We start from the raw sequence: 230,686 nt of genomic DNA on the forward strand, positions 1-230,686 counted from the left end.
CGGCTATAACGGTTGGCAGGTATGCATGAAATAAAGCGGGTTTCGCAGGGTAACGCCATTGCTGCGTTAACAGAAAGTGTATTAAAATTATTGGATACGTTTGATGATAAAGAAGATATTAAGCAGGTGATGCGTTGTATATCTCCCCATACGGTACAGGTAATAGCAGATGCTGCCCTGCCACTGGAGTATTACGAAATATGCCAGGCGGCTAAAGAAGTGCAGGATGAGGCAGCAGATACAAAGCAGCCTGCCGGTGAATAAACTTTCCGGCAGACTGATGGTGTAAACATAGGGGTACTAATTCAGTTGTAATGAAGCAGGCCCAAACTCTTCAAAAAAGATGGCTTCTTTTTGTATGCCGCGTGCGGTAAGATACTGGTAGTGTTTGTTAATAAAACCAGCCGGGCCGCATATATAATATTGCGTGTTTTCTTCCAGTATATCTGCTCCTAATACATCCAGCTCCACTACTCCTGCGTTTATGTTTGCTTCATTATTGTGCTGGTTATAAAACAGATGCTGTTTAACATGGGAATGTTTTTGTGTCCACGCAGCTACCTGCTGCTGAAACGCATGTACCTGCTGGTTGCGACAGCCATGTATCCAGGTAACGGATTGTGTGTTACCGGTATGTATAAGACTTTCCAGCATGCTTATTAACGGTGTCTGGCCTACACCGCCGCTGATAAGTACCACGGGGTGATGGCCGGCTGCGTTGAGAACAAAATTGCCCGCCGGCGCTGATGCCTCAATAATATCTCCTTCCTTTACATGATCGTGCAGTCTGTTGCTAATCATTCCATCCGGGTGTACACTGCCTATCTCTCTTTTTACGCTAATTCGGTAGTATTTACCATTGGGCGCGGCAGACAGGCTGTACTGGCGCGGCTGCAGCAGGTTTAATTCGGGCAGAAACAAACGTACGCTTATGTACTGGCCGGGTGTAAAGGGTGCAATAGGCCCGTTGTCAGAAGGGTAGAGGTAAAAGGAGGTGATTTCTGCGGACTCTTCTACTTTCTGTTTCAGTACAAAAGGGCGCCATCCCGTCCATCCACCTGTTTTACTTACCTGCTGGTGGTAGAGTTTACTTTCCTGGCCTATCATTAATTCTGCCAGTTGCAGGTAGGCGGCCTTCCAGGCGTTTAACAGTTCTGGTGTGGCAGCATTGCCCAGTACTTCTGCAATGGAGTTGAGCAGGTGGTGGCCTACTATATTATAATGCTCGGGGCGTATGCTAAGGCTGGTATGCTTTTGTCCAATGCTATCCAGTACGGGAAGCAATACCGATGGGTTTTCAATATGTTCCGCATAGGCCAGCACTGCCATTGCCAGGGCTGTCTGTTGTTTCTGATTTTGCTGGTTACCCATATTAAACATATGCTTCAGCTCAGGGTTGTGTGTAAACATGCGTTTATAAAAATGCGCAGTTAATAACACACCATTCTCTTTTAAAACAGGTACCGTTGCTTTCACCAGTTCTTTTTGTGCTGTTGTCATGCGATTGTATTTAAGATATTGAATGAATATATAAAGACCTTTTTATCCTTTATTTGGTTAAAAAAAGCTACTCCTTTTTCAGGCTCAGGTGTCCGGCCAGTAAATCTTTATTAAACTGCCCTATGGTAGTAGTAAGCAGCATGCGGGATAATTGATTGCGTACTTTTTTAAATTCTTTGTGCAGCGGACAGGGATTTTTTTCGGAGCATTGAGATAAGCCCATGCCGCAACCGGTAAAAATATCATCGCCATCCAATGCTTTAATAATATCTGCCAACGGGCGTTTCAGGCTCTGGTCATCTATATAAAAGCCACCGTTGGGGCCTTTGGTAGATTGTATTAAACCTTTGCGGCTCAGATCCTGCAGAATTTTAGCCAGGAAATGTTCGGGCGAATCTACCTGTTCTGCTATTTCCTTAATACCTACACGGGAGCCATCGGTGGTGCGGTGTGCAATGTAAAACACTGCGCGCATTGCATATTCTGATGTTTTGGAAAAGACGCCCATGTAAGGATATTGTAGCGCAAAGGTAAGGGGAAAGATTTAATAAAAGACTAAAATGTCTTTTATTGTGGTGGAGCGCGTATAGCTTTCTGTTGCATACTGCGGATTTACAGGGTGGCTTTAATTTCTTCCAGTGTATCTATAAAAGCTTTCTGGCGGCGTATATCCTTCTGCCAGGCAAGATCTCTTTCTATCAGGTCTATCTCTTTTTTAATAGTGGCTCCGGGTTCGCCGGGTTCTTTGCCCAGAATAAATACGGTATCAGATATGGCTACGCTGGTTTCAATATCGTGCGATACTATAATCAGCGTTTTTAATTCATCTGATACAGATACCTGCAGCAGCATGTTTACCACTTTATCCAGTACACATACATCCAGGCCAGAGAAAGGCTCATCAAACAACAGAAAGCTGCTGCCTTTTAATAGCTGCTGTATAATGCTGGCACGCTGGCGCTGCCCGCCTGATAACTGATGGGGGTAGCAGGGCAGGGCCTCGGTAATATCAAAGTCGGCAGCCCATTTTTCAACGGCCGCTTTTTCGTTGCCTTTTATAGCGGGGTTCTGGTGTGCTGCCATATATAAGCTCTGCTGAATGGTTTTCCATTCAAACAGATAGTAGTGTTGAAACACCACACCCATATCACCCGCCTGCACCTGTTTGTTACCATTAATGGTAATGCTGCCGCTGGTAGGTTGCTGCAAACCGGCCAGCAGCCGGAACAGCTGTGTTTTACCAATGCCTGAGCGGCCCAACAGCGATACTACCTGCCCCTGTTGTACACCAGGCCTTACAATATTGCGGATGCTGAAATTGATGTTGTGCAGCACGGGTTTGTGGCCATAGCTGAGGCATACATTATCTGCATGCAGCAGTTGCTGCTTTCTGGTATATTCTGTCATAACTATTTTGTTTTGCGGATGTAGGGAAACAGCCATAGGCGTGTTACGGATAGCAGATAGTCGAACAGCAGGCCGAGCAGAAATATTACTATCTGCAGTGCCAGTACTTTGGTAAGGTCGTTATACTTGTTGTATTTAATAAGCAGGGTTCCTATGCCACCTTCACTCATACTAACACCTTCTACCATGGTAATCATCAGCCAGGCAATGGCAAAGTTCTGCTGTATAATTTCAAGCACTTTGTCTGCCTTGCCTACTATAATTACTTCATGTAAAGTGCGCCAGTTGTTATAACCAAGGGTTTTGCACAGGTCGTACTCCTGCTGGTGAATATTCACAATTACGGATAAAAAAGAAGTAACAAAAAAGGGAACAATTCCCGCTATCAGCAACCACAGCTTTAAGGTTGCGCCGTTTTGGGTAAGCAGCGTAAATACGAATATTAAACCTGCTAACGTCAGGTAACGGCATTTTACCATTACCTGCGCCAGGCTTTTAAAAAAGGGTATTACTGAAAGCCATGAAATAAGCAGGGTAATAATAATAGCATACAACATGGCTTTAATGGTAAGCATAAGGGAGGTGAGTATGTTATCCCACAGCTGGCTGGAGGCAGATAGCTCTGCCAGTGCAACGGTTACCCTGCCGGGTGCGGGCATAAGCCCGTTGGCAGAAAAATGCCACCAGCCCAGCACCATAATAGTTTGTACTATTATCAGAATGGTTAGTGTTTGTCTGCTAACGCAGGCAAATGGTTGAAGTATTTTTTTCATGCTGATAATTATTAGCGTAGGGTGGTTGCAGGCACAACAGCTGCAACCAGTGCAGCTGTTGTATATATTACTTACTGGCCAAGCACTATTTCTACTCTTCTGTTTTGCTTTTTACCGGCTTCTGTGCTGTTATCTGCTACCGGGCGGGCAGCGCCGTAGCCTTTTGCCTCCATACGGTTATCGGCCATGCCCTTTTTAAGCAGGTAGGCTTTTACGGCGTTGGCACGTTTTTCAGATAAAGGCAGGTTAATAGCGTCAGAACCATTGTTATCTGTATGGCCGTATACGCCCAGCTTTAAACCTTCTGCTACCACGGCTGATTCAAATATTTCATCCAGCAGTTTGTAAGAAGAAGTGCGGATATTGGCAGAGCCGGTTTCAAACTCTATGCTGTAGGAACGGGAAGAAACTTCCGAAGTAATTTCTGATGCGTACCTGGTTTCAATGGCCTTGCCTTCCAGCAGTTCGGGGTGGTTAGATAATACAGAGAAGAGGAAGGATTTATCTACTGCTTTTTCGTAAGGCATAAAGGACGGCATAAGCGTGGGATACATTTTTACCATCAGGTTACCAAAGGTGTTGTACACGGCTTTATAGCGGTCAATTTTATCACTGCCCAGGCCGTAGGTATTGGCCATATCCTGCAGGTTAAATACCATAGAACCACCCAGGCTTACTTTCAGGCCCTGTATGTCTTTTTCTTCTACGCCGTTATAGTATTTTAACCAGTAGGCGGCATCCTGTTCTTTATAAAGGTCGGCACTTACCTGGGCGGCAAAAGCTTTGGCCTCGTTAAAAGAACGTACCTGGTCGCCTGCCTGTGCCAGGGCTATAATCATGTTTTCAATATCGGTTCTGTGGTCGTAAGCCCATTTTTTAATGGCAATGGTTTGGTTGGGCATTTGTGAGGCATACTGCCGGGTATTGGCAATGGTAACCAGGCCCCCTTTTTTAACAGATATGTTTACATCGCCGGGTGTCCAGGTGGCAACACCATCTACGCCTACCGTGGTATCCTTGCCGGTGGTTTTGCCATCGCGCACTATTTTGCGGCTTTCTGTATAGCCGGCTATGTATTTATTGGGTGCATCCAGAAAATCGCTGGCGGCTATCAGATTAATAGCAGTGGCATCGTAGGTGGTTTCGTCGGGGTTTACTTTTAAGCCATTATCGCCCGCCCATTTTAATAAAATATTGATATCACCATCGCGTAACACACCGGCTACGCATTTGCCAAGGGCTGTTTTAGGATCGGCCTTCCAGGATTGAGGGCCCATTACCTGATCTTCGCCATACGATTTACCGTGGGTAACGGGTATGATAACGGGCTGGTATTCGGCGCCCAGTGGCTCCAGCTCTTTGGACAGTGATGTCATAAAAGCGGGCATACCATCGCCCATAAAAGTAATAAGCACGCCGGGCGTAGCCTGGTTGTTTTTATACTCCTGTGCAAACTTTACCAGGTCGGCCATTTGTTTGTTACAGTCATCCTGCCTTACATAAGTAATATTCAGTTTTGCTTTATCAAACAGAGAGCCCTGTGTGGTATGTACACCGCCATTGGCGTAGTAGGCAGAGAACTGGCTGTTCCAGGCCATGCGCAGCCAGGTAATAGAAGTGCCTCCGTTTTCTGCGGGGTTGCTGCCAGGTAAGGGCAGCAATACGGCATTGCTGCTGAGCGAAGGTTCGGGGGCATTGGGTAAGGTTACTTTACCTACTTCGGTAGAAGCGGCTACCTGTTTGGGGCGGCTCTGGTACCATCTTACGCCTGCTATGCCTGTGGCTACAACGGCTATAATAATAACTAATTTTCCTGCGGGTTTTAATTTAAGTGCCATGGTATGTTTGGTTTAGTGTATTTGTATAAATGTTTATGCGGGTTAGTCTAATAAGCCTCTGTAGCGGTCCTGTACGTTTACATCGCCCAGTCTGCCACTGTTGCTGTTTTGGTGCAGGGCCGATTGGGTATAGTTGAAATCTGACTGTACATCAAAGCCGTTAATCAGTTCCAGGGCCTGGGCGCTCCTGGCTTTGTCTTCCAGTACCTTATCGTCCATAAAGCGGGAGGTAACATCTATGGCCGATTTTATGTGGCCTATTTTTTCGCCTATACGCACTTTCAGTATCGCCAGTGCCTGCTCTGCATCGCGGTTCAGATCGTCATCACCCTTAAACGCTTTCATAGCACTGCTTACAGCGGAAAGGCCGGTGGTTACAGAATAGTAGAGGTCTTTCTTGGCTTCCAGGTCCAGCTTTGCGTCTTCCAGCATAATACCGCTTTCGTCATAGGCCGCGTCTGCAAAAGTTACCAGCTTGTTCAGGTCGCCTACAATAGGGGTAACATTGTCAATATATTCCCGGCAACGTATTACGTTGTTGGCATACAAATCCAGCTGGCGGTTGCTGCTTTTTTCTGCCTGTAGAATTTTTACTTTCTGAATGTTCAGCTGTAGTTCTTTCTCTTTATCGCTCAGCTTATCCATCAGTTCGCTTTGCTTGCCTTTTAAACGTGCGGTTTGTTTAAACAGGGTGTTTCTGTCTTCCTGCCCCTGATCAATCTTTGCCTGTAGTATGGCAAAAGGGTTCAGTTCTATTGCCAGGCCAATGGTATAGTTGGCAATAAACTCCGAAAAGTATTTTAAGGCCCGCCAGAACTTTTTGCTGGTAAACAACATCAGCAAAAAGGCCAGTATTATGCCGCCTGCTACCAGGTTAATCAGGTTCCAGGTAACGGTAACCAGCCACGGCAGTACATAGGTGGCAAAGGCATAACCCAGGCTTACAAAAAGGGAGAGGGCTACCACGCCGGTGGCTATGTTTTTAGGTTCGGATAGCCAGCCTGGTTTAGCGGCCTTGCTCAGTGATTGATTCATGGTTGATGGTTTTTAAGATATGTGCGTATATATTTTATCTATGTTCTGCAGTATTTTGTTTTTACTGGCTGCCAGTGCAGTGGCATAGCCTGCAGTACTGCTTTCTATTTTGGCTTCGTTGGCGGCTATTTCCTGCGTAAGCACTTCTGTATGTTGCTGCAGGCGGATGATCTCCTGGCTCAGCTGCTGAATTTTCTCCTGCGTTCCGGCCATCTCCTTTTTACGGCTTTGCACCTTTTCCAGCAGTGTCTGGTCAATGGTGTTGTTAAAGGCAGCGGCATCTGCTTCCAGTATCTGCAGGTACTGCTGGGCAGAGGACAATAGTTTCTGCTTATCCAGGCCCTGTACCTGCAGCCCTGCAAAGGCTGCGCAAAAGCGTGCTTTTTCATCGGCTATTGCCTGCATAGCTTCTGTCATCTTCCAAAACTCGTAGTAGTCCGGGCCGGGCAGGTTGGCATCGGCAAACAACCGGTTAAAGTGTTCGCTGAATTTGCTGCTGCCGTTATCTGTACCGGCAGGCGGTGCCTGTGGTACAGCGGTGTGCGGCCGGCTTACGTGCTGTGTTGCAGCAGGTGCCGGTTCTGTTGGTGTACTGTCGTCCATGTCTACAAAGGCCGACAGTATCTTTTTTCCCAATGAGGCCATGTTTGGTTTATTTACAGTTGAAAAAATGATGGTTACTTACGGACATAGCTCCGCCCTTACAACCTGTGGTTGCTTTTTTACATTGCCCATGTTGTTTTTGATAACAGTAGTTACGCGAAGCGGATCAGTACACGGTTTAAGCCGAACACTGCCTCACGGATGGAGTCTATACCTGCATCTTTTTTTGGTAGATGCCCGGCATGCGTGTGCATTCTTTTGCATACGCAATAGCTTATCAGGATAGCCGGTACGGTCATCCATACGGTAAACCGTATTAGTCCTTTCATTGTTGAATGGAATAAATAGTACGTTAAGAATAAAACCCAGAGAAGCATCTCTGCGAAGCCGCTATTGCAACTACGTTAAATCCTGTACTGTATGTATTTGTTTTACAGAGTGGAGATTTCCGGTGGTTGTTGTAACCGTCTGTGAAGGCGGGCTATTGAATAAATAATCCCGATTGTTGTTCATTTTGCGTGGAGATTGACTCCTGTTTGATTGAGGATGTAAAGATATATGCGGGTTTGACATCCTTTAACAGATACTGATATGAGCGGTTATTTTGTCTCACCAATGGTAAAAAGCGAATTATATGCGGTTGAAATCAAGGATGAGGGTGGGTATAGGAGGATAAACGGGTGTTAGTTTGTTAGTTTCCGTGGCGGCTAATGGGGTTATTATCAGCCCATTGTGTTAAAAGGCGCGGTTTTGTTGCCGCGCCGGTGGTAAAGGATGAATGGATGAGTGGTTACTCCCAGAATTTATCTTCCCACTGCTCAATAGATACAAATCCTTTGTCAGTTCCGGTATTGGCAGCAGCAATAGCCTGTAGTTGTTCCGGTGTAGCCTGTTGCTGAATTTCGTTAAACAATACCCGTTCTTCAAAGCGTATGTGTTGTGTAAGCAGCTGCTCCAGCAATGTATATTGTTCAGGTGCCAGGCTTAGATTGTCCAGTATTTGCTGTAGCTGGCGATGTTCTGCCAGTGCCTGCTGAATAAGCGGATGATGGTTGCCCAGTAATGGATACAGGTGGGCTTCTTCTACCGCAAAATGTGGAAGCAGGTAATGCCGGTAGAAATAGATAACGAATTTTTGTAAAGATGCTATAGCGCCGGGTTTGGCCAGGCCGGCCCTTATTTTCCAGCAAACAATTAATACCTGGTGGTGCTGGTGACTCAGGTACTGTAGTTCGGGCGCTCTTTTTATAGGCGTTGCAGACATGTTTATGAAACGATATAAGCTATGAAATAATATAATACCCATACACCCACACCCAGCACCAGTACCCATAACCAGGAGGGGATGCTTTGTGGTGTTTCGCTGCCCCTGATTAAGAAGCGGGTTTGATCGCCTTTGCTGTAAGCGTTAATCATTAACGGTACAATGCCATCTACCACTGCGTTTTCATGTAAGCCTTCAATGGATATATCCGGCCCGTTCTTTACCGTAAACGGAATTTTACGTATGCCTTCCCGGCCGTTGGTAGAGCGGCTTACAATCTTCAGCTCGTGCTGGCCATCGGTTAGTTTGCGGGTATCCAGTTCAAAATGTACCGGTGCGGTAAAGCTGGCTACGGGCTGGCTTTCATTATCAATGAATATAAATACTTTGCTTCCGTCTTCCATTATGGTTGGGTTATTACAAGTTGCTTAATATGGGATGGCGATTGCTCACCTGGGCGTATAAGCCATTTAACAGAGTAGTACAGCGTAAACAGCACTATTACGGCGGCTATGCTTACAATCAGGTAATCCCAGTTGCTGTCTGGCCCTGTGCCATGTGTAATGTTTTTCAGCAGCTTTGGTTGCTGCTTCTGGCAGGCATTGCAGGCGGCGGCTATGTTGTATGCAGTAGCAGATACTGCCAGTAACCAATACTTTTTCATACGCTATGGTTGTTCGGGTGCTTTTAAAGTGCTGAGTACTTTTTTTACCTGCTCCAGGTCTACCTTTTTAGCGCCATTGCCCCAGCTGGATTTTTCGTGGTTCATAATGGCGGTTACTTCTTCGGGTGTAAGTTGGTTGTTTACACCCACTGCAGGCATGGGGCCATAGCCTTCTTTTATACGGCCTTCGTAACCATTCATAATAATGCTTATCATTAATTCCACATTGTCGTCCAGTACAATCTTACTGCCTTTCAACGGAGGAAAAGCGCCTGGTAACCCTTCGCCATTGGGTTGATGGCAGGCCTGGCAATTGGCTACATACAGTGCCTCTCCATCCAGTTCAGCAGTGGCGGCACCGCCTTCGGCCTTAACAGTTCTCTTATATAAAAATTCAGGGGTAGCAGCGCCATCGGGCAATGTAGTTTGTTTTAAAGAGGCCAGGTAGGCTACCAGCTGTAATGCTTCGCGGGTGGCTATTACTTTCTGCCCTTTTGCAACATAACCTTCCGGCACACTCACGGCTACTTCGCCCATACCGGGTTGTGGCTTTACGGTAAATAGCCATGGGTAGGCGGGCATTACCGATGCTTCTACCAGTATGCGCGGGTTGTACAGGTGGGTAAGCTGCCATTCAGCAGAAGGTTGCCGGGTACCAATAGTGGTAAGGTCTGGCCCGGTACGCTCTGTACCCATAAGGGTAGCGGTGTTACGCCATACATCTGTACGGCGGCTGCCTGCATAGTCGGCTGCTATAGAAGGGCGGCTGCCCCAGGTTTTATCCATTTCTACATTGCGTACCTGCTGGGTATGGCAGGCCACGCAACCATTGGCAATAAACAGTTCTTTACCTTTTGCTGCATCGGCAGTAAGCGGCTCTGCACCCGGCAGCAGTTTGTTTTTACGTTCGTTCTGCATGGCTGGCAGTATGGCCACTATAATAGTGAGGAATACAAACAGCAGCAGGGCTGTACCGAATAGCTTTTTATGATTGTTAAAAAATTCCATGAGGTGTTTGCTTGTGCTTATTGAATAGGGGTGGGTGCCTGCTGATATTCTTTTTCCAGTTTAGCTACTGCGGTGGCGGCAATATCCACAGTGGCTTTTTTATCCAGCATTTTATAAATGTTGTAGGCAAAAAACAGGTGCGATAACCACATAAGGCTACCACCTATGGCGCGCCACAGCCAATAGGGGGCCATCATTACCACGCTTTCTATAAAAGGCTTTCCATCCATCCATAACAAACCGCGCAGGGTGCTGCCGTACATTAATGGAATGGTGTAGAACAACAGGCCTACCAGTGCCAGCCAGAAGTGCGCACCTATAGTAGCATGCGGTGCCTCTTTGCCGGTAAGCCGTGGCAGCACTGCATAAATAGCAGCCCATGCAAAAAAGCAGATGATGCCATACATGGTAAGGTGCGAGTGGGCTACCGTAAAATCGGTAAAATGCCACAACAGGTTGGTGCTGCGGAAGGCTTCTGCTGTACCCTGGAGCGATCCGGTAAGGTAGAATACAATACCGGTAAGAAAGAAGGGTAGGGTGTAGCTGTCAGCCACTTTATGCCACATGCCTTTGAAGGTCATGATAAAGTTGGTAAAGCCTGCCCCTACCGGAATAATCATGCCTATACTACCTACAATAGCGGTGGTTTGTAACCACCAGGGAATGGAACTGAATACAAAGTGGTGCGTGCCTATTACGGTATAAAAGAATATCTGCGCCCAGAAGGCCAGTATACCCAGGCTATAGGAGTAGATAGGCTTGTTGAGTTGTTGTGGCAGAAAATAGTATACAATGCCCAGCGTAAAGAACATGAACCACATACCTACACCCATGTGCATGTAATAGCCCTGTACAATGGTTTCGCCCAGGCCGTTCTGCCACCAGGGCAAATACGCTACCAGCGTTATTACCAGGGCAAACATAATAGCGGCTACTATATACCAGCCCGATATATAAATTTCGTGTGTGGTGCGGCGTGCAATGGTTTTAAAAAAGTTGGCCAGCGTTAACGCCAGGCCTATACCAAACAGCGCCATTACAGGCCATGTATATTCCCGGTATTCGCCACCGGCATTGTTAATGCCGGCCATAAGACAGATGTTGCCTGTGATTACTGCCAGGTTAATGAGTATAAGCGCATACCAGCCCCATTTAATGCTGTACAGCTTTGTATTGCTAACGGTAGGTATAATGTAATAACCCAGCCCCAGCATAGCCAGCGAGGCCCAGCCCCAGAATACCGTATTGGTATGCACCGGGCGCAACCTGCCAAAGCTGAGCCAGCTGATATGGTCTGCATCGGGCGATACAAACTTAATACCTACGTATTCACCTACAGAAGTGCCTATAACCAGCCAGGCAGCGGCACATACAATAAAAGCTACCACCAGGCGGGAAAGTGCAGTATCTATGTCTGGCCTTTTGATGGCTTTCTTTTTGGTAGCAAAGAAGGGCAGGTGTTCTTCATGGTTGATATAGGTAATGAGGCCGCGGTTGTCTTTGGGTGCACCTGAGCCGGTAAGCTCCTGGCCCGATAAACGATAGTCCAGCGCTGCCTGTCTGTCGCGCAGTGTTTGCAGGGTTGCTTCATCTGCCTCGTTTTGCAGGTAGTTGGCAAACTCACCGGCTTCGCGCCTGTTGTTTTCATTCCGTTGCTGTTGCAGCAGGTTCAGCACTTTTATCGCCATAATGGCTATGCCTGCCAGCAGTGGCAGCATAATTAATAGAATGGTAATGATAATGCCGGGGTCGTTTATCAGCTTGCGTACTACAGTTGTCTGTTGTGCAAAGCACGAGGAGCCGTACAGTAACAGGCCCGCCAGCAGAGGCAGCTTTTTTATGCGTAGTATTTTCTGTATCTGTTCGCTGTTGAGCAGGTTGAGGTAATCGCGGAAGCGCTCGCGGCGGTGTGGCTTTTTTTGTTCTCTTACCTGGCTGTTGAGTCTGGTAATACTCCACAATAAATACAAGGCTACCAGAAACATAATACCTGCAGCCACCAGTGCTGCCAGCAGTAATCCATGGCTTTGTGCAGAAAGGCTGGTTTGCTGCAACAGCGGGTTGGCATACGCTGATGCGGGCAGTAACAGGCAGGCGAAGCCATACAGCATAGTTTGCCGTATCGGTTGCGATAAGCTCATAAAAGGAAGGGGTTTAAAGCGTAGGATAATGAATTCCTGATTCTTCTATACAGGCAAAGTTGGTGTTTACGAACCGGCAGGGCAATAGCTATACAATCGTATTTGTTGTATATATAATGCCTTTGGTTATAGCAGGGAGGAAGGCAGTGGATGCATTTTACTCAGCATGATTATTTTCATTTGCTCTGGCTTGCGTTTGGCGCTTTCTGCTATGGGGCCATCAAACAACTCGTTGATAGTCTGGTGCCATAATACCAGCCACTGGTCAAAGTGTTTATCCAGCAGTGGTTGCAAACGATTAATATCTATATGTTTTAATAACGGATTGCCTTTGTACGATGCCTGGCCCAGCAGCACGGTTTCCCAGAAGCTGTACATGCGGGGCAGGTGCGATTGCCAGTTTACAGGTACTACCTCGCTGAAAAAGTAGCCGATGGTGGCATCGGCTTTTACTTTTGTATAAAAATTATCTACCAGTAACTGAATGTCCTGCCTGTTCTCTATATCTTTTTTCATATCTGCTCCTTTTTATACTTACAACACAAACGCCAGTGCAATTACTGCCAGGTCTGTTATGGCACCGGCAAAAAATACAGGAATGGTAATTTTAGTAGGCATGGCTGCCAGGTTGGTAACCTCTGTTATTACAAAGGTAAGAATACAGGCCATCCACAGACCCAGTGAATTACCGTTTTGTACAATGGCCAGAATGGTTACCGGTGCCAGCAGACATCCCTGCGCAAACAGGGCCACTGCCAGCCAGCCAAAGCTGTTGGGTTGCTGGTTTTCTGCAAATTGTAAAAAACGTTTCAGGTAGTTATTTTTGCGTGCGGTAAGGGGATGGGGGGCAGTGGTTTGAACGGGAGTGCGGTGGTTGATGTATATGGTTGCCATAACTATTGTTTTTGTACCGTAAAGGAACGAATCGTTTTACGCCGGGTTTATGACCTGGATCATAATCAGTAAAAATGTTGGACTACGAACTTCTTATTCAGGCTGGTGCTGTGCTACGTACCTATACCCGTGGGCAATTGTTGCTGAAGGAAGGGAACAAAGCACGTTTTTACTTTCAGCTGGTAACAGGCGAGGTAAAAATGATAAACACCGGCGAGAACGGGCAGGAGTTTATACAGGGCCTGTTTAAAGCCGGGCAAAGCTTTGCGGAACCGCCGTTGTTTATAGAGGCAGGTTACCCGGCCTCAGCAGTGGCTATTACTGACTGTGAAGTGCTGGTGCTGGAAAAGGCAAAGTTTATACACCTGCTGCAACAACATTTTGATGTGCAACTGCGCTTGCTGGAAACGCTTTCCCAACGCTTATACTTTAAATCGGTAATAGCCCGCGAAATAAGCTTGTACGATGCCGGGCACCGCATTATTACCCTGATTGATTTTTTAAAAGAACGCGATGGTTTTACAGAGGAATTATACCCCGTTACCCTTACCCGCCAGCAAATAGCCGATTTAACCGGTTTGCGGGTGGAAACCGTAATACGGGCTATCCGTTACCTGGTAGGTAAGGAGTTGGTGCAGAAGGGCAGGAAAATATACCGTTAGCCTGTTATAAAGTAATTCTGATAATAGCCAGGTCGTCACCAGGAATAAGGTGGTGTTCATGCTCCAGTTGCTTCAGCAATAAATTCAGTCTGTCTTCCTTTTCTTCAAATGTGCTGCCGGTAGTTAAAAATATAGCCGGATTAATAGTAGAAGCCTGTGAAGTAGTAGGCTGAAACAGCGTAATACCGTCTGTGGCAATAGTAAGATCGCGGAGGTTGGAAAAGGTTATTTTTTGATGCTGTGCGTTATACCATTCCTCAAATGGCGTTGCCAGATGAAAGCCCAGGTAATCGGGGCGGTTGTCCTGATCAAATTCTGTCAGTTGGCCGTTTACAGAAACAACACCATCGCCCACTACCAATATCAGTCCCTTTTTGTCACGTATATCCGTCAACGATATAATCAGTGTAGTAAGCAACTCTTTTTCTTCCAGCATCAGGGTGTTTTTTGCCTGATTCAGTTGTTGAAATAATTCTTTAAGAATGGCTTTCAAACGCTCTTCCGGTTCTGCAATGGGGTGGCCTTTCAGAAATTCTGTGTAACCCGTTGTTTTGCAGATTTTGCGTAGCAGCTTGCCGGTGAGTGTAGCAACGAAGTAGCTGTCTTTACCCATGGTGCAACCGTCCATTACAGCACAGAGCAGGGTATTGCTGTCGATATGGTCAATGTACAGGTAATCTTCGCAATGGTTGAGGTGAAAATCACCTCGCTGGAGGGCTGAGTATATTTGCATGCAGATAAGGCTGCAAAAGTACGGAGTAGTGTTTATAAAACGCACAAGGGAGCAGTACTACTGCTCCCTTATCCCTTCTTCATCAGTGTCCACGTAAGTTATTGCTGTTGCTTCTTTTTCTTGTTTTTGTCTATAATAGCACCGGTTGCGGCACCTGCGCCTGCACCCAGTACACCGCCGACTATGGCACCGGTACCTTTTTGTTTAGATACTAAGGCGCCTGTAAGCGCACCTGCACCCGCACCTATCACTGCGCCTTTAGCGGTACTGCTCCAGCCTTTTTTTTGCTGGGTAGTGGCGGGCGCACTGGTGGAGGCGGAACTGCCTGAGGATGAAGAACTGCCGGAGCGCAAACGCGAGCCGTTGGCTTTTTCCTGTTTGGCCTGCTCTATCTTTTCCAGGTTAACAGAGTCGATTACCTGCTGCCGGGCATTGTTAACGGCATTAACAGAATCTATAGTGGCCTGTTTGGCTATTCCTATCTCATCTGCACTGGATTTGCTTTTACAAGCCACTGATAAAGTGGCCATTGTACAAAAGGCTATTATCAGATTTTTCATAGTTTACGTTTTTAGTGAGTACACTTATCTCTCTATGAAAACTGTGCCACTTTTTAATAAACAGGGCCACCTGAACAGGCGGCCCGCGTATCCCATGGTTACATGAGAAAAAGCCATGGGTATAATATTATAGCAATCTGTAAAAGTGGGTAACGGTTTTAGATGCAGGTGTTTACAATGCCCCCATGGGGGCAAAAGCGGGTAAATAATAATGTGATGGCGCAGTTTTCTGCAATAATGGTGTTGGCGGCAGCGTGCACGGCAATGCGGCACCTGCAGCGTGTATAGGCTGCTGTTTTCTCATGTGCGTATAGTATAAATCAGTTACACGGAAGAAGTTCTTCCGGTCAATGGCAGGAACAGTTCGAAGCAGATTCTCATGCAGCTGTGGCTGTTATAAATATAATTTATGCTTTCTGCATTTGCAAGCGAACTGGTGAAAAATTTCAGCGAAAGTGTTTTCAGCCTATTCCACGGCGGCTTTTTGTTGTTTCAGTTGCTGTAAAAAGTGGCCGGTAGCTTTGGCAGATATCTGGTTGCCGGTAAAAGGGTAGGTATAAGTGCCTTCGGGCGTTTCAATAATCAGTCCGCAGCGCATTTCCGCAGCAGTGGCAGCTACGGGCATAAAAGCACAGATAAGCAGGGCCAGAAAAGGGGCTGCCACCCAGGCATATAACTGTGCCTGAAAACCTATTGGCAGGTAATTGATAGCCAGTGCAATGGCTGGTGTAAGCATAAACCAGTACAGCTGTTTTCTTCTTTTAATAAAGCTGCGTACCTGTTGCTGGTATACGGGTGCATTATTGAAAATAGTAATACTGATGATATCTGATAACAGAAAGGATTGTAAGGTGGTGGCCTGGCGTATTATCAGATGGCGGCGGGTAAGCCTGGCTGTAAACCGGTTAAAGTTACAGGTAGATACAGTGGCAGACTGTATATGTACAATCTTTACTTCGGGTTGCGGCATGTTCTTACGGTTCGGTTAAAAAAACAGATTACCGGTTTTACGTAGGATGGATGGAGTTTAATGCCGGTTTTTACAGGTATCGGAGATACTACGAATGTACAAATCAGCCCGGATATAAACAAATGCAGGCGTCGTTGTTTGCGTTGATTCTGTTACATTTAGGCCTGCATTATCAAAATTCAATTTACCATGAGAAAATTTCTACTACCCTTGTTGGGGGTGGCTGCGCTGGCAGCGGCAGGTACTGCCCGTGCGCAGGAGGGCAATTCTAAAAACGAAATGCCGGTATCTCCCGGCCGTATTCTGCAGGTTTATTCTGCGGTAGTTACCAGACATGAGGTAACTATTAAGGGGCAAAAAGTGCCGTACACCGCTACCGCCGGCAGTTTACCGGTGTGGGATGAGGATGGCAGACCTGTGGCCGGTGTTTTTTACACGTACTATGAGCGGGAGGATATCAGGGATAAATCCGGCCGTCCGCTGGTTATTTCTTTCAACGGCGGGCCTGGCACCCCATCTGTATGGATGGAGATTGGTTATACCGGCCCGCGTTTGCTGAATATAGATGATGAGGGCTATCCGGTACAGCCTTTCGGGCTGCGCGATAATCCGCATTCGATACTGGATGTGGCGGATATTGTATATGTAGACCCTGTAAACACCGGCTATTCCAGACCGGTGCATAAAGATGTTCCAGGCTCCCGGTTTTTTGGGGTTAATGCGGATATTAAATACCTGGCAGAGTGGATTAACACTTTTGTTACCCGTAAAAACCGCTGGGCTTCTCCCAAGTTTTTAATTGGCGAAAGCTATGGCACCACCCGTGTATCGGGGCTGGCGCTGGAGTTACAGAATGCGCACTGGATGTACCTGAACGGGGTAATTCTGGTATCGCCTACCGAGCTGGGTATTGACCGTAATGGCCCGCTGGATGCAGCATTAAAGCTGCCTTATTTTGCAGCTACTGCCTGGTACCACAAAAAACTACCGGCCGATTTGCAACAGAAAGAACTTACAGCCCTGTTGCCCGAGGTGGAGCAGTTTACTATTCAGGAACTGATACCCGCCCTTTCGCGCGGCGGCTCGCTGGATGTGCAGGCACGTAATGCCATTGCAGGCAAAATAGCCCGTTACAGCGGTATTGCAGAAAAAGTGGTGCAGGAGAATAACCTGAATGTATCGTTTAACCTGTTCTGGAAAGAACTGTTGCGTGAGCAGGGTTTTACCGTAGGGCGACTGGATTCGCGCTATAAGGGTATTGACAAGCAGAACGGCGGTAGCGAGCCGGACTACAATGCAGAGCTTACCGCCTGGTTACAGTCTTTTACCCCGGCTATTAATATTTACCTGCGCGAAGAGCTGAAATATAAAACCGATTTAAAATACAATATGTTTGGCAAGGTATGGCCCTGGGATAACCAGAACAACCAAACCGGTGAAAACCTCCGCCAGGCCATTGCACAGAACCCTTTTCTGCACCTGCTGGTGCAGAGTGGTTATTACGATGGAGCCTGCGATTATTTCAACGCCAAATACAGCATGTGGCAGATGGACCCCGGTGGCAGGCTGAAGGGGCGCCTGAAATGGGAGGGGTACCGCAGCGGACATATGATGTACCTGCGTAAGGAAGACCTGGCGGCCGCCAATGAAAACCTGCGTACGTTTATCAGAGAATCTATACCTGCCAAAGGGCAGCCGGCTAAATACGAATAACTATAAAACCAGTACACTGCCACTGCGGCGCGGACTGCCGTTTTTTAAATCGATCAGATAATAATAGGTGCCTGCGGGCACCTTTTTGTTGTTATAAGTGCCATCCCATGGTTTGCTGTATCCTTTGCTATAAAATACACGCGCACCAAAGCGGCCAAACACACTCACTTCTGTATTGGGGTACAGCCTCAGCTCCGGTATTAACCAGGTATCATGTATACCATCGCCATTGGGCGAAAAGGCATTGGGTACAATAATATCCCGCACCACTTCAATCCACACATCATCTGTAGTAGTACCGCATGGGTTGGTAACATGCAGGGTAAACAATACCGGCTCTTCGGGGGTGGTGTAGGGGGTAAGGCTGCCTGCGTTGCTTAATAGTGCGGCAGGCGTCCAGTACCAGGTATCGGCAACGCCGCTGTAGCTGCCGTTAAGCTGTGCTGTTTTGCCGTGGGCAATTATCTGGTCGTCCCCTGCGTGGGTGGCAGGCACATCCATAACCGTAATGTATACAGAAGCAGTATCGGTACAGCCATATGCAGTGGTAACTGTAAGCTGGTATTGGGTGCTGCTGAGCGGCGTTGCGGTGGGGGTTGCAGCATTGGCGTTGGACAGATAAGTGGCGGGCGTCCATTGATAGGTGCCGCCTCCGGCGCCTTTCAGTAGCGTTCTTTCTCCTTTGCATATAGTAACCGGTGTGCCTGCATGGGCAACGGGTGTGGGGTGCACCTGTGTTACCAGGCTGGAATCGGTATTGCTGCACCCTTTATCAGACACAGCGGTTACATAGTACCTGCCGCTGTTACCGTCTGTTACCTGGTTTATGGCAATGCTGTTGCCGGTAGCGGTAAAGTTGTCCGGGCCTTTCCATGCTGCGCTGATATTGCTGGTGCTGGTAACCGTTGCCCGTAGTGTATCGCCCGTACAGAGGGATGCATTGCCGGTTACCTGCAATGCAGGTGTAGGGTTTATGTATACGGAAATGGCATTGGATGCTGTGCGGCAGCTGTAAGAAGCAATATTGCCTGCTTCTGCAATGCTTAACCGGTATTTTTTATAGCCGGGCAGGGCATTGGCTGGTATATCTACTATATAGTTGGTTTGGGTGGCACCGGCAATATCCTGCCAGGTAAAACCATCATCTATGCTGGATTGCCATTGGTAAGCGGGATCATCGCCACCACCGGAAATAATGGTATTGATTCTTATTCTGGCGGTGGTACCCTGGCAAATATTCTGCGTGGCGCTGCTGCTGCCTGCTACATACGCATTCATCATACGGCCGCAGGGGCGAAAGGTAATATCATCCAGCCCCAGATCGTTACCACAGCCGCCGGGCGCGTTATTGCGCATACGTATTACCACATCGCGCACATTGGGTTGTGTAACAAAGTAAGCGCCGTATTGCTTCCATGTGGCGGTTTCGGTAGCTGCTATATCACCGCTTTCAATGGTTTTAATAACGGTACCATCCAGCTTTGCTATTATAAAAGTTACGTTGGGTAAAATAAGGCTGTTGCCGCAGATGCTGTTGGGTTTATTCAGGTTTACAATCCAGGATGCAAACTCGTAGGTGGTATTGCCGCAAAGGCCGTGAATGGTGTCTGTATAAAAAGTTCCCGTGTCTGCGGCTGCGTTTACAATCATAAAATACCCGTTGGAATTGCCGGTATGGTCGTTGGTAACATGCCAGGAATCTGCGGCACCGCTGGTACTGGTTTTTGAAATGCTGTAGCTGCCATCGTTGGGGCCGTTGCTGTTTACAAAAGTATAATTGGTGCTATAGGCGGGGAGGGCTTTGCCGTAGGTGTTGGTGCCAGATCCAAAGTCTATATTCACTACGGGGTCGCCAAGGCTACCGGTGCAGAGTTGCGCGGTAGCGGTGGTATAGGTAATGGTAAGTAAGAGGAGCAGCAGGTATCTGAACATTGGATTGGATTAATAAGGGCCGTAGGATATAGAGCCGGCTCAAAGATATTACGAGTTATGGCTTTACTGAAAAATAAATTCATTGCGTAACAGCTGTTAAGCGTTGCGGATGCAAATATGTACCCGCTGTTATTTTATGATACCTTAATGTATACCAGAACTGCTTATTACAGGTGTATGCGTGCAAACCGCTTTGATGTACAGGCGTTTGATGAATGGTGTGTGGTGTATTGCACGGTATGGTTACCATGTGTGCAGCAGCAGGCTGTAGTGTCTGTTGCAACAAAAGACAATTTGCAGAACGTGTTTGTACAACAGAAAAAAGAAATAAAATAAATTTTATTACCAAAACTAACGGCAATTATGAAAGTGTGCATTACTGCGGCAGTACAAGCGCTGCTGCTTTTTATTGTTGTATTATGTATTCATTATCCCCTGCATGCGCAAACCTGTAGCGGAACCCCTGTGGCAGGTACTGTTACAGCTGCGTTACCGGTTATATGTACCGGCGAAGAAATGAAGCTGTTTATTACCGGTTTTTCAGCAGGCACAGATATAGTGGTGCAGTGGCAGCAATCGGCCGATCAGGTGCAATGGGCCGATATAGCGGGCGCAACCGATACCCCTTATGTGTATAAACTGCCCAATACTTTTATAGGGCAGTATTACCGCGCAAAGGTTACCTGTACCGGCTCCGGCCTTTCTGCTTACAGCAATGCCGTGCAGGTAACGGTACCCAATTTTGCCCAATATGCGGCCCTGCCTTTTGCAGAAGATTTTGATGGCGGCTGGATAAGCATCTGTAAAACAGGCTTGCTGCCGCAGCCATGGGGCTCGGGCATTAACTGGTTTAACTGGCCCGCAGCCGGTAACAGCTCGTGGCGGCGGAACGACCGTTATGAAGATGGAAGCTGGTCTTCCGATTTTGGGGGGTATACACCCACTTCCACTACGGGCGATTACTCTGCCCGCTTTCACAGTACGTATGGCAGCGAGGGATACCTTCAACTGTATATAAATGCATCTAATACGGCAGAACCTGAACTGAAAAAGCTTTCGTTCGATTATATTAATACAGACGGTACTGATAAAGTGGTGATATGGCTTTCCACCAATGGCGGGGCTGATTTTGTGCGGCTGGATAGTGTGGCTACTGCCGCTAAATGGACAAAGAAGGAAGTATTTTTTACTACCTATGCTTCGCAGGTAATTCTTCGTTTTGCGGGCATTGCCGATAATGGTAATTCGGATATAGGGTTAGATAACGTACGGGTGGCAGCCACTTACCCCTGCACCGGAGCGCCTGTTATTAACGGGGTTTCGGCTGATAAAAGCAGTATGTGTGCCGGAGCTTCCGTTGAGGTACAGCTGGATGGAATGACGGGCAATACAGAAGGTGTTACCTACCAGTGGCAGTACTCCACAGATAACGGCAGCACCTGGCAAAATTTTACCGGTGCTACCGGCAGCAGCTATACCACACCTTTAACAGTTAGCACCGGCTTGCGTTTACAGGCTACCTGCCCCTTTGCCAGCCAGAGCAGTGTAAGCAATGTAGTGCAGGTAGCTGTTAGCCCACGGGTAAGCGGCACAGACTTTACTATTAACAAAGCGTTGCCCACCGGCGGAAAGAATTTTGCCAGCTTTAACGATGCGTATAGCTTTTTAAAATGTGGTATTGACGGCCCTGTGGAGTTTACCGTAGCTGCAGGCAGCGGAACTTATACGGAGCAGCTGATACTGGAGCAGGTGGCAGGCGCTTCGGAAACCAACACCATTACATTTAACGGTAATGGCAACACCATTGCCTGGAGTGCTACAGATGAAAGTGAGCGTGCAGTGGTTAAATTAAGAGGCGCTTCTTATTTTATTTTTAAACAGCTTACTATTAATGCCGTACCAGCAGAAAGCGACCGCAACAGCCACTTTGGGGTAGGGGTGCATCTGTTACAGAATGCAGATGCCAATACCTTCCGCAACTGTACCATATTGTCAGATACGGTGGGAAACTCTTACAGTTATTATGCAGTGGTTATTAACGGCAGTGATAAGGATGAGTATAATAAAGACGGACTTTGCGATGGAAATGTGTTTGATGCAGATACCATTGTAGGTGGGCAGTACAATATATACATGGCCAGTAACCCCGGCGCACCCAATACCAATAATCATTTTACCAATAATCTGTTAAGAGATGCGTGGTCGCGCGGGGTATCTGTTATAGGTGCGGCAGCCACCTATCTGGAAAATAATACGTTCACCAGCTATGTAAGAAATGCCGCTTTCCCGGCGGCTTCTGTGCTGTCTTACGTGTATATTGAAGGTTTTAGTTTTGGTACCTATATTACTAAGAATATATTCACGCATCCGTTTGGTACGCAAAAAACGGGTATCAATTCTTTCTTCGGCATATTTGATGGTACCAACGATTCCAGCCCCGGTGGCGGCCTGGTGGTAACCAATAACGTGTTTTACGATATCTCTCATTGCGAAACCGTTACGGCTGTTTTTTCCGGAACGTCGGGTGGCGTTTTTCTGCATAACACCATTGATATCAATTATACCAATACAAGCCCGTGGAGTATGTTAACCGGCCTGCGTTTTGGCCGTTCTGCCACTGGCGTTACCCTGCGTAATAACATTGTAACGGTAACGCATAATGGTACCGGTAAAGCACACGCGGTATTTACGTTTGGCGATGCTATTAACAGCGATAACAGTGTGTACTATATTACGGGTGATGGTGATAATAATATAGGGCAGATAAACGGTACGGATTATAAAACACTGAGTGATCTGCAAACCGGTACAGGGGGCGATGCGGCTTCTGTATCTGCAGACCCTGCTTATGCAGATGTGGTAAATGGCGATCTGCACCCCATGGAGCGGAAAGTAAACGATATTGGTGCTGCCGGTACCGGCATTACAGATGATATTACCGGTGTGGTAAGAAGTACCACTGCACCGGATGCGGGCGCTTATGAATTTACCCCCATAGTGTGTACACCCTTTGCAGATTTTACCTTGCCTGCGCCTGCCTGTGCAGGTGAGCAATTACGCTTTATACCGGCAGATACCGTTGGGGCAGGGCAGGCGGTTGCATGGGCATGGAGTTATGGAGATGGTAAAACGGCTGATACACATACAGGCGCTGCTATGTACGCGCAGGCCGGGCAGTATGATGTTAAGTTTACCGTTACGGATAGCTATGGCTGCACAAAGGATACCGTAAAAACGGTTACGGTTACAGAATGCCGTACCAGTGTGTTTGTACCCAATACGTTTACCCCTAATGGGGATGGTAATAACGATGTGCTGAAAGTGTATGGCTTTTCATTGAAAGCGCTGCGTATGGTAATATTTAACCAGTGGGGGCAGCAGATTTTTGAAACTACCGATGTGCAGCAGGGCTGGGATGGTACTTTTAAAGGCGCCAGGCAGTCAACAGGCGTTTATATGTATGTATGCACGGTTACTGTGGCAGATGGGACGCAGGTGGTAAAAAAGGGGGCTGTTAACCTTATACGTTAGCAGTACATTAATGCTCCGTTACACATGAGTTTTCATGGTACTTTTTACACATCCGTAAAAAGTACCATGATTCCCCTGTAAAATACAGCAGCCGGGTAGGCTTGTTGCGGTACCTTTGTGTGGTAAAGCAAAAGGGATATGAGCAAGCTTAAATATCCAACGTTTGGAATTGGAAACCTGGTGGCAGAAAAATCGAAAGATGAGTTGTGGGTGGCAGACCGCTTTAAGCAATATCTTTCTAACAACCCGCACTTACAGGTTGCTCACGGGCACAGCTACTACCATCTGCTTTACTTTACACAGGGCAGTGGTGAGCATGTGATTGATTTTACCCACTATCCTGTACAAAAAGGCGCTATATACTTTATGAAGCCCGGCCAGGTACATAACTGGTATTTTACCGTACCGGCCGATGGGTATGTAATTAATTTTTCAGACGGTTTTTTTGAACAGGCTTTTATACGCTCGCAGGTACTGGAGCATTTTCCGTTCTGGGAGCCTATGGCCGGGCCGCAGGTAATTCAGTTGCCTGCACCGGAACAGAAGAAAGTAGAGGCCGTATTTGAGCAGATACTGAAAGAACAGACGGGCCAGGCCGCTATGAACCGTGAAATGATGGCCGCTATGCTGTTACAGCTGTTTATTACCGTTAAAAGAAGCATGCCTGTTGCGGAAACCCTGCCGGTAAGTTATAACGCCACGTTAATGCGCAATTTTCAGCAACTGATAGAAAGAAACTATGCGGTGCTGAAACTGCCTAAGGAATATGCAGCCCTGCTGTACATTACACCCAACCATTTGAATGCTTTGTGTAAAGATCATCTGGGGGTATCTGCCGGCGAACTGATACGTAAACGCATATTACTGGAGGCAAAGCGCCTGCTGGTAAATCTGGAACTGAGTATACATGAAATAGCATCCCGGCTTAATTTTCAGGACAGCTCTTATTTCATCAAGTTTTTTAAAAAAGATACAGGTATAACGCCTGAGGCTTTCCGCAAGCAATTTCAACACGTTTAAATATATTGTTATGAACGCTCATGATACTGCCAAACCCAACTGGCTGGTAAGTGTATGCCATACCCATTGCCCACGTTGCCGCAGAGGTGATATGTTTAAGGATCCTAATCCTTATCATTTAAAAAGTACGCTGGCTATGAATGAAAGCTGCCCGGTGTGCGGACAGCAGTTTGATATTGAAGTAGGTTTTTACTACGGCACCAGCTATGTAAGCTATGCGTTTTCTATAGCCGTTAGCGTGGCCAGCTTTATAGCCTGGTGGGTATTTATAGGCTTTTCATTAAACGATAACCGGCTGTTCTGGTGGTTGGGTGCAAATGCGTTGTTGCTGGTGGCTTTGCAGCCGATATTTATGCGGCTGGCGCGTACCATATGGCTTGCGTTTTTTGTAGGGTACGATAAAGATTGGAAAAACCGCCCGGCCAAAGCGCCCGAGCGGGTGAACGATCAAATGAAAAATGCCTGGTAACAGGCATTTTTTTCTTTACGGTTTTATAATAAGCACAGAAGGCGTGTGGCTTAACCAGGCGCTTTCGTTATCTATCGATTTTTTCCAGCTGTCCAGGCTTATCAGCATCAGGTGCTGCTGCTCCAGAAAAGCCTGCTCAATATTGCGCCCGCTGTACAAGGCAATATGGTTGGGTGCTATCTGTTCAATAGCCCGTATGTTTTCTTTAAACTCAGGGTTTTGTTTAATTACACCTGCTACATCCAGCACCACCACGCGGGCTTCACTGTTGTGTATCAGCTTTTGGGCGTAAATAAGCAGAAAGCTGTCGCTTATGGAAAGTATAGGTATAAATATATTCTCCAGCTGCGGCAGGTTTCTGTCAACAAAAATACCTACCGGTAATTTAGCCCCTTTGGTTACCTGCCGTATCTGTTCATCAAAGGCAGAGGTATCAAACAGTTTTTCCTTACCGGTAATAGTATCGTATAATCTTTCCGGGTTAATAATCTTGTTGGTAAAGCCCAGTATTTTGCCCAGCAGGGTGCCTTCAAATACGGAGGAGCCTACACCTATCAGCAGCAGATCAAAATTGCCGGTATTGGCCGTATGCACAATTTCTTCTGTTACATCCAGCGTAGGCTTAAACAATGGTGTAAGCGGCAGGTTCAGCTTTTCCGCCTCTGCGGTAACCGGTTCAAAACTTTCCCGCTCATACTCATCCTGGTTAAACTGGTTCAGCTCGCTACTGGGCGAAAGGTGCAGTGCAGTTACATGTGCATTGGGGGTTGCTTTTTTTACCAGCCGGTTAGCCAGCTGAATTAACGAAACACCTTTGGCAGCGTTGCCAAAAGATACCAGTATGTTATAGCGTATGCCGTGTTGTAATTCTTCTGTTAATGCAGGCTCGCGCGGTTCGGGCATAAAGCGGTTTACCAGGTCCAGCGCGGGGCCGGTCATAAACGTGGTGGCCAGGGCCATCAGCACCATCATGGCAAATACTTCCGGTGTAAGCACCCCCAGGTCGTATCCTATATTCAGTACAATCAGTTCCATTAAACCACGGGTATTCATCAGCGCACCTATAGATATACTGTCGCGCCAGCTTTGGCCTACAAACCTGGCGGCCAGCGCGCTTCCGGCAAACTTACCGGTTACGGCCACCAGTACAATCATACCACATACGCCCCACATATGCGGATCGTTTAACAGGCCTATTTCGGTTCGTAAACCGGTAAACACAAAAAACAGTGGCAGCAACAGCACCAGCGATACATCTTCTACCTTTTCAATAAAAATATTACGGAAGCTGATATTGGCAGGCATAATAACCCCGGCCATAAATGCGCCGAACAGGGCGTGAATACCTATTACTTCGGTAGTAAAGGAAGAGAGCAGCAGCGTGATAAAAAATACTGCCACCACCGGTTTGCTCAGCGCTTCTTTGTTGGAATACTTGTCGCCTATTCTTTTAAGAAATGGCTGTACCAGGCGCAGCATTACAAACACATAAGCCAGCGCCATTAATATGGTATATAGTGAACTGAGTACCGAGCCTGCTTTTACAATGGCAATAACCACAGCCAGTATACACCAGGCGGTAATATCATCTGCCGCCGCACAGGTAATTACAATGGTGCCCAGCCGGGTTTTGGAAAGCCCACGTTCCTGTACAATACGTGCCAGTACCGGAAAGGCGGTTATGCTCATGGCTATGCCGGTAAACAGGCCGAATGACAGGAAATTGATGTTGTCCGGCGCAAAATCGCGGTACAGATAATAGGAGAGGGCTATGCCCAGGCTAAACGGAAATATAATACTGGCATGGCTTACTACCACAGCATCTTTGGCTTTGTTCTTCAGCACTTTCAGGTCCAGCTCCATGCCTATTACAAACATGAACAGTATTAAGCCTATCTGACTTAGAAACTGAAGGTTGCCGAGGGAGTTGGGAGGGAATAAAAAGGCAGAGATTTCCGGCGACCAGCTTTTGAGAAAAGAAGGGCCGAGAAAAATACCTGCTGCTATTTCGCCAATTACGGTGGGCTGTTTAATCTTCTTACACAAAAAGCCAAAGGCGCGTGCTACCAATATAATGGTGATAATCTGCAATAACAGTATAGCCAGCGGATGCGTAAGGTTATGAAAATAAGTGTCTTTAAACTGATCCCAGGTAGAGGCCGATATCTGGGGAACAAAGTGGTTTACCTTATCGGTTTCCAGTAATCTGCCCTTGTGTAAAAACAAGTAAATAAGGGCTGAAAACGCGGCAATAGTAACTACATAAAATAGCAGGTTTTTGTATTTTCTCATGGTGCCGTTTTAAACTATGGCAAACATATTCTATTGCCTGCTGATATAACAGCACGGTGTAATCAACCGGTTGTTTTTTGTAACAAAAACCGGAAATTATGTACCCTGCGGCTTGTTGCCTGTGCGGGCGGTAAAACCGGCTTTATAGGTTTCGCCCAGGGTTAGTATCAATGGCTTGTTATCCGGCCCTGGTATATGCGTGGTAATTTCTTCATGCGAAAAGAAGTTGACAGCTCTCAGCGCCAGTATTTCTTTTTTGTTAATGCGGCAAAAGCTTTGGGCGGGCAGCAGTTTCAGTAACTGATCAAAGGATATGTTTTTTAACACCAGGGTTTGGTTGTTATCCAGTGTTGCCAGTTTATCCCGCTTGTCCTGGTCAGAAGTGGTAAGCAGCAGCAACTGATCAAAGTACAAAAGCGCCTTGCCCTGGCTGGTGTTCAGTTGTACAAACTGCCTTCCGGGTGCAGCTGCGGGTGGCTGTATTTTGTCTGCAGCCTTTTGCAGCGCTTTTTCCAGCCGTTCTTTCTGTATAGGTTTACGTATATAATCTATGGCTTCCAGGTCAAACGCTTCGGCTGCATATTCTTTATAAGCCGTGGTAAAAATAACCGGCTTGCCTTGCAGCAGCCGGGCTACGGCAAGGCCGTTCAGCCCCGGCATTTCAATATCGGTAATACACAGGTCAAACTCCAGCTGGTCTGCTTCTGCCAGCAGCTTTAACGGATCGTTAAAGGCTCTTACTACTTCCACGCCTTCTATCTGCTCACACAACATGCGCAGGTAGGTAAGGCCCGGCAGTTCATCATCCAGCAGTAAACATCTTATTCTTGTGCTCAAGCAGGTTTATTTTTAAATGTGCAACATATACATCTCCCTCGGCACCATGCTTCAGCTGGTAATCATCCTGATAAATTACCGAAAGCCTTTTTTGCAGGCTATCGGTACCAAAGCCGCCGCGTTCTTTTTTTAACGCGGGTTTGCTGCTTATTTTATTAGATACGGTAATGCTGAATACAGGGCCTTTTAATTCAAACAGCACGGCAATAAAAGCGTTTTCGCTTTGCAGGTCGGCATGTTTAAAAGCATTCTCTACCAGGTCAATCATAATCAGCGGGGCTATCAGTGGCTGATTGTACAGGGCATTACCGGTGTCTACTTTATTCTTTACCCGCAGGTCAAAAAGCGGGCTTACTTTTACGCGGTTAATCTCAATAAGGCTGAGGCAGAATTCAATTTCTTCCTGTAGCGTAACATACTTCCGGTCGCTTTCATACAGAATATAATCCAGCACATTGGATAGTTTGTCCAGTGCATAGTACGTTTGATAAGCGTGGCTTTGAATGGTGTTGAGCGTGTTTTTAAACAGATGCGGATTCAGTTTGTAGCCAATGGTTTCCAGCTGGCTGGCTTGTACGGTACGTTCCAGTGCCTTGTATTGTTCTGTGGCAGCGCGGTGCTTTTTTTGCTCCTGCAGCAGGCGTAGCAACAGCCATGCAATAGTGGTAATTGCCACTATCAGCAAGCTGGTAATAATGGCGGTAGAAGTAACTATAATAAGTAGTGGTATCAATAACGCTTATTTAACACAAGCTTCAAAGATAACAGCTTCCTTCTGTAAACAATAAAGCCGGTAGTGGTACCGGCTTTATCATGCATGTTTAACTGCCCTGGTTATCACCCATTTTTTCGGCTTTCGTCTCCTTTTTATTATGGGTAATATCAGAGCCTTTAAAATCCTGTTCTTCGTTTTTACGGCTGTCCATATCGTCTTTGTTTTCGGGCCTTGTTTTACCCTTTACCTGAACGGGTTTGGTGGCCGGTTTCATGGTTGCGTTTTTCATAACTCATTCTTTTGTAAGATTGGTTAAAAAACCGTGCCTGCAACTGGTAAGTTTCTTGTAGTAGGGTAGGTGTACCAAATAGAATACCTATGAGTAAAAGCAATAACGCCACGTTTCGCCGCCCGGATGGCAGCAGGCCTATTGATGATGATCGTATTGTAACAGACCTGGAAGAACGTATACAACAACTGGAGGCGGAAGAAGCCTGGCAAAAGAACGACCGCAATGGTATTACGCTGTTTAAAACCACCGGCATTACCGTGGTATTAAGCACCCTGCGTGAAGGCGCCAGTATTACAGATAACACTGCAGCGGGTATTATGACGGTGCAGGTGCTGGATGGCCGGGTAGAGGCCAGGGTGGGCAATAACAACCATAAAGCCGGTAAAGGTGAAATGCTGTTTATACACCGGGAAGAACCACACACTATTCAGGTGCTGGAACATGCCCGGCTGCTGATTACCCTTACCGGCGATACTGGTGGTGATAATGTTTAAGCAATGGTTACCTGCTTTTCCAGATATACATCCTGTATAGCCTGCAGCAGTTCCACCCCTTCTTTAAAAGGCCGCTGAAACGCCTTGCGGCCCGATATAAGGCCCGTACCACCGGCACGTTTGTTAATAACGGCGGTGAGTACGGCTTCTTTTAAATCGCCTTCGCCCGAAGAAGCACCGCCGGAATTAATAAGCCCCGCGCGGCCCATATAACAGTTGGCTACCTGGTAGCGGCACAGATCAATAGGGTTGTCGCTGGTGAGTTGTGTGTAAATACGGTCATCCAGTTTACCATAACTGCTGCCGCCGGTGTTCAGTGCCTTAAAGCCCCCGTTGTTTTCAGGTAATTTCTGTTTAATAATATCGGCCTGTATGGTTACGCCCAGGTGGTTGGCCTGGCCGGTAAGGTCGGCAGATACATGATAGTCTGTACCCTCTTTCTTAAAAGCATTGTTGCGCAGGTAACACCAGAGTATCGTGGCCATGCCCAGCTGATGTGCTTCTTCAAAGGCTTTGGCTACTTCCACTATCTGCCTGCCGGCTTCGGGCGAGCCAAAGTAAATAGTAGCACCCACCGCAGCAGCGCCCAGGTTCCAGGCATCTTTAACAGAACCAAAAAGTATCTGATCGTACTGGTTAGGATAGGTAAGTAACTCGTTGTGGTTAATTTTTACAATAAGGGGAATTTTATGCGCATATTTACGCGATACCATAGCCAGGCCGCCAAACGTGGTAGCTACTGCGTTACAGCCCCCTTCTATGGCCAGTTTAACAATATTTTCAGGATCGAAGTAAATAGGGTTGGGGGCAAACGAGGCGCCTGCACTGTGTTCTATTCCCTGATCTACGGGAAGTATAGATAAGTAACCGGTACCTGCCAAACGGCCATGGCCATACAACGCCTGCAGATTACGCAGGGTAGGAATGTTGCGCGAAGAGGCGCTGAATACATTATCTATAAAATCGGGCGAAGGCAGGTGCAGCTGCTCTTTAGCAATGGTGTGGCACTGGTGCTGCAGCAGCGATGCTTTATCGCCCAGCAGCGCTTCAATTTTTGCATAAGTCATACAAACTATTTTGTAATGTGTAAAAGGGTAAACGGGCCGCAATTATTTTGCCCTTTTTTTTTCAGGCCCGATCGGATATTTTTGCCGCAACTTTCAGCGCCTGCCATTTAAAAAGTCTGAAACCCCTTTCCAACAACATAGCAAGCACATTTATGCAAACATTTGATTTTACCGAACATCCCCACACCCGGCAGAACATTTTAACAGGTGATTGGGTACTAGTGTCTCCACACAGAACCAAAAGACCCTGGCAGGGCAAGGTAGAAACCTTACCGGCAGATGACCGGCCTGCTTACGACCCTGGCTGTTACCTGTGTGCCGGCAATAAAAGAGCAGATGGCAGTATTAACCCGCAGTACACAGATTCTTTTGTGTTTACCAACGATTACTCTGCTTTACTGGCCGATACGCCGGTAGGCGAACTGAACAAAGGCGGTTTGTTACAGGCCCGCTCTGAGTCTGGCATCTGCCGTGTTATCAGCTTTTCGCCCGATCACAGCCTTACCCTGCCTCAGTTAACCGTTCCTGCCATTACCAAAGTGGTGGAGCTGTGGACAGAAGAGTTTAAGCAGTTATCTGCCAATCCGGCTATTAAATACATTCAGATTTTTGAGAACAAAGGCGAGATTATGGGTTGCAGCAACCCGCACCCGCATGGTCAGATCTGGAGTGGCGGTTCTTTACCCCTTGAAATAGTGAAGGAAACTGCCCGCCAGAAGGCGTACTTTGAGGAGCATGGACGCAGCCTGCTGAGCGACTATGTACAGCTGGAACTGGCCGAGAAAGAGCGTATTGTAGTAGAGAATGAACATTTTGTAGCGCTGGTACCTTTTTGGGCGGTATGGCCTTACGAAACCATGATTGTAAGCAAAAGGCACGTAACCACCCTGCTGGAGTTTACGGCAGCAGAAAGAACCGCGCTGGCTGATATTCTGAAAAGATTAACGGCTAAGTACGACAACCTGTTCGAAATTTCTTTCCCATACTCTGCCGGTATACACCAGGCACCGGTAAACGATGGCGACCATAAAGAGTGGCATTGGCATATGCATTTTTACCCGCCATTGCTGCGTTCTGCTACCGTTAAAAAGTTTATGGTGGGTTACGAAATGCTGGCCAATCCGCAGCGCGATGTTACCCCTGAGTGGGCAGCAGACCGCCTGAGAAGCCTGAGCGAAGTGCATTACAAAGAGCAAAAGAAATAAGTACCCTTATTCATAGAATTAGTGTGTACGTTTGTTTTATAAATGATATCAGAACCCATGCAAGCAAAAAAGGCCAGTGAGAGTTTTACAATAATGAACGAGCTGGTATTGCCCAACGATACCAATGTGTTTGGTAATCTGATGGGCGGACGTTTGATGTACTGGATGGATATAGCTGCGGCTATTGCTTCCGGCAAACATTGTAATGCGCCGTGTATGACTGCCAGCGTAGATAATCTGAGCTTTAAAACCCCGATAAAGCTGGGTAACACCGTGCATATTGAGGCTAAAGTAACCCGTGCCTTCAACACCTCTATGGAAATTCACCTGAAGGTATGGGGAGAAGATCACCTGCACCAGTACAGTTACGAAAGCAATGAAGCGTATTACACATTCGTAGCGCTTGACCCTAACAGCAACCCCCGCAAGGTACCACCGGTAATTGCGGAAACCGATGAGGAGAAATCGCTGTATGAAGGTGCGTTGCGCCGCAGACAGCTGCGTCTGGTGCTGGCCGGTAAAATGAAGCCGGAAGAAGCTACCGAACTGCGTGCATTTTTTACCGGAGATAAGTAGGTGTACAGGCAGGAAGCTGCCTTACACAAAGGTATAATTACTGCCCCTGATTTACTGTCAGGGGCATTTTTGTGTACGGTGCCGGTATCTGTTGCACAGGCTGCACGTCTGGTTGGTGTTCCCGGGTTTGCGGGGAAGATGCTGGTGGGCACCATTGGTATGCAAAATTTGCCACTTCATATGTTTGGGTACTTCTTTGGAGTGTTTGCGTACTTTCTTCTGCTGGTTGCGGACATGGTGGTACCAGGTGAGTACTACTTTGGGCCCAACGGCAGTGCTGACTGGTATGAACAGGAAGCGGCATTGGTGTGCCTGAAGCGTTTCCTGGGGGTTTTTATACTTATTTATATGACTGGCAGGCTCCGTGGTATGCATGGGAGCCCCGTGCATACGAACGGGAAGCTGACTCATGTGGCTGTAACAGTTTTGTATGTAACAGGGTAGCCCCCACATCGGACCTGAGTGCGTTGCCAGTTGATTTACCAGGTCCGGCGCCTTAACTTCTAAGGCAACTATCGGAAGTATGCGGCCCGGCAACTCACTGGCTATGCCAGATATGTAAAGCGGGTATACCGTGGTTACGATATACCCGCCTTGTATAAGGTGTAGTATAAAAGTTTATGCCTGAGGAGGTTGCGGAGCTTCCGTAACAGCTACAGCGGTGGCAGCGGCAGCTTCTGCGGCTACAGTTTCCTGCTGTTTCAGCTTATTCATATGGTGCTTGCCCTTCAGCATGTATTTCTTGCTTTGTTCTATAGCATCCATTACCTGGTCCAGAATTTCTTCTACCGGCGCTTCGTAGTTAACTACCAGTGGTGCTTTAAAGCGGATAGATAACAGGGAGCCTTTTTTCTTGAACACCAGGCCCTTTTTGTTAAAAGCACGCCAGAAACCATTGATTACCACAGGCACAACCACTGGTTTGTTGTTCTTGATAATATGGGCAGTGCCTTTACGGCCAGGTGCAAAAGGTTTGGTGGTACCCTGCGGGAAGGTGATAATCCAGCTTGTTTTTAAAGCGCGGGTAATTTTACGGGTATCGGAAGGGTCCAGGCCCGTTCTTATTTCCGTAGCATTTCTGCGCCAGGTACGTTTTACGGTTAAAGCACCCGCCAGTTTAAAAAAGCGGCTGATAAAGCTACCGTTCATGGTTTCTTCCGCAGCAACGTAATAAACACTGGTAAAAGGGCTTAACAGGTAGTAGGGCAGGCCTAATCTGTTGCGTTTGCGCCATTTTACCGCACAGAATATGTGCAGAAAGGTAATTACGTCTGCAAAGTACGTCTGGTGGTTACTTACAAATAGTACGTTGTTCCGTGGCAGCTTTTCAATGTGCTCAGTACCCTCTATTTTAATACGGTTCACCCATACAAGGCCAGGGTAAGATACGGCGCCCACAATGGCATACACTATCGATCTTACTATCCTTATATGTTTCAATCTCTCTGTAAGAGGTTTTTTCGGTCGTCTCATTAATGTCTTTTTAGCTGACAAGCGCGTGCAAAATACGCATTGTCAAATAATTGTTAAGGTAAACGATCATATATTTTGTAGTTATGTAATTATAATTTTTACAACATCATTCTATAAAAGCAAGTTTTATGAAGAAGATTTTAGTATTGCTGGGGGCCGTATCTGCCATATTTACCGCCTCCGCACAGCAGCCCGGCGTAACGCAAAAGACTATAAATGTGACCGGTACAGCAGAAATGGAGGTAGTTCCCGACGAAATTTATGTACAGGTAACCTTGCAGGAGTATGACAAAAAGGGTTCTGGCAAAATAAACCTGGAAACCATTAAAAATAATTTCCTGGCCGCGTGCAAAAATGTAGGGTTAACAGAGAAAGACGTGAGTGTGCAGAGCTTTTCGGGCCACGACGGTAATTACTGGATTTATAAAAAGAACAAAAAGCAGAATCCGGACATGAAAGCCAGCATTACTTATTCGGTAAAATTTGCAGATTTACAGAAGATGGAGCAACTGGTTGATAAACTGGACGATGAGGCTACCCAAAGTTTTTCTATTGCACGTACCGGCCACAGTAAAATGGAAGAGTACAAAAAGCAGCTGAAAATAGAAGCCATTAAAGCTGCCAAAGCCAAAGCGGTGTACCTGGCAGCTGCCCTGGGTGAAGAAGTGGGCGGTGCTGTTACCATTAACGACCCTAATGAAGAGAGCAGCCCGGTAATTTTTCCGCAGGTGAGAATGATGGCTAATACGGTAATGGATGCAGCAGGCGGCGGGCTGGATGTAGACTTTAAAAAGATAAAACTACAGTTTAGCGTATCTGTAACCTTTGCCTTAAAGTAGTACCTGTTACAAACCTATCTTTGCGCCTTTAATAAAAGCGCATGCAAATAGATACGGTAATATTTGATATGGACGGGTTGTTGATTGATAGCGAACCTTTATGGGGGGAAGCGGCAGATGACCTGTTTAGTCAATACGGATTTAAACTTTCACACGAACAATATGCCACCACTACCGGGCTTCGCACAAGGGAGTTTGTGCAGTGGTGGTTTCGTAAATATAATATAGATCCGCGGGAGGACGAGAAGGCCGAAATACGGATTATTGACCTGGTAATGGAGAAAATAGGCCAGCGCGGGCATATCATGCCGGGCGTACACTACATTTTCGAGTTTTTTAAGCAGCGCGGGTTTAAAATAGGCCTGGCCTCTTCCAGTCCGCAGCGTATGATAGACCAGGTAGTGGATATTGTAGGGGTAAAAGAATACCTGCAGGTAACTTCTTCTGCCGGTGAGCTGCCCTACGGCAAGCCGCACCCGCTGGTGTACCTGAACTGCGCCCAGATGCTGAATTCTGCACCAACCAGTTGCATTGCGTTTGAAGATTCTTTTAATGGTATGATAGCGGCCAAAGCAGCGCGTATGAAGTGCGTGGTGGTACCCCATCACAGTCAGCAGAAAGAAGAGCGTTGGGGAGCGGCGGATTTAAAACTTACTTCGCTGCAAAACTTCGGGCAGCTGCATCTGGAGCTGGTGAACTAAGGGATGCTAAGCAAGGGATGCGGGTTGAACGGTTCCCGTTCCACATAAGGATAAAAATAAAGGCGACATCTTCCGGTGCCGCCTTTATTTTAGTGACCCGGGAAAGGCCGGGATTTCAAGTAGTTTAATGGAATAACTTTTGGATGTGTAAAGGATATGTATTTGGGGGCCTGGATTGGGTTAACCGTAACCTAAACCCGCTTACAGATATATATCACCTGGTACTCGGAAAAGATATTGTTTATGGTACTCCTGTAAGTAGGATCGGAGCTGCCAGTAAGTTAACTGTTGCTGTAGTTGGAGGTAAGGTGATTGGTGCGGCCATGAGTGGTGTAGGTAAAGTTGCTGTAGGAGCAGCTGTGGGTGATGCTTCGGGCGTTGTAGCAGGTGAGGCTGTAGGGGAGGTCGCTGGTGCTGAGGTAGCAGCAGTAGAAACAAGGTTTATTGCTGATGAGGCTGGTGGGATCTTGGATCGTAAAATGTTTGAAGGGTTGAAGGAGGTGCAGGTGATTGTAAAGGGGGGAGAGGTGGAACTCAGTTACCTTTAACCGGACAGCCTAGTACTTATGCAAATCTGGGCAATGGGCATAGGATTGTTTATGGAAAAGATGGAAGGGCATTGTTTGATGTATCTGTGGAACGGATAAAGGCCATTGAATGGAATGTGAGCCCTAAAGGAGCTTGGTTTCCTAAGAAAGGAAGTGAAACGAAATATTTGTTAATAATGTTCCCGGTGAAGTACTTAGTGCTTTGGGGCTTTAATTGAAGTTAAATGAATAAAGAGCTTAAGAGTTTTGTCGATATAGAGGTAATGGACAAGTTTCCATCGCAGCATCCCATAAAAAGCTTTTTCAATTACGTGCAAAATTTGGTAGGTCTCGAGGGGGCGTTGTCTGTTGCTGGTATTTTAGCGCCGGATTTAATTGAGGAAGCGGGGTGTGTTTTTCTTAAAGAAAACTATCCTGTTATTGCAAATAATGGTCTTTACAAAGTTTATGGGGATGATAGAAAGTCTATGGAACGGTATGTTAACACTCTGTGTTTGTCTGATTTTTATTTACTCGCAGCCGACGAGGCATCTTCTGATGAAGAATTGCTGTTGAAGCTTGCTGAAATTATAGTAAAGTTTTGGTCAATGTATTTAGAAAAGCTTTTTCCTGCGAGAGCATTCCAAATGGAAATTTCTAAAGATGGGTTGTTTGATGAGTACGGTGTTTGTATAACGTTTTCACAGCTATAAAACTTAAAACTGTTTTATAAAATAAGTCAATAGAAGCTTTTCATATCTTGGTCTTTAATTAAAGGACTAAATATCCACACTACCTTATCTTAGAACCTCCTTTGGTACTATAAACTAAAACGCCCGCAAAAGCGGGCGTTTTAGTTTATAGCTATTACTCTAACTGGCCAAAAAAATAATGCAATGAATTTCCTTACTGGTTTTCAATCAAGTCAAGTGTACTTATGCTTTCTTAAAAATAGCAGTGGCAATATGCCCGCCAAAGCCGAAAGTATTACTCATGGCGTATTTCACCTCTTTCTGCACAGCAGTACCCAGGGTAAGGTTAAGGCCCGCAGGTAATTCAGGATCTACGTCTTTGGTATTGATGGTTGGTGGTATCAGATTGTGCTGCAACGCCTGTATACAGGCTATAGCTTCTACAGCACCGGCAGCACCCAGCAGGTGACCGGTCATAGATTTGGTAGCGCTGATGTGTAGTTTGGCTGCATGCTCACCAAACATACGTTGGGTGGCTTTCAGTTCGCTGTTATCACCCAGTGGGGTAGAAGTGGCATGTGCGTTCAGGTAGTCTATTTCTGCTGCAGTAATACCTGCATCTTCCAGGGCTGCTTCCATACCCAGGTAAGCGCCTTCGCCTTCGGGGTGGGTGCCGGTAAGGTGGTAGGCATCGCCTGCCATGCCGCCGCCTGCTACTTCTGCCAGTATGGTAGCGCCACGTTTTACCGCATGCTCGTACTCTTCCAGAATTAAGGCGCCTGCACCTTCGCCCATTACAAAGCCATCACGGTTTACATCAAACGGACGGGAAGCAACTGCCGGGTTTTCGTTAAACGTACTCAGCGCTTTTACCGCGTTAAAGCCGCCCATGCCGGTTTCGTTAATAGGTGCCTCTGAACCACCGGTAATAATCATTTCCGCTTTACCCCATTTAATATAGTTAAACGCATCAATGATGGCTGTGTTAGAAGTAGCACAGGCCGAAACGGTGGTAAAGTTTACACCACGCAGGCCATGTTTAATAGAAATAATGCCCGAAGCAATGTCCACAATCATTTTAGGAATGAAGAACGGGTTAAAGCGTGGGGTACCATCGCCTTTGGCAAATTCCATTACCTGCTCCTGAAAGGTTTGAATGCCGCCGTTGCCAGAACCCCATATTACGCCAATGCGGTTTCTGTTAAGGGTGCTGAAATCAATGCCGGCCTGTTTAATGGCTTCTTCAACGGCAATTAAAGCGTATTGGGTATATACATCATATTTACGGGCTTCTGCCTTTTCAATATGATCCAGTGGATTAAAGTTTTTCAGTTCGCAGGCAAACCGGGTTTTAAATTTCGCCGCATCAAAACGGGTAATAGGTGCCGCACCACTCACGCCATTAACAAGAGAATTCCAAAAGTCATTCACGTTATTTCCTATAGGGGTTAAAGCTCCTAAGCCTGTTACTACAACTCGCCTCATAATGGTATAAACATTTTTTCAGAGCGCAAAAATAAGGGCATGCGGCCAATGTTAACGCCTCACTCTTCAAACGATACCCATTTAAAATGGGGAAATTGTTGAAAAAGAATGCCCTGAAACTGTTACGGCCGTCAAATTGCGCGGTTAAACGGGGCTACAGGCATAAAACTGCCTGAATGACAGGAAAATGATTTAAGTTCGCGTTTGCTAAATAGCCTGAGAAGTGAGATTAAAACAACTAGAAATTAAGGGTTTCAAGAGTTTTGCTGACAAAACCGTGGTGAACTTTGACGAGGGCATTACGGGCATTATCGGGCCTAACGGCTGCGGTAAAAGCAATATTATTGACTCTATCCGCTGGGTAATTGGCGAGCAGAAAATTTCTGCCCTGCGTAGCGAAAACCTGGAGGCACTGGTGTTTAACGGCAGCCGTACGCGTAGCCCCAGTGGCCTGGCAGAGGTGAGTCTCACTTTCGAAAACACCAAAAACCTGTTACCTACCGAATTCAGTACCGTTACCATTACCCGCCGTTTTTATAAAAACGGGGAGAGTGAATACCGCCTGAACGATGTGGCCTGCCGGATGAAGGATATTCATAACCTGTTTATGGATACCGGAGTTAGTACCGACAGTTATGCCATTATTGAGCTGGGCATGGTGGATGATATTATTAAAGACAAGGAAAACAGCCGCCGCCGTATGTTGGAGCAGGCGGCGGGTATTACTATATATAAGACGCGTAAGAAGGAAGCCAAATCGAAACTGGATGCTACGGAGCAGGACTTAAACCGTATTGAGGACCTGTTATTTGAGATTAACAACCAGCTGAAAACCCTGGAAAACCAGGCAAAAAAGGCCGAGAAGTATTACGAGATTAAGAAAGATTACAAGGAAGTAGCCATAGAGCTGGCGAAAGCAGCGCTGGAAGGTTTTAATGTAACCTACCGCGAGCTGAACGAGCAGCAGGATACGGAAACCGATAAAAAAGTACGCCTGGATGCAGAAATAGCCACTGAAGAAGCGGCTATTGAGCAGGAAAAGGTAGGCTTTATTGAAAAAGAGCGCGCCCTGCAAAGCCAGCAGTACGAGTTTAACGAGTTGCTGCAGAAACTGCGCACCAAGGAAAACGAAAAGAACCTGGCCTCGCAGAAACTGCAATACCTGCACGAAAAGGAAGGCAGCCTGAAAGACTTTTTGCAGAAGGCAGAGGGGCAGCTGAAAACGATTGACGATTCCATACAGTATACACAGATACAGGTAGGAGAGGAAGAAAGCCGCCTGGCCGATATTCAGGACCGGGTAGAGAGTTCTAAACTGGAGATTGAAGAAAAGCGCCGCCTGTTTGATGAAAAACGCAGCGGGGTAGATGCTTTACGCAGCCAGTACCAGCAGATACAGCGCAAGCAGTTTGATGCGGAAAAGAAGGTGGCGGTAGCAGATACTTCTATCCAGAACCTGCAACGTTCGCACGCGCAGATACAGGATGAGCAGCAGAACCGCCTGATGCAGATTCAGCAGATGGAAACAGAGCTGAAAGACAAGGAGGAAACGCTGGATGCCAGACGTATTGACCTGCAGCAACTACAGGAGCAGCACGAAAAAACCAAAGAACAGATTGTTGCCACCCAGGCACAGCTGGAAACCTTACGCGCCAAACTGGCGGAAGACAACCGTACGCTGGATAAAAAGCGTAACGAACACGACCTGCTGAAGAGTTTGATTGACTCTATGGAAGGTTACCCGGAGAGTGTAAAATTTCTGCATAATAATAAGGAGTGGAACCATACCTCGCCTATTTTATCAGACATTATATATGTAAAAGAAGAGTTTCGTGCCGCAGTGGAAAACGTGCTGGAGCCTTACCTGAACTACTATGTAGTAAACAACTTACAGGAAGGTTTACAGGCGGTACACCTGCTGGATGCCCATAAAAAGGGCAAAGCCAACTTTTTTATGCTGGAACAGTTTGCCGATGTAAACGTGCAAACGCAACAGCCTGCCCACACCATGAAAGCCATGGATGTTATTGAGGTAGATGCACAGTACCGCAAACTGGCTGAATACCTGCTGGGTAACGTATATATTGCTGAAAGTGATGATGCGTTACAAAACAGCAACGGCGCTGTGGTGCTGGAAAAAACAGGTAAGTATGTAAAAGGTATTTATACCCTTACCGGTGGTAGCGTAGGCCTGTTTGAAGGTAAAAAGATTGGCCGCGCCAAGAACCTGGAAAAACTCTACGAAGAGATTGTGGCACAGGATGCGGTGGTGAACCAGCTGAAGGCCGATATTCAGGCGCGCCATAACGAGGTAATTGCGTATAAGGAACAACTGAAAGAGCAGGCGATAAAACAAACAGAGTCAGAAATTAACCAGCTGACCAACCAGTTGTTTGCCGCCAAAAACAAAATAGAAAACTTACAGGCAGCCCAGCAGAACGCGCAGCAACGCCTGGAAGATAACGATGTGCGCATGCAGGACGAGCAGGATGCCATTGCAGAAACCCGTGAGGTGCTGCAAACGCTGAATAACGAACTGCAGCAGACCGGCGAAAGCATGCGGGTGGTAGAACAGGATTACCACCAGGCGGAGCAGGAATACAATTTTGCTTCGGCCCAGTTTAACGAAAGCAACCTATCGCTTACCCGCCAGCAGAGTAAGATTGGTGCGTTAAAGCAGGAGTTGCTGTTTAAAGAAAATCAGCTGAACGATCTGCATCAGCAGATTCAGAGCAATACTTCCCAACTGGCCGATGCCAGCACGCATATTAAGGAAAGTGCAGATGCCCTGAAAGAGGCAGAAGACCTGTTGCTGGAAATGATGCGGAAGAAAGAGGAGGAGGAAAAGAAACTAAACGAATCTGATCAGGCTTACTATAACCTGCGTAACGAGCTTCAGGAAAAAGAAAGTGCGTTGCGTATGAAAACCAAAAGCAAGGAGATTATCGATCACCTGCTGCAGGAAATTAAAGACAAGCTGAACGAACTGCGTTTACAGCTGGCCGGTATGAAGGAAAGGCTGAACGTGGAGTTTAAAATTGATCTGGATGAAATACTGGATCAGCCACGTATGACCAATACTTCGCTGGAAGACTTACAGGCTTCTTCAGACCGTATGAAGAAGCGGATGGAAAACATAGGCGAGGTAAACCCTACGGCTATTGAAGCCTTCCAGGAAATGAAAAAGCGTTACGAGTTTATTCTGGAACAAAAGAATGATCTGGTAACGGCTAAAGACAGCCTGCTGCAAACCATACAGGAAGTGGAAGCTACGGCCAACCAGCAGTTTCTGGATACGTTTAACCAGGTGCGCGAAAACTTCCAGAAAGTATTTAAGGCCCTGTTTACAGAAGAAGATACGGCCGATATGGTACTGGAAAACCCGGAAAACCTGGCAGAAACGGGTATTGATATTGTGGCTAAACCCAAAGGCAAACGCCCTTCTTCTATTACCCAGCTGAGTGGTGGAGAAAAAACCTTAACCGCAACGGCGCTGCTGTTTGCTATTTACCTGATTAAGCCTGCACCGTTCTGTATTCTGGATGAGGTGGATGCACCGCTGGATGATGCCAACGTGGGCAAGTTTACCCAGATGATTCAGAAGTTCAGCGAGAACTCGCAGTTTATTATTGTTACCCACAATAAAATGACCATGAGTGCGGTGGATGTTATTTATGGGGTTACCATGCAGGAGCCAGGTGTAAGCAAGCTGGTACCGGTTGACTTTACAAGCCTTAGTAGTAATTAATGTATAAGCTGGTTGCTGTTTTATATTTTGTGTGTTTTGGTTTGTATGTGATGTTTTCACGCCAGCCAGATTACTTTGATGGCGAGTTTCACCCTGCTACCGTACATTTTATAGCAGACAGTACGGGTACAGTACAGCCTATGGCTGTGTTTACCCTTACCAAAGCAGATACTATTAAAGTACCCGCCGGTTATGTATTCCGCCATTTACACGAAGGGCAGCGGGTACAGGTAATATATGAAACAGCTAGGCCCCGTAATGCGCAGGTATACGCCTGGTGGGGGTACTGGTTTACCTGGGGTGAATGCGTGTTTTCCGTAATATTACTGCTGGCCTTGTTTCAGATAGCAGTACAGGTAACCAACAAACCCACACCCGAAGCTTTGCTGGAAGAGCAGGCTATGAATGAAAAACAGTATAAAAGAAAATATAAGGATTAACCTTCACTAAATAATTTACCCCGATATGCAGACAATAATAATGCTGATATGCTCTAACGTGTTTATGACGTTTGCGTGGTACTGGCATTTGAAAGACAAGGGCATTGCTTTATGGAAAGCCATTCTGATAAGCTGGGGCATCGCCTTGTTTGAATATTGTTTAACCGTACCTGCCAACCGCATGGGCTACACCACCGGTTGGACGGGGTTTCAGCTGAAGATTGTACAGGAAATTATCTCCCTTGTTATCTTCTGCATTTTTGCGGTGCTGTACCTGCGCGAGCCTTTTCACTGGAAATACCTTATCAGCTTTGCCTTTATTATGGGGGCAGTGTACTTTGCGTTTAAGAAATAAAAAAACACTAATTCTGTTCAGCGGCGCCTGAGAATTAGTGTTTGTGTATAAATAAGCAGTGTAGGTGGATGGATTTATTCCACAGGAAGCATCATAGAAAAACTGGTGGTCGGAAGCGTAACGGTAATAAGTGAGCGTGGCGACTGTTGCCTGGCGTTTTTGTTCTCTGCAAACAGGTCGTCTGCTTTACATTTACTAACAATACGTTTTTTGATCTGCAGTTTCTTCGTAGTCATAGAATTAGTTTTTAGTGTTGTGATTCTTGTTCAAGATTGCGCTTTTTACCAGCAGTGCATAAAAGTTTCGACAAAGTATTGCTGTTCTTCGATGGAGGCGTGCTAAAACAGCTCCACTATGTGTTTTTTAACTTCTTCCCAGTAGGTGGGGCCGATAGGAATTCTTTTTATGGCAGGAAGTATTGTTTCTATGTGCATATCCTGTATAGATTTAATGGCGTTTTTGCGCACAATGCAGGAGCGGTTTACGCGCAAAAAAAACGGGGCGGGCAGCAGCTCTTCTATCTTGTTCATGGTAACGTTCAGTATTACCTTACCGGTGCTTAGTTGCAGCTCCATATAGTCTTTCAGCGCCTGCACCAGAATAATATCTTCTATACATATCTGCACGCGTTTGCGTCCTTCTTTGGCCCATACATAGTTTTTGGTTTCCATACCGGGCTGGGCCACTGGTGGTTGTTTGGCTGCTTTCAGGGTAAACAGTTCATTGGCTTTGGTTACGGCTTTTAAAAAGCGCTCAAACGAAATGGGTTTCAGCAGATAGTCTACCACATCCAGCTCATAACTTTCCAGTGCGTATTCATGAAACGCAGTGGTGAAAATGACCATAATATCTTTCTGGCGCAGAATGCGTAACATTTCCACACCTGTCATTTCCGGCATTTGTATATCCAGAAAAATTAAATCGGGTTGTACTTCACGGATAAACTCCAGCGCGCTTATCGCATTATCGCATATACCGGCTATTTGCAGGTAGGGTATTTTGGCGGATAGCTTTTCCAGTATTTGCTGGGCTATGGGTTCATCATCAACAATCAGCACTTTCATGAGTTAAAAAAGGTATAGGTTAAAGCTTAAGTACCAGCGCTACTTCGTAAGTATCATCTGTGTCTTTAATATCCAGGCTGTAGCGTGTATGATATTCCAGTTCCAATCGTCTTCTCACATTTTTTAAACCAAGGCCACCGGCCCCATCGCCCTGTTTTTTATTTCCTGGTGCGGGAGGTTTGTTGTTGGCAGCATGAAACGTTAGCAGGCCTTCTTTTTCTGTTACGGATAACTTTATCCAGGCATTGTTAATGCTGGCGTTAATGCCGTGTTTAAAGGCGTTCTCAATAAAGTTAATTAAAATAAGAGGTTTGATAATTTTTTCTTTGTTATCTATCTGCTCAAAGTTGTATTCAATTTTTACCCGGCTTTCTTTATACCGCATTTTTTCCAGCAGCAGGTAACTGCTTAAAAAATCAATTTCTTCCCGCAGGGTAATATGCTCTTTGGCACTATCGTACAACGAAAAACGCAGCAGGTTAGACAGTTGTATCACTACGCGGCTGGCTTCTTCATTATCAATCACAAGGCCGTAAATGCTGTTGAGGGAGTTAAACAGAAAATGCGGCTGTATCTGCGCCCGCAGAAAATTAATTTCCATATTGTTTCTTTCCTGCGCTATGGCCAGCTTTTCCAGCGAGCTTTCGTGAAAATCTTTTACAATTTTTATAATTACCCCCAGCGCGTTAAACCATACTATAAAGGAGGATACCCATACCAGCCTGTCGCCCGTAAAGGGCTTTTGCAGGCTGCCTGTAGAAAACTGTGTGTATAGCCTGGCCACCACCTCGTTGGCGGGGTACAGCTGCCGTATCATATACAGGGCGCCGGTTTTAATGTACAGCGATGCCAGGTAAATAAGCAGGATGTCTGCCACCAGCACCAGCCACTGCCGCTGGCGTACATGCCTGAATACCACATTGCATATAAAATAATGTATAAGAATGGTGTTAAACAATACGGCGCAGGCAAAAAGGGTGTTATCTGTATTGAAAATGTTACCATGTAAGGAATAGGAGGTGATGAACATGATAAAATACAACATACCTGTCCAGTACAGGATATGTAAAAAATGCCTCATGGAAAGGCTGGAATACAATGAAAACTCGTTATTACGCTCCATGTTTCTGATGTACCTGTTGATTGTAATACCTGCCGCACATATAATACACCATATACTCCATCAGGCGCTGATCGGTTGCAAACCAGCGGTTGATGCTCATGTGTATGTAGCTGGATATATTGCTGTAGGGCAGAGAAGGGGTTAGTAGTTGTTGGTTTCTGCGGGCGAACAATGCTTCAAAGCCGCTGCTGCCCCAACTGCCGGCAATGGATTTTTTCCATTGCTGGTATTGCAGGTTCAATTGCTTTTTTACATCGGCGCCAAACTCTTTTGCAAAAGCATCTGCCATTTCCTGGCAGAATGTTACCCGCGCTTCGGGCGATAGCTGATACAGGTTTAACCAGCTGTGCAGGTTGTTAATGCCTGCCAGAAAGCGCAGTTCTGCATCTTCTGTAAAAGCCGGGTTTTGCAAACAGTTTAATATCAGTTGCGAATCGCGGAAAAACAGTTCTTCTGTAAACAGCATCTGGCTTTCCCCGTACCTTTCTATTTCGCGCTGATAGGTGTCCTGCTGTATTTTCCATACCAGGCCGTTTTGAACATAGGGCTGTAAGGCGTGGTACAGGTGTTGTACCGCAGCGGCATAATGGCTGGCTGCGCCCGTTTTGTGCAGGTGCAGCCGCAGCCGGATATGGTAATGCGGATCGGTATAACGGATAAAGAAAAACTGATCTGTTACCGCTTCATCCAGCAGGGCGTTCATAGCCGGGTGCAGGGTATTGGCCAGTATTTCATCCGCTACTTTGGCAGAGCAGTATATTTTGTAGTACAGCCATTCGCTACCGGGCTCAAACACGCGCTGCAGTGCAGCAGGTGCTTTACCGGTGCAGGGGGCAATGGTGGCAGGTTGCCGGTGGGTGAGTGGCAGAATAAATTGCTCTACAAAGGGTGCACTTGCTGCATTATCTGTTTGGGGTGTGGTGGTATACAGCCATTCGGTAAGTTTTACGGTACTGCTGTCGCGCATTTCTTTCAGCAGCAGTTGCAGATAGGTTTCATTACCGGTATCTATAAATAATTCGTTATCGCCTTCGCACAGGCATACCTGCCGGGCAACCTGCCATTGCTGCATAAACTGCCGTAGCGCAATCAGCGGTTGGGGCGCCAGCAGGATGGTTTTAATATCTGCCTCCCGCAAAAACCAGGTGGCACGGTGCAGTATATATTGCTTAAAGGTGATACGCGGTAAAAAGCGCTTTTGCAGCGCGGCTGTACCCCAGTTTAGTTCTAGCCCGGTGCGGCCCTGATGTTGCAGCGATGCCAGAAATTTATAAGCGGTAACCGTGCTGTTAACATAGTTATGCGCGTTAGACAGGCGGGGGATAACTCTTTTGTTATACCTGCGCGAGCGTAATACAATTTCATCCCGCTGAATAGATACCATCAGGTCTGTTACAGGCAGCTGCTTTTCATTAGCAATTGCACCCGGGGCAAGCAGCGGAATTTCGTAGGCAGACAGCTGCCCGCGCCTGGCAATATTGCCCAGCCTGCCTTCCGGCACATGAATAATTTCTGCGTATATAATATCGTTGCTTTCCTCATGGGCCGGTGCGGCTAGCTGGTGGCAGAACTGGCTCATCTCTTCATTAATATACGAGAAACGGCCCAGCAGTATGTTGGAATGCGCACCTCCGGCATTTTGCAGAAATATTTTATCCTGTGGCAGCCGCATACCCATTACAGAAAACTGTGTGGCCAGTTTGTCTGCTTTAGGTTCCGGCAGGCCTGCGGTATGTGCATCCAGCTGAATACCTTTGTATAAATCAGCAGCATCTGTACACTCCAGCTTCTCCTGCAACCAGCTGCCGCCTGTGCTTATTTTAGGCAGGGTATTTTTTCGGGGTAGCAGGTTCATCTTTTCTGCTACCGGGTTGTGGGTGGTGTTGCCTATTTGCTCTGCGGCCGGAAAGCCAATGCCGCATTCCGGGTCCAGTAGTTCTGTAAGGGGTACTTCCTGCGTTTCGTAGCGCTCGGCAAATCTTTTCTTAAAGCGGTCCAGTATAGTTTCTGCGGGCGAAGTGGTATAAGCCAGCCTGCTCATGAACTCCAGCGCCTTCTCCAGATCTTTCAAATGTGCCTGTTGCCAGGCGGTGGCGGCAGGTGGTGCAAAATACAAATCGGCATGAAACAGATGCCCCTGTACCGGTACTATTTCCATGCTGTGCAGCAGCGCTTCCAGCTGCTTTAAATCCGCTTCGGGCAGCGTGCCGGGTGGTAATGCTGCAAACTGGTTTAACAGCGCCTGAATCAGCTGAAAAACAGCTAAATAGCTATCTGCACCTGCTACCTGCTTTGCAGCAAGGCTTTCCAGTACATACAGCGGGTAACCCAGTTCATTGTTGCGTGTTAAAGCGGGCTGCAGTTCGCTTACCAGCAGTTGTGCCTCAGCCAGTTCGCGTATATATTCACAAAATTCTTTGTAATCAATATCCTCCTGCAGCAGCCCGTACATATCTGACAGGGTAAGCAGCGGCTGTTGGGTAAGCAGTGTTACCAACCGGCTCAGCAGGTCTGTTGCTTGTATAGAGCTGAGCTGGTGTACCGTGCTGCCTTCTTCTGTAACCGTTTCGGTATACCGGTATTCGCCTGCCATCAGGTAGCAGGTAGGGTTTACCCGGTACCGCAGGTGCTGCCATAGTACGGGGTGTTGTTCCAGCTTGTAAATCAACTGTTGCAGCAGCCCCATATCAATACGTACTTTACGTACCTGCGTGGCGGGTGCGGCAGGTGCATCTATACCCGCCAGATGGCAGCCTGCAAAAATGCCATACGGGGTGGGGCGTGTGCCTGCACGTATAGCATACTTGCGTAAAGTATGCATCAGCTTGTTTTCTTTTTCAGCAGTAAAACCCGTTTGAAGCCAGGTTTTTACCGTATGGTATAAACCTGGTGAGCACCAGTAAATGCCTTCCAGAAATACAGGGTCTTTCAGCAGAGACATAACCACCTGGTCAAGGTCAGCTGCGTGCCCCTGATTATTTAACAGGCTCTTATAAGAATAGAGCGGTGTTCGTACGACAAGCCTGCCGTAGTTTTTAAAGGTTTTTTCCTGCATATTGCTGGATTGCAGATGATTAGAACGTTAGCGTGGTGTTGTTCAGCAGATTGATTTTTATATTGGTAAACTAATGTAATGAAAATTACGCGCCGTAAGGGTTTTGGCCGCAATTAATTTAGCAGGCTGCCAAACAGGCGTTGGAAAATACTCCGGTCGCTCAGCATAATTTCCGCGTTTCCTTCCATTACCGGCAGTACGGGAATCTCTTTGTTTTCAGAGGTTACTATTTTAGGATTATCCAGCTGAACATAGGCCTGATGTTCTCCATCTACCTGCATGGGCAGTATAGAAGAAATGGTACCTTCCAGAAACCCGTATTCTGTTACCGGAAAATCGTTCAGTTCTATTTTAACCGCCTGCCCGGTTTTTACATTTCCCGCGCCCTTGCTGGAGTACCGCACTTTTACTTCGGCAGTGGACGAGCGGGGTACCACCCAGATTACCTGATCCAGTGTATTTTTTTCATCAATGCCCTTGGTAATGTATATCCTGCCCTTCATAGGCGTAATGGTGTAATAATCTTTTCCGGTTTTAGGATCGTGGCGGGTAAGCAGTGTATCGCCACGCGATACTTCATCGCCGTTCTTTACCAGAAAGTTAAACTGAAAGCCGGCGTTTTCATCGGTACGCCGTATGGTAACCTTACCGGGCTGGTTTTCACCCTGCATTAATACGGTGCCATGCAACGTATCCGGGTAGCGGATAACGTTGGCTATAACCAGCCCTACCACGCTTACCACAAACAGTACGGTAATACCCCAGCGGATAACCCATGGGGGAATGGTGCCTACCACTTCCTCCATTTCGGTGCTTCTGATTTCTAATGACTCATTTATTTCAGGCATAAGTATATATTTTATGCGACATCTAATTCCAGTTGATTTTTCACCAGTTCAAAGTAGTAGCCTCTGGCTCTGGTAAGTTCTGAATGGTGGCCTTCTTCTACTATTTCCCCGTCTTTCATTACAATAATCTGATCGGCGTTTTTAACGGTACTTAAACGGTGCGCAATTACAATTACGGTTCTGCCTTTATAAAACTCATTCAGGTTTTCCATAATTACCTTTTCGTTGTTGGCATCCAGCGCGCTGGTAGCTTCATCAAAAAACAGGTATCGCGGATCTTTATATACCGCACGTGCTATAAACAAACGCTGCTTTTGCCCGCCGCTGAGGCCGGAGCCGGAGTTGCCTATGCGCGTGGTAAAGCCCAGCGGCAGGCGGGAAATAAATTCGTGCATATTGGCTATGCGTACGGCGTTGTACAGTTTTTCTTCCTGTATTCTTTCGCCATCTACGGCTATGTTACGCGCAATAGAATCGGAAAATACAAAGCCATCCTGCATAACCGTACCCACATTGTTACGCCACAGTTGTGAGGATATATCCTGCAGGTTTACCTCATCCACCAGTATCTGCCCTTCGGAAGGGGGATAGAATTTCAGCAGCAGTTTTAACAGGGTGGTTTTGCCACTGCCACTGGCGCCTACAATAGCAGTTACTTTTCCTTTGGGAATGTGCATGCTGATGTTTTTAAGCACCAGCTGACTTTTAGGCGAGCCATACCGGAACGACAGGTTGGAGATGATGATGCCCTCGCCAATGTTTTTGCGGATACTTTTGGTAAACAACTCATGGCTCAGGTATAGCGAGTCTGCACCGTTTTCCGGCTGGCGCGGCCATTTGTTTTCATCATACCCAATCAGGTCTTCGCCGGATTCTTCTTCGGGCTTGCTGTGAATTTCGTTCAGCCTGTCCAGGCTTATTTTGGCATCCTGTACACTTTTAATAAACAGAATAATCTGATCCAGCGGGCTGTTCATTTGCCCTACTATATAAGAGATGCTGAGCATTACACCCAGCGTTATCTGCTGCTCTATTACCAGCCTTGCTGCCAGGTAGCTGATAACAATATTTTTAAGCTGGGTAAAAAAGGTAGAGCCTATGGCCTGGTATTGTTCCAGCGCCAGGCTTTTAATGTTTACTTTAAACAGTTTGGCCTGTATACGTTCCCATTCCCACCGGCGGGCTTTCTGGCTGTTGTACAGCTTTATCTCCTGCATGCCGGTAATAATTTCAAACAGGCTGTTCTGGTTTTCGCGCGAGCGCTGGAAGCGGTTATAATCAATGTCTTTGCGCTTTTTAAGGAAAATAGAAATCCAGGCAATGGAAAGGCAGCTACCTATTACAAATACCAGCAGTAGTTTGGTGTTGTATAACGATAGTACAAAAGAAAATACAAAAAGATTAATAATAGAAAACAGCGTGTTGAGGGTAGAACCGGTAAGGAAGGCTTCAATTCTTTTATGATCGTTAATACGCTGGGTAATATCGCCCACGTTTTTTGACTCAAAAAAGTTAATAGGCAGCTTCATCAGCTTAATAAGGAAGTTGGAAATGATACTGATGCTGATGCGTGTACTTATGTGTAGCAATATCCAGTTTCGTATCAGATCTACCGCAATGCTGCCCAGAAACAGCAGCAGCTGTGAAAGCAGAATGAGATAAATAAAACTCATTTTTCTGCGGCTTACCCCAAAGTCTACCAGGCTTTGGGTAAGAAACGGAAAACACATACTGATAAGGCTACCCAGCAGCATGCCCAGCATCAGCTGTATAAAGTAGCGCCGGTAGGGCTTCAGGTAACCCAGTAAAAAGCCAAAGCCGGTTTGTACTTTAGGGGCTTCTTCCTTGTTGCGGTAAAAGTCGGGTGTAGGCTCCATCAGCAACGCAATGCCTTTGCGGTCGGCAGAACTGAGCCAGCATTTTTCAAACACGTCTTTTTCCACCCTTACCATGGTATGGCCGGGATCGGCTATAATAATGCGCTCTACGGGCCGGAAAAGATTTTTCTTTTCTACGGCGTACATTACTACATAATGCTCCTGGTTCCAGTGCAATACGCAGGGCAGGGGAATCTGTTGGGTGAGTTGTTCATAGGTTAGCTTGGCAGACAGCGTTTTGAACCCTATTTTTTCTGCTGCCTCACTCAGCCCCAGCAGGCTTACCCCGTTTTTAGTGATGTATGAATTGGCCCGGAGGTAATCAAGCGAATATTCCTCGCCATAGTAGGCGGAAATCATCCGCAAACAGGTGGGCCCACAATCCATGTAGTCCAGCTGTTTATAAAATTTATATTTTCTGCTGAATAGTCCCATCGGTGTGGAGTTTAACATCGTGTTGTAACTACCTCTGTGCGGTTTGTTTTATGCACCAGCGGTGGTGGGCCAGTGGGTATCTACCGTGGTGTCGTCTTTACCGCCGGTAACATTGCTGCCATCAATTTCTTCTATATCGTCTTTATCCCCGTCTTTAATAATACCAAACGATTTCAGCTTGTCTACATCCACCATGCTGTCTTTTTTATCCTGAGCAGGTTTTTTTTTATTCTTTTTTTTCTGAGCCATAGCAGTAGTTATTTGTGTTGATGAATATCTGTTAAAAGGTCAGTGGTTTTAAACGAGGCTTCCGCTGTAGCGTCCTGCTCGTAAATAGGTGGTTTGTATTCTTTAAAGCCACCATATAACGTGTCGGCTTCTTCTTTATGCATTTGAAAAGAAGAGCATTCCTCCAGCTCCGGTATTTTCTTCGGCGAAAACAAATTTGTCAGCTTCTTCATTTGTTATTGGTTTATGTTATAAATACTTTCCTGCGCGGTTACACAATGCCGCAGGTAGGCCAGCAATACTTCCTTCAGCTCTTTTACCAGGCTTTCTTCTTTTGCCCACTGCAGATAGCTGTCTGATATGCTGCCATAGTTTTCCATCATTTCCAGCAGCAGATGTATTACTGCATCCATTTGCTGATAACGTATATCAAAAGCGGTTTCAGGATAGCGTATGCGCGATACGGGAACCGTAAACGCTTTAAACCAGTATTGCAGGGCACCTGCATCTTTATCATGCATTTTCAGCAGCCGTATAAACGTTTCTGTTAGTACCTGTATGGTCATGCCGTATTGCGATTCGGCAATTACTTCTTCTTCCCGCATGCCTTTCAAAGGCAGAAAGCTGCCCCATTTGCCCGCATGCGCTGCCATATCGCGTATACACCTTACACTTACCTGCACAGCTTCTTCCATTCTGTTTTGGGTAAAATAGATTCTGCTGAGGTTGTGCAGCTGCTGTATCTCTGAAAAAAACAGGTATTGATAGCCCTGCTGTTGCAACAGCTGATTGGCCGCTATAATCTCCAGCGTAAAATCAAGCGCGCCGGTAAAATCCTTCCGGCTGTACTGGTAGTACGATAACCGTGGTGCGCAGATGGCTATAACCCAGGTGGCTATACCGGCATCCATTTTATCGGCCAGGCTGCAACACTCATTGTACAGCGTTTCCAGATCGGATCTTTTCTTCTCTTTTGCTGCTTTAAAAAAAGCATCGTAGGTGTCTGATATATGGTTGTACTCCGCTTTCTGTGCCGGGGTAAACACGTTATCCAGTATATAATTCATATACACCTGAAACGGGCCTTCTTTGGCGGAGGTGCTTCCTATGGCGTTGGGTTTTTGCATGGTGTTGTTTTTAGGCTTCCTGCGGTGCGGTTGCACGTATGTTGGTCATATTCAGATAACGGTTTAGTACCACGCCCTTTTTACGCTGCTCATCAAAATCGTACATGCAATAGTCATCCTTATGTTCAATAGCTTCCTGCGAGCAGCCACCATTGCATATGGGTAGTATAGAGCAGGAGAGGCAGGGCTTGTTTTTAAACTTACTATCCAGCCTGTCGTAAAACTTCTGGTTCCAGGTAATGGTACCATCTTCGTGCAGTGTACCTTCTTTGGCATCGGATGAGAAGTTGCGGGCGGTGCATTTAAACACTTCACCATTATAGTTAATAGTGGCGTGGTTTTTTTTATCGGCGTAGCAGGAGTTGCGCACGGTATCCGGCAAATCCACATCGCCAAACGTAGTTCTGAAACCTTTGCCTCTGAAAAAGCGATGCAGCTCGCGCACTCTTTCAATCAGCGTATAATCTTTTTCCTGCCATACTTTATGAAAAGATATTTTCAGGTACTGGCGAAACTCATCTTCCAGTGGCAGCAGGTCGTTTACAATCTCTTCCAGATTGTTGAGGTTAGAGCTGGTGTAGTTAATGCGTATAGAAACGCTGAGCCGGTTGCGGCAGAGCGAAAGGATATTGTGCAGAATATCATCGTACGAACCGCGTTTGGCATTTACAAACCTTACGGCATCGTGCGTGTTACGCGTGCCATCCAGCGTAATCTGAAAATTGACAATATTGTAGGTTTGAAACTCCTCAAACATAGATTCGTTGATGAGAAAGCCATTGGTGGTAAAGCCGGTGCTGAAGCGGGCAGTACGGCCTTCAAACAGCTCTTTTACATAGTGCATTACCGGTACAATTACCTGCTCGTAATACAGCAGGGGCTCGCCACCAAACCAGGAGATATGAAAGTCTTTCAGGTTGGGCATGCTGTTTACCACAGCGGCAATATGTTTTTTTACATTGTCCATAACCGGTGCGCCCATTTTAGAACCCTTTTCATGTGCCTCATAACAATACCAGCATTTGAAATTGCAGTTCATGGTAGGGTTAATTACCAGCTGGTACTGCGTATCATCTTCCAGGTCTACCTTTTCGCGCAGTTTTTTTACATAAGCAATCTCATCCAGTGTATTTTCCACTATAAACCCGTTTTTAACAAGCGCCTGGTAAAAGCCGGGGTGGTAGCCTTCCAGCTCTTCAATATTACCGTTGGCTTTGGCGGAGTCTATCAGCTCGCTCAGCAGCGGTTCTACTTTCAGAAAGCGGTTGCTGAGTGCGTTGTACAACAGTACGCCATCGTTATAGTGCACCGAGTTATTAAACTGACTTAGTTTCATAGTTGCTGCGTTTACCGGTTGTAAAATGCTGCCGCTTAAGCGGGCAGAAATTGTTTTAACAGATACAGTACACTTTTCAGCGAGGCCATAGCACCATATACCTCCTGCGCGCCTTCTACTTTTATACCGCGTTCCGGCTCCAGTACATGGTAGCCGTATTCCTTAAGCCGGCCTATGTTTGCCTGAACGCTGGGTTTAAACCACATATGCTCGTTCATAGAAGGCACAAACAACACGGGTGAAGAAGAAGCCAGGATGGCGGTAGATATCAGATCATCACTGATGCCGTTGGCTGCCTTGGCTATAATGTTGCCCGAGGCGGGCATAATGGCTATCAGATCTGTTTGCTGCGATAACTTTACATGCGGCACCAGTGTACCGGGTATGGCCTCATATGTATCGGTAAATACCTCGTTGCCCGAATAAATTCTCAACGCGTAAGGGGTAACAAAGCGGGTAGCATTTTTAGATACCATAACGGTTACATTGCAGTTAAGCTCTCTACGCAGGTGCATAATAAATGCAGGCATAGAAGAAGCAGAAACAGCGCCGGTAACACCCAGTACAAGATTTTTCATATCATCAGATTCAGTGTATTAGCTAAGCCTTCAATTCGGGTGCATCTTCATGCGCATATCCCAGCGCAATGGCGTATACACAGGATTGGGTTATTTTTTTCTCTTTAATCAGCTCTTCAAACCGCGGGTGAATAACCGCTGCGGTAGGGGAGCCGTAGAAGCCATATTCATTAGCGGCCAGCAGCATGTTCTGCGCTATATGCCCGGCTTCCAGCATAATGGCTTTGTAACCTACCGGGTGCGAATACTTCCACATGGTGCGCTCAAAATTGGCTACCAGAAATACAACCACGGCTGCATCGTTAATCCACAACTGATCGCTCAGTATAGAAGCGGCGGTATGTGGTATTTCGCTGTTTACCAGGCCCAGTGAATGTTCCAAAGCGGAATAGTGATAAACACCGGCTGGCAGGTTGCGTACATTGCTGCACAGCACATACGCTTCAAAAGGGTTGCGTGCCCCACCGGAAGGGGTGGTTTTAATGGGCATCTGGCCCACAGGAGGAGAATCTCTGAACTTTAATATGCCTAAACCGGCATACAGGCAATTCACCAGTTCTTCCTGTAACACCGCCTGTTCTGCTTTAAAGCGGCGGATGGTTCTGCGCCGGCCGATGGTTTTAAACAAACCTTCTGCTGTAGAAGGCGGTGCGTATTCATATACCGTATCGTAATGGTTGCGGTTGAGTGTGTATAATGCAGGGCCGCGTTGTTCCTGATACTTCTGTTCAATCTGCTGATAAAACTGTTTCATCTGATCTGAATGAACAGGAAAGAACTGTGTATTCTTCAACGCAAAATGGAAGGCTGCCGTTTTAGGGCCCCATTCCCACTTGTTTTTATAATCAGCATCTTCTTCTTCTTCCTTAGTATGTTCGGCCATAATAATGCCGCACAGTACCAGGCGCGACAGTCTTTCATATACTGCGTCTGCATTGGGTAGTTCTGTAAAATGATTTAACAGATAAGCCTCATCCACCCAGGTATCCATACCTTTAATCAGGTTCAGTTCTTCAAACGAAACCACAATGGTTTTATTCTGCAGAAAGTTCTGCACGTAAATGTCTCCGTTATGGAAGCCGAAAAAAAGGGACTGGGCTCTTCTGAACTTCATATACAAATGATTTTAAAAATTGGTTAGCAACGGCCATCAATAATATTACAGGTGTTAGTAGTGGCAGCGTGGTCATGTATAAACAGTGTTTTGGGAAAGGAAGGATTTATCAATGCTGATAAATCCTTTCCTTTATATCCGCAGAATGTTTTTTACATTCTAGCAGGCGATCAGGTTGATATCCAGTACAGGAGCCAGTTCTTCACCAGATACTTCTGAATAACCGCCGCTTAATTGCTTTAATTCTTCTTCAGATAACAGAGAAGGATTTTCTTTTAATACGCTGATAAGGTTAGTCAGTCTGGTTTTTGCGCTTTCCAGATCCTGGATAGTCTTCTGATTGTTTGCTTGTGTTGACATTTTTGTTAAGTTTAAAAAGTGTTAGCCTACTCTTTTAACTGGTTTTCGGCATTTCCCATTTGTTGCAACAAGTATTTTATTTCAGTCTGTTCTGTTCGTCCAGACTGCTGCTTTCTATTTTGCGGGCTTTGAACGACTTGCCCAGATCGAAATTGTAAATGGCGCTGAGGTTAAACGTGCGTGACTGTCTTTTCTGCTCCATTCTGCCCACTTTGGTATTGCTGAAGTATACATTGCCATTGAGCTGGTAACCGTAGCCTATATCGCTGACAGTAGATTTGAGTATCAGCTTGTTTTTCATCAGCTTCTTTTGTATGCCTGCATCTACTATCAGGAACGGATCGAACAGGAAGTTGCCCATAATCAGGTTGGAGTAATAAGTGGCATTTACCGTAAAACTGAAACCTTTAGGCAACGAAAACACCTGAACTGCCTGCATGGTAAAAATGGTTTTGGCAATTTCCACATCCTGCATGGATACGCTTTCTCTGCGCACGATAATGTTGTTATTCCAGGTCCACCATTTGGTAAGGGCAAAAGGCGTATATAAACTGATGCCTGCATTGGAGCGCTTACCAAAGTTGCGGCGGGTGTATATGGTTATCAGCGGATCGGTATCTGATTGCAGGGCGTATTGTGCAATCAAATCTTTCTGCCGGTCGTAACTTGCCGATAAGGTGTATTTGTTTTTAAACGTATACCCCATTTCAAAAGAATGTATAAATGAAGGGTTGAGATAAGGGTTACCCATGCCTATAGTATAGTTATCTGCATAGCTCTGATAAGGGTTTAGATCGCTGTAGGATGGGCGGGAAACTCTTTTGCCATAATAGAAGCTGAGTGACTGCCCTTTACCTACTCCGCGTTTCATAAACACCGTAGGAAACAGGTTGAAATATTTTCTTTCGTTCAGTTTACCTTCCGATACCAGGTCTCCATGCGTATGGGTGTGTTCTGCTCTCAGGCCCAGTTGCACTGTGGTTTTCAGAATTCTGGCACTGTAGCTTGCGTAACCCGCCACAATCCGTTCCTGATAATCGTATATATAATTCAGTTCGTTTCTGTTATCCCATTTACTGTTGCTGAAGCTTTCAAACGTACCACTATTGTATATGTTGGTATGTGTAAGCTTGGCGCCCAGGGTTAGTGCAGAGGTGGCGTTGAGTACCTTAATATATTTGCCATCTGCAGTAAACACTTTAGCCGTACTGGGCGTGGCATTGCGGAACAGGGTATCTTTCAGAAACTGGTTTTTATCATCGTAAAAGTTACTTTGTGCAGAACTAAAAGTTTTTGTTTCGTTCTGCGTATAATCAGACAGTATGGTAAGGCCCGAACCCGCTGTATCTGTATTGAGGTGATAGTTTACACCCACATTGTGATACCTGCGTGTATTGGAAACCGGATAGCTGCCCTGTACGTACCGGTTAGTAGCAGTTTGCGGCTGTGTTACGGCGATATTGGAATTGTAAGAGAAACCGCCATCCCGGAAAGAACCTGTATAATCCAGCGCTATGTATTGTTTGCGGCTGATATCGTATGCGCCACCTACATGCACCCGGTTTGAGGTATAGCTATTAACTCTTTTGGCGGTTGACTGGTAGTGAACGTTATCGCCCACCGGTCTGGAAAACCAGGTATCATCAAAATCTTTGGTTTGCTCATGTGAGTAGCTGGCAAAGAGCGATAAATCCCTGTCTTTAAAGTTCAGCTGCAACCCTTCGCTGGTGCCTGCATAGCGACCTTGTGTATAGCCTGCATTGGCGCTGCCATTCAGGCCGGCACTTTTTTGTTTTTTCAGTACTATGTTAATATACCCGCCACTGCCTTCTGCATCAAATTCTGCCGGTGGGTGCGCAATAATTTCAATAGACTGTATGTTTTCTGCCCGCAGGCTGCTCAGGTAATTGGTAAGGTCATCGCCACTTATCTGCAGCCGCTTTCCATCTACCATTACCCTTGTACCGGGGTTGCCGTTAATAGATATTTTGCCATTGTTTACAAACACGCCGGGCGCCAGCTGAAACAATTCCAGCGAAGATTTGCCGGCAGATAATGCGTTGTTGGCTACATCCATGCTAATACGGTCTGTTTTGCGTATAATCATGGGCTTTCTGGTAGAAACGGTAACGCCTTCCAGCTGCTTTTCGCTTTTCTTCAGATGTACCGGCTCTATGGTAAGCGAACTGGTAACCTGTTTGTATACCTGATAGGCCTGGTAAGAAGCATGGCTGATTTGTATACCGTAATAACCGGTGCTATCTATGCTAACTTTAAAGCTGCCATCTTCCGCTGATATTTTTTCAGATACCACCGCTGTATTTTTTAGAATACGAACCGCTGCAAATGCCACAGGTTGTGCGTTTTCGTCTACCACTTTTCCCTCTATGGTCAATTGCGCTATGCCTGGTACAGACAGTAGTAAAGCGATGAGAAGATGAGCAGTTGTTTTCATGTTTTTCAGGTTTTTGTTAGTTACCCTTGCTTGCTGATTCAAATTTTGCAAACATTACTGCGATTAAAAAATCACTTCGCTGACTATAGCTGGCTGTTCGATGAAGAGGGGGATTGTTTCGACAGAGCCTGTTTTTGGAGTGCCGGAAAGAAAAGAGCGTTGGGGAAGGCAAACAGGTGGGAAAGCAAAAGCCCTGAGCTGATTATCAATCAGTTCAGGGCCTGCATTATCTTTTTAGTGATGGTTTATGCTTTCTTTACGCTGTAAAAATAGCAGATCATAATAGCTACGCCTGGCAGCATTAAAGCGGGTAAACGGTACTGATGCGCCAGAAATGCACCCGCAATACAGCCCCCCAGAAAACCGCATACGGTAACCAGTTGCTTTTTCAAACTGGCCAAAGCTTCTTCCCGGCGGTCTTTATGAAACAAGCCACCCAGATCCAGCGATAGCTGGGTTACGTTTCCCGTCATCATAGTAGTAGGGCCGTAGGTTTCTTTGGGAAACAGTTTGCCATAGGCGTTCTGTAATCCTATAGCAAATACCACTACCAATGCAATGGTATATACAGGCCAGGAAGCAGTAAGCATATCATTACGTGCAAACCATCCGGCGGCCAGTCCGCTTACCAGCAACAATATGCCTTCCAGCAGTAGCAGCTTGTAGCGGTGTGTTACATTACGTGCCAGCCAGCCGCCAAACATAACTGCCAGAATAAATACCGGAAAGGTGAGTAGTTTAATGTAGGCATTTACATCGCTGCCTTTAATAAGCTCGTAAGCAAATACAATAAAGTTACCGGTAACGTGTGCAGAGAAAATGGCTTTGGCCGATATAAAAGTTACTGTATCGCAGTAGCCTGCTACAACGGTAAGCATGAGTGTGGTAAACCATATACTTTTAGGTTGCTCCATATACGTTTGTTATTAGTGAAAGAAAACCTGTAGCAGGTAATGATCTATTGAATAAGTACCTGCACCCAGCGCCAGTAACAACAGGTAGCAAAGTGTGTACATATACGGCACATCTCTTACTTCGGGCGAATCTTTGCGGTGTACTACAAAGTAGCCAACGGCCGTAACGCCTATAACAGGCAGCACTACCAACCGTGTGCCGATGCCTGCTATTACCAGAAAAGGCGCTACCGTGTCTGACAGGGTAGCCATCATGCCATTCAGCTTTTCGGGTAAATGCAGGGGATTGGGTACATGTTCTTTTTCCCCGTTTTCCAGCCTGAACTTTTTTAGTCCGTGCACACGAAACAATTCTATCGACAATAAGATACGGAAGATCAGCAGGGCAGCGTTGTTAAAGCTGCTGCCCATATCTGAATACAAAAGTTGCTGAATAATATTCATCATGTGTGTAATTACTATCAGTTAAAAAGCAAAGCACGAACAGCCTAATGCGCCCCAGAAACTGGTATAGTTGTTTACCGGTACGTTGCTATGGCGTGCAGCGGCGTGATTGTGCCCATGTACATCGCAACTGCCGGAACAGCAATGGATATGTGCGGTAACATGGGCTTCGCTGCCTGCATTGGCGTGTATGGCAGCACGGTTGCTGCGATCAGCATAATAACCGCCAAATCTGTTAACGGGCGACCAGTCTGGCAATACAGGTATAGATGCTGGTGAGTGGTTGGAAAAATCTTCTTTGGCATATACAATTTTACCAGCCACAATAGTCAGCAGCGCTTCTATCTGCTTAACCTCTTCATCGTTTACGGTAAAGTAGTCACGATCCAGCACAGCAAGGTCTGCCAGCATACCGGTTTTAATATCACCTTTCTTATGCTGCTCGTTAGAAAACCACGCACTGCCACGGGTATACAGTTCCAGCGCGGTTTCGCGGCTTAAGCGGGTAGCTTCATTGTATAACTGCAGGCCACCTACGGTTTTACCGGCAGTAAGCCAGTACATACTTACCCAGGGGTTGTAGCTGCTTACGCGGGTAGCATCTGAGCCACCGCCCACAGGTACACCATTTTCCAGCATACGTTTTACGGGTGGGGTTTGCAGCGCTGCTGCGGCACCATACCTATCCGTAAAATATTCGCCCTGGTAAGCCATGCGGCTTTGAATGGCTATGCCACCACCCAGTGCTTTTACGCGGTCTATATTGCGCTCATCAATGGTTTCTGCGTGGTCAAATATCCAGGGCAGCCCGTTGAACGGAATATCGCGGTTTACCCTTTCAAACACATCCAGGAAGCGGGTGATGCTTTCGTTGTACGTAGCATGCAGGCGGAAGGGCCAGCGGTGCTCTACCAGCAGGCGTACCACACGCTCCAGATCGGCTTCCATGTTTTCAGGAAGGTCTGGGCGGGGTTGCAGAAAGTCTTCAAAATCTGCGGCAGAAAACACCAGCATTTCACCGGCGCCGTTGTGGCGGTACATATCATCGCCCTGATATACTTTTACCGATTTGGTCCAGTTATCAAAGTCTTCATACTCCTGTTTGGGATGTTGTGTAAACAGGTTGTAGGCTATGCGTACGGTAAGTTGTTCTTTATCGTGCAGTTCGTTGATAATCTGGTAATCATCCGGATAGTTCTGAAAGCCGCCACCTGCATCAATTACACTGGTAATGCCAAAGCGGTTCAGTTCGGTCATAAAGTGGCGGGTGGAGTTCAGCTGATGATCGTACGATAGCTTAGGGCCCTTTGCCAGTGTGGCATACAGTATCATGGCGTTTGGGCTGGCAATCAACAAACCGGTAGGTTCGCCATTGGCATCTTTCTGAATAACACCACCGGGAGGGGCAGGGGTATCTCTGGTGTAGCCCACCGCTCTCAGTGCAGCACGGTTCATCAAAGCACGGTCGTACAGGTGTAATATAAACACCGGTGTTTCGGGGGCAACGGCATTGATCTCTTCCAGGGTAGGCATTCTTCTTTCGGCAAACTGAAACTCAGACCAGCCACCTACTACGCGCACCCACTGCGGGCTGGGTGTACAATCTACCTGGTCTTTCAGCATACGCATAGCATCGGCCAGTGAAGGCACGCCATCCCAGCGCAGTTCCAGATTGTAGTTAAGGCCACCTCTGATGAGGTGGATATGAGAATCGTTAATGCCGGGTACTACGGTTTTCTTCTTCAGATCAACCAGTTTGGTGCTTTCACCTGCCAGTGGCATTACGGTGCTGTCGCTACCTACGGCTATAAACTTACCGTCTTTAATGGCTACGGCAGTTACTGCTTCCTGCGTGGGGTGCAGGGTGTGTATTTTACCGTTGTATAAAACAATATCTGCTGTCATAGATGGTGGTTTATAAAGCTTAGTTGAATGATTGAATGGCTTGCTGAATACCCTGGCCCGCTACGGTAAAGAAGGAGGGGCCAGCCAGCAGGGTAACTTTGGCTACTGGTTTTTTAACGGCCATTTTTTTAGTACTCAGGTAAGTTTGTGTGCGGTAAGCATCTACCATACCTTTTACTACGTTGCCTGCCACTTCAGCAGTGGGAGAGTCTATACCTGCATCTTTAATATCAGAAGCAAAAGCAAAGCTGGGCGCGTTTAAGCGTAAGGCTTCACGCATAGCCACAGCGCCAATACCGGTCATCAAATCAGCAGTAAAAGCATTTCTGTGGCCCAGACCAATCAGTAATAATCTTTTGGAAGAGAGGTGGCCGGCAGAAGGTTCTATTAACAGGGTTTCATACGCGTGCCCTTTAAACTGACCGCTTTTTCTGATATCGGTAATAATGCCCAGCAGGGCATCATCCAGATGTACCATGCCGTTTAACTGAGCGGGTAACGCCGGTGGGTTAAATATGTCGCCTTCGGTGTATTCAAACACGCAGGCTATCTGTAAAGGCGCGCGCGAAGTAGAGGGGCCTTGTACCAGCCCTTCAAAAGCAATACCATCTACCTTGCCCCATACTTTGGAGGTATTGATAGCGGTCATCTTTTGGGTGGTATCTGCGGTAGTAGTCTGCGCCAGTGTGGCGGTGTGTAAACCAAAGGCCAGTATAAGACCTGCTAAAATGCTGCTGCTGTGTTTAAAGCTATTCATGGAATCTTGTTTTAGTGTGTGGTTAGAATTTAACGGCCAGCCGTGTGTTAATAAATACCCCGTTTTTAGCATTGGGTATCACATCATATACAAAGCTGCCTACCTTAAAATATTGCAAACCCGTGTTAAGGGTAATAAACTTATTTACGTTGTATACAAAGCTGGTAAGCCATGCAGTGCCTATATATCGTTTGGTAGAAGATGCACCTGTCATATTCAGCGTGCCACTGGGGCGGTAAATACCATCTTGTAGTGAGTAGCGCCAGTTAAACACTATATCGCCCTGCCATAGCAGTCTGGGCAGCAGTGTCAGCGATACATAAGGATGAATATCTACCAGGTTAACGGGACCAATCTGCGGGTTAAACCCGAAGTAACCACCTTTGGGATACAGGGGATTAAAAGTTTGCAGTTTGCCATCACCGGCTTTTCTATCACCCGATATATAATCGTTTCTGATATTAATGCTGGGCCTGAATTTTACGTTCTCAAACAGATAACCCAGATCTACAGAACCCGTCCATGCACTGATGTTACCACCACTAAAGCTGCCGAACTGGTAAGCTGCTTCCAGATTGTATATAAACCCGCCGCCATATTTCCATAAACGGGTGCCCAGTGTATGTCTGATTTCTTTGCCCACGCCTTCTTCAAACATCGTAGCATCTCTGCGTATACCCAGGTAGTAGAAATCCAGATTGCCGTGGCGGGGAATAATCCATTTACCGTACGTACCCCATAGGTTGGCCTGGCGGTTGGTTTTGTTATCAAAAGCTCCGTTGTTGGTGGTATCGGCTGCCATTACAAAACCATCTACCGATAAACGGGGGGTATTGTACATAACTCTGGCTCCGGTAAAATACAAACGGGCATTGGGGCCTTCGCGTACCGAAATGAGCCGTCCGGAACCATAATCTATTTCCTGCCGTCCAATGCGGAAAGTGAGCGACTGACTGCTTTTGCGCCAGGCTACCACATCTGCAAACAGGTTTTGTACGTTCAACTTGTCTTCATCAATAGGCCGGGGACCATTTTTGCGTCCGCCCTGAATGGCGCTGCGCAGTTGGCCGAACAGCCTTACACGGCTGCCCAGGTGCACATCGGCATGCAGATCGTACCGCTGCAACAGAAAGTTGTTATGGCCTATATTCATTCTGCCCCAGTCTTCATTATTAAAGTTGACCATTTCCCAGCGTGCTTCGCCGCCCAGGCTCAGGTAACTGCTTTTAGCAGCATTTAATGGAATGTATTTAATGCTGTTGTAAAAGCCCCGTGGAGAATCTTTCAGCGGTGCATAGTTTTCATCGTACCGCATAAGCTTGAAAGACTGGCCGCCGGCGCTTACTGCTGCGGTGGCAGCAGTAAGCAACAGGCAAAGCCTTATAAAAAGTAACCTGATTTGTGTTGATAACATATCCGGAAAAGTGTTTTAGGTTAGTGTTTCAGCATGGTATGCGCATACTGAATACCTATACCATAGGCGCCGCCGTACTTCTTCATCAGATCGGTAACGGCTACGTACGTTTCCTGGCGTGCCCAATCTCTCTGTAACTCCAGTATGTACTGAACAGCAGTAATAGGTACGGCACCAGCCTGAATCATGCGCTGTACAGCACGCTCGTGTGCTTCTACGCTTACATCACCACAGGCATCGGTAATAACATATACTTCATAGCCTTCGTCAATAGCAGATAAAGCAGGGCCTACAATACATACGCTGGTCCACAGACCCGCCAGAACAATCTTCTTTTTTTGAAAAGCCACAATAGCTTCGTAAGCGGGTTTGTCTTCCCATGTGTTCATGCTGGTTCTGTCTAAATAGCCAGAGGTTGCTTTAGGGTAAACCGCTTCCAGCTCAGGAAACACAGGGCCTGAAAAGCTTTCTTCGGCCACGGTGGTTACCAGGGTGGCTACGTTGAATATTTTAGAGGCGCCGGCAATAATAGCGGTGTTGGTGCGCAGCTCTGTATTGGAAAGGTTGGTGGTGGCTAAGCCCATCTGGCTTTCGAAGTCAATTAATACTAAAGCGTGGTTAGAAGGCGTCAATAACTTGTTAGATGGTTTCATACTATTAATAATTAAAGTTTGTTTTTGAAAGGGCATGGCGCTGCCTGTACGCCTGTTGGCGCAGTAATGCATAGCATGCCGGTTATACGTTTGGATAAGCCGAAGCCGTGTAACGGTTGCAAAGCGGTTGTATTCCGGCGGCAGGTACCTATGGGCCGGAAACGTGGCTGCTATGTAAGCGTTGGAAGCTTCAGGGTTTTGATCGTGTTCAGGATGTAAAACTAGTGCGAAGGGGAAGGGGAGGCAATGGCGAAATGTTTGGAAAGATTGTCAATATTACACAGAGGAGTGGGGGGAGGCTTTCGTGTTTATGCGGTAAAATGCAGTAGTGACGGACGTTTCAGGCATAAAAAAAGGGCGTTCTGATCGAAACAGAACCCCCTATTTAACCCTGCTGCATAAAAAACTGAACGTAAGATAGTTTCTTTTGCCGAAGGTTTAATCATCTTTTACTTTTTTTTAATTAATTTTTTATATCCAATAATTTCCCTATTTGTCCTTTACTGCCCGCTAAATACACACTGTTCCCCCTTTGGGACTTCTGAATAACGTGGAAACTTTGATTACTGATGGGGAACCAGTGCAGACCGTCATCATCTGTAATGTCCACTCCGTTAAGTCCAGAGGTAAGGGCTTTGCCTTTATCTACGTAAATAACGCAACTGCGGTATCCTGCGGGTGGAGTGCCGGGTTTGTGCCAGTTTTTGCCGCTGTTGGTGCTGATTGCACAATTACCGGTGGTATCGTTAGGACGGGTAAAATCGCCACCCACTACCAGCCAGCTATCTTTCCATACGGCAATAGAATTGGCGCCGGTGGTTTCTTTACCCTGTATCATGGGCAGTGTATTAACTGTTACGCCTGCTTTACTGCCAGGTACAGGAATAAGGTGTAACCGGGAAACCATGCCACCCGTTACCAGCGCCAGAAACGGTAAACGCCTTTGCACTTTTACCAATTGCATATTGGTACCGCTGGAGGCAAAACAGGCTTCGCCTTCTTCCGCCTCCGGCATATAGGGCTTCATTTTAAACCAGCTGCGTCCGGCGTCTTCAGTATGGGCAATAAACAGGCGGCCGTTAACAGGATCGCCCACTACTGCACCTGAAGTGCCTTCAAAATGCATGGCATCCAGAAACATGCCCGGCGTATTATCGGTAAAAACAATCTGCCAGTGTGCGCCGCCGTCGGTGGTGCGTAGTATCTGTGCGGGTTCGGCTATGGCCATTATTACAGCCGTATCTGCATTAAAAGCGTGTATACTGCGAAAGTCTCTTTTTTCAAACCCGGCTACCTGCATCCAGTTAAAATGGGCGCCACCATCGGTAGAGCGGGCTACATAACCATTGTTGCCGCTTACCCAGACTATACTGTCTGAGGGTACGCTAAGGCCACGAAGGCTTACGGAGCGACCGGAGTCTAATATAGAAATAGAATACTTTTGCTGACTTTGAGCGTATTCAAAGGAAGTCAGCAACAAAAAAAGGTAAAGGATTTTTGAAAAGCGCATAATGCACAACACATTTGCGCCAAAATACAACTTGTTTTAACATTTTATAATATATCTACTATGATTCCTTACTGGCTAAGCCGGATGCAACTGTTACTGGGTGATGAACAGGTGGAATGTTTAATGAATAGCCACGTATTGGTGGCAGGACTGGGTGGTGTGGGTGGCATCTGCGCCGAAATGATTGCCCGGGCCGGCGTGGGTAAAATGACCATTGTAGATGGCGATGTGGTAGACCTGAGTAATGGCAACCGCCAGATACCAGCACTGCACAGCACCGCCGGTAAGCTAAAGGCAGAGGTTATGGCAGAGCGCCTGCTGGATATAAACCCGGCGTTACAGCTGGATGTGGTAGCCGCTTACCAGGAAGAACATCAGATGGATGCCCTTATGGCACGCCACGCTTTTAGCCATGCGGTAGATTGTATAGATACGCTGAGCCCCAAAGTGGCTTATATGAAAGCAGCGGTAGACAGGGGCATTCCTATTGTAAGCGCTATGGGAGCAGGTGGTAAAACCGACCCTTCCAAAGCAACCATTGCAGACATCAGCGAATCGCACAGTTGCAAGCTGGCCAAATATGTACGTAAGCGCCTGCACGAGCACCATATACATACCGGCATTACCGTAGTGTACAGCCCGGAAGAAATTGATAGCGAACGTGTTATTGTAACAGAAAAAGCTTTTCCGAAGAAATCGGTAATTGGTACTATCAGTTATATGCCCGCCATTTTTGGCTGTATGGTAGCCAGCGTAGTTATCAGGAATCTGTATCAGCAGGCTGGTATTGCCACTGAAGATGTGCTTTAAGCTGCTCTGTTACATTATATATAATAGGGCAGCGGCCATAATGCATGAAAGTAGAGAAGAGCCTGCCTGTAAAATCGGGCAGGTGTAAACCCGGAAACGTGCGGCACTCTGTAAAACGATGCTCATACACCGTACAGCACCGGTTTTGTAAAAAGTGGCAGGGTATGGTGTTTACTATCATATCGCCCTGCAGGCTGGTTTCAATATACTTTTCTGTAAAATCGGCCACCGGCATGTTCAGATGTGCTGCTACGCGTACGTTTTCTTCCGCCGTAACATTAATCATCAGGCTCTGGCAGCAGTTACCACACTCCGTACAATTTATCTGTGGGGTAATTTCGGCATCCAGGCGATGCACTGCTTCATCCATTTCCGCGCTGTTCTGTGCTTTCAGAAACAGCCTGAACTGATAGTTTTCCGCCTCTTTTTCTGCGCCCTCTTTTTCTATAATATCCAGCTGGTGGGTAAGTTTCACCGGGCGAAGGTAATTGATAGTTGGGAGTTTGAAGTTGGGAGTTGGTAGTTAAGGCGGCGATCACAGATCGATTACCATGCGCACATCATCGTTCAGATAACGGCCACCGGGGTGGCGGGCGCTGTAATCCAGGTTAATCCAGTATTCGTTATTGTGTTCGTGGTAGTAAATGCGATCTATTTGTTCTTTATCAAACAGTTGAATAATAGCCTGTTGCATTAATTCATACCCCTGTTTATCGCCGCAGTACAGTTCGGGGTACATATGTCCTTTAATAATTACCAGACGGCAGCGGGCACCGATACTCATAAGGCAGCTGGCCATAAGAATGGAGTGGTCGTCACAATCGCCACCCATACCGTTAAGGATGGTTTCGCGTGGATTGGCAAAGTATTCATCCCGCTGAGAATCCGGTACGTACTTAAAATGGGTATTGATGTACTGAAAAAGCGACAGATAACGGGTAACCATGCCATATTTAGGCTGGTATTCGTCAAAATTATCCAGGGAATGTTTAACAGAAAAGTTGCGCACCAGCGAATCGGTGGTGTTTACCCGGGCTTTAATTAACTGTGAAGTTTTGTTGAGCGGATTGCCAAACGAGCGGGGATCGATGCTTAATCCATCGGGCTGTTTCTGCTCCCGGATCATCCAGTTTTGATAAGCCAGCGTTTTGTAATCATTCAGAATATTGCCAAAACCATACTTATTATTGATCTGATTGACCGTTAAAATGGTAAAAACCAGTAAAAAAGCGGGAATAATCAACGGTTTTACCAACCAGAGAATGACCCTGACCACGGCTACGGCAATTAATACCGCTGCAATAAGATCAAAGTTCCATTCACCGATCATAACCGGTGGAATATAGCGACAAATGAACGGGGCAAGGGGGATAATGGTTAAAATTCCTGCCAGTTCCGCTATAAAGTTCTTCGTTGTGGTGTATTTATCGCCTTTTGCTATTGCTGCCATAACTTAAACATAATGTCCTCTTCAGCGTATACTGTAAGCAAATATTACGGGTAATGATATTTATTCACAACTGTACAAAAGTCCTGCCGCTTTGCGCTATTTGCATTTAACCCTATATTTGCCCGGCAACACCTCTTGCTAAAAAAGTTAGTGGCTGGTAAGTGCGGTATCCGCAGGGGGCCGGTGTAACAGAAGATTTATAAAAAAGGTAGTATGGCAGAACCTCAAAACAAGCAGCAGGCAGAGTATACGGAAGACAGTATCCGGAGTTTGGACTGGCGGGAGCACATCAGGCTGCGTCCTGGTATGTATATTGGTAAACTGGGCGATGGTGCAGCCCCGGATGATGGCATTTACGTGCTGGTGAAGGAGGTGATGGATAACTGTATTGATGAACACACGATGGGCCACGGTAAGGTAATTGACCTGGCACTGGACGGAAAAACAGTTACGATACGTGACTATGGCCGTGGTATTCCTTTAGGCAAGCTGGTAGATGTGGTGAGCAAGATTAACACCGGCGCCAAATACGACAGTAAAGCCTTTCAGAAAAGTGTGGGTTTGAACGGTGTGGGTACCAAAGCGGTAAACGCATTGAGCAGCTATTTTAAAGTACAGAGCGTACGCGATGGCAAACTGAAAGTAGCGGAGTTTGAAAAAGGCGACCTGATTAAGGAGCATAAAGAGGTAAGCACTGACGAGCCTAACGGTACGCTGGTGAGTTTTGTGGCAGATGACACCATTTTCCGCAATTACCATTATATATATGAATACATTGATAACCAGCTGTGGAACTACTGTTACCTGAATGCGGGTTTGATTATCAACTTCAACAACAAAAAATACGTTAGTAAAAACGGTTTGCTGGACTTGTTGCGCCGTAAAGCCAACGAAGATGAGCTGCGTTACCCTATTATTCACCTGAAAGGGGAGGATATTGAAATAGCGGTTACGCACAACAACGATTACGGGGAGGATATTTTCTCATTCGTAAACGGCCAGTATACTACACAGGGTGGTACGCACCAGCAGGCTTTCCGCGAGGGATTTGTAAAAACCCTGCGTGAGTTTTTTAAGAAAGATTACGATGCGGCCGATATACGCCAGAGTATAGTGGCAGCCGTTTCTGTACGTGTACAGGAGCCGGTGTTTGAGAGCCAGACCAAAACCAAACTGGGTAGCCAGTATGTGTTTGAAGGTGGCCCGAGCATGAAAAACTTTGTGGGTGATTTTCTGTCTAAAGAGCTGGATAACTTCCTCCACAGAAACCCACAGGTGGCTGAGGCGCTGAAAAAGCGGATTGAACAGAGCGAAAAAGAGCGGAAAGAGCTGAGTGGCATACGTAAACTGGCTAACGAACGCGCCAAAAAGGCCAACCTGCACAACAAAAAGCTGCGCGACTGCCGTTTCCACTATAATGATGAGCCTACCGGTAAGGACAAAGAGGCAGTACTGGAAAAGCAAAAAGGCACTACTATATTTATTACCGAAGGTGATAGTGCCAGTGGTTCTATTACCAAGGCACGGCAGGTAGAAAGTCAGGCCGTATTCAGCCTGCGTGGTAAGCCGCTGAACTGTTTTGGGCTTACCAAAAAAGTGGTGTACGAGAATGAAGAGTTTAACCTGTTACAACACGCGCTGAATATTGAAGATGGTTTGGAAGGCCTGCGTTATAACAAAGTGGTAATTGCTACCGATGCCGATGTGGATGGTATGCACATTCGCCTGTTGCTGATGACTTTCTTCCTTCAGTTTTTCCCTGATCTGGTGAAGAAAGGGCACGTGTATATTCTGGAAACCCCGCTGTTTCGCGTACGTAACAAGCAAACCACGCACTACTGTTACGATGAAGCGGAAAAGCAGGTGGCTATTAAAAAGCTGGGCGGCAAGCCGGAGATTACCCGCTTTAAAGGGTTAGGTGAGATTTCGCCGGACGAGTTTGAGCGTTTTATCAGTGCAGATATGCGTCTGCAGCCGGTGATACTGGAGCAGGGCGAGCATATTCAGCAACTGCTGGAATATTACATGGGTAAAAACACCATGGACAGGCAGGAGTTTATTATTAACAACCTGCGTGTAGAACTGGATTTGATTGAAGAAAATTCAGCTGCTGCGGAAGCTACTGCAACTGCGGCTGCCGGTAAATAATTATGAAACCTGTATTCAGATACGCTTTGCGGGAAGAACTGCCCTGGATAGTGGAGGTATACAACTCTATTGTAGCCGGGCGTATGGTAACTGCCGATACCGACCCGGTAACGGTGGAAAGCCGTATTCCCTGGTTTGATGCACACAACCAGAAGCATCCTTTGTGGATGGTGGAAGTGGACGGTGAACCGGTGGGTTGGGTAAGTCTGCAAAAGTTTTACGGTCGCCCTGCCTACGATATTACAGCAGAGATCAGTATTTACCTGCACGAAAGCTGCCGTGGCCGTGGTTTGGGGATGCCGGTATTGCAGCACGCTATTGCGCTGAGTGCGGAACTGGGTATTGAAAACCTGCTGGGGTTTGTGTTTGCGCACAATATACCCAGCATGAAGCTGTTTGAACGTGCCGGATTTGAACACTGGGCCAATATGCCGGGCATTGCGTTGCTGGATGGTGAATACAGATCATTAATTATACTGGGTAAAAAAATAAATTCAATTCTGTAATGATACACGTTGTTTTTCAGCAGGCGGATATAGCTGTATTGGAAAAGGCTATTGAGCTGGACCCTAAAATGACGGGACTGGTAGTGCAGATTCTGGATGACTATGCAACAGGCCCTTTGGGTAAAATATACGAAGCGGAAGGTTTTCAGGAACGAAAAGCCTGGTGGGAAGAGGTGCTGCAGTACACACCGTATGCAGAAGGTTTTACTATGACGGAAGACCGCTGGACGGTGCATCAGCTGACCCGTTTTCTGAAAGGTGGTGCTTTTACTTTTCCCGCTGCGGAAGGGGAGGAGGCTCGTATATACAAAGAGGACGATGAAGAGCCGGCGGTATGGATATGGATGGGCCAGAACCAGCATGATGTATGTGGTTATTACTGGCTGATGAGTCAGCTGAAAGATTATCAGGGCAACGTACAGGTGCTGTATATGAATAACCTGCCTTTTATTAATGAAAAAGGCGGCATTTTTTACCCTACCAATCTGTTTGAAATTCAGCCGAAAGAGTTTTTGAAAGCCAAGCGGCTGGCGCGCCCTATTACCCTGAGTGAGTTTGAGGTAGACCCCGATGAGTGGAAGAAGCTTTGCCAGGAAAGCGCTCCGGTGCGTATACTGGAAGGCGGAAAGAAAATAGTAAGCAAGGAACTGACCTTTTACGATAAAGATATATTTGCGGCCGTTGGTAACGAGGCTGGTAAGCTGAACAAGGTGGTGAGCAACTGCCTGAGCAAAATGAAACTGAAAACCGGCGATACTTTTCTGGTTTGGCGCATACGTAAACTGGCAGAGGAAGGAAAGCTGGATGTACAGGGCGACTGGACAAAAGGCTGGAAAGATATTGTGGTTAAACCTGCAGGTATGGCCACCAGTGAGGCGCAACCGGCAGAAGAAGCAGCATCGTAATTATGAAACTGAAAAGCATACACCACATTGCTATTATAGCCAAAGACTATGCGGAGAGCAAACAGTTTTATACAGAAGTACTGGGCTTTGAAATAATACAGGAAGTATACCGCGAAGCCCGCGACTCGTATAAACTGGATCTGGCCCTGGGTGGCCTGTACCAGATTGAACTGTTCAGCTTTCCCGATTACCGGCCACGGGGTTCTTACCCCGAATCTCTGGGATTACGGCATCTGGCTTTTGCGGTAGACAATGTGGAGGAATGGATTATTTATTTGCGGAGCAAGGGCGTGGAAAGTGTACAGGATGTAAGGGTGGATGAGTTCACCGGCAGGAAATTTACTTTCTTTAACGACCCCAACGGGCAGCCGTTGGAATTATATGAAAACTGACCTGAAATAATATAAGATGGCGAAGGAGAATATCAAGCAGATCGATTTAACGAACGACTCGGGGGTACTGGGGCAGTATAAAAACTGGTTCCTGGATTATGCGTCGTATGTAATTCTGGAACGCGCCGTACCTGCCATGGAAGATGGTTTGAAGCCGGTACAGCGCCGTATCCTGCATGCGATGAAGGAAATGGACGATGGAAGGTTTAACAAGGTGGCCAATATTATTGGTCAGAGTATGCAGTATCACCCGCATGGGGATGCTTCTATTGGTGAGGCGTTGGTAAACATGGGCCAGAAAGACCTGTTAATTGAAACACAGGGTAACTGGGGCGATGTGCGTACCGGTGATGATGCGGCAGCGCCGCGTTATATTGAGGCGCGTTTATCCAAATTTGCGCTGGAGGTAGCGTTTAACCCTAAAACCACCGACTGGCAGGTGAGTTACGACGGCCGTAAGCAGGAACCTGTTACCCTGCCTATGAAGTTTCCGTTGCTGTTAACACAGGGTGCAGACGGTATTGCCGTAGGTTTATCTACTAAAATATTGCCGCACAACTTTTGCGAAGTGTGCGATGCGGCTATCAAATACCTGAAAGGGAAAAAGTTTGACCTGTATCCTGATTTTTTGACTGGTGGTATGATGGATGCTACCAACTACAACGAAGGCAAGCGTGGTGGTAAGGTGCGCGTACGTGCAGTAATTGAGGAAATGGATAAGAAAACACTGGTAATACGCAGTGTGCCTTATGGCGTTACCACTTCTTCGCTGATGGACTCTATTGTAAAAGCCAACGATCAGGGTAAGATTAAGATTAAAAAGGTAACGGACGAAACTGCCAAGGAAGTGGAGATTATGGTGGAGCTGGCGGCAGGTATTTCTCCGGATATTACTATAGATGCGTTATATGCATTCACAGATTGTGAGGTGAGTATATCACCCAACGCCTGTGTAATTGTAGACGACCGTCCGAAGTTTGTAGGGGTTAAAGAGCTGCTGAGTAATTCAGCGGATCATACCAAAGAACTGCTGAAGCGCGAGCTGGAAATTAAACTGGCTGAGCTGGAAGAGAAATGGCACTACACTTCACTGGAAAAGATATTCTTTGAAGAGAAGATTTATAAGGAACTGGAAAAAGGCCACGCTACCTGGGAAAAGGTGATTGAGGGTATTGACAAGGGCTTTGATCCGTTTAAGAAGCAACTGAAACGTGAGGTTACGCGAGAAGATATTCTGAAACTGACCGAGAAGCCGGTACGCCGTATTTACAAGCTGGACATTAACGACCTGATTACCCAGATTAAAGGTATTGAGGCGGAGATTAAGCAGGTAAAACATGACCTGGTGAACCTGGTGGATTTTGCGGTAGCTTACTTTGAAAACCTGCTGAAGAAGTACGGTAAAGACCGTGGCCGTAAAACAGAGATTAAACTGTTTGATACCATTCAGGCCAAGAACGTAGCTATTGCCAATACCAAACTGTACATTAACCGTGCAGAAGGTTTTATAGGCAGCGGCCTGAAGAAAGAAGAACTGCTGTGCGAGTGTAGCAATCTGGATGATGTAATTGTGTTTACCCGCCGCGGTATTATGAAGATTGTACGTGTGGCTGATAAGGTGTTTATTGGCAAAGACATTTTGCACGCTGCTATTTTTCAGAAGAACGATGAGCGTATGACCTATAACATGATTTACGCTGATGGCGAAACCAGTGTTACCTACGCCAAGCGTTTTAATGTTACCGGTATTACCCGCGATAAAGAATACGACCTTACCAAAGGCTCTGATAAATCTAAAGTACTGTACTTTACTGCCAACCCGAATGGGGAAGCAGAAGTGGTAAAAGTGTTGCTGAGCCCAAGTTCTAACGCACGTACCAAGGAGCTGGATTTCCATTTTGAAGAGCTGGAAATTAAGAACCGTAACTCCATGGGTAACCAGGTTACCAAATACCCCGTTCGCTCCGTGAAGCTGAAAGAAGCGGGTAAGAGTACACTGGCAGGCAGAAAAATATGGTTTGACGATCAGTTTGGCCGTCTGAACATGGAAGAGAAAGGTACGTACCTGGGCAGCTTTGACGGGGATGAAAAAGTGATGGTGATATATGACGATGGTAACTACGAAATAGCAGATGCTGAAATGACCCGCCGTTTTGATGCGGAAAAGGTGAAGCTGATTGAGAGATTTAACCCGGACAAAGTGATTACCGCTGTATACCTGGATAACGATAAACTACAGTTTAACGTAAAACGTTTCAAAATTGAAACGACTACTATGAACAACAAGTTTATGTTTATTAAAGAAGGGGATGGCAACCGTGTGGAAGCTGTTACTACCGATGCTAAACCTATATTAATGCTTACTTCGGGCAAAGGCACGCAGCAGCGTACCCAAAAAATGAAGGTGGCCGATTTTGTAGAAGTAATGGGCTGGAAAGCCGCCGGTAATAAACTGGCTGATTACAACAAGAGCGTACACATGGAATGGGAACGTAAGGCGAAAGCAACTGACGAGAACCAGACAGAATTGTTTTAAGTATATTTCTTATAACAGGTCCGTAACCAAACACCGGCAGGCAGGTACAATTCCGGCACGCTAATGGATGGTTACGGACCTTTTTAAAACAGATAATATCCCCATGAGAAGCAAAGTATTCACATTCGTATCTGCCACCCTGGCTGCGGCTGCTTTCTTTAGCAGCTGTGTTCCGAAAAGGAAGCTGGTAGACTCTGAAATTGCAGTTCGTTTGTTAAAGAGCGACAGTGCTTTAAAAGCCAACCAGATAAGCCAGCTGCAAAGCGAACTGGATGCGGCCAGAGGCACCAATAACTCGCTTAACAGCCAGAACAGCAATCTGAAAAACAAACTGGATGCAGCCAATTCTGATGCTGCCAGCAAGCAGAATCAGCTACAGTTAAGCAAACAGCAGATTGAAGAACAGCAACGCAGACTGGCCCAGTTACAGGCACTGATAGATCAGCAGAAAGAAGCCAGCGCCGCATTGCGTAAAAAAATGGCGGAAGCGCTGGGTGGTTTTAACTCCAACGAGCTTACCATTTCCACTAAAAACGGAAAGGTGTATGTGAGTCTGCAGGAAAACCTGTTATTCCCTTCCGGTAGCGCCAAAGTGAATGAGAAAGGTAAAACTGCACTGGCCAAACTGGCGGGAGTGCTGAATGTAAACCCGGATATTTCTGTAAACATTGAAGGGCATACCGATTCTATACCTATCAGAGGCAGGTTTGAAGACAACTGGGCGTTGAGTACCGCACGTGCCACCTCTATTGTAAGAATACTGGTGAACGATTATAAGGTAGATGCTACCCGTGTAATAGCATCGGGCCATAGCCAGTACGACCCGGTATTGCCCAACGAAACGCCGGAAGGACGGGCTAAGAACCGCCGTACCGAGATTATATTAACACCCAGGCTGAACGAGCTGTACCGCCTGATAGAAGGTGCGGGGCAGTAGAGAGTTGGGAGTTGATAGTTTGAAGTTGGGAGTTTTGCCTTTCGACTTTTGAATTTTGGGTTTTAGAATAGATGTGATAAACAATTGTATATAAAAGGCCTGTGCGTTGCTGCACAGGCCTTTGTGTTTGCGGTATGGTATAGTTTTGGATACTTCCGCATTATATAACCGAACACTCACAACAAACACCGCTACTATGACATCTGAAACTTTACAACGCCTGGAGCAAAACACCGAAGTAAAGAAACACTACGCTTCAGCCGGCGCCCTGGGCAAAAACAAGCTGGCTGCTATACCCCTTGTGCTGGCGGTATTCAGCGCATTTGGTGCTTATTTTTTCTATGATATATCTAAAAATGATGCGGCTTATAGCTCATATCTGTATGTAGCTATAGGAGTTTTTGTTGCCTGTGTTATTGCCTTTATAGTTATGCAAAAAGCTGCCTATAAAAAAACACTGGAAACGCTGGATGAGGTGCCTGCCTGTGTAGCCAAGGTAATTACCGGCAATAGCGAAGCGCAGCTGTATTATGGTATTTACACCACCGGCCGCAGAAGGCACGATATTGATTTTATTGAAGGCATTGCCTGGAAAATAGCCAATGTGGAAGAAGAAACGGATAACCGGATAAAAACAAAAATCCGTAACATGTTTGCTCCTAAACTGGAATCAGCAGGTGGCGGCACGCCATTGCCACTGCCGGAAGAGTTTACCGATGGAGAAAAAGTATTTCAACGCCAGTTCCGATTTGGTGAAGTAAAGAAAGCTACACGCGACGCCCTGGAACTGAATGATGGCCGCTTTGCGGTACTGGCGTTTAATAACAAAGGAGTGCTGGTGGAAAATGAACACGTAGAGGGTTGATAGTTTTCAATTGGGAGTTTGAAGTTAATAGTTAAGGATTTTCAACTCCCAACTCTCAATTCCCAACTTCAAACTACTAACTTATCAAAGCGTCCAGTGCCTCTATAAACGCTGACCGTGGTATCATTCCCGCACCCAGGCTTTCCAGGTGTGGGGTGTATACCTGGCAATCTATCAGCTGCACTTCTTCCTTTATCAGTTGTTGTACATAACTGATAAAGGCGTATTTGCTGGCATTGCTTACCAGGCTGAACATGCTTTCGCCAAAGAACACCTTACCCAGGCGTATGCCGTATAAGCCGCCTACCAGCTTATCACCCAGCCAGGCTTCGGCACTGTGGGCAAATCCTCTTTCGTGCAGGTGTATGTATGAGCTTTCTACATCATCGGTAATCCAGGTGCCTAACTGATCTTCTCTTTTTACTGTTTTACAGTGGCGTATTACCTGTGGAAACGCCTGGTTAATGGTAAAGCGGAATGCCTGCCGTTTCAGCAGCACTTTCATGCTCTTGCTTATATTCAGCTGTTGGGGTAACAAAACAAAGCGGGGATCGGGGCACCACCATAACGGCACATCGCCTTCATACCATGGAAAAATACCCCTGCGGTAGGCCAGTAGTATTCTTTCTTCACTCAGGTCGCCGCCAACAGCCATCAGGCCATCATCCATGGCGTCTTCCACCGGTGGAAACCATAAATTTTCATCTAAAACATGTAAAGGCATTGCTTAAAAGTATCATTTATCTGCCACAGTTTCAACTGTAGCACCGATGCCTCTTTCGGTGATGGCATCGCACATAGGTTTTAGCGTATCGTAATCGCCATTTTTAACAGCGTACTTACCTTTAAAGTGAATCATAAGCGCGCATTGTTCAGCCTGTTCTTCGCTATGGCCACATACATCTACCAGGGTTTCAATTACCCAGTCAAATGTATTCACCTCATCGTTCCATACAATCAGCGACCAGGGCTGCTGCACATCTGTGAGCACATCCACATCGTGCTCTTCCTCTGGCTTAACGGCTGCGTATATGTGTATGTGGGGGGTATTCATAGGCCAAAATTATCGCATTCTACTGCAAAACAAAAACGCATGACCGAAAAATTACCTCCCTCAACAGGAGGTAATGCCACTAACTGTTAGTTTCCGGCCAGGCCTGCTGTATCCTCACCAGCATCCAGATTAACCGGTTTAGTAGCAGCATGGCGCGTGGTAAATGGTATACCAGCCAGCTGTGCAATAGTGGCTGCGATCTGATTTTGCCAGATGCGCTGGTTTGTTTTCATTTCACCGGTTGCGGGTACACCTGCACCTAACATAGCCAGCCAGATGCTGCCCGAGCCTTTGGCCCAGAAACCATGTGTTTTCCACGTGCTGCTTTTGCTGCCACGGCCATGATCGGTGGTGATGATGAAAGTGGTGTTGTTTTTATAGAAAGGATCGGTTTGTACCTGATACCACAAAGTAGCTATCATATGATCTACCTCATTGGCCTTTTGTAAATAAAGATCGTACTCGCCATGATGGGCATGTTCATCCGTTTCGCCCAGGCTTAAAAACAGCACTTTGGGGTGATGCTGTGTAATGTATTCGCGGGCGCTGGCATACGTAAGTAAATCGTACCGGGTATTGTGTTTATGTGCTACCTGATTCTGCACCTGATTAATAAGGGCGTTGGTGGAGTCTGCACTTTCATCCAGCATTTCATAACCGGCGTTCACAGGTATGCCACTGCGTTCTTCGTTCAGTATATACGGCATAATATTCCAGGAGCTGAACGCTACTACCTTGCCTTTATAAGCTTCCTGTTTGTTAAGGTATTCCAGTACGTTTACGTTGGGATTGTCTACCGGGCTGTTGGGAATGAAACGGGGATCGGCATACCCGGTAAAAATTTCGTTGTAACCGGGATAAGATATTTTGTAGAAATTTCTCACATTCACCTCATTCTCCCAGGCGCGGTTACCATATAGCTGCCCCTGCTTTGCAAGTACATTCCACAAAAAGGGCATCAGCTTTTCTCTGCGGGCTTCCGGGGTAGCAGCCCAATACATGTGGCGGGCCAGTGTGGTATCCTGTACATACGCACTGTTGTGTAGTAAGGCAGAGTCTGCTCCGTTAAATATCTCCTGCCAGCGGAATCCATCAGTGGTGATAATGAAGATGTTGCGACCTTTGTCGGGTTGTTGCGCCATGGCGCTGATGCCAATAACAAGCGAAAGAATGTGCATTAAGTGTTTCATAGCCGGTGGTTTTACAAAGCAACACCGCAAACATCACCTGTGCATGAACAAATCATGAACTTAGTGTTATTCTGATGGCGGGTAGCTGTGTTGGTGTTACAAAAGACGGGCCATGGGGTGTGAGGATAGGGGCAAATAAAAAGAGGCTCTATCACCTGTTAATGACACAGCCTCTCTTCTAAAGTAAACCTGTTATCAGAATATATTCCAGCCGGTATTCATGAGCAGAAAATACACCGGTAAAAATGCCAGTGCAAAAGCCAGCGACCAGGCAAAGTAACGGCTGATGCTGCGGCTGCTTTTTTTGAAGATGGACAGCAGCAGTTGTATTACCATACACAACAAGGCCGCTGCAAAATTCAGTACTACCAGCGTGGTGGTAAAGGCTACAGAAAATATTGCGGGCTGTAACGGCCTGCCGGAGATAACGCCGTATAAAGCGCCCATTACCAGACTGGTAAGTAAAAACCAGCCTGCGTATACCAACCCTTTCTTTAGCTGAAGACCAAAGTAGGGGAAGGCTTTAACCACCGGAGCATCCGGAACGTTTTTGCGTTGTACGGGTTGCTCTTCACCTTCTGCTGTAACAGTAATATTTTCTTTACGGCTTTTCTGTTTTTTCCAGCGTGGGTACCAGATGATAAAGCCTGTGATAAACAGGGCTAATGGTATAAGTCCGCCCGCCAGGGCCAGTATTCTGGTGGGTAAGCCTCCAAAGCTGCCATAGTGAATAGGATTGAGCCAGCTGAGGTAAGCGGCGGCTACAGGGGGAAAATCGCGGCGGCTGTTGAGCAGCACTTTACCGCTGTATTGATCCAGTATCAGCATTTCCCGTTTTCCTTCTGCCGGAACACCTTTGTCGCGGATATCGAGGCGAAAGTTGCCGGTAGAGTCTGCCGGGAAGGCTATGCCCGCTATTTCGCTGCCGGGTAGCTCGCGCTGGTTAATGGTGTGTAGCTGTTGCAATGGAATTACTACCGCACCGGCGTGGTATTGCGATTTGGCACCCAGCAGTTTGGCAGCACCTTGCGGGGGCAGGCCGCTAAGGGAAAACAGCATGGGGATGATTACAATAGAAAACGTCATACAAAAGCCGGTAAGCGCTATCAACGTTACTACCGGGGCAGAGTAAAAGCCCAGCACATTGTGCCAGTCATAATTCTGCCGTTTAAAAGAGGCTTTGAAGTTAACAGTGAGCACCTGTTTCAGTTGCTTCCACTTTTTAGGTATCCACAAGCGCAGGCCTGTTATAGTGAGTATCAGTAATATAAGCGCGCTGATGCCTACAATGTATCTGCCGGCTACAGGTACCAGCAGACTGGTGTGAATATCGGTAACTACATGAATAAAGCTGCTTTCATACAAACGCTTACCGGTTACTTTTCCGGTATAGGGGTTCATAAAAAACTGCTCTTCCTTTTTAAAGTTGTAAAAGATGTAGGGCTCGGCAGGGCTTTTACCGGGCATGGTTACATAGTTAAAATCGTATGCAGGATATTGCTTTTTTACCAGCGGCATTACTTCCTCTATAGGCATACGACGCTGCTCTGCCATTACCTTAAACAGGCTGGGGTTAAGCGCCTGGTCAATTTCATCTCTGAAAACCAGAATACTACCGGTAACACCCACCACGGCAATAATAAAACCGGCAATAATACCCAGGTACACATGCCATTTGCCAAACCAGCGTTGCTGGTGACGCGCCCAGCCTTTTTTGTAAGTAGTAGCCATAATAAACCGGAAGGGTTGGTTTTTGCTGCGCAAAATCTGCTTTTAGCGGTGATATCATTTATGGATTCGGGAAATACTCTGCAAGTATTCCTAAATTGCCGCCATGCACAACTTGCAACAACTGCGTGCCGGCGAACTTACCGGTACTAAAAGACTGAAACTGGCCTGTGGCCTTACTGAATTTCCTGCTGAAATACTGCAGCTGGCAGATACGCTGGAGATACTGGATTTATCCGGCAACCAGCTATCAGCCTTACCGGCTGAATTTGCACAACTGAAGCAACTGAAAATATTCTTCTGTTCCGATAATGCGTTTACCGTGTTTCCGGAGGTATTGGCGCAGCTGCCATTGCTGGAGATGGTGGGCTTTAAATCGAACCGCATTGCGGAGCTGGCGGGAAGTGCATTGCCTGCGCAGCTACGCTGGCTGATATTGACCAATAACCGGCTGGAAGTGTTACCAGATGCTATTGGCAATTGCTACCGGCTACAAAAGTGTATGCTGGCGGGTAACCGTTTAAAAACATTGCCGGATAGTCTGGCGCAGTGCCGCAATCTGGGGCTGCTGCGTATATCTGCCAATGCGCTGGAGGTATTGCCCGATTGGCTGTTTACGATGCCTCGTTTGTCGTGGCTGGCTTTTGCGGGTAACCCCTGTTGTTTTAAACCAGAACTTACAGAGCAGCCCGCTTTTATACCCTGGGGGCAGCTGGAGGTAAGCCATCAGCTGGGCGAAGGCGCATCGGGGTTTGTAAGTACCGGCCGGTGGAAGGCACCGGAGGCAGTGCAGCCGGAAGCAGTTGCGGTAAAAGTGTTTAAAGGAGAAGTTACGAGCGATGGATTACCGGAGGAGGAAATGAATGCCTGTATGGCGGCAGGCGCGCATCCGCATCTGGTGCATGTACTGGGGCAGATTGCCGGCCACCCCGAAGCAAAAAAAGGGCTGGTATTACATCTGATACCTTCTGTATATAAAAACCTGGGCGGCCCGCCGGACTTTACCACCTGCACCCGCGATACCTATGCGGCGGATACTGTTTTTACCCTGGAGCAGGTATTGGCCGTAGCAAAAGCCATGGCATCTGTAGGGGCTCACTTACATAGCCGGGGTATTATGCATGGCGATTTGTATGCGCATAACATTCTTACCGATGAAGCAGGTGGTGTGCTGCTGGTGGACTATGGTGCTGCCAGTATGTACGACCGTAACAGCGCCCATGCAGCTGCCGTTGAAAGGATAGAGGTGAGCGCGTATGGCTGTTTGCTGGATGATATGCTGGTGCGTGTGAATGCAGAACCGGCTTATAACGAAGTAATACAGGCTTTAACGCAGCTACAGGAAAACTGCATGCAGGAGCAGGTGTTACAGCGCCCCTCGTTTAACGCCGTGGTAGCACAGCTGGCGGTAATTACCGGTGGACTGATTACGGGCGTAGAATAGCCGCTTTACAATAAAATGTATAAATCTTTCGCGTATCCATACATTGATGGCGGGGTGGATGGCTGTTAATTTTGTGCGGTAACATTACCAGATATCCTAAAAGAACAGAACCATGAAACGTCATGCAACCGCCGTATGGACAGGCTCCGGCAAAGAAGGCAACGGACATTTAACCACGCAGAGTACCGTACTGCAAAACACGCAATACTCCTTTAACAGCCGCTTTGCGGAAGGTGTGGGTACCAATCCGGAAGAACTGATTGCAGCGGCACATGCCGGCTGTTTTACCATGAAGCTGAGTTTTTCGCTGGGTGAGGCGGGATTTGTACCGCAGCAACTGCGTACAACTTCTTATATCAACTTTGAAAACGGCGCTATTGCAGGTTCGCACCTGGTGCTTACGGCTACTGTGCCTGGTATTACACAGGAAGCATTTGACGCCTGTGTACAGGATGCGGAAAAGAATTGCCCGGTAAGTAAAGTGCTGAACACGGCTATTACCGTAGAAGCCACCTTAGAACCATAGATTTTTGGCTGAGAGGCCTGGGTTATAATGCCCCTGTTACTCTTTAACGGGGGCTTTTTTTGTACCATTGTTTTATCTCATTCCAATAAACCAATCATCATGAATATCCTGCACATTATTTCCAGCCCCCGTGGCGAGGCTTCTAACAGTATTAAACTTGGTAACGCTATTATCAGCAAATTGCAACAGCAGTATCCTGATGCGAAGGTGGTAGTAAAAGACCTTACCCACAATCCTTTTCCCCACCTGGAAGAAGTGCACCTGAATGCATTTTTTACACCGGCAGAAAACCATACGGAGGAGCATAAGGCAGCCATCCGCCATTCAAACGAAGCTATACAGCAGATAGTGGAGGCAGATATACTGGTAATAGGCGCGCCTATGTATAACTTTGGCATCTCCTCTGTGCTGAAGGCATGGATAGATCATATTGCCCGCGCTGGTGTTACTTTCCGTTACACCGCCAATGGCCCCGAAGGCTTACTGAAAAACAAGAAAGCTTATATAGCAGTAGCTACAGGTGGCGTATACGAGGGCGACCTGCGTTCCATTGATTTTGTAACACCCTACCTGAAGCACGTGCTGGGCTTTATAGGCATTACAGATGTGGTGTTTAATAAGGCAGAAGGCTTTGCCATGAGCGCCTTACAGGCTACCGCACTGGAAAAAGGCATCAGCAATATTGTATTGTAAATATAACCTGTTACGGCTGATGCGGGGTAACTGCATCAGCCGTTTGCTCTGTTTCTGCTGCTGTGTGCTGTATACACCATTGAGCCAGTGCTTCGGCCACGGGTAGCAGGGTGCGGCCATAATCTGTAATAGCATATTCCACAGCCAATGGGCGGGTACTGGTGATAGTGCGGGTAATCATACCAGCGGCTTCCAGATCGCGCAGTTCTTTGGTAAGTACTTTGGCGGAGATGCCGTGTACGGAGCGTACTATCTTTTTGAAGTTATTGGTTTGAAAGTGATGTACGCCCAGATAGCGCAATAAAATCAGCTTCCACTTACTGCCTACCAGTTCCATTCCCCGGCGCATAGCGGGTAACTCCTCCTGGTAACGTATCATTTGTATGGTTTCTTCTGCGGTAATATCCGTCATGTCTATAAGTGTAACACCGCAAATATAGCAAGGGTTAAATAATGTATTAAACAAGTTAATTCTCAGGTAGGTATACGGTTGGGGTGTATCTACTTTTAAGGGAAGGACGCTTGTAATGAGAAAACTACTGCCGCTACTTCAGACCGCCATGTGAAGTAAAATAATGTATTTGTTCTCAATTGTACATAAGCCGGGCTGGACATCATTTGCATAGGGTAGATTCTTTGTGCCTGAAGGTTCATAAATAGTTTTCCCCCTGGGGTAATAAAAAACGCTGCTTACGGCAGTTGGTGCTGTATAGCAGCGTTTCTGATATATAGTGCAACAGCATAAGGCTGTATATAAACTTTGTTTTCAGCTATAAATCTCGCAGTTAGTTCAATAATCCGCCAGCTGTATCTACAGCTGGCTTTTGTATGTTATGGCTGCGGTGTTTGCTGGTTTACTTCTACATAGTACATAAAACGGATAGCATCTGCTGCCAGCAGCTGCTCCTGTGCTTTGGTTACAGCAGTGTTTTGCCAGGTGGTGGATGGCAGCAAACGGATATGCGCTGCATTGTTTTGTAAAGCGATGGGCAGGTTAAAGCCCTTTATACAGTTGCTGTACCGGTAATACACACGGCCATTTTTCAGATAATAATCCAGCCTGGGTATTTGTGTGGTGGTAAGGTACTGCTTAAATACCGGCATATAGTTGTAACCTGTTGCCTTGCATATATAGGCTTCTACCTGCGCAGCATCTACGGTTTTGTGGTAAAAGGTTTTGTTGAGGCCGCGCAGTATGTGCCGGAAAAGACTGTCGTTATTCAGGCTGTGGCGTATGGAATGTATCATGTTACCGCCTTTGGGGTACATATCGCCACTGCCCTGGGCGTTAACGTTGTAAGCAGGCGTAATGGGGCTATCGTTACGTATGCCTTTGCGTATACCGTAGTTGTATTCGTTGCCGGCTTTTATGCCCCAGTGATATTCAGTAAACAGGGTTTCGCTGTAGTTGGTAAAACCTTCATGCACCCACATATCGGCCAGATCGTTGGTGGTAATGTTGTTGCCAAACCATTCGTGGCCGCTTTCGTGGATAATGATGAAGTCGAACTTAAGGCCCCAGCCATAGCCGGATGCGTCTTTACCACGGTAACCAAAGCGGTAACCGTTGCCGTACGAAACAGCGCTCTGGTGTTCCATGCCGGTGTGTGAGCAATCTATCAGCTGGTAACCATCTTCATAAAAGGGGTAGGGGCCAAACCAATGCTCCATACTTTTCAGCATCAGGTGTACCTGCTCCGGCATGTAGGTACGCGCTTTAGGCAGGTTGTAATCGAGCACCCGGTAATTCACATCCAGCGGTCCTTTTTCGCCGGGGTATACTTCTGAAAAGTTTACGTATTTGCCTATGTAGGGAATGATACAGTAGTTGCTGATGGGGCTGTTTACATTGTACCGCCAGGTAGTGGTGCCGTTGTTGTTGGGATGCTTGTTTACCAGCCGGCCGTTGCCAATGGCTATGAGGGTATCGGCTACCGTCATGGTAAGCGAAGCGCCCTGATCAGGTTCATCGCTCTGATGGTCTTTATTAGGGTACCAGATGCTGGCACCGAGGCCCTGGCAGGCTACCGTCATCCAGGGCCTGCCCAGCGAGTCTTTGCCAAAGATAAAACCACCGTCCCACGGGGCGCGTATAGCTTCATGCACTTTGCCGTGGTAGTAAATAAGTACGCTGTTGTTGGCTCCTTTCTGCTGCTGTGGTACGGTGATATGCCATACGCTGGCATAGCGTTGAAAGGCCAGTTTGCGGTTGCCATTGTATAGCACGCTGTCTATTTCCAGTGGTTGGGCCAGATCTATCTGCATGCGGGTGCTGCCATTGTTAGCACGCATTACCCGGTATTTGATTTCGTTAGAGCCGCTGATGGTTTTGGCATTGTAATCCGGCGTAACAGCTACCTCATAGCGTTGTACATTCCACCAGGTACGTTCGGGCGTGAGCGTGCCACGGAGGGTGTCGGCCCGGGTAAAGGCAGGGGCTGTTTCCGGCTGTTGCGCGGAACTGCGGGCGGGTAGTAGGGCAGATAGCAGAAGAACGGCCACTGCTGTGGTATAGCGCGTAATACTGTGCATAGTGCTGGTTTGTGAATGGGCTAAGTTGCTGTTTGTTGATACAATATAGTCACCATTTCTTAACCGGATGCAACTGTTATTTAACCGGGTGGGAATGGGCGAAGGGGGAAGGCTGAATACGTGCATAGTTTTGCTGTATAAAGCGTACATTGGGTGTAGAAGGTTACAGCAGTGGGCAACTTTTATTTATATTATTCAAGCTTATGAAGAAATTGGTCTTTTGCATAACGGTTATGATGGTATTTGTGGCGGCGTACGGGCAGGAGGACAATGGTAACAGAGAGGAAAGGGGGGCCCGGAGAAAGGAGTGCCGGGAGATAAGGCAAGTATTCAGGAATAAGGAAGGTAGAAAGCAGTATAAACGCTATGCAGGTGTTATTCTGAGAGACGGTGATTATACTTTTAGCTATGGAAAGGAGTCTATAGTGGTGTACGGCCTAAAGGAAGATTTAACGGAGCTTTTTACGTCAGGCATCCTGCACCCTTATATTGGTTATGATAAACCTGAGCCTGCTACAGACACGCTGAGGCTACAGGGGAACGTGGCGTTGCCTCTTGTAAAATTTCATTTTACTAAAATGGACAATGTGAAGGAATTGAATTGTGGCAGAAAGTCTTATAAGGTGAGACGGTTCTCCTTCTGATTGTATCAGGAAAGATTAGTGAATCCAACGGAGTATTATTTTGAACTCACCAATAAGAAGGCAAATAGCAAAACCTCTCTTACCGATTTTGTGAAAGGTGCACAACTTACCTGCTATATTATACATACGATTATTATTTAATCCTGCTGAATGCACTGCCGCAGTGTGGTGATATCCGGCTTGTGGGTGGCGGCAAAAATACCCTTACAGGATGATTGGTGTCAGGGATAGGCAGCCCAACAGAAACGCCCCTCATTTTTTGGATGAGGGGCGTTTTTTGCTTGTTAAACTGCTGCTACATCACTACCAGTTTCTGGGTGCTTTGCTGCTGCTTGTTTTTGATTTTTATCATGTACAGGCCTTTTTGTAAAGGACGGGTATTGATGGTGGCATTGGTGCCGGTGGTTGCCTGTTGCAATACCGGGCGGCCATCGGAAGAGAACAGGGTAATAGTAGTGGTTTCTTTCAGATCGTTTCTGAATTTCACCTTTACGTTGGTACCGGCAGCGGCTGGGTTGGGGAATACATCGAAGGCAGTGCCTGCGGGTTGTTTCACCTCTTCCACGCGGGTGGCGGGTATGTTGTGGTTACAGTACTGCGACCAGTCAATGCCTGCTTCGCCTGCGGTTACAGAGCCGTCTGTTCTTGCGGCGGCCAGGGTGGCGGAGTTGTACCATTTCTTGTTTACATCAGCCGTGTCGGTTACACCGGTTACCAGGCGTAAACGGTAGTCGAACTTGGTTTTGCGGGTGTTGTCGTTTACATACACATAATCGGTGTTGGTAATAACAGCTATTACCACGCCGTTGGCCGGAGGGGAAGTAAGGTTTAAGGTACAGGCACCGGTGCTTACCCACTGGCTGTATACAGGTACACCTGTGGTGGTGCGGTAAGCCAGCTGGCAGGTCATGTTATTGCCGATAGGCTCAAAGTTTACGGTTACGGTGCTGCCGGTTACTTTCAGCGGTATCTGGTTGCCGCCAGACCAGCCTGGTAAGGTAAGTGTATCGGGCTTTAACAGGCCGGCGGTGTTGGTGGTTTTAACATATGGAGTGGCTATCCACGGAGCGGGGTTTAACCAGCTGGGCTGCCATTCTGCACCTATGGACTGACCAAAGTGGTTGTTCAACAGGGTAAGGATTGCGCCGTTCCATTTACCAAAATCAACCAGTGCCTGTTTGGCCCGGTACTCGGTAATCAGTCTGCGGGTTTGCGCAGCGCCAATGCCAGAGGCTATGCCTTCCAGTACACGGCCGGCTGCATTGCGCCATATCCAGGGTACGGAACCATCGCCCAGGGCGTTGCCGAGGAAAGTGGGGAAGGAACTGCTGTACTGGTGACCACCGAGGTAGGTTTTCCAGGTACATATCTGCTGCGATCCGTTGAACATGTTTACACCTTCGGCAGAAGGGCCGCCAAAGCTGCCATCCTGTAACCAGCCGGAGTAACATTCAATAGGCATAAACGGCGCAATAAAGTCAGTACCATTTAAGTCGCCCAGCGAGCTGAAGTTATTGGTGCGTCTGGCATCGGCGGTCTGCTGTAACCATACGTTACCACCTTCATGAAACCAGGCTGATTGTTTTACGCCAGGCAGATCGGCCAGTACCGCGTGAATGCCCTCGTGCGTCATAGCGCCCTGCTGAAATACTCTGTCGCTATAGGTACATGCAGGATCGAAGCTGTAAATAGGATAGTACGAAGCCAGTACCATAGGCCATGAGGTGCCGTTATAGTTGATAGCACTTTGCCAGCCACCCAGTGCAGTGTTGGAAGCGTTATCGGTACACAGACCAGAGCCGTACAGGTATACGGAGCTTTTATAACCGCTGCGTGCGCGCAGATCGGGAGGCCAGCCCATACTGTCCCGGAAATAAGCAAAGTCGGTATTGAGGCGGGCCAGCAACGGTGTAATAGCTGCACTGGTAACCAACGCGTTTTTGTTGGGGCCCCAACGGAATGTCCACCAGTTGGAGGATTGTGTACCTACCACCTGCGGACAATCGTTAAGTATATTGGCAGGTGTGTTAAGGCTGGGATACTCTGTTTTAAAGTTGTAGCTGATATTGGGTGAATAAGCGGGCCAGGTATAAGCATTGCCGTTACCGCCACCACCGGTAGTAGTGCTGCTTAACACACGCCACTCCAGCATACCGGTGCTTTGTGTGGTATTGCGCATGGTAACACGCAGGCGGCTCATACTTACAGAGCTTACGCTGAGTGTATTAAAGGCATTTTTTACCAGGGGGATATTGCCGATATTTACCCAGGCGCTGCCGTTCCAGTATTCGGCATAGGCAGTGGTGGGGGTAAGTACACCACCGGCATCATCGAACCAATATACAGAAATGGAGGTAACTACATAGGCCTGGCCCCAATCGTACTGTACCCATTGCAGGGAGTTGGGATTGTTCCAGTTACCGTACGCGCCGTTGGATTTGTCGTTAGAGTTGGCAGGCGTATAGCCATCATTTAAAGCCGCGATGGTTTCCCACGGTGAAACGTATGAGGTAGTAGCGGTTGCCAGCGGGGCTACGTTGGTTTGTGCAACGGCCTGGCAACAACATAGTACAAGCAGTGATGTTACGAATGAGTATAGCTTTTTCATTTATAAGGTTTTTTTTCTGGCGTATTTTACGCAGCAGCGGGAGTGGCTGAATGAGGCAGGGGCATAGGAGTACTGATACCGGCCGCGGTAACGGCAGCAGCTGCTCATGTGCACATGCGGATGCATTCAGACCTGTCTGTTGAATTGTATGGGGAAATCCTTGCTGAATGGTCTGTAACAGCGTTCCTGCAGAGAACGGCTCCTGCTTAATTCACGTTCAATTAAACAAGGTTTTGACCTTATGCCTGTCGGTTAGTATGGTAAGGTTCTTCTATAGATAACAAGCTAATCTGATATTAAAAGTAATATCTGTTACAGGCATTTGCTTGACGGATATTAACAGGTGTTGATTCGATTTTATCATTTTATTAACAGGCGGTAAGGGGTAACGGGGAGTTAATTTTTTACTACAATTCATTAAATTCTATACACTTTATGGCAGGCAGGCTGAATAGTTTCGTTGTAAATATGAAGGGCATGGTTTTACAAAGAATAATAGTGGCGGGTATACTATGTGGCGGTATGATAGTGCAGCTTACGGCAACAGCGCAATCGCCCTGGATACGGCTGGGCCAACGGCCCTCTACACTGGGGTTAGACCAGGGTACACTGGATTTGCAAACGCAGGCTTTTCGTTTAAAGCTGGTGAAGGCATCGCAAACGGTAGCGGCTTTATCGCCCGTTACCCTGCCGGGGTTTGACTTTACACCGGGCGATAGCATAAAGGTACGCAGCAGTAATGGCATGTACCAGCTGGGGGATATTACCCTGCGCTTACGTGCTGCGGGCGATACCGGCTGGAAAAGCTATTCCACAGCGGCCGGCCGCAAACCGGTAACGGCCCTTACTGCCGGAGCAGGTGTACTGGCGGCAGCTGATTTAGCTGCCTCGTTACCCGCAGGCATACCTTTACAGGTAAAGCGTTACTGGGAAGTGGTGAACAACCGGCTGACGCTGCGCTTTGAACTGAGCAATACCACCGGCCAGCCGGTGGAGATAGGCGCCCTGGGTATACCTATGATATTTAATAACCTGCTGGCTGGTAAAACACTGGAGCAGACGCATGCGGATAACGTATTCTTTGACCCTTATACCGGTGCCGATGCCGGATACCTGCAGGTGGCGCGCCTGAGTGGCGAAAAACCGGTAATGCTGGTAGTGCCTTTGGGTAAAACCCCTTTTGAGGCATACAACCCACTGCTGGATGACCCTACCCCCAGAGGAATAGGTTTTGAGGGCTTTCATGAATGGATGGTGCACAGCAAAGCCTATGCAGAGAAAGAGTGGAAACAGGCACAGCCCTGGAATGAACCCACCTCTGCCGTACTGAAGCCGGGTGAAAAAAGAAACTACGGCGTACAGTTTATAGTAACGGATGATTTGCGGAAGATTGAAAAAACACTGGCAGAGAACGGCAGGCCGGTAGCGGTAGGTATACCAGGTTATGTAGTGCCGCAGGATGTGGATGCTTCGCTGTTTTTACAATATGGTAAAAAAGTAAAAGAGGTAGCTGTAAACCCTGCCGGTGCGTTAAAGATTACTGCGCGGCCTGCCCTTAGCAACGGCTGGCAGGCGTACAGCGTACAGGGTAAAACCAACGGGCGGGTACGTTTAACGATTACCTATACAGATGGTACGGTGCAAACCATTCAATACAAGGTAAGTAAGCCGGAGAAAGCGGTGATTGCTGACTATGGCCGCTTTTTAACACAGGACCAGTGGTATGTAAATAATAACGATCTTTTTCACAGAAGCCCCTCTGTTATCAGTTACGACTACGAAAAGAAACAACAGGTAACGCAGGACAGCCGTGCATGGATTGCCGGCCTGAGTGATGAAGGTGGTGCAGGCGGCTGGCTGGGTGCAGCTATGAAACAACTGGTACTGCCCGATCAGAAGCAGGTGCAACAGCTGGAGCAGTTTGTAGACCAGACGCTTTGGGGCAGGCTACAGGTATCGGAAGGGCCGGAGAAATATGGGGTGCGTAAGAGCCTGTATTACTACGAGCCGGATTCTATGCCTGCAGGTACATACAGCAAGGAGATTAACTATAAAACATGGAGTGCCTGGCCTAAAAAAGAAGCAATGTCGCTGGGGCGCTCGTATAACTACCCGCACGTAACGGCTGCTTACTGGGTGCTGTACCGGCTGGCGCGTTATAATAAAGGGCTGGTTACTAACCATGACTGGCAATGGTATTTACAGCAGGCACATCGTACGGCTATGGCTATGGTGCAGCATGCACCTTATTATGCTGAGTTTGGGCAGATGGAAGGTTCGGTATTTTGTCTGGTACTGAAAGACCTGAAAGCAGAAGGGTTGCAAACAGATGCCAATGAACTGGAGGGGGTGATGAAGAAACGTGCCTTGCACTGGAAATCGCTCAAATATCCGTTTGGCAGTGAAATGCCCTGGGATTCTACGGGGCAGGAAGAAGTATATATATGGTCGTTGTTCTTTGGCTTTGAAGAAAAAGCCGATGTTACGCTGAAAGCCATACTGGCCTATATGCCTGCCATACCGAGTTGGGCTTACAATGGTAATGCCCGCCGTTACTGGGACTTTCTATATGGCGGCAAGTTATCGCGCATAGAAAGAATGATTCACCATTACGGTTCGGAGTTAAACGCTATACCGGTGTTAACAGAATACCGCAGAAAGCCGGATGATTTTTATCTGTTGCGGGTAGGCTATGGTGGTTTGCAGGGTGGTATTTCTACTATTACCGAAGATGGCTTTGCGCCCTGCGCCTTCCATTCCTTCCCGGCTACTCTGGAGAATGATGGGCTTTCCGGCGACTATGGTTCGGGCTTTTACGGGTATGCAGTAAATACCGGTTCTTATCTGGTAAAACATAGCACGTTTGGCTGGCTGGGCTTTGGTGGTAATGTGCAGGTGAAAGGCAGCACGGTTACGTTGCGGCCTACTACTGCTGCGGCCAATGCGGTGTATGTAGCACCGGTGGGTGTTTGGGTAACGCTGGCTGCTGGCAGGCTGCAATCTGTACAATACAATACTGTTACCAAAGCCATAACTGTTACACTGCCGGCAGCGGATGCGCACGTTGCCAACGCTTATGTAAAAGCGGAGCAGGAGGCAGTAGCTTACAAAGGAAAAGAATATGTGCCTTCTGCAACATTAGCTAAGCAGGGCGGTTACTATGTGGTGCCGCTGGGTACACAAAGCAAAAACATTACGCTGCAATTAAGCAGCCGTTAATACAACGTGTCATCTATGTTCACGCTTATTTATTGGGAAACCTGTATGTCTATACAGGTTTCATTTTTTATGTTTTAAGTGTTTGCTTAACAGGGGAGATAGTGCCAGTAATACTGCACCTGCTATTAATCCGGTATAGAACAGAAAGCGGAATAACGCTGCATAAGCGGCAGCAGAACTGCCTGCGTCTTTTACTACACCCGCAGTAGTTTCCACACTGGCAATAGTAGCCAGCAACCCGGCAATATACTCACTGCCTGCAGTAGCCAGAAACCATACCCCCATCATAAAACCTACCAGCCTTGGTACCGATAAGCGGCTTACGGCAGCAAGACCTACCGGGGAGATAGATAACTCGCCACAGGTATGCAACAGATAAGCCAATACCAGCCACCAGGGGCTAACTTTACCATCTGCACCGGCAAGCTGAATACCCCATACCAATACACCAAAACCTGCGGCTGCCCATATAATGCCGGTAGCAAATTTTACGGCGGCATTGGGTTCGCGGTTTCTTTTACTCAGCTGCATCCATACCATAGCAAATACGGGCGCCAGCAGTACGATGAAAAAGCCACTGAGCGATAAAAACTGCGAAGCTTTAATGGTACCGAAAGGCGTTTGCCGGTTTACTACCCTATCAGCAAACAGATTCATAGAACTGTAGGATTGCTCAAACAAAGCCCAGAATATAACGGAGAACAAGGTAAGCGTAAGTAATGCCAGCATGCGGCCCCGCTCTTCACCACTGCAACGGGTAAGAATAAAGCCGAGCAAAAACAATACTACTGCAATGGCGGTAATGCCCAGAATGCCGCCTACCAGTGCATGACGTTGTACCAGCTGCCAGCATACGAACACGCCCAGGCTGGAGCAGAGGTATACCATCCATTCTTTATTAATGCCTATGGCAGTTTTCTCTTTCAGTAGTGCAGGGTGTGGTGGTTCGGCCTGCTGTTCCAGAAAGCGCTGGCCTTTAATAAAGGTAAACAGGCCCAGTATCATGCCTATGCCCGCTACACCAAAGCCATATCGCCAGCCAAAGGTTTCGCCCAGCCAGCCGCAGAGCAGGGTGGCTGAGAATGAGCCGAGGTTAATGCCCATATAGAAGATGGTAAAACCTGCATCGCGGCGGGGATCTCCCTGTTCGTATAACCGGCCGGTAATGGCGGAGATATTGGGTTTAAGAAAACCTACGCCCATTATAATCAGGCCCATGGAAAAGTAAAAGAACTGTATGGCCCGGGTATCCTGCACCAGCTGGCCGCTGTTGTTGTAGTAGGCCTGTGTGCCTTCAAAGGCCATGCCCAGGTGACCCAGCAACAGTAGCACAGCGCCAAAGATTACGGCTTTACGGTAGCCCAGGTATTTATCGGCCAGCAGACCACCCAGCAGGGGCAGTGCATATACCAGGGTGGCGTAGTTGCCTACAATATGGTTGCCTGCGGTATCGGAAAAGAAATGGTATTTGGTAAGGTAAAATATCAGCAGTGCCTTCATGCCGTAGAAGGAGAAGCGCTCCCACATTTCGGTAAGAAAAAGAATAAACAATCCGCGGGGATGCCCGGCTAACTGGTTGGTTCTGTTGGTCATGGTGCTGTGGTGTTATGGGCGGTTTTTAACGGGGGAATTGAGGTTCTGACCATGGTATACATCGGCAGGGATATGATGGCCGGGGTATACTTTTTCCAGTATAGCATACAACAGCGGGTCGTAGCTTTTCAGATCATCAGGTGTTTGTATGCGGGTATTGTTATCGTAAAACTCATAGTTGCTCCAGAACCACCACTGGCTGCCTTCGGCCCAGTATTCATCAATAGTGTTTATGGCATACTGGTTTTTATACAGTCCCTTTTCTTTGGCGTTGGCATAGGCGATGCGTATGGCATTGCGGAAGCTGGTATCAAAACTCATCAGCGCGCCCATGATGTTATGGCTGAATTCGTGCACCGTAATGTTTTCACCAAAATAACGGGTACCGGGTATGCCCAGCAGGTTTTCTTCGGCGCAGGAGGTTTGTATACCGCCCATGCCTCTGGCGCGCTGGTTCCAGTACTGGCGGTCTGTCATAGAAGCTATACCGCCGGGTTTATCGTAATTGTCGCGTTCAGAAGGGGTGAGGCGGCGATCGTCTTTAGTGGGCTTCTTCCAGTCGCGGCACTCGGGTAAATCTGTCTGCATTTCATCTTTACCAATTACCGATAAACGTGCTTTGCGGGCTAACAGCACTCTGCGTACATCGGGCCGCTGCTGCAGCATGTAATTGATAATATCCCGGCCAATAAGCAGGGCGGCATCTGATACATTGCGGGAGGCTACTACGGGTATACCCCAGGCATCGGTATATTTTGCATAAAAGGTATCCAGCTTCAGGCTATCAGGCGGATTACTGATGAGCCAGCGCTCCAATGTGGTTACGGGCAGTGAGTGGTTGGTATTGTTTTGAGCATTGGCCTGTAGCAGTAATACGCATAAACAGGCGGTAAGGTAAAAACGGTTCATAAATGTCATAAGCATAGTGGTGTTTGTAAATATAAGGGATGCCCTGTGCCGGAATTAAGCAGGAATTAGCGGATGGTAGGCAGAAATTAACTGGGCAGCAGGCAGAAATGGCGGTTTTACCGGTAAAAATACGCAACTGCGCAGGCGGTGGAGCGCTGCAAAATGGTAAAAAGGTTTCTATTAAAAGCTAAAATAGTATTAGATGTTACGCTTTTGGATGTTTTTGTAAGGCTTACTGTGACTGCGTTACAGGCAACGGATTTGAAAAATGTATTTTAGGGTGTATAAAAAATACGGGGAATGGATAAAACTGTATCAATATCGCAAACACCTTCCCGTTATTTTTGGCTTATTAAAAATACGCCATATGCTAAAAAGGATTATTCCAAAACTAATCTGCCTGCTTACCTATCTTCTATTCACTTTTACAGTATGGGCCCAGGACAAAACAATTACGGGAGTTGTATCTGATGAAAAGGGTACACCGCTTTCCGGCGCTACTGTAGCGGTGAAGGAAGGTAAAAGGTCAGTTTTGACCAACGATGCCGGAACTTTTACCTTAAAGCTTCCTGCGGGGGCTAAAACACTGGTAATAACCTATGTAGGCCTCGAAGCCAAAGAGGTGGAAGTAGGAACCAGTGTTGTAATCAATGTAACTTTAAAAGGCGTGGCCGGCAACCTGAATGATGTGGTGGTGATTGGTTATGGTTCGGCCAAACGTACTTCTGTTACTACTTCTATTTCTTCTATTTCAGAAAAAGATATTAAAAACCTGCCGGTGGCGGGTGTAGACCAGGCGCTGCAGGGCAAGGTGGCCGGGGTTACCGTTTCTAACAACGGCGGACAGCCGGGTGGTGGTGTTTCGGTACGTATACGGGGTATTACCTCGGTAAACGGCACAGAGCCGTTGTATGTAGTGGATGGGGTGCCTATTCTTACCAATACCACCAGCACTCCGCAGGATCAATTGGGTGGTAAAGCCGGCCAATCGCAGCAAAGCATTATGGCTACGCTTAACCCCAACGATATTGCTTCTATTGACATTTTAAAAGATGCTTCTGCCCAGGCTATTTACGGATCGCTGGGTGCGAATGGGGTAATACTTATTACCACCAAAAAAGGCAAGAGCGGTGAAGGAAAAATTAGTTATGATGTGTATCATGGCTGGCAGGCGGTGCCTAAAAAGCTGGATGTATTAAACCTGCGCCAGTTTGCACAATATTATAATTCACTGATACCGGAAGTAGCAGCAGCTTCTCCCGGCAGTATGTTGCCTGAAATTGAAGAATTAAAAAATCCTGCTGTACTGGGCGAAGGCACCAACTGGCAGAAGGCTTTGTTTCAGCAGGGGCATATTGATAACCATCAGTTATCCTTCTCCGGTGGACAGAACAAAACCACCTACTATTTCTCGCTTAACTACTTTGACCAGACCGGTACTATTATCGGTTCTGACTTTAAAAGATATTCTTCCCGTTTTGCGATAGACCACCAGGTGAAGCCCTGGTTAAAGGCGGGTATTACCGGTAACCTTTCCCGCAGCAATCAGCGTATTACGCTGACTGACGGAACAGAAACGCCTACTACCATTGTGTTGTTTAACAGCCCTGCCACACCTATCCGTGATGCTTTTGGCCAGTTTATGACAACCAGCTCACTGGGTAACAGTTCTTTTGGCTATAGCAATGGTAACCCTATTGCTACTGCTTTACTGCGCGATGTGCGTTCTGTTCAGAATAAGGCTTTTGGTAATATTTACGCTGAGATTAATTTTACACCTTACCTCTCGTTGCGTAATGAGGTAAACTATGATTTTCAGCTGACGCAGAACAGCGCGTTTCAACCCAAGATTACCAATGAAAATACAAACCAGACCATTCTGGCACCCAGCCGGCTGCGGGAAGACAAGAACAGCAGCTACTACTGGGCGCTCAGAAACTATCTTACTTTTAATAAAAGCTTTGGTAAACACTATGTGAATGCGGTGGTAGGACACGAGGCACAGGCTTCTTATTACGACAATGCATGGGTAACCGCTACTAATCTGAATCTGAATATTAAATCCATCAACGCCGGCACCATTGATCCTGCCGGTACCAATGGTAATAAAGGCGAGTGGGCTATGGAGTCTTACTTTGCCCGCGCCAGCTATTCTTATACCGATCGTTATTCTATCAGCGGATCTGTAAGAAGAGATGGCTCTTCCAGCTTTGGTCCTAACAATCGTATCGGTTATTTCTCTGCCGGTTCTGTAGCCTGGACCATTTCCAATGAGGCTTTTGCGAAGCAGTGGGATTTTGTAAGCTATCTGAAATTACGCGCTGGCATTGGTGCAGTAGGTAACCAGAACTCTCCGGTGCAGAATGCCTATAGCACAAACATCCGTTTATTCGCTATTTCACCATTTGGTGCGGGTGGTATACCTGCTAACGCCGGTAACCCTAACCTGAGTTGGGAAAGTGTGGTAACCCAGAACCTGGGTGTAGATGCAAGCTTTATAAACAAGCGCATTGAATTATCTGTGGATGTGTATAATAAAAAGACCACTGATATGGTACTGTCTACCATACTTCCTGTATTTGCCGGTCTGGATCCTAACCCGCCTAATACCGCGTATAAGGAAATTGAACCCCCGGTAACCAACGCAGGCGAAATGACCAACAGGGGTATTGACATCAGCCTTACTACTTATAATTTTCAGCAGAAAGACTTTAGCTGGAGAACCAACATCATCTTTAGTAAATACAAGAACAAGCTGGTGAAACTGAACTCTGAGCGTGCTTTGCTGAGAGGCGCTGAGCAGGATTATACCGGCAGTGCATCTGTTGTAAACGTTACGCAGGCGGGTGGTGCGGTAGGCACTTTTTATGGTTATGTAACTGATGGATTATTCCGTAACATGAATGATTTGAACACTGGTACTGACTGGGGACTGGCAGTAGGCCCTACCGGAGTTTACCTGGGCGATATCCGTTACAAAGATATCAGCGGCCCTAAAGGTGTACCTGATGGAAAAATTGGTAGTGAAGATGTGATGGTGATTGGCGATCCTAACCCTAAGTTTACTTATGGTATTACCAACACCTTCCAGTATAAGGATTTTGATTTTTCGTTCTTTCTGCAAGGTGTACAGGGTAGCCAGATATTTAACTGGACACGTAAGTATACGGAGTCTATGGCAGATGCCTATGTAAACCAGTTGTCTACCGTATTAAACCGCTATTCTGCTGCCAATCCTAACTCGGATATGCCCAGATTTAATATGTGGAATAATAACAATACCCGTAATTCTGACCGGTATATAGAAGATGGTTCTTACCTGCGGATACAAAACATATCACTGGGCTATAATCTACCTAAAAAATGGCTGAACGCCGCCAAAGTAAATACGGCGAGGTTGTATATTTCTGCACAGAACATTCATACGTTTACTAAATACTCAGGTTACGATCCTGAAATAGGGTCCTTTAATAAAAACGTGCTTACGCAGAACGTAGATAACGGCCATTATCCAACGCCGAAAACTTTTACCATAGGTGCTAACATTCAGTTCTAACGATTAATTACTATACAATGAAACGTTCATATATATTGGGTTTTATAGCGGGTGCGGGCTTACTGGCATCCTGCAGCAAGAGCTTTCTGGACAGGCCTTCGCCCAATACGCCTACAGAAGATAACTACTACAATACTGCTGAGCAGATTTATGCCGGCACGGGCTATCTGTACAACTCGGTATGGTACGACTACTGCGATAAAGCTTTTCATGCCATTGGTGAAACCCTGGCTGGTAACATGCTTACAGAAACAGGGCCCAACTATGGGGGGGGTAGCTTTAACAGGTTTACGGTGTTGAGTACCGATCCACTGGTGGCCAGCGCCTGGCAATCGCTGTATAAGGTAGCGGGTAATTCTACGGTTTTGCTGGAAACCTTTAAGCAGAAAAGCCTTTCCGGTGAAGCTGCCAATGCTTTAAAAACAGGTATGGCAGAGTGCCGGTTTATGCGTGGCGCTGCTTACTTTTTTCTGGCGCGTGTATATGGTGATGTACCTATTGTAGAAAACCCTGTAACACTGGCTGGTTCCGGCAATTATGACGTGCCCCGTTATATTCAGAAAGATGTATTGAAGTTTGCGCTGGAAGATTTTAAATATGCAGCAGAAAACCTGCCTGAAGCACCTTACCAGACTGGCCGTGTAAGTAAGTATTCGGCGCTGGGTATGATGGCTAAGGTGGCATTATACCAGAAGGATTATGCCAATGCAAAAAAATATGCAGCGGAGGTAATTCAATCCGGCAAGTACGATCTGTATGCTAATTACGAAGAAATGTTCACCAGTTCTAAAGTGAACAACAATATTGAATCTCTTTTTTCGCTGCAATGGATAGCAGCTGGTGGTTATGGCTTTGCCAATGCAGTAAACTGCTACGCTGCGCCTTCTACCTTACTAAAGCCCGATTTTAATACCGGTTACTCTTCTGTTTACCCTACTATTGATATGCTGAATTCTTACGACGCTAAAGACAAGAGAAGACAGTGGTCTAATATGGAACATGGTTTTACCCGAGCTGACTGGAAAAATGCAAATTTTCCTAATGGATTTAAGTATGATACCAGCGGTACTAATTATGAAACGGCAACTACCATCCGCAACGGCTCACGTGCCAATTCGCTTAAATACATAGTAGGTACCGGCACCAACGGAGAGGCTTTAAGCGCCAACGGAAGCAGCAGTATTGGTACTTACATATTGCGTTATGCGGATGTACTGTTGATTTTTGCAGAGGCTACACTGGGTGAAAGTGCTGCTACCTCTGATGCGGAAGCACTTACTGCCTTTAATAAAGTGCATAACCGCCAGGGTAACTTTAACAATGTGGCGGTAACCAGCATTACAAAAGATTTGCTGTTGAAAGAGCGCCGCGCGGAGTTTGCTTATGAGGGCGATTTCTGGTTTGATATTCAGCGCCAGGGATATGCAAAAGCCAAACAGATTATTGAAGCACAGGAGCGTGGTTCTTACACGGGAACGGGCATTAACCATGTAGCGGCTACCTTAACTTCAGAAAGTCAGCTGTTTTTGCCTATTCCCCAATCAGAAACGGTATCTGATCCGCAACTGAGCCAACCTGCTGTACCTTATTACAAATAACGAATTCTGTCAATTATAGATAGTATGAAAAGAAATTTTATAAGCTGGATATTGCTGCTGCCGGCAATTTCAGTAACGATGCTGATAGCCTCATGTGAAAAGGAAGCGAAGCCGCTGAGTACAGCTTCTTCCAATCCTGCTGCCAATAAAATAGAACCAGGGCAGGGCGCTGCCAATGCATTGCTAACGGTAACCGGGAGCGGATTAGGCGCTATTACCGGTATCTGGTTTGAAAAAGACAGTGTGGAGGTAAATGTTAACCCCAACCTGAATACTGACAATGCTATTCTGTTTCGTATACCGGCCGATGCGGTACCGGGCCAGCAGAACATTCTGTTTAAAAACAGTGCAGGTGTGGAGTTTAAAGTGCCATTTACGGTATTGGGCTTACCGGCTATTACAACGGTATCTAACTACAACTTTACTGCCGGCGCGGAAATTACCCTTACCGGTAAAAACCTGGATGATGTAACTAAAGTACTGATTAGTGGTGCTGCTACAGAGTTGACAGTGGTATCTAAAACCGCTACCTCGCTGGTGGTTAAAATGCCTGCCAGCACGGCGTTATCTCTGTTTAAGCTGGATATTACCAACGCCGCTGGAACAATTACCACTACGCAGGAGTTTGTATCAATAGATAATGCTTATGCAGTGTTTCTGGATGGTTATGGTGCCGGATGGGACAATGGTTCCTGGGGGCCGGCAGAGATATCCTCTGCTTTTGCCAAATCGGGTACCAGATCGTTCAAAGCTACTTATGGCAAAGGTGGCTGGAGCGCTGATGGTTTTGCCAACTGGTCGCCCGGTATGGATAATAGTGCAGGGTACAGATACTTCTCTTTCTGGGTAAAAGGAGCCGACAGAGATCTTACCTATTACCTTACTGCTGATAAGAAAGCGGGTGGTGATTATGGTAACTCAGATAAAAGCACACCCATTGTGGTACCTGCCAACGTATGGACTTACTACAAACTTAAAATAGAGGATATTGGTTTGTGGGCAACTGGCAGTCCTATGCAGCGCCTGGGATGGATGATACAGGGGCCGAATGACGGGGATGCGGTGCTGTATTTTGATGATGTAATCTTCATTAAATAATAAGTTGCTATAAATGACACAACGCTGTTTGTATATACTGTTAGCTGCTATAATGCCTTTTATTGCTGCCGCCCAACAGCGGCAGCAATATGTTGCTGTAAAGAACGGGCAGTTTGTGGTGAACAATAAACCCTGGTACTTTATAGGAACCAATTACTGGTATGGCGGACTGCTGGCGCAGGGAAAAGATGCAGAGAAAGGCAAGGCCCGGCTGCGTAAAGAACTGGACTTTTTAAAAGCGCAGGGTGTAACCAACCTGCGGGTACTGGCCGGATCGGAAGGGCACGGGCTGGTGAACGGGGTAGAGCGTGTAAAGCCTGTATTACAGCCAGAGCATGGTGTGTACAACAAAGAATGGATGGAGGGGCTGGATTACCTGTTGTACGAAATGGGGAAACGGCAGATGTATGCAGTATTGTTTTTAAGCAATAACTGGGAGTGGAGTGGCGGCTTTCTGCAATACCTGAACTGGAACGGACAACTGACTGACAGTGCTATGAAAAGCAAAATGAACTGGGGTGACCTACGGGATAACACCAGCCGCTTTTACCATTGCACACCCTGCCAGGAAGATTACCGCAAACAGGTGGAATATATTATTACGCATGTAAACAGGTATACCAAACGCAGTTACCGTAACGAACCGGCTATTATGGCCTGGGAACTGGCAAATGAACCCCGCCCTATGCGCCCTGCTGCGGTGGATGCTTATAAACAATGGACGGCAGCTACTGCTGCCTACATTAAAACTTTGGATGGTAACCACCTGATAACGCTGGGTACAGAGGGAATTATGGGTACAGAAGAATCTGCCGACCTGTTCCGCGAAGTACATACACCTGCGCAGGTAGATTACCTTACGTTGCATATATGGCCCAAAAACTGGAGCTGGTTTAAAGACACGGCGATTGCGGCGTCTTTACCGGTGGTAAAAGAAAAAGCAGTGAGTTATATACAAACCCATGCGGCTATTGCACAGCAACTGAAGAAGCCGCTGGTGGTGGAAGAGTTTGGGTTGCCACGGAACGGACATGCTTTTGAGCCGTCTGCTGCAGTAACCCTGCGCAATGAATTGTTTGCTTCCATCTTTGGTGTATGGAAACAAAGCCGCACACAGGGTGGGCCTGTGGCAGGTTGCAACTTCTGGGCTTTTGGTGGCACTGCGCGCCCCATTGAAGGGCAAACCTTCTGGAAAGAAGGGAACGACTTTATGGGCGACCCACCGCAGGAAGAGCAGGGGTTAAATACGGTGTTTGACAGCGATGTAAGTACCTGGAAGCTGATACGTTCATTCATCCATTCTAAGTAAGATTTTAAAGACTATCACTTGGAAATAAGTACAAAAGAAAAGATTGGTTATGGGTTTGGCGATTTTGCCTCTTCCATGTTCTGGAAACTGTTTTCTGTATATCTGTTGTATTACTATACCGATGTGTTTGGTATAGCGGCAGCAGCAGTAGGTACTATGTTTCTGATTACCCGTATCTGGGATACGGCGTTAGACCCGCTTATTGGTATCATCTCTGACCGTACAGAAAGCCGCTGGGGTAAGTTCCGGCCGTATCTGCTATGGGTGGCGGTACCTTTTGGTATAGCCGGGGTGCTTACGTTTACGGCACCTGATTTTACTGCCAACGGAAAGCTGGTGTATGCTTATGTTACCTATACGCTGATGATGATGGTATATTCTGCTATTAACGTGCCTTACGCCTCGCTGATGGGGGTAATGACGGCTAATATTAAAGAGCGTACTACCTTATCTACCTTCCGCTTCATTTTCGCTTTTGCAGGCAGCATATTGGTGCTGGCAACTGCGGAGCCCCTGGTGAAAGCGCTGGGCGGAGCTGATCTGAAGAAGGGCTGGCAGCTATTTATGGCTATTTATGCAGTGATTGCGGTGGTATTGTTTTATCTCACTTTCCGCTGGACGCGTGAAAGGGTTACGCCGGTGCAGGAGCAGAAGAATACTTTAAAAACAGATCTTGCTGATCTGGTGGCTAATAAGCCCTTTTTTATACTGCTGGGTGCAGGTGTGTTTACCCTCATCTTCAATTCGCTGCGTGATGGATCGGCAGTGTATTATTTTAAATATTATTTCAGTAACCAGGAGGCTTTTCAGTTACCATTGGTGCATGTGGCAGTAGGGTATAGTACCCTGTATCTGGTTCTGGGCCAGGGCGCTAATATTATAGGGGTGGTGCTGGCTAAGCCGGTGAGTGATAAAATAGGTAAGAAAAATACTTTCTTCTACGCCATGCTGGTGGCAACCCTGTTAAGCTGTGGTTTTTATTTTCTTACTGAAAAGGATGTGGCACTGATAATGGTGTTTCAGTTGCTCATCAGTATTTGTGCGGGAAGCATATTCCCGCTGTTATGGTCTATGTATGCAGACATTGCCGACTACTCTGAATGGAAAACCGGCAGACGGGCTACGGGGCTGATTTTTTCTTCTTCTTCTATGTCGCAGAAACTGGGCTGGACGCTGGGCGGTGCTTTAACCGGCTGGCTGCTGGCTATATGGGGGTTTGAAGCCAATATGGTGCAAACGGAAGGTGCGCGCACCGGCATACGTATGATGCTGAGTGTGGTACCGGCGGTGGGTGCGTTGTTGTCGGCAATATTTATTGTGTTTTATAAACTGAGCGATGCCTTTATGCAGGATGTAAGCCAGGAGCTGCTGAAGCGGCGGCAGGAAAAAACTAATACACAGGTGTAAACAGATGTTATTATGAAAAATTTTGAAAAGAGACTGGCGGCACTGGAGCAGGAACATGCTGATTTGCTGGCACGGGAAAACAAAAGGGAATTGCTGGGTAATGGAGTGTACGAACGCTGGATGTATCCTGTGCTTACGGCACAGCATGCCCCGTTGCAGTGGAGGTACGATCTGAACCCTGAAACCAACCCCTACCTGATGGAGAGGTTTGGTATTAATGCGGTGTTTAATGCGGGTGCTATTAAACTGAATAATAAATATTACGTGGTGGCGCGTGTGGAAGGGCTAGACAGGAAGTCTTTTTTTGCAGTGGCGGAGAGCAGCAACGGAATTGATTTTGCTTTCTGGAACAGGCCGGTTACCATGCCGGATACCCAAGACCCTTCTACCAATATTTATGATATGCGGGTGGTGCAGCACGAAGATGGCTGGGTATACGGCCTGTTTTGCGCAGAGCGCCGCGACCCGGAAGCACCGGAAGGCAATCAGTCTGCCGCTATAGCCCAGTGTGGCATAGCACGTACCAAAGACCTGCTTACCTGGGAACGCCTGCCTGATCTGGTAACACCCTCACCACAGCAGCGTAATGTGGTGCTGCATCCTGAGTTTGTGCAGGGGAAATATGCTTTTTATACGCGCCCGCAGGACAGTTTTATTGAGGCCGGTAAAGGTGGCGGTATTGGCTTTGGGCTAAGTGCTTCTATTGAAAAGGCGGTGATTGAGGAGGAGGTAGTAATTGATAAGAAAATTTATCACACCGTATACGAAGCCAAGAACGGGCTGGGGCCTGCACCCATTAAAACGGAGCAGGGCTGGCTGCATCTGGCGCACGGCGTGCGTAATACGGCTGCTGGTTTGCGGTATGTGTTATATATGTTTATGACCGACCTGGCAGATATTACCTGCGTAACCCACAAACCCGCCGGTTACTTTATGGCGCCGGAAGGGGAGGAGCGTATAGGTGATGTATCGAATGTGGTATTCAGCAATGGCTGGATTGCAGATGATAATGGTGAGGTGTTTATTTATTATGCTTCATCCGATACGCGTTTGCATGTGGCTACTTCAACCATTGAAAAGCTGGTGGATTATGTAGTGAATACACCGGAGGATGGCTTTGTTTCTGCAGAATCGGTAAATACAGTTAACCGTATTATTACAGCCAACGAAACTGTAAAACAGCAAAAGGCTACAGCGGCACACTAAAGGGGATATACATGAGCAAACAACTGGACACCTACAGGAAGGAAGTTGCGGCAGAGCTGGATAATATTCTATCCTGGTGGGCAACGCATACGGTGGATGAACTGTATGGCGGTTTTATTGGCAGGGTAAACAATGCGAATGAAACAGATGCAACGGCTGTAAAAGGCAGTGTGCTGAACAGCCGTATTTTATGGAGCTTTTCCGCCGGGTATCTGCTTACTAAAAACGAGCGTTACCTGCAGCTGGCGGAAAGGGCGTACCGGTATATAGCGGATTGCTTTATAGACCGGGAGTACGGAGGTGTATACTGGACAGTGGATAATACGGGCAAGCCTGCCGATACCAAAAAGCAGATTTATGCACTTTCATTTGCGGTGTACGGATTGAGTGAATACTATCTGGCATCTGGCAATGAAGCTGCGAAAACGGATGCTATAGCCCTGTATCATGATATTGCAATGCACAGCTATGATGCGGTGAATGGTGGTTTTATTGAAGCGCTTACCCGTAACTGGGAAGAGATAGCTGATCTGCGGCTGAGTGCCAAAGATGCGAATGAGAAAAAGTCGATGAATACGCATCTGCATGTACTGGAAGGCTTTGCCAACCTGTACCGGATATGGCCGGATGTGGGGCTGCGGGCACATATTGCTGAACTGATTACTTTGTTTACGGAGCGTATTATTGATAAAACTACATATCACCTGCTGTTGTTTTTTGGGAACGAATGGCAGGTGAAATCGCAAACAGTATCCTACGGACATGATATAGAAGCAGCCTGGCTGGTACAGGAGGCGGCGGAAATAATACAGGATGACGCATTACTGAAAAGGATACAACCTTTATCGCTGGCAATGGCAGATGCTGCCAGCCGGGGGCTGGATACAGATGGTGGCCTGTGGTATGAATTTGAACCTGCGGACGCACATCTGCTGAAAGAAAAACATTGGTGGCCGCAGGCGGAGGCTATGGTGGGCTATTTTAATGCCTGGCAGTTATCGGGTAAAGAAGCGTATCTTAATGCATCGCTCAGCAGCTGGGCGTTTATTCAGCAACACCTGCTGGATAAAACGAATGGCGAATGGTTTTGGGGCGTGCGGGAAGACTATGCCGTTATGCCGGGTGAAGACAAGGCTGGCCTCTGGAAATGCCCATATCACAACAGCAGGGCATGTATAGAAATTATGAAAAGGATTCAACAGGCACCTATATAAAACAATCTGACGATGCTGTTACGTAAATTTTATCTATTGCTAACTGCCGGACTACTTACCGGTTTTGCTTACTCACAGAAAAAACAGGATGGAAGCGCTATGTACAAAAATGCAGCCCTACCAGTGGAAACCAGAGTGAAAGACCTGCTGAAACGGATGACCGTGGAAGAGAAAGCGGGTCAACTGAATCAGCTTACCGGTGGGGCCTTTACCGGCCCCGCATTAAACGATGCCGGTCAGCAGGCTAAAATGCAGATGGTGCGTGATGGAAAAGTGGGTTCTATGCTTAACGTTATTGGTGCTACAGAAACCAAAGCCATACAAACCATTGCCATAGAGGACAGCCGTTTAGGTATTCCATTGCTGTTTGGTTATGATGTAATACATGGATACAAAACTATTTTCCCTATTCCGCTGGCAGAAGCCTGTAGCTGGAACCTGAATAACATAGAAAAGAATACTGGTGTAGCAGCGCGTGAAGCGGCATCTGCCGGTATACACTGGACGTTTGCACCTATGTGTGATGTTGGCAATGATATACGCTGGGGCCGGGTAATGGAAGGGGCAGGTGAAGACCCATGGTATGCGGGGCTGGTTTCTGCTGCCCGCGTAAAAGGCTTTCAGGGTAACCTGGATGAGCAGCATGTACTGGCTTGTGTAAAACATTTTGCTGCCTATGGTGCGGTGGAAGCGGGCCGGGAGTATAACTATACCGATGTGTCGCGCGTAGCGCTCTGGAACAAATACCTGCCACCTTATGAAGCGGCTGTTAAAGCCGGGGCGGCATCGGTAATGAATGGTTTTAACACATTTGAAGGGGTGCCGGTAAGTGGCAGCCATTATCTGGTAACCGATGTATTGAAAAAGAAATGGGGCTTTACCGGCTTTCTGGTGAGCGACTGGGCATCGTTTGGAGAAATGATTACCTGGGGATATGCGGCGGATGCAGCCGATGCGGCGGCGAAAGCCTTGCAGGCAGGCAGTATGATGGATATGGAAGCAAGGGTAATGATAGCGCACTTACCTGAATTACTGAAACAGGGGAAGGTTACTGTACATCAACTGGATGAAGCTGTTGGCCGCATACTGGAAGCTAAGTTTAAACTGGGGCTTTTTGATAACCCTTATAAATATTGTGATGTAAACCGGGAGAAAGCGACCCTGTTTACTGCTGCTAACCGGCAGCAGGCGCTGCAGGCTGCACAGGAGGCGGTGGTGTTATTGAAGAATAACAATAAAGTATTACCCATTAGTAATAAAAGCGCCCGCATTGCTGTGGTGGGGCATTATGCAGATAGTAAAGAGGATTTGTTTGATTTCTGGATTGCGCAGGGGGAATTTAAAAGTGCAGTTACACTACTGGAAGGTGTGCGTAAAGTATGGGGTGCGGAGCAGGTAAGCTTTGCGGCCGGGTATCGTGCAGATGCTACTACCGATGATAAACTGATTGCGGAAGCAATAGCCAATGCTGCCAAATCGGATGTGGTGTTGGTGAATATTGGTTTATCCGGCAAAATGGCGGGTGAAGACCGCTCGCTGGCCAACCCGGTAGTTCCTGAGGCGCAGGTGCAGTTACTGAAGGCTTTGAAAGCTACCGGTAAGCCTGTTATTGCCGTGGTATCAGCAGGACGCCCATTGGTGCTTACTGCTGTTGAAGAACTGGCAGATGCTATTGTATATGGCTGGATACTGGGTACAGAAAGTGGTAACGCGCTGGCGAATATTTTATCGGGTGTGGCTAATCCTACCGGCAAAACGGTAATGAGTTTTCCGTATGCGGTGGGTCAGATACCTGTTTACTATAATCATTTTAATACCGGCAGGCCGGTACAGACAGATGGCCAGGGCAACTGGTACAGCCGTTACCGGGATATTCCGCGTGAGCCGTTGTATCCGTTTGGTTTTGGTTTAAGCTATACCAGCTTTCAATACAGTAACCTGCAGCTGAGCAGTGCGTTGACGGATAAGGGCAAGGTAGTAACTGCTACCGTAACAGTTAGCAATACGGGTGACAGGGAAGGTGAAGAGGTGGTGCAGTGGTATATACGCGATTATGCTGCTGCGGTAATTCGTCCGGTGAAAGAACTGAAAGGTTTTGAAAAAGTAAGTTTGAAACCCGGTGAGAGCAAACAAATCAGCTGGAAGGTAGATGATAAAGTACTGAGCTTTTATGATGCCTCTGGTAATCTGGTGCTGGAATCTGGTAAGTTTACTGTGTATGCAGGTGGAAACTCCCGTGATGTACTGGAGGCTTCGCTGGAAGTACGTTAATTAATGAGAAGTTGGTGTATGATACAGAAGCATAAATGGTTGTGGACGGTACTGTTTATGTTGGCAGCAGGTGCAAATGCGCAGCGGCTGCCGGCGGACAAAAAAGCTACAAAGTCTACTATAGCTTTATATAAAAATCTTTACCGCTTGCCTGCCCGCGGATATCTGGTAGGGCATCAGGATGCATTGGCTTATGGCGTGCATTGGAAGTACAAAGCGGGTAATAGTGATGTGAAAGCGGTTACTGGCGATTATCCTGCTTTATACGGCTGGGAACTGGGCGATCTGGAAAAAGGTGCACCGGTTAACCTGGACAGCGTACCGTTTGCGGCCATGAAAAAGTATATACGTGAAGGATATGAACGGGGTGGCGCTATTACTATCAGCTGGCATGGCAATAACCCGCTTACCGGAAAAAGTGCCTGGGATACAACCAGTGGTACGGTGGCAGCTATATTGCCGGGCGGTAGCAAGCATGCGTTGTTTGTACAGCAGTTAGATACGGTAGCCGGCTTTCTCAAAAGCCTGAAGGGAAAGAAGGGGGAGGCGATTCCTTTGATATTCCGTCCTTTTCATGAGCTTACGGGCAGTTGGTTCTGGTGGGGCGCTAAAAGTTGTACCGCGGCAGAACTGATTATGCTGTTTCGTTTTGAAGTGGATTATTTGCGTAATACGAAGGGGCTGCATAACCTGCTGATCTGTTATAATACTGCGAATGATTTTCAAACACAGGAGCAGTTTCTGGAACGTTATCCGGGAGATGACTATGTAGATATTGTATCATTTGATGGTTATCAGTATGGAGCGCCTTCTAACAGTGTTGCTTTTGCAGAGAAGTTATCGGCACAGTTATCGGTAGTAGAAGCGGTGGCAAAGGAGAAGCAAAAAATTGCGGCCATTGGTGAACTGGGTTATAACCTGATACCGGATGTGCAGTGGTTTACCAAAACTGTAAGTGCCGCTGTTAAGAAGCATCATTTTGCTTATCTGTTATACTGGCGTAATGCCGGGTTTAAACCAAAGGATAATGCGATGGAATACTATATACCTTATAAAGGACATGCGGCTGCACCGGACTTTATACAATATTACCGCCAACCGGAAACCCTGTTTGAGAAAGAGGCGGCTGCGTTAAAGCTGTATCGTTAGCAATGAAAGAAATAACATTATAGGCCGGCGCCGGATAACGTTAATCTGATAGTTGGTTTTATTGAGGCTGGGAATAAAAAGGGGTAGCGTATCGTGCAGGATACGCTACCCCTTTTACTTTATTGCTGTACAGGTACTCCGGCTGTTTTTAGTTTAGAGATTCTTCTGCCCCTGAAAAACAGATACAGATTGAAGAATAGCATAATGCCCAGATAAATACAGAAGCCACCTATTTTGGTGCCCAGTATTTCCAGCATACTGCGGCTGGTGAATATTTCCTGCGCAATGGTCATAATGGTTAATGCAAAGCCCAGGTTTAGCAGGTAAAAGCCGGTTTCAAATAACTTATTGGTGGCTATAGCTATATCTGCCTTGCCATGAAAAATATCCAGCATAAACACTTTACTGTTTTTAAACAGGGTATGTGCCACGTACCATGTTAACAGAATAATTACAGGCAGGTATACGAGATAGGCTACAAAATTGAAAGAGGTGCGCATAGCTTATGGTTTAGATGATAAATAATGATTTTTACGTTTGCTGAGTATATAAATAGCACTCATGTTAAAGAAATGAATCACCGCCAGGGTAAGCAATATCCTGCCCGTCATACCGGCAACGCTGTCTATCAGTTCCTTCCAGGTGGCAATGGTATTCCAGCTACGCAGCATCAGGGCCGCATATCCCAGATTTAACAGGTAGTACCCTTTCAGCAACATTTTATTGATGAATTGGGTGAGTGATTCATTGTTATCCAACATGGTAATAATGAATACCCTGCCGTTTTTGTAAAAGATGAGGCCCACGCGAAAGGTGATGAAATAGGTAAGCGTGAGGTAAATAATATACGCCAGCGTGTTCATAGCTTTCTGTTTTAAAGTGTGTTACGCTTTGACAGTTCAAAGGTATACTGTGTTTTCTGAATTTTCAATAAAAAATGAAAATGAATTGTGGCCGTGGTAGATTGAAGTGCCTGTTAATACCTTGTTGCCGTTGAAATTTTGCGATAGTTGATAATGTTTAGGCAAGAGATATTTTAAAACGTATCTTGTTTGCCCTATTTTTTACTCCCTGTTTTACGGCGGCAGACTGATTTTTTCTGTGCCGTTTTATGATGAGCAGTGGATATATACAAATATGAAAATGAAAAAAAACAGCAGATTGCTTTGGGTGCTTGCAGGCGTTTTGTTTGCTTTTACACCCGCCAACAATGAAAACGAATTTATCAATGGCCAGCTTTCCGGCGGTGCCAGCCGGTTGAAAAAGATGCTGGTAACTGCCAATGGGGTAGACACGCTTTTTCCCAGAACTACTGATAAGCAGGGGCATCTGAAACTGACGGATAAGTATGACTGGACTTCCGGCTTTTTTCCCGGTTCTTTATGGTATGCTTATGAGGCAACCAAAGAGGAGATTCTGAAAGCGGAAGCGATAAAATGGACAGAAAAGCTGGCTGCGTTGCAAACCTTTACCGGCCATCATGATCTGGGTTTTATGATGTATTGCAGCTATGGCAATGCTTATCGCCTTACCGGTAAGGAGGAATATAAAAACATTCTGATACAATCAGCAAAGTCGCTGGCTACCCGTTTCAGTGCCAAAACCGGCAGCATTAAATCCTGGAACAACTTCGGCTCCTGGGATGGCAAAAACAAATACAACTATCCGGTGATTATTGACAATATGATGAACCTGGAACTGCTGTTTTTTGCCTCACGCGTTACCGGCGATGCGCAGTATAAAAACATAGCGGTACAGCATGCCACTACTGTTTTAAAAAATCAGTTAAGGCCCGATTACAGCTGTTACCATGTGGTATGTTATGATGCCGGTACCGGTGCGGTGCTGGCCCGCGAAACAGCACAAGGGTATTCTGATAACTCTACCTGGGCGCGCGGACAGGCATGGGGTATTTATGGCTTTACCATGACTTACCGGGAAACCAGAGAAAAACGTTTTTTGACTGCTGCGCAAAAGATGGCAGATTTTTATCTGAACCAGAAAACCTTGCCTTCTGATAAAGTGGCTTACTGGGATTTTAACGCCAATGAAGTGGGATACCAGCCTTCTGTAAAATCACATGCACCTGAAGCAGCTGCCAAATACCGGGATGCTTCTGCGGCTGCTATTACCGCTTCTGCGCTGCTGGAACTGAGTACGTTTTTGGGTAGTAAGGGCGAGAAATATAAACAGGCGGCCATCAACATATTGCATGCGCTTAGCAGCCCGGTGTATCTGGCACCCGAAGGGCAGAACGGTGATTTTATATTAAAACATAGTGTAGGCAGTATTCCGCACAGTAGTGAAATTGATGTACCGTTAGTGTATGCTGACTATTATTACCTGGAAGCTTTGAGCAGATACCGTTCGCTGGTGGCACGATAGTAAAGAATGATTGCTATTCTTCTGATAAAGCGGGTACGGAGGGTTTCTGGAGTGATATAGAAGTCTTATACCGGAACGGCCTTATTAAGGCAAAATCGGTTGTATCGAAGGTGATACAACCGATTTTATTTTCAGGAAGTGGTTAGTTCTTTTACCACGCGGCAGGGATTGCCTACTGCCACTACATTGGCGGGAATGTTTTTGGTTACTACGCTGCCGGCACCAATTACAGTATTGGCGCCTATGGTTACATTGGGTAGCACCAGTACATTGGCACCCAGCCATACGTTATCTCCAATGGTAACAGGATAGGCAAATTCCTGCCCTGCTACACGTAAGGTGGTATCTAATGGGTGGCCGGCGGTGTATATACCTACGTTGGGTGCGAATAATACGTTGTTGCCAATTCGTACTTCTGCGCAATCCAGTATGGTGCAGTTTACATTGGCGTAAAAGTTTTCGCCCAGGTGAATATTATAACCATAATCGCAATGGAAGCCCTTTTCTATTACAAAGCTGTTGCCCGTGGTGCCCAGTAGTTTTTTAAATAATAACTGCTTTTGAGGATTGCCGGGTGGCAGGCTGTGGATTTCAAAAACCAGTTGACTTGCACGTTCCCGTTCTGAAAGTAATTCGTTATCTGTAGCCAGATATAATTCTCCGCTTAGCATTTTTTGTTTTTCCGACTTCATAATACTCAGGTTGTGTAAGGTACAATCAATTGCTTTTTGCTAACTAACAGCTATTGCTGCGGTTTGTTTTGAGAAATGATGCTTTATGTTTTATAACAGGTGCCGGTGGTAGAATACATTATCTGCAGACATTACCGGGAAATAGGAAGGCAGGTCTTTCTTTGATACTACGTTAAATCCATTACGCTCATAAAAACGCAGTGCTGCTTTTAAAATATCTACTGTGCCCAGATAGAGATCGTTTATGTGCTGTTGGTGGCTATATTGTATAAGTTTATCTAACAACTGTTGGGCTACTCCTGTTTCCCTGCCTCTGTATTCTTTTCGTACAAACATTTTGCGGATGGCACCTGCGTTGTGGCCGGTAGCAATAAGGGCAATAGTGCCAACCAGCAGATCGCCTTCAAATGCACCCCAGAAGCCACCGCCGGGTGTAATGTAAAAATTATCAATATCCTGCAGGTCTGGCTGGTCTGCCAAAGTAACGGGAACCTGGAATTCTATTTGTTGTATGGGAAGTATCAGATCTACTACCTGCTGTGAATACCTGTTGTCAATAGTTTTTATTATCAGTGCTGCCATTCTTCCTATTCTCTTTAAAAAGGTGAAGGTATTAATTTGGTCATTTTGGGGAAACATTAGCTTAATATAACGCTTATAGTTTTGTTAAAATAATTTCCCAATTATCTTATGTTTAAACATTCCCTTCATGCCTTACTACTGCTGATGGTGCTTTTTGCTTTTGGCGGTTATGTACAGGCCCAGACTACTCAGGCTTCTATTTCCGGCGTAATTCTCAATCACGAGCAAAAGCCACAGGCAGGAGCAAACGTGTCGGTGCGAAATGAGTCTACCGGCTTTTTTACCAAAACAGTTACCAATGCACAAGGTTCGTTTACGTTTAAGGAATTGCCACTGGGCGGGCCTTATACGGTAAGTGCAACCTATGTAGGCTTTGGAGAACAGAAGAGAAGCGGTTATATGCTTAGCCAGGGTGACGCTATTAAGCTTACCATGGATATGCAAACAGAAGCTTCTACACTTCAGGTGGTGGAAGTAGTTGCTTCCGGCCTGAAAAATAAATCTGAAAACATTGGTGCGGCAACGGCTATCTCTGCCAAAACCATGACCAGGCTGCCTGTTAACGGACGTAATTTTACTACGCTGATGGATCTTTCTCCGTTAAGCCGTGGTGGTAATATTTCGGGCCAGCTGGGTTCTTCTACCAACTACACTATTGATGGTATGAATGCTAAAAACCCAACTTCGGCAGGTGCTACTACCAGCCGTAGTGGTGCGCCTTATTCTATTTCTATTGAGGCGGTGCGTGAATTTAAAGTAGTTACTAACCAGTACGATGTTACCTATGGCCGTGCAGGTGGTGGTACAGTAAGTGCGGTTACCAAGCAGGGCACCAACACCGTTACCGGAAGTGTTTTCGGTTATGGACGTGCCAACTGGCTGGCCAGCAAGTATGATATCAGAGGTAACGTACGTAATAATAACTATTCTACTTATCAGTATGGTTTTTCACTGGGTGGCCCGATTATTAAGGACAAGCTGCATTATTTTATAGCGTGGGATCATCAGCGGGATATGCGTTCATTAGTTATTGCCGATGTGCAGTCACCGGCTGATGAAAATACCTATAGTATTACCAAAGCTTCTCTGGATAATTTTGTAAGCGTTGCCCGTTCTAAATACGGTGTTTCTAACAAGCCTCAGTATGGTTCTTTTGATAAGAACAGAGGATCTGATGCTGCTTTTTTACGTTTAGACTGGCAGATTAACAGTAAAAACCTGTTAACTATCCGCGATAACTTTACCAACGACCGTAACAAACTGGGGTTGGTAGATAATACTGCTATTAACCTGTATGAAAGTACCGGTAACGACTTTAACAGAGATAACAGCTTACTGGCTACTTTACGTACTTCTGTAAGTTCTAAGCTTACCAATGAGCTGAAAGTGCAACACCTGTATACTTACCAGAGCAGTGAGCCGGGAGATGATCTGCCTAAAGGCAATATTCCCCGTGCAACGGTAGATCAGGTAGCTTCTACCATTAATGGTGCTACCAGAACGGTTGCTATTCAGATTGGTGGACATCGTTTTGCACAGGAGAATTTCCGCAACCATGTGCTACAGCTGGTAGATAACGTATATCTCACTACCGATAAAGTAAAATATACTTTTGGTATTGATGTAATGTACACGCATTCCCGTTCCAGATACGGTAGTGAAGTAAACGGACGTTTCTATTATCAGGATATAGATAATTTTATAGCCAACACGCCTTACCGTTTTTCCCGCGAGGTGCCTTTAATGGATGATCCGGGCGTTACCGGTAATATTCTGAATGCAGGTGTATATGGCCAGATGCAGACTTCGTTGGGCAAAGGATTGGATTTTACCGGTGGTTTGCGTTTTGATTACGCACACTATCCAAAATCTCCGCTGAACCAACTGGTGCAGACCGAACTGAATATCCGTACGGATAACAAACTGAAGTCTGCCGTTATTCAGCCACGTGTGCAATTGACTTATGATATTAATGAAAAGCATAGAGACATTATTCGCTTTGGTGCGGGTGTATTTGCGTCAGACATCAACAACTATGTACTGATTAATAACCTGGTATTTGATGGTAAGCATTCTGCTACTGTGGATGTGCGTGCCCCTAATGTGCCGGTTGCTGATTTTATTGGCTACCGCAATGGTACTGCTACAGCACCCACTTTACCTGCTTTTCAGCTGGCTACTATTAATACCAATGGTACGAACGCTAAAATTCCGGTGATGTATAAGGCTAACCTGTCGTATACACACTTTTTTACTCCTAAGCTGAAGGCTACCGTTACCGGCTATGCTACGCTGGGGCGTAACAACTATATGTATCTGGACCGCAACATGGTAACTACACCGCAGTTTACACTGCCGGAAGAAGGTAACCGTGGCGTATATATTCCTTTGGAAAAAATGCCCGAAAATGGTTCTGCTGACTGGTTACAGGGACGTATTTCTAATAAGCTGGGCCGTGTGCTGGAGTTGAACAGCATTGGAAAGGTAAATCAGTATGCTGTGGTGCTGGATGCCTCCTGGCAGTATTACAGGGATGGTGATGTTTCTGTAAGCTATACTTATAATGATGCCAAAGACAATACTTCTTTTAACGGTAACGTGGCAAACTCTGCCACCCTTTCTCTGCCTGTAAAAGATGATCCGCGTGATCTGAGCAGAATGACTTATTCTGATAACCAGTTCCGTCATAAAGTGGTGGTATTTGGTACCCTGCCTACTTTTTATGGTATCAGCATAGGCGTACGCTTCTCTGGCATAGGCGGTACCCGTTACAGCTTATTATCCGGCGGAAACACCAATGGTGACTTTGTGGTGGGTACTAACGATCTGGCCTATGTTTTCGACCCTAACTCAAGCAAAACTGCCCAGAATGTAAGAAATGGCTTGAATACTATTCTGAACAACCCTAGCGCCAGCAAAAGCCTTAAGAATTACATTAATAAATATGCCGGCGGAATGGCGGAAAGAAACGGCGGTGTAAATGGCTTTTATGGCACTTTTGACCTGCGCATCAGCAAAAAGTTCAAAATCTATAAAACACATGCATTGGAGGTTTCCGGTGATTTGTTTAACGTAGCCAATATGTTTAAGAAAACATGGGGTGTAAGCAAAAATATGGGCAACCAGGCGCTGTATGGAATAGGTATTCCTAAAACGGATACCAGCCCTGCTGTTCCTGCATTTGACAAAGCCAACCAAAGGTTTATTTACCGTGTAAACAACTCGGGTATACCGGGCCCATCTGGTGATCCTTATCAGGCGCAGATTGGTGTAAGGTACAGTTTCTAGTAAAGTTTAGTTACACACATAAGAAAGGCCCTGGCGTAATGCCGGGGCTTTTTAGTTTATCTGTCCGTTTTAAGTAAATATGTTTCCGGGTGGATTTGCCGTTGTAGTATAGAATAAAGCTGAAAAATATTGCTATCTTGTTAACGCATGCCTTCTGTATGCAGCTGTGTTATTTACCTGATATTAAATAATATGACAGAACCTGTTAGTTTGTTTGCCAAAATAGTGATTGGCCTGGTTGCCCTGGAACATCTATATATATTATGGATGGAGATGTTTGCCTGGGAAACTGTAGGGAAGAAAACTTTTAAAAGTTTGCCAGCTCATTTGTTTACGCCTACCAAAGGCCTGGCGGCTAATCAGGGTTTGTATAATGGTTTTCTGGCAGCAGGGCTCATCTGGTCTTTATTTATAAGCAATGCTGAGTGGCAACAGCATATTGCCCTGTTCTTTTTAAGTTGTGTGGCAATTGCCGGTGTATTTGGTGCAGTTACTGCGGCTAAAAGAATTTTCTGGGTGCAGGCGATGCCCGCGTTGGTGGGTATTGCAGTGTTACTGTGGCTATAATCATATAACCTTACAAAAATTGCTGCTATCCTGTATGCCGCTGCTGCATGCAGGTGTTAGCTTGCTTCTTAGTCTTACCCGTTTTACTTCCACTCCGGCAATACGGATATTGTAAAAATCACGGAAAACCGGGATTCTGTTATTCTGGCAAATAGTCTTTCTTTACAGTGCCAGACACAGCTATAGATGTCATTTCTTTTATTATAAGCTTGCACATATTCATTATCCTTAATACTATAACAATGAGGTATTTTGTAAGACTACTGCTTATTGTTCACCTCTTTTTAATTGTACTAACCCGGCTTACCGCGCAGAATAATGCTATACATATACAACAAACGGGGAATGTAGGTATTGGCACTGCTACCCCCGAAGAAAAATTGCAGGTGGATGGGAATATAAAAGTAAATGGTGGAATTATGGATCAGACAGGGTTGATAATGCCTGCCGGAGCCATTTTGCCTTTTAGTGGAAGCGTGCCGCCGCCCGGCTGGGTGTTTTGCAATGGAAATGCTTATTCAAAAACAGGTGATCAGAAGGCGCTGTTTGCTGTTATTGGTACTATGTACGGTAGCGATGGTGATAAGTTCAGGGTGCCTGATTTAAGAGGAACGTTTATTATGGGGGCAATGCCGGGTGATAGTAATGATTCGCTTTCCAGACGCGGTAGTGCAGACCTGCATAACCATACGGTTAGTTTACAGAGTAAAACCGCAGGTACTGCAAATTCAGTGAACCACTCACATAAGTTTCCGTCAAACTGGTATAACAGATCACTGGCCGATGGGAAATATAATGGTATTGATATTCATTCGGGAAATATTCAAACGCACACCACACAGGATGCAGGTAGCCATAGCCACCAGGTTACGGTAGTTTTTCCTGATACTTTAAGTGGTAATTCTACAGGTAAAAATCGCCCTCAGTGGGCTGCTTTGAATTATATTATTAAATATTAAGTAACCAGGTATGGTGTGTTTAATTATTGAATTTTAATAGAATGCAAATGAAGTATGCTATAAGCTTTTTTAGTGTTGTGGGTTTGTATTGTGTTATTACATTTTCCTCTTACGCCCAAAACAATGCTTTAAAAATTCAACCTAATGGTAATGTTGGTATTGGTACAGAAACGCCGACAGAAAAGCTGGAAGTGGAAGGTAATTTAAAAGTAAATGGCCGTATAATGGATAAGGCGGGATTGGTAATGCCAGCGGGTACCATATTGCCTTATGCAGGAAGTGTGGCGCCGGCCGGATGGTTGCTTTGCAATGGTGCTTCTTACGCCAAAAATGGCGATCAAAAAGATCTTTACACCATTATTGGTACTATGTATGGTAGTGACGGAGATAAATTCAGGGTTCCTGATTTGCGTGGGAGCTTTGTGATGGGGGCTGTATCTGGTGATGCCAATGATTCACTGGGTAAGCGGGGGAGTGCTGATGTGCATACGCATAGTGTAATAATCCCTCCTAAAACGTTTTCTACTACCAGTGCAGGCAATCATAGTCATAAATTTCCTGCCAAATGGTATTTCAGATCCTTAAAAGATGCGGGATGGCTTGATGAAAAGCGTAATGGTATAGATACGTATGATAGAATTGAGAATCAGACCACACAGGAAGCCGGCGCTCATACTCATGAGGTAACTGTTGAGTTGCCGGCAGGCACAACCAACAATTCAAGTGGCAAAAACCGCCCTCAGTGGATAGCGTTGAATTACATTATTAAATACTAGGCAGCCGGAATGCTCCTTACCATACATTTTTGTTAACCACTCAATAAAAAGCGATGCCAACAACAATTAAACTAATTAAGAATCTTACTACCAAAAAAGAAGCCCCTCCGGCTGAACTGACAAAGTTTGACATACAAGCTGGTTTTGCAGATACGATAACTGCTGCTGGTTTTACAGCAACGGCCTGGGCAGATTTTGCCGGGGATAATGATAATATACAGGTGACCTGGCAGGATGAAACTGAAAAACTGATAGCCCGTGGTGTGGGAGGGCGTTTTGCTATAAAAGAAGGAAAGATAGTCATCAGTGGACTCAAAAATGCTTCTAAGTATAGTGCTGAGGTATCCGGAGAGCTTGCCATTGGCCCTAAGGGTGATGATAAGGCAGCAGCTTTACTGCGGGTTAGGATTGGCAACATGGTGAGTGATACCAATAAGAGTGGCGATACTATCATCAATTTCAGCGATAAAACAGATAGCGTAGCGGGAGGGAGTGAGATTAACCTGAAAGTGCTGATTGATTGGATTCTGGAAAGCTCTAAGGATAAAACCAGCAAGCCGGAATTGCCTAAAATAGAAGATGGCAACGGTGGTGTTAAAAAACCTGAGGACTTTGTTATTGTATTTAAAAACTTCTACTACAATATTACTCAGAATACTTTCGATTTCTGGGTAGAATCAAAAGCGGGTAGTGAAATTACGTTTGGCAATTTTACTATTAAGAAAGCAGGTTTCAGGGTTACCAATATGGCAGCAACTGCTGAGGTAAAGGAAAAGCCTAAAGCATTGCCTGCTGCTGAACCGGCGGAATAATCATCAGAAAATTATACAGTAAACAGGTATTGCGCCATATGTCTGAATCAAAACCATTTTTGCTGGATATATCAGGCTCAACACGTATTGGTAATACCAATGCGGTTGAGTTTGAGATATCATTAGGCTTAAGGGTAAATGGTGCTAACAAATATGTGTATGCCACGTTGCAGGCAAAAAATGAGGAGGGCATCAGCCTGCCCGCACTTATTGAAGCTTTGGGGGGTGGTAAACAGGCAGCGTTGCCTGAGTTTCTGCAAAACCTTCCTGCTATTCAAAGGTTCAGTATTCAATATGGATCAGCTGAAAACACCAATGAGTTTGATATTGAGTTTGACAGCCTGCTAAACATAAACGGAAAGAACATTGAGGCTACTATTGTGGCTGGCTATAATAAAGCAAGAGGGCAGCTGGGGGCGTTTACTTTTGTAGCCACCTTACGCACAGGTAGTCATAGGTTTAGTGCGGTATTTGCAAAAGTTGGGGCAGACTGGTATCTGTACGCTTTGTATAAAAGCAAAGGAGCCGTAACGGTTAACCTGAAAGATATTACCGGCGCCTTTTTTGACGATGCAGATGCCATTCCTGACGCTTCACTTACACTGGATGCTTTTAAAGCCTTTTTGTTATACAGGAAAAAGAAAGACGGCAGTACTGCTTTGATGGCAGGCCTGGGGGCAGGGCTTAGCCTTGCTGTTACTGATTTGCCATTGGTTGGCGAACTGTTGAATGAAAAGGATGCGTTTGCTTTTAAAGAAGTGCTTGCTTTGTATACCAATGGCAACTTTACTGCCGGTGAACTGAAGCAGTTTGATGGGTTGCCGGCCGTTGCTGTAAGTGCTGGTTTTAATATTTCTGCACAGTTGATGATTGATGGTGAAGAAGACTATTATGTGCTGAATGGAGGCATGCGCAAAAAGAGTGTGCCGGAAAAGAAAACAACAGGGGAGGAGGCTAATAAGAGGCCTGTTGTTAATACGCTTGCCGGAGAAGTGGCATCGAAGGCTAAGTGGATGAAAGTTGATAAAAAGATAGGCCCGGTAACGATTAAGCGACTGGGCTTTTTATATAATGCAGGTAAGGTGGTAGTGCTGCTGGATGCCTCGGTGCTTATGGCGGGCATGGGTATGCAACTGGCGGGGTTGGGGCTGGGTTTTAAGCTGGAGTGGAAGTTTCCGCCCGCTATGCCTGAGTTTTATATAGATGGTATTGGTTTGTCTTATACCAGAGATCCCTTACGCATCAGCGGTATGTTTATAAGAGCTACACCGCAGGATGGGGTAGAGCAGTATGCTTATTATGGTGCGGCTCAGCTATCGCTGGCGGGTTTTAGTGTAAGTGGTATGGGGGCTTACAGCAGGCTGGTAAAGCCCGGGCCAGATGGCTCCATCTCTATGTTTATTTACGCCATGTATGCGGGTGCTATTGGTGGGCCGGCTTTTTTCTTTGTTACTGGCATTGCAGCGGGCTTTGGTTTTAACAGAAAGGTTAAAGTGCCATCTATAAGAGAGGTGAATACTTTTCCCCTGGTAGCTATGGCGATGAATCCCAACCCCGATAAATCACTGAATAATATATTGGGCGATCTGGTGAGTCAGCAATGGGTGCCTGCTTCGCCTGGTGATTACTGGCTGGCGGCAGGTATCAGATTTACTTCTTTCAATATTATTGATTCGTTTCTGCTGATGCTGGTACAGTTTGGTACCCGCACAGAGTTTGCATTGCTGGGTTTATCTGTTCTGGCCTGGCCTTCTAAAAAAATAACGATAGCTTATGTAGAACTGGCTGTTAAGGCCAGTTTTGGATCTGATAGTGAGGTAATAGCAGTGGAGGCAATGCTTACACCCAACTCTTACCTGCTGGATAAGAAATGTAAGTTAACAGGTGGCTTTGCGTTTTATGCATGGATAAAAGGGGAACATGAAGGAGATTTTGTAATTACCCTGGGCGGTTATCATCCCAGGTTCAGCAGGCCATCACATTATCCTGAAGTGGACAGGCTGGGGTTGAACTGGAAAATATCTGACGAAGTAGAAATAAAAGGCGGACTGTATTATGCTTTAACACCCGGTAGCATTATGGCAGGTGGCCGGCTGGAAGTAACTTTTAGCCTTAGCTTTTTAAAGGCCAGCGTGGTAGCGTGGGTTGACCTGTATATTGCCTGGGCACCTTTTGAGTATGCAGCTGAAATTGGTATAAGGGTAAACATAGAGGCGAACATAAAAGTGATGGCTATAAGCGTTCATTTCAAACTGGAAATGGGGGCTGTACTTTATATATGGGGGCCCTCTTTTGCAGGAGAGGCGCATGTTAACTGGAACATTTTTTCGTTTACCATACCGTTGGGTAATGCAAGGAAAGAGGAAAAGAAGAAGCTGAGCTGGAGTGCTTTCCGGGAACAGTTTATTCCCGTTAATGCCGTTAACCAGGTAACGCCTGAAATTATTGTAAGTGCGGGTGTTATTAATGAATATACCGTTGATGCCAATGGAACCAAACAAAAGTATCTGCTGGTAAACCCGCACCAGCTGAAAATAAATGTAGACGCACCTATGCCGGTAACCACTGTGCAACTGCCTGATGGTGCTGGTGGTTTTACAGAAATGCAGAAAGATGCCGTGATGCAGACAGGTAACGGACCCTCGTTGTACGGCAGTCGTAACCAGAAGCTGGGCATACGACCCATGCAGCAAACAACACTTACATCAACGCTTAAGGTAGAGGTATTGATGAACGGGCAGCAACCAGGTGGCGCGTTTACTCCGGAATATTCCAGCTACGCATCGGGAGTGCCTGAGTCGTTATGGAGCAGTGAGCAGGCTAAGGGGGATAATAGCAAGCCTGATGAAGTGCATGTACTGAAAGATGCTTTGAAAGGGGTAGCTATTGCTGCCAGGGAAGCACCCGTGCCGGAGAAGGCGCAGCAGTTTGATTTGAACGGGAGGTTTGTGGTGGTTGGTAAATTGTTAAGCTGGGCTTATACGCCTGCTTTAACAGGGCCGGATAATACCGCTTACAGCATACCGTTAAAAACGATTGTTACTAATGCGCTGAAGAACGATGCTACTACAGCTGCCCGGCAGGCAATAATTAAAGCGGCTTTGCAGGTGCAGGGAGTGAGTTACGCTGCTGAAGCGGGGGATGTATATAAATGGGTAGATGCGTTGGGGGCTGAACCCGTTATTGTGCAATTGGGTGGTTTGCCCCAGTATAAAAACGAAACAGCAAAAAAAGGAAAGGCGGACAATGGCCACTGACCAGAAAATATTACAGCACCCGGAACAGCTGGTGTTTATTGATGAATGCCTGCCACAGCTGATGGCGGGAGAATATTCTATAACTGCTGATTTGAATGTAGAAGCTGAGGGGGCCGATAAAGCAGGATTTGGGAAAGCTGTTAAGAATGTATGGGTAGGTGCACCACGCTTTACCCTGGAAGATGCTGCGGTGTACACCATGTACCCGCCTAAAGATGCAAGCGGATATTTTGAAGCCACTTTGCCTCAGATTGTATTTAACCGGCGTACACTGCCCTGGGAGCGTACGATTGATGGTGCTTTGCATAGCATTACAGCGTTTAAACTGGATAATGCCTCTGTTGAGCCGGGAGCGGCTTTTGGGCACGCCCCCTGGATGGCGCTTTTGCTGTTTAGTGAAGTAGAAATGAGTGGTAACGGTAATGCAGCTGATGCGGTGGTGCCAGGCAGGAAAAGCCTGAAAGACCCGGGAACGGATGTTTTTGTGCCGGAGCTGAACGCAGCAGGAATAAAAGGGCAGGGGCCGGAATTAGCCCCCTGGGAAGATATAAATAATGAGTATGATGTTATAGATATACCGCTTGGGTTGTTTAAAAAAGTAGTGCCTGCAAAAGCTGATTTGCCTTACCTGGCGCATGTAAGAAAAACGGCAGTGGATGCAGGTAAGGAAAGTGCGGCCATTGCTGATAACGGATACTTTGCCACTTTAATAGGTAACAGGTTGCCGGTAAGGCCGGACAGCGGAGCGGATGGGGTAAGGAATTCTGTATTCCTGGTATCGTTGGAGGGGTATCACGGTTTTTTTAAAAAGCCAGAAAAATATATTGAAGATAAGGGGAAGGGGAAAGTGCGTTTGGTTGTATTGCAATCATGGAGTTTTACTATTGCACCAGGCAATAACTTCAGGGAGTGCTGTGAAGGATTACATGTAAGTCCGTTCAAAATGAATTATCCGGAAAAAACGGATGAAAGCCTCAAAAAAGCCTATGATTATGGTTATGCGTTATTGCCGCATATTACACGTAATGGCGCCCATACGTACTCCTGGTACAGAGGGCCCTTTAACCCCAATTTTTTACCAGCCAGTGCTGCCACTACTATTTATAAAACGGCAGATGCTGCATTGCGCTTTGATGCTGCTACAGGGCTGGCAGATGTATCCTATGCGGCTGCCTGGCAACTGGGCCGTTTGCTGGCGTTGAAAGATAAAACCTTCAGCACCGCATTGTATCAATGGAAGTTACAGGGCAAAAGAAAGGTGGCGGGCGTGGCTGCAAAGCAACAGGCCTCCGGCATGTTGCCGGCTGGTTTGGGTATTGCTATAGCCGGAAACGATACCCTGGAAGAAACTATGAAAGGTTTTCTGGCTAAGCGCTACAATATGGAAAGTGGTTTTGATATTACTCCCCTCCCTTTTTCAAACAAAGCTGCGGATACGCTGGAGCAACTGGATGAAGTTGCAGGAAGGGCGGATATTGTACCGGATATTCCCGCTGCTGTTACAGGCTGGCTGGGCAGGTTGTTTCTGCTGGAAGGGGTGCCTGTTAACTATCTTATTCCGCATGAAGATTACCTGATAAGGCGCGAAGGGAATACTACTGCCAGGGAAGCGCTGGGTACTTTTTATATAGATTATGACTGGATAGAAGCCTTGCTGGGTGGTGCGTTAAGCATTGTAGCGCATGAAGATTCAGTTGCCCTGCTGAATACACTGAAAGACGGGAAGTTTTTGCCTGCAGAACTGCAGGACTATAAAAAGAATGCTGCTTTTATTCCATCAGGAGAAGGGGAACGCGTGCCTTTACCTGACAAGATCAGCGGGCATATTACCGGGTTCTTTCTGCGGTCGCAATTAATATCGGGCTGGAAGGGGATTAAAGTATTTGCGAGAGATGAAACAGATAACTGGATGAAGTATCCGTTGCGTATAGAGCGCCTGGCAGAAGATATTCAGTTATGTGTGTTTGCCGGTAAGGTACAGCAGATAATGTTTATACAACCACCGGAAGGTATTCATTTTGGGATAGAGAACAATGGAAAAAGCTGGCAGAAAACCCTGAGGAATAAAGAAGGGGATATAGGAACAACTGCTGTTGAACTGAACGTTACAGATGGGGTGCTGGGCCTGGCTAATGCGGCCGCAGCTATGGCAAAGGCGGGTATGCCGGTAACTGCTGCTGCCTCGTTTGCTTTTCAGATGCTGGAGAACCCGGTTATATATAAGCTAAACATTTCTGACCACTGGAAAAAAGAATCATCGCTGATATAAATCTGGCTTGCTATGAGTGAGAAAGTAATTGTACCTGTTAAAATAGAGGCACTTGTGGTAGATAAGGCTACCGCGGAAGATGATGCTTTAAACTGGAAAAGTTATCGTATAGATTACGAAGGGCTGGCTGTGCGGCTGGGTTCTTTTTTGGAGCCGGGTGACCTGAAAGAGCTTTACAAAGGTGGGTTTTGCGAAAAAGGCATTCATCTGCACTGGGCTTTACCGGCTGCGCTTACCAATGGTATACAAAAAGAAAATAAAGCCTTATTTCCTGCGGTGCCTAACCGCTGGCTGGTAATAAGAACACATATAGAAGGCGGTAAGCCTGTTTTAAAAAAATGGTTGCTGGAAAGCGATTATATAGGGGAATATGAATCTGATAAGAGCGGGTGGGCCTTGCAGTTGCCTGACGGTAGTTTTTCTGCCCCGCATAGTATAGGAAAGGCAACAGAGCTGGGTAGCTGGACGGAGGAAGCACCCCGTAGCCACACTCCTTTAACCGCTATGGCGCCGGGTAATGCAGCCTTTGCAGCTATTTACGAGCATTGCCGGAATGTGTTTGGTTTGTGGGATGATGTGAGTGGTGTAGCGGATAAGGATACCGTGTTTTCTTACCTGGTAACCGGGTGGTATTCTGATGCTGCTATTGAGCCGCTAAGCAACGGCGATGCCGACCTTATCAGTAATATCAGAAAGAAATGGCAGATACCAGGAATGGCGGATACAGAAAGCTTTCCTGATTCTATACTATGCCATGGTTATATACATAGTGTGCGGTGGAGCCCCGCAGAACGTTACCTGCTGCCGGTAAAAAGCGCCCCGGTTAATACAGGTGTGGGTATGACTTCCATAGAAGCAAAAGCGGCGCAACTGTCAAGGCAAACCGGTGCTGCCGAAAAAATGCTGACCGGCTATTTTTATGATGCCCTGAAAGATACCGTGGATAATGCCACACTTGATACCCTGGTTGATAACAATGCTTACACATCTTTTGATGGCGGAAGCCTATGGGAGATAAAGCAGGTGGAGAAAGAAACAACAGCAGCAACAGAAAAGGAAATGCCGCTGCAAAGCTTTCCCGATGCTACTGCAAATCCCGCCCTTTCCGTTGCTTTTCAAAGAATCAATGAAGCCCAACAGGCGGCCGACAGGCAGCGGGGATATAGAAGGTCGCTTATGCTTGAATTCAGGGCTTTATGTGATAAAATAATTATGGCTGATGCAGCAGGCGATGCGCTACTGCTTACAAAGCTTACTGCTAACCGTGGGCAGTTAAAGAATGAAATAGATGGCATAAATGCGGTAATAATAGAACAGGAGGCAAGTATAGCTTCGTTAAAAACTACTATTAACCAAATGCCTGCTTTTATAAAAGCAGACAATAAACCGGCGTTGTTTGAATTGCTGGAGAAAAAGATGCCACGCTACTGGCAGGCCAATGATGTGGCCGTTTTGTTTTCAGGGCCGGGGGTAACAGCTTCTGCCAGGTATAAAAATTCTGATGGTAGTGATGTGCTTACCTGCCGCCTGCCGCGTGACATTGTAACCGGCATGGTATTGAACGATGGCGACAAAGTACAGGATACCACTATACAGAGTGGTGCCTTTGCGCCTGAGCTAAAGCAGTTGGGATCGCTTGCCCGCAACGCCGGCCTGATTGGGCAGTTGTACAAAGAAGCGATATTGGCAGATCCTGCCTGGTCAGTAATATGGGCGCAGCAGTACTATCAGGAGCAGAGTGGTAACAGGCCCCTGATAAAGCAGTTGTCGGTTTATCTTAAGGCTATGCTGCAGTTGATGGAAGTTAGCCCTGCTGATAAATGTAAGGGGCTGGTAACAGGCGATGGTACAGTTATACAGTGCGGAAGTCATGACACTTTGCGTAGATTGTTGCAGCAGCGGGGTATTCAGGGCTGGCAACATCCATGGACGCCTTTGTATATGATATGGTATGCGAATTTTATTCCCTCTTATACAATAGAAAACGGGCAATGGCAGTATAAAGCAGCGGACTGGTTGTGGAAAGATAAGCAATACCGTTACAAAGGTTCTGCGCCTGATACAGCCGGTTCAATAGCGTATTCAGGAAAAGTGCTGCTTACAGATATGGTGAATGGTATGCTGGCGCAAAAACTGCCGGATGATGTGGTAGTGGGAGAACATCTTTCACAGGCACTGGGTTCTTTTGCAGATGCTTTGCTTATGCGCAGGCAGGATATACAGTTGCCGTTATTTAAGAAACCCGGTGAGGATACAACGAAGCTGTTACCTGATAATACCTGGAACAATTATATTACCGCAGACGCAGGTTTTCTGCCTGACGTAGCCGGGCTTACAGAACGTGTCCCTAACTTTTTCCCGGTAAGGGCCGGGCATTTACAATTTACCCGGCTTTGGATGACGGATACCTTCGGACAGGTGAAGAAAGTAATAGATAATGGTGTTGTTACTAATAACGGACTGTTGCATGTTTCGGAAAGTTTGAGTCAGCCGGATGTTGCGGTACAGGTAACATTGCCGCCACGTCTGGTGCAGCCTGCACGTTTGTTGTTCAGATGGTGTGCGGCAGCGCAGGCGCTTCCGGTAGAAAGCAGTAATGATCCGGCTACTAATCCTGTATGTGGCTGGTTGTTGCCTGATGCGCTTGATCAGTCACTTGATGTATATGAAGCAGATGGTAAAAAATGCGGTTCGTTGAAAATGATTGTCATTGGCAGCGGAGTTCAGCTGCAATGGACTATGCCCCCTGGTGTGGCAGAGGAACTGTTGCCTGAACAAGCCATCAGCAATAACTATCTGCTCAGGTTTGTGAAGGGCTTGCTGAACCTGCGTAACAGGAATGAACAACCAGCAGGTGGTGATGCGCTGCAATCGTTGTTTGAGTTATGTAATAACACAGCACTTTACCTTTCCGCTTCCGGTGGGCATCAGGTATCCGGAGTAGCAGGGTTGATGGGGCAACCGCTTGCGCTGGTGCGCGCATCGTTACAATTAGAGTTACAGGGCATGCCTGCCCAGCCGCAGCATAACGATCATACTGTTACCGGTGCCGTACTGGCATCGCCACCTGGTTTGGCGCAACTGTCTTTTCCGGTAGTGCTGGGAGATGTGCGAAATAATAAAGATGGCCTGATTGGCTACTTTATAAGCAGGAAAAATGAAGACTTTACTAAAATGCATATTTCCTATGGTATGCCCCTGCCCGACGGTGATTATTTTACCAGCGGTGATATACAATTATCTCTGAATGCAGGTGGGCAGAAGGAAGAAGTGGTTATTCTGATGGACCCCAGGGGTGGTGTGCAGGTGGATGCAGGTATGCTGCCATCTAAGTTTATTGATTTACCCACAGTGCATACGGGGCAGGGATTAAAGCACATGCAGCTGGACATGCTGGCAGCTCCGTTTTTGAGTACTGTGGCAGCACCCTTTTTGCCGGTGGGTGCAGAGCCGGGCCGGCAATGGGTGCTGAAGCAGCAAACCACATCAGGAGGATGGCGCCAGACAGCGTTAGACAGTCAGGCTCAGCCACGAATCAGTTCTTTCAATACACAAGTAATACAGGAGGGCTATTTGTCGTTGCAACCTGCCATTGACAATAATCAACAATAACTGCCAATACAGCTATACAGTATGGATACATTCAGTTTAATAACAATAGATAATACCCTTTCTGATACGAACGGGGATGTAAGCTTTGTCATTACCTGTGATAATGCACTTAATACAGCAAAGATTAAATACATAGAGGTAGAGATACTGAGCCTGGCTGGTATTATTGACTGGGCGGCGGTGCGCCCTGCTATAACAGGCATTACTGCTAACTGCGAGGTGGGGCCTGGCCCTGACCTGTCTGTTGGTATCATACGCTTTGCTTTGCGGGCGCAAACAGATATAAAAACCAGTAAAAACAGGATTGAATTTACCATTGCCCATTTGCGTGCCCGGGCAGGAACCCACCTGCCGGCCAGTGCCCCCATTACGTTTAAACTGAAGGGGGTTACCCAGGCGGTAATTGGTAATTACCCGGATGATTATCGTTTTAATACTATACAGGTAGCAGAGAAAAAGCCGGAGATTAAAAGTTTACGTATTAACCCGTCTATTACGCAGGGGAGTGGTGAGGTTACTGTTACCTATGAAGTGATGAATGCCACTTCCTGCGAGTTAAAAAACAATGCAGGCGGGCGTATACATTTTTTTGAAAACAAGGATAAAGCGCAGCCTGTACGGTTTTCCGGAAAAGTATATGTAGGCAGTAAAGGAACCACGCCTGTTACTCCGTTTTATCTGCACGCACGTGATGGTGCATCTGAGGCCGTGGATTATACGGTTGCTGATGTTACATGGGCTGAAACTGCAGACTGGACCAGGGTTGACAAATTTAGCAGGCAGGTGCCGGTTACAGACAGCAAGGGTACGGGTAATGAACCTGCTTATTATGTTACGGAGCAAAGCCGTGTGCTGGACCTGGTGTTGAATGAGCGTGATGATATGTTATGGGCCATTGCGCAGAAAAGAGAGGGGCAGCCTGCAACGTCAGACACATTGCCTTGTATATGGAAGTCGTGTGACGGCCTTGCCTGGGAACCCCATACTTATAGTTCGAAAGATAATACCACCGGTGTTATCAGTGAGGCGTTATTGAACATACCACCTGAGCTGGTGCATTGTCCCTGCCTGCATTTTGGGGAGGATGAGTTGTTTTTTGTGGGCGGCAGCAAAGTGGATATAGGTATTTGTAAAAACACGATTACTGCTGTAAGCCTCAGCAACGGGAGTGTCCGTTTAATTACAGCCCCGGACGCCATGGTGCCCCGCAGTACACATGCCTGCGTGGTGTATGGAGAGGCGCAGGGTAATAACCATATATGGTTAATAGGTGGTGCCGATAAAAACGGTAATGGCCTGAATGATGTATGGCGGTTTGATGGCGCTAAATGGACGCAGGTTCTGGTGGAAAATACTGCTTTTCCTAAACGTTGCCAGTTTTCTGCCACTGTGCAAACTGATATTACGGGTAAGCGGAGCATCTGGATCAGCGGAGGGGCAAAACGGTATGATGGGGATACGCTGAATGATGTGTGGTTGTACAAAGAAGGGCAGTGGATACGGGCAAAGGAAGAAAAAAAAGGCTGGCTTGCTTATAGTGAAGACTGGCTGGCAGCTGCCTCTATGTGTTATGTGCGAACGGAGAAGAATAGCATGGGTGATACTGCCGGCACCTGCCGTTATATATTATCCAATGATTTCAGTGGCGATGATAAACAACTACAATGCAGATGGATATTGGGAGTGGATATTGGCAATAACCTCTATAAGTGGGATTTGGTAGACCGCGTTAAGAAACCGGAACTACCTGCAGCGTTTGGCATTGCGCGTGATTTTACTATGGTAACTGTTGGATTTAATGGTTGTGTGTGGGCGGTGTTTATTGCTTATTTGTCGAAGGATACTACTGTGGTGTCTGACCTGCATTACTCATGTCCGGTACCATAGCCGGTATGTACCTGTTACATGTATTTTCTGAAATTCATAAACAAGTTGTAATGAAAATTATTATACCGATACTGCTATTGCTTTCGCTGCGGGGAACGGCACAGTCTGTTACCTGGAACGGGGAAAGAACTGTTGTGATATTGCCTTCCGTTACGCGAACGTTGCGGCCCGGTGAAGCTACTGTTAATGAGGATGTGCGGACATTTTGTGGTGATGATAATTTCTTTTTTATCTCTTCTTCTGTTCGTGGGCGGCGTGTAAGCTATGACTACGCTGCTTTTATGCAGTTTAGTTTGTCTGCTATACCCGAAGGTGCTATTGTGGATAAAATAGATCTTACGGTTTATCTGAATAAAGTAAAAAATACGTCTTCTGTTATAGAACAGGCTGTAAGCTTGTATGAGCTGGGCGGTGTTCCGGTTAATCAGGCCGTTACAATTGGCGACTCTTCCAGTATTGCCATGAGCCGGGTATCGAAAAAAGATATAGGGCAGGACATACATCTGCAGCCCGATGTTGCCAATGATGCGTCCTGGGTAAAAAACAGAAAGGGTACTTATTATTGCCTGCTGGCTGCGCAGCAAACGGAAACTTATGGCTATTATACAGAACGATCGGACAACAAAAGTAAGCAGCCTAAACTGGTGATTACTTATCATATGCCAGCCAACCAGGTAAGGCTGAACAGCTGGCCGCAATACAAGTATAATGCGCAACATACCGGTGTGTCGGTTTGGCAATCAAACGCTGCTGCCACTGCCTTTGCTTTGCACAAAGCCTATGCTGCCGGCAATGGTGGCTACATTAACTCTGACCCGTTGCTGAACGATGATAAGCTGGTGTTTGCCTTTCAGGCGCCTGCTTCGCCTATGTACAGGCTTCAGATGATAAACCAGCAGGGTAAGGTAGTTGGAGAAACTACTACGGAACAGCCAGGGAAAGTAAGCTATGGCCCTGTGGCTGACAGAAAGGGGAATGTTTACTGCCTTACAGGTAACGAAGGCAGCACGCTTACGGTAACAGACAAGGATAAATTGCAGGTTATTTTTTCTAAACAGCTGGAAGCTAACGCGCAAACAAGAGCCAGACCGGTAATAGGGTTTGATGGCAGTATTTATTTGTCTACAGACAAAGGTATTTATGCCTATACCCCGCAGCCGGAATGTAAACTGAAATGGGTATACGCTACCTCTGTTAATAAGTTTGGAACTGTTGCGTTGAATGAGGCAGAAAATGTTGTTTATGTATATGATGGATTAGCAGGTAAGGTGGTTGCTTTAAACAGTGTTGACGGGGTAAAGAAATGGGAGACCGTATTACAGAACACATTTGATACACATATACCTGTGCCCTCAGTAAAAAATGGCCGCCTTTGTGTTACCAATGGCTTAACCAAAGGGAACAGATTTTTTATTATAGATGCCGGTAATGGTAATATTTTACAAACAGTGCAAGCTGCCGGCGAAGTTATTTCGCAACCTGTTATAGGAACAGACAAGGTATTTATTATTAACAATGGCCAACTGGAAGCCTATGCTTTACAGAATGGCGCCAGGCTATATACCTCTGCGGTTACGGGCCTGAATGCAGCAAGTGCATTGGTGGCGGATGCCGGTGATAATGTGTATGCTTTAAATACAGAACAGGGAAAGCAAAGCCTTACGATGATTAACGCAGGAGGTGCTGCTGCTTTTGCGCTACCCTTTGCAGATGCTAATGGAAACCTCACCGGCAACCGCCTGCTGATGGTACCTGACGGTTGTTTAGTGGCTGGCAATGATAACTATGTATACACCTTCCGTCCTTCGGCCTTGTCTGTTAATGAGGATATTACTATTCCCTTTAACAATGGTGCTGGTTTTATAAGTGAATACCTCTATCGCACAGCGGGTAAAGTATCTGTAGCTGGCAAAACACTTACCGGTAATCAGAATGTGGTAATACATGCCGGTAAGAATATTGTGTTGCAGCCAGACTTTACTGTGCAGCTGGGGGCTTCACTATCCTGCAAAACAGGGTTGTAAGGCAGTAGCATACAAATAGTACCGGCATTTCATCCATATTTCATCATAATTAAAACCCATAACTAATGCAAATAACGCTGCCTGACATTATTGATAAGTTGAAACACTGTTTCTCTAAGGGCAATATGCCCGAAATATTGATTGATGCGCCTTTAACCAGTGAGGTGTATAACAAAAAACGACAGATTTTTAATACTTATTTCCAACTGCGGCCCGCCGCAATTATATTTTGCACCAACACCCTGCAGGTTTCTGAGGTTATTACCTGCATCAGAACAAACGGATATAAGGGGCCTTTAAGAGTACGTTCCGGCGGTCACGATCATGAGGGCGAATGTTCTGCCACTGATGCCATTGTAATAGACTTGTCGGAAATGACAACTGTTGATATTGTAGCTGAAAAGAATTACGCTACTATTCAGCCTGGCATTATGTTTATTGATCTGATTAAACAAATGAACGAAAAGAATGTGGGATTGCCGCATGGCACCTGCTATTCGGTACGTATTGCCGGATTTACTTTTGGTGGGGGATGGGGGCCCTGGACCCGCCAGAAAGGTATGGGGTGCGAAAGCCTGGCTGGTGCTACAATTGTATTGGGCGATGGTTCGTACCGCACATTAATAGATAACAAACTTATTCCTGAATATGAAGGGAAACCGGTACCGGACCTGGATGAGGAAGGGCGCAGGCTTTTGTGGGCATTGCGTGGTGGCGGAGGTATGAGTTATGGCATTGTAACAGAACTTATTTATAAAACATTCACCCTGCCTGATTATACTACTAAGTTTACGGTTGCCTGGGAGCAGGCATTGAGTTATCCTATACCACCTGCTGTTAATATTCTGGAGCGTTGGGAAGCGCTTATCAGTTATAATGAAAATGCAGACTTACTGGGCACCAATCTTAAGGTGGTTGCTAAATTTAAAGATGCGCAGGATACCAGCCCGGTAGAGAAATCTATACATGACTGTTACTTCTATGGCTATTACATGGGCAGCAAAAGTGAGTTTAAGAACCAGCAGGATTTTGAAGATAATCTGAGAGCAATTATTCAGACAGAATGGTTTCCGGAGAATGAATTTGGTCAGTACCAGATTACATTTGAAGACAGTATTGCAGCTGTATTGTCAAACAACGTTACCAGTTCATCAGGTAAGCTAACTGCGGTTGCTGATAACCAAAGGCGGCAATGGAGCACTTTTGCGGCCTGGGACCGGGTGGCAAAATGGGATACTGAACAGAATAAACATCCGCTGTTGGAAAGTATATATGATACTGCTGCTTTGCCTCCGCATTTTCAGGCTATTCCTCCTGAGATGGACAAGCCTGCACCGCATAAAATAACATCAAGGCTTGCTATAGTAACAGATGATAAAGAGGTGGCAGCGCAACGGAGAAACAAATTGATAGAAAGCCTTGAATCTGATCTGCTGAATACCGAAGGTGTCTTACAGGGAATGAATACTTATTTTACACTTGGTGCCATTACCGGTGCGTATTACAGAGATTATGACTTTGCTGCCAATCAGTTTCCGCAGGGAAGTTCATTTGCATATAAGAAATGTTATTATACCGTGCAGTACCAGGCTTGGTGGGATGATGGAGAGAAGAAGCCCCAGGTACAGCCTTATGTAAACCGTGCTATAGATTGGCTGGAGGTGTGCAGGAATTATGAGATACCTGGCACTTATGGTGCTTTCATCAGTTTTAAAGATGATAGTATTCCAACGTGCGTTTATTTTCAGGAAAGCTATGACAGGCTTAAAGAAATAAAGGAGACTTATAGTAAAGATCCTGATAATTTACTCAGCAGCCGGAAAACGATTATCTGATGTTGTAAAAGCGCACGGCTTGCTAAAAAGAAAAAAAGCCTCACATTTCTGTGAGGCTTTTTCTGTGGGAGCACACGGGATCGAACCGCGGACCCTCTGCTTGTAAGGCAGATGCTCTAAACCAGCTGAGCTATGCTCCCTTAACGGGCTGCAAATATAGGAATTCGTTACAGTCCGCCAATTATTTTTAAAAAATCTTTTTTAAGTAGTGCGTGGCTTAACAGCGGGTACTGGTTTCCGTTGGTCGGGAGGTAGTACGGCTGGTGATTTAGGCTGCACTTTTTTAGGCATAGAATCTCTTTTTGCCGGGCTTTCGGCTGGTGCTTCTTTAATGTTGCCGGAATCCATTTCGTTAGGGTCTTCCAGTGTAAGCGTATCGTTCATTTCCTTTTGCAGCCGCAGGTTTTTCAGGCTGTCGCGGTTGCGTGCAATGCTATCTTTTGTGCGGTGCAGGCGGTTTAGGCTGTCCATAGCCCTGCGCATCCTTTCCGGTATAAGGTTCATTTTAGCTATCTCTTCCACTTTAGCCTTGCGCTCTTTGCCACCGATAGAGTCGTTCAGATATTTTTCTATCATCAGGCTGGCAATAGGGGCGGCAGAGGTAGAACCGAAGCCGGCATTTTCACACATTACTGCAATGGCTATGCGTGGGTTATCGCGGGGGGCAAAGGCGCCAAAGAAGGCGTGGTCTTTTTGTTTTACGCCGCGCAGGTAGTTTTCTACCGTACCTGTTTTACCACATACCACTACACCGGGTACCTGTGCCCAGCGGCCGGTACCATAATCCATTACACCTTGCATGCCATCGTGTATGGCATTAAAGGCATCAGCTGTAATATGGGGTATGGTGTGTTTTTGTTTATAATTTTCCAGCAGGTGGTACTGGTCGCCGCTTTCAATACTGTCAATCAGGTGGGGCGTATAGTACCAGCCTTTGTTGGCAATCAGCGTCATCACATTCGCCAGCTGAGCTACTGTGGTTTGTACCTCACCCTGTCCAATGGCGTTAGATATAATGTTACAGGATACCCAGCGTGGGCCGAATATTTTTCTGTAGTAAGCAGGTGTGGGTATGTTGCCAGGTTTTTCAGACGGAATATCAATACCCAGCCTTTTGCCCAGGCCTAATGAGTAAGCATACCTGTTAAATACGCTGAGCGAGCTGTCTGCCGTGCCATAGCGTGGCTGATCAATCAGGCGTTTAAAAACGGTGGCAAAATAGCTGTTATCACTCACCGCAATAGCACCTCTCAGGTCAAAAGTACCTTTATCCAAACATTTGGGTTTACCTGTGCCGCAACCATAAAAAGCGCCGCTACAGCTAATGGTAAAGCTGGGGTCAATTACTTCTTCGGTTAAGCCTATAATACCCACTACGGTTTTAAAGGTAGAGCCCGGGGAGTACATACCGTTTACTGCGCGGTTAATCAGCGGCAGGCGGGGATCGGTATACAGTTCTGAAAAGTGTTTTCTGCGTTGGCTGCCCGTAAGCAGGTTGGGGTTATAAGTGGGGCTGCTTACCATGGCCAGTATGCCTCCGGTACGCGGGTCAATTGCCACTATACTGCCCACTTTATTGCCCATCAGTTTCTCGCCCAGTTCCTGCAGTTCTATATCCAGGCTGGAGTACAGGCTTTTACCGGCAATGGCGGCAGTATCATAGTTCCCGTTTTCATACGGACCCTGAATACGGCTTAGGTTGTCGCGGGTAAGGTAGTTGATACCACGCTGGCCCATCAGCACTTTTTCGTAGGTGCGTTCCAGGCCGGTCATGCCTGCATAATCGCCCATTTCATAGCCATCTTCTTTATGTCTTCTCAGAAAACCGGTATCCACTTCACCCAGATAGCCCAGAATGTTGGCAGCAGCAGCGTAGGGGTAATCTCTTACCGGGCGGTCAGACAGTACAAAGCCCCTGAACTTATACATATTCTCGTTCAGTTTGGCATACAGCTCCGGCGTAAGCAGGGGTTCAAACACGCTGGGTTTGTTTCTGCTGTTTTTTATAATGGCGGTAACAATGCGTTTTTTAAACTCGGCGGTATCAATGCCCAGTATTTTACACATGGCAAAGGTGTCTGTACCTTTTATTTCGCCTGGGGTAACCACCAGATCGTACATAATGGTGTTGCCCAGTACGGCTTTGTGTTTACGGTCGTACACCAGGCCTCTGTCAGGATAAATTACCTTGCGGTAACGCGCGTTGCTTTCTGCCTGCATACGGTAGTTGGAGGAAAACAACTGTAAATGCAGTAATTGCCCCAGTATGATGACAAAAACGGCGAGGAAAATAATTTGTACAATTCTGCTGCGTGACTGATTGTAAACCGGCATTGTAGTGGATGAATAAAAAGTAAGTAAGTATGGCAAAGGTATTCAAATATTGTGCAAAAAGTTTGTTAGTGTATCTTTCGCCTTTTTGAATAAGGGGGAGGGTAGCGTATGTACACAAAAGAGGAAGCATCCCGGCAAAAGCAGGCTTTCTGGACGGCTTTCGGAAAATACATGCAGCCGGTGCTGTCGGCAGATGGTGAACCGGTTAGCTGGGTAAATTATAAAACAGGGGTATCGGGTATACAATTTAAAATGGACGTGGACCGTTCGCGGGCGGTTATTTCTATTTTGCTGTCGCAGGCCGATCTGCGTTTGCAGCAGCTGCACTATCAGCAGTTTGTACAATTAAAAGCCATGCTGCATAGTGCACTGGAGGGGGAGGAGTGGAACTGGCAGGAGGCTGCTCCGGATGATTATGGTAAAATAGTCAGCAGCATCAGCAAAACATTGCCTGGGGTAAATATTCACCGCCAGGAAGACTGGGCAGCCATCATTTCCTTTTTAAAACCCCGCATTATAGCTTTAGATGCGTTTTGGAGTACGGCTAAGTATGGCTTTGAAATGCTTGCCTGAGCCGTTGCATCAGGCAGGTTGTTGTATATGTCTGATAAGGATGTTCCGGGCTTTGGTGGCTTTGTTGATTGCGTTGTAACCACGGTAGGCAAATGTAGTTTGGTGCAAAAAGCGTCCATCCCGCCAGGATATTCTTAACCGGGCTGCTTCGTGCCTGGTATTCTCCTGCACAGTACGGGTTTGATTTCTGTTAAAATAATCCGGTCTGGTTACCCATTCGGAGGTAGTGTACGATTCGTCCATCAGCGTAATATTGGTAATATCACTCAAAGGAATACTACCTGAAAACTTGTATTGCCACTTTAAGGCATAAGTGGCTTGCATAATGTATAAAAAGTCGCCTCTTTTAAACAGGCTGGAAAACAAAATCCCGTTGTCAATGTCAGGATGGCCGGAAAGGTATCTGATATTTTCAATTCTGTTGGTTACATCGTAACCTTCCTGCTCCATTTGTTTCAGCAGGTTTTTCTTAGCTATACTGGTGTAAATAAGTAAAGCGATAAGGCCGATAACTATCACAACTACCCATTCCATATTGGCTGATTTAGGTTTGATCTGCTGCAATTGTACAATTAAAAGGGGAATTTTAAGGCCAGGGGCGGGTATAAAATAAGAAAGCCACACATTGCTGCGCGGCTTTCTCTGTAATGGGCATTCACTACGCCTCTATTTAAAGGCAATCATTTTTTGTTCTGCTTTTACAATTTTTTCGAAGAAGGTTTTGAAAGCACTGTAATCTTCTGCTGCAATGGTTTTACGTTCGCTGTTAAACGTTCTTTTTACCACCAGTTTTGATGGTGAAGCCAGTTTGTAAGTAAGCGTATACGTCATGCCTTTAAATGAAAGATTTTCACTGTTGGGTAACTCAATAATTGTTTTGCCCTGTGGTGCTGTAACAATTACAGTTGTTTCGTACGTATCGGCATCTTCATAATTTCTGTAATCAACAGGATACAGGCGGGTATCGGAAGTTAAATAGTTTAAAGTGGCTACTTTGTCAGGATAAGTAATGCGGAAAGTTTGCATACTGCCTATTTCTGCTATTTCGTCTTTTACTTTATAGCTGTACTGGTAAGTGGCAGAGTCGCTTAGCTGATCCAGCTGCTGAAACTGCACATTCGCCACTTTTACATTGTTTTTGTAATCAGAAACAACTGCTTTTTCTATTTCTATACGTTGCTTTTCGCTATCCAGGTTCAGGTAGTTTTCACGTACGCCGGAAGAAAGGTGGCCATACATAGCTGCTTTTACCGTTACCTGCATATCCGCGCCATCCGGTTTTAACTCTATGGTTCTTCTCAGTACTTCTTTAGTACGGTTAGGGGTTGTTAAGTATTTCAGGTCGGCGCTATCTACTGTTTTACCTGCGGGAATTTCCAGTATCTGTGCACCGGGTAAACTGTTAGGTAAACTGGCAAACGGCAAATAGTTATCTGTAAGTTCTACATAATAGTCTTTATTATCCAGTTTTACCTTTGCAATACAGTGGTTAAAACCAATAGAAGGTAACATCATGTCTTTTTCGCCGTTGTTTCTGGTATCTACCAGCACCATGCGGCTTTCAATACCTGCCATGCGGCACAGGGTAACAAACAGGTTAGACAAGTCTTTACAATCGCCCAGCCTTGTATTCAGTGTTATAGATGCTCTTTGTGGTACAAAAGCACTTTGTCTGAAAGAAACAGAGCTGTATCTGATGTTTTTTTCGATGTAGTTGTAAATAATCTGCGCCTGTTTAAACTGGCTTAGCTTACTGCGTTTTTCGGCCGGCAACAGTGTTTTAAAGAGGGAGGTAATTTCATAGTCTTCTTCTGTGGTAGTGGTAGTTAAATCCTGATACCAGCTGGCAATATTATTCCATGAATGAAGGGTAGAAAGGTGTAATACCGGCGCCAGATCGCTGCTTACAGGCATTAATGGTTCATCCTCTAAAGGCGCAGGTGCTTTTAATACCCAGGTATACTGTTTAAAGTTCTCTACGTTGCTTATTTCGGGCTGCAGCGTACTATTAATCATGGTGTAGTGCAGCGTTTGTTTGGCAGGCATCAGAATGTTGTATCTGGTAAACGCCTTGTATATTTTGCCGCCAAAGGCGTAGGTAGACCAGTAGTCGTGTGCAAAGTGGCCATATACATAGCTTTGCAGGCGGTATTTAAACACCAGTACATCACCTACTTCCAGGTTGGTAAATACTATTTCGTTTTCATTGCGCTCTCCTTTTACAATAGCTCCTGATGGCTTTACTATTTCGGCTTTCTCAATCAGCAGCTCCTGGTGGCGGGATGCGCCAATGCTTGATTCTTTATATTGACTGATGCCTTTTTCATTGGTAATCTTAATCATGTACAGGGAGTATTCCTCTGTAGCGCCACCCGGATGTACAATTACGTTCTTTTCATCGTGCATAATGTAATAGCCGTAATCTGTATTTTTTGCTTCGGAGGGCTTGTCGTTTTTAATAATGTCCTCTACTTTACCTTCTGTAAACAGGGTAAACGATTCGGGCTTGCCATCCAGCTTTCTCTGTTTGTTAATAACATCGTACTGGTTAGGATCGTACTGTAATGATAACTGGTACGCCACAAAAGCCTCCTGCTTCTGTTGCATTTCACTTTTAATATCACCTTGTAATTCCTGATAATACTCGCTGTAAGGCGATAATTCCAGTGCCTTTTTTACAAACTGATCGGCCTTTTCGTATTGCTGTGCGCCGTAATAGTATCGTGCTACAGAAGAAAACATGGTGGGGTCGTACGGGAAATTCTTAGCCAGAGTTAGTTTGAGGTCCAGGGCTTTATCGGCATAGCCCAGTTCCTGCAATGCATCTGCATACTTGCTGATGATATTATAGCTGTGGTTGTCTTTCAGGTAGTTTTCATACACTTTTAAAGCAGCCTTGTTATCCTTGTATACCTCTCTTTTCAGCGAGTACATTATCGGAATCAGAGATTCCATTTCAGGATACTTTTTATAGCTTTTTTCCACCATGCTTACCAGCTCTTCATACTTTTTTTCATGTACCAGCAGCGATAGCCGTTGGGTTAAAGAGCTTTCATCTTCGCCGTAAATAGCTTCCCGCCTGGCTATTTTTTTCGCCGCATCTTCATACTTTTCATTAGAGATGTCGTTTTTAATATCCAGTTCCATGGCAATAAAACTTTCGGGATCGGCCTTCTTCAGCTTTTCTACCTCTTCCAGCATCAGGCTGCGGTTTTCTTCCTCTATCAGTACTTCTATCAGTTTCTCGCGCAATACCGAGTTGCCGGGTTCTTTTTGCATGGCTGCCTCAATAATATGCCTGGCTTCCAGTGTTTTTTTGTTACGCATATACACGTTAGACAGCATAACGTAGTTTACCAGGTTGTTAGAGTCGGCAGCTATTTTATTAATAAAGAAGGTTTCTGCAAAGTGCGGAATCAGTTCGGGCTGTTTAACGGTGGCTGTTGTGTAAGGCTTATATACATTACTGCCTGCTAAGCCGGGAAGGCTTACGTATTTATCATCTGTAAACCGCAGCATGAAATTGGGAAAGCTGGTAGAGGTATAGCTTAACTGTACCAGCACCCGGTTGTTACCTTTGTTCAGGTGGCATTTAACTGTATAAGCATCCATTTCGGTAACACGCTCTTTATACTCAGATAGTACCAGCGCATCGTTAATCCACACCTTTATAGCACCTGTGGCGCCAATGTTACATAACACATCCTGTTCGTCTTTTGCTTCTACAAAAGTTTGTGCATAGGCAGTGGCCGTTTGTCTGTTTATCTGGTAGCAGAACGGCGTCCAGCCATCGCCACATTCTCTTGCGGGTGTAAACCATTTAATTTTTGCATTGGTAATAGAAGCAAACTGAGCATCTGGTTCAGGATGCGCCAAAGGACCGTAGTTTTTGTAAAAACCACTGCGCGACAGATTTTCGAAAGGCCCTACATACTGCCAGTTGGCAACAGAGCCTATACGCCCATGTTCTGCTACGGCATCGGCAAACTTTTTGGTACGCACCAGATGGTGTCCTTTCTGATAATGGGAGGCGGCAACCAGCGAGCCGTGTGCCTTTCCATCTGTCATCAATTTTTCCAGCAAATGCAGCTGAGTGGCTGTTTTTTTACCATAGTCACCCAAAACTGCATTGTTAAACCACAATGCATATACGTATGGATATGGGTTTTCTGCTTTATTGTAAAATTCTGTTTCAAAATTATCTACATCCTTGTCTTTGCCGTTGTAGGCCTGAAGTAAGAGATAGGTAATAAACAGGTCGGGAGAGGCTGTTTTGTTTTTTATAGCCGTTTCCATAATGGAATTAGCCTGGAAATGGTTGCTTTTGTTTAATGCTTCCCATACCCGGGCATAATCATTCTGAGATTTAACGGTACTGATACACAAAAGACACAGTAGTGCAAGGCAGAGAGTCTGCTTCATAAGAGGTTTAAAGTTGAGTTGCTGTAAAAATATGCAATAATAGATATATACAGCAGTACAACGGTTATGATACGTTGACAACCTGTTTGGCGGGGTATTCCATCCGTATTGCCTGGAGGCTGCGTTTGGGAATTGCGGTAAAATAGGGTGCTGCACATTGCCGGGTTTGTACTTTAACAGGTGGCTTTAGCAAAAGTCGTCTGTTATACCGGAGGTAAAATGAGCGCTACCGTTAAAAAAGTGAATGTTGGTGTAACAGCGGATTAATGTATTTCAAAAAAGAGTAAGGTGCGGGTAAATTCAAATCAACGGAGCGTCCGCACCGTTTAGTAAATTGTCCGCTCCGTTGGGTAGAGCAACTGCACCACCGAATAAATTGTCACTCCGTTGAACGGAGCAACTGCTTGCGGTGAGTGGTATAGACATGCGGGGCATCCGTAGTACTATGCCGATGAGTGGGATAGCACTGCAGATGATCGGCATATATATACGGATGAGCCATCTATATACACCACCCACCCGCACATATATCCCATTCAGTGGTACTGCTATCCCGTTCATCCGCACATATATGCCGGTGAACGGGATAGCTGTACGGATGAGTTTTACATATGTAGCGATGATCGCTACAGCTGTAAACCCGCCGAAACAGGTGTAGTGATGATCCCCACAGCTGCTAAACTGAACGCCACATATGTGGGGATGGTCCCCACAGCTGCTAAACTGATCGCCACATATGTGGGGATGATCCCCACAGCTGCTAAACTGAACGCCACATATGTGGGGATGATCCCCACAGCTGTAAAACTGATCGCCACATATGTGGGGATGATCCCCACAGCTGCTAAACTGATCGCCACATATGTGGGGATGATCCCCACAGCTGCTAAACTGAACGCCACATATGTGGGGATGATCCCCACTGCTGTAAAACTGATCGCCACATATGTGGGGATGATCCCCACAGCTGCTAAACTGATCGCCACATATGTGAGGATGATCCCCACAGCCGCTAAACTGAACCCCACATATGTGGAGATGATCTCCACTGTGGCTCCATGGGGTATAAAGCAGCAGTGCCGGTTTGCAAAAAAGGTACTTTGCCGGCGGCCGGCATCCGCGTTTATTTGCCCGGCGGTAAGTAAAACAAAAAGCCCTCCGATAACGGAAGGCTTTACTCTTTAAGTATTTAGATATAGAAATAAAAACGTTATCTGGCTGATTTGCGGAATACAGACACCTCTCCGTTCAGGCTCACCTGTGCAATTACCTTCTTTTCATTATTTACAAGCGATACATAGTAAGATGTACCGGCGGTGTTGTGGTCCATCTCAATTACTTCGGTGGTTGTATAGCCTGCAAATTTCTTTTCTATGTTTCTGATGGCTGGCGCAGGCAGATTTTGATAGTTGATAGTCTTGCTGATGGCTACCTGCTCGCCTTCTTCATTGTAAAAGGCCTCCATTTTGGTTTTGTCCAGCAAAAAGCGAACACTTACCAGGTCTCCTACGGTTTTATAATGCACCTGGGTAGCTTCCGGATAAGTGGCTTTAAATAAATTCATTGTTTTGTCGTTGTTTCCGGCTGCAAAAGCGCTTGAAGTGATAGCGAAAACGGTGATGGCGGCGATGATGAACTTTTTCATAATTGTATTTTTAATGTTTTTAAGTACTTGTTGTTATTTATTACATCATAAAGGTAGGTACTATGTAAGGCATAGTACTTGCTTATGGGCTGAGCGGTAGTATTTCCTGATGACCGGTAAATTGGCTTTCCGTGTCGTTTTAGAATTACCACATGAATGCGGTGCATGAAGTAAGTTGTCTATTGCTGGTAAATAGCGCCTCCGGATACCAGTATTATCTGGGAAAGCACGTTTGATAATTCATCCCTGCGAGGTTCCATTGTCTTCGCCTTATCGGCATCATCTACTTTTGTATGCTATAGACTTGTATGAAACGGCGTGTTCTGATTCAGGCTGCTACCTGGATGAACAATACATCACAGGCAGTAAAAGCTAAACCTGTTATCCGGGAAGCGGTTAGCGATCAGGATAACAGGTTGAGTACTGGCAATTCAATTATAGTATTGGGGCGATGCTGCTATGGCAGGTATGTTTTACCTGTCTGCGGGGGTAATTTTCTGAAAATTGCCATCCGATACGGTAAAATCTATTTCCTGGTAGGAATCTACCGCTTTGCCGTTTTTCAGTGCCGGAGACCACACTTTTCTATTCATGTCATTAGCTGTTTTTAATACCTGATTACTCAGGGTAATATAATCTGAACCCCTGCGTCTGGAGGTTATAAAAAAATTGCCGGCTTCTCCCTTACAGTTGATAACCATTCCTATACTTACTTTAAATCTCGTGCCGGAAGCTCTGGCGTCTGTAAGTGGATGTGCTTGAAAGTACAGGTACAGCATCGATAAGTCTATGCATCGGGCTATGCTATCGGGTTTTTCCAGTTTGCCGGTAACTTCTTTCAGCGAAATGGAACCCGGGCAATATATTTCATTGCTGTTACACAACTCTGTTTTGTAAATACTGTCTGCAGAAAATTCGTACGGCTTTTCAATTTTATCCGCTGATAAAAAAGTAAAGCCAGCTGGCGCCTGCACGTTTTCGTCAAACTCATAGCCATTCAGATATAATATAATGGGCGCTGATAAACCTTCGTAGGTTACCTCATATTTATCCAGCAGGCCACTACCAAATGTTGCGGTTTTACATTCAAAAGCGCAGCAGCTACCTCTCCGGTTCCACTGTAGTTGTTCTCCGGCTGGCCCCCGTAAGGCCATCAGATAAGTTGTCTGGTTTTCTATTTTACCTACTTTAATAGCATATTTACTGGTATTGCCATAGCCATATTGCTTATCTGTTGCTACTGCTTTTATAACCATTGATCCATCCGGGTGAAATTGCTGGCTGCAGGTGGCTTTTGTACATAATACAAGAATAAAGGCGAAGAATGCTGATTTCATGGTAATGTGGTATGGGTTTATAGTTGAGATGCAGTGCGCGGAAAAATTACACATATATAATCAATTTTTCCAGATGTTGGGAGAGAAAGAGGGGCAATAAAAAAGCCTCAGCATTTCTGCTAAGGCTTTCTCTGTGGAGCTGAGGGGGCTGGAATTGAACCCCTGATTCCGGTATTGTTATTTCTAAAAATTGTGGCTTCTAATGAGTTTAGTGCAACTTGTTGATAGTTAACGCATTTTGAGCTCTGTTTGCAAGGGTAATTATATTACAATCCTATACTTTTCTTATAAGGCTAATTGCTATATAAACCAGTTCATTTGGATTTACGGTATAGATTTTTGCCATAACACCAGTTGATAAGACGATAAAATGATACGCAATTCTGATTGTTGCCACCAGAATGCTTTATAGCGTAGAAAACATCTAGGGCTGTTAATACAATAACACCTGTTTGCTAAAATATACAGCCTTTAGTACCTTGGCGTATTATATTAAGAAATAGTATAACGTAGAATGACACAGAAGCTGATCAGCGCGGAAGACATTAACCGGATTGTTTGGAAGGCCTGCGACACCTTTCGAGGTTTGATTGATCCCAGCCAGTATAAAGATTATATACTTACCATGCTTTTTCTAAAGTATGTGAGTGATGTGCATGCGGATATCTATCAGGGATACCATGCAAAATATAAAGGTGATAAGGGACGTATTGACCGGGCTATGAAAAGCGAGCGTTTTTTATTACCAGATCAAAGTAGTTTCCATTACCTGTATGAGCACAGAGCAGCAGCCAATATTGGCGAGCTGATTAATACTGCTTTGAATGATTTGGAAGAAGCCAACCGGGAAAAGCTTTTTAGCGAAGATGGAACGGGTATTTTCAGAAATATTGATTTTAATAGTAGTAACCTGGGAGATGTAAAGGATAAAAATGCCCGGCTTAAGAATCTGTTGATTGATTTCAGCGAATTGGATCTTAGCCCTTCACACCTGGAGCACAATGATGTTATTGGAGATGCCTATGAATATTTGATTGGCCATTTTGCTTCCGATGCCGGAAAAAAGGCAGGGGAGTTTTACACACCTGCGATGGTTTCCACCCTTGTGGCAAAGCTGACCAAAGCGCCTGAAGGGGCGCGCATCTGTGATCCTACCTGCGGTTCGGCTTCTATGCTTATTAAGGCGGGGCGTGAAGTAGGTTCTGGCAATGTATCGTTATATGGACAGGAAGCCAATGGTAGTACCTGGGCGCTGGCGGTACAAAATATGTTTTTGCACGGCTTTGATGGTGCTGTTATCCGCTGGGGCGATACTATTCGTAATCCCAAGCTAAAAGAGAAAGATCAGCTGATGAAGTTTGATGTGGTGGTAGCCAATCCGCCGTTCTCATTGGATAAATGGGGTGCTGATGATACCCAAAAAGACGATAAAAGCGCAGGCGGGCAGCCGCAAAGTGGGTATAAGGCAGCTGCTGACCCTTATCAGCGTTTCTGGCGTGGGGTGCCTCCTAAAAGTAAAGGTGACTGGGCGTTTATCAGCCATATGATTGAAGTGGCCTATGACGGACATGGCAAAGTGGGAGTAGTAGTACCCCATGGGGTACTTTTCAGGGGAAGCAGTGAAGGGAAAATTCGTCAAAAACTGATTGAAGAAAACTTTTTGGATGCTGTTATAGGGCTACCTGCTAATCTGTTTTTCGGTACTGGTATCCCGGCTGCTATCCTCCTTTTTAATAAAGGGAGAAAAAAACGCACAGATGTTTTGTTTATAGATGCCAGCCAGCGTTATGAAAGCGGAAAGAACCAGAACAAGCTAAGGGAACAGGATATTGCAGATATTGTAAAAACCTATGAACGTTTTACCAAAGGCAAGCTGCCGGCAGGCGTAGCTGAGGAAAAATACAGCTACGTAGCTACACAGGAGGAGATAGCCGGAAACGATTATAATCTCAATATTCCCCGCTATGTGGACACTTTTGAAGAGGAAGCTGAGATTGACATTGCGGCAACACAGCAGGAAATTGAGCAGTTGAAGAGTGAGCTTGCTACGGTGGAAAAGGAAATGGCGAAATATTTAAAGGAGCTGGGATTAAAATAAGCGCCTATGGAAAAGTTTGAAATCCTCTTTTATACATCCGCGGAAGGGAATAGTCATATTGAAGTGTTTTTTGAGGCAGAAACTTTCTGGCTGTCGCAAAAGAAGATGGCCGAGCTGTTTGGGGTAGACGTACGGACTGTAAATGAGCATCTTAAGAACATTTATGCTTCTGCTGAACTTATGGAGGCGGCAACTATCCGGAATTTCCGGATAGTTCAAAAAGAAGGTAGCAGAGAAGTGACCCGCAATATTGATTTTTATAACCTGGATGCCATTATTTCTGTAGGGTATCGGGTAAACAGTGTTTCTGCCACCCGGTTTAGAATCTGGGCAACCCAAACATTACGCGAGTTTATTATCAAGGGTTTTGTGCTGGATGATGATCGTTTGAAGCAGGGAAAACAGTTTGGTAAGGATTACTTTAATGAGTTACTGGAGCGTATTCGTGAAATCAGAGCCAGTGAACGTCGTTTTTACCAGAAGATTACAGATATCTATGCACAATGTAGCATAGACTACGATGCTTCGGCTTCTATTACACAAACGTTTTATAAAACCGTTCAGAATAAACTACATTGGGCCATCACCGGTAAAACGGCTGCTGAAATAGTGGCCGAAAGAGCCAGAGCAATCAGCCCGCATATGGGCTTAACCACCTGGAAAAACGCCCCTAATGGGAAAATTCTGAAATCAGATGTAAGCATTGCCAAAAACTATCTTTCAGGTGAAGAGCTGGATGAGCTAAACAGGATAGTGACGATGTACCTGGACTACGCAGAAAACTAGGCCAAGCGGCAAATACCTATGGCTATGCAGGATTGGATAGGGCGGCTGGATGCGTTTTTACAGTTTAACGACTATGTTGTATTGAAAGATGCCGGCAAGATAAGCCATGAAATAGCCCGCAGCCTGGCGGAAAACGAGTATGAACAGTTTAGAAAGGAGCAGGACGCTGCTTTTCGCAGTGATTTTGATAAATCATTGCCGGAGTGGAAGGATGGGTTAGATGAACTGGTGAAAGGGGTAAAAAATAATAATGATAAATAGCTGAGAACTTTAGGAGTAATCTGTGATTAAAATGTTTAAATGGGTATTGTAAAATTCAGGACTATGAATTATTTAGGCGTTAAAAAAACTTCTTTAAGTGAGATTCCTGACGGGTGGGAAATGGAAGAATTGAATAATATTTTAATGATTGTTAAGGATAAATATACACCAGACAAGAAGGAAGATATATGTTGTTTAGAATTAGAACATTTTGAGCAGCGTACAGGAATAATTAATGGATGGTGTTCATCATCCACTCAGGCAAGTGTGAAAAATGCCTTTAAAAAGGGACAGGTTCTTTTTGGGAAATTGCGCCCTTATCTTCAAAAATATTGGCTTGCTGATTTTGATGGAGTATGTTCAAGTGAAATATGGGTTTTAACTTCAAAAGACAAGAAAACACTAGATAATAGGTATCTCTTTAGAATGGTCCAGATGCACCGCTTTATTCAAGCGGCAAATGTTTCTTTTGGTTCAAAAATGCCACGCTCTGATTGGGAATATATGGCTAATATTCCTTTTCCACTTCCCCCACTTCCCGAACAACAACGTATTGCCACTATTCTTTCCACCTGGGATAAAGCCATTGCAAAAGAACAGCAGCTTATTAAAACTTTGGAAATTCGGCATCGTGCTTTGATGCAGCAGTTGCTTAGTGGGAAAAAGAGATTGAAGGGGTTTAAGGATGAGTGGAAAGCCTTTAAGTTCGAAGATGTGCTGGCTAAAATAACGAATGGGGTTACCTATGATACTGAAAACACAATAGGAATTCCTGTAACAAGAATTGAAACGATTTCGTCGGGAATTATAAATTTTAGTAAGATTGGATATGCTGAGCAATTTGCAAATCAAGAAGATTATCGATTAAAGTATGGCGATATACTTTATAGTCACATAAATAGTTTGTCGCATATAGGAAAGACGGCAATCTATTTGGATGAGAAACCGTTGTATCATGGAATGAATTTACTTCTTTTGAGGGTAAATGACAATGCTGATAGAAACTTTATCTATTATTGGCTTAATTCAAAAGCTGCAAGAAAAGTTGCTCAAAGCCTTGCGAAACCAGCGGTTAATCAGGCGAGTATCAGCGCTACTGAATTAAAAAGAATTTTGCTTGATTTGCCGACCTTGCCAGAACAGACTGCTATTGCTGCAATGCTAAGTACTTCTGACAACGAAATTCAAATCCATCGCCGCCGCCTGGAAGCCTTACAACAACAAAAGAAAGGACTCATGCAAGTACTACTTACCGGCAAGGTGAGAGTAAAAATATAAACCTTTAAATACAGCCCATGTCTTATCCATCCTTCCGCGAAAACGATGCATCCCAACTTCCCGCTTTACAATTACTGATGCGGTTGGGATATACTTATCTTAACCCGGAAGAAGCGCTGGCAGCGCGGGGTGGAAAAACCAGTAATGTATTGCTGGAAGAGGTGCTGCGAAAACAGTTAAAAGCTATTAACGGGATACCGGCAGGTGTAAATAAAGCGATTCCCTTTAGTGATACTAATATTGAAGCTGGCATCCGGGCTTTGAAAGAACTACCTTTGCAGGAAGGATATATGAATGCCAGTCAATATGCCTACGATTGTATTACGCTGGGTAAGGCATTGGAGCAGAGTATAGAGGGGGATAAGAAAAGCTATACGCTTCAATATATAGATTGGAAGCATCCGGAACGAAATGTATATCATGTTACCGAAGAATATGAAGTAATGCGTACTGGTAGCCGTGATTTACTGCGGCCCGACATTGTAGTGTTTGTAAATGGTATACCACTGGTGGTGATTGAGTGTAAGCGGCCGGATATGAAGGAACCTATGCGGCAGGCTATTTCTCAGCATACACGTAACCAGACAGAAGATGGTATTCGCTCTTTGTATGCTTACAGCCAACTGTTGCTGGCCTGTGCAACTTTGCAGGCCAAATACGCCACTACTGATACCAAAGCAGAATTCTGGGCAAGCTGGAAAGAGGAAAAGGAGGATGATAATAACCTGAAACAGCTACTAAACATACCTGTCCGTAAGGAAGAGCGTGCTGCATTAGCAACTACCCGCAGTGCAGCCGAAATGGATGCATGGGAGCAACGGGTATCGGGTGGCGTGGAGGTAAGTGTGCAGGATAGCTACCTATACCATCTTTGCCGTGCGGAAAGGCTATTGCCGTTGATTAAAAATTACATACTTTTTGAAGGAGGACGCTACAAGAAAATAGCCCGTTATCAGCAGTTTTTTGCCATTGAAAAAATTATAGAGCGAGTACAGGAACAGGTGGATGGCAAGCGACAGGGCGGTGTAATATGGCATACGCAGGGTAGCGGTAAAAGCCTTACCATGGCTATGCTGGCAAGTCGTATTCATCAGGAGGTGCGCAACCCTAAGATTGTGTTGGTGACAGATCGTGTTGATCTGGATACACAGATTACCGAAACTTTTGGGCGCACAGGTGTGCCTGTACAGCGCACAACCACTGGTAAGCAATTGTCGGAGCTGTTGCAAAGTAAAAGCGATGCGGTGATTACGACGGTGATTAATAAGTTTGAAGCGGCCGTAGCGCAACTGGGACAAACGCCCCTGGATTCGCCTGATATTTTTGTTTTAATAGATGAGGGGCATCGTACTCAATATGGCAGTTTTAACGTAAAGATGCAAAAGGTGCTGCCCAATGCCTGCTTTCTGGCTTTTACCGGCACGCCGTTGATGAAAAAGGAAAAGAGTACTGCACAGAAATTTGGAGGTATTATAGATGCTTATACCATACGGGAAGCGGTAGAAGATGGGGCTATTGTGCCCATTATTTACGAAGGACGGCATGCTGTGCAGGATGTAAACCAGAAGGCGCTGGACAGGGGCTTTAACTATGTGGCCGAAGACCTTACGCCTTATGAAACAGCTGACCTGAAAAAGAAATACAGTCGTGCCAACCTGATAGCCAAAACAGAGCAGCGGGTGAATGAAATTGCCCGTGATATAAGCGAACACTTCTCTAAAAACTGGGGTGCAGATGCAACCGGTGACAGAAGTGGGTTTAAAGGGATGGTGGTAACACCGGATAAGGCTACGGCTATTAAATACAAGAAAGCTTTTGATTTAATAGGCAAGGTTACCAGCGAGGTGATCATTTCGCCGCCTGATATGCGGGAGGGGTATGAGGATATTCATGAAAGTGCTTCTGATGAAGTGGTGGCTTTCTGGAAAAAAATGGAAACGAAATACGGGAAGAATTTTGAATCTGTTATTATCAAGCAATTTAAAGATAGCGCATACCCTGACCTATTGATAGTAGTAGATAAACTGCTAACCGGCTTTGATGAGCCTCGTGTAATAGTTATGTATTTATGCCGGAAGCTGAAAGAACATACGTTGCTACAAGCGATTGCACGTGTTAACCGGGTGGCTGCGGGTAAAGATCAGGGTTTTATTATAGATTATGAAGGAGTGCTGGGCGAGCTGGATGCGGCAATGAATGTATATACGAGCCTGGCTGAATTTGAAGCAGCTGACCTGGAGGGAGCGGTAACAGACATTACGGTGGAAATAGCCCGGTTGCCGCAGGTACAGGCTGAATTGAATGATTTGTTTAAAACCCTTCCTAATAAGCAGGATATTGTGAGTTATAGCAGTTTGCTGGCAGACAAGTCCATACGGGATCTGTTTTATGAAAAGTTCAGCGAGTTTTCCCGTTGTCTGAAGCTTGCCTTTTCTTCACTCGATTTCGAAAATACGACTACAGAACATAAGAAGAATGGATACAGAGACCAGTTAAAGTTTTTTACCCTGTTGCGTAATGCAGTTAGCCAGACTTATTCTGATAAAATAGATTTTAACCGGTATGAGAAGCAGTTGCAAAAATTACTGGACCAGCATGTAACTACGGAGGAAGTAATACGGGTTACTGAGCAGGTGAGTATACTGGATGCAGAAGCTTTTGAACGGGAGCTGGAAAAAATAATTGGCGACCGTGCAAAGGCAGAAACCATTGCCAGCAGAACTGCCCGACATATTACGGAACGGATGGATGAAGACCCGGTTTTTTATAAACAGCTGTCTGAGTTGATACAGCAGACGATTGCTGATTTGCGGGCACAACGTATATCAGAAGCAGAAGCTTTAAAAAGGTTAGGCATTTATCGGGTGCAGGCTATCAATAAAGGCGCGGAAGATATGCCGGCGGCGTTAAAAGATAAGGCGGAAGCGATTGCTTTTTACCGTCTGGGTCTGGCAGAGGGAAAGCTGGCGGCTGACAAAAGTGTTGCCTTTGCAGTGGCTACAGACCGAATAATACGGCAGTATTTAGTGGTAGACTGGCAAAATAAACTGGATGTGATACGGAAAATGAATTTTTATATAGGAGAGTACCTGATTGATGAGCTTGGGCTGCCTATAGAGCAGGCAGATATGCTGGCTAATTTATGTGTGGGTATTGCTAAAGCAAGGTACAAAGCATGATGCAGGTATTGCAATATGGCTCAAAAGCGATTTCCTATCAACTGGAATTCAGCAAGCGTAAAACATTAGGTATTACCGTAACACCTGAAATGGATGTATTGGTGAAGGCACCAGAGGGTACGCCACAGGAACGCATTGAAGAGAAGCTGGAGAAACGTGCCCGCTGGATACTTAAACAGCAAAGTTATTTTCTGCGCTTTTATCCTAAAACACCTGAGCGTCAATACAGGGGAGGTGAATCGCACTTATACCTGGGACGGCAATATCGTTTGCGGGTACAAGTGGCGGCTAAAAATGAAGTGAGGTTTACAGGAAAGGAAATTCAGGTGTATCATACTGCCAAAGGAACTGCAAAAACAGTATTGCAAAACTGGTATCGTTATCGTGCAAAGGAAAAGTTTGCTGAGATTGCAGAACCATGGATACAACGGTTTGAACAATATGGCGTTCAGCCCGAAGGGCTGTTTATACAGGAAATGCCTACCCGTTGGGGGAGTTGTACGGCAAAGGGAAAGATTATTCTGAACCCGGAACTGATTAAAGCACCAAAGGTTTGTATTGAATATGTGGTGATTCATGAGTTATGCCACTTGCTCCATAAGCATCATACTGCACAGTTTTTCCAGTTGCAGACAGCGCTTATGCCAGATTGGGAGAAATGGAAGAATAAGCTGGAGATGCTTTTGGTTTAATTTATATAAACGCTCGTCCCAGGATTACCAATCTGAGAAGCTTTGTGAAGATAAATGGCTGAGGGAGGATTCTCAATTCAAGTTTTATTGTTTCTAAATGCATTGCATTTGAAATTTTTTGTAACTCAGTTAATTTAGTGTAAAATAAAACCCTGATAAAATGTTTCTTTTTTTTGGTAGAATTAACGTTAATCAAAATCCTGGTGATCAATTTCAGAACGCCTATTTCCAAGCTCAAAAGGGAACGTCCTACTTTGCTGAACTGAATCAATTTGAAAGTTTTAATAGGGAGCCAGTGTATGTATTTATGATCGCTGGTAACTCTGTTGAATTATGGAAAGCAGACCATTGGAGCGAGGATGAACAAAATCTATTTTTCCAAAAAACAAATGTTAGTCTAGATAATATGAATAGGGCATGGTTTGCCGCTTTTAAATTTTTTTTTCTTGATGCTGATTTAATTGTATTTACTACCCGGCGCCCATATAAAAAGGCATTTTTTAAACTAAATTTTGATGAATTCTTTACTGAGGACATGCTCTTAAATCCTGCCACTTATGCAGACTCCAATAATTACCGAAGCATTGAATTACATGCATCGATGCCAGATATAGCTTCGCGGAATTTGATTTTTTACAAGAAAAGTGCTAAATGGCATTTCAAGTTGCCTGATTTTTTTGATGGAAGTCTATTAAATGATTTTAGAGATAATACTGACAATATTGGAAAGGGTAGATCCAATAAAGATAATACGTTACGCCTGATTAATGATGCAAATCCTTTGCCTGCCGTTTATGATGCCGATAGCTTGACTTTAATGAATGTCTATGATGTATTCTTTTGCGATTATAATGGAAATGTAGAGGATGAAATTCTGCTAAAACAGCAAGAGTGTTTTTACAAAGTATCAATGAGTGCTAAGGATATAAGTGAGGACGCATTTAATTACCTGATCGAAAGGAATCTTATAGCAGTCCATAAGGACACGAAAGGGAAGGGTACTTCTTATGAAACTCAGGGAGACACTTTTGTTAATAAAATGAAAGTTGGAGATTACTTTTATTTGTCAAGAGGTAATCAGCGATTTGTATTAATAGGGAAAGTTGTTGGTAATGCTGAGCCTTGTGAATTTGAAGATTTGGGAGAGGAAGGGTGGATGCAAAGAAAATTTGTGTCAGTGAAATTGGCGTTCGCTGAAGAAAAATATGAAGGTGAAAATAAGTGGTGGACGCCCAATAATAACTCTACTTTTATTGTTATCCCTGATGCTGATATTCAATTAGCAAATAGTTTAATTTTCGCTCCTTACTTCAGTGTTGTTGTTAAGAAAAATCAAACTGGTTATCCAAGCCAACCATTGCAATCTTTTAATGGAAGTTCTATGCATCTTAATACAATCCTTTTTGGACCACCAGGAACTGGTAAAACCTATGCTTTGCAGCAACTAATCAAAGACTGGGATCTGATAGAGAAAGCTGACTTGTATTCGCTTAACTATGATAGCTTTGTTGATGGGTACGCCTGGTGGGAGTTAGTTGCTATTGCACTGTTGGACTTAAAGCAAGCAACTGTTCCTCAACTAAAAGAGCATCCTTTAATAAAGACAAAATTTAATAATAGTGCAATCAAAAGCTTTAATGCTCGTCTTTGGAGTACGTTGCAGAACCATACAGTTAGACATTGTGAGAATGTTCAGCTTCAAGATAGGTTAGGCGGAAGCTTGATTTTCTTTAAAGAGAAAAATTCCATATGGCGATTAGATAATGAAAGTGAATTCAAGGCGTCCTTTCCTGAATTAGTAGAAGAATGGGATAGGTTCAGAAATCCTTCTAACAAAAGTCAAGAAGTTAAAAAATACATATTTGCCACTTGTCATCAAAGTCTTTCTTATGAGGACTTTATTGAAGGTATAAAGCCTATATTGACGGAGAGAGATACGATAGACAGTGAATTAAGTATCACTTCAGTTCAATACGAAATACGCAAGGGGCTCTTTTATAAGGCTTGCAACAAAGCATGTCAATTGGCTGGTTACGCAAATCTTGATGAATGTTTGCAAGATACTAAGGCGAATAGGGTAAAAAGGTTTAATACAGCGGTTAAGGAAAATAATATCATGGTACTGTTTCTTGATGAAATTAATCGTTGCAATGTTTCGGCTGTTTTCGGTGAATTGATCACTCTTATTGAAAACGATAAGCGTTTAGGTGCAAAAAATGAAATCGCCGATGTAGTACTTCCTTACTCGCAAAAGTTATTCGGCGTGCCAGGAAACTTGTATATCATTGGAACAATGAATACTGCTGATAGAAGTATTGAGGCACTTGATACGGCACTTCGCAGAAGGTTTAGTTTCGAGAGTATACAACCAACTATTGAACCAATAAAAGAAAAGCAAATAGGTGATATTTATTTAAGTCAAATGCTTGCAAAAATTAATGAAAGGGTCTTGGCTTTGTTGAGTTCAGATCATTTGATTGGTCATTCATATTTTATCGACATATCGACGGAAGATGACCTGAAAGCTGTTTTTAAAAATAAAATCATACCTCTGCTTCAGGAGTATTTCTATAACGATTATGGAAAAATCGGGCTTGTATTAGGTAATGCTTTTGTAGAGTCGAAACGGAATAGTGTGCAGTTTCCAAAGAACTTTGAGTATGAAGATAAGGAGGAATTAGCAGAAGGTATTTCTTATACGATAATTACTGCTGACAGATGGACAACAGAATCATTCAAGTCAATTTACATAGATTAAGATGAAACTGTTCAGTAATAAAAATATTATTCGTGTTTTTGAACATCAGAAGTTGTTTTTTGGTGAGGGTGGCTGTTTTGCGGAAAAACATTGGAAAGCTTTATCTCGATATAATGAAAAATACAAAAATAGATACTTTACAGTGCTGCATAACGGTATCAAATTCTCTAATTACGTTGGGGTAATCCAGGCCGGTAATTTAACTATTGAGATTTTGCCTAAAATAGATAAGGCAAATCTTGATTCTGATACTGAAAAAAAGAAGTGGCATAATATACTACTGCAATTGCTTCAAGAATGTAATCTGTTAAAAATTGAGAATGCTGAGAAAGCTAATTTGAAATTGAAAGTAAAGTCCATACTTGACATTTATGTAGAGTTGTTTCTTAATGAAGTAGAAATATTGTTGCATCGTGGACTAATAAAAAAATACAAATGCAATGCTGAAAATATAACTACATTAAAAGGTAGAATTAACTTTCCGAAGCATTTTTCTGTTAACATGCTTCATAAAGAGAAATTTTATGTTCAACACCTGATTTATGATAGGCAAAATGTATATAATCAGGTTATTAAAGAAGCGCTGCTTATTATTCCATCATTGATCTCAAACCCTTTCCTTATTAATAGGTTGGGGAAGATTTTACTTGAGTTTCCTGAATTAAGCAGGTTGGCTATATCTGCGGATTCTTTTAGAAAAATCAAATATGACAGAAAAAGTGTTTGTTATAAGGAGGCTATTGAAATAGCAAAGATGTTGTTGCTTAATTACCGTCCGGATATTACTGGTGGTACAAATGATGTAATAGCCATTTTGTTTGACATGAATGAACTTTGGGAGGAATACATTTTTAGAAAACTTCAGAAGGCTGCAAATGGAAATGTGAAAGTGAGAAGGCAGCAAATGCAAAGGTTTTGGAAAATGAATGATTCGACCTACTCAAAGACAATAAGGCCTGATATTGTGATAGATAAAGGAGATGAAACTATTGTACTTGATACCAAGTGGAAGCTAATTTCAGATTTTACACCTACAGATGATGATCTTAAGCAAATGTTTGTTTACAATCTTTTCTGGAAATGTAAGCATGGTGTTTTACTCTATCCCGCGATAGAATACCAAAGAAGATCTGGAACCTATTTCAGGTTTCAGCAGCAGATGTTTGAAGAAACTAACTGTTTAGTTGCTACTTGTAATGTATTAAATGAAAAATCTATGCTTGATAAGGCCATTGGCGTCAAGATATTAAATGATATTGTATTTAGCCTATAAAGAAATTCTATACGCTGTATAAAACATTGGAAACGCTCACTAATTTAAAATATATTTACGATATGAGGCCCTCTTCCAAACAAGAATTGGTTTGTAGGCTTTGCTTAGGGCTCAATAACAATTTATATTATAAAGATGGTATTTGATCCGGTATTTATCTAACCTCTACCATGCCGGAACCGCTGTCTCATAATGAAGTTAGTGTCGACGCGATATATTTAAAAAGCCGCTCAAATGAGCGGCTTTCTCTGTGGGAGCACACGGGATCGAACCGCGGACCCTCTGCTTGTAAGGCAGATGCTCTAAACCAGCTGAGCTATGCTCCCTTTATTTATCGCTTTTGGCAGGTGCTTCGTGCGTTTCGGGTTGCAAATATAGGATTCCTTTTATTCCTGCCAAATTATTTTACAGAAAATTATAATTCTCTGTAAATCCGGCCATTATACAGGTAATAGGTTATTTTGTTAATCACCATTTTTTCTCCCCGGTTTAACGGTTCCAGGGTGGGTATGTCTTCTTTTTCAAAGTGCAGGCTTCCGCCGGTAGCCAGGGCCAGCCGTATGTAATCCGGATGTATGCCCAGGCGTTTGCCGCATACCATAATATGTATGGGGCGGTGTATAGATGCTATTAAAGGGGTATCGCGTACAGGTGCCCAGCTATCTGCAATCAGTATTACTTCTTTGCTGGTGGGGGCTTCGCGTATGCCATACAAAATGGCTTCGCAAACGTTCTCCTGCAAATCTCCACCGCCATTGCCTTTGTTCATGGTTTTCAGCACCAGTTGCGAGGCCTGCCGTGCGTTTTCTGCTTTTTCGCCGTAAATACCACCTGTCTGGTTAATAATCTTTTTCTTATCCGGCATTTTGTCGCCATCGTTAAAACAAACCAGATAGTCAATATTGTTCCGCTGTTGCTGTAGCCAAAGCCAGCGTAGCAACTGCGCTATATAGGGCGACATACTACCGGTAACATCCATAACAACCAGCGCATTGGTAAAGGTATTACGGGCAAAGCTGTTGAGTACCGTAGAGTCTGCCACGTTCAGGCGGGGCAGGGGCAATGAATCTAAAAGTGTAGCCGGGGGCTTATCCAGGCGTTCGGTTAGTAAAAACAGCGAGTCTTGTTTTACCAGTTTACTGCCCCGCGGTACCATTAATTTTTTACGGTAGGCTTCTTCAGAGCTGATGGCTATAACAGTATCATACTGCTTAATGTAAGGGGCCAGATAACTGCGGGAGTGGGCAGTCTGGCGTATTACCCTGTTATTATATATCACCGGTTCTCTGTTGCCTGTACGGTGTATTACTTCCCAGTGGTTTATTCTGGGGGCGGGCTGTGCTGGTGGTGCAGGCGGCGGGGCAGGTGTTAAAGAAGTAATCAGTGCTGCTTCTTCCCGGGCTGCATCTTCTGTATAGGGGCTACGGTAATTAATTACAAAACCGTGTACCAGCTTTTCTGCGCTGGGTTTATCATAGCCGGATGTCTGGCGTACAATATTCCAGCTAATCTGCGGTTGCTGATCTATACCCGGTACCAGGCGGCAAAGTTCCAGCAGCCGGTTTTTATTAAGCGGTTTCAGGTTCAGCGCCGGGGGAAAGTCTGAGTACAGCAGGTCTACCGATAAAATCTGTGCGCTTTGCAGCCGGGCTATTCCAGCGGTATCGTTAAACTGGCTTTTGCCATAGTTCATGGTCAATACCAGATTTTCTGCACCGGTTTCCGGTATTTCGTAAGCAGGAATGGTGATAACACGATGGTTGAGAACAGAGTCAATAAGGGAGTGCGATTGCGCGCGCGCAGCTACAATTGCAGCTGGCAATAGTAAGGTTGTTAGCAGAAACTTCATATTTACAGTTCGGTTAAGGGCCCTATGGCAATGGGCTAATTTAAACATGTTTCCGGTATTAGTGGTTATATTTACGTTCAACCTGTTACTTTATTATGGCCCCTGAAAAATTGAGAAAAATTATATGGATAGTAGCCGCCGCCCTGCTGGCTGCGCTGGTTTTTTATTCGCTTTTTACTATGGATATGCTGGGTAATGTATTTACGGTAATGAGCATAGGGTTTATAGCAGGCGTACCGTTCTGCATTGGTGCATTTACCATATTTCTGTGCGATGTAAAGCTGATAGCTAAGCGCAGGTTTGTGATATGGATGTCTATAGCACCCATTCTGGCATTTTTTCTCCTTACCCTGGCATTGGCTATGGAAGGCTGGGCCTGCTGGCTTATGATACTGCCTTTCTTTTTAGCGCTTTCTGTTGCAGGGGGCCTGGTAATGGCACGTATCCGGTTAAAGAATCTGAAAGACAGAATGTATATGTCGTTTTTTGCCTTGCTGCCGTTTGCCGTGGCTCCTGTGGAGCAGGCTATAGCCAGCATACCTGGCCGTTACACCGCAGATACCGCTATTGAAATAAAGGCCGATAAAGCGGTGATATGGAGTATGGTTACCCGGGTTAAAAAAATAGAGGCAGCAGAGGATAAAGGATGGTTTACCCGTATGCTGGGTTTTCCCCGTCCGCTGGAGGCAGAACTGGACTATGAAGGAACAGGCGCCTTTAGAAAGGCCGTTTTTGATAAAGGGCTTGTGTTTGATGAAAAAGTAACTGCGTACCAGCATCAGCGGTTTATGCAGTTTACCATCAGGGCCAACCCTTACGATATACCTTCTACCACTATGGATGAGCATATTGTGGTAGGCGGAAAGTATTTTGATGTGCTGGATGGTACTTATGAATTACAGCCACTGGCAAACAATACGTATCGCCTGCATTTATATAGTCATTATAAGTTGTCTACCTCGTTTAATTTTTACTCCAGCTGGTGGGCGGGGTGGATTATGAAGGATATACAGAATAATATATTGCAGGTGATTAAAAGTAGGGCTGAACAGGCCGCCACTGTAAAACAGTAAAGAGGTTTATGATCCGGAAGATTGGAAGAATTACATTACGTACCCCGCTGGTGCTATTGGTATTGCTGATTATAACGCTGCTGGTGTTTGACAGGCTGGTGCAGTTTAGAATGTCTGATGCCGAAGCGAAGGTGTGGTTTGAAGGAAAGCAGGTGCCACTGACCATTAATTATTACCATACCCATAACAGGGATATACGGTACCTGGCCACAGGTAAGGATACCGGTGCTACGGTGTTGTTTATTCACGGTGCCCCCAGTTCTTCTACCTATTACCGCGAGTACCTTACAGATAGTTTATTGCTGCAACAGGGCCGGCTGATTGCGGTAGACCGTGCAGGGTACGGGTACTCAGGGCTGGCCAAACCCATTACCTCTATACAGGAACAGGCTGCTATTATACGGCCGGTGCTGGATAGTTTACAGCAGCTGCACCACCCGGTAGTAGTGGTGGCAGCAAGCTATGGAACCGCTATTGCCTGCCGGCTTACCATGGATTATCCGCAGCTGGTAGATGGGCTGGTGCTGATAGCGCCTGCGTTGGCACCGGGAGAGGAGAAAACCTATTGGTTTACACCTATGATTGAAGGCTGGTTGTTTCACTGGACGGTGCCGCGCATGTTACAAACTGCCAATGCAGAAAAAATAGCGCACCCACATGAACTTAAAAAAATGTTGCCGCTTTGGAAGAATATACAGGTGCCGGTAAATTATCTCCAGGGCGCTGATGATCAGCTGGTGTATACCACCAATGCCGATTTTGCACGGGCACAGCTGGTAAACTCGCCGCATGTGGATATTCAGATGTTGCCAGGGCGTGGGCATCTGATTGCTTTTCTGGAAAAGGAAAGAATTCGTAACAGTATATTGGATATGTTGCAGCGTGTTCGCAATAAGTAAGTATTATAGATGTTGGGTTGCTGGTTTTTGTATGGCCATGGTTTTACTGGCAGCAGCTACAGGTTGCCATAGCCGTAAGGATGCACCTGCCACCGCATTTTATTACTGGAAAACCGTTTTTGAGCCAGATAGTGTGCAGCAAATTTTATTGCAGCAGGCAGCAGGGCAGCGTTTATACCTGCGTTTATTTGATGTTGACTGGAATGCAGAGCGTAAGCAGGCTATGCCTAACGCCATTGTGCATTTTGTACAACCGGCAGTACATTTACACATTACGCCCGTAGTATTTATTACCAACCGCACATTGGAAAACCTACCGGCAACAGGCATAGATAGCCTGGCCCGGCAAACCGATACATTAATACGGCAGATAGCCGCCAGGGCTAACCTGAATTATACAGCTATTCAGATAGATTGCGACTGGACGCTTACTACACGCGATAAATATTTTCAATACCTCCGCACATTGCGCCAGCATAGTGGTAAGTTGCTGCAAACTACCATACGGCTGCATCAGATAAAGTATAAGGAGCGTACAGGTGTGCCTCCGGCAGATAAAGGAGTGCTTATGTTTTACAACATGGGGCATCTGAACGCCCGTGTGCAATCGCCCAGTTCTATTTATAACAAGGCTGATGCAGCAAAATACCTAACCAGCCTGCCACGCTACCCCTTGCCGTTAGATGTGGCTTTACCGGTTTTCAGCTGGGTGGTGCATACCCGTAGCGGAAAGGTAATTCAGCTGTACAGCAATATCCGGCGTGCGCAGCTGGAAAACCGGCAGCGGTTTGAGCCATTGGGAAAACATGCCTTTCGCGCCCGAAGCAGCTTTTTTATGGCAGGCGTTTATATAAAAGAGAACGATATTTTAAAAGCAGAAGAAACAGGCAGGGAAATTGCTGAAAAAGCAGCGCGGCAACTGGCGGCTTACCTGCCACCGCTTCAATCAAGAACCATTATTTACTATGAACTTTCCACGCTTGACCCGGAAGAATACCAGGTGGAAGACATCCTGGACCTTACTGATTATTTTTAGTGCAGCTACTGCTTTCACCTCCGGCATTGTATGGGCCTGCGCCTGGTACGAACCTGATGACAGCTCTGTATTCAGTCCCGAGTATTTTGTAGACAAACAGTACAGTGCCTTTTTTTACGATAGCGACAATACCTGGTACGATAGGGATGCGCGGGAAGACGCGCCCAACCAGTATGATAACAACGCCAGGTATAACCAGGAAACAGTTAAAGATTGGGATGGTTACTTAAACCACCAGCTGCCCCGGGAAACGTTACAGCTGTTGCTTTTTGGTACCAGCCGCCGCGGACTGGATTCGGTACAGAAAAAGTTATCCGGTACATTGGCCACCCTGCCACCGGCATATGCAGGGGTTACAGGTTTTAAGGGCGATGTACAAAAACTGAAAAATTTCATCAGCTATGTTACCATAGCCAGAAGGTGCGAAGGTTTTGCGGTGCGTGATACATGGGAGGCCTGGGAAGATAAGCCAGTGGTAAAGGTAGACGCCACCCTGGAAAGCGTATTGAAAAATGCCCTGCAGCAGGAAAAAGATGCATTTATACAACAACGTCTGCTGTTTCAGCTGGTGCGCTATTATTATTTTCAGGATCGTTTTGTTATCAGTGCAGAAAATAAAGATCAGGTAAAGCCCGATAGTAAAATACTGGTACTGTACAGCAAGTATCAAAATGCTTTTCCACAAAACCTTATGTATTACCGTACGCTGGGTTATGTAGCTGGTTACCATTACTATCATGCTAATTATGGGGTAGCCAATTACCTGTATAGCCTGGGTTATAATTATTCTATGGATATGAAAATACCCAGTAAATGGAGTTTTCATCCGCAGGAAGAAGAAGATTGGAACGTAACCCTGCAACAGGCTAAGAGCACAGAAGAAAAGATTATACTGTGGCATATGCTGGGTATGGAATACGATGCTGCACGGGCTATTCAGGAAATAATTGCGCTGGACCCCAAAACAGATAAGGCTGATCTGTTGCTTACCCGCTTAATCAATAGCCGGGAGGGCAGTGCAGACACTGCTAAAACAGATATTCATAAAATAGATGCCGTTGCCCGCGCCGGTAAAACTGCCAAACCCTGGTTATGGAATCTGGGGGCAGGGTACCTGCATTACATGCAGGGTGATTATAAAGAAGCCACATCGTTTTATAATGCAGCGCAAAAGCAAATGCCTGCCAACAACCGCTATCTGGCGGCGCAATACCGGCTGCTGAACATACTGCTATACGTTGAGCAGACAGAAAAGATAGACAGTAAAACAGAGGGGCGTTTAACAGAGCATCTGAACTGGCTGGCCAATCTGCGCGATCAGGCAGATACTGTTAAGTACCTGCGCTTTAACCATGCGGTAAGTCATGTAGCAAGCGTACTGGCTGCCCGTTATAAAAAGCAGGGCGATGTTGTAAAAGCTTTGTGCTTTAACAACGAAACGGAGTATTATAGTGATACCAACCGGGTAATTGCCATGGAAAGGTTTTTAACCAAACCAGAAAAAACAGCCTACGAAAAGGCCATGCTCCGTTATTATCCGCTGAAGGTGGAAGCATTGTATTACCACCGCGCCACCCTGGCTATGTATGCCGAAAAAACAGATGAGGCTATAGCGCTGATGCAGAAGGCAGGGGAGAAGGCATTGTATGAGTTGCCAGGTAATCCTTTTAATGGCAGGCTGAACGATTGCCACGACTGCGACCATGAAGCAGCACAAAAAGTAAAGTATACGCCGCTAAGCCTGGCTACAAATATTAAAAAAATGAAAGCGGAAATAGCGGCCGGACGGGATGTGTACCGCAATGCCCTGCTGCTGGCCAATGCTTACTACAATATTACCCACCATGGTAATGCACGATATTTTTATGAGTCTGTTATTATCAGTGGTTCTTATGAGTCAGCCGGGCTGGAGGAAACATATCGTACCATGCTTACTTCCTGCGCCATAGCTGAAAAGTATTACCTGCTGGCTTTACGCAATGCTGCCAACAACGAGCAAAGGGCCCGGTGTACTTTTATGGCAGCCAAATGCGAAAGAAATGGTTACTATAACTGGCTGGATACGCAGCCAGATAGTGCACGTGGCACCTGGGATAACCCTACTTTACCCCCTGCCGGTAAATATTTCCGCTCGCTAAAGGCAGATTATGCGCAAAGCGCTTATTACAAAGAGGTACTGAAAGAGTGTAGTTATTTTCGCAGATATGTAAACACCGGTAAATAGCCGGTGTTTTCTTTTACAGGTGTTTCAGCAACTCCCGCAGTTCGTTAAACTGCTCCTGAGGTAACATTCCATTGAGTGTAATAGTGCCTTCATCGTTAATACGTATTTCTACTTTGTTACTAATGGTATTCAGCTGGCTTTCCAGATGCTGATAGCGTGGTGTTTGAAAAAAGATACGTTGATTGGATGAGCCTACCCAGGGGCGTGAAAAATCGGTCAACTCCTGCATATAGGGGCCATCTACAAAAATATCACAGAGGTCTATAATGGCTTTTTGTGCTGCACCACCTGATGCCAGTAAGGTTTCGCGGGTATAGCCGCTGAACAGCATCAGCGAAAGGCCCTGTGCGGTAACGGCCTGCAATAAAGGTAGCAGGGCTTCTGCCTGGTCCATAGGTTCACCGCCTAATACCGTTAATCCTTCAATATCAGGGGTAGCCAGTATTTGCTGTATCAGTTGGTCAGTGTCAGCTATACGGCCCTTGTGTTTATCCCAGGTATGAGGTACCATGCAGCCTTTGCAGCGTATGGCGCAACCCTGTACCCAAAGGCAGGCACGGTTACCGGGGCCTTCAGCCGCGGTAACCGGTATAAAGTTGTGTATATAAAGTGGCTGCTTCATTAAATATCCAGCACCCTGCCGCCGCTGTTGCTACCGTTGTTGTTTCTGGATACGCTATAGTTCAGCTGGTTTTCTATTCTGTCAATTACCATATCTGAAAGCCGGGAGCGTGCAGCAAAATCATCACGGTGCATAAAAGGGCCGCCGCTGTTGCGTTGCTGAATAATGGCTTTTGCCTGTATAGAGCTGATGCCGGGAATACCTGCCAGCTGCGCTTCATTTAAAAAGTTGATGTATATCGGATCACCTGTAGAGGCAACAGTGGTGCTGATGATGTCGTTATTATTTTCCAGCTGGCTCAGGAAGTCATCTCCGGAAATACTTTCCGTTTCGGTGCTCTGGTTGCGTGTATCAAACAAAGAAAGGTCATCACCCGGCACAGGGCGCCGGCCTGGCTGCCGTGGATTGGTTTGCCTGCGGTTGTTAGCAGGGGCAGGCTGACTAAATGCCTGCTGCTGATTGCCTGAGGTGGTGTAGCTTGTATTTTCTGTAGCTCTGGTTTTAAACAGAACAACACAATAGTACAGACCCATGATATAAGTAGCCAATACAATAAAGATGGGCCACAAGGGCTCCTCTCTTTCTTTGTACATGTAGTGCCATACAAAATCCTCTGTTTCCTTGAGTACCGCTGTTTGCACACTGCTGTCTTTCTGTGCGGCCAGCCGGTGCAGACTGTTCAGGTAAGGAACCAGTTTGTCATGCGATTCACTGGAAAAATCGCGGTCCACTGCATGTTGCAGCATCTTTTTCAGCTTTTTATTATTTCCGTGATTTGCAGCTATTTTAGGCCATGCTGTTTTTACCAGAGAATCCAGTTGCAGCGTATCCACTTTTGTGTCAGCCCTGGTACTGGCGATAGCCAGGTTTACCTGCAGTGCCAGTTCGCTGGCCATGGGCGTTGTTTCGCCATGGGTGTCTGAATCGGAGTTGGCTATACTGGCGGCGAAAGTAACCACCAGTGCCACCAGCAGCAGTATCCTTCTCTTGTGTTTACGGTTAAACGCCATAACAGTAGCCACTATCAGGTTAACCACAGGAATAAGGCCTATAAGAATGCCGAAAAATGTTGCTACCAGACTGTTACCCATTTTGTTGGTTTAAGGAGGTTTGATCGTTCTGAGAAGAAGTGCTTTGCTGATAGTATTCTGCTGTAAGGGTTTCGTCTGTTGCCTTTCCGTTTACAATTTCTTCTATCAGCGATAAGTATTTTTTGCAGTCAGGACCGGGCACACCGCTAACCTCTGCTTTTACATATCCGTCTTTGTCTATAGCTATAATAATCTGCTTATTGCCGGCCATTAGCTGTTGATTTGATAGGTTAATACAATAGACTGATCCTGCTGCACCGCTTCCTGCGCCAGCACCAATCCTTTTTCTTCCGCTTTTTCTTTTAACTGCGTGTATACATAATCCTGTACCACGCGGCCGTATTCCTCTGTTAACTGCAAAACAAATCTGTCTACTTCATCGTCTGTAACCAGGCCGGTAACGTTAATAGAAAACGTGCCGTTATCTGCCTTGAAAAAAGAAATGGTGGGGCTAAACCGGGGAGTATCCAGCTGGTAGGTGCCCCGTGATACATTGCCTGCACCCAGGTTGGCCAGGGTTTTTTCCAATAAAGCCTGGTTGCGTATGTTAGTAGGTCTTATCACTCCTTCGTTGTCTGTGTCTGTAGGGGTGGCAAGGGCACTGCCAACGGTAGTGGATAATATTACAAACGGGATTACTGAAATAATAATGCTCATACAATGGTTTTAAAATTCAACACTTCGGCCGCCTCTGGGTATCAGTTCCGGCTCCGGTTTTTTAGGGGTGGTAGTGTCCTGCACCGTATCTATTTCTCCGGCTACTTTGTGGTGCAGCGAGGTGGCAGATACGGCCCTTACATTGGCCCATTCCCGTATAGCTCTTATTTTTTCGGCCTGTGTAACTATTAAAGGAACGGTGTTGTCAATGGCAGTAATAAAATCGTTCAGGGTAATAGCTCTGTTTTCGGCAAAAGCTTCAAAAAGGGCAGAGATAACTACCTGCTCAATTTCGGCACCTGTAAAGCCTTCCGTTTTATCGGTAAGGGTATTGATAAAGGCATCATCTATAACAGTGGTGCCGCTTACTTCCGGATGGGTAATGCGTTTTTTCAGGTGAATGCTCAGGATAATCTTTCTTTCTGCCTGTGTAGGCAGGTCCACAAAAAATATTTCATCAAAACGCCCTTTACGCAGCAGTTCCGGTGGCAACGAATCTATATTGTTGGCGGTAGCCACCACGAATACAAACTTCTCTTTCTCCTGCATCCAGGTAAGAAAGGTGCCGAATATGCGGGTAGCCACACCGCTATCGCCGGAGGAGCCTACGCCCGAAAAAGCTTTTTCTATTTCATCAATCCACAGCACACAGGGGGCCATAGACTCAGCGGTTTGTATTACGCTGCGCATGTTTCTTTCACTGCTGCCTACCAGGCCACTGAATACGGCACCCATATCCAGCCGCAGCAACGGCACATTCCAGGAGGTGCTTACGGTTTTGGCGGTAAGGCTTTTGCCACAGCCGGGTAAACCCGTAATCATTACGCCTCTGGGTGCAGGCAGGTTGTATTTATGCGCACGTTCTGACCAGGAAGAGGTACGTTTCTCCAGCCATTTTTTCAGATTTTCCAGGCCACCTATATCCTCCATTTTCAGTTTAGGAATACTAAATTCCAATAGACCGTTGCGCTGAATAATCTGCTTTTTTTCTTCTGCAATGGTGCTGATGTCCTGTGCATCCAACACGCCGTCTTTTACAATAGATAAAGCAAAAGCATTTTCAGCCTCGTTCAACGTAAGGCCGCAGGCGGCTTCGCAAAGGCGGGTTACGGTTTGCTCATCTGCAATATCAAAACGAAGTTTTTTGTTCTGCCGGTTTTGTTCAATCAGCGTAAAAAGTACTTCCCGTATTTCTTCGCGCGTTGGCAAAGCAAATTCCTTAATGAGCACTTCTTTCTGCAGTGCATCCGGAATAAACTTGTCGTGCCCGGTAATAATCACCGTTTTTAAATGGTTGCCATTTTTAATACGCCATACCAGATCTTTTAATAAGCGTATAACGGCCTGGTCGCACTGCGGTAAGGCTAAAAAAGAATACAGATCTTTTAATATAAATACGCCATCTTCCGGCAAAGTATCTATCATTTCCAACGCGCGGGCGGGTGTGCGTATATCTGCTTTTTCAGGTTGGCCATTTTTAATAAAACCATCCGTAACGGTCCATTCCCATAAAGCCCGGGGTTTGCTGAAAAAGCTGGTATCTGCCAGCATGTTCTGAACAGTGGTAATAAAGCGTTTCTCTTCCCAGGTAAGCACGTAAATCAGCGGAAATCGTGCTTTAATCAGCGCAGATAGTTCAGAGTTGAATGCCATGTCTATTGTTGTTTTGTACCGGTAATTCCGGTTGTATGCAATAATAACAAAACAGCCTGATATTACAGGTCTATCGATTTCTGCAGAATGTGTATTACTTTTTCCATCTCTTCAAAGCTAAGGCTGCCAAAACCTACGCGCATGGCGGCCAGCTGCTGGTTCTGATACAAGAGTGTTTTGGGCATAAACAGGTTATTCTGTGCGCATTGTTTACTCAGTTGAAGGAGGTTGGGGCGTTTGTTCCATTCCAGCCAGAAGGCAAGCCCGCCGGTTGGTACCTCAAACGTAACTTCATCAGGTAAGTGTGTTTGAAGCAGCTGTGCAAAATAATCTCTTCTTTCCTGGTATACCTTTAACGATTTTCGCAGGTAGCGGTGAATTTCACCTTCCTGTATCATTTCTCCTAACGCCTGTTCCATCAATATATCCCCCTGCCGGTCTATAATACCCAGATACTTGCGCATTTCTGCCATCAGGTTTTCCGGCGCTACCAGAAAGCCGGTTCTGAAACCCGGTGCCAGCGATTTGCCAAAGGAACCGGTGTATACAACCATGCCTGCGGTATCAGCACTGCATAGTGGTAGTACCGGACTTTTATTATAATGGAAATCGTAATCATAATCATCTTCCAGAATAATAAAACCCTGCTCTGCAGCCAGTTGCAGCAGACGTATGCGGCGTTCGGCACTCAGCGTAACGGTAGTGGGGTAGTGGTGGTGCGGGGTAATATATACCATTCGCACTCGGTGCAGGCGGCATATATCAGCTATGGCTTCCACGTCAATGCCTTCCCGGTCAACCGGCACTGTTTTTATCACCGCGCCATTCTTCTGAAAAATCATGTTCATGGAAAAATAGCTGAGGTCTGCTACCAGTACCAGATCGCCTTCTGAAAGCAGTATACGCGAGGTTATGTACACGCTCATTTCCGTACTGCGGGTAATGAGCAGATTTTTACCGGAAATATGCAGTCCCCGCGATAGGTTGAGGTAGTTGCAAAGGTTGGCTTTGAAGTATTCACTGCCTTCCTGGTTATAACCGGTAAGTTTTTTCCGGTTGGATTTACGTTTGAGGTTGGAGCTGTATACGCGCGAAAGATCATCCATCTGCAACAGACGTATATCAGGCGCTCCATCGTTCAGTACATACTCACAACCAGAAAACTCGAATGGGTTATCGAGTATGTTGGTTTGTTCAAAATGAAAGCCGGTTTGTTGCGGATACTGGTTAATGACTGCTGACTGACTGCTTTGTATTTTGAGGGGCCGGTTGTTAAAACCATGTAATACCACGGTGCCTTTATTGGGCAGGCTTTTAATCCACCCCTGCACTTCCAGTTCTTCATAGGCAGCAATAACAGTGTTGCGGTGTACGCCCAGTAACTGGCTCAGCGCTCGTGTGCCGGGCAGTTTGGCATCTGCTATCAGGTAACCCCGTTGTATAAAATGGATAAACTGGTCGGCTATCTGCCGGAATACCGGAGTGGCCGATTCCCGGTTTATCTGCACCAGGCTTTTGTAAGGTATGTCTGCCATACTGCTCATATACCATCTTTCCCTAAGGCAGGGTGGGGCAATTTACGGCAAATCTGGTCAATTGCTTCCAAAGCTGGTTACCGGGAAAGAAGGGCGCCTGCGGTCCAGGCCATTTTTTGTGTTTGTATGGGAAGGTTGTTTAACGCCTGGGTGTTACCAGCACTAAAGTGATACCAGCCTGCAGCAAACACCCGCAGCTTTCGTGATATTTCCTGCGAGCATTCCAGGCCGATAAACCAGAGATGGGTATTGACTTTCCATTTTTTGGATGCAGGGTCGGTATACTTTACTGAAAAGGTGTTAAGGCCTGCTATGGGGTTTACCGAAAACGGTGCGCCTGTACGGTTAGCGGTGATATGTGGAGACAGCGCGTAGGTGGTCATATTCATATTAGCTCCACCCACCCCAAAGTTAGATACGGTAGTCAGGTGAAAATAAAGCGGACGATACAGATGTATGTTGAAAGCAAGGCCCGCCATATATGCTGAAAGCGGCTTTACAGGAGGATGCACCTGTAGCGGTGCATGTGCAAGGGCTACCCCATAAGTGTACCTGGTTTGAATAAACCGGAGCAGGGTGGCCAGCTTACCGCTGCCAACAGAATCAGACCGGGCTTTTTGCCTTTGCAGGCTATCGGAGTTAACCGGTTCTGCAGGGCGTATATAGCCATTGGCTTCTGCTTCGCGGAATTGTTGTACATAAGTTTGCCATAAAGTGGAATCTGTTGTGACATTGGTTTGCTGCACATCATCGGCGCTTTGTATTACTTCTTTATAGCCGAACTTTTCCACGTTAACAGTATCCAAAGAGGTTGTTGTAAATTCCGCAGAAGAAGTAGAATGTATTTTCTGATGTTTGGCATAGCGTACATCCCGTTTTACAGATAGCAAGGTCCAGCTATGGCTACCCTTTTGATATTCCACTTCCAGATGTACTGTATCCATGGCAATATATAATAATGGTTCTACATTCACGTACGTAAAAGCGCCTGCTACAAATGCGTAATCCGAAGTGTCAATATACAGCCTGCCTTCCAGCTTGTCATAGTTCACTCCCTTTGCGCCTGCTTTGGAGGCTACGTCTATTTCAAAGCAACGATGGTTTGCATACACGGTTTTGCCCAACAGTGTATAGGAATACTGGCGCAGGCGGTCTATATCAGCAAAGTCTGTTCTGTTATGCACAAAATCGTATTTAGGCGCCAGGCTGTAAACCGTTTTCCAGGCCATTGTGCTATAAGGGTTGTAGTCTGTAGCCGTATTAATGGTTGCCTGATTGGCAATCAGCTTTACTTCTCCCTGTCGTTTTTTACTATAGGGCCACGTGTAAATGGCAACCGCAGCATCGTTCTGGTATATATAGCCGTTGTCCTGGTTCCGCTTCAGGCGCAACAAACCGTTCATGATAAACGGCCGGGAAGGATAATTGACCGGGATGCGCTCAATGGCCTTTTTTATGATACTGTTGGCTTCATTTCTAATCACCACTTCGGGCAGATTATTTATACCTTCTGTTAGCTCTATTATAATAGCAGTATTTACATGCTTGTAAAAGGTGGTTTGCGTAAGGTAGCCTACGCTGGAACAACTGATGCCTTGTTGGATAAGCAATTGAGTATGCTGCTGTAAAACGAATTCTCCGTTTTTATTGGTAATGGCATGCGCTTTTCCTGAACGCAAGGTTGCATTTTCTACCGGCTGCCGCGTGATACTGTTGATTACCCTGCCGGTTATTTTTATGGTTTGTGCTGCTGCAAATGGAAGGCTGGCTATATATACCAGTAACAGAAATATAGTTGCTGTAAAAGCTTGCATGGAAAAGTAACATCTGTTTTGCATGGTTGCGTTGGCTTTGGGTTGTACTGGCAATTAATTATATAAGTATGCTTTAGCCTGATAAATATAGTGTTTGGAAATATGGTGCAATTGTTAAAAAAGGATAGCCGGTAATCTGAACCTGAAATCAAGCAGTTCTTCTGTTTTGATATTTTCCATGTTATTAAGTGGTTCACCGGAGTATAGTTTTAAGTCTGTCACTTTTTGTCCGTACCGGTGCGAAAATTCAAAATAGACGTGTATGAAGCCATTCTCCAGTTCTACATAATAATCACTGAAGCCTTTTGAAAAAAGACGCTGGATGCAATAATCTTTCTTCGGTAATTTATATTGAGTAAAACCTTCGAGTGATATATGCACTGGTTTGTTTACCAGAATAAAACAACTCAGATCATGAATTAACAGGTCATCCGCATCAGGATGAATAAAGAGGATTTGCATCTCATTTTCATATTCTCCTGTAATACGATAGTATATCTCGCTAAACTTATAAAGTGACATGATAAATGGGCTTATGGTATTGCTATTACCTGGTTCTATTTATATCTTTCAATGAAATCTTATTGGGATTTCCCGTTGAAGTATGGCCTGTCTGTAGTCTTGATTCAGATATGCCCATTTTGTCTGAAAGGAATCTGATTATTACATCGATTCTTTTTTGGTTAAGTTTTCCCGCTTTGGTAGATGGCTTGGCAAACCCGGTTATTTGTATAATAGAATAGGGGCAGGCATTTATTTGATCTGCCAGATTTACCAGCTGATCTCGTGTCTGAGTTGTTAAGGTGAAACTGTTTTTAGAAAAAAATATATCCGGAACTGTATCAATGCTGCATAGACGATGGTGTAAGGGCCGGTCATACCCGCAACCTCTTGTCAGGTCCCGGCAGCAGGGTGGTTCCGGACAATTTCCCTGGCCTGAACTATTTACAGGAAAGCACATCATGTGCGTAAGCACTTCTTTATCCCTGTCGTCAGGTACGCCATCCCCGTCTGTGTCCATTGCCGCGCCACGCATATCCACTTTTGAACCTGCCGGCGTATTGGGTTCCAGGTCAAACAGGTCCGTTATGCCATCACCGTCTGCATCAGGAAGCACTGGTGGCGTAAGCTGCATATGTTTGGATACGTTCAGCTCCTGATAAATATAGTTGTTTAGGTTTAGCCACCAGAGTGGGGCTGTTTTTCGCAGTCGGTTGCCTGAAGAAATACCGAGTCTTAACGAAGTGTAACTGAATACATCGTTGCTGCTGCCGGCATTTACACCATCTATGTCGTCAGAAAAGGGGAGGGTAAACTCCTGTTCTGCACCTAAGGAGAGCCTGCTGTTGAGCCGGAAAGCAATACCTGCGCCCATTCTTACCGCGTGCCTTAGCAACTGGTTGTTGTGATAACGGCCTATACCTTCGCGGTTTCCGTTGGGGATGGATGCATTGGTATGAAATCCTTGCATCATTGCTTTCAAATCTGCTTTAATGGCTTTTCGCGATCGGTTGTAGTTAAATACTACCGGTGATACCGGGTTGCCGCTAAGGGTAACGTCCTGGTCAATATCTGCTATAATAATACCATAACCGGCAAATGCATATAGGCTGGTGCGGGAGTTTTGCCGGTAGTTGCCTGCGGTTAGCGCGGATGCAATAATATCCAGGCTGCCCTGGTGCATGGCATTACGGTAGTTAGCCACATACCAGCTGCCTGCAGGTGTAGTTCGTGGCCTGTAATCAAGCCCATACTGAAAAGAGCCGGTATAACCCGCACGAACGGAAAAGGTATGATTGATGGCTTTGCGTGCTGCCAGGCCAGGACCCCATCCCGCCCGTGCATCTATATCTCCTGTGGTAATAGCATAGCCTGAATGTACAGATAGCTCCCACGCGTCTTTGGAACCGGTGGGGTAAGAATGGGGAGTGGTTATTTGGGCCTGTGCCGCTGCCACAGGAAAAATGGTCAGACAAATACTGATCAGGAATTTTAGGGATAAAGGCATACAACTAATATACGGAAATATAATATTCTTTTTGAACAGAAAAAATGCACTTTTGCGGCCTCTAAACTGAAAATGAATATGATGAGGCTGCTACTGGTATGGATGCTGCTTTTTTTCGCCAGCGCGGGTTTTGCACAAAAAGATACTGTTTACCGTTACAGGGCCAACGGCCGGCGGGCTACGGGTAACGATTCCATCACCACCATTCAAAAGCTGGTGAAGAATGCAGACGGTACCTGGCATATGTATGCTTACAAATATGCCGGCAACCGGCTTGATTATGATGAACCATGGGCCGATACTATAAAAGGATTGGTAGATGGTGTAAGCCGGAGTTATTATGAATCCGGTGCAACGAGCGATTCCACTATTTATAAAAACGGCCGCAGAAAGCTTCAGTATCACTACTATAAAAACGGTGCATTAATGGCACTGGCACATTATAATAATGCAGGTGATTTTACTTCGGTAGAAGGCTGGGATTCTACAGGAAAGGTGATACCGGATTTTATTTTTATGCAGCAGGCCAGCTTTCCCGGTGGTGATAAAGGCTGGGGCAGGTACCTGGGAGAGCAGCTGGGTAGAAAGCAGCCTAAAGCATTCCAGAAAGGAGAAATTGGAGGGGCAGTGGTTGTAAGCTTTCTGGTGAATAAAGAGGGGCATGTAACAGAGGTGGCTATAGACGAAAGTTCCGGATACCAGGTACTGGATCAGCATGCTTTAAACGTTATCAAAAACAGCCCTGACTGGAATCCCGCTATACAATATAATCAACCGGTTATCTATCGTCAGAAACAGAAGCTTACTTATACCAACTAACGGCGCTTAACAATTTTATAACCCTGGCTGGCGTATACGCTGCTCTACATTTGCAGCAGACATGTCAGCCAGCGTTATAAATATTACTGCTTACCAGCAACTGCATAAAGGCGACGAAGCGGGTTTTAAAGCTTTGTATACGGCCTGCTGGTATGAGTTATACGAAACTGCTTATGCCAAAACAGGCGATAAAGCCCAGGCACAGGATATGGTGCAGGAATTATTTATTGCCGTTTGGAAAAATGGAATACCTGCCCGTGAGGGTGCTTCTGTAAAAGAATACCTGTATGGCGCATTGCGCAACAGGGTATTCAACTACTATCGTTCCGCTGCTGTACAGGAAAAATACAAAACTGCACTGGAAGCCTCCTGGCAATTACTGGCCGATGTTACTTTGCCCGGCATACTGGAAGCAGACGAGCTGGAACGTTTGGTGGAGAAAGAGGTGCAGCAAATGCCCACAGCTATGCAAATGGTGTATCGCATGAGCCGGGAAGAAGGCCTCAGCGCCCTTGCTATAGCCGAAGCACTTCAGCTTTCCCCACAAACCGTGCGTAACCAGATATCTGCGGCACTGGCCCGCATACGTTCTATGTTGATACGCGAATCTTTTATTTCCCTTCTGGGTGCGTGCTATTCCTGTTACCAAATTGTTATGGCATAGTATACAACACCTACCTGCGTGTGGTAAGGGTATATGGATGAAAAACTGTTTCAGGAACTACTGGAAAAACAGGCGCGTGGTGCATGTACACCTTCGGAAGAAGCCGTGCTGCTGCAATGGTATGAAGCATTTGAGGTAACTGATCAGAAGCCGGTTGCTGATGAGGCAGAATATAGTTATGTAGAGCAGTTGATGCTAACAAATATTCAACAACATATCACTTCCCGGTCTGCTGCCGGTGCCAGTGAAATATCTCTGGCCGCGTGGTGGCGTAGCGGATGGGCGAGGGCTGCCTGCTTTGTTCTGTTACTGGCGGGCGGCATACTGTGGTGGAGCCTGGCTGAATTTCGTAAACCGGCAACTATTGCGTGGACTACTATTACTACCCAACAAGGAGAAAGGCATCGCGTATTATTACCAGATAGCTCTGTTGTATACCTGGATGGTGGTTCGGTACTGCAGTTTCCCGTTGCTTTTACCGGTGCTGAACGGCGGGTGAAGCTGGTTGCGGGCGAAGTATTTCTGGATATACATCCCAATACAAAACACCCATTTATAGTATATACCGCCAACCTGCACGTTAAAGTGTTAGGCACATCTTTCATGGTGCGCAACAGACTGCGGGATACTACCATAACCGTGGCCGTAAAAACGGGCAGGGTGGCGTTGCAGGCATCTGGCGATACCTCATTAGTACTGGCAGCAATGGGTAAAGCTGTGTATGATAAACATCGACAATCCATGCAGCAGATGCGCTGTGATAGCAGGGCTATCAGCGGCTGGGTAAATAATGAATTGTTTTTTGAAGATGATACACTGGAAGCTATTGCAGAAGTGCTGGCCAATAGTTATGGTATGAAATATATTATTACGGATGAAGCTTTAAAACACAAGCGTTTTAAAGCAGGCTTTGTGCATCGTACGCCGGATGATATGTTGCGGGTGCTGAGTAAAATGGGCGATTTCCATTATTCCATTAAAGATTCTGTTATCAGAATATATCCATAAAAAAAGACCATCCTGTTCTCACCAGGATGATCCTTATCAGAAAAATAAACTCAGGAATGAACAAAAGTATGCAAAAAAACTCTGTGAAAGGGAAGGGGAATCTGCGCGCATTATCCCGTGCGCTGCTGGCAGGTATCTGCTGCCTGCTGTTATTGCCGGAAGGCCGGGCCAGACAGCAGGAAACAAAGCTGGATGCTGATTTTACAAACGCGCCGCTGAAACAGGTGTTTGCTAAAATAGAAGCTGGCACCGGTTATCTTATTAACTATGCCCGCCAGGAAGTAAACGATGAAACCCGTGTAACATTGCACCTGAAACAGGTTACGGCCAGAGAGCTGTTAACTGCAGCGCTTAAAAACACCGGCTATGCTTTTTCCGTTGATGGTAATATTATTATTGTAAAACGAAAACCGAAAACAACGGCGAATGGAAAGGTGGCTGGTACAATAGTAGATGAAGAGAGTGGCGAGCCACTACTGGGTGCCACAGTGCGTATAGGTGATCAGGCAATTATTACTGATGTAGATGGCGCTTATACATTCACGCTGTTGCCGGGTAATCACTATAAGGCAGATGTTACTTCGCTGGGTTACGGCACCAAGCAGGTAACGGATATTCAGGTTACTGCTGATGCGGTGCAACAACTGAACATAAGTCTGCGGCGGGCAAAGGGGCAGCTGGAGGGCATTGTAGTAAAAACTTCTGCCCGTAAAGAAAGTGCGGAAGCTTTGTATGTAAAGCAGAAAAATGCAGCAGGGGTAACGGATGGCATCAGTGCTGAACAAATAGCCCGTACGCCGGATAAACACCTGGGCGAGGTGTTGAAGCGTGTAAGCGGCGTAAGTACGCTGGATAACAGGTATGTGGTAGTGCGTGGGCTAAGCGAGCGGTATAATGGCTCCATGCTTAACAATCAGCTCATGCCCAGCACCGAGCTGAACAGAAAACAGTTTTCTTATGATATTATACCGGCGCATCTGGTAGAGAGTATGATTGTATATAAAACGCTGACGCCCGATCTCAGTGCGGAGTTTGGGGGCGGGCTGTTGTCAGTAACTACCCGGTCCATTCCCACCAGCAACTTTTTAACCGTAACAGCTGGCAGCAGTTATAATGATTTAACTACCGGAAAACCTTTCATCAGCCAGCAGCTGGAAGGAAGGGAGTACTGGGGGCTGGCGGGAAAGAACCGGGCATTGCTGGGCAGAACCGACTGGAAGTATGCTTCTGATGTGGTGAATGCCTTTGAGGGAGCCGGAAAATCGGCAAAGCTGTTCAGCAATAACTGGGGCCTGTATCGTATGAATGCACCATTATCGCGTAACGGCGAACTGTCGTTCGGTAAAGTAATGCAATTAAGTAGCAGGCATAAGCTGGGCATAACAGGTGCCACAGGCCTTCGTAATACCTTTCAAACGCAGGAAGTGCTGATGAGCAGAGATGGGTTTAACGGTGCGTTTGTGGAAGGCGAAGATCTGGCCAATTTCGGTGGTCGCCGTTATGGACTTACCAGTAATCTATCGGGCTTGCTGGGAGCGGGGTACAGCGGACCCACCGCTAAGATAGAACTGCAGGGATTGTACCTGCAATTGCTGGATCAGCAGCTGATACTGGGTTCAGGAGATCATCAGGACCCTTCCGGGTTTTATGTAGGATATTATGATCTTACACAGCAAACGCGCATGCTGCAAAGCCAGCTGAAAGGCGAGCATGCTATTGGTAAAAAGGGAGTCAGGCTGAACTGGATGGGTAGCTATATTCTGCTTAACCGCGAGCGCCCGGATAACCACCAGTTCAAAGCCAGTATGTTGCAGAAGGTAGATGTGAACAATGTAGAGGAACTGAATATTCAGGCTCCTTTCAGCAGTGGTATTTCTGCGGGTGCCTTGCGCTGGTGGACAAAAGCAACGGAAAATAATTACACCTGGAGTAGTGATGTGTCGGTTCCTGTTTCCCTGCAGCTGGGCAATAAAACACTGACCAATACCATTAAAACAGGCTATACCGGTTGGCATAAGAGCAGGTTTTTTTATGTACTCAATACCGGTTCCAAATATGATATGACTTATTTTGCTCCTTTATCCACTGCGTTTGACAATAATAAACAAGGAGAAATCTATTTTAGTCCCTTTGGGGATGACTTCCATCGCACCGCTTCTCTACACGCCGGATACGCTATGCTGGATCAGCGCCTGGGCAAGCTGAGGCTGGTATGGGGCCTGCGGGCTGAATATTACAACCTGAACAGCGCAAATGCGTTGCTGGATTCTTTATTTAAGGAAATCAATAGAGGCCGGGGAGGTAATAACAGTTTTGACTACAGTGATATTAACAGCCGTGAGCCTAACTGGAATTTATTCCCATCTGCCAACCTTACCTATAAACTTACAGAGCAGATGAACCTGCGTGCGGCCTACGCTAAAAGCATTGTACGGCCCGACCTGCGTGAAATGTCTTTCTTCCAGGAATATGATTTTGAACTGGGTGGGTCTTATGGTTCTAATCTGGTGCGCTCTACCATTATGCATCATTACGATGTAAGGTATGAGTGGTATCCTGGCCCGGGTGAGGTATTGTCGCTGTCGCTTTTCTATAAAGATATCCGTTACCCCATGGAGATTTACAAAATACCCGATCAGCGTACTTTTTATCTGAGAAATAACAAGGCGGCTACTAATAAGGGTATTGAAGTAGAGCTGAGAAAATCGCTGGCTTTTACTCAGTGGCCTGTGGTTAAAAACCTTACTGTATATACAAACGGTACTTTTCTGGCCAGTGAAGTAACGCCCATGGTCATCAACTATAATCTGCTTAATCCTGATGATCCGCTGAAGGTTACGCCTGTAGAAACAGTACTGCCCAAAGAAAAGCGGCCGCAGGCAGGTGCCAGTAACTATATGTTAAATGCAGGTGCGTATTATGATACCAAACCTGTATCGCTAAGCCTTAGCTACAATTATGTAAGCAACCGTTTGCTGCGTTTGGAAGAAGTGTATACGCGGTCTATTTTCGAGCGCCCACTTACAGCGCTGGATGCGCAGATAGCGGTGCGTGTACTGAAGCGGAAAGGAGAAATAAAATTAAATATATCTAACCTGCTCAACAGTGCTGCGCTGGCTTATGGCAACAGGTATGACGGTGAGGGGGTGCCTCCTTTAAGCCAGATGTTATATAAAAAGGGCGTAGATGTTGTTGATTACAGTGGTCGCCCCGGCAGAACTTACTCTATATCTTTCTCTTATCGTTTTTAAAAACTTATATCGTTCTTTTATGCGAAATATATTTATCTGTGCAATACTGCTGGTATTCTTTGTCGCCGTACTACCCTCCTGTAAAAAAGGCGACCTGATAACCGGCAAAACAAACGGTGCGCTGCAGGTTGAGTCGCTGGCGCTGCCCAATACCCCTATTATGGATATTTATTTTAAAGGTGTATTGCTGGATAGCGTTTTTCCGGGCGGTACAGCAGGCATCTCCCCCATGATGATTGTAACAGCCGGAGATACGGGCACCGTGGCCTTTACCAGGCATGATACAAAAGAGGTATTACTGGATACGGTGGTGAGCATACCGGCCAACCAAAAGCTTGCATTTCGTATTGCCTGTAGTGAAGAGTTGGGAATCAGAGGGTTTATGGGAGAAGCAAGCACGGTACATGGAGACTCCTGCAAGGTGCGCTTTTTTAATCAGGTCACCAGCCTGCAGCCAGCTGGAGTGGAGGTGGATCTTTGCCTGTTCAGATTCAATGCGGCCACAGGTGATTATGATGAGTTTTATACCTTTCCTGCTTTTGCCAGGGGCCAAATGACAGAGGCAGAACTGACCTTGCCTGTAGTAGATAAAGCGGGGGAGTTGCTGCAGTATATTGCCCGTTTGAGAGATAGAGCTACCGGGGCTTTTCTGGAGGATGAATTTCCAATGAAGGAAATAAGTCTTTCGTTTTATGGTGGAGCTTACGTAATCTGTATCATTAACCAGAGGGTGCTCCGGAATAAAAACAGATTTAACAGCTCCAGTATTCTGTTATAGGAGAGAATTAAGCGCACCCCTTATTTCACTGGGAATGTTTCCGGAGGCAACAGTTGGGCGTCCGTCAGTATTAGTAATTTGCGGGTTCAGTATCAGGGAATTTCCAAACGAGGTATGCCGTTAGGTTAACACCTTCCGATACTTTTTATACAGGCACCGGTTCTCCGGCGTGAAAACAGCTGTCTGCAGTCAACCACAGACAGCTGTTTGTTTTTTAATAGCTGATTATTCTATCAGTTTCTGTCGGGGTGAAAGAACAGCCGGCTGGTTTCCAGTGTCCAGTCTCCTGGCTTCAGAAACCAGGATAATGTTACGCCTGTTTCTCCGGCTTTCGGAAAGCCCATGCCTCCAACGGATCGTTTGCTGGAGCTTTCATTATCCCGGAAGGCCCACTGATCGGTGGTGCCGGGTTTGGTAAAACAAATACTCGCATTGCTCAGTTCGTTGTTGCTGTCAAATGCTGTATCAGCAGTATAGTCTATCTGTATCCAGGTATTGGGTTTTACATTTTTAGCCAGCCAGGTACGATATTCCTGTCCGGAGTTGTTGTCTATCCTGTAAAGAGATATGTCAAACGGCTCATCATTATCTGTGTAACTAATGTAAAAGCCCAGTGGGTTAGCAGCAGTGCCGGTAGCCGGTGCAGGTACTGCTAACTCCTTTCCACCAACATACAGATAGTTGAAGATGGCTTTAGTGCCTGCGATGGGCAAAGCCTGGCTGAAAACTATTTTTTGGGTGATAGTATCCAGCAGCATTACGCGTTGCGGTGGCTGGTTAACAGGGTAGGTGTATACTATATTGAATTCAAACACAGATGCTGGTTTAATCAGGTGTTTGCCGTTAGAAACCCAAAGGCCATAAGCGGTTGTATCTACTAACACCTGAAGGGCATTGTCCGATCCGTTATAGCCGTTTATCACAATCTGCATAGCCTTTTGCTGGTTCAGGTTTTCTTTGTTGCAGGCCGTAATACTCAGTAACAGCAGTAATACCCATATCCCTTTTTTTGTATACTGGATGGTTGCGTTCATGAATGTTTTCTTTTATAATTCTAAATCTTTATTAAACCTCATTACACTTCCTGAAGGCAGTTCGCTGAATATATATAGTTTAGAAGCGGCAGCGGAGGAAGCGGGTTTAGGAGCAGTTGAGGAAGTGGCGTTGAAGGTATATGCTGACCCCTGAGTGTAAAACTCGTTAGTGCCGGCTTTATATACATATACCAGAAACAGTACGGATGTGTTTTGTCCGTTATACGGCTGGCTGGCGGTAGAAAAGGTAGATAAGGTTACAGGTGCTGTAAATTCATACGGCTTTACATTTTTTATCCGCGTAATTTCTTCAAACACCTTTGGGGTAAAATAATATTTACCCAATACAATATCTACCGGTTGAGTGTAGCCCGTAATGGTGGGCTTAAACATATAGGTGAGTTTGAGCTTTCCTTCTTCAACAGATGGTAGTTCCGGCATGTCGCTTACCTTGCCATCCATATAGAAAAAGCTGATGCTAACAGGAGTGTCTTCTTTTTTCAGGTCTTTCTCCATAACCACTTTCCCTGTTGCTTTTTCTCTGATGGTTAATCTGGCGTTTTGCTGTCCGTTGGGGAACACATATACCTGCCTGGCATCAAATGCGCCGTTACTAAATTCCATTAGCTGAACGGTATCTACTGTTACTTCCAGTGGTTCTTTGTCGCCGTTATAACCTTTTACAGAAACGGTGAGCACATTGGCATTATACAAAAGAGTGCCCTGCTTGCTGCACGCCGCCAGCGTTAACAGCAACACGCCGTTGAAAAGCGTATAAAGTATGTTTTTTGTTTTCATTATTTGCTTTTGTAAAATCTGATAAATTAAAACGTATAAGCAACAGACAAACTGAAGGAGGCGCCCACTTTTCGTACAAAGGTTTCCCGGTCGCCCATTCTTGTTTTGGTTTTTCCATCGGCAGAAAGTTCATAGTTCCCTTCTTCAAACTTGCGCGAAAAGCCGGTTTTCCATTCATAAATATCATCCCATTCTGTAGCGGTAATAGCAGAAGTGGCAAGGCCCTGCCACTTGTTCTGCAGTTTAAAGGTGGCGGCGCTGTTAATGTAAAAGCGATAAGGGTTGTTGAGCAGATTGCTCATGTTAAGCCTTACATTTAGCTTTCTGTTTTTTAGAAAAGCATAGCTCAGCTGCGCATCCAGCTGGTTGCGGGGCCGCTCGTATTCTACAATATCCGGGCTCATGCCTGTGGCAAAGGTTTTATACCCCATATGGTTAAAAGCAATATTGGCACCAAAGCGCTTTCCTTCGTACTGCCATCCTATGTTATACAGTACGGGTACCTGGCCGTACAAAGGGCGTTTTTCCTTAATCATTCTTTTGCTGCGGTATTCATACCTGATCCCGTTTTTATCTTCTGTCATTGATTTTTCTTCAAAGCCACTGGCCTGTACGGTAGAGCTTTGCAAGGTAAGGTTGCCGCTCAGGTATACATGCTGCAGAAATGGCCAGCCAGAGTTTATAAAGCCGAGGTTTTTACGCATATCCAGCTCCCAGCCATGTACTTTGGCCCATTCGGAGTTAGCGGTGTTCACATATACCCGAAATCCCGCATCTATGGCGTTCCGGTACAGCTCTACCGGCTTATCAAAATATTTATAAAAATAGCCCAGGGTAAACACTTCACCTGCTTTGGGGTACCATTCCAGGCGCAGGTCGTAATGGTCAATTACGGTAGACAATACACCTTCATTGCGGCGGTAAGCGCTGATGGCGGGGTCAAAGCGTATCATCCGGGAGTTTTCAATCAGCGAGGGCCGTACCACAGATTGGGAATAAGCTGCCCGGATATTTACATCCTTCCATGGGGTTGCAGTAATGCTTGCGGAAGGCAGATAGCGCCATGTTTTTTCCTCGTTCTCCGGGGCCGCAAAAGGGGGGATGATCTTGCCGGTTGCCGGATCTACATATTTCAGTTGATCTCCCTGTTTTATAAGTGCATCTATAGCAAGGTCGTTGGTACCGTTTTTCAGCCTTTCGTACTGATAATATTCCGCCCTTATGCCCCACACCACACGCAGCCAGCTGGTAAGGCGGTTATCAAGCATACCGTAAATAGCCTGATGGGTGTTTCTGCCTTTGTAGCCGTTGCGCGAAAAAGCAGCAGGGTAGTAAAGCAGGTCTTTTAACGGATCTGTAAAGCCCAGGAATGACTGCCACTCCTGCACAGGTACCTGCGCATAAGTATTGCTGTTGGTAACGGTGCCAATGGGCAGAATAAGCCAGTCATATAAGCCTTCCTTTTCCATAAACTGGTAGCCTGCTTTTACCAGCTGTTTTTGTCCGCGTATATTTGTTTGATAACCCAGCGATGCCTCTGCTATTTTATTCACTTCCTCATACAGGTATTGCGCTCTGTTAAAGGTGCCGCTGCCAGGGTTGGTAACAGAGCTGGGTACTACGTTGTATATAACGCCGTTACGGGTGTTTACGGGCTTTAACCAGGCTTCTATAGCATCTTTTTCCAGGTTGGTAAGTTTATTGCGTGCTATGTTCCAGTCAAACCGGAAATGGCCGAAGTTATGTTCACCATTGATGCGGTTCTGTAACATGGTTATAAACTTAGGGCGGTCATATTCACGTATTTCCGGTAAACTGTCATAGCCTATTTCATTGCCCCAGCCTACTGTGCGGGTAAACTGGTTACTAAACACGCGGGAATAGAAGTTGCGTGAAGTAATTTTATGATGCTTCGATTCCCATCCCAGGTTAAACAGCGCGCCCCAGGTGGTGTTGAAGTTATACTGGTGGGCATAGGTGTTCTCCAGTTCTTCTCCCGTTGCTGCATCATAGGCGGGGTTACCAATCTTTTGCCAGTTGCCTCTTTCAAAATGAGGTATAGCATCAGTGGACTGCTCATTGCGGTAGCTTAATGAGCCCACAAACCCCACACGACCGTTCCGGAGGGCATAGTTGCGCCCCAGGCTAAACTGATAGTTTTGTCCCGGTGCTGCTTTGTAAGTACGGGTGCCCATGCGTTCCAGACCTCCTATTTTTTTATTCTGTTCCGCTATCATGGCAGGGGTAATGGGTGTTATACCTGGTGAGGGAATAGCGTTGGGTTTGGCAGGATCATAGTTTTTACCGTCAAAGGTGAGCAGCGCATCAGGAAAATGGTTTCTGCTGCCATCGTCAAAACCCAGATAATCGTTTTTGCCACGGCCATAACCCAGAAAGTCTTTGCCGGTGCTGCCTGCAATGTATTTGGTTCCTGCGCTGAGCGTGATGAAATTTTCGTTGGGAATGGCAAAGGTATTTACCTGTACCAGACCTCCACCAAAACCAAAGCTCATATCGGGTGTGGAGGTTTTGGCCACAATTACATTATCTATCAGGTTACTGGGAATGATGTCAAATTCAAAATCACGCACCTGTACATCTGTACTGGGCAATACAGCGCCGTCCAGCATAGCCACGTTATACCGTTCTGCTATGCCACGCACTACTACCCGCCGGTTATCGTTGGTGCTTACACCGGAAATACGTTTCAGTGTTTCGCCCACATTTTTATCGGGCAGGGCGGAGATCTGTTCCCGGCTGATGCCATTGGAAATACCGGCTTCGTTTTTCTGACGGATGTACAGGGCCGCAATGGATTCCTTAGCCACCGTAGAACGGATGATTATACCGCTTAAAGTACTATTGTCTCTTTTCAGAGTTACATTTAGCTCAGAAGACTGACCGCTTTTTACTTCAACGTCTGCTATCAGCTTAGAGCCATAACCAACAGAAGATACCTCCGCTTCATATTTGCCGGAGGGCAGGCTGAGGCTGAAGGTGCCGTCTGCATAGCTGATAGCACCTGTATTTCTTACGCGTATGCTTACGTCTGAAATGGGTGCGCCGGTAGCTTCATCCATAATTTTTCCTATGATACGGCCGGCATCCTGCGTGGTGGCCGACGGACTGGCTGCACCGGCAGGAGTGGGGGAAGGCTTTAGCACTATAGCCCCGCTGTTACTGATAGTATACGTAATCCCTGCTGTTTTATGCAGCAGTTCCAGTACTTCCTTTACCGAAGGGGTGGCATGAGTAAAGTGCAGCGGCTTCTCTAACCGTGCGCTTACTTCTTTTCCGAAAGTAAACTGCACAGGCTCCGCTTTTTCTATAAGCGCAATTACTTCTTTGCCCTTTATCTCTTTCCGGGGCAGCTGAATAAGCTTAGATAACTGCTGTGCCGGGATAGAAACCAGGGCAGTCAGCATAATGATGATAAAAAAACAGGTGATACGAAGTATCCTTTTTGACATAACTTTAGAAATTAAATGTTACAGACTCTTTGTGGGACTGTGTGTTTTACTGATGCAGCGCCGGTGGTGAGATACCAGCGTAGCATAATCCGGTCTGATAACGCAGACCGGTTTTTTATTGCATTAATGGTTGGGCTTGATCATGCAGGTAATAAGCATTTAAGGGTTAATAAATAATGATGCGGTTCTTTTCCTGTTTATATTGAAAGCCGAGCGTTTCAGCCAGCAACGACAGTGCCTGGGTAAGTGACTGGTTTTTGAGGCGGATAGTCACAGATTCCTGTTTCCATTTAGCACCGGTAATTTCTATAGGTATATTGTACCAGTTTGAAAGGCAGTGCGCTACTTCTGCTAATGGCGACTGGTTAAAAACCATTCCATGATTCCACCATTCGCAAACCATAGCAGCATTTACTTCATCAACAGCAATGCGCTGGTGCTGCACATCATACAGTAAACGTTTGCCGGCGGTCAGGCTTACCGGTTGCCGGTTATTGTATTGTACGCCTACTTTGCCGGTACGTACTACTACAGAAGCATATAAACTATCCTGCGCCATCACTTCAAAAGAGGTACCCAGCACCTGTGTGTTTAGCTGATAGGCCTGTACATAAAATGGCCTGGAAGCATCTGTTTTTACTTCAAAAAACACCCTGCCGGTTATGGCCACCCGCCTGTCGCTGGCATTAAACTCCTGCGGAATGGTAAGGGTGGAGCCCGGGAAAAGATGGGCTACCGTGCTATCCGGTAACCGGGTGGTTCTATGCGAGCCGCGGAGTGCAGTAATGGTTTGTGCAGGCGAACTTTGTTTGGTAGGTAGTATAGTGTATAACCAAAGGCTTCCGCAGATAAGAATAAGGACTGCTGCTGCCGCATAACCTGGCCACCAGCGTTGCCGTGTAATGCGGTGTAATCTGCCTGTTGCGGGTGCAGCTGAAACGGATGGTTGGTGGGTGGCTTGTGCAATGGATTGCCATAAGGCAGAGCGGGTGGCTTCCCGGTGTGGAGCATTCAGCAGCCGTGCATCTTCCGGCCGTGTGTGCAGCCATTTCTCTATCCATTCTTTTTCCTGGTCTGTTGCTGTGCCTGCCAGATACCTTTCAACAATTTCTCCCAGCTTTTCTATATTCATATTACTCCGGAACATTAACGTTCCCAACCATATGCGTGCAAAGCAGGTGTGTTTAACTATCCGGTATTGTTACCAAATTGTTATCAGGTTGGTGCGGTTAAAATCCCTGGAGAAACGCAGCTGCAAGAAAGGCTTCTTTCAGGTGCTTTCGTAGCTTCTGATAACTTGTGTTCAGCTGATTGCGAACGGTTTGTTCTGAGGTATTCAGTAGCTGGGCTATCTCTTTTACCGACAGGTTTTCCTGCTGGTGCAGGCGGTATACCTGTTGCATTTTTTCCGGTAACCGGCTTATTTCATCTTCTGCCAATGCCTGTAATTCTTTCAGATGCAGCGGATCTATATAGCCGATAAATTCCGGTAGAATGGTGGCTTCCAGTTCCGTTTTGCGTTCTGCCATTCTGGATACGCGTGCCAGGTGCCTCAATACTTCGTATTGAACAGCTGCATGCAGATAAGCTGCCAGGGTGGTTTCAATGGTAACCGTAGCCCGACGTGTCCATAACCCAATCATTACATTCTGTACCACATCCTGTGCATCGGCTTCAGATTTTAAACGGTTATGTGCATACACATACAGCTTTTCCCAGTATTGGTTGAAAAGATTTTTAAATGCAGGCCCGTTGCCCTGCTTTACCTGAAGCCATAAATCTGAATCAGCTGGTTTATCTACTGTCATGAAGTGTGGAAGCAGCTATGCCCCGCCGCAAAATTATATTTGTTTATTGCTAATTGTAAAGTGGTGGTTTATGGTTTCTTTAATTTTTTCCTACAGGTGTTGTCTCATGCGGGTAATGTGTATTGCAAAGGGAAGGCGTAACTTTATACGGCTAAATAATACGTTATGGATAAAAGAGAAACGCTGCCTCCGGGCGAAAGCTTTTACGCTCTGGTAATGGAACTGTACAACGAAAAGAAGAAAGTAGGCATTTTATATGAAAACAGTGGTGTAACCCGGGCCAACGGATTTATTGAAAGTGTGTTTGAGCAGGATGGGAAACATTGGTTAAAGATGGATGACCAGACGGTGATAGCCATTGAAAATCTGTATGCTATTAACGGAAAGTTCTCCTCCGATTACTCTGAGTGTTAGCCGATAACGTTTTGCCGGGGGCTTAAACCCACGCAAAACTTTTTGCTTTTGGTAAAAAACAATAGTTTGCAGCAGTATAAACGCAACAAACTGCTGAAAACGATTCGCGCATATGATGAAGGGGATTTGCTTGCCCGTATAGCAAATGGGGAGGAGCAAGCCTTTGATGTGGTATATAATGAATTGTATCCCCGGCTGGTATATTTTGCCCGGCGGTATGTGGCTGGCGAGCCGGATATTGAAGAAGTTGTCAATGAGTCGTTTGTGAAATTCTGGATGCGGCGCAACCGCTTCGATGCGCTCACAAAAATTAAATCCTTTCTCTATACCACCACCCGCAATGCGTTAATTAATCTGCTCAGCAAGAATAAGGTAACACCTGTAATTGCGCTGGAAGAAGATACCCTGGAGGGTATGGCGGCTGATGACGATCCTTTTTACCGCAGGGAAGCAATTTTGTCTGATGTGCTGGGGGCTTTGTTTCATGAAATTGAACAGTTACCGGAAAAATGCCGGGAAGTGGTACTGCTTACCTACCGCGATGGGCTCAACACGGCGGAAGTGGCGGAGCGCATGGGTATTTCTGTATCTAATGTAACCTCCCAACGTAGCAGGGCCATGCAGCTGCTTCGTCTGGCATTGGCGGAACGCTATCCTGTTGCGCTTACCAGCCTGTGTTTCCAATGGCTCAATCACTTTTTTTCGGGGTTCTAAAAAAAAGTTTAAAAATCCTTTTGACAAACGGAGTGCTTTCCTGTTTTACTAATGCGATTGCTACGCATTTTAACGATGGATGCACGAAACGAAAATATAAGCCTGTTACTGCAACAGTATCTGAAGGGCGAACTAACTGAGGCGCAACGTCTTGAACTGGACGAATGGCTGAATGCTTCTGAAAAGAACAGGGCCATACTGGAAGCGCTTTCCGGCAATCAGTTGCATGCCGGTTTACACGAAATGGCCGGCATTGATACTGCCCAGGCCAGGCAAAAAATTCCCGCCTCACTTTTTACAGATGCCGTTCCACAGCTGGTACCACCTGCCCAAAGCAGAAGAATGTATACAGCCTGGTGGGCCGCTGCCGCTGTAGTGCTGGCGCTATCGGTAACTATTTACCAGCTGGCCGGCAATAAACAGCAGAATAAACCGGTGGCAAGGCAGCAGGATGCAGATAGTAAACAATCCGTTCAGCAGAAGGGGCCTGTGTTAACGCTGTCTGATGGTTCGGTAATTGCGCTGGATAATGCCGGTAACGGCACGCTGGCACAACAGGGAGGCACGCGGGTGATAAAACTGGCAAACGGTCAGCTGGCTTATAAAGCCGGTAGCGCATCAGACACGGCTACCTTATTCAATACTATTGCTACACCACGCGGCCTGCAATACCAGATTGTGTTGCCAGACGGCAGTAAGGTGTGGCTGAATGCTGCCAGCAGCCTGAAGTATCCCACTGCTTTTAAAGGCACCAGAGAGGTTACCCTTACCGGGGAAGCATATTTTGAAATAGCAGAAAATGCAGCCATGCCTTTTCGCGTAAACGCAGGCGCCATGCAGGTGCAGGTACTGGGTACCGGGTTTAACGTAATGGCGTATGACAACGAAGCGGCTGTAGCTGCCACACTACTGGAAGGAAAAATTGCGGTAAACAATAATGGAGAGCGTCGTCAGCTGAAGCCGGGCGAGCAGGCGCTGTTGAATAAGGAAGGAGGTATGCGTGTTACACAGCATGCTAATGTTAGCCAGGTAGTGGCCTGGAAAAACAATTACCTGCAGTTTGATGATAACGAACTGGCTTATGTAATGCGGCAGATAGAACGATGGTACGATGTGCAGGTGCGGTATGAAGGAGGAGTACCCAACAGAAAGTTTGGTGGCAAAATTCTGTTGAACAGTCCGCTGTCTGATGTATTGAAAGCCCTGGAACTAAGTAAAGTACAATGCAGATTAAACAATAGAACCATTACTATATCCAATAACTAAAACTAAAGATTCTGATTAAATAAGCCTTGATGTGGTATTGAAAAAACCGGAAGTGTAGCGAGCACCTCCGGCTAACATTCAGTGCTGCTGCAACCGCTTACGATTGCTCATGCCTCCCGTTTGCTCAGGGGTGCTTTTATTACACTAAACACATCAAATGTATGCAAATTAATTTGTTGTCCGGCCCCCGGCTGTCGGGGTGGCGGTACATGCTCAAAACGATGCTTGTTATGAAACTAGTTGCCTTTATTCTGTTAGCCACCTGTTTGCAGGTAAGCGCCACGGGCAATAGCCAGTCTATTACACTGGCAGAAAAAAATGAACCTTTACCCAAAGTGTTTGAGGCTATTGAAAAACAAACCGGCTATGTGTTCTTTTTCGATGCGGAGTTGTTAGCCAAAGCCAAAAGAACCAGTGTTACAGTAAAAAATGCTTCTATTGATGAAGTGTTACGGTTGTGTTTTAAAGATCAGCCGTTTAAATACGCTATTGCAGGCAATATTATTGTAGTGCAGCAGAAAGACAATGCAACCCTGTATACACTGGCTGCTATGCCGGTGGTAGCTACGGTAAAGGGTAAGGTTACGGGTGCAGAACACGGGCCTTTAGCCGGTGCATCTATACAGGTAAAAAATAAAGGCCGCGGTACCAATTCAGATGCGGAGGGCAACTTTACCATTCAGGCCGATGCCGGTGATGTACTGGTGGTTTCTTATGTAGGCTACACGCAAAAGGAAGTGGCGGTAAACGGTACCGGTTTTCTGAATATTATTCTCTCGCCCGAAGAAACCGAAACACAGGATCTGGTAGTGGTGGCCTATGGCAAAATGCGTAAGTCAGACCTTACCGGTTCGGTATCGCAGGTAAAAGCAACCGATATTACTTCTTACCCCACTACCAACGTGGTGCAGGCGCTGAGCGGCCGTGCGCCGGGTGTACGGGTAATGCAGAACAACGGTACACCGGGTAGCCCCATCAGTGTGCGTATCCGCGGTGCCAACTCTATCTATGGTGGTAATGAACCTTTATATGTAATAGATGGTGTGCCCAGCACGCCCACCTATCTGCAGAACGCAGATATTGAATCTATGGAGATTCTGAAAGATGCTTCTTCTACGGCTATGTATGGTTCGCGCGGTGGTAATGGTGTGGTACTGATTACTACCAAAACGGGTAAAAAGAACCAGCCCACCAAAGTGGGGGTAGATATGGGATACAGCACGCAGTCTATTACTAAAAAAATGAAACTGCTGAACCCGTTTCAATATGCTTCTTTGTATAACGAGCAGCGTAAAAATGATAACCCTACCCTGGCGCCTTATTTCTCCCAGCAGCAGCTGGATTCGTTCCGTACTATGAAGGGTACCGACTGGCAGGATCTGCTGTTGCGTAACGCTCCTTTGTATAATGCCAATGTAAGCGTAAGCGGTGGTTCTGATAAAACGTATTTCTATTTCTCGGGTGGTGTATTTTCTCAGCAGGGTATTATTCCCAACTCCGATTATAACCGCTATTCACTGCGTTTGAACCTGAAACATGATATCAGCAAGGTATTCAGTATTGACTACAATGCGGTATATACCCGCAGCGAGCGCAGCAGCCAGAACTCGCAAACCGGTAACAGGGGCAGCGATATGTTTGGCGCTATGTTGTTTGCGCCGCCTACCGTGGGGCCTTACGATGCACAGGGGCGTTACCTGCGTTTAAATACGGTTTATCCTTTTATATCCAACGCCATTGTTAACCCCGTAGCCATCAAAAATGAAGTACAGAACAACGGTAAGTCCGATGATTTTGTATCTAACCTGCATTTGCGTATACGCCCTTCCAAAGACCTGGAAGTACGTATTTCCGGTAACATTGTAAACAGCAATGGCCGTAGCGATTATTTCAGAAACCGCGAGCCGTATGCACTCAATTCAGTAGGGGATGCCAGTGTAGGTACTTCACAAACCACTACGCTGTTAAACGAAAATATTATCAGTTATAAAAAGCAACTGGGCCGCGTACACAATATTGATGTGGTAGCAGGTATTGCCAACCAACTGGATAGATATACAGCCATGGGCTCTGGTAATGCATCCGGCTTTTTGAGTAATGAAATTTATACAGGGCGTTTACAGTCGGCTGATGTGGCAGGTATTCCTACTTCCGACTATACCCGTACTGCTTTGTCTTCCTACATAGGTAGGGTGAACTATGGGTATGATAACCGTTACCTGGTTACGTTCAGCTTTCGCAGAGATGGGTTTTCGCCTTACTCCAAAGAGTTCCGCTGGGAAAACTTTCCTTCCGCTGCTATTGCCTGGAGAATGTCTAACGAAAAGTTTCTGCAGAATTCCAGACTGGTATCTGAGTTAAAGCTGAGAGCTTCTTTCGGCCGTACCGGTAACACATCTTTAGGCCCCTACCAGTCGCTGAATATTCTGCAGCCTTATAACGTCATCTTTGGAGATGCGCTGAGCATTGGTTATGCTCCACGCGCCCAGTATCCGCAAAAGCTGCGTTGGGAGGTTACCGACCAGATGGATATGGGTATTGATGCGGGCCTGCTGAATAACCGCATCCGCATTACTGCCGATTACTACCATAAAAGAACCAAATACCTGTTAAACGAAGTGCAGCTGCCTACCTCTTTCGGGTATGAAACCGCTTTACAAAACGTGGGTGAAATCAGCAACCGCGGTATAGAACTGGGTATAGAAGCTACCGTGTTCAATAACCGCAACTTTAAGTGGGATTTAGGTGGTAACATAGCCTTTAACCGCAACCGGGTAGAGAAACTGTATAAAGGCCAGGATATTAATGGTACCAATATTTTTACCGGTAACATTAACGATTATGTAAACCTGTTGCGCGAAGGGCAGGATGTGTTTGTGTTTTACGGCTACAAAGAAATTGGTTATACCAATGACGGGCTGATTAAATATGAAGACAAAGACACGAACGGCTCCATCAACGCATCTGACAGAAGTATTATAGGCAACCCTAACCCCGATTTTATTTACGGCCTTAACTCGGTAATGAAACACAAAGGCTTTGAGTTAACGCTGTTTTTTCAGGGCTCGCAGGGTAATGATATTTTTAACCTGAACAAAGCCAGCAATCTGGATATGGGCTTTGGTTTAAACCAGCCGGAAGAAGTGTATACCAACCATTGGACCAGCGAAAAAACAAACGCCAAATACCCTAAGCCATCCAATAAAATCAACGGTAACTTTTCTACCCGCTTTGTGGAAGATGGTTCTTATGTAAAGCTGAAAAACGTAATGCTGGCTTATACGCTGCCTTTACAAAACTGGAAAATAAAGCATTTGAAATCGGCGCAATTGTATGTGAGCGGTCAAAACCTGCTGGTGCTTACCAAATACTCCGGTTACGATCCGGAAGTAAACGCTTATGGCTCGGCTAACTCCCGTACACAGGGCGTAGACTATACGGTATATCCTCCCAGCAAATCCATCACTTTTGGTTTACGCTGCGGATTTTAAAATTGAATAACGATTAATGAAAGCATATATGAAAACTGCATATTCATTACTGGCCGGTGGGCTGTTCCTGCTCAGTTCCTGCTCTAAATTTCTGGACGAACGTCCGCAGGCCATTGCCGCGGAAAACTTTTATACCACACCGATAGAGGTAGAGTCTGGCTTAAACGCCATTTATGAAACGGTACGTTACCTCAGCACTTTCGGTGGCTTTTATACCATACAGCACGAGATTAATACCGAGTATATGTATGGCAGGGGCAGCTTTGCACCCATGAACAGTTACGATGGGTTAGATAATACCAACGTAGGCCGTATTACCGATACCTGGAATAACTTTTACAAAGGCATCCGCAATGCCAACCTGGTAATACAGAAAGCGCCACTGGCACCTGCGGTAACCGATGCCGAAAAGCTGCGCTATGTGGCAGAAGCCCGTTTTATGCGGGGTCTGTTTTATTTTCATCTGGTACGCAACTGGGCAGGTGTTCCTTTACATACGGAGCACAACCTGGATTCTATTAATGTAAAAAAGTCCAGCCCGGAAGTGATTTACAACCTCATTCAGGAAGATCTGGTGTTTGCAGAAAACAACCTGCCCGATAACCCCAGAATGGTGGGCACCGCTTCTAAGTGGACAGCCAAAACAGCGCTGGCAGAAGTATACCTGACGCTTAAGAAATATGATCTGGCAAGGAAGGCCGCCTGGGAAGTAATTGATTCCAGAAAGTTTTCACTGGTAAGTGTAAGTGTAGCGGATGATTTTGAAAAGCTGTTCGGCCGCGATGCCAATAATACTTCAGAGGAAATTTTTTACTTTAAGTATTCTTCCAAAGTAGCAGGGCAGGGGTATCAGTACCTGGCTTATCTGCATGCCACTAAAACTACCAATTTCCCTCCCGGAGGCTTTGGTACTATCTACGCCGATTCGCTGAATACGTTCATGAAAAACTGGGACAGGGCAGATCTGCGTTATCGCTTTACCTGGTATGCGGCGGATGTAAACATTTCACCCACTACGGTGCTCTGCAAAAAGTTCAGCGACAGGCAGGCTACCATTCAGCAGGGTAATAACGATTATCCGCTGTACCGCTATGCCGATCTGCTGTTGTTTTACGCAGAAGCCGAAGCGGGCCTGAATAACGGGCCTACCGCCGATGCGGTGGAAAAACTGAATATGGTACGCCGCCGTGCGTATGGCAAACCGGTTAATACCGCAGATCCGCTTATTGATATTAAACTGACTGACTATACAGGTTACGATGCCTTTGCAAAAAGGGTGGTGCTGGAACGTGCTTATGAAACAGTAGGGGAAGGAAAACACTGGTTTGATCTGAAACGCCTGGGTATTGCCCAGCAGGTAATTAAAGACGTAGAGGGCCTGAATATGACGCAGAAGCATCTGTTATGGCCTATACCGCCCAGGGAGTTTAACGGTAATACCGCACTGGACCCTACGGCCGATCAGAATCCCGGTTATTAAGCGAAGCAGGCATTACAGGATATAAATGAATTGAATTATGAAGTATATAAGACTGGTACTGGTAACAGTGGGTTGTGCACTGTTTATGCAGAGCTGTAAGAATAAAGAAGCGCATACGCAGACAGAGATTTGTATTTACGGTGGTAATGCTGCCGGTGTTATTGCGGCGTATACCGCTGCCAAAATGAACCGGAAAGTAGTATTAATTGAGCCAGGCTTTCACCTGGGCGGCCTTACCACAGGTGGCCTGGGGTATACGGATATTGGTAATAAATACGCCATCAACGGCCTGTCGCTGGATGTGTACCGCCGCATAGGTAAACACTACGGTAAGTTTGAGCAGTGGATATTTGAGCCGCATGTGGCAGAGGATGTAATGAAGCAGTATATTAAAGAAGCAGGTGTGGAAGTAGTATACGGTTACCAGCTGGATACGGTAATAAAGAACGGTGCTGCCATCAGCAGTATTGCGGTAAGTGATTCTACCGGTAAAGTAAAGGCGGTAGATGCAGGTGTGTTTATCGACTGTTCTTATGAAGGCGATCTGATGGCCAAAGCCGGTGTATCTTATACCGTAGGGCGTGAAGCCAATAGCCAGTACAACGAAACGTTTAACGGCGTGCAGCTGATGCATGGCCACCAGTTTCCGGATGGTGTTGACCCCTACAAAGAGCCGGGTAACCCCAACAGTGGCCTGGTATGGGGCGTTAGTGAAGGCGCATTGCCGCCGCAGGGTAGTGGCGATAAAAGGGTACAGGCTTATAATTTTCGCATATGCCTTAGTAATGACCCTGCCAACAGGGTAACTATTGAGCGGCCGGATAACTACGATTCTTCCCGTTACGAACTGCTGTTGCGTTATCTGCAGAAAAAGGTACCTGGTGATCTCTGGGGTTTTCTCAAGTTCGATCTCATGCCCAATCATAAAACAGATATCAATAACAACGGCCCTATCTCTACCGATATGATTGGCCATAGCAGCAACTACCCGGAGGCAGATGTGGCTACCCGCCGCAGAATCCGTAAAGAGCATGAGGATTATACCAAAGGGCTGTTATACTTTATAGGCCATGATGCCCGCATGCCGGAGCACCTGCGTAACCAGATGTTACAATGGGGGTACCCGAAAGATGAGTATCAGGATAATGGCAACTGGACGCCACAGCTATATGTACGCGAAGCAAGGCGCATGGTGGGTGCGTATGTAATGACGCAGCACAACTGTCAGGGCCGTGAAGTAGCAGAGGATGCTATTGGTATGGCCGCTTATACTATGGATTCACACAACTGCCAGCGCATAGTGGTAAATGGTATGGTAAAGAATGAAGGGAATGTGGAAGAGGGGGGCTTTGGCCCTTACCCCATCTCTTACCGCGCCATTACGCCTAAGCAGGAGCAGTGTACCAACCTGCTGGTGCCGGTATGTTTATCGGCTACGCATATTGCCTATGGTTCAATCCGTATGGAGCCGGTGTTTATGGTGCTGGCACAGTCGGCGGCGGTAGCAGCCTCACTGGCAATGGAGCATAGCAACAACGTGCACCAGGTTGATGTGAAGCAGCTACAGGCCGTGCTTGCGAAAGACCCGCTGCTGAACGGCAAAGCGCCGGAGGTACTGGTGGATAATGACGATGAAAAGCAGGCACAGGTAAAAGGCAACTGGCAGCGATTGCTGCATGGTGCTTATGGCCGCAGCATGTATATTGACAGCAGCAAGGGCAAGGAGCAGAAATCTGTTCAGTTTACGCCGCGCCTGTCTAAAGAAGGTACTTACCAGGTGTATGTATATATTCCCAAAATCAAAGGTATTTCCAATAGCCTGCCCTTTACCATATCCACTGCATCTGGTGTACAGCAGGTGGTTATAAAACCTGCTGACATCAGCGTGGAAGGGCAAACCTCAGGAGAGTGGGTAAGCCTGGGTAAACATGCCCTGCAAAACAACAGCTTCGTAGAAATCAGTAATGCGGGGGCCGACGGCTACCTGCCTGCCGATGCAGTACTGTTCATTCCTGAATAAACCATTTGTTCATGGCAGGCGGATAACAAATGTGTCCGCCTGCTTTTATAAACATTGCGCCAGATGAAAAAGATTGCTTTACTCATAGGTATAGCGCTGTTGAGCTATGCCCTCCCGCTTAGTGCCCAGTGGTTACTGATTGATGATATGGAAGGCCACGGGCCGGCCTCTGGTAACTGGATATACAATGCCGGTACCAATGCCACAGGAACCGTTGTTTTTAATGCGGCCAACCCGGCGCCTGCCGGTTTAAATACCACTGCTCAGGTTGCTAAATTTACTAAGGATACTTCCAGTTCTGCCTACATGGCTGCGGCTGTAACACTGGCAGCACCGCTGAACCTTTCTGCCGGTGCCACTTTTAAAATGATGGTGTACAGCAATGTAAAGGAAGAGGTAATGTTTAAGCTACAACCTGGTACCGATTATACACAGGCGGTATACCGCACTTACCGCATACAGAATGTAAACCAGTGGGAGGAAGCGGTTTTTACTTTTACCGGTATTAATAACAGAACCGACCTTAACAGAATTGCCATTCAGTTTATAGATGGTAAAAAGGCGAATGGTATTCTGTATTTTGATCAGATACAGGCGCCTAACCCTACCAGCCTTACGCTTACCAACACCAATATCCCTATGGGTAATGAAAATGGTAAGCAGATAGAAGTGGTATTGCATGGGGATGCATTTAAGCCGGTGCTGAATATGGCCAGCTGGCATACTTCGGCTTTGCCGTCAGGTGTTACCATAGGTAATCTGCTGCGGGTAAATGATACCACTGCGCATATAGTACTCAGCGGTAACTCACCTGTAAACTATTCCAGAACAAGCTTTACGCTTACGGTAGATAGTTCACAACTGCAGCAACCTGATATTGCTGCTTATACGGGCAGAGGCAATGTGGTGTTTGATGGCAACCCCAACTGGACCATGATTTACAACGATGAGTTTGACGTGGATGGTTTGCCAGACCCTGCCAAATGGACCATTGATGCGCGCCCCAAAGGCTGGATTAACAACGAGCAGCAGGTATATGCTGATGCCACACGCGATAACGCACGGGTGCGTAATGGCAACCTGATCATTACCGGGAAAAAAGATTTTCCTACCGGCGATCCTAATGCACCCTGGTCTTCTGCCCGCGTAGTATCGCTGGGTAAAATGGAGTTTATGTATGGCAAAGCTGAAATGCGTGCAAAGCTGCCCAGGGCAAGAGGCTCCTGGCCTGCCTTCTGGTTAATGCCGGTGAGCAGTGCGTATGGCAGCTGGCCCAAAAGCGGCGAGGTGGATATACTGGAACATGTAGGTAACAACTTTGGCAAGGCCATGTGTGCCGTGCATACCGAAAATAAAAACTGGACCAATGGGGGCAACCTCGGCGGTAATCAGATAATGCCCGATCTGGATACGGTGTATCATGTATACGGTGTGGAGTGGTCGCCCGATTCGCTGCGCTTTACACACGATGGGGTCGGCTTTTATACCTACGCCAATCCACATACGGACTGGAAAGACTGGCCCTTTGATAAATCGTTCTTTGTTATTATGAATATAGCCATCGGCGGCGGCATGGGCGGTAATATTACCGAGGCCGATTGGCCGGATAGTATGCAGGTTGATTACGTGCGTATTTACCAGCAGGGCCTGGGCACACCGGTGCTGGATTCCGTAGACATTACCCCCGCCAATGTATCTGTATTACCTGGCAAAACACAACAGTTTACTGCAAAGGTGCTGGATCAGAACGGGCATGTATTGGCAGGCGTTACTCCGGTATGGAGCATCTCCGGTACAGGCAATACCATCAGCAGCACCGGCCTGGCTACTATTCAAAGTACAGGTGTGGTAACTGCTACGGCTACACACAATGCGCTTACGGTTGCAGGCACTACTGCCATCAGCGTACGGCCCACCAACTACAAGCCTATACCGGCAAGGATAGAGGCAGAAGCCTTTGATAACTCCAATACCTGTTGCACCGAGAATACAGCAGATACCAGTGGGGTATTGAACGTAAGTTATATTAACAATGGTACCTGGCTGGAGTATGATATTAACGTGCCTGATTCTGCAGCGTATCGTATTCGCCTGCGTGTGGCTGCTAACAATGCTTCTGAAGTGGCAGTAAGAATAGATACCAGTTTGCTTTCTACCGTAATGGTGCCTGCTACCGGCGGCTGGCAAAAATGGAAAACGGTAGTATCTGCACCTATCATATTTGGGCCGGGACAGAAAACCATACGCCTTACCGCCGCATCATCCGGCTGGAACTTTAACTGGCTGCAACTGGTGCCTGCCAATGCACATGCGGTACAAAGTGTACGTATACAGCCAGACAGCGCCCGTTTGTTTCTGGGCGAATCGGTACAACTGAAAGCATTCGGATATGATGCGGATAGTAATTATATTATGTTGTCACCTGCACCTGTATGGTCTGTATCGGGCGATTCGGCGCAGGTATCTGCCTCTGGATTGTTTACGGCCAGTGCTGCCGGTACTTATACCGTAACAGCCACTACAGGCAGCTTAACCCGCACCATAACCGTGCAGGTAATGAACAATCCTGTTTTAACCCGCATTGACATAAAACCTGATACCGTGGTGGTACCAGTACATGCATCGCAGCAGTTTACGGCCAAAGGGTACGATCAGTATAACACACAGGTTCCGTTAACCGATACGGTGCGCTGGCTGGTTACCGGTGCCGGCAATACTGTAAACACGAATGGTGTATTTACAGCAGGCAGCACACCAGGTACTTATCAGCTTACAGCCAGCTCCGGTGGTATTACCGGCAGCCTGGCCGTACAAACAGGGTATACCTGTTCGGTTAATAACCGGTACGAGGCAGAATCTGCCTCTTCCAAAGCAGCAGGCCCTTACCTGGTAACTACGGATGATGTAGATGGCGGCCAGCATTTTGAAGGTATTACTGCCGGTAAATGGTTTGCCTACAGTGCGCTGAAAGTGCCATCTGCCGGGCGTTATAACATACGCCTGCGGGTAGCTACCACGGCTGCGGCCAGTATTAAAATAGGGCATGGTACTACCACCTTCCGCATTATTAATGTGCCCAATACAGGCGGTGCCTGGCAAACCATATCAGATACCGTTACACTGCCTGCACTTACTTATACGGGGGTGCATGCAGTAACCGGGTCTTTTAAATTTAACTGGCTGGCTATTGATAACTGTGCTACCGTGCCCGTGCCACCTGTGCGGATAGCGGTTACGCCAGATAGTATGCTGCTGCCTTTGGGTGGCACTTACCGTTTTAAGGCTACGGGTTACGACAGCAGTAACCAGATAGTAGCTTTACCTTCATTGCAATGGTCGGTTACCGGCACCGGTAATACTATTGATGCAGCGGGCTGGTTGCAGGCCGGTACTACCCCAGGCAGTTTTGGGGTAATAGCCAGCAATGGCAGCCTTACAGATAGTACGCTGGTTAACCTGACTGCCTGTTCGGTTAATACAAAGTATGAAGCAGAAAGCTTTTCAGCCAGGCATTCCGGCCCGGTGTTGGAAGCCTGTACCGATGCGGGTGGCGGGCAAAACTTTACCGGCCTGGCTACCGGCCACTACTTTGCATACAATACGCTGAATGTACCTGCGGCTGGTTTATACCGCATCAGCTTCCGGGTATGGTCTACCGCACCTGCACAAGTAAGAATAGGGCATAGCAATATTACCTATGGCATTAAAACCATTCCTTCCACCAATGGCGAATGGCAAACCATTACCGATACTATTACCCTGCCTGCTTTAAGTTATACAGGTATTCACGTGGTATCGGGTACGTTTAAGTTTAACTGGTTTGCTATTGATAACTGTGGCCAGCAACCGGGTAGCGGCAATCAACTCATGGCGGCTTTGCCTGCTCTGGCGGCGGAAGCGTCTGCAACGGGAGATATACAGTTGTATCCCAATCCGGCTACGGGTGCTGTTACCATTCTTACCGGCGATACCGGCTATGAAACCTTGTCTGTTACCAACGCTGGTGGTCAGGTGGTAAAGCGCTGGAGCATAGATGCCACGCAAACCACTATTCATAAAAACATCAGTGAGTTAAGGGCGGGTGTCTATTTTCTTACGCTGGAAGGCCCTTTAAAAAAGAGCAGGCACACCAAACTGATAAAACAATAAAGTAAATAATACATATGTTGCTAAAAAGAGTGGTTACATGCCTGTGTTGTTATGGCATAAGTTACGTAGTACAGGCGCAGGAACAGCCTGCCTATAAAAATGCCTCATTAGCTGTGGAAGTAAGGGTGAAAGACCTGCTGGGCAGAATGAGTGTAGAGGAAAAAGCAGGCCAGTTAAACCAGTTGAGCGGCGGTGCGTTTACCGGCCCTGCCCTGAACGAGGCAGGCCAGCAGACTAAAATACAATGGGTAAAGGAGGGAAAGGTTGGCTCTATGTTAAACGTAATAGGTGTTGCGGAAACAAGGGCTATACAGCAGATTGCAGTGGAGCAAAGCCGCTGGGGCATACCGCTGTTGTTTGGCCTGGATGTGATTCATGGGTATAAGACCATTTTTCCTATTCCGCTGGCAGAGGCCTGCAGTTTTAACCTGGCACAGGTACAGCAGAATGCGACGGTAGCAGCTGCGGAAGCAGCGGCAGCCGGTATACACTGGACGTTTGCGCCTATGTGCGATATCAGTAACGATCCGCGCTGGGGCCGGGTAATGGAAGGTATAGGGGAAGACCCCTGGTATGGTGCCTTACTGTCGGCCGCGCGGGTAAAAGGTTTTCAGGGCAATCTGGATGAGCAGCATATTCTGGCCTGTGTAAAACACTTTGCCGGTTATGGTGCAGTAGAAGCCGGAAGGGAGTATAACAATACCGATATGTCGCGCGTGGCGCTCTGGAACAAATACCTGCCGCCTTACCAGGCAGCGGTGGAAGCGGGGGCTGCTACGGTAATGAATGGGTTTAATGTTTTTGAAGGCGTACCTGTAAGTGCCAGTAAATACCTGGTAACCGATGTGCTGAAAAGCAAGTGGGGTTTTAAAGGCTTTCTGGTAAGCGACTGGAACTCCTTTGGCGAAATGGTACAGTGGGGCTATGCTGCCGATGGGCAGGATGCTGTTGTAAAAGCCATTAACGCAGGCAGTATGATGGATATGGAATCGAAAATCAACATCACTTATATACCCACACTGTTAAAGCAGGGTAAGATAACACAGCAGCAGCTGGATGATGCCGTAGGGCGCGTGTTAGCTGTAAAATTCCGGCTGGGCCTTTTTGAGCAGCCTTATAAGTATAACTCCACTGAAAGGGAGCAACGCCTGATATTCTCTGCTGCCCACCGCGCCGAAGCGCTGAAAGCAGCACGTGCCTCCGTGGTGTTGCTGAAAAACAACCAGCAATCCCTTCCCCTTCGCAAAACAGGCCAGCAGCTGGCGGTGATAGGGCACTATGCAAACAGTAAAGAAGACCTGTTTGATTTCTGGGCAGCTATGGGCGAATCAAAAAACGCCGTAACTCTGCTGGATGGCATGCAGCAGAAGTGGGGGAGTAAAGCCATTACCTATGCTGCGGGTTACAGTGCCGATGGCAATACTACCGATGCATTGGTGCAGGAAGCGGTGGCAGCTGCCCGCAAGGCAGATGTGCTGGTGGTAAATGTAGGTATTACCGGTAAGCTGGCGGGTGAAGACCGTGCCGTGGCCAACCCGGTTATACCAGAAGGGCAGCTACGTCTGCTGAAAGCGCTGCGCGCAACCGGTAAGCCCCTGATAGCCGTGGTATCTGCCGGCCGCCCGCTGGTGCTTACTGCACTGGAACCACTGGCCGATGCTATTGTGTATGCCTGGATACTGGGCACAGAAACCGGTAATGCCCTGGCAGATGTGCTGAGTGGTGATTACAACCCGGCTGGTAAAACCGTGATGAGTTTTCCGGTAGCAGTAGGGCAGATACCGGTGTATTACAATCATACCAATACCGGCCGCCCTTTACCAACGGATGACCAGGGTAACTGGTTCAGCAGATACCGCGATATACCCAATGAGCCTTTGTACCCGTTTGGTTATGGCCTTAGCTACACCAGCTTTGCATACAGCAACCTGAGCCTGCAGGATACGCTTCCTGCCAAAGGCAAACCGGTACAGGTAAGGGTAACCGTTACCAATACCGGCACACGTGATGGGGAAGAAGTGGTGCAGTTGTATATCCGCGATCACAGCGCGGGTATTGTAAGGCCGGTGAAAGAGCTGAAAGGTTTTCAGAAAGTATTGCTGAAAAAAGGGGAGAGCAGGCAACTGCATTTTACACTTACCGAAGAAGATCTGAGCTACTACGATGCCAATGGCGATAAGCAGATTGAGCCGGGCAGGTTTTCTGTATTCGTAGGTGGTAACTCAAAAGAGGTACTGGAAGCACAATTCAGAAAAGTAGAATAGTTCTACGTTCAGTCACTAACGTAAAAGCCTCAGAGCAATACTGAGGCTTTTACGTTTATGCATGTTTTTACTTTTAAATTTTCACTTTTGAATTTTTACTTCGTACACGTACCGCAATAGCCTTTTCCACCTCCACAATAATAAACGTAGCCAGCCCCAGGTACACCGGATATTTCCATTGGTCCAGAGATAAAGGCACGGTATCAAATACCTGATTCATAAACGGAATGTAGGTAACGCATGCCTGCAACACAAACAGCACAGCCGCTACTACATAAATAGCCCGGTTAGAAAAGAACTGCTGACTAAAAGCACTACGGCCAATACTGCGGCAGTTAAACAGGTGAAACAGCTGTGCAATTACAATGGTTTGCACGGTAATAGTACGCACAGTGGCTTCATCTACATTAGCAGCATGCAGGCGGGTACACAGCCACAACGTACCACCGCCTATTAAAACAGATACAAACAGAATGCGCCAGGCAAAGTAGCCGTTCAGCAATGGTTCCCGTACGGGCCGTGGTGGCCGCTTCATGGCATCGGGTTCCATAGGTTCAAATGCCAATGCTAAGGAAACAGTGAGTGAGGTTACCATGTTTACCCATAATATCTGCACGGGTAACAGTGGCATTACCGTACCGAAAAGAATACTGGCTATAATTAAGAAGCTTTCAGCGCCATTGGTGGGGAGTATAAAGAGGATGGTCTTTTTCAGGTTATCATAAATGCGCCTGCCTTCCTTTACAGCTTCTACAATGGTGCTGAAATTATCATCGGCCAATACCATCTCCGAAGCCTCTTTGGTAACTTCTGTGCCTTTTATACCCATGGCAATGCCCACATTGGCCTGCTTTAATGCCGGTGCATCATTTACGCCATCACCCGTCATAGCACAAATAATATTGCTGGCCTGCAGGGCATTTACCAGCCTTAGTTTATGTTCCGGGCTGGTACGTGCAAACACATCATATTCCTGCGCAGCCTTTTGCAAAGCCGCATCATCCATGTTTTGCAGTGTTTTGCCTACCATTATTTTTTCGCCATCGCCAATGCCCATTTGTTTGCCAATGGCTTTGGCAGTATCGGCATGGTCGCCGGTAATCATTTTAACAGTAATGCCTGCTTCGTGGCAGGATTGTATAGAAGCAATAGCCTCATCGCGCGGCGGATCAATAATGCCAGCCAGGCCCAGAAATACAATGTCTTTTTCAATGTCCTCATGTTCCAGCCGGTCTGTTAACTGGTCTGTTTTCTTATAAGCCGCGCCTATTACGCGCAGGCCCTGGTTGGCCAGTTGGGTAATCTGCTGCTCCCAGTAGCTGCGGTCAAAATCCTGCTCTCCATTGGTGCCGGCTTCACGGGTGGCCATATCCAGCAGGCGGTCAGGCGCGCCTTTAATGTAAATAACAGGGCCATTGCTGGTATCAGCACTGGTAGCCATGTATTTATAGTCTGAGCTGAAGGGGAGTGTGGCTTTTCTTTCCGGCTTGTTGCGAACAATGTTTTCTCCGGCTTTATGCGCAAGTGTTACCAGTGCATTTTCAGTAGGGTCGCCTTTGGCTACCCAGCCCTCTTTTTCGTCTTTATCCAGCGTGGCATCGTTACATACATAAAAACAGGTAATCAGTTGTTGCAGTAGCGGCTCGTCTGCTACGTTTACTTTTTGATCTTGTTTGCTTATGTCGCCATCGGGCGCATAGCCAATACCACTAATGTTGTACTCCACATCTTTTACAGCCACCTGCTGCACGGTCATTTCATTTTTGGTAAGCGTACCTGTTTTGTCAGAACAGATAACTGATACAGCGCCCAGCGTTTCTACGGAGGGCAGGTTGCGTACAATGGCTTTTTGCCTGGCCATACGGCGTACGCCTATGGCCAGAATAATAGAAAGTATGGCTGGTAAGCCTTCTGGTATAGCGGCTACTGCTAAACCTATGATAGACATTAACAGGGTTTCCTGATCATAGTCTCTTAAAAAATGACCGAATAAATAAGTGGCGCCTGCTGTTAATAATATAAATACAGAAACCGTTTTACCAAACTGTTCTGTTTGCTGCAGCAGTGGTGTTTTCAGCTGCTCCACTTCCCGCATCATCTGGTTAATCTTTCCTATCTCCGTATCTTTTCCTATCGCTACTACCACACCCTTGCCAGAACCTGCGCTAACAGTGGTACTGGTAAAGGCCATGTTGCGCCTGTCGCCCAGGCCGGTATCTGCGGCAAGTGCTTCTGTTGTTTTTTCTGCTGCCTCTGCTTCGCCGGTTAAGGCAGACTCTTCTATTTTTAAATGGTCGGCACTTAGTAATCTCAAATCTGCCGGTACTTTATCTCCTGCATTCAGCAGTACAATATCACCAATGGTAATATGAGTGGCATCTACCTCTATGCGTTTGTTATCCCGTATAATTTGTGCCTGCGGAGAGAGCAACGCCTGTATGCTTTTCAGTGCATCTTCTGCTTTGGCTTCCTGAAAGTAACCGATACTGGCATTTACAATGGCTACTATTATAATCACCAGCGTGTCGGTATAATGCCCCAGTACCGCGGTAATAATAGCAGCCACGAGTAATACGTAAATAAGTACGTCGTTAAAATGTTTCAGAAACCGGATCAGCTTACTCTCTGCTTTCTTTTCGGGAAGTTTGTTTAAACCATGCTGCTGTAGTCTTTTCTCCGCTTCCTGGGTTGTTAATCCCGCAGCAGCGTCTGTTGCGGATTGCTCCACTGCCTTTTCCTGTTCCAATGTATGCCATTGCTGTTGTGTTGCTTCGTGCCTATCCATTTGCGAACATTTTGGTAGACACGGAAAGCGACATTTATTATGCCATCGCCTGGTTGTGACATTAGAGTAGTATTAGAATATGGGAGATGTAACCGTTACACTACAGTGATTGAAGAAACTGCATATACAGCGGTACGCTTTTTTCAACCCATTCACGGGTGGCGTTAAATTCAATACCATACCATGCAAAGAAGGGCCTGTAGTCGGCCCTGATATATTCAAAGCTTAACTCGAAAGGACGCAATAGCTCTGTTAACGTGTATTTATATTTTTCTCCTGCCCGGTATTCATGTTCATCCACGCCTGCGGAAATAGCCAGGGCTACTTTCTTTCCTGCGACTTTGTAGCCGCTTTTGCTTCCGTACGCCCAGCCATGTGTTAAAACCTCATCCAGCCATTTCTTGAACAGCCCGGGGCAATTGAACCAGTAATAGGGAAACTGAAATACAATTTTATCAAACTGCTCCACCAGTTGCTGTTCTGCCTGCACATCAATTTTTTCATCAGGGTATATTTTGTACAGCTCATGCACTACATAGCTTTCAGGATATTTTTTCAGTTCTTCTACCCATCTTTTATTTACCAGCGATCCTTCTATATCGGGGTGTGTTACTATCACCAATGTTTTCATACTATCAACTATTAATTGTGTTTTACAAAAGTAAAGCGCCTGTTTTAATGTGTTACATTAGCAGCCAGATGTAGGGTACTATAAAAAATGTAAGTAATGTCGAAGGTGAAAAAAACATCTACCAATTTTGCCAACAAGCAGGCGTTGATGGGGGAATGTTCAGAAGTGTACGCAGCCAATATCATAGGTGGTCAATGGGCGCTGGCAATCTGTTCCTGGTTGCTGAACGGCAGGCTGCGGTTTGGGGAGTTGAAGCGTCGTTTGCCGGGTATTACTGAACGCATGCTTACGTTACAACTGCGTAAACTGGAAGAACACAATATTGTAAAAAGAGAAGTGTATGCCGAAGTGCCACCCCGGGTGGAATACGAGCTTACCCCAATTGGCTACGAACTAAAGCCCATTATTCTGCAACTGGAACAATGGGGTGAAAAGCATAAAGCACAACAGCCACAATAAAAATACCGCATGTTTTACGCCATGCGGTACGAAGCGGTAATTTCTTTCATAATATGCACCAGATGCTGATAGCTATCGGGCTTGGTAAAGTAACCTTGTGCGCCCTTCTGATACAGGTCATGCACCGTATCTTCCTTAATAAAGGTTGACATCATTACAATCTGTGTATCTGAAAATTTGGGCAGCAGCCTTATTTGCTGCAAGCATTCCATGCCACTGTATCCGGGCAGCCGGGTGTCCATTAACAAAAGTGTAGGAGCTACGGTGTTATGCAGCTGGATAAAATCAAGAAACTGGCGGCTTTCCGGAAAACTGGTAAAGTTAACCTGTACACCGGCATCATGAATGGCAGATTGTAATAGTAACGCGTCATCTCCGTCATCTTCTACAGCCCACACGGTTATTTGGTCTGTCATACAATTGATTTGATTATAGGGTAAAAAGGATTGCCGTGTAAACATCAAAAAGCATTCCTGTAATGTTTTGTCGTAGCCAGGACGACGGAGGCGGGCGTTAACGGGGGATTTTTTCCTCAAATTCAGCCTGATTACATAGCGGGTGTTTTAGCCGATGCTTTTTTGAGGTGAATACACATACAGCGGCGCCGCACATAATGGCCAGTTGTATTACCGCAATCTGAACTCCGCCGGCGTAATCTTACCACAAATCAATAAATACCAGTATCAGGCCGGCCAACTTTGTAGCTATCAACAAATAGTTACAAAATGCCATTACTACACGTAACAGTAAGCGGGAAACAAAATGCCGCACTTGCAAAAGAGATTGCACAGCAGATAGGGGTGTTAACCAAAGATATTCTCAGGAAAAGAAGTGAGGTAACTGTTGTTACGGTCACTTTTATTCCTGATGAGCTCTGGTTTGTTAATCAGGAATCACTTGCTGAATTAAACAGGCAAAGTTTTCATCTTAGCATTAAATTTTCAGAATCAACCAATCTGAAAGATGACAAAGCCCGGTTTATAGAAGCGGTGCATCATACCATGGTTGGGCTTTTACAAAACATGCACCCGGTAAGTTACACTACTATAGAAGAGCAACGTGCAGACGCCTATGGCTATGAAGGCCTTACCATAGAACATAAAATCATCAGCAACCGGATAAAGCAATGAAACAATTAATAAGCATTATCATGCTGGCTATAGCCGGTCAGTCCTTTGCACAGCATCGTTCAGCAGATGTAAAAGAAATCAATAGTATTCTAAGCAATTATTCCAGGTGTGTTATAGAAAAAGACTCTGTTGCTTTTTATAACCTTTTTAACAATGGAACGGTTACCTGGTGCGCCGCAGTTAAAAACGCATCTCATGTAAAAGAAAAAGAGGAGTTGGGTGTGGAAAAAGCAGGCAGCAATTATTTTGAACGCAGCTATCAGGGTTTTATGCGGGCGCTTTACAGGTATCAGCATTCAGAAGATAAATTTGATAATATACACATTGTGGAAGACGGAACAGTAGCTGCCGTTACCATGGATTATAGTTTCTGGGCAAACCATAAGATGACCAACTGGGGAAGCAAATATCTTACGCTGATAAAGAGGGACGGGCAATGGAAGATTACCAGTGTTATCTATTCTTTAGAGTTAACAAAATACTTTGCCCAACCTACGTTGGAAGAACGCCGGAAATTACGCCGGGAAACGGCTAATAATTGATAGATTTACTACGAAAAGCGTAGTGTTATGAAAAACCGGTTTGAGCAGGATGGCGGCGCCAAAGTGGCTTTTACCCAAAGCGATCTTGATGTTGCGGTGCGGATGTTGAGCGACAAATGGAAATTTCAGATAGTGAATGCCTTACTTAAACTGGGGCCTTTAAGATTCAGTCATTTCCAGTTGTATATGCCTTCCATATCACCCACTGTGCTTACTGAGCAGTTAAAAGCGCTGGAGGCCGCCGCCATTGTTTTTCGTACGCTTAGCGAAACAGGCAAGGCTGTAAAAGAGTATGTATTAACACCGCGGGGCAGGCAGCTATGGCCTGTAATAAGCGAACTGGAAAAATGGGGTAAGGCAGTGAATACAGAAGCAGGCAGCATTGCTGCTGATAACCTCCCGCCGCACACAAACAAAAGCTTTGAGGCTTTGAAAGAACGTATGGTAGTGCGTAAAGTAAAGAAGAATGAATTGCTGTTGAAAGAAGGAACGGTATGCAATTTCATTGGCTTTGTTAACAGCGGTGCGGTGCGGTCGTTTGTTACTTCGGATGATGTGGAGCACAACAACGATTTTTATCTTCCTGATAGCATTGTATGCGCACTTACCAGCTTTTTAAGTCGCAAACCTACTAACTGCAATATTGAGGCTTTAACCGATACCGAAATCTGCCTCATCGGGTATGAGCGGTTTATGCACCTGGTAGAGGAAGACGTAGCCTGGCTGCGTTTTGCCAAAACCGTATCGGATAGCTTTTTTATGAGAAAATGCAAAAGAGAAACCTCCTTTCTAAAGCATACAACCAGTGAAAGAATTGACATGGTAAGGGCACTCTTTCCCGGAATAGAGCAGCTGGTACCGCAATATCATATAGCATCCTATATCGGAATTACTCCTGAATCGCTTAGCCGTTCCAGGCTTTCTGCTTTGCAGATGAAGAAGTCGCCTGCGAAATAAAACAGCTTCTTTTTCTTTGCTGTTGCAGAACCTGTAGCTTTGCGCGTATTACTTTTGAGTACCCCGGAGCAAATACATATAGAAAGAGAGCTGTTTCAACTTACGGCAGCAGGCGACGAGGCGGCATTTGAGCGTTTATTCTATGCATATGCGCCACGTTTGCACGGACTTATCCTGAAAATAACCCGTCATGAACCGGTGGTGAAAGATATTAAGAAAGCATTTTCTGAAAAATGGTCTGATGGGGCTGGGTTCTATAATAGCATTGCCTGTAGTTATTTCATCTTGTTCAAAGGATAATGATACGGCCGATGATGGCTCCGGCGGCAGTTGCCCTGTATCACCATCTGAAACCAAAGGCCCTTTTCCTATACACACTCCGGCGCAGTATGTAAGAGCAAGCATTATAGGTGACAGAACGGGTGTTGCGCTGTTGATGAACCTTACGGTGCTGGATCAGAGCAATGGCTGCACGCCGTTGCAGGATGTATATGTGGATGTATGGCAGTGCGATAAAGATGGGTTGTACTCGCAATATTCAACGCAAACCAGTGCTAATTATTTAAGGGGCAGGCAAACTACCAATGGCAACGGGCAGGTATCATTCATAAGTATATTTCCCGGATGGTACCCGGGAAGAGCACCGCACATTCATGTTGAAATATTAACAACAGGCGGCAGATCGCTATTGGTTACCCAGATTGCTTTTCCGGTTTCTACCTACACGGCTGTATATGCCACTACCGGTTATAACGGAGCACCGGATACCTCTAATACACAGGATAGTATTTTCTCAGACAGCTTAAGCAGAAATATGGCCGATTCGGTTACGGGTAATAACACCGATGGTTACACGTTAACCAAAACTATCATCGTAGCGTAAGTATATTTCCGGCTAAATATGCACTCTGGCGGCATTCCCCAGAGCTCTGGCGACAAATTCCTGAGCTCTGTCGGCCTTCCATAGAGCTCTCCGGGCATTCCGTAGAGCTCTTTGAACGTTCTGAAGAACTCTACGGGCATTCCATAGAGTTCTCTGGACATTCCAAAGAACTCTATGGACATTCCGTAGGGCTCTGGCGGCATTCCCCAGAGCTCTGACGGCCTTCCAAAGAGCCCTCTGGGCATTCCATAGGGCTCTGGCGGCATTCCCAGGAGCTCAGGAATTTGTCGCCAGAGCTCTGGGGAATGCCGCCAGAGTTGGGGCAGAAGATGCCAGAGCTTTCCGGAAAGCCCAATGTGTGCTATGAGATGTTGCGCAAGCTCTCTGTAAAAGTGCAACAGTTGCCCGGATTGCTGTCAGTGCCCGCCGGGCATTTTTATGTGCTGTGGCATCAGGTGCTACAGCTCTTCGATGGTTTCCTGCTGCTCACGCAAGGTTTGCCACAGCTCAGCCATGAGTTCATAGAGCCCGCTCATTACTCCACAAACTTTATACATCACCACTGAATTGTCTGAAATTTCAGGTTGAGGTTTTGGCAGATTTTGCAGAATTTAATCTTGTGCAGAGAAGCTTTTTTTAAAAAAGTTGCTTTTCCGTGGGGTAATATTTTCGCTTTTGGCATTCTTGTTAATATACAGGAGCAAACCAGTTCTGGTTTGCTCCTGACAGGAAAATCCGCCATAGATATACAGTGTATGATACATGTTTTTAAAATGAGAAAATGGGCTGGCTTGCTGATGTTGCTTTGTGTAGTAACAGTGGCAAAAGCACAATACCCCCAACTGCAGTTTACACCGGATAGAATAACCTCCGGAGAGAAGTTTTCGTTTACATACAATGCAGCCGGCACCCCGCTGGAAAATAAAGCGGATGTAAGCTGCGTATTGTATTACTATGACAATCAGGCCTTCCTGTGGCGTGGTGTGGATGTGCCGGTAACCAAAACGGCGGGTAATACCTGGGCGGGAGAATATACTACCCCTCCGCAAAGTGCATTTATCACCTTTAAGTTTGTATCGGGCGATTCGGTAGATAATAACAAAAATAGGTCGTACGGCTTCTTATTGCTGGATAGCCTGCGCAAGGGGCTGAATGCACCGGGCGCCATGGCTGCATGGGGGCTTTTACGGTCGCCGGGTTATGGAGCCACCATAGAGGGCTATCTGGATGGAAGTGAGGGTATTACCGATGAGGTAACCAACTATTGGCTGGATCTGGAATTGCACCACCCCGGTACCGGCAAAGGTAGCAGCGTGTTTGCGGTTCCGTTTGTTCAAAGTTTGTACAAGGCATATGGCGATGAAAAGCTGGACCGGATTCACAGAGCCATCGGGTATCTGGGAAGGAAAGACGCCCCCCTGAGCGATTGGGAACGTGCCTGGTATATTGCTGCACGGGTAATTAAGGATAATAAGCTGGCAGATTCTCTGGCAAAACAGATACAGCAACGGACACCGGTAAATGCAATAACGAAGCTGGCGGACTATAATAGCTTTCTGAACCAGCGGCAGATGGATTCGTCTACCATAAAGGCAACTGCCTTTCTGGAAAAATACCCGTATGCAGATAGCAGCGTTTGGTTTGATGAACTGAACCGTATTGAATACAACAGGGTTTATTTAGCAGCATTGCTGGGTAAAATTGCAAAGAATGATTTTTCTGCCATTGACCGGTATCTGAACCAATTGCCATTTGTTGCTGCTATTACCGTTTACTATAAAACTATTGACGTAACGCACAGCAGGAAAATGATGAGCGATAGTTTTCTGTACAATTACTCGCTGAAACTGATACAATTTGTAGAGCATCTGAAAGAGAACCAGCCGCGGGAATATGCTTATATGCCACCATCTGAGTGGCAGAAAAAAGCAGAGGAGGCATTGTATGCAGGCATTGGATGGCCTATGTATGCAACACATGCGGAAATATGCAACGCTATAGGGCGTTACGAAGAGGCTTTGCAGTATGCAGAAAAGGTACAGCAGTATAAGCAATTTACGCAGGCTCAGCTGAATGATATTCAGGTAGAAGCGTTAAGTAAAACCGGACGGGAAAAGGAATTGAAAGAGGTGTTGCTGAAAAGCATTTATGAAAACCAGGCATCAGTTACCATGCTGGAAATGCTGAAAAAAGATTACCGTAAAGAGTATGGTTCTGATAAAGGATTTGAGCAGTATCTGCAATCTTTAAAAAATGCTGCTGCCGCTAAAAGCAATGCTGCACCTAAAGAGATGATGAACAAACCCATGCCGGATTTTGTGATGAAAGATGCCAATGGCAAAAAGGTAAGTTTGTCTTCGCTGAAAGGTAAAGTAGTAATACTCGATTTCTGGGCACAGTGGTGTATACCTTGTAAAGCTTCTTTCCCTGGTATGAAGCTGGCTGTTGATAAATATAAGAACGACAAGGATGTGGTTTTTTATTTTGTGGATACAGAGGAAGATATGGCTTCTGATTACAGAAAGGCAAATATTAAATACCTGAAAGAGCATGGCTTTAACTTTAACCTGTTGTTTGATAATCCTATAGAAGGCAGTAAGAAAACAGGTGATGTGTTTGAGCGGGTATGTAAAGTGTTTACCATTTCCGGCATTCCGCAAAAGGTGTTGATTGATAAGAAGGGTAATGTACGTTTTATAACCGTTGGCTTTAAAGGAAGCGCCAGTGCGTTAGCGGATGAGTTGACGGAAGTAATTGAGTTAATGAAGACGTTGTAAGTAGCCCCGTTTCTCTCATGTATAATGGCTGCCTGGATTATTCCGGGCGGCTTTTTTTTGCTGGTACCGGTTACACTTAGTTTGCCTTGCTCCTGAATTGTTTAGGTGAAACGCCCATGATTTTCTTGAACACTCTGGAAAAATGATACTGATCTTCATAACCCAGCATATGTGAAACGGTTTTAATGTTGTTTTCGCTTTCCTGCAGCAGGCGGCCAGCCTTCTGAATTTTAAGAGACGTAAATAAGCTGATGGGGGAATATTTGGTTGTCTGGCGGAATAAGGCGGATAAATGAGAAGGGGAGATGTTAACGGATTGAGCCAGTTCTTCCAGCGTAAGGTTCTTATCCAGATTATTCTTCATGTAATCAATAGCGGCTTGTATCGGGTTGTTTTTGGTATCGTGCGCTTTCAGCTGAATTTGTTTGAAGGAAGTAAGGAAGGCGTAGAGGTTGCAGTTGGCATAAATAATATTTTCTACGTGATTCATAAACTCCAGGTGATGCAGCATATCATCAAAAATCATCTGGCGCATGGGGGAGGGCGTTACCGCCCATGGGCCGTTTTGTTTCCGGGTATTTAAAAACCGGAAAATAGTATCTGCTTCTTCCCCGGTAAAATGTACCCAGTAAATACTCCATGGCGTTTCTTCATTGGCCCCGTATTCATGCGTCTGGCCTGCAGGCAGTATAAAGTACTGGTTGGCCTCTACGGCAAACAGTTGCCCTTTCAGCTTATACCAGCCCGATCCTTTTATACAATAAATAAGTACGTACTGGGCGCAGCCCAGTGGCCGCTCCCGGCTATGTTGCTTTGCGTGCGGATAAAATCCGATATCGGTTATATACAGCTGCCTGGATAGCGGATGCGTGGCGCAGAATCTGCGCCTGGCTTCCGGTAATATGCAGGACACCTGGCCTTTAAACCCGTCGGCAAGCTTTTGTGCGGGCTCTGTTTCGTTAGGCATAAAATCCATTATTTTAAATCGTAAATGTAAGTTAGTGCAGATTTAGTAATGCTGCAAGGTGAATGGCGGTAATAATTATATCCATCTTTTTCTGCTTTTCTGCTATTTTTTTCCTGCCGTGAATACTGAATCTTTGCGTTCATAAGCGTTGCCGTATGCAGAATGTATCTTCTGGTTTTAATACCCGTTTTATTCTCCGGGTATCTTTTATTTCAGCCCTGGGTGGCTATTTATTCGGATTTGACTTTGCCGTAATTGCCGGTGCCCTGCCTTTTTTAAAAGCCAGCTTTTCGTTTAATGAATACTGGGAGGGGTTTGCTACCGCCTCACTGGCGCTGGGCTGTATGGTGGGATGTGTGTTTGCAGGCAGGCTGGCAGATCAATATGGGCGCAGACCAGCCTTAATGCTGGCAGCAGCTATTTTCCTGCTCAGTTCGCTGGTAATGGCCTTTGCAGGCGGTAAGCTGTTTTTTGTTTGCTGCCGTTTGGTGGCAGGTATAGGGGTAGGCATGGCTTCTACCTTATCACCCTTATACATTGCAGAAATTGCACCGGCCGAAAGCAGGGGCAGAATGGTGGCTATTAACCAGCTTACCATTGTGCTGGGCATTCTTGTTACCAATATTGTTAACTACCTGCTGCGCAACTCGGGCGATGATGCCTGGCGATGGATGGTGGGTTTAGGGGCAGTACCCTCGGCTTTTTTTCTGGCAGGTGTATACTGGTTGCCGGAAAGCCCCCGCTGGTTGTTAAAGGCAGGGGAGAAAGAAAAAGCCCTGAAAGTACTGGTGCGTTTGGGCGGATCGGACTATGCCAACGAGGTGGTAGCAAAATCCAACGCCAGAAAAACACAGGAAGTCAAGAGTAGCTACAAAGCTGTGTTTTCAAAAGCTGTTTTACCGGCTTTACTGGTAGGCATGACACTGGCGGTTTTTCAGCAACTGTGTGGTATTAACGTAGTATTCAATTTTGCCACTACCATATTTGAAAGCGTAGGGTTTAGCCAGGATGATCAGTTAAAGCAAACCATTTTTATTGGTGTGGTAAACCTGGTATTTACGGTGCTGGCTATGTGGCAGGTAGATAAAGCGGGCCGCAAACCTTTAATGTTGTTAGGGGCAGGCGGGCTGGCAGTGTTATACATTATCAGCGCTGTGTTGCTGCAACAAAAGTCTGGCCTGGCTGCCTGGACCTTACTGGCCAGTATTGGGGTATATGCCATGTCCCTGGCACCGGTAACCTGGGTGTTGATTGCAGAAATATTCCCCATGAGTGTACGCGGAGCTGCCGTATCTGTTTCTGTGCTTGCCTTGTGGCTGGCCTACGCCATTCTGGTATTTACCTTTCCTATTCTGGCAAGCCGCCTGGGTACGTATACTCCTTTTTACATCTACGCAGGTATTTGTGTGGCCGGTTTCTTCTTCATTTATAAAAAGGTGCGGGAAACCAACGGCACTTCTCTGGACGATATAGAAGAGGCTGCTGTGCCTGCTCACTAACCCATAGCAAGTATTTGCATCATCAGAAAATAAACAGTAATGCAGGTTAAAGCATGGAAAGAAAATATAGTGATTCCAACCTATAAGGTGGGTACGCCTGATATTAACCCGATGTTTCTGGAAAAGCGGGTATACCAGGGCAGCAGTGGAGTGGTATATCCACACCCTGTGATTGATAAGGTGTATGATGAAAAAGAAGATAAAGAGTGGATAGCGCTTTATCTGGAAAACGATTATATCAGGGTGATGATTCTGCCTGAACTGGGCGGGCGTATTCAGATGGCCTATGACAAAACAAACGATTATCATTTTGTATATCATAACAGTGTTATAAAGCCGGCGCTGGTGGGTCTGGCCGGTCCGTGGATAAGCGGCGGTATTGAGTTTAACTGGCCGCAGCACCATCGTCCTTCCACTTTCGGCCCTACGGATTTCAGTGTAGAGGAAAATGAAGATGGCAGTAAAACCGTATGGGTGAATGAATACGAGGTAATGTTCAGAACAAGATGTTCGCTGGGCTTTACCCTGTATCCTGACAAAGCGTATATTGAATTACATGCGAAGCTGTATAACAGAACAGCGTTTCCGCAAACATTTTTATGGTGGGCAAACCCTGCTGTAGCGGTAGATGAGCATTATCAGAGTGTTTTTCCGCCAGACGTGCATGCGGTGTACGATCATGGTAAAAGAGATGTAAGTTCTTTCCCTATAGCCACCGGTACCTATTATAAGGTGGACTACTCCCCGGGTACTGATATTTCTGTATACACCAATATTCCGGTGCCTACTTCCTATATGGCAGTAAACAGTGCTTATAATTTTGTTGGCGGCTACCATCATAAAAAGAAGGCGGGTTTGATGCACATTGCAGATCATCATGTAAGTCCGGGTAAAAAGCAATGGACCTGGGGCTGCGGTGAATTTGGAAAAGCGTGGGACAGACAGCTGACAGATTCGGATGGGCCTTATTTTGAGTTGATGTGTGGGGTGTACACCGATAACCAGCCTGATTTCAGCTGGATTATGCCGAACGAAGTAAGAGAGTTTAAGCAGTATTTCATGCCTTACAAAGATATTGGCTATGTAAAAAATGCTTCAACAGAGGTAATGGTGAATCTGGATATAGCAGATGGCAACGCAGCCATTGGGGTATATGTTACCGGCGAACGCGAAGTCCTTGTAAGCCTTACCAATGGTAACAATGTTGTTTTCAGTGAAAAGATGACACTGACCCCGCGTGCGGGTTATCAGCAAACGGTGGCGTTACCCAAAACGGCTTCAGCAGAGGCGGTGTATTCCATAACCGTATATGATGTAAACGGAGAGGTGCTGCTGGCTTATACGCCTGAAAAGAGTGAAGAGAAAGCATTGCCCGATCCTGCAAAGCCTATTGGATTGCCTGCGGAAATAGATACGCAGGAAGCATTATACCTGGCCGGACTGCATTTGGAACAATACCGGCATGCTACTTACCGGCCCGAAGATTATTACCTGGAGGCACTGCGCAGAGATGCTACAGATATCCGCGCCAATAATGCCATGGGCTTGTTGTGTATGCGAACCGGCGATTTTGAAAGCAGTGAGCGTTATTGCAGAACTGCTGTGGAAAAAATGAACAGGCACAACCCTAACCCTTACGACAGTGAGCCTTTGTACAACCTGGGCCTGGCGTTATGTTACCAGCGTAAGTTTGATGAGGCATTCCCTTACCTGTTTAAAGCTACCTGGACGGCCGCTTTACAGGACAAGGCTTATCTGGAGCTGGCAGCTATTGAAGCCATGCGTAAAAACTGGACTTCTGCCGGTCAGCTTATTAACAAGTCGCTGGCACGTAACCAGCACAGCCCGCAGGGGAAACACCTGAAAACGATTATTCTGCGTAATCAGGGCAAGGTGCAGGAAGCGCTGGAGCATAGCAGAAATGCCATTGCTTACGACGCTTTTGACTTTGGTAACCACTTTGAATTGTATTTGCTGCTGGTACGTACCGGCCACGAACAGCAGGCTGCTTTACTATTACAGGAGCTAAACGCGCTGATTAACGGCCGTGAGCATACCTATATTGAAATTGCTATTGATTATGCAAAGGCAGGGCAGTATGCCGCCGCCGTAAGCTTACTTTCAGCAGCGGTGGAAGCAGGTGTAAGCGGCGTATTACTGCGTTATTACCTGGGCAGCTACAGTCTGTTACAACAGGATAAGGACATGGCATTGCACCATTGGAAGGTTGCCTTTGAACTATCGCCCGACCGTGTTTTCCCCAACAGGCTGGAAGATCTGGAAGTGCTGCATCAGGCATTGCAATATCATCCTCATGATTATAAAGCACACTATTACCTGGGTAACTTTTACTATGCCAAAAGGCGGTATGAAAAAGCCAGGGAACATTGGGAGGCAAGCGTGCAGCAGAACGACAGCTTTGCTACCGTATTACGCAACCTGGGCATTGCTTACTTTAACAAGTTTGATAAAAAAGCAGAAGCGCTGGATTTGTTTGAACGTGCTTACCAGGCTGACCCTACCGATGCGCGGGTTTTATACGAGCTGGATCAGTTACACAAGCTGATGCTTACCGCACCAGATGTTCGTTTGGCTAAACTGGACGGAAAAGAGACGCTGGTAAAAGAGCGGGACGATTTGTATATTGAATATGTAACACTGCATACCCTTACGGGGCAGGCACCCAAAGCGTTATCGCTTTTACAGAACAGGAGTTTTCATCCGTGGGAAGGTGGTGAGGGTAAAACCTCCGGCCAGCATATTGCCATACATATTCAGCTGGCGCTGGCTGCTATGCACAACAAAGAATATCAGAAAGCCATTGCATTACTACAGGCAGCTGAAGTATATCCTGAAAACCTGGGTGAAGGAAAATTGTTTGGCGCTCAGGAAAATGATATTCATTACTGGCTGGGTTGTGTGTATGAGCTGACTGGCGATGGGCAACAAGCCGCGGCTTATTGGGAAAAGGCAGCGGTTGGATTAAGTGAGCCGGGACAGGCCATTTTTTACAACGATCAGCAGCCCGATAAAATATTTTACCAGGGACTTGCTTTGCTGAAACTGAACCGCCCCGCAGAAGCGGATGAAAGATTTGCCCGTTTAATTGAATACGGAGAAGCGAATCAGGATCAGATCATCCGTATGGATTTCTTTGCAGTATCGCACCCCGATCTGATGATTTTTGATGATGATTTAACCCGCCATAATATTATCCATTGCCTGTATTTACAGGCGTTGGGCTGGTTAGGACGGAAGCAGTTTGAAAAGGCAGGCATTTTTCTGGAAAAAGGTTTACAAAGAAATCCGTCGCATTCCGGCTTACATATACATCAGTCACTGCTGCAACAATGGTTAAAGCAGGCAGATAGCATTCATTTCAATACAATTGCATAAATACGGATACCCATGAAACATTTGTTGCAATGGACGGCGGGAAAGCGAATGGTTGTGTGTGCTTTATTACTGGTACTAGCCGGAAGCCTGCATGCGCAACGACTATTGCTGAACGGTAACTGGAACGTAAAACTGGAAACAGGTCAGCAGACGCCGCAGATCATTCAACTGCCGGGTACGCTGGATGATGCGGGAATAGGCGAGCCGGTTACCGGAACGCCGCGTGTGGATATTGCTACAATGGCGCATCTTACCCGTAAGTTTAACTATGTGGGTAAAGCTTATTATACCCGTACAGTAAAGGTGCCGGCTAACTGGAAAGGAAAGCGCCTGGTATTAACACTGGGAAGGGTGTTGTGGAAGTCGCAGCTTTGTATTGATGGCGTATGGCTGAACGGCAGTGAAGAAAGCCTGGTGGTAAGCCATAGCTATCATGTTACCGGTAAGCTGTTACCGGGTAAAACGCATACCATAACGGTGATGGTAGACAACAGCAGCTTGTGCCCCGGTATTAATATTTATGAGCGCAAGTACCCGAATAAAGACAGTTATGAAATGGTACATGCCTATACCAACCATACACAGGTAAAATGGAATGGCATATTGGGTGATATTCAGTTGCAGGCAACACCGCTTAGCTTTATTGAGCAGGTAGATGTACAGCCGCTGGTAAAAGAACAGAAGCTTGCGGTGCAGTATACTATTCAACAGCAGGGCAAAGCTGCCGGTAAGTTTTTCAGCTATGTAACAGATATAAAAACCGGCCGCAGGTGGAAGCATACTGTTTCCGGTACTGCTAAAAACGGAAAGCTGGAAGTACGTTTGAATTTTGACAAGGAAGCAAAGCCCTGGAATGAATTTACGCCACAGTTATACCAACTGGTATCTGTACTGGTTTATGGCAATAGCCGTGATACGGTAGTTACCCCCTTCGGTATCCGCGACTTAGCGGTAAAAGACCGTAACCTGTATCTGAACAATCAGCGGGTGTTTATGCGGGGCAACCTGGAATGTGTCATTTTCCCACTTACCGGTTATCCGCCTATGGATAAGCAAACCTGGGTGAATTTATATGCAAAGGCAAAATCGTTTGGTTTAAATAGTTTCCGTTTTCACAGCTGGTGCCCACCACAGGCAGCCTTTGAGGCGGCTGATGAAGCAGGCTTTTACCTGCAGGTAGAGTTGCCGCACTGGAATTTAAAAGTGGGTGCCGATACCGCTGCGTTTGCTTACCTGCGCCGGGAAGCATATCGTATACTGGCGCAGTATGGTAATCATCCTTCGTTTATGTTCTTTTCTATGGGTAACGAACTCGAAGGTAATTTTGCCTTATTAAACAACCTGGTGCATGAACTGAAAGCAGTTGACAAACGTCATTTATATACAACTACCACTTTCAGCTTTCAGAAAAATGTTTCGGGCATAGTACAGCCGGAAGATGATTTTCTGGTTACCCAGTGGACAAAGGACGGATGGGTGAGAGGTCAGGGTGTGTTTAATGATAAAGCCCCTGATTTTTCAAAGGATTACAGTGCCGCCGCAGGCAATATAGCTGTGCCGTTAATCAGTCATGAAATAGGGCAGTACTCTGTATACCCTGATGTAGCTGAAATAGCTGCCTATACCGGTAATCTGGTGCCCAATAACTTGATAGCCGTAAAAAATGATCTGGAAAAGAAGGGCCGCTTATGGCTGGCACCTGCCTACCTGAATGCCTCCGGAAAGCTGGCTACCTTGTTATATAAAGAGGAAATAGAAAGGGCTTTAAAAACAAAAGAGTTTGATGGCCTGCAGTTGTTGCAGCTACAGGATTTTCCCGGGCAGGGTACTGCTTTAGTGGGCGTGCTGAATGCCTTCTGGGCTTCTAAAGGATTTGTAACAGCCGAACAGTTCCGCAGCTTTAACAGCGAACTGGTACCATTGATCCGCTTTGCCAGAGCCACCTGGCTGAATAATGAACATTTTACGGCATCTGTTGAGCTGGCTAACTTTTATAGTCCTTTACAGCAGGCTGTGGTAAACTGGAACGTGCGCACAGAAGCGGGCAAAACCATAAGCGCAGGCACGTTTGATAAAAAAGATTATGGTGTTGGTAACCGCCTGGAGGTAGGGCAGATGGATGTGGCCCTGCAAAATATAACCACTGCCACCCGGCTGATAGTGGAGGTAGGCGTTACAGGTACCCAATACCGCAACCAATGGAGTATATGGGTATATCCTGCTGCTGAGGAAGCTACAGCAGACAGCATAGTGATAACGCAATCCTTTGCCGCAGCGGAAAATGCATTGATGGAAGGGAAGACGGTACTGCTGTCTCCCGCTGTTGCAGATATAAAAGGTACAGAAGGGCGCTTTACGCCTGTGTTCTGGAGCCCGGTGCATTTTCCTGACCAGCCCGGTACTATGGGGCAACTGATAAAAGCTGCGCACCCTGCGTTGAAAGCATTCCCTACCAAGGAGCATACGGACTGGCAATGGTGGGATCTGATTAAAAAGAGCAAAACGCCGGAAGTGGATAGCCTGCCGGATGAAGCAGTGATTATACGCGTGATAGATAATTTTGTAACCAACAGAAACCTGTGTGCTTTGTGGGAAGTGAAAGTGGGTAAGGGTAAGTTATTGTTCTCCGGTATGGATGTACTTACTGACAGGGCCAACAGACCTGCTGCCCGGCAATTGTACAACAGTTTGCTGGCGTATATGAAAGGGCCGCAGTTTAACCCGCAGGTAGCTGTGCCGTTTGCGTGGGTGAAAGGTGTGACTGCAAAGTAGTTGGGGATAACCATACGGGGCCGGACTAGTTCCCATCTTACTACCGGTACCCCGGCCTGGTATATCCAATCTATACTTTTGCGCAACAAGCTAACCAATTGGCGCGCGCATTGGCCAGGCGTTTAAAAGTATAGATGCATGAAATTTTCTACAGAAGCATTACGTCACGACTGGACGAAAGAAGAAGTATTGTCTATTTACCATCTTCCGTTGATGGAACTGGTGTATAAAGCTGCAACGGTACACCGCGAATGGCATGCACCGGATGAGGTGCAGATAGCTACGTTGTTATCGGTTAAAACCGGTGGTTGCCCGGAAGACTGCTCTTATTGTGGCCAGGCGGCACGTTACCATGCCGATATAAAAGTACAGGCATTGCTTCCGGTTAATACCGTACTGTCGCATGCCCAAAAAGCAAAGGAACGTGGATCAACCCGTTTTTGCATGGCTGCGGCCTGGCGTGAGGTACGCGATAACCGCGATTTTGACCGCATTATTGAAATGGTAAAAGGGGTAAACGAAATGGGCCTGGAAGTATGTTGCACATTAGGCATGCTTACAGAAAGCCAGGCGGTAAGGTTACAGGAGGCGGGCCTGTATGCCTACAACCATAACCTGGATACATCGGAGGAATACTACGACAAAATTATTACTACGCGGCAGTTTGATAACCGTATTAACACCATCAACAACGTGCGAAAAGCAGGTATTACGGTATGTTCAGGCGGCATTATAGGGCTGGGGGAAACGGTGGAGGACAGAGTGGGTATGTTGCGAACCCTTGCGAATATGGAAACCCATCCGGAATCGGTACCGGTGAATGCGCTGGCGCGTGTAAAAGGTACGCCGCTGGAGAACAACGCAAAGGTGGATGCCTGGGATATGGTGCGTATAATTGCTACGGCCCGTATTATGATGCCTGCTTCTATGGTGCGGTTGAGCGCGGGCCGCATTGAGATGACTGAGGCAGAACAGGCATGGTGTTTTATGGCGGGTGCTAATTCAATATTTACGAGTGATGCGGAGAAGTTGCTGGTAACGCCCAACCCAGGTGTTGCTGATGATATGAGCATGTTGCACAACCTGGGCTTGAAGCCGAAAGCAGTATAGCCTGTAACTGGTTTCAGTTGGTTTTTCTGCTCAGAATCCGTTCCCTATGTAAGAACCCCCATTGGGCTATTACATCTGTAAGCTCTTTTAGGGTTACGCCGTAATCCGTTATTTCGTAGGATACAGTTACGGGCTGTGTGTCCTGCACGTTTCGTTGCACCAGCTGGTTTATTTCCAGATCTTTCAGTTCCCGGCTCAGCACCTTGCCCGATATACCTTTTACTTCCCGTAACAATTCGGAATAACGCATGCTTTTATAGCATAAACAGGCAATGATAGAGACTTTCCATTTGCCATTCAGCACATCCATGGCATCGTGTATGGCCAGTATTTTTTTGCCGCAGTCCGGATACTTTCGTTTCATATTCATCAGTTAGTTACCTGAATGTCACTATTACTTTTTGTCACCAAGTTACGCTTTAAAAGCGGTGCCGCTACCTTCGTTTTCATAAATAGAAACTACTATGAGTTTATTAGAAGATTTACACTGGCGATATGCCACCAAGAAGATGAATGGCGAAAAAGTACCGCAGGAGAAAGTGGATTATATTTTACGTGCCGCGCAAATGGCGCCCTCTTCATCGGGCCTGCAGCAGTATAAGATTATTGTAATTACCGATAAAGCCCTGCTGGAAAAAATAAAGAGCATCTCGTATAATCAAAGCCAGATAACAGATTGCTCGCATTTGCTGGTGTTTGCTGCCTGGGATGGGTATAGTGAGGAGCGAATCAGCGGGGTATTTAACTATATGATGGATGAGCGGGGCTTACCGCACAGTACCATGGATGATTACAAAAACACCATACTTACGTTGTATGCTACGCTGGGTAAAGACTGGGAGGCGCACCATGCTGCCAAACAGAGTTATATTTCCTTTGCCATGGCTATTGCTGCTGCGGCAGAACAAAAAGTAGATGCAACGCCTATAGAGGGCTTTTTGCCTGATAAGCTGGATGAGTTGCTGAAGCTGAAAGGCAGTGGATATAAGAGTACGGTTTTACTGCCTTTAGGGTACAGAGATGAGGCGAACGACTGGTTGGTAAATATGAAAAAAGTACGTACACCCCAGGCTGATTTTATTACAGAGATGACGCTGGCAGATGCCGCTGATGTGGAGGAAATGCCGGTGATGCCCAGTCTGGGATCTTTTACCCGCAAATAAATGTATATTTGACATTAGCGGCATAAACAGAGGGTCCTGCTTATGCCGCTAATCAAATAACGCCCACATGAAAAAAGTAGTTTTCTTTTCGATGCTTGCCCTTACCGCACAGGCGGTTTACGCGCAATTGCCATCTTCCAAAGCCCTTATCAGTAGTCCGGACAGTAAACTTCAGGTAGCTGTGTTTCAGAATGAGGCGGGAAGTGTACTGTATGAAGTGAGTTACAAAGGAAAAGCAATTCTGGAGCAGTCGCCCCTGGGTTTAACAACCAACATCAGCGATTTTAGCAAAAGTTTAAAGCTTACCGGTCAAAAGACTGCTGTAATTCAGGAGCAATACACGGCCAACCGTATTAAGAAAAGTCAGGTGAGTTACCATGCCAATGAACTGGTATTGACGTACGAAACGCCTGGCAAACAGAAGCTGGATATTACCTTTCGGGTGAGCAACAACGATATCGCGTTCCGGTACAGTCTGCCTCAGGTAGGTGAAACTGCCCGTTGTGTAATTGAGAAAGAACAAACGGGTTTTGATTTTCCCAGGTTTACTACCACTTTTTTAACGCCACAGGCTACACCGCTGATTGGCTGGAAACAAACCAAGCCCAGTTACGAAGAAGAATACGCGCCTGATGAACCCATAGGCACCCCTTCCAAATACAAAGTAGGCTATACTTTTCCGGGTCTGTTTCATGTAGGCGACAATGGCTGGGCACTGGTATCAGAAACCGGTGTAAGCAGCCTGTACTGCGGTTCTAAATTAAGTGAGGGTACTTCGGACGGTTTATACACCATTGCTTTTCCCGAGCCGGGAGAAAACAATGGCCTCGGCAGTGCAAAGCCGGGTATTGCCTTGCCTGGTGAAACGCCCTGGCGTACCATTACAGTAGGCGAAAATCTGAAGCCTATTGTAGAAACTACCGTGCCTTTTGATGTAGTGAAGCCATTGTATGAGCCTTCTAAGGAATATTCATTCGGCAGGGCCACCTGGAGCTGGCTGGAATGGCAGGATGAAAGTATTAACTACGAAGACCAGAAAACCTTTGTAGACCTGTCTGCAGCACTGGGGTATGAATTTGTGCTGGTAGACAACTGGTGGGATACGCGTATTGGCCACGATAAAATAAAAGACCTGGTGGCTTATGCCCAATCGAAGAATGTAGGCATCTGTTTATGGTATAATTCAAACGGATACTGGAATGATGCACCACAAGGCCCCAAAAACAAAATGAACACTTCCTTTGAAAGGAAGAAAGAAATGGCGTGGATGAAGAGCCTTGGCATTAAAGGTATTAAAGTGGATTTCTTTGCCGGTGATAAGCAGGAAACCATGAAGCTGTATGAAGATATACTCAGTGATGCCAACGGCTATGGCCTGGCGGTAATTTTTCATGGCTGTACCTTGCCAAGAGGCTGGGAGCGCATGTATCCCAACTTTGTGGCCAGTGAAGCAGTACTGGCTTCTGAAAACCTGATTTTTACACAACAGGCAAACGATAAAGAGGCCTATAACGCTGCACTGCATCCATTTATCCGTAACAGCGTAGCCTCTATGGATTTTGGTCCGGTGCTGCTGAACAAGCGCCACAACAAAAAGAACGATGGCGGACGCATCCGTAAAACAACCGATATTTTCCAGCTGGCTACAGCAGTGCTGTTTCAATCGCCCATACAAAACTTTGGGGTTACGCCTAACAACCTGAAGGAGTTTCCGGAGTATGTAATCAACTTTTTAAAAGACGTGCCTACGGTATGGGATGAAACGGTGTTTATAGATGGTTATCCTGGCAAATACTGCGTATTGGCAAGACGTTCTAAAGACAACTGGTATGTTACCGGTATTAATGCAGAAAAGCAGGCTAAGAAACTAACCCTGTCTCTGCCCATGCTGGCCGGTAAAAACCTGGTGCAGTATGCTGATAAAGAAAACCGTGAGTCGCAATTACAGCAGGTAAGTCTGAATAAGAAAGGAGAAATCAATGTGGTGATGCAGCCGGATGGCGCCATCATTATTACCAATGCAACGGGCAGCCGTTAATAGAGGGTGTGCAGCGTAACGGTTAAGCAATTACGCTGCGCATTTTTTATCTGTTTATATTCCAGTCTTTCAATCCCCATAAATGCAGTTGCTGAACAATTTCCAGCAAGGCCATTCCTTTAGCAGTAACCTCGTATTTGTATTGCAGTGGTACTGTATCGGGTATCTCATTCTTCACGGTAAGATTTTCTTTAACCAGTTCACACAAACGTTTTCCCAATATCTGATCGGAGATAGAAGGGAATACTTTTTTTAACCTGCTGAACTGGTACACTTCTTTTGAAATGCAAAACAGTATCTGCATCTTCCATCTGGGGCCGATGCTTTTTAATACCTCGTTTACCTGACAATGATCTGCCAGTACCCGCAGGTTATGTGCATTGGATGAATGTTCTTTTATTTTTGTACTCATACCTCAGATTAACGGCTCACTTTGGGGTGAGTTATTGATTGCCAACAGCACCCCTGCTACTTTTGAGTAAAATTAGAATAGAAAATGAGAATGAAGATTTTTGTTTGTCTGCTGCTGTTTATAGCAGTGGGTGGTGCTGCTGATGCGCAAAAGGTAAGTGCGCAACCGGTATATGTGCTGGTACATGGCGCGTGGCATGGTGGATGGTGCTGGAAGGAGGTAGAGGCTGCGTTAACTGCAGAAGGAGCCGTAGTGTATACGCCCACCTTAGCTGGCCTGGGCGAGCATGCAAACACACTGGATACCAATGTAAACCTGAATACACATATAGAGGATATTGTAAGCTTTATTAAGATGCAGGACCTGCGTAAGGTGGTATTAGTAGGGCATAGCTACGGGGGTATTGTTATTACCGGTGTGGCAGACAGAATACCCGACAGGCTTGCTAAGCTGGTATACCTGGATGCATTGCTGGCCGAAAGCGGGCAAAGCGCGCTTTCTATACAACCAGTGGCTATACAGCAGGCGGTGCGCAAATCTTCCCAGGCCAGTAATGGCTTAACGGTACCTGTATGGCCTGCCAGTTCATTTGGCGTAACTGATACTGCAAAAGCCAGTTGGGTAAATGAAAGGCTTACGCCACAACCCTTCCGCAGCTTTGCACAGCCGCTTGCTTTACAACATGCTTTTGGCAATCAGCTACCCTTGTTTTTTATTGCGTGTACCAACCCGGAGATGCCGCAGCTGGAGGTATTTGCGCGTAAAGCAAGAGAAAGTAAACGCTGGACGTATTATGAATTGCCTACGGGGCATGATGCCATGATAACGCAGCCCGCAGCATTATCCGCATTACTACAAACCATTACAGCTTTGTAACAGCATAGCCCCATAAGGGGCTTTTTGCTTTCTGTTAATTTATAGTTAACATAGGTTAAATAACAGGGCTGCATGTTGTTTGGTTATGAATAGTTTTACCTGAGAGGCACCTGGTATGGTGCCTCTTTGTGCGATTGCTGCAACGATTATTCAATTAAACCAAACAGAACTGTTTATGCAGAGGTCATTCCCTTTTACAGGCGTGATGAAAATGTGCATGCTATCATTGTGCCTTGTCTTTTCCATTCTTACCATCCGGGCCCAGGAAAAAAAGAAATTATCGGGGCATGTTCAGGAAGCGAATGGGGCACCTGTGTCAGGCGCCACCATACAGGACGATAACGGTAAGCCCCTGGGGCAAACTGACAAAGACGGAAACTTTACGGTAGAAGTATCTGGCCCGTTAAAGCGCATACGGGTAAACTACGTGGGGTATAAATTGCTGGAAGTGCCTATAGGTAGCATCAGCAAAATAGTGCTGATACAAACAGCCTCAGCACTGGATGATGTGGTAATTGTAGGGTATGGAACCCAATCCCGGAAAAAAGTAACCGGTGCTGTGTCCTCCCTCAATGGCGATGTGATCCGGAATACCCCAGCCGTAAGTTTTGATGCCATGCTGGAGGGGCGTATAGCCGCCGTTAGTGTGCAGAGCAGCTCGGGTGAACCAGGCGCCAAAACCAATATTGTAATACGGGGTTCTACCAACGTAGATTATGGCAACTTTAATGGCGGTAATACCCAGCCCCTGTATGTGATAGATGGTGTTATTCTGGATCAGAATAACATGCAGGGTGCCTACGCCTTATCTAACCCACTGAGTTTGATCAACCCTAACGAAATAGAATCGATAGATGTATTAAAAGATGCCTCTGCGGCGGCTATTTATGGTGCCAGAGGGGGCAATGGGGTAATTATTGTAAAAACCCGCCGTGTAGGCGCCAAACGCCCCAGGGTTACCTTAAATGCCTACGGTGGTATGGTTACAGCACCCAGGCTGATGAAGGTAATTACCGGTAACGCAGAGCGGCTGCTGAAACTGCAACAGTTAAATGGTCAGTTACCTTATGAAGATATTGCCAACGGTAATATTCCCGTGCAGTTAACCGATAGCCTGAACCCTGCTTTTAATAATAATGTCAACTGGCAGGGCATGCTGATAAGAAACGCCACTTTTTTGAATAACCAGGATCTGGCGGTGGCAGGGGCTTTTGATAACAGAAACAGTTATCGCTTCGGCGTCAGCCACTATAACGAACAGGGAGCAGTAAGGGGGTATGGAATTGACCGCATTGCCCCCAATCTGAATCTGCAGCTGAATCCCGTGCCTAAGTTATCGGTTGGCCTTTCGCTGCAGATGTCGAAGGAAAAGCGGAATCATGGTGCGGGTGTTAGCGGTAACCCTTACCTGTTTGTTTCCGGTAATTTTCCTACTTCTCTGGCCCGCTTATCTCAATCGCAGGTGGATTTGTATTCCGGAAAATCTAACCGTTTTGATGACAACAATCTGTTTTTATACAATACCAGTTTGCGGTTAACAGATACGCTTACCAAAGACTTGTCGGTGACTACTACTTATGGCATGCAGAACGTGATAGATAAGTATGCTTATTTTTCGCCGAAGGAATTGAATGGTATTCAGAATGTGGCTTATGATATCAATGCTTCTAACCCTAACTGGACCTGGGAAACTTTTGCCACTTACCTGAAACGCCTGGGCGATCATACCCTTTCACTTGTGGGCGGGTTTTCTGCCTATCAGGCTAAGCAATATTACAACTCTGCCTCAGCAGCCGGTATCAGTGTATCGGGTGTATATACCGTGCAAACCGTGCCGGCAGGGGCTAATCTGAATGTGGCTTCCAGCGTACAAACCAAAACCACCCAATCTTACTACGGCCGCTTTGATTATGATTACAAGGGCAAATACATGCTCTCCGGATCGCTGAGAAGAGATGCCAGTTCTATTTATAGCGCTGATAACCGCTGGGGTACTTTTTATGCGGTATCGGGCGGATGGAATATAGCTGATGAACACTTTTTTGAGCCGCTGAAAAAAGTAATAAACTCATTCAAAATACGCGGCAGCTACGGTGTTACCGGTCAGGATCCCGGATCGTGGTATGGTAAGTATCAGCAGTTGTTTGCAGACGCCAGTTTTCTGGGCGCTACAACAGGTGCAGTGGGCGGCCCTTCTGCCAACCCTTATTTAACCGGAACCCCCATTGGTTATAACGGCACTACTGTTGTTACCCCGTTTCCGTTTTACAATGGTTTTTACAGCAATTCTACCAAGTCGGGCATCGATGTGCGCTGGGAACGTTACCCCCAGGCCGATCTGGGATTTGACTGGTCTATGTTTAACAACAGGGTAAACTTTGTGGTAGACTGGTATCAGAAAAGTTCGAAAGATAAATACCTGTGGATGATACCGGCCGGTTCTACCACCGGGTATGCCTACTATTCCGGTAACTATGCCGACCTTACCAACAGAGGTCTGGAGGTTACTGTAAATACCACCAATATGGGCCCCCGCTCAGCTTTTCAGTGGAATACCAACTTCAATATTGCCTTTAATAAAGGCTGGATAACTAAACTGCCGAATGGTAATAAAGACATGCTGTTTGGAGAATCGTGGTGGCAGAAAACACTTTCTATGGGCGAGCCGCTTTTTACCTACCGCGATTATATAACAGATGGTGTATACGCTACAGATGCAGATGTGCCTACAGACCCTATTACGGGTAAAAAGATTACTTATTTCGGTGCCACCACAAATGCAGGTGACAGCAAAATAATAGATCAGAATGGTGATTACAATATTAACCTGGATGATAAAGTAAATACAGGCAAATCGGCCATGCCCACTGTTACCGGTGGTTTTTCCAATTATTTCAGTTATAAAGCCTTCAGCCTTTCGGTGTTTGCCAACTATTCTTTTGGCAATTATTTAATCAACGGTACTTTATCTGATGCATTGAATGGCAGCCGCTATCAGGCATGGGGCGAGGTAGCTGGTCCCGCTGGTGTATACAGTTCCATTTTAAATCAGTTCTGGGCGGCCAGTGGACAGCAAACCACCTATCCGCGGTTGGTATATGGTACAGGAACCGCTGCGCAGGACCCCTGGAATGTGGCGCGTGATTACTTTCTGAACAAAGGCGGTTATATCAGAATTCAGCAGATAGTACTTGCGTATACCCTGCCTCAACGGATGCTGAACCGCCTCAATTTTAAAGGCCTCCGGGTATATGCCACTCTTAACAACGTGCATACATTCAAACAGTCTGAGGCATTGGTAGATCCTACTTTGTTTGATTATACCACGGGCTCGAGTAATTCAACTTACCCCAGCAGTATGAAAACAACCATAGGGGTGGATATCAATTTCTAAAGCCTGTTTGAACCTTACAAAACTAAACGATCATGAAATCAAGATATATAACCTGTTATCTGCTGCTGATACTGATGTGCTGCCCGGCATGCAAGAAGTTTTTAGATCAGGACCCTGTAAGTGTGGTTACGGATGACACTTCGTGGAAAACAGAAGACGATGCCAATGCACAGGTGGCGGGCTGCTATTCCTTAATAAGATCGGCTTTTAATTCAGCCTGTTCTTTTTATACCTATGGCGATTTGCCTACCGATTACTGGGCCGATGTGGCAGATG

Annotated in this window: 180 protein-coding genes, 2 tRNA genes and 1 pseudogene (1 of these 183 running past the window's edge); 92 read left to right on the top strand and 91 right to left on the bottom strand. The window is 46.1% G+C overall.

The window, feature by feature from the left end:
• Window positions 1-21 precede the first annotated feature (21 nt).
• Entirely contained in the window at window positions 22-264 is a 243-nt protein-coding gene (locus IEY13_RS02420; RefSeq protein WP_188950325.1) for a hypothetical protein, read from the top strand.
• A 36-nt stretch (window positions 265-300) separates the two neighbouring features.
• Here the strand turns inward: IEY13_RS02420 and hmpA are convergent, their stop codons facing one another.
• The 15 genes from hmpA to IEY13_RS02495 all read right to left on the bottom strand — a co-directional run bounded on the left by hmpA (window position 301) and on the right by IEY13_RS02495 (window position 13,127).
• Window positions 301-1,500: an NO-inducible flavohemoprotein gene (gene hmpA / locus IEY13_RS02425; protein WP_188950327.1), complete on the bottom strand. Its 1,200-nt coding sequence runs from the start codon at window positions 1,498-1,500 to the stop codon at window positions 301-303.
• A gap of 67 nt (window positions 1,501-1,567) precedes the next feature.
• Window positions 1,568-1,975: an RrF2 family transcriptional regulator gene (locus tag IEY13_RS02430; RefSeq protein WP_229687680.1), complete on the bottom strand. Its 408-nt coding sequence runs from the start codon at window positions 1,973-1,975 to the stop codon at window positions 1,568-1,570.
• Between the two features lie 137 nt (window positions 1,976-2,112).
• Window positions 2,113-2,907 (bottom strand): ATP-binding cassette domain-containing protein, encoded by a 795-nt coding sequence (locus IEY13_RS02435; protein WP_188950330.1) that lies wholly within the window; start codon window positions 2,905-2,907, stop codon window positions 2,113-2,115.
• A gap of 2 nt (window positions 2,908-2,909) precedes the next feature.
• Complete coding sequence (locus tag IEY13_RS02440) at window positions 2,910-3,680, bottom strand: ABC transporter permease (protein WP_188950333.1); 771 nt, start codon at window positions 3,678-3,680, stop codon at window positions 2,910-2,912.
• 71 nt (window positions 3,681-3,751) lie between these two features.
• On the bottom strand, window positions 3,752-5,518 hold the full coding sequence (locus IEY13_RS30085; protein ID WP_229687681.1) for an OmpA family protein: 1,767 nt from the start codon (window positions 5,516-5,518) through the stop codon (window positions 3,752-3,754).
• Window positions 5,519-5,560: 42 nt separating this feature from the next.
• Window positions 5,561-6,553 (bottom strand): hypothetical protein, encoded by a 993-nt coding sequence (locus tag IEY13_RS02450; protein ID WP_188950335.1) that lies wholly within the window; start codon window positions 6,551-6,553, stop codon window positions 5,561-5,563.
• Between the two features lie 12 nt (window positions 6,554-6,565).
• The gene (locus tag IEY13_RS02455) at window positions 6,566-7,198 is read right to left on the bottom strand and encodes a DUF4200 domain-containing protein (RefSeq protein ID WP_188950337.1); all 633 of its coding nucleotides are present in this window, start codon (window positions 7,196-7,198) and stop codon (window positions 6,566-6,568) included.
• Window positions 7,199-7,308: 110 nt separating this feature from the next.
• Window positions 7,309-7,485 carry a hypothetical protein gene (locus tag IEY13_RS02460; RefSeq protein ID WP_188950339.1) on the bottom strand — a complete coding sequence of 59 codons (177 nt, stop codon included), beginning with the start codon at window positions 7,483-7,485 and terminating at the stop codon, window positions 7,309-7,311.
• A gap of 461 nt (window positions 7,486-7,946) precedes the next feature.
• The gene (locus IEY13_RS02465; RefSeq protein WP_188950342.1) at window positions 7,947-8,420 is read right to left on the bottom strand and encodes a hemerythrin domain-containing protein; all 474 of its coding nucleotides are present in this window, start codon (window positions 8,418-8,420) and stop codon (window positions 7,947-7,949) included.
• Between the two features lie 2 nt (window positions 8,421-8,422).
• Window positions 8,423-8,824 (bottom strand): cytochrome C, encoded by a 402-nt coding sequence (locus tag IEY13_RS02470; protein ID WP_188950344.1) that lies wholly within the window; start codon window positions 8,822-8,824, stop codon window positions 8,423-8,425.
• Entirely contained in the window at window positions 8,824-9,084 is a 261-nt protein-coding gene (locus IEY13_RS02475; RefSeq protein WP_188950346.1) for a hypothetical protein, read from the bottom strand. Before IEY13_RS02475 ends, IEY13_RS02470 begins: the two co-directional genes overlap by 1 nt.
• Before the next feature lie 3 nt (window positions 9,085-9,087).
• Complete coding sequence (locus tag IEY13_RS02480; RefSeq protein WP_188950348.1) at window positions 9,088-10,092, bottom strand: cbb3-type cytochrome c oxidase subunit II; 1,005 nt, start codon at window positions 10,090-10,092, stop codon at window positions 9,088-9,090.
• Window positions 10,093-10,109: 17 nt separating this feature from the next.
• A complete protein-coding gene (locus tag IEY13_RS02485) occupies window positions 10,110-12,233 on the bottom strand; it encodes a cbb3-type cytochrome c oxidase subunit I (RefSeq protein WP_229687682.1) in 2,124 nt (707 codons plus the stop codon).
• A gap of 126 nt (window positions 12,234-12,359) precedes the next feature.
• Window positions 12,360-12,749, bottom strand: a complete 390-nt coding sequence (locus IEY13_RS02490) for a group III truncated hemoglobin (RefSeq protein WP_188950350.1) — start codon at window positions 12,747-12,749, stop codon at window positions 12,360-12,362.
• Between the two features lie 18 nt (window positions 12,750-12,767).
• Window positions 12,768-13,127, bottom strand: coding sequence for a hypothetical protein (locus IEY13_RS02495; protein WP_188950352.1), 360 nt, complete (start codon window positions 13,125-13,127; stop codon window positions 12,768-12,770).
• A 74-nt stretch (window positions 13,128-13,201) separates the two neighbouring features.
• Between IEY13_RS02495 and IEY13_RS02500 the strand changes: the two genes are divergently transcribed.
• On the top strand, window positions 13,202-13,789 hold the full coding sequence (locus IEY13_RS02500) for a Crp/Fnr family transcriptional regulator (RefSeq protein ID WP_188950353.1): 588 nt from the start codon (window positions 13,202-13,204) through the stop codon (window positions 13,787-13,789).
• A 4-nt stretch (window positions 13,790-13,793) separates the two neighbouring features.
• Here the strand turns inward: IEY13_RS02500 and IEY13_RS02505 are convergent, their stop codons facing one another.
• From IEY13_RS02505 to IEY13_RS02515, 3 genes are all read right to left on the bottom strand, one after another.
• On the bottom strand, window positions 13,794-14,522 hold the full coding sequence (locus IEY13_RS02505) for a protein phosphatase 2C domain-containing protein (RefSeq protein WP_188950355.1): 729 nt from the start codon (window positions 14,520-14,522) through the stop codon (window positions 13,794-13,796).
• A gap of 98 nt (window positions 14,523-14,620) precedes the next feature.
• Window positions 14,621-15,082: a YMGG-like glycine zipper-containing protein gene (locus IEY13_RS02510; protein ID WP_188950357.1), complete on the bottom strand. Its 462-nt coding sequence runs from the start codon at window positions 15,080-15,082 to the stop codon at window positions 14,621-14,623.
• Window positions 15,083-15,548: 466 nt separating this feature from the next.
• Window positions 15,549-16,052 (bottom strand): hypothetical protein, encoded by a 504-nt coding sequence (locus IEY13_RS02515; protein WP_188950359.1) that lies wholly within the window; start codon window positions 16,050-16,052, stop codon window positions 15,549-15,551.
• A 189-nt stretch (window positions 16,053-16,241) separates the two neighbouring features.
• Here IEY13_RS02515 and IEY13_RS02520 point away from each other — a divergent pair, with 189 nt between their 5' ends.
• Window positions 16,242-17,765, top strand: a complete 1,524-nt coding sequence (locus IEY13_RS02520; protein WP_188950361.1) for a S10 family peptidase — start codon at window positions 16,242-16,244, stop codon at window positions 17,763-17,765.
• Here IEY13_RS02520 and IEY13_RS02525 read toward each other — a convergent pair whose 3' ends face one another.
• Window positions 17,766-19,697 carry a T9SS type B sorting domain-containing protein gene (locus IEY13_RS02525; RefSeq protein WP_188950363.1) on the bottom strand — a complete coding sequence of 644 codons (1,932 nt, stop codon included), beginning with the start codon at window positions 19,695-19,697 and terminating at the stop codon, window positions 17,766-17,768. It lies immediately after the preceding gene.
• 177 nt (window positions 19,698-19,874) lie between these two features.
• Between IEY13_RS02525 and IEY13_RS02530 the strand changes: the two genes are divergently transcribed.
• The 4 genes from IEY13_RS02530 to IEY13_RS02545 all read left to right on the top strand — a co-directional run bounded on the left by IEY13_RS02530 (window position 19,875) and on the right by IEY13_RS02545 (window position 24,717).
• Window positions 19,875-20,033, top strand: coding sequence for a hypothetical protein (locus tag IEY13_RS02530; protein WP_188950365.1), 159 nt, complete (start codon window positions 19,875-19,877; stop codon window positions 20,031-20,033).
• 27 nt (window positions 20,034-20,060) lie between these two features.
• Window positions 20,061-23,228, top strand: coding sequence for a DUF8696 domain-containing protein (locus IEY13_RS02535; protein ID WP_188950367.1), 3,168 nt, complete (start codon window positions 20,061-20,063; stop codon window positions 23,226-23,228).
• A gap of 138 nt (window positions 23,229-23,366) precedes the next feature.
• Complete coding sequence (locus IEY13_RS02540; RefSeq protein WP_188950369.1) at window positions 23,367-24,248, top strand: helix-turn-helix domain-containing protein; 882 nt, start codon at window positions 23,367-23,369, stop codon at window positions 24,246-24,248.
• A 10-nt stretch (window positions 24,249-24,258) separates the two neighbouring features.
• Complete coding sequence (locus IEY13_RS02545; protein ID WP_188950372.1) at window positions 24,259-24,717, top strand: DUF983 domain-containing protein; 459 nt, start codon at window positions 24,259-24,261, stop codon at window positions 24,715-24,717.
• 15 nt (window positions 24,718-24,732) lie between these two features.
• On the opposite strand, the gene IEY13_RS02550 is transcribed toward IEY13_RS02545, so the two are convergent.
• The 4 genes from IEY13_RS02550 to IEY13_RS02565 all read right to left on the bottom strand — a co-directional run bounded on the left by IEY13_RS02550 (window position 24,733) and on the right by IEY13_RS02565 (window position 28,850).
• Complete coding sequence (locus IEY13_RS02550) at window positions 24,733-27,009, bottom strand: cation:proton antiporter domain-containing protein (RefSeq protein WP_188950373.1); 2,277 nt, start codon at window positions 27,007-27,009, stop codon at window positions 24,733-24,735.
• A gap of 96 nt (window positions 27,010-27,105) precedes the next feature.
• A complete protein-coding gene (locus tag IEY13_RS02555) occupies window positions 27,106-27,846 on the bottom strand; it encodes a LytR/AlgR family response regulator transcription factor (protein ID WP_188950375.1) in 741 nt (246 codons plus the stop codon).
• Entirely contained in the window at window positions 27,812-28,579 is a 768-nt protein-coding gene (locus IEY13_RS02560; RefSeq protein ID WP_229687684.1) for a sensor histidine kinase, read from the bottom strand. The genes IEY13_RS02555 and IEY13_RS02560 overlap by 35 nt, the downstream gene beginning before the upstream one ends.
• Window positions 28,580-28,667: 88 nt before the next feature.
• Window positions 28,668-28,850 carry a hypothetical protein gene (locus tag IEY13_RS02565; RefSeq protein ID WP_188950376.1) on the bottom strand — a complete coding sequence of 61 codons (183 nt, stop codon included), beginning with the start codon at window positions 28,848-28,850 and terminating at the stop codon, window positions 28,668-28,670.
• Window positions 28,851-28,939: 89 nt separating this feature from the next.
• Here IEY13_RS02565 and IEY13_RS02570 point away from each other — a divergent pair, with 89 nt between their 5' ends.
• Window positions 28,940-29,347 carry a cupin domain-containing protein gene (locus IEY13_RS02570; protein WP_188950378.1) on the top strand — a complete coding sequence of 136 codons (408 nt, stop codon included), beginning with the start codon at window positions 28,940-28,942 and terminating at the stop codon, window positions 29,345-29,347.
• Here IEY13_RS02570 and IEY13_RS02575 read toward each other — a convergent pair.
• Complete coding sequence (locus tag IEY13_RS02575) at window positions 29,344-30,414, bottom strand: class I fructose-bisphosphate aldolase (protein ID WP_188950380.1); 1,071 nt, start codon at window positions 30,412-30,414, stop codon at window positions 29,344-29,346. The genes IEY13_RS02570 and IEY13_RS02575 overlap by 4 nt on opposite strands.
• 152 nt (window positions 30,415-30,566) lie before the next feature.
• On the opposite strand from IEY13_RS02575, the gene IEY13_RS02580 reads away from it, so the two are divergent.
• Together IEY13_RS02580 and IEY13_RS02585 are read left to right on the top strand one after the other, a co-directional pair.
• Window positions 30,567-31,619: a UDP-glucose--hexose-1-phosphate uridylyltransferase gene (locus IEY13_RS02580; RefSeq protein WP_188950382.1), complete on the top strand. Its 1,053-nt coding sequence runs from the start codon at window positions 30,567-30,569 to the stop codon at window positions 31,617-31,619.
• Between the two features lie 57 nt (window positions 31,620-31,676).
• Window positions 31,677-32,195: an acyl-CoA thioesterase gene (locus tag IEY13_RS02585; RefSeq protein ID WP_188950384.1), complete on the top strand. Its 519-nt coding sequence runs from the start codon at window positions 31,677-31,679 to the stop codon at window positions 32,193-32,195.
• 57 nt (window positions 32,196-32,252) lie between these two features.
• On the opposite strand, the gene IEY13_RS02590 is transcribed toward IEY13_RS02585, so the two are convergent.
• Both IEY13_RS02590 and IEY13_RS02595 read right to left on the bottom strand, forming a co-directional pair.
• The gene (locus IEY13_RS02590) at window positions 32,253-32,606 is read right to left on the bottom strand and encodes a hypothetical protein (RefSeq protein WP_188950386.1); all 354 of its coding nucleotides are present in this window, start codon (window positions 32,604-32,606) and stop codon (window positions 32,253-32,255) included.
• A 207-nt stretch (window positions 32,607-32,813) separates the two neighbouring features.
• Window positions 32,814-33,668: a lysophospholipid acyltransferase family protein gene (locus IEY13_RS02595; protein WP_188950388.1), complete on the bottom strand. Its 855-nt coding sequence runs from the start codon at window positions 33,666-33,668 to the stop codon at window positions 32,814-32,816.
• Window positions 33,669-33,796: 128 nt separating this feature from the next.
• Between IEY13_RS02595 and IEY13_RS02600 the strand changes: the two genes are divergently transcribed.
• The 4 genes from IEY13_RS02600 to IEY13_RS02615 all read left to right on the top strand — a co-directional run bounded on the left by IEY13_RS02600 (window position 33,797) and on the right by IEY13_RS02615 (window position 36,448).
• On the top strand, window positions 33,797-34,507 hold the full coding sequence (locus IEY13_RS02600; RefSeq protein ID WP_188950390.1) for an SIMPL domain-containing protein: 711 nt from the start codon (window positions 33,797-33,799) through the stop codon (window positions 34,505-34,507).
• Window positions 34,508-34,548: 41 nt separating this feature from the next.
• On the top strand, window positions 34,549-35,208 hold the full coding sequence (hxpB, locus tag IEY13_RS02605) for a hexitol phosphatase HxpB (RefSeq protein WP_188950392.1): 660 nt from the start codon (window positions 34,549-34,551) through the stop codon (window positions 35,206-35,208).
• Window positions 35,209-35,351: 143 nt separating this feature from the next.
• Window positions 35,352-35,756: a hypothetical protein gene (locus tag IEY13_RS02610; protein ID WP_188950394.1), complete on the top strand. Its 405-nt coding sequence runs from the start codon at window positions 35,352-35,354 to the stop codon at window positions 35,754-35,756.
• 224 nt (window positions 35,757-35,980) lie between these two features.
• Window positions 35,981-36,448, top strand: coding sequence for a hypothetical protein (locus tag IEY13_RS02615; protein ID WP_188950396.1), 468 nt, complete (start codon window positions 35,981-35,983; stop codon window positions 36,446-36,448).
• A gap of 222 nt (window positions 36,449-36,670) precedes the next feature.
• Here the strand turns inward: IEY13_RS02615 and fabF are convergent, their stop codons facing one another.
• Window positions 36,671-37,912, bottom strand: a complete 1,242-nt coding sequence (gene fabF, locus IEY13_RS02620) for a beta-ketoacyl-ACP synthase II (RefSeq protein ID WP_188950398.1) — start codon at window positions 37,910-37,912, stop codon at window positions 36,671-36,673.
• Between the two features lie 223 nt (window positions 37,913-38,135).
• On the opposite strand from fabF, the gene smc reads away from it, so the two are divergent.
• The 3 genes from smc to IEY13_RS02635 are packed head-to-tail and all read left to right on the top strand — an operon-like array spanning window position 38,136 to window position 42,455.
• A complete protein-coding gene (gene smc, locus IEY13_RS02625; RefSeq protein WP_188950400.1) occupies window positions 38,136-41,660 on the top strand; it encodes a chromosome segregation protein SMC in 3,525 nt (1,174 codons plus the stop codon).
• A complete protein-coding gene (locus IEY13_RS02630) occupies window positions 41,660-42,100 on the top strand; it encodes a hypothetical protein (RefSeq protein WP_188950402.1) in 441 nt (146 codons plus the stop codon). The genes smc and IEY13_RS02630 overlap by 1 nt, the downstream gene beginning before the upstream one ends.
• A 25-nt stretch (window positions 42,101-42,125) precedes the next feature.
• Window positions 42,126-42,455, top strand: a complete 330-nt coding sequence (locus IEY13_RS02635) for a DMT family protein (protein WP_146838345.1) — start codon at window positions 42,126-42,128, stop codon at window positions 42,453-42,455.
• A 74-nt stretch (window positions 42,456-42,529) separates the two neighbouring features.
• Here the strand turns inward: IEY13_RS02635 and IEY13_RS02640 are convergent, their stop codons facing one another.
• From IEY13_RS02640 to IEY13_RS02740, 21 genes are all read right to left on the bottom strand, one after another.
• A complete protein-coding gene (locus IEY13_RS02640; RefSeq protein WP_188950404.1) occupies window positions 42,530-42,691 on the bottom strand; it encodes a hypothetical protein in 162 nt (53 codons plus the stop codon).
• Window positions 42,692-42,793: 102 nt separating this feature from the next.
• Window positions 42,794-43,519: a LytR/AlgR family response regulator transcription factor gene (locus tag IEY13_RS02645; protein ID WP_188950406.1), complete on the bottom strand. Its 726-nt coding sequence runs from the start codon at window positions 43,517-43,519 to the stop codon at window positions 42,794-42,796.
• A gap of 19 nt (window positions 43,520-43,538) precedes the next feature.
• Window positions 43,539-44,642, bottom strand: coding sequence for a sensor histidine kinase (locus tag IEY13_RS02650; protein WP_188950408.1), 1,104 nt, complete (start codon window positions 44,640-44,642; stop codon window positions 43,539-43,541).
• Window positions 44,632-47,697: a lantibiotic dehydratase gene (locus IEY13_RS02655; RefSeq protein ID WP_188950410.1), complete on the bottom strand. Its 3,066-nt coding sequence runs from the start codon at window positions 47,695-47,697 to the stop codon at window positions 44,632-44,634. Before IEY13_RS02655 ends, IEY13_RS02650 begins: the two co-directional genes overlap by 11 nt.
• A gap of 113 nt (window positions 47,698-47,810) precedes the next feature.
• The gene (locus IEY13_RS02660) at window positions 47,811-48,545 is read right to left on the bottom strand and encodes an HlyD family secretion protein (RefSeq protein ID WP_188950411.1); all 735 of its coding nucleotides are present in this window, start codon (window positions 48,543-48,545) and stop codon (window positions 47,811-47,813) included.
• An 11-nt stretch (window positions 48,546-48,556) separates the two neighbouring features.
• Window positions 48,557-50,875: a peptidase domain-containing ABC transporter gene (locus tag IEY13_RS02665; protein WP_308421148.1), complete on the bottom strand. Its 2,319-nt coding sequence runs from the start codon at window positions 50,873-50,875 to the stop codon at window positions 48,557-48,559.
• A 30-nt stretch (window positions 50,876-50,905) separates the two neighbouring features.
• Window positions 50,906-51,106 (bottom strand): hypothetical protein, encoded by a 201-nt coding sequence (locus IEY13_RS02670; RefSeq protein ID WP_188950413.1) that lies wholly within the window; start codon window positions 51,104-51,106, stop codon window positions 50,906-50,908.
• Between the two features lie 8 nt (window positions 51,107-51,114).
• A complete protein-coding gene (locus IEY13_RS02675) occupies window positions 51,115-51,318 on the bottom strand; it encodes a hypothetical protein (RefSeq protein ID WP_188950414.1) in 204 nt (67 codons plus the stop codon).
• A 3-nt stretch (window positions 51,319-51,321) separates the two neighbouring features.
• Complete coding sequence (locus tag IEY13_RS02680; protein WP_188950415.1) at window positions 51,322-52,212, bottom strand: hypothetical protein; 891 nt, start codon at window positions 52,210-52,212, stop codon at window positions 51,322-51,324.
• Window positions 52,213-52,222: 10 nt separating this feature from the next.
• Window positions 52,223-53,548, bottom strand: coding sequence for a radical SAM/SPASM domain-containing protein (locus IEY13_RS02685; RefSeq protein WP_188950416.1), 1,326 nt, complete (start codon window positions 53,546-53,548; stop codon window positions 52,223-52,225).
• 35 nt (window positions 53,549-53,583) lie between these two features.
• On the bottom strand, window positions 53,584-54,126 hold the full coding sequence (locus tag IEY13_RS02690) for a flavoprotein (RefSeq protein ID WP_188950417.1): 543 nt from the start codon (window positions 54,124-54,126) through the stop codon (window positions 53,584-53,586).
• A gap of 22 nt (window positions 54,127-54,148) precedes the next feature.
• Complete coding sequence (locus IEY13_RS02695; RefSeq protein WP_188950418.1) at window positions 54,149-55,240, bottom strand: SagB/ThcOx family dehydrogenase; 1,092 nt, start codon at window positions 55,238-55,240, stop codon at window positions 54,149-54,151.
• Window positions 55,241-55,399: 159 nt separating this feature from the next.
• On the bottom strand, window positions 55,400-55,600 hold the full coding sequence (locus IEY13_RS02700; protein WP_188950419.1) for a hypothetical protein: 201 nt from the start codon (window positions 55,598-55,600) through the stop codon (window positions 55,400-55,402).
• A 76-nt stretch (window positions 55,601-55,676) separates the two neighbouring features.
• Complete coding sequence (locus IEY13_RS02705; protein WP_188950420.1) at window positions 55,677-58,055, bottom strand: outer membrane beta-barrel protein; 2,379 nt, start codon at window positions 58,053-58,055, stop codon at window positions 55,677-55,679.
• A gap of 245 nt (window positions 58,056-58,300) precedes the next feature.
• Entirely contained in the window at window positions 58,301-58,969 is a 669-nt protein-coding gene (locus IEY13_RS02710) for a YoaK family protein (RefSeq protein WP_188950421.1), read from the bottom strand.
• Between the two features lie 12 nt (window positions 58,970-58,981).
• Complete coding sequence (locus IEY13_RS02715) at window positions 58,982-59,416, bottom strand: DoxX family protein (protein ID WP_188950422.1); 435 nt, start codon at window positions 59,414-59,416, stop codon at window positions 58,982-58,984.
• A gap of 18 nt (window positions 59,417-59,434) precedes the next feature.
• A complete protein-coding gene (locus IEY13_RS02720) occupies window positions 59,435-61,318 on the bottom strand; it encodes an amidohydrolase (protein ID WP_188950423.1) in 1,884 nt (627 codons plus the stop codon).
• Between the two features lie 19 nt (window positions 61,319-61,337).
• Window positions 61,338-62,075 (bottom strand): M17 family peptidase N-terminal domain-containing protein, encoded by a 738-nt coding sequence (locus IEY13_RS02725; RefSeq protein WP_188950424.1) that lies wholly within the window; start codon window positions 62,073-62,075, stop codon window positions 61,338-61,340.
• A 22-nt stretch (window positions 62,076-62,097) separates the two neighbouring features.
• Window positions 62,098-63,489: an alginate export family protein gene (locus tag IEY13_RS02730; RefSeq protein WP_188950425.1), complete on the bottom strand. Its 1,392-nt coding sequence runs from the start codon at window positions 63,487-63,489 to the stop codon at window positions 62,098-62,100.
• Window positions 63,490-63,509: 20 nt separating this feature from the next.
• Complete coding sequence (locus IEY13_RS02735) at window positions 63,510-64,142, bottom strand: isochorismatase family protein (protein ID WP_188950426.1); 633 nt, start codon at window positions 64,140-64,142, stop codon at window positions 63,510-63,512.
• 463 nt (window positions 64,143-64,605) lie between these two features.
• Complete coding sequence (locus tag IEY13_RS02740; protein ID WP_229687687.1) at window positions 64,606-65,622, bottom strand: WD40/YVTN/BNR-like repeat-containing protein; 1,017 nt, start codon at window positions 65,620-65,622, stop codon at window positions 64,606-64,608.
• 90 nt (window positions 65,623-65,712) lie between these two features.
• Between IEY13_RS02740 and IEY13_RS02745 the strand changes: the two genes are divergently transcribed.
• Window positions 65,713-66,462 (top strand): tRNA threonylcarbamoyladenosine dehydratase, encoded by a 750-nt coding sequence (locus IEY13_RS02745; RefSeq protein WP_188950428.1) that lies wholly within the window; start codon window positions 65,713-65,715, stop codon window positions 66,460-66,462.
• Here the strand turns inward: IEY13_RS02745 and IEY13_RS02750 are convergent.
• Complete coding sequence (locus tag IEY13_RS02750; RefSeq protein ID WP_188950429.1) at window positions 66,413-66,937, bottom strand: YkgJ family cysteine cluster protein; 525 nt, start codon at window positions 66,935-66,937, stop codon at window positions 66,413-66,415. The genes IEY13_RS02745 and IEY13_RS02750 overlap by 50 nt on opposite strands.
• Window positions 66,938-66,997: 60 nt before the next feature.
• Window positions 66,998-67,912, bottom strand: a complete 915-nt coding sequence (locus IEY13_RS02755; RefSeq protein WP_188950430.1) for a transglutaminase-like domain-containing protein — start codon at window positions 67,910-67,912, stop codon at window positions 66,998-67,000.
• Window positions 67,913-68,125: 213 nt separating this feature from the next.
• Between IEY13_RS02755 and IEY13_RS02760 the strand changes: the two genes are divergently transcribed.
• The 7 genes from IEY13_RS02760 (at window position 68,126) to IEY13_RS02790 (ending at window position 76,201) form a co-directional block, all read left to right on the top strand.
• Window positions 68,126-70,060: a DNA topoisomerase IV subunit B gene (locus tag IEY13_RS02760; RefSeq protein WP_188950431.1), complete on the top strand. Its 1,935-nt coding sequence runs from the start codon at window positions 68,126-68,128 to the stop codon at window positions 70,058-70,060.
• Window positions 70,061-70,062: 2 nt separating this feature from the next.
• Window positions 70,063-70,566: a GNAT family N-acetyltransferase gene (locus tag IEY13_RS02765; RefSeq protein ID WP_188950432.1), complete on the top strand. Its 504-nt coding sequence runs from the start codon at window positions 70,063-70,065 to the stop codon at window positions 70,564-70,566.
• Window positions 70,566-71,471: a DUF1835 domain-containing protein gene (locus IEY13_RS02770; protein ID WP_188950433.1), complete on the top strand. Its 906-nt coding sequence runs from the start codon at window positions 70,566-70,568 to the stop codon at window positions 71,469-71,471. The genes IEY13_RS02765 and IEY13_RS02770 overlap by 1 nt, the downstream gene beginning before the upstream one ends.
• A 2-nt stretch (window positions 71,472-71,473) precedes the next feature.
• Entirely contained in the window at window positions 71,474-71,863 is a 390-nt protein-coding gene (gene gloA2 / locus IEY13_RS02775) for an SMU1112c/YaeR family gloxylase I-like metalloprotein (RefSeq protein WP_188950434.1), read from the top strand.
• A 16-nt stretch (window positions 71,864-71,879) separates the two neighbouring features.
• Complete coding sequence (locus tag IEY13_RS02780; protein WP_188950435.1) at window positions 71,880-74,399, top strand: DNA gyrase/topoisomerase IV subunit A; 2,520 nt, start codon at window positions 71,880-71,882, stop codon at window positions 74,397-74,399.
• 103 nt (window positions 74,400-74,502) lie between these two features.
• Complete coding sequence (locus tag IEY13_RS02785; RefSeq protein ID WP_188950436.1) at window positions 74,503-75,336, top strand: OmpA/MotB family protein; 834 nt, start codon at window positions 74,503-74,505, stop codon at window positions 75,334-75,336.
• A gap of 196 nt (window positions 75,337-75,532) precedes the next feature.
• Window positions 75,533-76,201 (top strand): hypothetical protein, encoded by a 669-nt coding sequence (locus IEY13_RS02790; protein WP_188950437.1) that lies wholly within the window; start codon window positions 75,533-75,535, stop codon window positions 76,199-76,201.
• A 76-nt stretch (window positions 76,202-76,277) separates the two neighbouring features.
• Here the strand turns inward: IEY13_RS02790 and aat are convergent, their stop codons facing one another.
• The 4 genes from aat to IEY13_RS02810 form a co-directional block, all read right to left on the bottom strand.
• Window positions 76,278-76,925 carry a leucyl/phenylalanyl-tRNA--protein transferase gene (gene aat / locus IEY13_RS02795; protein ID WP_188950438.1) on the bottom strand — a complete coding sequence of 216 codons (648 nt, stop codon included), beginning with the start codon at window positions 76,923-76,925 and terminating at the stop codon, window positions 76,278-76,280.
• A gap of 12 nt (window positions 76,926-76,937) precedes the next feature.
• Window positions 76,938-77,255 (bottom strand): ATP-dependent Clp protease adaptor ClpS, encoded by a 318-nt coding sequence (locus IEY13_RS02800; RefSeq protein WP_188950439.1) that lies wholly within the window; start codon window positions 77,253-77,255, stop codon window positions 76,938-76,940.
• Between the two features lie 86 nt (window positions 77,256-77,341).
• A complete protein-coding gene (locus IEY13_RS02805) occupies window positions 77,342-78,445 on the bottom strand; it encodes an alkaline phosphatase family protein (RefSeq protein WP_188950440.1) in 1,104 nt (367 codons plus the stop codon).
• Window positions 78,446-78,640: 195 nt separating this feature from the next.
• Window positions 78,641-80,209: a PepSY-associated TM helix domain-containing protein gene (locus IEY13_RS02810; RefSeq protein ID WP_229687688.1), complete on the bottom strand. Its 1,569-nt coding sequence runs from the start codon at window positions 80,207-80,209 to the stop codon at window positions 78,641-78,643.
• Window positions 80,210-80,279: 70 nt separating this feature from the next.
• On the opposite strand from IEY13_RS02810, the gene IEY13_RS02815 reads away from it, so the two are divergent.
• The 3 genes from IEY13_RS02815 (at window position 80,280) to IEY13_RS02825 (ending at window position 82,836) form a co-directional block, all read left to right on the top strand.
• Window positions 80,280-81,617 (top strand): leucine-rich repeat-containing protein kinase family protein, encoded by a 1,338-nt coding sequence (locus tag IEY13_RS02815; RefSeq protein ID WP_188950441.1) that lies wholly within the window; start codon window positions 80,280-80,282, stop codon window positions 81,615-81,617.
• A 112-nt stretch (window positions 81,618-81,729) separates the two neighbouring features.
• On the top strand, window positions 81,730-82,143 hold the full coding sequence (locus tag IEY13_RS02820) for an OsmC family protein (protein ID WP_188950442.1): 414 nt from the start codon (window positions 81,730-81,732) through the stop codon (window positions 82,141-82,143).
• 99 nt (window positions 82,144-82,242) lie between these two features.
• Window positions 82,243-82,836: an FMN-dependent NADH-azoreductase gene (locus tag IEY13_RS02825; protein ID WP_229687689.1), complete on the top strand. Its 594-nt coding sequence runs from the start codon at window positions 82,243-82,245 to the stop codon at window positions 82,834-82,836.
• 10 nt (window positions 82,837-82,846) lie between these two features.
• Here the strand turns inward: IEY13_RS02825 and IEY13_RS02830 are convergent, their stop codons facing one another.
• Together IEY13_RS02830 and IEY13_RS02835 are read right to left on the bottom strand one after the other, a co-directional pair.
• Complete coding sequence (locus tag IEY13_RS02830) at window positions 82,847-83,248, bottom strand: winged helix-turn-helix transcriptional regulator (RefSeq protein ID WP_188950443.1); 402 nt, start codon at window positions 83,246-83,248, stop codon at window positions 82,847-82,849.
• Between the two features lie 419 nt (window positions 83,249-83,667).
• Window positions 83,668-85,368, bottom strand: a complete 1,701-nt coding sequence (locus IEY13_RS02835) for a M1 family metallopeptidase (RefSeq protein ID WP_188950444.1) — start codon at window positions 85,366-85,368, stop codon at window positions 83,668-83,670.
• Window positions 85,369-85,571: 203 nt separating this feature from the next.
• Between IEY13_RS02835 and IEY13_RS02840 the strand changes: the two genes are divergently transcribed.
• The gene (locus IEY13_RS02840) at window positions 85,572-86,012 is read left to right on the top strand and encodes a hypothetical protein (RefSeq protein WP_188950445.1); all 441 of its coding nucleotides are present in this window, start codon (window positions 85,572-85,574) and stop codon (window positions 86,010-86,012) included.
• A gap of 295 nt (window positions 86,013-86,307) precedes the next feature.
• Here IEY13_RS02840 and IEY13_RS02845 read toward each other — a convergent pair whose 3' ends face one another.
• On the bottom strand, window positions 86,308-88,620 hold the full coding sequence (locus IEY13_RS02845) for a T9SS type A sorting domain-containing protein (RefSeq protein WP_188950446.1): 2,313 nt from the start codon (window positions 88,618-88,620) through the stop codon (window positions 86,308-86,310).
• A 477-nt stretch (window positions 88,621-89,097) separates the two neighbouring features.
• Between IEY13_RS02845 and IEY13_RS02850 the strand changes: the two genes are divergently transcribed.
• Complete coding sequence (locus tag IEY13_RS02850; RefSeq protein WP_229687691.1) at window positions 89,098-91,839, top strand: DUF5695 domain-containing protein; 2,742 nt, start codon at window positions 89,098-89,100, stop codon at window positions 91,837-91,839.
• Window positions 91,840-91,899: 60 nt separating this feature from the next.
• Here the strand turns inward: IEY13_RS02850 and IEY13_RS02855 are convergent, their stop codons facing one another.
• On the bottom strand, window positions 91,900-93,432 hold the full coding sequence (locus IEY13_RS02855) for a peptide MFS transporter (protein ID WP_188950447.1): 1,533 nt from the start codon (window positions 93,430-93,432) through the stop codon (window positions 91,900-91,902).
• Between the two features lie 12 nt (window positions 93,433-93,444).
• Window positions 93,445-94,356: a glycoside hydrolase gene (locus IEY13_RS02860; protein WP_188950448.1), complete on the bottom strand. Its 912-nt coding sequence runs from the start codon at window positions 94,354-94,356 to the stop codon at window positions 93,445-93,447.
• A gap of 352 nt (window positions 94,357-94,708) precedes the next feature.
• Between IEY13_RS02860 and IEY13_RS02865 the strand changes: the two genes are divergently transcribed.
• The 9 genes from IEY13_RS02865 to IEY13_RS02905 are packed head-to-tail and all read left to right on the top strand — an operon-like array spanning window position 94,709 to window position 109,149.
• Entirely contained in the window at window positions 94,709-97,897 is a 3,189-nt protein-coding gene (locus IEY13_RS02865) for a SusC/RagA family TonB-linked outer membrane protein (protein WP_188950449.1), read from the top strand.
• 17 nt (window positions 97,898-97,914) lie between these two features.
• Window positions 97,915-99,495 carry a RagB/SusD family nutrient uptake outer membrane protein gene (locus IEY13_RS02870; protein ID WP_188950450.1) on the top strand — a complete coding sequence of 527 codons (1,581 nt, stop codon included), beginning with the start codon at window positions 97,915-97,917 and terminating at the stop codon, window positions 99,493-99,495.
• Between the two features lie 24 nt (window positions 99,496-99,519).
• Complete coding sequence (locus IEY13_RS02875; protein ID WP_188950451.1) at window positions 99,520-100,593, top strand: IPT/TIG domain-containing protein; 1,074 nt, start codon at window positions 99,520-99,522, stop codon at window positions 100,591-100,593.
• Between the two features lie 28 nt (window positions 100,594-100,621).
• Window positions 100,622-101,902 carry a glycoside hydrolase 5 family protein gene (locus tag IEY13_RS02880; protein ID WP_229687692.1) on the top strand — a complete coding sequence of 427 codons (1,281 nt, stop codon included), beginning with the start codon at window positions 100,622-100,624 and terminating at the stop codon, window positions 101,900-101,902.
• An 18-nt stretch (window positions 101,903-101,920) separates the two neighbouring features.
• On the top strand, window positions 101,921-103,309 hold the full coding sequence (locus tag IEY13_RS02885; RefSeq protein WP_229687694.1) for an MFS transporter: 1,389 nt from the start codon (window positions 101,921-101,923) through the stop codon (window positions 103,307-103,309).
• A gap of 12 nt (window positions 103,310-103,321) precedes the next feature.
• Window positions 103,322-104,515: a glycoside hydrolase family 130 protein gene (locus IEY13_RS02890; RefSeq protein WP_188950453.1), complete on the top strand. Its 1,194-nt coding sequence runs from the start codon at window positions 103,322-103,324 to the stop codon at window positions 104,513-104,515.
• Window positions 104,516-104,526: 11 nt separating this feature from the next.
• Window positions 104,527-105,729, top strand: coding sequence for an AGE family epimerase/isomerase (locus IEY13_RS02895; protein WP_188950454.1), 1,203 nt, complete (start codon window positions 104,527-104,529; stop codon window positions 105,727-105,729).
• A 12-nt stretch (window positions 105,730-105,741) separates the two neighbouring features.
• Window positions 105,742-108,000, top strand: coding sequence for a glycoside hydrolase family 3 N-terminal domain-containing protein (locus IEY13_RS02900; RefSeq protein WP_188950455.1), 2,259 nt, complete (start codon window positions 105,742-105,744; stop codon window positions 107,998-108,000).
• Between the two features lie 18 nt (window positions 108,001-108,018).
• Entirely contained in the window at window positions 108,019-109,149 is a 1,131-nt protein-coding gene (locus IEY13_RS02905; protein ID WP_229687695.1) for a glycoside hydrolase family 26 protein, read from the top strand.
• 119 nt (window positions 109,150-109,268) lie between these two features.
• Here IEY13_RS02905 and IEY13_RS02910 read toward each other — a convergent pair whose 3' ends face one another.
• Window positions 109,269-109,649 carry a hypothetical protein gene (locus IEY13_RS02910; RefSeq protein ID WP_188950456.1) on the bottom strand — a complete coding sequence of 127 codons (381 nt, stop codon included), beginning with the start codon at window positions 109,647-109,649 and terminating at the stop codon, window positions 109,269-109,271.
• 3 nt (window positions 109,650-109,652) lie between these two features.
• A complete protein-coding gene (locus IEY13_RS02915; RefSeq protein ID WP_188950457.1) occupies window positions 109,653-110,012 on the bottom strand; it encodes a hypothetical protein in 360 nt (119 codons plus the stop codon).
• Between the two features lie 274 nt (window positions 110,013-110,286).
• Here IEY13_RS02915 and IEY13_RS02920 point away from each other — a divergent pair, with 274 nt between their 5' ends.
• Complete coding sequence (locus IEY13_RS02920) at window positions 110,287-111,534, top strand: glycoside hydrolase family 88 protein (protein ID WP_229687696.1); 1,248 nt, start codon at window positions 110,287-110,289, stop codon at window positions 111,532-111,534.
• Between the two features lie 131 nt (window positions 111,535-111,665).
• On the opposite strand, the gene IEY13_RS02925 is transcribed toward IEY13_RS02920, so the two are convergent.
• Together IEY13_RS02925 and IEY13_RS02930 are read right to left on the bottom strand one after the other, a co-directional pair.
• Entirely contained in the window at window positions 111,666-112,226 is a 561-nt protein-coding gene (locus IEY13_RS02925) for a sugar O-acetyltransferase (RefSeq protein ID WP_188950458.1), read from the bottom strand.
• 90 nt (window positions 112,227-112,316) lie between these two features.
• Entirely contained in the window at window positions 112,317-112,808 is a 492-nt protein-coding gene (locus IEY13_RS02930) for a GNAT family N-acetyltransferase (protein WP_188950459.1), read from the bottom strand.
• A 108-nt stretch (window positions 112,809-112,916) separates the two neighbouring features.
• Here IEY13_RS02930 and IEY13_RS02935 point away from each other — a divergent pair, with 108 nt between their 5' ends.
• The 11 genes from IEY13_RS02935 to IEY13_RS02985 all read left to right on the top strand — a co-directional run bounded on the left by IEY13_RS02935 (window position 112,917) and on the right by IEY13_RS02985 (window position 134,094).
• Window positions 112,917-116,096: a TonB-dependent receptor gene (locus tag IEY13_RS02935; protein WP_188950460.1), complete on the top strand. Its 3,180-nt coding sequence runs from the start codon at window positions 112,917-112,919 to the stop codon at window positions 116,094-116,096.
• 192 nt (window positions 116,097-116,288) lie between these two features.
• Window positions 116,289-116,663, top strand: coding sequence for a DUF1304 domain-containing protein (locus IEY13_RS02940; protein WP_188950461.1), 375 nt, complete (start codon window positions 116,289-116,291; stop codon window positions 116,661-116,663).
• Between the two features lie 242 nt (window positions 116,664-116,905).
• Window positions 116,906-117,622, top strand: a complete 717-nt coding sequence (locus IEY13_RS02945) for a tail fiber protein (protein ID WP_188950462.1) — start codon at window positions 116,906-116,908, stop codon at window positions 117,620-117,622.
• A 47-nt stretch (window positions 117,623-117,669) separates the two neighbouring features.
• On the top strand, window positions 117,670-118,398 hold the full coding sequence (locus IEY13_RS02950; RefSeq protein ID WP_188950463.1) for a phage tail protein: 729 nt from the start codon (window positions 117,670-117,672) through the stop codon (window positions 118,396-118,398).
• Between the two features lie 53 nt (window positions 118,399-118,451).
• Complete coding sequence (locus IEY13_RS02955; RefSeq protein WP_188950464.1) at window positions 118,452-119,210, top strand: hypothetical protein; 759 nt, start codon at window positions 118,452-118,454, stop codon at window positions 119,208-119,210.
• Between the two features lie 38 nt (window positions 119,211-119,248).
• Window positions 119,249-122,467, top strand: coding sequence for a DUF6603 domain-containing protein (locus IEY13_RS02960; RefSeq protein WP_188950465.1), 3,219 nt, complete (start codon window positions 119,249-119,251; stop codon window positions 122,465-122,467).
• The gene (locus IEY13_RS02965; RefSeq protein ID WP_188950466.1) at window positions 122,457-124,736 is read left to right on the top strand and encodes a hypothetical protein; all 2,280 of its coding nucleotides are present in this window, start codon (window positions 122,457-122,459) and stop codon (window positions 124,734-124,736) included. The genes IEY13_RS02960 and IEY13_RS02965 overlap by 11 nt, the downstream gene beginning before the upstream one ends.
• 12 nt (window positions 124,737-124,748) lie before the next feature.
• Window positions 124,749-128,348 (top strand): hypothetical protein, encoded by a 3,600-nt coding sequence (locus IEY13_RS02970; protein WP_188950467.1) that lies wholly within the window; start codon window positions 124,749-124,751, stop codon window positions 128,346-128,348.
• Window positions 128,349-128,369: 21 nt separating this feature from the next.
• Window positions 128,370-130,235, top strand: a complete 1,866-nt coding sequence (locus tag IEY13_RS02975) for a Kelch repeat-containing protein (RefSeq protein WP_188950468.1) — start codon at window positions 128,370-128,372, stop codon at window positions 130,233-130,235.
• Between the two features lie 50 nt (window positions 130,236-130,285).
• Entirely contained in the window at window positions 130,286-132,259 is a 1,974-nt protein-coding gene (locus IEY13_RS02980) for an outer membrane protein assembly factor BamB family protein (protein ID WP_188950469.1), read from the top strand.
• A 65-nt stretch (window positions 132,260-132,324) separates the two neighbouring features.
• Window positions 132,325-134,094, top strand: a complete 1,770-nt coding sequence (locus IEY13_RS02985; protein WP_188950470.1) for an FAD-dependent oxidoreductase — start codon at window positions 132,325-132,327, stop codon at window positions 134,092-134,094.
• A 65-nt stretch (window positions 134,095-134,159) separates the two neighbouring features.
• On the opposite strand, the gene IEY13_RS02990 is transcribed toward IEY13_RS02985, so the two are convergent.
• A tRNA-Val gene (locus IEY13_RS02990) sits at window positions 134,160-134,234 on the bottom strand.
• 61 nt (window positions 134,235-134,295) lie between these two features.
• Window positions 134,296-136,428, bottom strand: coding sequence for a penicillin-binding protein 2 (gene mrdA, locus IEY13_RS02995; protein WP_188950471.1), 2,133 nt, complete (start codon window positions 136,426-136,428; stop codon window positions 134,296-134,298).
• Window positions 136,429-136,536: 108 nt separating this feature from the next.
• Between mrdA and IEY13_RS03000 the strand changes: the two genes are divergently transcribed.
• A complete protein-coding gene (locus IEY13_RS03000) occupies window positions 136,537-137,001 on the top strand; it encodes a DUF4268 domain-containing protein (protein ID WP_188950472.1) in 465 nt (154 codons plus the stop codon).
• A gap of 9 nt (window positions 137,002-137,010) precedes the next feature.
• Here the strand turns inward: IEY13_RS03000 and IEY13_RS03005 are convergent, their stop codons facing one another.
• Together IEY13_RS03005 and IEY13_RS03010 are read right to left on the bottom strand one after the other, a co-directional pair.
• Window positions 137,011-137,535 (bottom strand): hypothetical protein, encoded by a 525-nt coding sequence (locus tag IEY13_RS03005; protein ID WP_188950473.1) that lies wholly within the window; start codon window positions 137,533-137,535, stop codon window positions 137,011-137,013.
• A 132-nt stretch (window positions 137,536-137,667) separates the two neighbouring features.
• The gene (locus tag IEY13_RS03010; protein ID WP_188950474.1) at window positions 137,668-141,423 is read right to left on the bottom strand and encodes a transglutaminase domain-containing protein; all 3,756 of its coding nucleotides are present in this window, start codon (window positions 141,421-141,423) and stop codon (window positions 137,668-137,670) included.
• 660 nt (window positions 141,424-142,083) lie between these two features.
• Between IEY13_RS03010 and IEY13_RS03015 the strand changes: the two genes are divergently transcribed.
• Window positions 142,084-142,608 carry a hypothetical protein gene (locus tag IEY13_RS03015; protein WP_188950475.1) on the top strand — a complete coding sequence of 175 codons (525 nt, stop codon included), beginning with the start codon at window positions 142,084-142,086 and terminating at the stop codon, window positions 142,606-142,608.
• 25 nt (window positions 142,609-142,633) lie between these two features.
• Here IEY13_RS03015 and IEY13_RS03020 read toward each other — a convergent pair whose 3' ends face one another.
• Together IEY13_RS03020 and IEY13_RS03025 are read right to left on the bottom strand one after the other, a co-directional pair.
• The gene (locus IEY13_RS03020) at window positions 142,634-143,068 is read right to left on the bottom strand and encodes a hypothetical protein (RefSeq protein ID WP_188950476.1); all 435 of its coding nucleotides are present in this window, start codon (window positions 143,066-143,068) and stop codon (window positions 142,634-142,636) included.
• Between the two features lie 473 nt (window positions 143,069-143,541).
• Window positions 143,542-144,405 (bottom strand): hypothetical protein, encoded by an 864-nt coding sequence (locus IEY13_RS03025; protein WP_188950477.1) that lies wholly within the window; start codon window positions 144,403-144,405, stop codon window positions 143,542-143,544.
• 514 nt (window positions 144,406-144,919) lie between these two features.
• Here IEY13_RS03025 and IEY13_RS03030 point away from each other — a divergent pair.
• From IEY13_RS03030 to IEY13_RS03060, 7 genes and pseudogenes are all read left to right on the top strand, one after another.
• On the top strand, window positions 144,920-146,503 hold the full coding sequence (locus IEY13_RS03030; protein WP_188950478.1) for a type I restriction-modification system subunit M: 1,584 nt from the start codon (window positions 144,920-144,922) through the stop codon (window positions 146,501-146,503).
• 180 nt (window positions 146,504-146,683) lie between these two features.
• Window positions 146,684-147,550 (top strand): annotated as a pseudogene (locus IEY13_RS03035) (virulence RhuM family protein).
• 63 nt (window positions 147,551-147,613) lie between these two features.
• Entirely contained in the window at window positions 147,614-148,828 is a 1,215-nt protein-coding gene (locus tag IEY13_RS03040) for a restriction endonuclease subunit S (RefSeq protein WP_188950479.1), read from the top strand.
• A 17-nt stretch (window positions 148,829-148,845) separates the two neighbouring features.
• Window positions 148,846-152,007: a type I restriction endonuclease subunit R gene (locus tag IEY13_RS03045; protein ID WP_188950480.1), complete on the top strand. Its 3,162-nt coding sequence runs from the start codon at window positions 148,846-148,848 to the stop codon at window positions 152,005-152,007.
• Window positions 152,004-152,699, top strand: a complete 696-nt coding sequence (locus tag IEY13_RS03050; protein ID WP_188950481.1) for a M48 family metallopeptidase — start codon at window positions 152,004-152,006, stop codon at window positions 152,697-152,699. The genes IEY13_RS03045 and IEY13_RS03050 overlap by 4 nt, the downstream gene beginning before the upstream one ends.
• Window positions 152,700-152,859: 160 nt before the next feature.
• Window positions 152,860-155,457, top strand: coding sequence for an AAA family ATPase (locus IEY13_RS03055; protein ID WP_229687697.1), 2,598 nt, complete (start codon window positions 152,860-152,862; stop codon window positions 155,455-155,457).
• Between the two features lies 1 nt (window position 155,458).
• Window positions 155,459-156,730 (top strand): McrC family protein, encoded by a 1,272-nt coding sequence (locus IEY13_RS03060; RefSeq protein WP_188950482.1) that lies wholly within the window; start codon window positions 155,459-155,461, stop codon window positions 156,728-156,730.
• Window positions 156,731-156,981: 251 nt separating this feature from the next.
• Here IEY13_RS03060 and IEY13_RS03065 read toward each other — a convergent pair.
• Together IEY13_RS03065 and IEY13_RS03070 are read right to left on the bottom strand one after the other, a co-directional pair.
• A tRNA-Val gene (locus IEY13_RS03065) sits at window positions 156,982-157,056 on the bottom strand.
• Between the two features lie 89 nt (window positions 157,057-157,145).
• Complete coding sequence (locus IEY13_RS03070; RefSeq protein WP_188950483.1) at window positions 157,146-158,579, bottom strand: hypothetical protein; 1,434 nt, start codon at window positions 158,577-158,579, stop codon at window positions 157,146-157,148.
• Between the two features lie 95 nt (window positions 158,580-158,674).
• Here IEY13_RS03070 and IEY13_RS03075 point away from each other — a divergent pair, with 95 nt between their 5' ends.
• From IEY13_RS03075 to IEY13_RS03090, 4 genes are read left to right on the top strand one after another with little or no spacing between them, the layout of a single operon-like run.
• Window positions 158,675-159,652, top strand: coding sequence for a hypothetical protein (locus IEY13_RS03075; RefSeq protein WP_188950484.1), 978 nt, complete (start codon window positions 158,675-158,677; stop codon window positions 159,650-159,652).
• A gap of 8 nt (window positions 159,653-159,660) precedes the next feature.
• Window positions 159,661-160,551: an alpha/beta fold hydrolase gene (locus IEY13_RS03080; protein WP_188950485.1), complete on the top strand. Its 891-nt coding sequence runs from the start codon at window positions 159,661-159,663 to the stop codon at window positions 160,549-160,551.
• 31 nt (window positions 160,552-160,582) lie between these two features.
• The gene (locus IEY13_RS03085; RefSeq protein ID WP_188950486.1) at window positions 160,583-161,587 is read left to right on the top strand and encodes a hypothetical protein; all 1,005 of its coding nucleotides are present in this window, start codon (window positions 160,583-160,585) and stop codon (window positions 161,585-161,587) included.
• Entirely contained in the window at window positions 161,517-163,811 is a 2,295-nt protein-coding gene (locus tag IEY13_RS03090) for a tetratricopeptide repeat protein (RefSeq protein WP_188950487.1), read from the top strand. Before IEY13_RS03085 ends, IEY13_RS03090 begins: the two co-directional genes overlap by 71 nt.
• 13 nt (window positions 163,812-163,824) lie before the next feature.
• Here the strand turns inward: IEY13_RS03090 and IEY13_RS03095 are convergent, their stop codons facing one another.
• The 8 genes from IEY13_RS03095 to IEY13_RS03130 form a co-directional block, all read right to left on the bottom strand.
• A complete protein-coding gene (locus IEY13_RS03095) occupies window positions 163,825-164,433 on the bottom strand; it encodes a 4Fe-4S single cluster domain-containing protein (RefSeq protein WP_188950488.1) in 609 nt (202 codons plus the stop codon).
• Window positions 164,433-165,524 (bottom strand): ComEA family DNA-binding protein, encoded by a 1,092-nt coding sequence (locus IEY13_RS03100; RefSeq protein ID WP_188950489.1) that lies wholly within the window; start codon window positions 165,522-165,524, stop codon window positions 164,433-164,435. Before IEY13_RS03100 ends, IEY13_RS03095 begins: the two co-directional genes overlap by 1 nt.
• Entirely contained in the window at window positions 165,517-165,735 is a 219-nt protein-coding gene (locus IEY13_RS03105; protein ID WP_188950490.1) for a DUF2997 domain-containing protein, read from the bottom strand. Before IEY13_RS03105 ends, IEY13_RS03100 begins: the two co-directional genes overlap by 8 nt.
• Window positions 165,735-166,181, bottom strand: coding sequence for a hypothetical protein (locus tag IEY13_RS03110; protein WP_188950491.1), 447 nt, complete (start codon window positions 166,179-166,181; stop codon window positions 165,735-165,737). The genes IEY13_RS03105 and IEY13_RS03110 overlap by 1 nt, the downstream gene beginning before the upstream one ends.
• 9 nt (window positions 166,182-166,190) lie before the next feature.
• Complete coding sequence (locus tag IEY13_RS03115) at window positions 166,191-167,834, bottom strand: AAA family ATPase (RefSeq protein ID WP_188950492.1); 1,644 nt, start codon at window positions 167,832-167,834, stop codon at window positions 166,191-166,193.
• A 62-nt stretch (window positions 167,835-167,896) separates the two neighbouring features.
• Window positions 167,897-169,369 (bottom strand): aminotransferase-like domain-containing protein, encoded by a 1,473-nt coding sequence (locus IEY13_RS03120; protein ID WP_229687698.1) that lies wholly within the window; start codon window positions 169,367-169,369, stop codon window positions 167,897-167,899.
• Between the two features lie 77 nt (window positions 169,370-169,446).
• Window positions 169,447-171,183, bottom strand: coding sequence for a hypothetical protein (locus tag IEY13_RS03125; protein WP_188950494.1), 1,737 nt, complete (start codon window positions 171,181-171,183; stop codon window positions 169,447-169,449).
• 547 nt (window positions 171,184-171,730) lie between these two features.
• Window positions 171,731-173,191, bottom strand: a complete 1,461-nt coding sequence (locus tag IEY13_RS03130) for an OmpA family protein (protein ID WP_188950495.1) — start codon at window positions 173,189-173,191, stop codon at window positions 171,731-171,733.
• Window positions 173,192-173,269: 78 nt separating this feature from the next.
• Between IEY13_RS03130 and IEY13_RS03135 the strand changes: the two genes are divergently transcribed.
• From IEY13_RS03135 to IEY13_RS03155, 5 genes are all read left to right on the top strand, one after another.
• Window positions 173,270-174,010: an energy transducer TonB gene (locus IEY13_RS03135; protein WP_188950496.1), complete on the top strand. Its 741-nt coding sequence runs from the start codon at window positions 173,270-173,272 to the stop codon at window positions 174,008-174,010.
• A gap of 61 nt (window positions 174,011-174,071) precedes the next feature.
• Window positions 174,072-174,674, top strand: a complete 603-nt coding sequence (locus IEY13_RS03140) for a sigma-70 family RNA polymerase sigma factor (RefSeq protein WP_188950497.1) — start codon at window positions 174,072-174,074, stop codon at window positions 174,672-174,674.
• A gap of 33 nt (window positions 174,675-174,707) precedes the next feature.
• Window positions 174,708-175,682: a FecR family protein gene (locus tag IEY13_RS03145; RefSeq protein WP_188950498.1), complete on the top strand. Its 975-nt coding sequence runs from the start codon at window positions 174,708-174,710 to the stop codon at window positions 175,680-175,682.
• Window positions 175,683-175,750: 68 nt separating this feature from the next.
• Window positions 175,751-178,933: a TonB-dependent receptor gene (locus IEY13_RS03150; protein WP_188950499.1), complete on the top strand. Its 3,183-nt coding sequence runs from the start codon at window positions 175,751-175,753 to the stop codon at window positions 178,931-178,933.
• A gap of 19 nt (window positions 178,934-178,952) precedes the next feature.
• Window positions 178,953-179,711 carry a DUF4397 domain-containing protein gene (locus tag IEY13_RS03155; protein ID WP_188950500.1) on the top strand — a complete coding sequence of 253 codons (759 nt, stop codon included), beginning with the start codon at window positions 178,953-178,955 and terminating at the stop codon, window positions 179,709-179,711.
• Window positions 179,712-179,944: 233 nt separating this feature from the next.
• Here IEY13_RS03155 and IEY13_RS03160 read toward each other — a convergent pair whose 3' ends face one another.
• The 5 genes from IEY13_RS03160 to IEY13_RS03180 form a co-directional block, all read right to left on the bottom strand.
• The gene (locus IEY13_RS03160) at window positions 179,945-180,745 is read right to left on the bottom strand and encodes a hypothetical protein (protein ID WP_188950501.1); all 801 of its coding nucleotides are present in this window, start codon (window positions 180,743-180,745) and stop codon (window positions 179,945-179,947) included.
• A 12-nt stretch (window positions 180,746-180,757) separates the two neighbouring features.
• Complete coding sequence (locus IEY13_RS03165) at window positions 180,758-181,543, bottom strand: hypothetical protein (RefSeq protein WP_188950502.1); 786 nt, start codon at window positions 181,541-181,543, stop codon at window positions 180,758-180,760.
• A 26-nt stretch (window positions 181,544-181,569) separates the two neighbouring features.
• Complete coding sequence (locus IEY13_RS03170) at window positions 181,570-185,013, bottom strand: TonB-dependent receptor (RefSeq protein ID WP_229687699.1); 3,444 nt, start codon at window positions 185,011-185,013, stop codon at window positions 181,570-181,572.
• A 166-nt stretch (window positions 185,014-185,179) separates the two neighbouring features.
• A complete protein-coding gene (locus tag IEY13_RS03175; protein WP_188950503.1) occupies window positions 185,180-186,145 on the bottom strand; it encodes a FecR family protein in 966 nt (321 codons plus the stop codon).
• 97 nt (window positions 186,146-186,242) lie between these two features.
• On the bottom strand, window positions 186,243-186,821 hold the full coding sequence (locus tag IEY13_RS03180; protein ID WP_188950504.1) for an RNA polymerase sigma factor: 579 nt from the start codon (window positions 186,819-186,821) through the stop codon (window positions 186,243-186,245).
• Window positions 186,822-186,986: 165 nt separating this feature from the next.
• Here IEY13_RS03180 and IEY13_RS03185 point away from each other — a divergent pair, with 165 nt between their 5' ends.
• The 8 genes from IEY13_RS03185 to bglX all read left to right on the top strand — a co-directional run bounded on the left by IEY13_RS03185 (window position 186,987) and on the right by bglX (window position 202,619).
• Window positions 186,987-187,235: a hypothetical protein gene (locus IEY13_RS03185; RefSeq protein ID WP_188950505.1), complete on the top strand. Its 249-nt coding sequence runs from the start codon at window positions 186,987-186,989 to the stop codon at window positions 187,233-187,235.
• Between the two features lie 66 nt (window positions 187,236-187,301).
• Window positions 187,302-187,949, top strand: a complete 648-nt coding sequence (locus IEY13_RS03190; RefSeq protein ID WP_188950506.1) for an RNA polymerase sigma factor — start codon at window positions 187,302-187,304, stop codon at window positions 187,947-187,949.
• A 57-nt stretch (window positions 187,950-188,006) separates the two neighbouring features.
• Complete coding sequence (locus tag IEY13_RS03195; protein WP_188950507.1) at window positions 188,007-189,215, top strand: FecR family protein; 1,209 nt, start codon at window positions 188,007-188,009, stop codon at window positions 189,213-189,215.
• A 230-nt stretch (window positions 189,216-189,445) separates the two neighbouring features.
• Complete coding sequence (locus tag IEY13_RS03200; RefSeq protein WP_188950508.1) at window positions 189,446-192,706, top strand: TonB-dependent receptor; 3,261 nt, start codon at window positions 189,446-189,448, stop codon at window positions 192,704-192,706.
• Between the two features lie 28 nt (window positions 192,707-192,734).
• On the top strand, window positions 192,735-194,186 hold the full coding sequence (locus tag IEY13_RS03205; RefSeq protein WP_188950509.1) for a RagB/SusD family nutrient uptake outer membrane protein: 1,452 nt from the start codon (window positions 192,735-192,737) through the stop codon (window positions 194,184-194,186).
• A 37-nt stretch (window positions 194,187-194,223) separates the two neighbouring features.
• Entirely contained in the window at window positions 194,224-196,206 is a 1,983-nt protein-coding gene (locus IEY13_RS03210; RefSeq protein WP_188950510.1) for an FAD-dependent oxidoreductase, read from the top strand.
• 63 nt (window positions 196,207-196,269) lie between these two features.
• Window positions 196,270-200,355: a carbohydrate-binding protein gene (locus IEY13_RS03215; RefSeq protein WP_188950511.1), complete on the top strand. Its 4,086-nt coding sequence runs from the start codon at window positions 196,270-196,272 to the stop codon at window positions 200,353-200,355.
• Window positions 200,356-200,369: 14 nt separating this feature from the next.
• The gene (gene bglX, locus IEY13_RS03220) at window positions 200,370-202,619 is read left to right on the top strand and encodes a beta-glucosidase BglX (protein ID WP_188950512.1); all 2,250 of its coding nucleotides are present in this window, start codon (window positions 200,370-200,372) and stop codon (window positions 202,617-202,619) included.
• 73 nt (window positions 202,620-202,692) lie between these two features.
• Here the strand turns inward: bglX and IEY13_RS03225 are convergent, their stop codons facing one another.
• Window positions 202,693-205,404: a cation-transporting P-type ATPase gene (locus tag IEY13_RS03225; protein ID WP_188950513.1), complete on the bottom strand. Its 2,712-nt coding sequence runs from the start codon at window positions 205,402-205,404 to the stop codon at window positions 202,693-202,695.
• A 100-nt stretch (window positions 205,405-205,504) separates the two neighbouring features.
• Complete coding sequence (locus IEY13_RS03230) at window positions 205,505-206,035, bottom strand: NAD(P)H-dependent oxidoreductase (RefSeq protein ID WP_188950514.1); 531 nt, start codon at window positions 206,033-206,035, stop codon at window positions 205,505-205,507.
• A gap of 96 nt (window positions 206,036-206,131) precedes the next feature.
• Between IEY13_RS03230 and IEY13_RS03235 the strand changes: the two genes are divergently transcribed.
• The gene (locus tag IEY13_RS03235; protein ID WP_188950515.1) at window positions 206,132-206,494 is read left to right on the top strand and encodes a winged helix-turn-helix transcriptional regulator; all 363 of its coding nucleotides are present in this window, start codon (window positions 206,132-206,134) and stop codon (window positions 206,492-206,494) included.
• Window positions 206,495-206,508: 14 nt separating this feature from the next.
• Here the strand turns inward: IEY13_RS03235 and IEY13_RS03240 are convergent, their stop codons facing one another.
• Window positions 206,509-206,910 carry a response regulator gene (locus tag IEY13_RS03240; protein WP_188950516.1) on the bottom strand — a complete coding sequence of 134 codons (402 nt, stop codon included), beginning with the start codon at window positions 206,908-206,910 and terminating at the stop codon, window positions 206,509-206,511.
• Between the two features lie 309 nt (window positions 206,911-207,219).
• Between IEY13_RS03240 and IEY13_RS03245 the strand changes: the two genes are divergently transcribed.
• The 4 genes from IEY13_RS03245 (at window position 207,220) to IEY13_RS03260 (ending at window position 210,006) form a co-directional block, all read left to right on the top strand.
• Entirely contained in the window at window positions 207,220-207,624 is a 405-nt protein-coding gene (locus IEY13_RS03245; protein WP_188950517.1) for a 4-oxalocrotonate tautomerase, read from the top strand.
• The gene (locus IEY13_RS03250; RefSeq protein ID WP_188950518.1) at window positions 207,621-208,166 is read left to right on the top strand and encodes a nuclear transport factor 2 family protein; all 546 of its coding nucleotides are present in this window, start codon (window positions 207,621-207,623) and stop codon (window positions 208,164-208,166) included. The genes IEY13_RS03245 and IEY13_RS03250 overlap by 4 nt, the downstream gene beginning before the upstream one ends.
• 27 nt (window positions 208,167-208,193) lie before the next feature.
• Window positions 208,194-209,123: a winged helix-turn-helix transcriptional regulator gene (locus IEY13_RS03255; protein WP_188950519.1), complete on the top strand. Its 930-nt coding sequence runs from the start codon at window positions 208,194-208,196 to the stop codon at window positions 209,121-209,123.
• Window positions 209,124-209,364: 241 nt separating this feature from the next.
• The gene (locus IEY13_RS03260; protein WP_229687700.1) at window positions 209,365-210,006 is read left to right on the top strand and encodes a dioxygenase family protein; all 642 of its coding nucleotides are present in this window, start codon (window positions 209,365-209,367) and stop codon (window positions 210,004-210,006) included.
• Here the strand turns inward: IEY13_RS03260 and IEY13_RS03265 are convergent.
• Complete coding sequence (locus IEY13_RS03265) at window positions 209,973-210,272, bottom strand: hypothetical protein (protein ID WP_188950520.1); 300 nt, start codon at window positions 210,270-210,272, stop codon at window positions 209,973-209,975. The genes IEY13_RS03260 and IEY13_RS03265 overlap by 34 nt on opposite strands.
• A 507-nt stretch (window positions 210,273-210,779) precedes the next feature.
• On the opposite strand from IEY13_RS03265, the gene IEY13_RS03270 reads away from it, so the two are divergent.
• Window positions 210,780-212,783 carry a TlpA family protein disulfide reductase gene (locus IEY13_RS03270; RefSeq protein WP_188950521.1) on the top strand — a complete coding sequence of 668 codons (2,004 nt, stop codon included), beginning with the start codon at window positions 210,780-210,782 and terminating at the stop codon, window positions 212,781-212,783.
• Window positions 212,784-212,859: 76 nt separating this feature from the next.
• Here IEY13_RS03270 and IEY13_RS03275 read toward each other — a convergent pair whose 3' ends face one another.
• Window positions 212,860-213,750, bottom strand: a complete 891-nt coding sequence (locus tag IEY13_RS03275; RefSeq protein WP_188950522.1) for an AraC family transcriptional regulator — start codon at window positions 213,748-213,750, stop codon at window positions 212,860-212,862.
• Between the two features lie 155 nt (window positions 213,751-213,905).
• On the opposite strand from IEY13_RS03275, the gene IEY13_RS03280 reads away from it, so the two are divergent.
• The 4 genes from IEY13_RS03280 to bioB all read left to right on the top strand — a co-directional run bounded on the left by IEY13_RS03280 (window position 213,906) and on the right by bioB (window position 222,527).
• Entirely contained in the window at window positions 213,906-215,249 is a 1,344-nt protein-coding gene (locus IEY13_RS03280) for a sugar porter family MFS transporter (protein ID WP_188950523.1), read from the top strand.
• A 39-nt stretch (window positions 215,250-215,288) separates the two neighbouring features.
• A complete protein-coding gene (locus tag IEY13_RS03285; protein ID WP_188950524.1) occupies window positions 215,289-218,645 on the top strand; it encodes a DUF5107 domain-containing protein in 3,357 nt (1,118 codons plus the stop codon).
• A 12-nt stretch (window positions 218,646-218,657) separates the two neighbouring features.
• Window positions 218,658-221,417 (top strand): DUF8487 domain-containing protein, encoded by a 2,760-nt coding sequence (locus tag IEY13_RS03290; RefSeq protein WP_188950525.1) that lies wholly within the window; start codon window positions 218,658-218,660, stop codon window positions 221,415-221,417.
• Window positions 221,418-221,555: 138 nt separating this feature from the next.
• Window positions 221,556-222,527: a biotin synthase BioB gene (gene bioB / locus IEY13_RS03295; protein ID WP_188950526.1), complete on the top strand. Its 972-nt coding sequence runs from the start codon at window positions 221,556-221,558 to the stop codon at window positions 222,525-222,527.
• 13 nt (window positions 222,528-222,540) lie between these two features.
• Here bioB and IEY13_RS03300 read toward each other — a convergent pair whose 3' ends face one another.
• Window positions 222,541-222,891, bottom strand: coding sequence for a winged helix-turn-helix transcriptional regulator (locus IEY13_RS03300; protein ID WP_188950527.1), 351 nt, complete (start codon window positions 222,889-222,891; stop codon window positions 222,541-222,543).
• Window positions 222,892-222,991: 100 nt separating this feature from the next.
• Between IEY13_RS03300 and IEY13_RS03305 the strand changes: the two genes are divergently transcribed.
• Complete coding sequence (locus tag IEY13_RS03305) at window positions 222,992-223,690, top strand: nitroreductase family protein (RefSeq protein ID WP_188950528.1); 699 nt, start codon at window positions 222,992-222,994, stop codon at window positions 223,688-223,690.
• 67 nt (window positions 223,691-223,757) lie between these two features.
• On the top strand, window positions 223,758-225,728 hold the full coding sequence (locus tag IEY13_RS03310; RefSeq protein WP_188950529.1) for a glycoside hydrolase family 97 protein: 1,971 nt from the start codon (window positions 223,758-223,760) through the stop codon (window positions 225,726-225,728).
• Between the two features lie 46 nt (window positions 225,729-225,774).
• On the opposite strand, the gene IEY13_RS03315 is transcribed toward IEY13_RS03310, so the two are convergent.
• Window positions 225,775-226,140 carry a winged helix-turn-helix transcriptional regulator gene (locus tag IEY13_RS03315; RefSeq protein ID WP_188950530.1) on the bottom strand — a complete coding sequence of 122 codons (366 nt, stop codon included), beginning with the start codon at window positions 226,138-226,140 and terminating at the stop codon, window positions 225,775-225,777.
• Between the two features lie 84 nt (window positions 226,141-226,224).
• On the opposite strand from IEY13_RS03315, the gene IEY13_RS03320 reads away from it, so the two are divergent.
• From IEY13_RS03320 to IEY13_RS03330, 3 genes are all read left to right on the top strand, one after another.
• Window positions 226,225-227,016 (top strand): alpha/beta fold hydrolase, encoded by a 792-nt coding sequence (locus tag IEY13_RS03320; RefSeq protein ID WP_188950531.1) that lies wholly within the window; start codon window positions 226,225-226,227, stop codon window positions 227,014-227,016.
• A 175-nt stretch (window positions 227,017-227,191) separates the two neighbouring features.
• Complete coding sequence (locus tag IEY13_RS03325) at window positions 227,192-230,410, top strand: SusC/RagA family TonB-linked outer membrane protein (RefSeq protein ID WP_229687701.1); 3,219 nt, start codon at window positions 227,192-227,194, stop codon at window positions 230,408-230,410.
• Between the two features lie 32 nt (window positions 230,411-230,442).
• A protein-coding gene (locus IEY13_RS03330; protein WP_188950532.1) for a RagB/SusD family nutrient uptake outer membrane protein crosses the window boundary here: on the top strand, window positions 230,443-230,686 show its start. 1,277 nt of this gene lie beyond the right edge of the window; the window shows 244 of its 1,521 coding nt (coding positions 1-244); it begins with the start codon at window positions 230,443-230,445; the stop codon falls past the right edge of the window.

It is taken from the genome of Filimonas zeae (assembly GCF_014641615.1).
In the GTDB taxonomy this organism is placed as follows: Bacteria; Bacteroidota; Bacteroidia; order Chitinophagales; family Chitinophagaceae; genus Filimonas; species Filimonas zeae.

Excerpts from the sequence above, each read along its gene's own strand:
- IEY13_RS02420 (WP_188950325.1), top strand. The coding sequence starts at position 22 with ATGCATGAAATAAAGCGGGTTTCGCAGGGTAACGCCATTGCTGCGTTA.
- hmpA (WP_188950327.1), bottom strand. The coding sequence starts at position 1,500 with ATGACAACAGCACAAAAAGAACTGGTGAAAGCAACGGTACCTGTTTTA.
- IEY13_RS02430 (WP_229687680.1), bottom strand. The coding sequence starts at position 1,975 with ATGCGCGCAGTGTTTTACATTGCACACCGCACCACCGATGGCTCCCGT.
- IEY13_RS02435 (WP_188950330.1), bottom strand. The coding sequence starts at position 2,907 with ATGACAGAATATACCAGAAAGCAGCAACTGCTGCATGCAGATAATGTA.
- IEY13_RS02440 (WP_188950333.1), bottom strand. The coding sequence starts at position 3,680 with ATGAAAAAAATACTTCAACCATTTGCCTGCGTTAGCAGACAAACACTA.
- IEY13_RS30085 (WP_229687681.1), bottom strand. The coding sequence starts at position 5,518 with ATGGCACTTAAATTAAAACCCGCAGGAAAATTAGTTATTATTATAGCC.
- IEY13_RS02450 (WP_188950335.1), bottom strand. The coding sequence starts at position 6,553 with ATGAATCAATCACTGAGCAAGGCCGCTAAACCAGGCTGGCTATCCGAA.
- IEY13_RS02455 (WP_188950337.1), bottom strand. The coding sequence starts at position 7,198 with ATGGCCTCATTGGGAAAAAAGATACTGTCGGCCTTTGTAGACATGGAC.
- IEY13_RS02460 (WP_188950339.1), bottom strand. The coding sequence starts at position 7,485 with ATGAAAGGACTAATACGGTTTACCGTATGGATGACCGTACCGGCTATC.
- IEY13_RS02465 (WP_188950342.1), bottom strand. The coding sequence starts at position 8,420 with ATGTCTGCAACGCCTATAAAAAGAGCGCCCGAACTACAGTACCTGAGT.
- IEY13_RS02470 (WP_188950344.1), bottom strand. The coding sequence starts at position 8,824 with ATGGAAGACGGAAGCAAAGTATTTATATTCATTGATAATGAAAGCCAG.
- IEY13_RS02475 (WP_188950346.1), bottom strand. The coding sequence starts at position 9,084 with ATGAAAAAGTATTGGTTACTGGCAGTATCTGCTACTGCATACAACATA.
- IEY13_RS02480 (WP_188950348.1), bottom strand. The coding sequence starts at position 10,092 with ATGGAATTTTTTAACAATCATAAAAAGCTATTCGGTACAGCCCTGCTG.
- IEY13_RS02485 (WP_229687682.1), bottom strand. The coding sequence starts at position 12,233 with ATGAGCTTATCGCAACCGATACGGCAAACTATGCTGTATGGCTTCGCC.
- IEY13_RS02490 (WP_188950350.1), bottom strand. The coding sequence starts at position 12,749 with ATGAAAAAAGATATAGAGAACAGGCAGGACATTCAGTTACTGGTAGAT.
- IEY13_RS02495 (WP_188950352.1), bottom strand. The coding sequence starts at position 13,127 with ATGGCAACCATATACATCAACCACCGCACTCCCGTTCAAACCACTGCC.
- IEY13_RS02500 (WP_188950353.1), top strand. The coding sequence starts at position 13,202 with ATGTTGGACTACGAACTTCTTATTCAGGCTGGTGCTGTGCTACGTACC.
- IEY13_RS02505 (WP_188950355.1), bottom strand. The coding sequence starts at position 14,522 with ATGCAAATATACTCAGCCCTCCAGCGAGGTGATTTTCACCTCAACCAT.
- IEY13_RS02510 (WP_188950357.1), bottom strand. The coding sequence starts at position 15,082 with ATGAAAAATCTGATAATAGCCTTTTGTACAATGGCCACTTTATCAGTG.
- IEY13_RS02515 (WP_188950359.1), bottom strand. The coding sequence starts at position 16,052 with ATGCCGCAACCCGAAGTAAAGATTGTACATATACAGTCTGCCACTGTA.
- IEY13_RS02520 (WP_188950361.1), top strand. The coding sequence starts at position 16,242 with ATGAGAAAATTTCTACTACCCTTGTTGGGGGTGGCTGCGCTGGCAGCG.
- IEY13_RS02525 (WP_188950363.1), bottom strand. The coding sequence starts at position 19,697 with ATGTTCAGATACCTGCTGCTCCTCTTACTTACCATTACCTATACCACC.
- IEY13_RS02530 (WP_188950365.1), top strand. The coding sequence starts at position 19,875 with ATGCGTGCAAACCGCTTTGATGTACAGGCGTTTGATGAATGGTGTGTG.
- IEY13_RS02535 (WP_188950367.1), top strand. The coding sequence starts at position 20,061 with ATGAAAGTGTGCATTACTGCGGCAGTACAAGCGCTGCTGCTTTTTATT.
- IEY13_RS02540 (WP_188950369.1), top strand. The coding sequence starts at position 23,367 with ATGAGCAAGCTTAAATATCCAACGTTTGGAATTGGAAACCTGGTGGCA.
- IEY13_RS02545 (WP_188950372.1), top strand. The coding sequence starts at position 24,259 with ATGAACGCTCATGATACTGCCAAACCCAACTGGCTGGTAAGTGTATGC.
- IEY13_RS02550 (WP_188950373.1), bottom strand. The coding sequence starts at position 27,009 with ATGAGAAAATACAAAAACCTGCTATTTTATGTAGTTACTATTGCCGCG.
- IEY13_RS02565 (WP_188950376.1), bottom strand. The coding sequence starts at position 28,850 with ATGAAAAACGCAACCATGAAACCGGCCACCAAACCCGTTCAGGTAAAG.
- IEY13_RS02570 (WP_188950378.1), top strand. The coding sequence starts at position 28,940 with ATGAGTAAAAGCAATAACGCCACGTTTCGCCGCCCGGATGGCAGCAGG.
- IEY13_RS02575 (WP_188950380.1), bottom strand. The coding sequence starts at position 30,414 with ATGACTTATGCAAAAATTGAAGCGCTGCTGGGCGATAAAGCATCGCTG.
- IEY13_RS02580 (WP_188950382.1), top strand. The coding sequence starts at position 30,567 with ATGCAAACATTTGATTTTACCGAACATCCCCACACCCGGCAGAACATT.
- IEY13_RS02585 (WP_188950384.1), top strand. The coding sequence starts at position 31,677 with ATGCAAGCAAAAAAGGCCAGTGAGAGTTTTACAATAATGAACGAGCTG.
- IEY13_RS02590 (WP_188950386.1), bottom strand. The coding sequence starts at position 32,606 with ATGAGTCAGCTTCCCGTTCGTATGCACGGGGCTCCCATGCATACCACG.
- IEY13_RS02595 (WP_188950388.1), bottom strand. The coding sequence starts at position 33,668 with ATGAGACGACCGAAAAAACCTCTTACAGAGAGATTGAAACATATAAGG.
- IEY13_RS02600 (WP_188950390.1), top strand. The coding sequence starts at position 33,797 with ATGAAGAAGATTTTAGTATTGCTGGGGGCCGTATCTGCCATATTTACC.
- hxpB (WP_188950392.1), top strand. The coding sequence starts at position 34,549 with ATGCAAATAGATACGGTAATATTTGATATGGACGGGTTGTTGATTGAT.
- IEY13_RS02610 (WP_188950394.1), top strand. The coding sequence starts at position 35,352 with ATGTGTAAAGGATATGTATTTGGGGGCCTGGATTGGGTTAACCGTAAC.
- IEY13_RS02615 (WP_188950396.1), top strand. The coding sequence starts at position 35,981 with ATGAATAAAGAGCTTAAGAGTTTTGTCGATATAGAGGTAATGGACAAG.
- fabF (WP_188950398.1), bottom strand. The coding sequence starts at position 37,912 with ATGAGGCGAGTTGTAGTAACAGGCTTAGGAGCTTTAACCCCTATAGGA.
- IEY13_RS02630 (WP_188950402.1), top strand. The coding sequence starts at position 41,660 with ATGTATAAGCTGGTTGCTGTTTTATATTTTGTGTGTTTTGGTTTGTAT.
- IEY13_RS02635 (WP_146838345.1), top strand. The coding sequence starts at position 42,126 with ATGCAGACAATAATAATGCTGATATGCTCTAACGTGTTTATGACGTTT.
- IEY13_RS02640 (WP_188950404.1), bottom strand. The coding sequence starts at position 42,691 with ATGACTACGAAGAAACTGCAGATCAAAAAACGTATTGTTAGTAAATGT.
- IEY13_RS02645 (WP_188950406.1), bottom strand. The coding sequence starts at position 43,519 with ATGAAAGTGCTGATTGTTGATGATGAACCCATAGCCCAGCAAATACTG.
- IEY13_RS02650 (WP_188950408.1), bottom strand. The coding sequence starts at position 44,642 with ATGGAGCGTAATAACGAGTTTTCATTGTATTCCAGCCTTTCCATGAGG.
- IEY13_RS02655 (WP_188950410.1), bottom strand. The coding sequence starts at position 47,697 with ATGCAGGAAAAAACCTTTAAAAACTACGGCAGGCTTGTCGTACGAACA.
- IEY13_RS02660 (WP_188950411.1), bottom strand. The coding sequence starts at position 48,545 with ATGCCTGAAATAAATGAGTCATTAGAAATCAGAAGCACCGAAATGGAG.
- IEY13_RS02665 (WP_308421148.1), bottom strand. The coding sequence starts at position 50,875 with ATGTTAAACTCCACACCGATGGGACTATTCAGCAGAAAATATAAATTT.
- IEY13_RS02670 (WP_188950413.1), bottom strand. The coding sequence starts at position 51,106 with ATGGCTCAGAAAAAAAAGAATAAAAAAAAACCTGCTCAGGATAAAAAA.
- IEY13_RS02675 (WP_188950414.1), bottom strand. The coding sequence starts at position 51,318 with ATGAAGAAGCTGACAAATTTGTTTTCGCCGAAGAAAATACCGGAGCTG.
- IEY13_RS02680 (WP_188950415.1), bottom strand. The coding sequence starts at position 52,212 with ATGCAAAAACCCAACGCCATAGGAAGCACCTCCGCCAAAGAAGGCCCG.
- IEY13_RS02685 (WP_188950416.1), bottom strand. The coding sequence starts at position 53,548 with ATGAAACTAAGTCAGTTTAATAACTCGGTGCACTATAACGATGGCGTA.
- IEY13_RS02690 (WP_188950417.1), bottom strand. The coding sequence starts at position 54,126 with ATGAAAAATCTTGTACTGGGTGTTACCGGCGCTGTTTCTGCTTCTTCT.
- IEY13_RS02695 (WP_188950418.1), bottom strand. The coding sequence starts at position 55,240 with ATGAAGTTCAGAAGAGCCCAGTCCCTTTTTTTCGGCTTCCATAACGGA.
- IEY13_RS02700 (WP_188950419.1), bottom strand. The coding sequence starts at position 55,600 with ATGTCAACACAAGCAAACAATCAGAAGACTATCCAGGATCTGGAAAGC.
- IEY13_RS02705 (WP_188950420.1), bottom strand. The coding sequence starts at position 58,055 with ATGAAAACAACTGCTCATCTTCTCATCGCTTTACTACTGTCTGTACCA.
- IEY13_RS02710 (WP_188950421.1), bottom strand. The coding sequence starts at position 58,969 with ATGGAGCAACCTAAAAGTATATGGTTTACCACACTCATGCTTACCGTT.
- IEY13_RS02715 (WP_188950422.1), bottom strand. The coding sequence starts at position 59,416 with ATGATGAATATTATTCAGCAACTTTTGTATTCAGATATGGGCAGCAGC.
- IEY13_RS02720 (WP_188950423.1), bottom strand. The coding sequence starts at position 61,318 with ATGACAGCAGATATTGTTTTATACAACGGTAAAATACACACCCTGCAC.
- IEY13_RS02725 (WP_188950424.1), bottom strand. The coding sequence starts at position 62,075 with ATGAATAGCTTTAAACACAGCAGCAGCATTTTAGCAGGTCTTATACTG.
- IEY13_RS02730 (WP_188950425.1), bottom strand. The coding sequence starts at position 63,489 with ATGTTATCAACACAAATCAGGTTACTTTTTATAAGGCTTTGCCTGTTG.
- IEY13_RS02735 (WP_188950426.1), bottom strand. The coding sequence starts at position 64,142 with ATGAAACCATCTAACAAGTTATTGACGCCTTCTAACCACGCTTTAGTA.
- IEY13_RS02745 (WP_188950428.1), top strand. The coding sequence starts at position 65,713 with ATGATTCCTTACTGGCTAAGCCGGATGCAACTGTTACTGGGTGATGAA.
- IEY13_RS02755 (WP_188950430.1), bottom strand. The coding sequence starts at position 67,912 with ATGGCAGCAATAGCAAAAGGCGATAAATACACCACAACGAAGAACTTT.
- IEY13_RS02760 (WP_188950431.1), top strand. The coding sequence starts at position 68,126 with ATGGCAGAACCTCAAAACAAGCAGCAGGCAGAGTATACGGAAGACAGT.
- IEY13_RS02765 (WP_188950432.1), top strand. The coding sequence starts at position 70,063 with ATGAAACCTGTATTCAGATACGCTTTGCGGGAAGAACTGCCCTGGATA.
- IEY13_RS02770 (WP_188950433.1), top strand. The coding sequence starts at position 70,566 with ATGATACACGTTGTTTTTCAGCAGGCGGATATAGCTGTATTGGAAAAG.
- gloA2 (WP_188950434.1), top strand. The coding sequence starts at position 71,474 with ATGAAACTGAAAAGCATACACCACATTGCTATTATAGCCAAAGACTAT.
- IEY13_RS02780 (WP_188950435.1), top strand. The coding sequence starts at position 71,880 with ATGGCGAAGGAGAATATCAAGCAGATCGATTTAACGAACGACTCGGGG.
- IEY13_RS02785 (WP_188950436.1), top strand. The coding sequence starts at position 74,503 with ATGAGAAGCAAAGTATTCACATTCGTATCTGCCACCCTGGCTGCGGCT.
- IEY13_RS02790 (WP_188950437.1), top strand. The coding sequence starts at position 75,533 with ATGACATCTGAAACTTTACAACGCCTGGAGCAAAACACCGAAGTAAAG.
- aat (WP_188950438.1), bottom strand. The coding sequence starts at position 76,925 with ATGCCTTTACATGTTTTAGATGAAAATTTATGGTTTCCACCGGTGGAA.
- IEY13_RS02800 (WP_188950439.1), bottom strand. The coding sequence starts at position 77,255 with ATGAATACCCCCCACATACACATATACGCAGCCGTTAAGCCAGAGGAA.
- IEY13_RS02805 (WP_188950440.1), bottom strand. The coding sequence starts at position 78,445 with ATGAAACACTTAATGCACATTCTTTCGCTTGTTATTGGCATCAGCGCC.
- IEY13_RS02815 (WP_188950441.1), top strand. The coding sequence starts at position 80,280 with ATGCACAACTTGCAACAACTGCGTGCCGGCGAACTTACCGGTACTAAA.
- IEY13_RS02820 (WP_188950442.1), top strand. The coding sequence starts at position 81,730 with ATGAAACGTCATGCAACCGCCGTATGGACAGGCTCCGGCAAAGAAGGC.
- IEY13_RS02825 (WP_229687689.1), top strand. The coding sequence starts at position 82,243 with ATGAATATCCTGCACATTATTTCCAGCCCCCGTGGCGAGGCTTCTAAC.
- IEY13_RS02830 (WP_188950443.1), bottom strand. The coding sequence starts at position 83,248 with ATGACGGATATTACCGCAGAAGAAACCATACAAATGATACGTTACCAG.
- IEY13_RS02835 (WP_188950444.1), bottom strand. The coding sequence starts at position 85,368 with ATGCACAGTATTACGCGCTATACCACAGCAGTGGCCGTTCTTCTGCTA.
- IEY13_RS02840 (WP_188950445.1), top strand. The coding sequence starts at position 85,572 with ATGAAGAAATTGGTCTTTTGCATAACGGTTATGATGGTATTTGTGGCG.
- IEY13_RS02845 (WP_188950446.1), bottom strand. The coding sequence starts at position 88,620 with ATGAAAAAGCTATACTCATTCGTAACATCACTGCTTGTACTATGTTGT.
- IEY13_RS02850 (WP_229687691.1), top strand. The coding sequence starts at position 89,098 with ATGGTTTTACAAAGAATAATAGTGGCGGGTATACTATGTGGCGGTATG.
- IEY13_RS02855 (WP_188950447.1), bottom strand. The coding sequence starts at position 93,432 with ATGACCAACAGAACCAACCAGTTAGCCGGGCATCCCCGCGGATTGTTT.
- IEY13_RS02860 (WP_188950448.1), bottom strand. The coding sequence starts at position 94,356 with ATGCTTATGACATTTATGAACCGTTTTTACCTTACCGCCTGTTTATGC.
- IEY13_RS02865 (WP_188950449.1), top strand. The coding sequence starts at position 94,709 with ATGCTAAAAAGGATTATTCCAAAACTAATCTGCCTGCTTACCTATCTT.
- IEY13_RS02870 (WP_188950450.1), top strand. The coding sequence starts at position 97,915 with ATGAAACGTTCATATATATTGGGTTTTATAGCGGGTGCGGGCTTACTG.
- IEY13_RS02875 (WP_188950451.1), top strand. The coding sequence starts at position 99,520 with ATGAAAAGAAATTTTATAAGCTGGATATTGCTGCTGCCGGCAATTTCA.
- IEY13_RS02890 (WP_188950453.1), top strand. The coding sequence starts at position 103,322 with ATGAAAAATTTTGAAAAGAGACTGGCGGCACTGGAGCAGGAACATGCT.
- IEY13_RS02895 (WP_188950454.1), top strand. The coding sequence starts at position 104,527 with ATGAGCAAACAACTGGACACCTACAGGAAGGAAGTTGCGGCAGAGCTG.
- IEY13_RS02900 (WP_188950455.1), top strand. The coding sequence starts at position 105,742 with ATGCTGTTACGTAAATTTTATCTATTGCTAACTGCCGGACTACTTACC.
- IEY13_RS02905 (WP_229687695.1), top strand. The coding sequence starts at position 108,019 with ATGATACAGAAGCATAAATGGTTGTGGACGGTACTGTTTATGTTGGCA.
- IEY13_RS02910 (WP_188950456.1), bottom strand. The coding sequence starts at position 109,649 with ATGCGCACCTCTTTCAATTTTGTAGCCTATCTCGTATACCTGCCTGTA.
- IEY13_RS02915 (WP_188950457.1), bottom strand. The coding sequence starts at position 110,012 with ATGAACACGCTGGCGTATATTATTTACCTCACGCTTACCTATTTCATC.
- IEY13_RS02920 (WP_229687696.1), top strand. The coding sequence starts at position 110,287 with ATGAAAATGAAAAAAAACAGCAGATTGCTTTGGGTGCTTGCAGGCGTT.
- IEY13_RS02925 (WP_188950458.1), bottom strand. The coding sequence starts at position 112,226 with ATGAAGTCGGAAAAACAAAAAATGCTAAGCGGAGAATTATATCTGGCT.
- IEY13_RS02930 (WP_188950459.1), bottom strand. The coding sequence starts at position 112,808 with ATGGCAGCACTGATAATAAAAACTATTGACAACAGGTATTCACAGCAG.
- IEY13_RS02935 (WP_188950460.1), top strand. The coding sequence starts at position 112,917 with ATGTTTAAACATTCCCTTCATGCCTTACTACTGCTGATGGTGCTTTTT.
- IEY13_RS02940 (WP_188950461.1), top strand. The coding sequence starts at position 116,289 with ATGACAGAACCTGTTAGTTTGTTTGCCAAAATAGTGATTGGCCTGGTT.
- IEY13_RS02945 (WP_188950462.1), top strand. The coding sequence starts at position 116,906 with ATGAGGTATTTTGTAAGACTACTGCTTATTGTTCACCTCTTTTTAATT.
- IEY13_RS02950 (WP_188950463.1), top strand. The coding sequence starts at position 117,670 with ATGAAGTATGCTATAAGCTTTTTTAGTGTTGTGGGTTTGTATTGTGTT.
- IEY13_RS02955 (WP_188950464.1), top strand. The coding sequence starts at position 118,452 with ATGCCAACAACAATTAAACTAATTAAGAATCTTACTACCAAAAAAGAA.
- IEY13_RS02960 (WP_188950465.1), top strand. The coding sequence starts at position 119,249 with ATGTCTGAATCAAAACCATTTTTGCTGGATATATCAGGCTCAACACGT.
- IEY13_RS02965 (WP_188950466.1), top strand. The coding sequence starts at position 122,457 with ATGGCCACTGACCAGAAAATATTACAGCACCCGGAACAGCTGGTGTTT.
- IEY13_RS02970 (WP_188950467.1), top strand. The coding sequence starts at position 124,749 with ATGAGTGAGAAAGTAATTGTACCTGTTAAAATAGAGGCACTTGTGGTA.
- IEY13_RS02975 (WP_188950468.1), top strand. The coding sequence starts at position 128,370 with ATGGATACATTCAGTTTAATAACAATAGATAATACCCTTTCTGATACG.
- IEY13_RS02980 (WP_188950469.1), top strand. The coding sequence starts at position 130,286 with ATGAAAATTATTATACCGATACTGCTATTGCTTTCGCTGCGGGGAACG.
- IEY13_RS02985 (WP_188950470.1), top strand. The coding sequence starts at position 132,325 with ATGCAAATAACGCTGCCTGACATTATTGATAAGTTGAAACACTGTTTC.
- mrdA (WP_188950471.1), bottom strand. The coding sequence starts at position 136,428 with ATGCCGGTTTACAATCAGTCACGCAGCAGAATTGTACAAATTATTTTC.
- IEY13_RS03000 (WP_188950472.1), top strand. The coding sequence starts at position 136,537 with ATGTACACAAAAGAGGAAGCATCCCGGCAAAAGCAGGCTTTCTGGACG.
- IEY13_RS03005 (WP_188950473.1), bottom strand. The coding sequence starts at position 137,535 with ATGGAATGGGTAGTTGTGATAGTTATCGGCCTTATCGCTTTACTTATT.
- IEY13_RS03010 (WP_188950474.1), bottom strand. The coding sequence starts at position 141,423 with ATGAAGCAGACTCTCTGCCTTGCACTACTGTGTCTTTTGTGTATCAGT.
- IEY13_RS03015 (WP_188950475.1), top strand. The coding sequence starts at position 142,084 with ATGATCCCCACAGCTGCTAAACTGAACGCCACATATGTGGGGATGGTC.
- IEY13_RS03020 (WP_188950476.1), bottom strand. The coding sequence starts at position 143,068 with ATGAAAAAGTTCATCATCGCCGCCATCACCGTTTTCGCTATCACTTCA.
- IEY13_RS03025 (WP_188950477.1), bottom strand. The coding sequence starts at position 144,405 with ATGAAATCAGCATTCTTCGCCTTTATTCTTGTATTATGTACAAAAGCC.
- IEY13_RS03030 (WP_188950478.1), top strand. The coding sequence starts at position 144,920 with ATGACACAGAAGCTGATCAGCGCGGAAGACATTAACCGGATTGTTTGG.
- IEY13_RS03040 (WP_188950479.1), top strand. The coding sequence starts at position 147,614 with ATGAATTATTTAGGCGTTAAAAAAACTTCTTTAAGTGAGATTCCTGAC.
- IEY13_RS03045 (WP_188950480.1), top strand. The coding sequence starts at position 148,846 with ATGTCTTATCCATCCTTCCGCGAAAACGATGCATCCCAACTTCCCGCT.
- IEY13_RS03050 (WP_188950481.1), top strand. The coding sequence starts at position 152,004 with ATGATGCAGGTATTGCAATATGGCTCAAAAGCGATTTCCTATCAACTG.
- IEY13_RS03055 (WP_229687697.1), top strand. The coding sequence starts at position 152,860 with ATGTTTCTTTTTTTTGGTAGAATTAACGTTAATCAAAATCCTGGTGAT.
- IEY13_RS03060 (WP_188950482.1), top strand. The coding sequence starts at position 155,459 with ATGAAACTGTTCAGTAATAAAAATATTATTCGTGTTTTTGAACATCAG.
- IEY13_RS03070 (WP_188950483.1), bottom strand. The coding sequence starts at position 158,579 with ATGAAGTTTCTGCTAACAACCTTACTATTGCCAGCTGCAATTGTAGCT.
- IEY13_RS03075 (WP_188950484.1), top strand. The coding sequence starts at position 158,675 with ATGGCCCCTGAAAAATTGAGAAAAATTATATGGATAGTAGCCGCCGCC.
- IEY13_RS03080 (WP_188950485.1), top strand. The coding sequence starts at position 159,661 with ATGATCCGGAAGATTGGAAGAATTACATTACGTACCCCGCTGGTGCTA.
- IEY13_RS03085 (WP_188950486.1), top strand. The coding sequence starts at position 160,583 with ATGGCCATGGTTTTACTGGCAGCAGCTACAGGTTGCCATAGCCGTAAG.
- IEY13_RS03090 (WP_188950487.1), top strand. The coding sequence starts at position 161,517 with ATGAACTTTCCACGCTTGACCCGGAAGAATACCAGGTGGAAGACATCC.
- IEY13_RS03095 (WP_188950488.1), bottom strand. The coding sequence starts at position 164,433 with ATGAAGCAGCCACTTTATATACACAACTTTATACCGGTTACCGCGGCT.
- IEY13_RS03100 (WP_188950489.1), bottom strand. The coding sequence starts at position 165,524 with ATGGGTAACAGTCTGGTAGCAACATTTTTCGGCATTCTTATAGGCCTT.
- IEY13_RS03105 (WP_188950490.1), bottom strand. The coding sequence starts at position 165,735 with ATGGCCGGCAATAAGCAGATTATTATAGCTATAGACAAAGACGGATAT.
- IEY13_RS03110 (WP_188950491.1), bottom strand. The coding sequence starts at position 166,181 with ATGAGCATTATTATTTCAGTAATCCCGTTTGTAATATTATCCACTACC.
- IEY13_RS03115 (WP_188950492.1), bottom strand. The coding sequence starts at position 167,834 with ATGGCATTCAACTCTGAACTATCTGCGCTGATTAAAGCACGATTTCCG.
- IEY13_RS03120 (WP_229687698.1), bottom strand. The coding sequence starts at position 169,369 with ATGGCAGACATACCTTACAAAAGCCTGGTGCAGATAAACCGGGAATCG.
- IEY13_RS03125 (WP_188950494.1), bottom strand. The coding sequence starts at position 171,183 with ATGCAAGCTTTTACAGCAACTATATTTCTGTTACTGGTATATATAGCC.
- IEY13_RS03130 (WP_188950495.1), bottom strand. The coding sequence starts at position 173,191 with ATGCCTTTATCCCTAAAATTCCTGATCAGTATTTGTCTGACCATTTTT.
- IEY13_RS03135 (WP_188950496.1), top strand. The coding sequence starts at position 173,270 with ATGATGAGGCTGCTACTGGTATGGATGCTGCTTTTTTTCGCCAGCGCG.
- IEY13_RS03140 (WP_188950497.1), top strand. The coding sequence starts at position 174,072 with ATGTCAGCCAGCGTTATAAATATTACTGCTTACCAGCAACTGCATAAA.
- IEY13_RS03145 (WP_188950498.1), top strand. The coding sequence starts at position 174,708 with ATGGATGAAAAACTGTTTCAGGAACTACTGGAAAAACAGGCGCGTGGT.
- IEY13_RS03150 (WP_188950499.1), top strand. The coding sequence starts at position 175,751 with ATGCAAAAAAACTCTGTGAAAGGGAAGGGGAATCTGCGCGCATTATCC.
- IEY13_RS03155 (WP_188950500.1), top strand. The coding sequence starts at position 178,953 with ATGCGAAATATATTTATCTGTGCAATACTGCTGGTATTCTTTGTCGCC.
- IEY13_RS03160 (WP_188950501.1), bottom strand. The coding sequence starts at position 180,745 with ATGAACGCAACCATCCAGTATACAAAAAAAGGGATATGGGTATTACTG.
- IEY13_RS03165 (WP_188950502.1), bottom strand. The coding sequence starts at position 181,543 with ATGAAAACAAAAAACATACTTTATACGCTTTTCAACGGCGTGTTGCTG.
- IEY13_RS03170 (WP_229687699.1), bottom strand. The coding sequence starts at position 185,013 with ATGTCAAAAAGGATACTTCGTATCACCTGTTTTTTTATCATCATTATG.
- IEY13_RS03175 (WP_188950503.1), bottom strand. The coding sequence starts at position 186,145 with ATGAATATAGAAAAGCTGGGAGAAATTGTTGAAAGGTATCTGGCAGGC.
- IEY13_RS03180 (WP_188950504.1), bottom strand. The coding sequence starts at position 186,821 with ATGACAGTAGATAAACCAGCTGATTCAGATTTATGGCTTCAGGTAAAG.
- IEY13_RS03185 (WP_188950505.1), top strand. The coding sequence starts at position 186,987 with ATGGATAAAAGAGAAACGCTGCCTCCGGGCGAAAGCTTTTACGCTCTG.
- IEY13_RS03200 (WP_188950508.1), top strand. The coding sequence starts at position 189,446 with ATGAAACTAGTTGCCTTTATTCTGTTAGCCACCTGTTTGCAGGTAAGC.
- IEY13_RS03205 (WP_188950509.1), top strand. The coding sequence starts at position 192,735 with ATGAAAACTGCATATTCATTACTGGCCGGTGGGCTGTTCCTGCTCAGT.
- IEY13_RS03210 (WP_188950510.1), top strand. The coding sequence starts at position 194,224 with ATGAAGTATATAAGACTGGTACTGGTAACAGTGGGTTGTGCACTGTTT.
- IEY13_RS03215 (WP_188950511.1), top strand. The coding sequence starts at position 196,270 with ATGAAAAAGATTGCTTTACTCATAGGTATAGCGCTGTTGAGCTATGCC.
- bglX (WP_188950512.1), top strand. The coding sequence starts at position 200,370 with ATGTTGCTAAAAAGAGTGGTTACATGCCTGTGTTGTTATGGCATAAGT.
- IEY13_RS03225 (WP_188950513.1), bottom strand. The coding sequence starts at position 205,404 with ATGGATAGGCACGAAGCAACACAACAGCAATGGCATACATTGGAACAG.
- IEY13_RS03230 (WP_188950514.1), bottom strand. The coding sequence starts at position 206,035 with ATGAAAACATTGGTGATAGTAACACACCCCGATATAGAAGGATCGCTG.
- IEY13_RS03235 (WP_188950515.1), top strand. The coding sequence starts at position 206,132 with ATGTCGAAGGTGAAAAAAACATCTACCAATTTTGCCAACAAGCAGGCG.
- IEY13_RS03240 (WP_188950516.1), bottom strand. The coding sequence starts at position 206,910 with ATGACAGACCAAATAACCGTGTGGGCTGTAGAAGATGACGGAGATGAC.
- IEY13_RS03245 (WP_188950517.1), top strand. The coding sequence starts at position 207,220 with ATGCCATTACTACACGTAACAGTAAGCGGGAAACAAAATGCCGCACTT.
- IEY13_RS03250 (WP_188950518.1), top strand. The coding sequence starts at position 207,621 with ATGAAACAATTAATAAGCATTATCATGCTGGCTATAGCCGGTCAGTCC.
- IEY13_RS03255 (WP_188950519.1), top strand. The coding sequence starts at position 208,194 with ATGAAAAACCGGTTTGAGCAGGATGGCGGCGCCAAAGTGGCTTTTACC.
- IEY13_RS03260 (WP_229687700.1), top strand. The coding sequence starts at position 209,365 with ATGGGGCTGGGTTCTATAATAGCATTGCCTGTAGTTATTTCATCTTGT.
- IEY13_RS03265 (WP_188950520.1), bottom strand. The coding sequence starts at position 210,272 with ATGCCGCCAGAGCCCTATGGAATGCCCAGAGGGCTCTTTGGAAGGCCG.
- IEY13_RS03270 (WP_188950521.1), top strand. The coding sequence starts at position 210,780 with ATGAGAAAATGGGCTGGCTTGCTGATGTTGCTTTGTGTAGTAACAGTG.
- IEY13_RS03275 (WP_188950522.1), bottom strand. The coding sequence starts at position 213,750 with ATGCCTAACGAAACAGAGCCCGCACAAAAGCTTGCCGACGGGTTTAAA.
- IEY13_RS03280 (WP_188950523.1), top strand. The coding sequence starts at position 213,906 with ATGCAGAATGTATCTTCTGGTTTTAATACCCGTTTTATTCTCCGGGTA.
- IEY13_RS03285 (WP_188950524.1), top strand. The coding sequence starts at position 215,289 with ATGCAGGTTAAAGCATGGAAAGAAAATATAGTGATTCCAACCTATAAG.
- IEY13_RS03290 (WP_188950525.1), top strand. The coding sequence starts at position 218,658 with ATGAAACATTTGTTGCAATGGACGGCGGGAAAGCGAATGGTTGTGTGT.
- bioB (WP_188950526.1), top strand. The coding sequence starts at position 221,556 with ATGAAATTTTCTACAGAAGCATTACGTCACGACTGGACGAAAGAAGAA.
- IEY13_RS03300 (WP_188950527.1), bottom strand. The coding sequence starts at position 222,891 with ATGAAACGAAAGTATCCGGACTGCGGCAAAAAAATACTGGCCATACAC.
- IEY13_RS03305 (WP_188950528.1), top strand. The coding sequence starts at position 222,992 with ATGAGTTTATTAGAAGATTTACACTGGCGATATGCCACCAAGAAGATG.
- IEY13_RS03310 (WP_188950529.1), top strand. The coding sequence starts at position 223,758 with ATGAAAAAAGTAGTTTTCTTTTCGATGCTTGCCCTTACCGCACAGGCG.
- IEY13_RS03315 (WP_188950530.1), bottom strand. The coding sequence starts at position 226,140 with ATGAGTACAAAAATAAAAGAACATTCATCCAATGCACATAACCTGCGG.
- IEY13_RS03320 (WP_188950531.1), top strand. The coding sequence starts at position 226,225 with ATGAGAATGAAGATTTTTGTTTGTCTGCTGCTGTTTATAGCAGTGGGT.
- IEY13_RS03325 (WP_229687701.1), top strand. The coding sequence starts at position 227,192 with ATGCAGAGGTCATTCCCTTTTACAGGCGTGATGAAAATGTGCATGCTA.